The 223,611-nt window shown below is 65.5% G+C and carries 209 protein-coding genes, 2 tRNA genes and 4 pseudogenes (1 of these 215 only partly in view); 99 read left to right on the forward strand and 116 right to left on the reverse strand.

What is annotated here, in order from left to right; all coding sequences use genetic code 11:
* Positions 1–48: 48 nt before the first annotated feature.
* Positions 49–544, reverse strand: a pseudogene (locus AC1Q7Q_RS06230) (helix-turn-helix domain-containing protein); the annotation flags it as partial.
* 154 nt (positions 545–698) lie between these two features.
* Between AC1Q7Q_RS06230 and AC1Q7Q_RS06235 the strand changes: the two are divergent.
* Together AC1Q7Q_RS06235 and AC1Q7Q_RS06240 are read left to right on the forward strand one after the other, a co-directional pair.
* Positions 699–1,463: a DUF899 domain-containing protein gene (locus AC1Q7Q_RS06235; RefSeq protein ID WP_492373875.1), complete on the forward strand. Its 765-nt coding sequence runs from the start codon at positions 699–701 to the stop codon at positions 1,461–1,463.
* 8 nt (positions 1,464–1,471) lie between these two features.
* Complete coding sequence (locus tag AC1Q7Q_RS06240; RefSeq protein ID WP_492373848.1) at positions 1,472–2,284, forward strand: copper chaperone; 813 nt, start codon at positions 1,472–1,474, stop codon at positions 2,282–2,284.
* Positions 2,285–2,317: 33 nt separating this feature from the next.
* Here AC1Q7Q_RS06240 and AC1Q7Q_RS06245 read toward each other — a convergent pair whose 3' ends face one another.
* From AC1Q7Q_RS06245 to AC1Q7Q_RS06265, 5 genes and pseudogenes are all read right to left on the reverse strand, one after another.
* On the reverse strand, positions 2,318–3,562 hold the full coding sequence (locus AC1Q7Q_RS06245) for a multidrug effflux MFS transporter (RefSeq protein ID WP_492373849.1): 1,245 nt from the start codon (positions 3,560–3,562) through the stop codon (positions 2,318–2,320).
* Between the two features lie 8 nt (positions 3,563–3,570).
* Positions 3,571–3,776, reverse strand: a pseudogene (locus AC1Q7Q_RS06250) (aldo/keto reductase); the annotation flags it as partial.
* 55 nt (positions 3,777–3,831) lie between these two features.
* Positions 3,832–4,836 (reverse strand): aldo/keto reductase, encoded by a 1,005-nt coding sequence (locus AC1Q7Q_RS06255; RefSeq protein ID WP_492373876.1) that lies wholly within the window; start codon positions 4,834–4,836, stop codon positions 3,832–3,834.
* 262 nt (positions 4,837–5,098) lie between these two features.
* Positions 5,099–5,992 (reverse strand): LysR family transcriptional regulator, encoded by an 894-nt coding sequence (locus AC1Q7Q_RS06260; RefSeq protein WP_492373850.1) that lies wholly within the window; start codon positions 5,990–5,992, stop codon positions 5,099–5,101.
* Positions 5,993–6,199: 207 nt separating this feature from the next.
* Entirely contained in the window at positions 6,200–7,108 is a 909-nt protein-coding gene (locus AC1Q7Q_RS06265; protein WP_492373851.1) for a LysR family transcriptional regulator, read from the reverse strand.
* Positions 7,109–7,207: 99 nt separating this feature from the next.
* Between AC1Q7Q_RS06265 and AC1Q7Q_RS06270 the strand changes: the two genes are divergently transcribed.
* The 5 genes from AC1Q7Q_RS06270 to AC1Q7Q_RS06290 all read left to right on the forward strand — a co-directional run bounded on the left by AC1Q7Q_RS06270 (position 7,208) and on the right by AC1Q7Q_RS06290 (position 10,486).
* On the forward strand, positions 7,208–8,101 hold the full coding sequence (locus AC1Q7Q_RS06270) for a pirin family protein (RefSeq protein ID WP_492373852.1): 894 nt from the start codon (positions 7,208–7,210) through the stop codon (positions 8,099–8,101).
* Positions 8,102–8,221: 120 nt separating this feature from the next.
* Positions 8,222–8,650, forward strand: a complete 429-nt coding sequence (locus AC1Q7Q_RS06275; RefSeq protein WP_492373853.1) for a nuclear transport factor 2 family protein — start codon at positions 8,222–8,224, stop codon at positions 8,648–8,650.
* Positions 8,650–9,573 (forward strand): NADP-dependent oxidoreductase, encoded by a 924-nt coding sequence (locus AC1Q7Q_RS06280; RefSeq protein ID WP_492373854.1) that lies wholly within the window; start codon positions 8,650–8,652, stop codon positions 9,571–9,573. The genes AC1Q7Q_RS06275 and AC1Q7Q_RS06280 overlap by 1 nt, the downstream gene beginning before the upstream one ends.
* Positions 9,574–9,633: 60 nt before the next feature.
* Complete coding sequence (locus tag AC1Q7Q_RS06285) at positions 9,634–10,014, forward strand: c-type cytochrome (RefSeq protein ID WP_492373855.1); 381 nt, start codon at positions 9,634–9,636, stop codon at positions 10,012–10,014.
* Between the two features lie 97 nt (positions 10,015–10,111).
* Positions 10,112–10,486, forward strand: coding sequence for a hypothetical protein (locus tag AC1Q7Q_RS06290; RefSeq protein ID WP_492373856.1), 375 nt, complete (start codon positions 10,112–10,114; stop codon positions 10,484–10,486).
* Positions 10,487–10,556: 70 nt separating this feature from the next.
* On the opposite strand, the gene AC1Q7Q_RS06295 is transcribed toward AC1Q7Q_RS06290, so the two are convergent.
* Both AC1Q7Q_RS06295 and AC1Q7Q_RS06300 read right to left on the reverse strand, forming a co-directional pair.
* Positions 10,557–10,964, reverse strand: a complete 408-nt coding sequence (locus AC1Q7Q_RS06295; RefSeq protein WP_492373857.1) for a hypothetical protein — start codon at positions 10,962–10,964, stop codon at positions 10,557–10,559.
* A 142-nt stretch (positions 10,965–11,106) separates the two neighbouring features.
* Positions 11,107–11,193: transfer RNA gene (locus tag AC1Q7Q_RS06300), tRNA-Leu, on the reverse strand.
* 336 nt (positions 11,194–11,529) lie between these two features.
* On the opposite strand from AC1Q7Q_RS06300, the gene AC1Q7Q_RS06305 reads away from it, so the two are divergent.
* The 5 genes from AC1Q7Q_RS06305 (at position 11,530) to AC1Q7Q_RS06325 (ending at position 16,063) form a co-directional block, all read left to right on the forward strand.
* A complete protein-coding gene (locus AC1Q7Q_RS06305; protein WP_492373858.1) occupies positions 11,530–11,880 on the forward strand; it encodes a DUF1428 domain-containing protein in 351 nt (116 codons plus the stop codon).
* 234 nt (positions 11,881–12,114) lie between these two features.
* Positions 12,115–13,155: a DUF1254 domain-containing protein gene (locus AC1Q7Q_RS06310; RefSeq protein WP_492373859.1), complete on the forward strand. Its 1,041-nt coding sequence runs from the start codon at positions 12,115–12,117 to the stop codon at positions 13,153–13,155.
* A 134-nt stretch (positions 13,156–13,289) separates the two neighbouring features.
* Complete coding sequence (locus tag AC1Q7Q_RS06315; RefSeq protein WP_492373877.1) at positions 13,290–14,588, forward strand: TAXI family TRAP transporter solute-binding subunit; 1,299 nt, start codon at positions 13,290–13,292, stop codon at positions 14,586–14,588.
* Positions 14,589–14,691: 103 nt separating this feature from the next.
* The gene (locus tag AC1Q7Q_RS06320) at positions 14,692–15,267 is read left to right on the forward strand and encodes a TetR/AcrR family transcriptional regulator (protein ID WP_492373860.1); all 576 of its coding nucleotides are present in this window, start codon (positions 14,692–14,694) and stop codon (positions 15,265–15,267) included.
* Between the two features lie 100 nt (positions 15,268–15,367).
* Entirely contained in the window at positions 15,368–16,063 is a 696-nt protein-coding gene (locus AC1Q7Q_RS06325; RefSeq protein ID WP_492373861.1) for a pentapeptide repeat-containing protein, read from the forward strand.
* A 70-nt stretch (positions 16,064–16,133) separates the two neighbouring features.
* Here AC1Q7Q_RS06325 and AC1Q7Q_RS06330 read toward each other — a convergent pair whose 3' ends face one another.
* Positions 16,134–16,475, reverse strand: a complete 342-nt coding sequence (locus AC1Q7Q_RS06330; protein WP_492373862.1) for a hypothetical protein — start codon at positions 16,473–16,475, stop codon at positions 16,134–16,136.
* 133 nt (positions 16,476–16,608) lie between these two features.
* Positions 16,609–17,046 carry a YciI family protein gene (locus AC1Q7Q_RS06335; RefSeq protein WP_416049551.1) on the reverse strand — a complete coding sequence of 146 codons (438 nt, stop codon included), beginning with the start codon at positions 17,044–17,046 and terminating at the stop codon, positions 16,609–16,611.
* A 279-nt stretch (positions 17,047–17,325) separates the two neighbouring features.
* On the opposite strand from AC1Q7Q_RS06335, the gene AC1Q7Q_RS06340 reads away from it, so the two are divergent.
* From AC1Q7Q_RS06340 to AC1Q7Q_RS06350, 3 genes are all read left to right on the forward strand, one after another.
* Positions 17,326–18,024 carry a DUF2076 domain-containing protein gene (locus AC1Q7Q_RS06340; protein WP_492373863.1) on the forward strand — a complete coding sequence of 233 codons (699 nt, stop codon included), beginning with the start codon at positions 17,326–17,328 and terminating at the stop codon, positions 18,022–18,024.
* 142 nt (positions 18,025–18,166) lie between these two features.
* On the forward strand, positions 18,167–19,123 hold the full coding sequence (pip, locus tag AC1Q7Q_RS06345; protein ID WP_492373864.1) for a prolyl aminopeptidase: 957 nt from the start codon (positions 18,167–18,169) through the stop codon (positions 19,121–19,123).
* Positions 19,124–19,318: 195 nt separating this feature from the next.
* The gene (locus AC1Q7Q_RS06350; RefSeq protein ID WP_492373865.1) at positions 19,319–19,699 is read left to right on the forward strand and encodes a RidA family protein; all 381 of its coding nucleotides are present in this window, start codon (positions 19,319–19,321) and stop codon (positions 19,697–19,699) included.
* Between the two features lie 92 nt (positions 19,700–19,791).
* Here the strand turns inward: AC1Q7Q_RS06350 and AC1Q7Q_RS06355 are convergent, their stop codons facing one another.
* The 6 genes from AC1Q7Q_RS06355 to AC1Q7Q_RS06380 form a co-directional block, all read right to left on the reverse strand.
* Positions 19,792–20,151: a DUF1484 family protein gene (locus AC1Q7Q_RS06355; protein ID WP_492387140.1), complete on the reverse strand. Its 360-nt coding sequence runs from the start codon at positions 20,149–20,151 to the stop codon at positions 19,792–19,794.
* A 783-nt stretch (positions 20,152–20,934) separates the two neighbouring features.
* The gene (locus AC1Q7Q_RS06360; protein ID WP_492373070.1) at positions 20,935–21,756 is read right to left on the reverse strand and encodes an alpha/beta fold hydrolase; all 822 of its coding nucleotides are present in this window, start codon (positions 21,754–21,756) and stop codon (positions 20,935–20,937) included.
* Positions 21,757–21,795: 39 nt separating this feature from the next.
* On the reverse strand, positions 21,796–22,491 hold the full coding sequence (locus AC1Q7Q_RS06365; protein ID WP_492373069.1) for a dienelactone hydrolase family protein: 696 nt from the start codon (positions 22,489–22,491) through the stop codon (positions 21,796–21,798).
* Positions 22,492–22,623: 132 nt separating this feature from the next.
* The gene (locus AC1Q7Q_RS06370) at positions 22,624–23,628 is read right to left on the reverse strand and encodes a Bug family tripartite tricarboxylate transporter substrate binding protein (protein WP_477133111.1); all 1,005 of its coding nucleotides are present in this window, start codon (positions 23,626–23,628) and stop codon (positions 22,624–22,626) included.
* A gap of 29 nt (positions 23,629–23,657) precedes the next feature.
* On the reverse strand, positions 23,658–25,067 hold the full coding sequence (locus AC1Q7Q_RS06375; protein ID WP_492373068.1) for an amidase family protein: 1,410 nt from the start codon (positions 25,065–25,067) through the stop codon (positions 23,658–23,660).
* Positions 25,068–25,175: 108 nt separating this feature from the next.
* Positions 25,176–25,910 carry a FadR/GntR family transcriptional regulator gene (locus tag AC1Q7Q_RS06380; RefSeq protein WP_492373067.1) on the reverse strand — a complete coding sequence of 245 codons (735 nt, stop codon included), beginning with the start codon at positions 25,908–25,910 and terminating at the stop codon, positions 25,176–25,178.
* Between the two features lie 227 nt (positions 25,911–26,137).
* Here AC1Q7Q_RS06380 and AC1Q7Q_RS06385 point away from each other — a divergent pair, with 227 nt between their 5' ends.
* From AC1Q7Q_RS06385 to AC1Q7Q_RS06420, 8 genes are all read left to right on the forward strand, one after another.
* The gene (locus AC1Q7Q_RS06385) at positions 26,138–26,722 is read left to right on the forward strand and encodes a DUF6817 domain-containing protein (RefSeq protein ID WP_492373066.1); all 585 of its coding nucleotides are present in this window, start codon (positions 26,138–26,140) and stop codon (positions 26,720–26,722) included.
* Positions 26,723–26,783: 61 nt separating this feature from the next.
* A complete protein-coding gene (locus AC1Q7Q_RS06390) occupies positions 26,784–27,296 on the forward strand; it encodes a GNAT family N-acetyltransferase (RefSeq protein WP_492373065.1) in 513 nt (170 codons plus the stop codon).
* A 211-nt stretch (positions 27,297–27,507) separates the two neighbouring features.
* Complete coding sequence (locus AC1Q7Q_RS06395; protein ID WP_492373064.1) at positions 27,508–28,020, forward strand: DUF6622 family protein; 513 nt, start codon at positions 27,508–27,510, stop codon at positions 28,018–28,020.
* 74 nt (positions 28,021–28,094) lie between these two features.
* Entirely contained in the window at positions 28,095–29,003 is a 909-nt protein-coding gene (locus AC1Q7Q_RS06400) for a sterol desaturase family protein (protein WP_492373063.1), read from the forward strand.
* Positions 28,996–30,111 (forward strand): sensor histidine kinase, encoded by a 1,116-nt coding sequence (locus AC1Q7Q_RS06405; protein ID WP_492373062.1) that lies wholly within the window; start codon positions 28,996–28,998, stop codon positions 30,109–30,111. Before AC1Q7Q_RS06400 ends, AC1Q7Q_RS06405 begins: the two co-directional genes overlap by 8 nt.
* A 34-nt stretch (positions 30,112–30,145) precedes the next feature.
* Positions 30,146–30,964 carry a LytR/AlgR family response regulator transcription factor gene (locus tag AC1Q7Q_RS06410; RefSeq protein WP_492373061.1) on the forward strand — a complete coding sequence of 273 codons (819 nt, stop codon included), beginning with the start codon at positions 30,146–30,148 and terminating at the stop codon, positions 30,962–30,964.
* A 219-nt stretch (positions 30,965–31,183) separates the two neighbouring features.
* Positions 31,184–31,441: a hypothetical protein gene (locus tag AC1Q7Q_RS06415; RefSeq protein WP_492373060.1), complete on the forward strand. Its 258-nt coding sequence runs from the start codon at positions 31,184–31,186 to the stop codon at positions 31,439–31,441.
* A gap of 88 nt (positions 31,442–31,529) precedes the next feature.
* Complete coding sequence (locus AC1Q7Q_RS06420; RefSeq protein ID WP_492373059.1) at positions 31,530–31,793, forward strand: hypothetical protein; 264 nt, start codon at positions 31,530–31,532, stop codon at positions 31,791–31,793.
* 69 nt (positions 31,794–31,862) lie between these two features.
* Here the strand turns inward: AC1Q7Q_RS06420 and AC1Q7Q_RS06425 are convergent, their stop codons facing one another.
* The 5 genes from AC1Q7Q_RS06425 to AC1Q7Q_RS06445 are packed head-to-tail and all read right to left on the reverse strand — an operon-like array spanning position 31,863 to position 38,685.
* The gene (locus AC1Q7Q_RS06425; RefSeq protein ID WP_416049569.1) at positions 31,863–32,447 is read right to left on the reverse strand and encodes a glycerol-3-phosphate responsive antiterminator; all 585 of its coding nucleotides are present in this window, start codon (positions 32,445–32,447) and stop codon (positions 31,863–31,865) included.
* Between the two features lie 5 nt (positions 32,448–32,452).
* Positions 32,453–34,006, reverse strand: coding sequence for an FAD-binding oxidoreductase (locus AC1Q7Q_RS06430; RefSeq protein ID WP_492373058.1), 1,554 nt, complete (start codon positions 34,004–34,006; stop codon positions 32,453–32,455).
* The gene (locus AC1Q7Q_RS06435; protein ID WP_492373057.1) at positions 34,003–35,682 is read right to left on the reverse strand and encodes a glycerol-3-phosphate dehydrogenase/oxidase; all 1,680 of its coding nucleotides are present in this window, start codon (positions 35,680–35,682) and stop codon (positions 34,003–34,005) included. The genes AC1Q7Q_RS06430 and AC1Q7Q_RS06435 overlap by 4 nt, the downstream gene beginning before the upstream one ends.
* A 22-nt stretch (positions 35,683–35,704) precedes the next feature.
* Positions 35,705–37,228, reverse strand: coding sequence for an FGGY family carbohydrate kinase (locus AC1Q7Q_RS06440; protein WP_492373056.1), 1,524 nt, complete (start codon positions 37,226–37,228; stop codon positions 35,705–35,707).
* On the reverse strand, positions 37,225–38,685 hold the full coding sequence (locus tag AC1Q7Q_RS06445) for an MFS transporter (protein ID WP_492373055.1): 1,461 nt from the start codon (positions 38,683–38,685) through the stop codon (positions 37,225–37,227). Before AC1Q7Q_RS06445 ends, AC1Q7Q_RS06440 begins: the two co-directional genes overlap by 4 nt.
* A 324-nt stretch (positions 38,686–39,009) precedes the next feature.
* Between AC1Q7Q_RS06445 and AC1Q7Q_RS06450 the strand changes: the two genes are divergently transcribed.
* The 3 genes from AC1Q7Q_RS06450 to AC1Q7Q_RS06460 all read left to right on the forward strand — a co-directional run bounded on the left by AC1Q7Q_RS06450 (position 39,010) and on the right by AC1Q7Q_RS06460 (position 42,509).
* Positions 39,010–40,146, forward strand: a complete 1,137-nt coding sequence (locus tag AC1Q7Q_RS06450) for a zinc-binding dehydrogenase (protein ID WP_492373054.1) — start codon at positions 39,010–39,012, stop codon at positions 40,144–40,146.
* A gap of 306 nt (positions 40,147–40,452) precedes the next feature.
* A complete protein-coding gene (locus tag AC1Q7Q_RS06455) occupies positions 40,453–41,628 on the forward strand; it encodes an ABC transporter substrate-binding protein (protein WP_492373053.1) in 1,176 nt (391 codons plus the stop codon).
* Positions 41,629–41,639: 11 nt separating this feature from the next.
* Positions 41,640–42,509: an NAD(P)-dependent oxidoreductase gene (locus AC1Q7Q_RS06460; protein WP_492373052.1), complete on the forward strand. Its 870-nt coding sequence runs from the start codon at positions 41,640–41,642 to the stop codon at positions 42,507–42,509.
* 29 nt (positions 42,510–42,538) lie between these two features.
* Here AC1Q7Q_RS06460 and AC1Q7Q_RS06465 read toward each other — a convergent pair whose 3' ends face one another.
* Entirely contained in the window at positions 42,539–43,468 is a 930-nt protein-coding gene (locus tag AC1Q7Q_RS06465) for an alpha/beta hydrolase (protein WP_492373051.1), read from the reverse strand.
* A gap of 739 nt (positions 43,469–44,207) precedes the next feature.
* Here AC1Q7Q_RS06465 and AC1Q7Q_RS06470 point away from each other — a divergent pair.
* Both AC1Q7Q_RS06470 and AC1Q7Q_RS06475 read left to right on the forward strand, forming a co-directional pair.
* Positions 44,208–45,200, forward strand: a complete 993-nt coding sequence (locus AC1Q7Q_RS06470; RefSeq protein ID WP_492376745.1) for a fimbrial protein — start codon at positions 44,208–44,210, stop codon at positions 45,198–45,200.
* Positions 45,201–45,569: 369 nt separating this feature from the next.
* Positions 45,570–45,654, forward strand: a tRNA-Leu gene (locus AC1Q7Q_RS06475).
* Between the two features lie 53 nt (positions 45,655–45,707).
* Here AC1Q7Q_RS06475 and AC1Q7Q_RS06480 read toward each other — a convergent pair.
* Positions 45,708–46,613, reverse strand: a complete 906-nt coding sequence (locus AC1Q7Q_RS06480; RefSeq protein ID WP_492376746.1) for an adenylate/guanylate cyclase domain-containing protein — start codon at positions 46,611–46,613, stop codon at positions 45,708–45,710.
* A 99-nt stretch (positions 46,614–46,712) separates the two neighbouring features.
* The gene (locus AC1Q7Q_RS06485; RefSeq protein WP_492376747.1) at positions 46,713–47,747 is read right to left on the reverse strand and encodes a patatin-like phospholipase family protein; all 1,035 of its coding nucleotides are present in this window, start codon (positions 47,745–47,747) and stop codon (positions 46,713–46,715) included.
* A 225-nt stretch (positions 47,748–47,972) separates the two neighbouring features.
* On the opposite strand from AC1Q7Q_RS06485, the pseudogene AC1Q7Q_RS06490 reads away from it, so the two are divergent.
* The 3 genes and pseudogenes from AC1Q7Q_RS06490 to cls all read left to right on the forward strand — a co-directional run.
* Positions 47,973–48,344, forward strand: a pseudogene (locus AC1Q7Q_RS06490) (aspartate-alanine antiporter-like transporter); the annotation flags it as partial.
* A gap of 190 nt (positions 48,345–48,534) precedes the next feature.
* Positions 48,535–49,503, forward strand: a pseudogene (locus AC1Q7Q_RS06495) (bifunctional aspartate transaminase/aspartate 4-decarboxylase); the annotation flags it as partial.
* A 118-nt stretch (positions 49,504–49,621) separates the two neighbouring features.
* Positions 49,622–51,130 (forward strand): cardiolipin synthase, encoded by a 1,509-nt coding sequence (cls, locus tag AC1Q7Q_RS06500; RefSeq protein WP_492376748.1) that lies wholly within the window; start codon positions 49,622–49,624, stop codon positions 51,128–51,130.
* A gap of 828 nt (positions 51,131–51,958) precedes the next feature.
* Here cls and hutG read toward each other — a convergent pair.
* The 11 genes from hutG to AC1Q7Q_RS06555 all read right to left on the reverse strand — a co-directional run bounded on the left by hutG (position 51,959) and on the right by AC1Q7Q_RS06555 (position 64,676).
* Positions 51,959–52,774, reverse strand: a complete 816-nt coding sequence (hutG, locus tag AC1Q7Q_RS06505; protein ID WP_492373071.1) for an N-formylglutamate deformylase — start codon at positions 52,772–52,774, stop codon at positions 51,959–51,961.
* A gap of 100 nt (positions 52,775–52,874) precedes the next feature.
* A complete protein-coding gene (locus AC1Q7Q_RS06510) occupies positions 52,875–54,275 on the reverse strand; it encodes a formimidoylglutamate deiminase (protein WP_492373072.1) in 1,401 nt (466 codons plus the stop codon).
* The gene (hutI, locus tag AC1Q7Q_RS06515) at positions 54,272–55,546 is read right to left on the reverse strand and encodes an imidazolonepropionase (RefSeq protein ID WP_492373073.1); all 1,275 of its coding nucleotides are present in this window, start codon (positions 55,544–55,546) and stop codon (positions 54,272–54,274) included. The genes AC1Q7Q_RS06510 and hutI overlap by 4 nt, the downstream gene beginning before the upstream one ends.
* On the reverse strand, positions 55,543–56,154 hold the full coding sequence (locus AC1Q7Q_RS06520) for a HutD/Ves family protein (protein WP_492373074.1): 612 nt from the start codon (positions 56,152–56,154) through the stop codon (positions 55,543–55,545). The genes hutI and AC1Q7Q_RS06520 overlap by 4 nt, the downstream gene beginning before the upstream one ends.
* Positions 56,151–57,872: a urocanate hydratase gene (gene hutU, locus AC1Q7Q_RS06525; RefSeq protein ID WP_492373075.1), complete on the reverse strand. Its 1,722-nt coding sequence runs from the start codon at positions 57,870–57,872 to the stop codon at positions 56,151–56,153. Before hutU ends, AC1Q7Q_RS06520 begins: the two co-directional genes overlap by 4 nt.
* Positions 57,873–58,149: 277 nt before the next feature.
* Positions 58,150–59,730: a histidine ammonia-lyase gene (hutH, locus tag AC1Q7Q_RS06530; RefSeq protein WP_492373076.1), complete on the reverse strand. Its 1,581-nt coding sequence runs from the start codon at positions 59,728–59,730 to the stop codon at positions 58,150–58,152.
* A gap of 76 nt (positions 59,731–59,806) precedes the next feature.
* Positions 59,807–60,580: a histidine utilization transcriptional repressor HutC gene (gene hutC, locus AC1Q7Q_RS06535; RefSeq protein WP_492373077.1), complete on the reverse strand. Its 774-nt coding sequence runs from the start codon at positions 60,578–60,580 to the stop codon at positions 59,807–59,809.
* A 15-nt stretch (positions 60,581–60,595) separates the two neighbouring features.
* The gene (locus tag AC1Q7Q_RS06540; RefSeq protein WP_183036756.1) at positions 60,596–61,375 is read right to left on the reverse strand and encodes an ABC transporter ATP-binding protein; all 780 of its coding nucleotides are present in this window, start codon (positions 61,373–61,375) and stop codon (positions 60,596–60,598) included.
* Positions 61,372–62,244: an ABC transporter permease gene (locus AC1Q7Q_RS06545; RefSeq protein WP_492373078.1), complete on the reverse strand. Its 873-nt coding sequence runs from the start codon at positions 62,242–62,244 to the stop codon at positions 61,372–61,374. Before AC1Q7Q_RS06545 ends, AC1Q7Q_RS06540 begins: the two co-directional genes overlap by 4 nt.
* Before the next feature lie 13 nt (positions 62,245–62,257).
* On the reverse strand, positions 62,258–63,229 hold the full coding sequence (locus AC1Q7Q_RS06550; RefSeq protein WP_492373079.1) for an ABC transporter substrate-binding protein: 972 nt from the start codon (positions 63,227–63,229) through the stop codon (positions 62,258–62,260).
* A 466-nt stretch (positions 63,230–63,695) separates the two neighbouring features.
* Positions 63,696–64,676, reverse strand: a complete 981-nt coding sequence (locus tag AC1Q7Q_RS06555; RefSeq protein ID WP_492373080.1) for an NAD-dependent epimerase/dehydratase family protein — start codon at positions 64,674–64,676, stop codon at positions 63,696–63,698.
* A 9-nt stretch (positions 64,677–64,685) separates the two neighbouring features.
* Here AC1Q7Q_RS06555 and AC1Q7Q_RS06560 point away from each other — a divergent pair, with 9 nt between their 5' ends.
* Together AC1Q7Q_RS06560 and AC1Q7Q_RS06565 are read left to right on the forward strand one after the other, a co-directional pair.
* On the forward strand, positions 64,686–65,759 hold the full coding sequence (locus AC1Q7Q_RS06560) for a CDP-6-deoxy-delta-3,4-glucoseen reductase (protein WP_150986027.1): 1,074 nt from the start codon (positions 64,686–64,688) through the stop codon (positions 65,757–65,759).
* A gap of 266 nt (positions 65,760–66,025) precedes the next feature.
* A complete protein-coding gene (locus tag AC1Q7Q_RS06565) occupies positions 66,026–67,213 on the forward strand; it encodes an acetylornithine transaminase (protein WP_492373081.1) in 1,188 nt (395 codons plus the stop codon).
* Between the two features lie 108 nt (positions 67,214–67,321).
* On the opposite strand, the gene AC1Q7Q_RS06570 is transcribed toward AC1Q7Q_RS06565, so the two are convergent.
* From AC1Q7Q_RS06570 to AC1Q7Q_RS06600, 7 genes are all read right to left on the reverse strand, one after another.
* Positions 67,322–68,038 carry an ABC transporter ATP-binding protein gene (locus AC1Q7Q_RS06570; RefSeq protein ID WP_400092785.1) on the reverse strand — a complete coding sequence of 239 codons (717 nt, stop codon included), beginning with the start codon at positions 68,036–68,038 and terminating at the stop codon, positions 67,322–67,324.
* Between the two features lie 15 nt (positions 68,039–68,053).
* A complete protein-coding gene (locus tag AC1Q7Q_RS06575; protein ID WP_043349258.1) occupies positions 68,054–68,830 on the reverse strand; it encodes an ABC transporter ATP-binding protein in 777 nt (258 codons plus the stop codon).
* 13 nt (positions 68,831–68,843) lie between these two features.
* Positions 68,844–70,004, reverse strand: coding sequence for an ABC transporter permease subunit (locus AC1Q7Q_RS06580; RefSeq protein ID WP_441636626.1), 1,161 nt, complete (start codon positions 70,002–70,004; stop codon positions 68,844–68,846).
* Between the two features lie 13 nt (positions 70,005–70,017).
* A complete protein-coding gene (locus tag AC1Q7Q_RS06585; RefSeq protein WP_043349266.1) occupies positions 70,018–70,953 on the reverse strand; it encodes a branched-chain amino acid ABC transporter permease in 936 nt (311 codons plus the stop codon).
* 208 nt (positions 70,954–71,161) lie between these two features.
* Complete coding sequence (locus AC1Q7Q_RS06590; protein ID WP_441636623.1) at positions 71,162–72,367, reverse strand: branched-chain amino acid ABC transporter substrate-binding protein; 1,206 nt, start codon at positions 72,365–72,367, stop codon at positions 71,162–71,164.
* 641 nt (positions 72,368–73,008) lie between these two features.
* Positions 73,009–73,971 (reverse strand): 4-hydroxy-3-methylbut-2-enyl diphosphate reductase, encoded by a 963-nt coding sequence (gene ispH / locus AC1Q7Q_RS06595; RefSeq protein ID WP_492373082.1) that lies wholly within the window; start codon positions 73,969–73,971, stop codon positions 73,009–73,011.
* A gap of 51 nt (positions 73,972–74,022) precedes the next feature.
* Positions 74,023–74,520 (reverse strand): FKBP-type peptidyl-prolyl cis-trans isomerase, encoded by a 498-nt coding sequence (locus AC1Q7Q_RS06600; protein WP_492373083.1) that lies wholly within the window; start codon positions 74,518–74,520, stop codon positions 74,023–74,025.
* 90 nt (positions 74,521–74,610) lie between these two features.
* Between AC1Q7Q_RS06600 and radC the strand changes: the two genes are divergently transcribed.
* From radC to nadB, 4 genes are all read left to right on the forward strand, one after another.
* Entirely contained in the window at positions 74,611–75,285 is a 675-nt protein-coding gene (radC, locus tag AC1Q7Q_RS06605) for a RadC family protein (protein WP_492373084.1), read from the forward strand.
* A 200-nt stretch (positions 75,286–75,485) separates the two neighbouring features.
* On the forward strand, positions 75,486–75,719 hold the full coding sequence (rpmB, locus tag AC1Q7Q_RS06610) for a 50S ribosomal protein L28 (protein ID WP_006157507.1): 234 nt from the start codon (positions 75,486–75,488) through the stop codon (positions 75,717–75,719).
* A 13-nt stretch (positions 75,720–75,732) separates the two neighbouring features.
* The gene (rpmG, locus tag AC1Q7Q_RS06615; RefSeq protein ID WP_006157508.1) at positions 75,733–75,903 is read left to right on the forward strand and encodes a 50S ribosomal protein L33; all 171 of its coding nucleotides are present in this window, start codon (positions 75,733–75,735) and stop codon (positions 75,901–75,903) included.
* 218 nt (positions 75,904–76,121) lie between these two features.
* Positions 76,122–77,720, forward strand: a complete 1,599-nt coding sequence (gene nadB / locus AC1Q7Q_RS06620) for an L-aspartate oxidase (protein ID WP_183036764.1) — start codon at positions 76,122–76,124, stop codon at positions 77,718–77,720.
* 73 nt (positions 77,721–77,793) lie between these two features.
* Here nadB and nadC read toward each other — a convergent pair whose 3' ends face one another.
* From nadC to purN, 8 genes are all read right to left on the reverse strand, one after another.
* Positions 77,794–78,690: a carboxylating nicotinate-nucleotide diphosphorylase gene (gene nadC, locus AC1Q7Q_RS06625; protein WP_492373085.1), complete on the reverse strand. Its 897-nt coding sequence runs from the start codon at positions 78,688–78,690 to the stop codon at positions 77,794–77,796.
* A complete protein-coding gene (nadA, locus tag AC1Q7Q_RS06630) occupies positions 78,687–79,838 on the reverse strand; it encodes a quinolinate synthase NadA (RefSeq protein WP_492373086.1) in 1,152 nt (383 codons plus the stop codon). Before nadA ends, nadC begins: the two co-directional genes overlap by 4 nt.
* A gap of 169 nt (positions 79,839–80,007) precedes the next feature.
* A complete protein-coding gene (locus tag AC1Q7Q_RS06635; RefSeq protein WP_043349288.1) occupies positions 80,008–81,198 on the reverse strand; it encodes a DesA family fatty acid desaturase in 1,191 nt (396 codons plus the stop codon).
* 398 nt (positions 81,199–81,596) lie between these two features.
* Positions 81,597–83,000: a mechanosensitive ion channel family protein gene (locus tag AC1Q7Q_RS06640; RefSeq protein ID WP_492373087.1), complete on the reverse strand. Its 1,404-nt coding sequence runs from the start codon at positions 82,998–83,000 to the stop codon at positions 81,597–81,599.
* A 137-nt stretch (positions 83,001–83,137) separates the two neighbouring features.
* Entirely contained in the window at positions 83,138–84,844 is a 1,707-nt protein-coding gene (locus AC1Q7Q_RS06645; RefSeq protein ID WP_492373088.1) for an alpha/beta hydrolase, read from the reverse strand.
* Positions 84,841–86,496, reverse strand: a complete 1,656-nt coding sequence (locus AC1Q7Q_RS06650) for an amino acid adenylation domain-containing protein (protein ID WP_492373089.1) — start codon at positions 86,494–86,496, stop codon at positions 84,841–84,843. Before AC1Q7Q_RS06650 ends, AC1Q7Q_RS06645 begins: the two co-directional genes overlap by 4 nt.
* A gap of 607 nt (positions 86,497–87,103) precedes the next feature.
* A complete protein-coding gene (locus tag AC1Q7Q_RS06655) occupies positions 87,104–88,510 on the reverse strand; it encodes an RsmB/NOP family class I SAM-dependent RNA methyltransferase (RefSeq protein ID WP_043349297.1) in 1,407 nt (468 codons plus the stop codon).
* A complete protein-coding gene (gene purN, locus AC1Q7Q_RS06660; RefSeq protein ID WP_492373090.1) occupies positions 88,507–89,163 on the reverse strand; it encodes a phosphoribosylglycinamide formyltransferase in 657 nt (218 codons plus the stop codon). Before purN ends, AC1Q7Q_RS06655 begins: the two co-directional genes overlap by 4 nt.
* 241 nt (positions 89,164–89,404) lie before the next feature.
* Between purN and AC1Q7Q_RS06665 the strand changes: the two genes are divergently transcribed.
* On the forward strand, positions 89,405–90,064 hold the full coding sequence (locus AC1Q7Q_RS06665) for a response regulator (RefSeq protein ID WP_043349302.1): 660 nt from the start codon (positions 89,405–89,407) through the stop codon (positions 90,062–90,064).
* A 98-nt stretch (positions 90,065–90,162) separates the two neighbouring features.
* Here AC1Q7Q_RS06665 and AC1Q7Q_RS06670 read toward each other — a convergent pair whose 3' ends face one another.
* Positions 90,163–91,953 carry a hybrid sensor histidine kinase/response regulator gene (locus AC1Q7Q_RS06670; RefSeq protein WP_309405990.1) on the reverse strand — a complete coding sequence of 597 codons (1,791 nt, stop codon included), beginning with the start codon at positions 91,951–91,953 and terminating at the stop codon, positions 90,163–90,165.
* Positions 91,954–92,141: 188 nt separating this feature from the next.
* Here AC1Q7Q_RS06670 and AC1Q7Q_RS06675 point away from each other — a divergent pair, with 188 nt between their 5' ends.
* The 6 genes from AC1Q7Q_RS06675 to dut all read left to right on the forward strand — a co-directional run bounded on the left by AC1Q7Q_RS06675 (position 92,142) and on the right by dut (position 99,784).
* Positions 92,142–93,149, forward strand: coding sequence for a bifunctional riboflavin kinase/FAD synthetase (locus AC1Q7Q_RS06675; protein ID WP_492373091.1), 1,008 nt, complete (start codon positions 92,142–92,144; stop codon positions 93,147–93,149).
* Positions 93,150–93,297: 148 nt separating this feature from the next.
* Complete coding sequence (gene ileS / locus AC1Q7Q_RS06680; RefSeq protein WP_492373092.1) at positions 93,298–96,189, forward strand: isoleucine--tRNA ligase; 2,892 nt, start codon at positions 93,298–93,300, stop codon at positions 96,187–96,189.
* A complete protein-coding gene (lspA, locus tag AC1Q7Q_RS06685; protein WP_492373093.1) occupies positions 96,189–96,719 on the forward strand; it encodes a signal peptidase II in 531 nt (176 codons plus the stop codon). The genes ileS and lspA overlap by 1 nt, the downstream gene beginning before the upstream one ends.
* A gap of 193 nt (positions 96,720–96,912) precedes the next feature.
* Positions 96,913–98,109 carry a bifunctional phosphopantothenoylcysteine decarboxylase/phosphopantothenate--cysteine ligase CoaBC gene (gene coaBC / locus AC1Q7Q_RS06690; protein WP_492373094.1) on the forward strand — a complete coding sequence of 399 codons (1,197 nt, stop codon included), beginning with the start codon at positions 96,913–96,915 and terminating at the stop codon, positions 98,107–98,109.
* A gap of 45 nt (positions 98,110–98,154) precedes the next feature.
* Positions 98,155–99,177, forward strand: a complete 1,023-nt coding sequence (locus AC1Q7Q_RS06695) for an LLM class flavin-dependent oxidoreductase (RefSeq protein ID WP_492373095.1) — start codon at positions 98,155–98,157, stop codon at positions 99,175–99,177.
* Between the two features lie 106 nt (positions 99,178–99,283).
* Positions 99,284–99,784 carry a dUTP diphosphatase gene (gene dut / locus AC1Q7Q_RS06700; protein ID WP_492373096.1) on the forward strand — a complete coding sequence of 167 codons (501 nt, stop codon included), beginning with the start codon at positions 99,284–99,286 and terminating at the stop codon, positions 99,782–99,784.
* A gap of 32 nt (positions 99,785–99,816) precedes the next feature.
* Here the strand turns inward: dut and AC1Q7Q_RS06705 are convergent, their stop codons facing one another.
* The 4 genes from AC1Q7Q_RS06705 to clpS all read right to left on the reverse strand — a co-directional run bounded on the left by AC1Q7Q_RS06705 (position 99,817) and on the right by clpS (position 104,469).
* Positions 99,817–100,659 carry a VOC family protein gene (locus tag AC1Q7Q_RS06705; protein WP_492373097.1) on the reverse strand — a complete coding sequence of 281 codons (843 nt, stop codon included), beginning with the start codon at positions 100,657–100,659 and terminating at the stop codon, positions 99,817–99,819.
* Between the two features lie 26 nt (positions 100,660–100,685).
* Complete coding sequence (locus tag AC1Q7Q_RS06710) at positions 100,686–101,699, reverse strand: Bug family tripartite tricarboxylate transporter substrate binding protein (RefSeq protein WP_492373098.1); 1,014 nt, start codon at positions 101,697–101,699, stop codon at positions 100,686–100,688.
* Positions 101,700–101,851: 152 nt separating this feature from the next.
* Positions 101,852–104,146: an ATP-dependent Clp protease ATP-binding subunit ClpA gene (gene clpA, locus AC1Q7Q_RS06715; RefSeq protein ID WP_043349328.1), complete on the reverse strand. Its 2,295-nt coding sequence runs from the start codon at positions 104,144–104,146 to the stop codon at positions 101,852–101,854.
* A complete protein-coding gene (gene clpS, locus AC1Q7Q_RS06720) occupies positions 104,143–104,469 on the reverse strand; it encodes an ATP-dependent Clp protease adapter ClpS (protein ID WP_006157525.1) in 327 nt (108 codons plus the stop codon). The genes clpA and clpS overlap by 4 nt, the downstream gene beginning before the upstream one ends.
* A 513-nt stretch (positions 104,470–104,982) precedes the next feature.
* On the opposite strand from clpS, the gene AC1Q7Q_RS06725 reads away from it, so the two are divergent.
* On the forward strand, positions 104,983–105,189 hold the full coding sequence (locus tag AC1Q7Q_RS06725; protein ID WP_006157526.1) for a cold-shock protein: 207 nt from the start codon (positions 104,983–104,985) through the stop codon (positions 105,187–105,189).
* Here the strand turns inward: AC1Q7Q_RS06725 and AC1Q7Q_RS06730 are convergent.
* The 4 genes from AC1Q7Q_RS06730 to icd all read right to left on the reverse strand — a co-directional run bounded on the left by AC1Q7Q_RS06730 (position 105,180) and on the right by icd (position 108,842).
* Positions 105,180–105,806 carry a type II toxin-antitoxin system mRNA interferase toxin, RelE/StbE family gene (locus AC1Q7Q_RS06730; protein ID WP_492373099.1) on the reverse strand — a complete coding sequence of 209 codons (627 nt, stop codon included), beginning with the start codon at positions 105,804–105,806 and terminating at the stop codon, positions 105,180–105,182. The genes AC1Q7Q_RS06725 and AC1Q7Q_RS06730 overlap by 10 nt on opposite strands.
* 229 nt (positions 105,807–106,035) lie before the next feature.
* On the reverse strand, positions 106,036–106,731 hold the full coding sequence (locus AC1Q7Q_RS06735) for a hypothetical protein (protein ID WP_492373100.1): 696 nt from the start codon (positions 106,729–106,731) through the stop codon (positions 106,036–106,038).
* Positions 106,731–107,300, reverse strand: coding sequence for a PAAR domain-containing protein (locus tag AC1Q7Q_RS06740; RefSeq protein WP_492373101.1), 570 nt, complete (start codon positions 107,298–107,300; stop codon positions 106,731–106,733). Before AC1Q7Q_RS06740 ends, AC1Q7Q_RS06735 begins: the two co-directional genes overlap by 1 nt.
* A 291-nt stretch (positions 107,301–107,591) precedes the next feature.
* Positions 107,592–108,842 carry an NADP-dependent isocitrate dehydrogenase gene (gene icd, locus AC1Q7Q_RS06745; protein WP_043349336.1) on the reverse strand — a complete coding sequence of 417 codons (1,251 nt, stop codon included), beginning with the start codon at positions 108,840–108,842 and terminating at the stop codon, positions 107,592–107,594.
* 321 nt (positions 108,843–109,163) lie between these two features.
* Between icd and AC1Q7Q_RS06750 the strand changes: the two genes are divergently transcribed.
* From AC1Q7Q_RS06750 to AC1Q7Q_RS06760, 3 genes are all read left to right on the forward strand, one after another.
* A complete protein-coding gene (locus tag AC1Q7Q_RS06750) occupies positions 109,164–109,838 on the forward strand; it encodes a pseudouridine synthase (RefSeq protein WP_492373102.1) in 675 nt (224 codons plus the stop codon).
* 103 nt (positions 109,839–109,941) lie between these two features.
* Positions 109,942–110,163 carry a hypothetical protein gene (locus tag AC1Q7Q_RS06755; RefSeq protein ID WP_416049626.1) on the forward strand — a complete coding sequence of 74 codons (222 nt, stop codon included), beginning with the start codon at positions 109,942–109,944 and terminating at the stop codon, positions 110,161–110,163.
* A gap of 187 nt (positions 110,164–110,350) precedes the next feature.
* Positions 110,351–110,800: a DUF192 domain-containing protein gene (locus AC1Q7Q_RS06760; RefSeq protein ID WP_492373103.1), complete on the forward strand. Its 450-nt coding sequence runs from the start codon at positions 110,351–110,353 to the stop codon at positions 110,798–110,800.
* Between the two features lie 58 nt (positions 110,801–110,858).
* Here the strand turns inward: AC1Q7Q_RS06760 and AC1Q7Q_RS06765 are convergent, their stop codons facing one another.
* Positions 110,859–111,344: a YajQ family cyclic di-GMP-binding protein gene (locus tag AC1Q7Q_RS06765; RefSeq protein WP_006157531.1), complete on the reverse strand. Its 486-nt coding sequence runs from the start codon at positions 111,342–111,344 to the stop codon at positions 110,859–110,861.
* Positions 111,345–111,484: 140 nt separating this feature from the next.
* Between AC1Q7Q_RS06765 and murB the strand changes: the two genes are divergently transcribed.
* Positions 111,485–112,501, forward strand: a complete 1,017-nt coding sequence (gene murB, locus AC1Q7Q_RS06770; protein WP_492373104.1) for a UDP-N-acetylmuramate dehydrogenase — start codon at positions 111,485–111,487, stop codon at positions 112,499–112,501.
* Between the two features lie 19 nt (positions 112,502–112,520).
* On the opposite strand, the gene ppnP is transcribed toward murB, so the two are convergent.
* The 3 genes from ppnP to argF all read right to left on the reverse strand — a co-directional run bounded on the left by ppnP (position 112,521) and on the right by argF (position 115,292).
* Positions 112,521–112,832, reverse strand: coding sequence for a pyrimidine/purine nucleoside phosphorylase (gene ppnP, locus AC1Q7Q_RS06775; protein ID WP_043349354.1), 312 nt, complete (start codon positions 112,830–112,832; stop codon positions 112,521–112,523).
* A 117-nt stretch (positions 112,833–112,949) separates the two neighbouring features.
* Positions 112,950–114,179 carry an argininosuccinate synthase gene (locus tag AC1Q7Q_RS06780; protein WP_035867543.1) on the reverse strand — a complete coding sequence of 410 codons (1,230 nt, stop codon included), beginning with the start codon at positions 114,177–114,179 and terminating at the stop codon, positions 112,950–112,952.
* Positions 114,180–114,368: 189 nt separating this feature from the next.
* Entirely contained in the window at positions 114,369–115,292 is a 924-nt protein-coding gene (gene argF / locus AC1Q7Q_RS06785; RefSeq protein ID WP_043349360.1) for an ornithine carbamoyltransferase, read from the reverse strand.
* Positions 115,293–115,688: 396 nt separating this feature from the next.
* Here argF and AC1Q7Q_RS06790 point away from each other — a divergent pair, with 396 nt between their 5' ends.
* Complete coding sequence (locus AC1Q7Q_RS06790) at positions 115,689–115,988, forward strand: DUF3579 domain-containing protein (protein WP_043349364.1); 300 nt, start codon at positions 115,689–115,691, stop codon at positions 115,986–115,988.
* 257 nt (positions 115,989–116,245) lie between these two features.
* On the opposite strand, the gene rpsT is transcribed toward AC1Q7Q_RS06790, so the two are convergent.
* Positions 116,246–116,512, reverse strand: a complete 267-nt coding sequence (gene rpsT, locus AC1Q7Q_RS06795) for a 30S ribosomal protein S20 (protein WP_006157537.1) — start codon at positions 116,510–116,512, stop codon at positions 116,246–116,248.
* 380 nt (positions 116,513–116,892) lie between these two features.
* Between rpsT and murJ the strand changes: the two genes are divergently transcribed.
* Both murJ and AC1Q7Q_RS06805 read left to right on the forward strand, forming a co-directional pair.
* On the forward strand, positions 116,893–118,446 hold the full coding sequence (gene murJ / locus AC1Q7Q_RS06800) for a murein biosynthesis integral membrane protein MurJ (RefSeq protein ID WP_043349366.1): 1,554 nt from the start codon (positions 116,893–116,895) through the stop codon (positions 118,444–118,446).
* A gap of 236 nt (positions 118,447–118,682) precedes the next feature.
* Positions 118,683–119,531, forward strand: coding sequence for a SirB1 family protein (locus AC1Q7Q_RS06805; RefSeq protein ID WP_150985991.1), 849 nt, complete (start codon positions 118,683–118,685; stop codon positions 119,529–119,531).
* Positions 119,532–119,580: 49 nt separating this feature from the next.
* Here the strand turns inward: AC1Q7Q_RS06805 and AC1Q7Q_RS06810 are convergent, their stop codons facing one another.
* A complete protein-coding gene (locus AC1Q7Q_RS06810) occupies positions 119,581–120,207 on the reverse strand; it encodes a VTT domain-containing protein (protein WP_241754543.1) in 627 nt (208 codons plus the stop codon).
* 156 nt (positions 120,208–120,363) lie between these two features.
* On the opposite strand from AC1Q7Q_RS06810, the gene mutL reads away from it, so the two are divergent.
* The 3 genes from mutL (at position 120,364) to AC1Q7Q_RS06825 (ending at position 124,017) form a co-directional block, all read left to right on the forward strand.
* The gene (gene mutL / locus AC1Q7Q_RS06815) at positions 120,364–122,394 is read left to right on the forward strand and encodes a DNA mismatch repair endonuclease MutL (protein WP_492373105.1); all 2,031 of its coding nucleotides are present in this window, start codon (positions 120,364–120,366) and stop codon (positions 122,392–122,394) included.
* A gap of 28 nt (positions 122,395–122,422) precedes the next feature.
* Positions 122,423–123,409 carry a tRNA (adenosine(37)-N6)-dimethylallyltransferase MiaA gene (gene miaA / locus AC1Q7Q_RS06820; protein WP_492373106.1) on the forward strand — a complete coding sequence of 329 codons (987 nt, stop codon included), beginning with the start codon at positions 122,423–122,425 and terminating at the stop codon, positions 123,407–123,409.
* A 104-nt stretch (positions 123,410–123,513) separates the two neighbouring features.
* Positions 123,514–124,017 (forward strand): GNAT family N-acetyltransferase, encoded by a 504-nt coding sequence (locus AC1Q7Q_RS06825; RefSeq protein ID WP_416049631.1) that lies wholly within the window; start codon positions 123,514–123,516, stop codon positions 124,015–124,017.
* A gap of 125 nt (positions 124,018–124,142) precedes the next feature.
* Here AC1Q7Q_RS06825 and purM read toward each other — a convergent pair whose 3' ends face one another.
* Positions 124,143–125,195 (reverse strand): phosphoribosylformylglycinamidine cyclo-ligase, encoded by a 1,053-nt coding sequence (gene purM / locus AC1Q7Q_RS06830; protein ID WP_183035224.1) that lies wholly within the window; start codon positions 125,193–125,195, stop codon positions 124,143–124,145.
* Between the two features lie 278 nt (positions 125,196–125,473).
* Here purM and hda point away from each other — a divergent pair, with 278 nt between their 5' ends.
* The 8 genes from hda to AC1Q7Q_RS06870 all read left to right on the forward strand — a co-directional run bounded on the left by hda (position 125,474) and on the right by AC1Q7Q_RS06870 (position 132,300).
* The gene (gene hda / locus AC1Q7Q_RS06835; protein ID WP_043349383.1) at positions 125,474–126,181 is read left to right on the forward strand and encodes a DnaA regulatory inactivator Hda; all 708 of its coding nucleotides are present in this window, start codon (positions 125,474–125,476) and stop codon (positions 126,179–126,181) included.
* Between the two features lie 115 nt (positions 126,182–126,296).
* The gene (locus tag AC1Q7Q_RS06840; RefSeq protein WP_492372978.1) at positions 126,297–126,971 is read left to right on the forward strand and encodes a histidinol-phosphatase; all 675 of its coding nucleotides are present in this window, start codon (positions 126,297–126,299) and stop codon (positions 126,969–126,971) included.
* A 1-nt stretch (position 126,972) separates the two neighbouring features.
* The gene (pcnB, locus tag AC1Q7Q_RS06845; protein WP_492372977.1) at positions 126,973–128,586 is read left to right on the forward strand and encodes a polynucleotide adenylyltransferase PcnB; all 1,614 of its coding nucleotides are present in this window, start codon (positions 126,973–126,975) and stop codon (positions 128,584–128,586) included.
* Positions 128,586–129,104, forward strand: coding sequence for a 2-amino-4-hydroxy-6-hydroxymethyldihydropteridine diphosphokinase (gene folK, locus AC1Q7Q_RS06850; protein WP_492372976.1), 519 nt, complete (start codon positions 128,586–128,588; stop codon positions 129,102–129,104). Before pcnB ends, folK begins: the two co-directional genes overlap by 1 nt.
* A gap of 81 nt (positions 129,105–129,185) precedes the next feature.
* Positions 129,186–129,827, forward strand: a complete 642-nt coding sequence (locus AC1Q7Q_RS06855) for a deoxynucleoside kinase (RefSeq protein WP_492372975.1) — start codon at positions 129,186–129,188, stop codon at positions 129,825–129,827.
* A gap of 211 nt (positions 129,828–130,038) precedes the next feature.
* Positions 130,039–130,860: a 3-methyl-2-oxobutanoate hydroxymethyltransferase gene (gene panB, locus AC1Q7Q_RS06860; RefSeq protein WP_174422932.1), complete on the forward strand. Its 822-nt coding sequence runs from the start codon at positions 130,039–130,041 to the stop codon at positions 130,858–130,860.
* 13 nt (positions 130,861–130,873) lie between these two features.
* Positions 130,874–131,572 (forward strand): ABC transporter permease, encoded by a 699-nt coding sequence (locus AC1Q7Q_RS06865; RefSeq protein ID WP_492372974.1) that lies wholly within the window; start codon positions 130,874–130,876, stop codon positions 131,570–131,572.
* Positions 131,569–132,300 carry an ATP-binding cassette domain-containing protein gene (locus tag AC1Q7Q_RS06870; protein WP_492372973.1) on the forward strand — a complete coding sequence of 244 codons (732 nt, stop codon included), beginning with the start codon at positions 131,569–131,571 and terminating at the stop codon, positions 132,298–132,300. The genes AC1Q7Q_RS06865 and AC1Q7Q_RS06870 overlap by 4 nt, the downstream gene beginning before the upstream one ends.
* A gap of 9 nt (positions 132,301–132,309) precedes the next feature.
* On the opposite strand, the gene AC1Q7Q_RS06875 is transcribed toward AC1Q7Q_RS06870, so the two are convergent.
* From AC1Q7Q_RS06875 to AC1Q7Q_RS06890, 4 genes are all read right to left on the reverse strand, one after another.
* Complete coding sequence (locus AC1Q7Q_RS06875) at positions 132,310–134,232, reverse strand: chorismate-binding protein (protein WP_492372972.1); 1,923 nt, start codon at positions 134,230–134,232, stop codon at positions 132,310–132,312.
* Positions 134,233–134,552: 320 nt separating this feature from the next.
* A complete protein-coding gene (gene dnaJ / locus AC1Q7Q_RS06880; RefSeq protein ID WP_150985979.1) occupies positions 134,553–135,701 on the reverse strand; it encodes a molecular chaperone DnaJ in 1,149 nt (382 codons plus the stop codon).
* Between the two features lie 175 nt (positions 135,702–135,876).
* On the reverse strand, positions 135,877–137,883 hold the full coding sequence (gene dnaK / locus AC1Q7Q_RS06885; RefSeq protein WP_367651384.1) for a molecular chaperone DnaK: 2,007 nt from the start codon (positions 137,881–137,883) through the stop codon (positions 135,877–135,879).
* Between the two features lie 185 nt (positions 137,884–138,068).
* Positions 138,069–138,614, reverse strand: a complete 546-nt coding sequence (locus AC1Q7Q_RS06890) for a cob(I)yrinic acid a,c-diamide adenosyltransferase (RefSeq protein WP_492372971.1) — start codon at positions 138,612–138,614, stop codon at positions 138,069–138,071.
* Positions 138,615–138,855: 241 nt separating this feature from the next.
* On the opposite strand from AC1Q7Q_RS06890, the gene AC1Q7Q_RS06895 reads away from it, so the two are divergent.
* From AC1Q7Q_RS06895 to AC1Q7Q_RS06950, 12 genes are all read left to right on the forward strand, one after another.
* Complete coding sequence (locus AC1Q7Q_RS06895) at positions 138,856–140,274, forward strand: FAD-binding oxidoreductase (protein ID WP_492372970.1); 1,419 nt, start codon at positions 138,856–138,858, stop codon at positions 140,272–140,274.
* Between the two features lie 13 nt (positions 140,275–140,287).
* On the forward strand, positions 140,288–141,178 hold the full coding sequence (locus tag AC1Q7Q_RS06900) for a LysR substrate-binding domain-containing protein (protein ID WP_150985975.1): 891 nt from the start codon (positions 140,288–140,290) through the stop codon (positions 141,176–141,178).
* A 46-nt stretch (positions 141,179–141,224) separates the two neighbouring features.
* Positions 141,225–142,019: a hypothetical protein gene (locus AC1Q7Q_RS06905; protein WP_492372969.1), complete on the forward strand. Its 795-nt coding sequence runs from the start codon at positions 141,225–141,227 to the stop codon at positions 142,017–142,019.
* Positions 142,016–142,552 (forward strand): GNAT family N-acetyltransferase, encoded by a 537-nt coding sequence (locus AC1Q7Q_RS06910; protein ID WP_492372968.1) that lies wholly within the window; start codon positions 142,016–142,018, stop codon positions 142,550–142,552. Before AC1Q7Q_RS06905 ends, AC1Q7Q_RS06910 begins: the two co-directional genes overlap by 4 nt.
* A 252-nt stretch (positions 142,553–142,804) precedes the next feature.
* Complete coding sequence (locus AC1Q7Q_RS06915) at positions 142,805–144,298, forward strand: FAD-linked oxidase C-terminal domain-containing protein (RefSeq protein ID WP_492372967.1); 1,494 nt, start codon at positions 142,805–142,807, stop codon at positions 144,296–144,298.
* Between the two features lie 2 nt (positions 144,299–144,300).
* A complete protein-coding gene (locus tag AC1Q7Q_RS06920; protein ID WP_492372966.1) occupies positions 144,301–145,260 on the forward strand; it encodes an ion transporter in 960 nt (319 codons plus the stop codon).
* Positions 145,261–145,290: 30 nt separating this feature from the next.
* The gene (glcE, locus tag AC1Q7Q_RS06925; RefSeq protein WP_492372965.1) at positions 145,291–146,406 is read left to right on the forward strand and encodes a glycolate oxidase subunit GlcE; all 1,116 of its coding nucleotides are present in this window, start codon (positions 145,291–145,293) and stop codon (positions 146,404–146,406) included.
* Between the two features lie 65 nt (positions 146,407–146,471).
* On the forward strand, positions 146,472–147,737 hold the full coding sequence (gene glcF, locus AC1Q7Q_RS06930; RefSeq protein ID WP_492372964.1) for a glycolate oxidase subunit GlcF: 1,266 nt from the start codon (positions 146,472–146,474) through the stop codon (positions 147,735–147,737).
* Positions 147,738–147,814: 77 nt separating this feature from the next.
* Entirely contained in the window at positions 147,815–148,201 is a 387-nt protein-coding gene (locus AC1Q7Q_RS06935) for a CidA/LrgA family protein (RefSeq protein WP_492372963.1), read from the forward strand.
* Positions 148,198–148,920 carry an LrgB family protein gene (locus AC1Q7Q_RS06940; RefSeq protein ID WP_043349437.1) on the forward strand — a complete coding sequence of 241 codons (723 nt, stop codon included), beginning with the start codon at positions 148,198–148,200 and terminating at the stop codon, positions 148,918–148,920. The genes AC1Q7Q_RS06935 and AC1Q7Q_RS06940 overlap by 4 nt, the downstream gene beginning before the upstream one ends.
* Before the next feature lie 80 nt (positions 148,921–149,000).
* On the forward strand, positions 149,001–149,366 hold the full coding sequence (locus tag AC1Q7Q_RS06945; protein WP_492372962.1) for a VOC family protein: 366 nt from the start codon (positions 149,001–149,003) through the stop codon (positions 149,364–149,366).
* Positions 149,367–149,420: 54 nt separating this feature from the next.
* Positions 149,421–150,110, forward strand: coding sequence for a helix-turn-helix transcriptional regulator (locus tag AC1Q7Q_RS06950; protein WP_492372961.1), 690 nt, complete (start codon positions 149,421–149,423; stop codon positions 150,108–150,110).
* Positions 150,111–150,163: 53 nt separating this feature from the next.
* Here the strand turns inward: AC1Q7Q_RS06950 and AC1Q7Q_RS06955 are convergent, their stop codons facing one another.
* The 3 genes from AC1Q7Q_RS06955 to AC1Q7Q_RS06965 form a co-directional block, all read right to left on the reverse strand.
* On the reverse strand, positions 150,164–150,655 hold the full coding sequence (locus tag AC1Q7Q_RS06955; RefSeq protein WP_492372960.1) for a glutathione peroxidase: 492 nt from the start codon (positions 150,653–150,655) through the stop codon (positions 150,164–150,166).
* An 81-nt stretch (positions 150,656–150,736) separates the two neighbouring features.
* Positions 150,737–151,876, reverse strand: coding sequence for a PilT/PilU family type 4a pilus ATPase (locus tag AC1Q7Q_RS06960; protein WP_492372959.1), 1,140 nt, complete (start codon positions 151,874–151,876; stop codon positions 150,737–150,739).
* A gap of 34 nt (positions 151,877–151,910) precedes the next feature.
* Positions 151,911–152,954 (reverse strand): type IV pilus twitching motility protein PilT, encoded by a 1,044-nt coding sequence (locus AC1Q7Q_RS06965; protein ID WP_150985964.1) that lies wholly within the window; start codon positions 152,952–152,954, stop codon positions 151,911–151,913.
* A 63-nt stretch (positions 152,955–153,017) separates the two neighbouring features.
* Between AC1Q7Q_RS06965 and AC1Q7Q_RS06970 the strand changes: the two genes are divergently transcribed.
* Together AC1Q7Q_RS06970 and proC are read left to right on the forward strand one after the other, a co-directional pair.
* A complete protein-coding gene (locus AC1Q7Q_RS06970; RefSeq protein WP_492372958.1) occupies positions 153,018–153,746 on the forward strand; it encodes a YggS family pyridoxal phosphate-dependent enzyme in 729 nt (242 codons plus the stop codon).
* Positions 153,747–153,791: 45 nt separating this feature from the next.
* Complete coding sequence (gene proC, locus AC1Q7Q_RS06975) at positions 153,792–154,616, forward strand: pyrroline-5-carboxylate reductase (protein ID WP_492372957.1); 825 nt, start codon at positions 153,792–153,794, stop codon at positions 154,614–154,616.
* Between the two features lie 104 nt (positions 154,617–154,720).
* Here proC and ubiA read toward each other — a convergent pair whose 3' ends face one another.
* From ubiA to recG, 6 genes are all read right to left on the reverse strand, one after another.
* Complete coding sequence (ubiA, locus tag AC1Q7Q_RS06980) at positions 154,721–155,578, reverse strand: 4-hydroxybenzoate octaprenyltransferase (RefSeq protein WP_492372956.1); 858 nt, start codon at positions 155,576–155,578, stop codon at positions 154,721–154,723.
* A gap of 129 nt (positions 155,579–155,707) precedes the next feature.
* Positions 155,708–156,193 (reverse strand): Dps family protein, encoded by a 486-nt coding sequence (locus AC1Q7Q_RS06985; protein WP_035867478.1) that lies wholly within the window; start codon positions 156,191–156,193, stop codon positions 155,708–155,710.
* 77 nt (positions 156,194–156,270) lie between these two features.
* Positions 156,271–156,465, reverse strand: coding sequence for a hypothetical protein (locus AC1Q7Q_RS06990; RefSeq protein WP_492372955.1), 195 nt, complete (start codon positions 156,463–156,465; stop codon positions 156,271–156,273).
* A gap of 77 nt (positions 156,466–156,542) precedes the next feature.
* Positions 156,543–157,988: a catalase gene (locus AC1Q7Q_RS06995; protein WP_492372954.1), complete on the reverse strand. Its 1,446-nt coding sequence runs from the start codon at positions 157,986–157,988 to the stop codon at positions 156,543–156,545.
* A 412-nt stretch (positions 157,989–158,400) separates the two neighbouring features.
* The gene (locus tag AC1Q7Q_RS07000; protein WP_043349480.1) at positions 158,401–159,354 is read right to left on the reverse strand and encodes a LysR substrate-binding domain-containing protein; all 954 of its coding nucleotides are present in this window, start codon (positions 159,352–159,354) and stop codon (positions 158,401–158,403) included.
* Positions 159,355–159,476: 122 nt separating this feature from the next.
* A complete protein-coding gene (gene recG / locus AC1Q7Q_RS07005) occupies positions 159,477–161,678 on the reverse strand; it encodes an ATP-dependent DNA helicase RecG (protein WP_492372953.1) in 2,202 nt (733 codons plus the stop codon).
* A gap of 184 nt (positions 161,679–161,862) precedes the next feature.
* Here recG and queA point away from each other — a divergent pair, with 184 nt between their 5' ends.
* The 5 genes from queA to secF all read left to right on the forward strand — a co-directional run bounded on the left by queA (position 161,863) and on the right by secF (position 167,776).
* Positions 161,863–162,909 carry a tRNA preQ1(34) S-adenosylmethionine ribosyltransferase-isomerase QueA gene (gene queA, locus AC1Q7Q_RS07010; protein WP_492372981.1) on the forward strand — a complete coding sequence of 349 codons (1,047 nt, stop codon included), beginning with the start codon at positions 161,863–161,865 and terminating at the stop codon, positions 162,907–162,909.
* 40 nt (positions 162,910–162,949) lie between these two features.
* On the forward strand, positions 162,950–164,101 hold the full coding sequence (gene tgt / locus AC1Q7Q_RS07015) for a tRNA guanosine(34) transglycosylase Tgt (protein ID WP_416049657.1): 1,152 nt from the start codon (positions 162,950–162,952) through the stop codon (positions 164,099–164,101).
* A gap of 173 nt (positions 164,102–164,274) precedes the next feature.
* Positions 164,275–164,604, forward strand: a complete 330-nt coding sequence (yajC, locus tag AC1Q7Q_RS07020; RefSeq protein ID WP_441636490.1) for a preprotein translocase subunit YajC — start codon at positions 164,275–164,277, stop codon at positions 164,602–164,604.
* 237 nt (positions 164,605–164,841) lie between these two features.
* Positions 164,842–166,713 carry a protein translocase subunit SecD gene (gene secD / locus AC1Q7Q_RS07025; RefSeq protein ID WP_492372952.1) on the forward strand — a complete coding sequence of 624 codons (1,872 nt, stop codon included), beginning with the start codon at positions 164,842–164,844 and terminating at the stop codon, positions 166,711–166,713.
* A 91-nt stretch (positions 166,714–166,804) separates the two neighbouring features.
* Positions 166,805–167,776: a protein translocase subunit SecF gene (gene secF / locus AC1Q7Q_RS07030; RefSeq protein WP_459371956.1), complete on the forward strand. Its 972-nt coding sequence runs from the start codon at positions 166,805–166,807 to the stop codon at positions 167,774–167,776.
* A 99-nt stretch (positions 167,777–167,875) separates the two neighbouring features.
* Here the strand turns inward: secF and AC1Q7Q_RS07035 are convergent, their stop codons facing one another.
* From AC1Q7Q_RS07035 to purB, 8 genes are all read right to left on the reverse strand, one after another.
* Positions 167,876–168,883: a response regulator gene (locus AC1Q7Q_RS07035; protein ID WP_174422956.1), complete on the reverse strand. Its 1,008-nt coding sequence runs from the start codon at positions 168,881–168,883 to the stop codon at positions 167,876–167,878.
* The gene (locus tag AC1Q7Q_RS07040; protein WP_174422957.1) at positions 168,880–170,013 is read right to left on the reverse strand and encodes a hybrid sensor histidine kinase/response regulator; all 1,134 of its coding nucleotides are present in this window, start codon (positions 170,011–170,013) and stop codon (positions 168,880–168,882) included. The genes AC1Q7Q_RS07035 and AC1Q7Q_RS07040 overlap by 4 nt, the downstream gene beginning before the upstream one ends.
* A gap of 7 nt (positions 170,014–170,020) precedes the next feature.
* Positions 170,021–171,352, reverse strand: coding sequence for a sensor histidine kinase (locus tag AC1Q7Q_RS07045; RefSeq protein ID WP_150985951.1), 1,332 nt, complete (start codon positions 171,350–171,352; stop codon positions 170,021–170,023).
* Positions 171,353–171,374: 22 nt separating this feature from the next.
* The gene (locus tag AC1Q7Q_RS07050) at positions 171,375–172,766 is read right to left on the reverse strand and encodes a class I SAM-dependent methyltransferase (protein ID WP_492372951.1); all 1,392 of its coding nucleotides are present in this window, start codon (positions 172,764–172,766) and stop codon (positions 171,375–171,377) included.
* A gap of 416 nt (positions 172,767–173,182) precedes the next feature.
* Positions 173,183–173,764: a YceI family protein gene (locus AC1Q7Q_RS07055; RefSeq protein WP_416049660.1), complete on the reverse strand. Its 582-nt coding sequence runs from the start codon at positions 173,762–173,764 to the stop codon at positions 173,183–173,185.
* A 67-nt stretch (positions 173,765–173,831) separates the two neighbouring features.
* Entirely contained in the window at positions 173,832–174,404 is a 573-nt protein-coding gene (locus AC1Q7Q_RS07060) for a YceI family protein (RefSeq protein ID WP_043349502.1), read from the reverse strand.
* A 67-nt stretch (positions 174,405–174,471) separates the two neighbouring features.
* Positions 174,472–175,062, reverse strand: a complete 591-nt coding sequence (locus AC1Q7Q_RS07065) for a cytochrome b (protein ID WP_492372950.1) — start codon at positions 175,060–175,062, stop codon at positions 174,472–174,474.
* A gap of 255 nt (positions 175,063–175,317) precedes the next feature.
* Complete coding sequence (purB, locus tag AC1Q7Q_RS07070; protein ID WP_183035252.1) at positions 175,318–176,694, reverse strand: adenylosuccinate lyase; 1,377 nt, start codon at positions 176,692–176,694, stop codon at positions 175,318–175,320.
* Between the two features lie 450 nt (positions 176,695–177,144).
* On the opposite strand from purB, the gene AC1Q7Q_RS07075 reads away from it, so the two are divergent.
* The gene (locus AC1Q7Q_RS07075) at positions 177,145–177,759 is read left to right on the forward strand and encodes a glutathione S-transferase family protein (RefSeq protein ID WP_416049662.1); all 615 of its coding nucleotides are present in this window, start codon (positions 177,145–177,147) and stop codon (positions 177,757–177,759) included.
* Between the two features lie 83 nt (positions 177,760–177,842).
* On the opposite strand, the gene mnmA is transcribed toward AC1Q7Q_RS07075, so the two are convergent.
* The 5 genes from mnmA to AC1Q7Q_RS07100 form a co-directional block, all read right to left on the reverse strand.
* Positions 177,843–178,943 carry a tRNA 2-thiouridine(34) synthase MnmA gene (gene mnmA, locus AC1Q7Q_RS07080; RefSeq protein WP_492372949.1) on the reverse strand — a complete coding sequence of 367 codons (1,101 nt, stop codon included), beginning with the start codon at positions 178,941–178,943 and terminating at the stop codon, positions 177,843–177,845.
* Entirely contained in the window at positions 178,940–179,443 is a 504-nt protein-coding gene (locus tag AC1Q7Q_RS07085) for an NUDIX hydrolase (protein WP_492372948.1), read from the reverse strand. The genes mnmA and AC1Q7Q_RS07085 overlap by 4 nt, the downstream gene beginning before the upstream one ends.
* Positions 179,444–179,539: 96 nt before the next feature.
* Entirely contained in the window at positions 179,540–180,469 is a 930-nt protein-coding gene (gene dapA, locus AC1Q7Q_RS07090; protein ID WP_492372947.1) for a 4-hydroxy-tetrahydrodipicolinate synthase, read from the reverse strand.
* The gene (locus tag AC1Q7Q_RS07095) at positions 180,456–180,854 is read right to left on the reverse strand and encodes a hypothetical protein (protein ID WP_492372946.1); all 399 of its coding nucleotides are present in this window, start codon (positions 180,852–180,854) and stop codon (positions 180,456–180,458) included. The genes dapA and AC1Q7Q_RS07095 overlap by 14 nt, the downstream gene beginning before the upstream one ends.
* A 126-nt stretch (positions 180,855–180,980) precedes the next feature.
* A complete protein-coding gene (locus AC1Q7Q_RS07100) occupies positions 180,981–181,784 on the reverse strand; it encodes a TorF family putative porin (protein WP_492372945.1) in 804 nt (267 codons plus the stop codon).
* A gap of 530 nt (positions 181,785–182,314) precedes the next feature.
* Between AC1Q7Q_RS07100 and AC1Q7Q_RS07105 the strand changes: the two genes are divergently transcribed.
* The 5 genes from AC1Q7Q_RS07105 to AC1Q7Q_RS07125 all read left to right on the forward strand — a co-directional run bounded on the left by AC1Q7Q_RS07105 (position 182,315) and on the right by AC1Q7Q_RS07125 (position 187,373).
* Positions 182,315–183,436 (forward strand): Re/Si-specific NAD(P)(+) transhydrogenase subunit alpha, encoded by a 1,122-nt coding sequence (locus AC1Q7Q_RS07105; protein WP_492372944.1) that lies wholly within the window; start codon positions 182,315–182,317, stop codon positions 183,434–183,436.
* Between the two features lie 213 nt (positions 183,437–183,649).
* Positions 183,650–184,012 (forward strand): aspartate 1-decarboxylase, encoded by a 363-nt coding sequence (gene panD, locus AC1Q7Q_RS07110; protein ID WP_006157598.1) that lies wholly within the window; start codon positions 183,650–183,652, stop codon positions 184,010–184,012.
* Positions 184,013–184,242: 230 nt separating this feature from the next.
* Positions 184,243–184,575: an NAD(P) transhydrogenase subunit alpha part 2 gene (locus AC1Q7Q_RS07115; RefSeq protein WP_045240719.1), complete on the forward strand. Its 333-nt coding sequence runs from the start codon at positions 184,243–184,245 to the stop codon at positions 184,573–184,575.
* 2 nt (positions 184,576–184,577) lie between these two features.
* Positions 184,578–186,032 carry an NAD(P)(+) transhydrogenase (Re/Si-specific) subunit beta gene (locus tag AC1Q7Q_RS07120; protein WP_492372980.1) on the forward strand — a complete coding sequence of 485 codons (1,455 nt, stop codon included), beginning with the start codon at positions 184,578–184,580 and terminating at the stop codon, positions 186,030–186,032.
* A 294-nt stretch (positions 186,033–186,326) separates the two neighbouring features.
* Positions 186,327–187,373, forward strand: a complete 1,047-nt coding sequence (locus AC1Q7Q_RS07125) for a response regulator (RefSeq protein ID WP_492372943.1) — start codon at positions 186,327–186,329, stop codon at positions 187,371–187,373.
* Between the two features lie 43 nt (positions 187,374–187,416).
* Here AC1Q7Q_RS07125 and AC1Q7Q_RS07130 read toward each other — a convergent pair whose 3' ends face one another.
* From AC1Q7Q_RS07130 to AC1Q7Q_RS07170, 9 genes are all read right to left on the reverse strand, one after another.
* A complete protein-coding gene (locus AC1Q7Q_RS07130) occupies positions 187,417–188,691 on the reverse strand; it encodes a THUMP domain-containing class I SAM-dependent RNA methyltransferase (protein ID WP_150985939.1) in 1,275 nt (424 codons plus the stop codon).
* A gap of 81 nt (positions 188,692–188,772) precedes the next feature.
* Positions 188,773–189,378: a 2-hydroxychromene-2-carboxylate isomerase gene (locus tag AC1Q7Q_RS07135; protein ID WP_043349543.1), complete on the reverse strand. Its 606-nt coding sequence runs from the start codon at positions 189,376–189,378 to the stop codon at positions 188,773–188,775.
* A gap of 142 nt (positions 189,379–189,520) precedes the next feature.
* Positions 189,521–189,943: a CopD family protein gene (locus tag AC1Q7Q_RS07140; RefSeq protein ID WP_150985938.1), complete on the reverse strand. Its 423-nt coding sequence runs from the start codon at positions 189,941–189,943 to the stop codon at positions 189,521–189,523.
* A 102-nt stretch (positions 189,944–190,045) separates the two neighbouring features.
* Positions 190,046–191,326 (reverse strand): glutamate-5-semialdehyde dehydrogenase, encoded by a 1,281-nt coding sequence (locus AC1Q7Q_RS07145; protein ID WP_183035257.1) that lies wholly within the window; start codon positions 191,324–191,326, stop codon positions 190,046–190,048.
* 124 nt (positions 191,327–191,450) lie between these two features.
* Complete coding sequence (gene holA, locus AC1Q7Q_RS07150) at positions 191,451–192,491, reverse strand: DNA polymerase III subunit delta (RefSeq protein WP_492372942.1); 1,041 nt, start codon at positions 192,489–192,491, stop codon at positions 191,451–191,453.
* 64 nt (positions 192,492–192,555) lie between these two features.
* The gene (locus tag AC1Q7Q_RS07155; RefSeq protein WP_052494686.1) at positions 192,556–193,077 is read right to left on the reverse strand and encodes an LPS-assembly lipoprotein LptE; all 522 of its coding nucleotides are present in this window, start codon (positions 193,075–193,077) and stop codon (positions 192,556–192,558) included.
* Between the two features lie 48 nt (positions 193,078–193,125).
* Entirely contained in the window at positions 193,126–195,762 is a 2,637-nt protein-coding gene (leuS, locus tag AC1Q7Q_RS07160; protein WP_492372941.1) for a leucine--tRNA ligase, read from the reverse strand.
* A 147-nt stretch (positions 195,763–195,909) separates the two neighbouring features.
* On the reverse strand, positions 195,910–196,707 hold the full coding sequence (gene dapB / locus AC1Q7Q_RS07165) for a 4-hydroxy-tetrahydrodipicolinate reductase (RefSeq protein WP_492372940.1): 798 nt from the start codon (positions 196,705–196,707) through the stop codon (positions 195,910–195,912).
* Between the two features lie 63 nt (positions 196,708–196,770).
* Complete coding sequence (locus tag AC1Q7Q_RS07170) at positions 196,771–197,376, reverse strand: outer membrane protein assembly factor BamE (RefSeq protein ID WP_492372939.1); 606 nt, start codon at positions 197,374–197,376, stop codon at positions 196,771–196,773.
* A gap of 199 nt (positions 197,377–197,575) precedes the next feature.
* Here AC1Q7Q_RS07170 and fur point away from each other — a divergent pair, with 199 nt between their 5' ends.
* Positions 197,576–198,007 carry a ferric iron uptake transcriptional regulator gene (gene fur / locus AC1Q7Q_RS07175; protein WP_043349559.1) on the forward strand — a complete coding sequence of 144 codons (432 nt, stop codon included), beginning with the start codon at positions 197,576–197,578 and terminating at the stop codon, positions 198,005–198,007.
* 72 nt (positions 198,008–198,079) lie between these two features.
* Here fur and AC1Q7Q_RS07180 read toward each other — a convergent pair whose 3' ends face one another.
* The 3 genes from AC1Q7Q_RS07180 to tkt all read right to left on the reverse strand — a co-directional run bounded on the left by AC1Q7Q_RS07180 (position 198,080) and on the right by tkt (position 202,485).
* Complete coding sequence (locus AC1Q7Q_RS07180; protein WP_150985932.1) at positions 198,080–199,069, reverse strand: LysR family transcriptional regulator; 990 nt, start codon at positions 199,067–199,069, stop codon at positions 198,080–198,082.
* A gap of 283 nt (positions 199,070–199,352) precedes the next feature.
* A complete protein-coding gene (gene gap, locus AC1Q7Q_RS07185) occupies positions 199,353–200,351 on the reverse strand; it encodes a type I glyceraldehyde-3-phosphate dehydrogenase (RefSeq protein WP_043349563.1) in 999 nt (332 codons plus the stop codon).
* A gap of 97 nt (positions 200,352–200,448) precedes the next feature.
* Positions 200,449–202,485, reverse strand: a complete 2,037-nt coding sequence (gene tkt / locus AC1Q7Q_RS07190; RefSeq protein ID WP_492372938.1) for a transketolase — start codon at positions 202,483–202,485, stop codon at positions 200,449–200,451.
* A 130-nt stretch (positions 202,486–202,615) separates the two neighbouring features.
* Here tkt and AC1Q7Q_RS07195 point away from each other — a divergent pair, with 130 nt between their 5' ends.
* The 4 genes from AC1Q7Q_RS07195 to AC1Q7Q_RS07210 all read left to right on the forward strand — a co-directional run bounded on the left by AC1Q7Q_RS07195 (position 202,616) and on the right by AC1Q7Q_RS07210 (position 205,366).
* Positions 202,616–203,452, forward strand: coding sequence for a spermine/spermidine synthase domain-containing protein (locus AC1Q7Q_RS07195; protein ID WP_416049677.1), 837 nt, complete (start codon positions 202,616–202,618; stop codon positions 203,450–203,452).
* Positions 203,453–203,524: 72 nt separating this feature from the next.
* Positions 203,525–203,965, forward strand: a complete 441-nt coding sequence (locus AC1Q7Q_RS07200; RefSeq protein ID WP_174422983.1) for a VOC family protein — start codon at positions 203,525–203,527, stop codon at positions 203,963–203,965.
* Complete coding sequence (locus tag AC1Q7Q_RS07205; RefSeq protein WP_492372937.1) at positions 203,965–204,723, forward strand: 16S rRNA (uracil(1498)-N(3))-methyltransferase; 759 nt, start codon at positions 203,965–203,967, stop codon at positions 204,721–204,723. Before AC1Q7Q_RS07200 ends, AC1Q7Q_RS07205 begins: the two co-directional genes overlap by 1 nt.
* Positions 204,724–204,775: 52 nt before the next feature.
* Positions 204,776–205,366, forward strand: a complete 591-nt coding sequence (locus AC1Q7Q_RS07210) for a YidB family protein (protein ID WP_492372936.1) — start codon at positions 204,776–204,778, stop codon at positions 205,364–205,366.
* Between the two features lie 84 nt (positions 205,367–205,450).
* Here AC1Q7Q_RS07210 and AC1Q7Q_RS07215 read toward each other — a convergent pair whose 3' ends face one another.
* The 3 genes from AC1Q7Q_RS07215 to AC1Q7Q_RS07225 all read right to left on the reverse strand — a co-directional run bounded on the left by AC1Q7Q_RS07215 (position 205,451) and on the right by AC1Q7Q_RS07225 (position 209,135).
* Positions 205,451–206,050 (reverse strand): barstar family protein, encoded by a 600-nt coding sequence (locus AC1Q7Q_RS07215; RefSeq protein WP_492372935.1) that lies wholly within the window; start codon positions 206,048–206,050, stop codon positions 205,451–205,453.
* Positions 206,047–206,403, reverse strand: coding sequence for a guanyl-specific ribonuclease (locus AC1Q7Q_RS07220; protein WP_318230911.1), 357 nt, complete (start codon positions 206,401–206,403; stop codon positions 206,047–206,049). The genes AC1Q7Q_RS07215 and AC1Q7Q_RS07220 overlap by 4 nt, the downstream gene beginning before the upstream one ends.
* A 407-nt stretch (positions 206,404–206,810) precedes the next feature.
* Entirely contained in the window at positions 206,811–209,135 is a 2,325-nt protein-coding gene (locus tag AC1Q7Q_RS07225; protein WP_492372934.1) for an NADP-dependent malic enzyme, read from the reverse strand.
* Positions 209,136–209,409: 274 nt separating this feature from the next.
* Between AC1Q7Q_RS07225 and thiL the strand changes: the two genes are divergently transcribed.
* From thiL to AC1Q7Q_RS07240, 3 genes are all read left to right on the forward strand, one after another.
* Entirely contained in the window at positions 209,410–210,390 is a 981-nt protein-coding gene (gene thiL / locus AC1Q7Q_RS07230; RefSeq protein ID WP_441633812.1) for a thiamine-phosphate kinase, read from the forward strand.
* 105 nt (positions 210,391–210,495) lie between these two features.
* A complete protein-coding gene (locus AC1Q7Q_RS07235) occupies positions 210,496–211,062 on the forward strand; it encodes a phosphatidylglycerophosphatase A family protein (RefSeq protein ID WP_492372933.1) in 567 nt (188 codons plus the stop codon).
* 40 nt (positions 211,063–211,102) lie between these two features.
* Positions 211,103–211,600, forward strand: a complete 498-nt coding sequence (locus tag AC1Q7Q_RS07240) for a CinA family protein (protein ID WP_416049684.1) — start codon at positions 211,103–211,105, stop codon at positions 211,598–211,600.
* 48 nt (positions 211,601–211,648) lie between these two features.
* On the opposite strand, the gene pyrF is transcribed toward AC1Q7Q_RS07240, so the two are convergent.
* On the reverse strand, positions 211,649–212,467 hold the full coding sequence (gene pyrF / locus AC1Q7Q_RS07245) for an orotidine-5'-phosphate decarboxylase (protein WP_492372932.1): 819 nt from the start codon (positions 212,465–212,467) through the stop codon (positions 211,649–211,651).
* A gap of 184 nt (positions 212,468–212,651) precedes the next feature.
* On the opposite strand from pyrF, the gene AC1Q7Q_RS07250 reads away from it, so the two are divergent.
* On the forward strand, positions 212,652–212,780 hold the full coding sequence (locus AC1Q7Q_RS07250) for a hypothetical protein (RefSeq protein WP_492372931.1): 129 nt from the start codon (positions 212,652–212,654) through the stop codon (positions 212,778–212,780).
* A 500-nt stretch (positions 212,781–213,280) separates the two neighbouring features.
* Complete coding sequence (gene corA / locus AC1Q7Q_RS07255; RefSeq protein ID WP_043349592.1) at positions 213,281–214,243, forward strand: magnesium/cobalt transporter CorA; 963 nt, start codon at positions 213,281–213,283, stop codon at positions 214,241–214,243.
* 39 nt (positions 214,244–214,282) lie between these two features.
* Here the strand turns inward: corA and mtgA are convergent, their stop codons facing one another.
* The 8 genes from mtgA to mpl form a co-directional block, all read right to left on the reverse strand.
* Positions 214,283–214,984, reverse strand: coding sequence for a monofunctional biosynthetic peptidoglycan transglycosylase (gene mtgA / locus AC1Q7Q_RS07260; protein ID WP_492372979.1), 702 nt, complete (start codon positions 214,982–214,984; stop codon positions 214,283–214,285).
* Positions 214,985–215,076: 92 nt separating this feature from the next.
* The gene (gene aroE, locus AC1Q7Q_RS07265) at positions 215,077–215,952 is read right to left on the reverse strand and encodes a shikimate dehydrogenase (protein ID WP_492372930.1); all 876 of its coding nucleotides are present in this window, start codon (positions 215,950–215,952) and stop codon (positions 215,077–215,079) included.
* Between the two features lie 17 nt (positions 215,953–215,969).
* Positions 215,970–216,839, reverse strand: coding sequence for an energy transducer TonB (locus tag AC1Q7Q_RS07270; protein WP_150986893.1), 870 nt, complete (start codon positions 216,837–216,839; stop codon positions 215,970–215,972).
* A gap of 162 nt (positions 216,840–217,001) precedes the next feature.
* Positions 217,002–219,158 (reverse strand): ribonuclease catalytic domain-containing protein, encoded by a 2,157-nt coding sequence (locus AC1Q7Q_RS07275; RefSeq protein ID WP_492372929.1) that lies wholly within the window; start codon positions 219,156–219,158, stop codon positions 217,002–217,004.
* 183 nt (positions 219,159–219,341) lie between these two features.
* Positions 219,342–220,082, reverse strand: coding sequence for a 3-oxoacyl-ACP reductase FabG (gene fabG / locus AC1Q7Q_RS07280; RefSeq protein ID WP_492372928.1), 741 nt, complete (start codon positions 220,080–220,082; stop codon positions 219,342–219,344).
* 28 nt (positions 220,083–220,110) lie between these two features.
* Positions 220,111–220,752 carry a chorismate--pyruvate lyase family protein gene (locus AC1Q7Q_RS07285; protein WP_492372927.1) on the reverse strand — a complete coding sequence of 214 codons (642 nt, stop codon included), beginning with the start codon at positions 220,750–220,752 and terminating at the stop codon, positions 220,111–220,113.
* 7 nt (positions 220,753–220,759) lie between these two features.
* Positions 220,760–221,398, reverse strand: a complete 639-nt coding sequence (locus AC1Q7Q_RS07290; protein ID WP_492372926.1) for a YqiA/YcfP family alpha/beta fold hydrolase — start codon at positions 221,396–221,398, stop codon at positions 220,760–220,762.
* A 12-nt stretch (positions 221,399–221,410) separates the two neighbouring features.
* Positions 221,411–222,808 (reverse strand): UDP-N-acetylmuramate:L-alanyl-gamma-D-glutamyl-meso-diaminopimelate ligase, encoded by a 1,398-nt coding sequence (gene mpl, locus AC1Q7Q_RS07295; protein WP_492372925.1) that lies wholly within the window; start codon positions 222,806–222,808, stop codon positions 221,411–221,413.
* A 229-nt stretch (positions 222,809–223,037) separates the two neighbouring features.
* On the opposite strand from mpl, the gene AC1Q7Q_RS07300 reads away from it, so the two are divergent.
* Positions 223,038–223,611, forward strand: partial view of a UDP-N-acetylmuramate--alanine ligase gene (locus AC1Q7Q_RS07300; protein WP_492387141.1) — the 5' portion only. It continues 140 nt past the right edge of the window; only the first 574 of its 714 coding nucleotides appear in the window; it begins with the start codon at positions 223,038–223,040; the stop codon falls past the right edge of the window.

Below are 223,611 nucleotides of genomic sequence, written 5' to 3' on the forward strand. Positions count from 1 at the left end.
CCCCCCCCCCTCCCCCCTCCCCCCCCCCCCCCCCCCCCCCCCCCCCCCCCGCCGCCTTCGTGCGCAGGCGCCGCATCGCAATCCCCGCGACGACCAGCGCATGGGCGGCCCTGGACGCGGGCGGAAAGGGCGCGGGGTCAAGCTGGGCCAGCGTAAGCTCGGCCTCGTCGAGGCGTCCTATCAGGAGGAGACGCCGGGCTTCGAGAAACCGCGCGTGCGCGGCGTTCACCTGATCGCCGTGCGCCTCCAGGGTTGCGCGCGCCGCGTCGAGCGCCTTCGCCAGCCAGCTCAGGTCGCGCGAGGCCAGTGCGATCTCGGCCTCGGCGACGACGCACCGCGCGCGGGCCACGGCCTCTTTCGGGCCGAAGGCGCGCGCCGCGCTTCGCACCAGCGCCTTCGCGCGCACGAGATCGCCAAGCTGCGCCATCGCGATGCCGCGCAGCGCAAGCGCAGGCGCGTCGCTGCGCAGGGCGACCCGGTTCAGCGCGCCGAGCGGGTCACCCGCCGCGAGCGCGCGCGCCGCGGCCGTGATCAGCGAATCCATCTGAATCCCAATCGCGCCACACTTGTCACTCCCATCGTTCGGATGCCCGGCACTAATCTATCACGACCACCAACCCGCACATCGTACCTAGTACCTGGTACTTGGTACTTGGTACTGAGCGAACGACGATGGACACCCAACGGAGGAAAGCATGATGACGCAACACATGACCGCGACACGCGAAGAGTGGCTGGCAGCGCGGCTCGCGCTGCTCGAGGCGGAAAAGGACCTGACGCGGCGCAGCGACGAGCTGGCGCGGCGACGCCAGGCGCTGCCGTGGGTCCGGGTCGACAAGGCGTACCGGTTCGAGACCGACGAAGGCAGCGCCTCGCTGGCCGACCTCTTCCGGGGGCGCTCGCAGCTCCTTGTCTACCACTTCATGTTCGGGCCCGACTACACCGCGGGGTGCCCGTCCTGCTCGTCGATCGCGGACGGGTTCGACGGCGTCGTGGTTCACCTGGCGAACCACGACGTCACGCTTGCGGCGGTGTCGCGCGCACCGCTCGCGAAACTGCAGGCGTACAAGCAGCGAATGGGCTGGACGTTTCCCTGGGCGTCCTCGCTCGGCAGCGACTTCAACTTCGATGCCAACGTCTCCTTTACCGAGGCGCAGCAGCGCGACGGGTTCGTCGAATACAACTACAAGCGCGGCGGCCACGCGATGGACGCCACACCGGCCCCGGAGCCCGTCGCCCGGTTCGCAGCCACATGCGGCACCGACGCAGCCACGTACTCGCGCGATCGGCCGGGCCTGAGCGCATTCGCGCTCGAGGATGGCGTGGTCTATCACACCTACTCCACCTATGCGCGCGGGGTGGACGGCCTCTGGGGCATGTACCAATGGCTCGACCGCGCCCCCAAAGGACGCAACGAGACGGGCATCTGGTGGCGCCGTCACGACGAGTACGGCGAGCGCTGAGCCAGGCCATGGGCAACGCAGACGCAACCGAGGGACGGGAGGCACCTCGAAGCATGGTCTGCGCGCGAGCCTTCCTGGGCGTCTCGGCGCTGCTCTTCTTCGCCTGCACGGCGGTGACGATCGCCTGGTCCGCGTCCATGTCGGCAATGGGCGCGATGCCGATGCCCGGCGGCTGGACAATGTCGATGGCGTGGATGCGGATGTGCGGGCAGACATGGCCCGGCGTTGCGGCGTCGTTCCTCGGCATGTGGGTCGTGATGATGGCAGCGATGATGCTGCCGTCGCTGGTGCCCATGCTGTGGCGCTACCGCCAGGCCGTCGGCACGACAGGCGGGACGCGCCTGGGCCGGCTGAGCGCGCTGGTGGGCGTGGGGTACTTTTTCGTGTGGGCCGCGATCGGCATGGCCACCTTTGCGCTGGGCGCCGCGCTGGCGGCGCTCGAGATGCGGCTGCCGGCGCTGGCGCGCGCGGTTCCGGTCGCGGCGGGCGTGGTCGTCCTGAGCGCCGGCGCACTCCAGTTCACCGCCTGGAAGGCACACCACCTTACCTGCTGCCGGGAGGCGCCCGGGCACGGCCGCGGGCTGCGGGGGGATGCCGGCACGGCGTGGCGAGTCGGCCTGCAACTCGGCTTGCACTGCAGCTGCAGCTGTGCCAGCCTGACAGCGACCCTCCTCGTCGTTGGCATCATGGACCTGCGCGCGATGGCTGCCGTGACGGCTGCCATCACCGTCGAGCGTCTCGCACCGGCCGGCGGGCGCGCCGCGCGCGCCATCGGCGCTGTCATCATTGCAACTGGGTTGATCCTGATCGCGCTGGCGTGAGCGCCTTGTTCCAGCGCACGCCGATGCCGTGCCTCAGCGCGCAGCCGCTGCGTTGCCAGCGAAGACGCCGGTGGACGGCACCAGAAGCCGTGCGCAAAGCAGGCTGCCGATTCCCATCAGCGCGATGACCCATCCCATCGGCCACGGCGTGCCGTCGGCAAACAGGCCGACCAGCGCCGACCCCAGGATGCCGGTGCCATACTGGATCGCGCCGATCAGCGCGGACACCGCGCCAGCGCCTTGCGGGAAGCTGCCGAGCGCGCCGGCGATCGAATTGGCGACAATCAACCCGGTCGCTGAAACGAACAGGAAGAGGGGCACAACCAGGCCCATCAGCCCGCCCCACCCCGTCCATGCGTCGACCGCCAGCAGCATGCCCGCGAGCGCCGCGCCAAGGGTGCCGGCCCGCATCAGGCGATCGCTGCCGAGCCGCGCCACCAGCCTGGCGTTGACCTGGTTTGTGAGCATGATGCCGATGATGCCCGCGCCGAACAGCAGGCCATAGTGCCGCGGCGAGACCTGGTGATAGCTGATGTAGGCAAACGGCGTGCCGGCGATGTACGCATAAAGGCCGCCATAGAAAAAACCGCCCGCGCCTGCGTAGCCAAGCACCCGGCGATGACGCAGCAGTGCGGCGTAGTCGGCCAGCGCGCAGCGCAGCGGTGTGCGATTGCGGCGCTCCGGCGGCAGGGTTTCCGGGAGAGCGCCGAGCATGGCGAGCGTCGCCGGGCCGACCCCCACCAGCGTCCAGAAAATCGCCCGCCACGACGCGACGTGCAGGATCTGCCCGCCCACGCTTGGCCCCAGCAGCGGCGCGATGGCCATCACCGTCATCAGCGTGGACATCATCTGGGCCGCGCGGTGGCCGCTATAGAGATCGCGCACCATCGCGCGGGCGATCACGACACTGGCGCAGGCACCCACGGCCTGCAGCGCGCGCCAGCCGACCAGCATGCTCGCATTGGTCGACAGCGCGCAGCCCGCGGAACCGAGGATGAACAACACTAGCCCGATGCAGATCGGCAGGCGGCGACCGTACCGATCGCCGACAGGACCCCACAACAGCTGGCCCAGGCTGAAGCCGACCAGATAGCCCGAGATCGTCAGCTCGACCATACCCGCATCCGCATGCAGCGCCACGGCCATGGCAGGCAGCGCTGGCAGGTACAGGTCCGTCGAAATCGATGCAAAGGCCATCAACGTGCTCAGGATGGCAAGGATCCGCAAGCTGTGCGCGTTCGCGGCGTGACGTGGGGCAGTGCTGGTTCCGGGCGACATTGCGTGAATTAGCGGTCGACGCGCTGCTGCAGGTGAGCCGGGTAGCGATCCCCCACGACCGTGATCTGCCGCAGCGCGGCTTCGATGGCGGACAGGTCGTCAGCCGACAGTTCGACCGTGGCCGCACCGGTGTTCTCTTCCAGCCGATGCAGCTTGGTGGTGCCCGGAATCGGCACGATCCGATCCACGGCTTCTGCGCAAGCAGCCAGGCTACGTTTTTGCATCATCCATCTCCTGAAGCAACTGAAGCAGCCGAAGCAACGCCGGCCTCAAGCGGCTCGACGACCTTCGACCGGATATCCGGGATCCGTGTAGCCCGGCGTCGACGCGTGGCCGGGAGCCACCAGGCTATCGACGAATCGTTCGTCGTCCGGGCCGAGCTGCAGCTTCAGCGCTTCGACGTAGCTATCCCAATGCGCCTGCGTCCGAGGCCCGGCGATGGTGGCACTGACGAGCCGGTTCTTGAGTACCCAGGCCAAGGCGAAGGCGATCGAGGTCGTGCCGCGCGCGGCGGCGTGGGCAGCGAGCTGTTGCGCGATCGCCAGGGACTCCGGCCGCCATTCCGTCTGCTGGATACGCCTGTCGCCGCGGCCTGCGCGCGAGTCGGCCGGCGGCGCGGCATCCGCTGCATACTTCCCGGTCAGCACGCCCCGGGCCAGCGGGCTATACGACACAACGCCGACACCGTAGTGCGCTGCCGCGGGCAATTGCTCGACTTCCGCAGTGCGGTCAACCAGGTTGTAGAGCGGCTCACTGGCGACCGGCCGGTCGATGCCAAGCTGGTCGGCCAGGCGCACGATCTCGGCGATGCGCCACCCGCGGAAATTCGATATGCCGAAGTATCGGATCTTGCCCTGGCGGATCAGATCGCCAATGGCACGCACGCCTTCTTCCAGCGGCGCATCGACCAGGGCGCGGTGGAAGTACAGGATGTCGATGTAGTCGGTGCCAAGACGCTTGAGACTGGCTTCCACCGACTGGACAATCCACTTGCGCGATTGCCCCTGTTCGTTCGGGCCTTGCGATGTCGGATACCCGAACTTTGTCGCCACCACCCAGTTGTCGCGCTGCTCGGCGATGGCGCGCCCGACGATCTCTTCCGAACGGCCGCCGTGGTAGGCGTCGGCGGTATCGATGAAATTGATGCCCTGGTCGAACGCCTTGTCGATGATGCGCTTCGAGGTGGCCTCATCGGTCTCCCCGCCGAACATCATGGCGCCCAGGCACAAGTGCGAAACCTTCAAGGCACTGCGGCCCAGATATCGATAATCCATCATATTTCTCCACGCAGGCCGTGCCTGCGGTTTGTCAGGGCACGGACGCTTATCGGGCCGTGTAGCCGCCATCGACGGCGAGCGCGTGTCCGATGACGAAGCTGGCCGCGTGGCCTTGCGCGTTAAGCCAGCTGAGATGATAGGGACGTACCGTCTATCGAAAAAGCCCGGAGAACCGCAAGCCTTTATGAACTGGCCTCATGAATGCCCGCGCCGCTATCGAACGGGAGGTGCGTGAGGTACGTGAGCCAGGTTACGTCAGCTACGCACGGTAGCGAAGCGCATCGATGACAAGCGCCATCGCTCGTGAAGACTGGCGCCGGCTGGCGTAATAAGCGTGCAAGCCAGCAAACGTGGGACACCAGTCTTCAAGCACACAGACGAGGCGGCCCGCTGCCACGTGCGCCTGGGCCAGATCCGCGGGTACGTACGCAAGGCCGTACCCGGATAGCGCCGCATCCAGCATCTGATAGGTACCGTTGAAGGCAAGCTGGCCCTCTACCCGCACTTGCACTTCACGCTTGCCTTTCTTCAGCTCCCATGCGTAGAAGCCGCCAAGCGTCGGCAAACGCAGGTTGATGCAGTTGTGCGTGGTCAGGTCCTGAGGCGTTTTCGGCAGCGGCCTCTGTTCCAGATAGGCGGGCGAGCCAACGATGGCCATACGCATGTCGGGTGCGATGCGCACCGCGATCATGTCCTTTGCCACCTGATCGCCGTTGCGCACACCGATGTCATAGCGATCCGCGACGATATCGGAGAGTCCGTAATCCGTGATGATTTCCACCTTGATCTCCGGATACGCCCGAAGCACCTTGGACAACCTCGGCCACAGGACGGTCTTGGTGGCGTAGTCGGTGGCCGTGATGCGAATGGTGCCCGTGGGCTTATCGCCAAGCTCGGTCACCGCGGTCAGCTCGGCTTCGATCTCCTCGAAGCGGGGGGCCACCGTCTGGAGAAGGCGCTCTCCGGCCTCGGTTGGGGAAACGCTGCGCGTGGTGCGCGTCAACAGGCGCAGGCCAAGCCGCGTTTCAAGCGCGCGGACCGTGTGGCTCAATGCGGATTGCGACACCCCCAACTGCGCCGCCGCGCGGGTGAAGCTGCGCTCGCGCGCAACGGCAATGAAGGCAAGCAGGTCGTTAAAGTTCTCGCGCGGCATTGATGAACCCATCTCATAGGTGTTTGCGGATTCTAGCGTCTGGTCACACGCGAGCGCGATGATTGGATTTACGGGGTGCAGGTTGGCTTACGTTGCAGGCGAAGGAGCGGTACACACAGGGCCCACTCCACGGCGCTTTGTGGAGGCGCCCCGGATAGCGGTCACGGACAGCGGACACGGACAGCGGACACGGATCCGCGACAGCGCCTATTTCGGCGGACGCTGCGATGTGCGCATCAGCCGGTTGAGGAACCAGCGGCCGGCGGGGCCGGGCGGCGTGTCCTTGCGGTAGACCGCGAACATGGCGATCGGCGGCGTACGCGGCTGAAAGCTCTCCAGCCGCAGGGTGACCAGCTCGCCCGCATCGAGATCCCCCTGCACCATGGCCGCTGGCATGTGCCCCCAGCCGAAGCCGGCGCGCAGGAAGGCATGCTTGGCGCCCAGGTCGGCCAGGCGCCAGGTCAGCGGCGAGAACACGCCGAAGGTTTTCCCTTCGGTCAGCATGGTCCGGTCGGTCAGGACCAATTGCACGTGCTCCTCGAGCTCACGTACCCGGATCACGCCCCTGCGCGATGCCAGCGGATGCGAGGGTGCGGCCACGGTCACCATCGGCACGTCGAGCAGCTTTTCCGCGTCCAGCGTCTCGGGAACGGCCGGCATCGATCCGCTGATGCCGAGCCGGCAAACGCGCTCCATCACCGGGCGCATGACCGCGCCCAGTGCCTCGACATACAGGCGCAGCGGCGTATGTGGAAACGCGTCGCGGAACTCGCCGACCGCCCCCGTCAGCGGGGCCATCGGGTACATGACATCCACCACCACCGACAGCTCGGGTTCGAGCCCTTCGGCAATGGCGCGCGCCTTTGACTTGAAGCCGTCCATGCCGCCCACCACCACACGCGCCTGCGCCAGCAGCGCGGTTCCCTGCTCTGTCAGGCGCGGGAAGCGGCCGCTGCGATCGAACAACTGCACATCGATCTGCCCCTCCAGGTTGGCAAGCGTGTGGCTGACCACCGACTGCGCGCGCCGCAGCTTGCGCCCCGCCGCGGAGAAGCTGCCCTCGTCGGCGGCAGCGATAAAGGTGCGGAGCTGGTCCAGGGATACGCCGTCGAGCATGTATCAACTCCTTAGATGGATCTCATCGAGAAATATAGGCTACCAAGAGAGATGTCAAGCACCTAACCTTCGGTCATGCGATCACCGAAGGAGACTTTCATGGAAAACGCAGCGCAGGCCCGGCACGCCGGGGAGCCGGCCCGGATCCATCACCACACTGCACGGCCGGATGCGGCAAGCAACCGTGGCATCGTGCTTCGCACTGGCGGCCGCCGCCATGGCGCCGTCTCGCGGATCGTCAGTCCCGGCGACGTCGGCGAGCTGATCAAACCCTTTGTGTTCCTCGACTACTTCGACTTCGCCCCCTCCGGCGACGCGCTGTTCCCCATGCACCCGCACTCGGGCATCGCCACCCTCACCGTGCTGCTCGAGGGCGAACTGCAGTATGAGGACACCACCGGCGCGGCCGGCGTGTTGATGGCGGGCGGCCTGGAATGGATGCGGGCGGGCAACGGCATCTGGCACTCGGCCAGCCCCGCGAAGGGCGACCGCGTCCAGGGCTACCAGCTATGGCTTGCCCTGCCGCGCAGCCTGGAGAACGGCACCCCGCACAGCCAATACCTGCCCGCGTCCTCCGTGCCGCGCACCGGACCGGCGCGCGTGATACTCGGCTCGCTGGCTGGCAGGGACAGCCCGGTAGCCGCACCGTCCGGGGCGGCACTGCTGCACGTGCGCCTTGCCGCGGGCGAGCGCTGGCACTACCAGGCGCCCGCAGGCCACACCGTGGCTTGGGCACACGTCAACCGCGGCACGCTAGCGACTGGCGGCGGGCGGCTGAAGGACGAACTCGCGGTCTTCACGCAGTCCGAGGACGCTCTCGATTTCACTGCCGAAACCGATGCGGATTTCATCGTCGCATCGGCAGTTCCCCATCCGCACGACCTGGCACTTGGCTACTACTCCGTCCATACGTCGAACGACGCGCTGCGCAAGGGCGAAGCCGAAATCGCCAGGATCGGCATGCAGCTACGTGCCGATGGCCGCCTGCGGTAGCCCGCGGCACGCGCGCCGCATCAGCGCATTGAATGTCACGTACCCAAAATCCGGGAACCCGCAGCGGCAGGCTGGCGGCGCGTTGCGCCACTGCTGTGCCCCACACGCATGGAGAACATCATGAACATCGCAGCTGAGCTATTGCAGCAACACCTCCGGTGGCTGGTTGATGACAACCAGCAATGGCAGGAACTGATTGCCGAGGACATCGTGTGGGAGTTGCCCTACGCGCCCGGCATCGGGCATCCGGCGCGATTGAGCGGCCGGGACGCGGTGATCCGCCATGTCTCCTGGTTCATCGGCGCGGTTTCTGAATTCCGCTTCTTCGATGCGCAGATCCTGCCCGCGGCGGATCCCCAGCAAGCCGTTGCGCGGGTGCATGCCGAAGGGCTGATCAAGTCGACCGGGCGCGTCTACCGGCAGGAGTACGTCGTTTTCCTGACCGCCCGCGATGGCAGGATCGCGCACCTGCGCGAGTACTTCGACCCCGTGCAGGCCGCACTGGCGCTGGAAACCCCGATTGTGGGCATTGCCTCAAGGAGCCTTTGATGAAAGCCATCCGTGTAGCCGCTTACGGCGGCCCCGATTCATTAGCACTGCAGGAACTCGCTGATCCCCGCCCTGGCGACGACGAGGTGCTGATCGATGTTGCCGCCACCTCGGTCAACCCGATCGACTGGAAGATCGTCAGTGGCGCCATGCAGGCGTTCATTCCGCTACCGTTGCCCATCACGCCTGGGGTGGATGCTGCCGGGACTGTCATCGCGGTTGGGCGCAATGTCACCACGCTGGCGCCGGGAGACGAAGTGCTGGGATTCATCGGCATCGTCGGTGGCTATGCAACCCGCGCCGTGGTGGATGCCGGGCGCCTTGCCCGCAAGCCGAAGCATCTCGGGTTCCTGGAGGCTGCCAGTATTCCCGCGGCTGGCTTGACTGCCTGGCAGGCGCTGCACGAGCACGGCAAGCTGCAGGCAGGACAGAAAGTCCTGATCCATGCCGCTGCCGGCGGCGTCGGCAGCGTGGCCGTGCAACTGGCAAACCTGGCCGGCGCACAGGTGATCGGCACGGCTTCGGCCGCCAACCGGGGCTACCTGCGAGACCTGGGGGCGACGGAGGTGATCGACTACACCGCGGAAGACTTTGCCACCAAGGTTGCGGGTGTCGATCTTGTCCTCGACCTGGTCGGCGGCGACACGCAACGGCGTTCCTGGCCGGTACTCAAGCGCGGCGGCGTGCTGGTCTCCACCGTCAGCCCACCGGATGCCAGGCGCGCCCGGGAAGCCGGCGCAGCGGGAAAGCACTTTGCGACGCGCTCCGATGGCGCCCAGCTCCACACGCTGGCCTCGCTGTACGCGTCCGGAAAGCTGCGCGCTGAAATCGACGCCACGTATCCACTCGCTGCTGCCCGCGAGGCGATGGCAAGGAGCATGGCTGGGCATGTGCGCGGCAAGGTGGTCATCCAGACGGCTTAGGGAGCCGCATTGCCTCGGCGAATATAATGCCAGGTTTGCTCCGTTGCCTCGCATCCGTCCATGAAGAAAGCCGCATTGTTGACCCTGGCGCTAGCCTTGCACGCAACCGCGCAGGCCGCTGGCGACGCGCAGGCGGGCAAGGCGGTATTCACCTCGAAGTGTGCCTCCTGCCACAGCGTCGGGCCCTCGGCGCGCGCCGCGTTTGGCCCCCAGCTCAATGGGATCTTCGGCAGGGTCGCCGGCGCCACGACCGACTACAAGTACTCCCCCGAGATGAAGAAATCGGGCGTGGTGTGGTCCGAGAAAACCTTGAGCGCGTTTATCCAGTCGCCCAGCAAGGTCGTGCCCGGCACCAGGATGCGCTTCTGGGGGATCAGCAATGAGCGGCAGATCGCGGACCTGCTGGCCTACCTGTACACATACCAGCAGCAAGGCCGGTAGCAAGCGCTACAGAAAGTTTCAAACGCTCCGTAACCGATAGAATAGGTGCCAGCGCCACAAGGCATGGCGCCCCCAACAGATCTGATCCGGAGTTGGCATGGAACCCCTTTCATTCGAGTTTGTTACCGTCGAGGAAGCGAGGCTGATCCTGGATGGCGCCGTGCCCACGCATGGCAAGCCCGACTGGACTGGCCAGCGGCAACCTGAATCCGCAGAAGCGAAGGCCCTCACGGCCAACGCGCTCAAATGGCTGGCCGTGCTGCCACCGCAGGCGCGGCCCCTGGAGTTGTGCCGCAGCTTTCCGCGCATCGGCAACCAGCTGGCGGCGCTGTGGGCCGACCCAGCCGCGCTAACGGCCTACCTGGCCGACCTGCTGATCGACAAGCGCGGCGGCCGCCAGGGGTTCCCCGACGGCGTCGCGCTTGAATTATCGCGACTGCAGGAGCACCTTCTGCGCACGATGGAGCCGTAACGGCATAGCGCCATTACCGCTTCGCCGCTTTGCCGCTTTGCGGCGTGCCGGCAAGGATTCTGCGTTGCGCTTAGTGCGCTCTTCCCGGCGTGCAGTCTTCCACCATGCCAGAGACGCGGCTGGCGCTCAGCAGGGGGTGCCATTCCCCGGAGCTGCGGATCTCGACGTCGGTGCCTTCGACGCCCTCGGTAGCGCGGCGCAGGCTGACCAGGTGGATGAACTTGTATTCATCCGCGTCCGCACGCCCGACCCGGATATCAACCTTGCCGGGTTCCGGGTACGCGATCACGGTGGCGTCGTCACCCAGCCGCTGCTTCAGGCACAGCACCAGGTCGCCTACGCTGGCCTTGGAGTGCACGCGCTTCGGGTCCATCGCCTGGATGGAATTCGCGGTCACGCCGCCCGAACAGGCTGACAGCAATTGCGCTGCCATCGCGACAACCAGCAATACACGTACCCGTACCCGACCTTTTGACATTCCCGCTCCTTGGCTAGATGAGTCGGATGATGTTACATCAAGTGAATTCGGATGCTGATGCGCACGCCGCGCGCGAAACACGATGCAGTGGAGACCAAAAAGCAAAAAGCCTGCACGGATGCAGGCCTTTTGCTTTCAATCTTGGTGCCCAGGAGAGGACTCGAACCTCCACAGTGTTGCCACCGCTAGGACCTGAACCTAGTGCGTCTACCAATTTCGCCACCTGGGCTAGGTGAGGTTGCGAATTCTACCCAACGTAACGAAATTTGCAAGTACTGGCCCCACTGAATCAGAAGAAAAGTACAACTTTCCCCGGGCGCCGCCCGCTGCCGGCCCTGCTGGTGTCCGCTCAGTCCAGGGAAATGGAAAGGCAGCCGGAAAGATTTCCATTGATCACATGGCGCGCAGTGCACGGCCCACGCCGGTTGGCCGCCCTCCCTGCCCCGCGTATTTTTTTCTAGCATTCCTCCCATGCCCTGTCGATTTCGGCGGCTCCCGTTCGTCGTCCCAATGACGGCGCGCGCAAGGCTCGCCGCTTCGCAGGCAATCCCAAAGGAGATCGGACATGCATTACATCGATGGATTTGTTGTCGCCGTGCCCACGGCCAAGCGCGACATCTACCGCGCGCACGCCGAGGCCGCCGCCGTGGTGTTCAAGGATCATGGCGCGCTGGGGCTCGTCGAGTGCTGGGGCGACGATGTGCCCGAGGGCAAGCTCACCTCGTTCCCGATGGCCGTCAAGCTGGAGAAGGACGAGACCGTGGTCTTCTCCTGGATCACCTGGCCATCGCGCAAGGCCCGGGACGAAGGCATGAAGGCCTCGATGGAAGACCCCAGGCTGCGCAGCCAGGGGCCGATGCCGTTCGACGGCAAGCGGATGATCTTTGGCGGTTTCGAGATGATCGTCAACGCTTAGCAGCTTGACGACGGTGCGTGATGGACCTTGCCCGGGGTTCCCGGGCTGGGTTCGTTTTGGCCGCAGGGGCATTGTCGCGCGGTGGCGGGCGCCACCGGGGAGGTTGAATCGGCTTATATCACCGGAACAATTTTTCTAATTCCCTTTCCCCCGTGCACCAGCGAAAGTGCTGTCTGTAGGAATCCCGCTCGCCAATGCGCGATGCCAACAGACCAAGAGGGATCGAACGTGAAGATGAAACTGACCTCCGCCTGCGTTTGCGCCGCCGCCCTGTCCATGGCCAGCGCCGCCCATTCACAGCCAGCTGCCGCGCCCGCCAGTGGCGCCCCCGTTCCGGTGACCGCCGACAACTTTGTCCGAGCGGAGAGCGACATGTACTTCGCCGGGCTGGCCAAGCAAGGCGGCGTGGGCAAGCTGCTGCATCGGCGCGAGCCCGCATCGATCGATCACCAGAGCGTCATCCGCCTGAATCGCGACACGCTCTATACCTCCGGCATCTTCGATCTCGAAGCCGGCCCGGTGACGATCACCATGCCCGACCCGGGCAAGCGCTTCATGGCGCTGCAGGTCATCAACGAAGACCACTACGTGCCAGACGTGTTCTATGGCGCGGGCGCCCATACGCTCACCCGGGAGAACGTCGGCACCCGTTACGTAGCCGTCGCGGTGCGCACCCTGGTCAACCCGAACAGCCCGGACGACATCAAGCAGGTCCACGCCTTGCAGGACGCCATCAAGGTCAGCCGGAAGGCGCCAGGAAAGTTTGAAATCCCCAACTGGGACCCGGTCAGCCAGAAGAAGATCCGCGATGCCCTGCTGGTGCTGTCCTCGACGCTGCCCGACTTCAAGCAGGCATTCGGCACCAAGGAGGAGGTCGAGCCCGTGCGTCACCTGATCGGCTCCGCATCAGCCTGGGGCGGCAACCCGGACGAGGACGCCACCTACCTCAACATCACGCCGGCGAAGAACGACGGCAAGACCGTTTATCGGCTCAACGTCAAGGATGTGCCCGTGGATGCCTTTTGGTCCGTGAGCGTCTACAACGCCGAGGGCTATTTCCAGAAGAACCCGGCCAACGCGTACACACTCAACAATCTCACGGCAAAGAAGGCCGGCGACGGATCGATCACGATGCAGTTCGGTGGCTGTGAAGCGCAGGCAGCCAACTGCCTGCCAATCGTCCCGGGCTGGAACTACACCGTGCGGCTGTACCGCCCGCGCGCGGAGATACTGAGCGGCGCGTGGACATTCCCGCAGCCTCAGCCGGTCAATTGAGCGACCTTCCCACAAACGATCCGGCGGCTAGCATGATCCCGCGTCCTCCTTGGGCCCGCGTGGGAGGGACCTGACGACGGAGGCCGACTATGCCCAGGCACAACCCAGCGCTGCACCGTACCCAGAAGGCCCCCATGACGCCGGGGCAGCGGCGGCTTCTCATCGTTAGCGCGATACTGCTGCTGGCAGCGCTGGGCTGGGCGCTGACGATCGTGCTCAAACCCGCCATCCAGCGCACGATCGTCATCACCACCGGGGCCGACAAAGGCATCTATCGCGGCTTTGCCGAGCGCTACGCCCCCATCCTGAAGCGCGACGGCATCAAGCTGGATATCCGCGGCTCTTCCGGGTCGATCGAGAATTATGAGCGGCTGAAGAACCCGGACAGCGAATACGAAGCAGGCTTCATCCAATCGGGCACCGCCACGCCGCAGGAAACAGATGGCCTGCAAACCATCGCCGCGGTCTCCTATGAACCGATCTGGGTGTTTTACCGGGGCGAGGCCACCGTGGACCGGCTCGCACAGCTACGCGGCAAGCGGGTTGCCATCGGCGTTCCCGGCAGTGGCTTGCTCAACGTCGCCCGGGTATTGCTCGCGTACAGCGGCATCACGGCCAGCAATACCGAGCTGCTGGAAATGAATGCCATGAAGGCCTATCAAGGCCTCGAAGAGGGCCGGCTGGATGCGGCCTTCTTTATCGGCCGGCCCGATGCCGAGATGCAGCAAACGTTGCTGAACAGCAATCTGAAGCTGATGAGTTTTGCCCAGGCCGATGCCCTCGTGCAGAAATTCCCGTCTCTGTCCAAGATTGTCTTTCCGCGCGCCTCCACCAGCATCGTCAACGATCTTCCGCAGGCCGATGTCACGCTGCTTGCTGCCACGGCCCTGCTCGTATCCAAGGACACCCTGCACCCCGCCCTGGTCTACCTGCTGCTGGAGGCCGCCAGATCCGTCCACGGCGGCGATGATTACTTCACGCCGCTCGGCACGTTTCCCAACCTGAATACCAGTGAGTTTCCCGTTTCCGACGAAAGCACGCGCTACTTCAAATCGGGCCGTCCCTTCCTGCAGCGCTACCTTCCGTTCTGGCTTGCCAGCTTCATCGAACGACGCTTGCTGATCCTGCTCCCCTTCATGGCCTTGCTGCTCGGCTTGCTGCAGGCATTGCCACGCATGGCGCAAGCGCGGATAAAAAACCGGCTCGTGGTCTGGTACCGGGAAATCAAGGCGCTGGAGGATGAAATCTGGACGAACACGCAGCCGACCCCCAGCCAGATTGCGCAATGGCGCGATGAAATCGAGAACATCGATGCGCATGCTAGCCGGATACGGATTCCGGAGCGCTATTTTGAGGATGTCTACGCGCTCAAGCAGGCGATCGGCGTCGTACGGGACCGGATTGCCCAGGCGGCGGAGAAGGTGAAAGCGTAGCTGCGCAGACGCCCGCGCGTCTTTTGGCGCTGCCTCGGACAGCGTTGTCTTGCCGATGGCCTCGACAATGCTAGAATAATCAATCCATCTGGCTGGATTGATCATGTCCGAAGCAAGCAAGCGCGCCAAGAACCCCGAACTAATCCGAGCCCAGTGCCTGTCCGTGATGCGGGACCTGCTGGTCTCCCAAGGCCCTGAATCGGTGACGCTCGACCTGGTGGCACAACGCGCCGGCGTGACCAAAGGCGGGCTGCAATATCACTACCGCAGCAAGAATGCCCTGCTCGAAGCGCTGAGAGACCAGCTCTTCGAGGAATTCGACAAGACCTATCAACGCGCGCTGTCTGCCGAGCCAGATCGTCCAGGCAGGCATGCCCGCGCCTACATCAAGACGTGTTTCGACGATACGGCTTCCAACAACGCGATCGGAACGCAGCGCGCCATCGCCATGCTGGCCTTGACGCTCCCCTCGTGCCGCCAGACATGGAGCGAGCGCATGACGGACGCCGTCGCGCATGACCTCGCCGGCACCGCCGCCGAAGACCAGCTCCTCATCTGCAGGCTGGCGGCCGATGGCATGTGGTTTGCGGGGATGTTCGAAGTCTATGACGTCGATGCGCCACGCAAGGCGCGCCTGCTTGCCCTGTTGCTGGACATGTGCGACAGGGCCACCTCCTGATCAAGCTGACCAGGCTGATAGACAAGACTGACAAGACAGACCAAATTGACCTGGAGCGTTTTCCACGCTGCCACGCTGCCACGCTCCCACCGCGAATTCCATGCCCGCCCCCACTCCCCACACCATCAGCAACACCACACTCTCGCGCACTGACATCGTTGAAATTCTTGCGCAACGTCCGGCCCAGCTACGATTCGAGCAATGCGGATTTGACGATCAAGACCTGAACGGGCTGGATTTTTCGTCCGTGGAATTCCTGATGTGCACCTTTGCCGGCGCGCAACTGAAAAGGGCGAAGCTCGTCGAATCGAAGTGGATGCGCTGCAAGGCCGCCGGCGCCGACTTCACGCTGGTGGACGCAGTAGAAGCACGATTCTGCAGCAGCGACCTGAACAACACGCAATGGGACCGCGCGCGGCTGTCCAGCGCCATCTTCACGGAAACCAAGCTGACCGGCGCCCGGTTCCGCGAGGCCGCCACCCTGGGCCTGGTGTTCCACAACACCCTGCTCGTCGGCAGCGACCTGCGCGGCTTGTCATTCCGCAAGCAACACCTGGAGCAGCTCGACTTGTCCGATGCCGACCTCGCCGGCTGCGACTTCCGGGATGCCCTGTTCGATGGCGGCACCCTGCGCGGCGCCAACCTGAAGCAAGCCCGCTTCGATGGCGCGGACCTCCGCCTGGCCGAACTTGGCGGACTGAACCTGATGGCTGCCGCGGCTTCGTTCAAGGGCGCCATCATCTCGGTGGAACAAGCCGCGGAGATTGTCGGGCAAGCCGGTATCCGCGTCGGCTGAATGGCCGCGCAAGGCCATGCGAATCGCATCCGAGACGCAAAGCACGACGCGATCCAGGCCTTGGACGGCCTCAGCCTCGGCGTACCGCGGTCACCTTGCCACCCTTGACATCCAGCGTGCGGCGCTGCGGGTTGTAGTCCATGGTGCCGGGCATCTGCTGGCCTTCCCGGTCACCAAATCGCCATGCGCAGCCGTTGAGCAAGGCGACGGCATTGGCCTCGCTCTTGCCGATCAGGGCATCGTCGCCAAGCTTGTCCGCCTGGCAACCCTCCGGCGTGCCGCGGCCGCCCTGCGGGCCCGGGTCGGGTACCGCACTGACGGGGGGCTGGGCGGCGCATCCCGCCATGAGCGTTACGCACACGATGGCGCCCGCCGCGACATGCCGGGCCCATGTGCTTTGCTGTTTTGGCATTCAATTACCTGATGGTGAGGTGGAAAAAGCCAAGTTTAGAGCAGAAAGGCGCCGTCAGAGCGCCTTGGTGCGCATGCATTAACACGGCCTCAACACTGCCACAACACTGTCATGACCTGGCCTTGGCTTAGCCTTAGCGCGTCCTCTTCGCAGCGTCTTGCGCCTCGGCCCACAAGCGCTCCTCCTGCGCCCGCAGCTCAGGCGTGAGCTCGGCACCAAAATCGTCGAGCTCGAACAGCGGACGAATCTCGATCTCGGAATCGCTCTGCATGGGGTTGGGGCAGCGCTTGACCCATTCGACAGCCTCTTCCATGGACTTGACTTGCCACAGCCAGAACCCGGCGACCACCTCCTTGGTCTCTGCGAACGGTCCGTCGACCACGGACCGCTGGCTGCCAGAAAATTGCACCCGCTTGCCCTTGGCGCTCGGGTGCAAGCCCTCGCCCGCGAGCATCACGCCGGCCTTGACGAGTTCTTCATTGAAGTTGCCCATTGCGGTAAGCAGCTCCGTGCTGGGCATTTCGCCAGCCTCTGACTCTTTCGTTGCCTTCACCATCACCATGACACGCATCGTCGCTCTCCTTGAGTGGATTGAGGGTGCCGCACGTCCTGAGCCCGGATCAGGATTGACGGGCGGCCCTGATACTACGACGAATCGGGATACCGAAAATCGACACCGCCGCCAAAATATCTGGCGGGGAGCCTGCCCGGCCTGAATCGGCCCCACTTGGCCTGATGCGGCCGCGAGGCGCGACAATCACATCTGATCGGCTTTTTTTAAGCCTCGCTTAAGACTCGGCCCGTAGACTGCGATCACACAAGACAACCCGGATCCCGGATAGGAGCTGCCATGACCCCCCAAGAAATGCAAGCGCTGGAAGGCTTCCTGACCCAACTCACGCAGGCCAGGGCTGGCGCCAAGGACCCCCAGGCGGACGCCCTCATCGCCGACGCGGTTGCCAGGCAGCCGGATGCCGCCTACCTGCTGGTCCAGCGCGCCATGATGCTTGACCATGCCCTGGCGACGGCAAAGGCGCAGATCTCCACGCTGCAGAGCCAGTTGCAGATGGCGCAGGCCAACGGCGCCAATCGCTTCCTCGACCCGGAAAACGCCTGGGGCAACAGTGCCAACCGCGTGGCACCCAGCCCCGTCATGCCGCCGCCGATGGCCGCGCCCGTGGCAGTGCCGCAGGCCTTCCAGGCGGTCCAGCCTGCACCCGTGCAGCCATCCCGGCCCGGTTTCCTGAGTGGTGGCCTGGGCGGCGCGCTGGGCGGCATTGCCACGACGGCAGCCGGCGTGGCCGGCGGCGCGCTCCTGTTCCAGGGCATCGAGAACATGTTCCATCGTAACGGCAATGGCAACAGCGCAAGCGGCTTGCTGGGACAGCCAGGCGCAGGGGCGCAGCCAACGGAGACCGTCGTCAACAACTACTACGGTAATGACGACCGCTCGCCGCTGGGCTCACCGGATGCGGCACTGGACAGCGGCCTTCTGGATGACGCATCGGGCAACGACGACTTCCTGAGCGACGACACCTGGAACGCCTAGCGCGTTGGGGGGCTTGCCAGGCGTGCATGGCAGCGCCCTTCAAGCCCCACCGCACTGATTGCACTGCGGCACCCCGGGTGGAGATGGCACCGGCAACGGCGATACACTCTTGCACTACGCGCTCACCCTGGGAACCCGATCCATGCCGCAACCTCGCTCGCTCTATCCCGCCATCGAACCCTATGAAACCGGCACGCTCGATGTCGGCGACGGCCACGTTGTCTACTACGAACGCGTCGGCACACCCGGCGCCAAGCCGGCCGTCTTCCTCCATGGCGGCCCTGGTGGCGGCATATCGGCCGACCATCGCCGCCTGTTCGATCCGGCGCGCTACGACGTCATGCTGTTCGACCAGCGCGGCTGCGGCCGCTCCACGCCCCACGCGGGGCTGGAGGCCAATACCACGTGGCACCTGGTGGACGACATCGAGCGCCTGCGCAAGCTCGCCAACGTAGAGCGCTGGCTGGTCTTTGGCGGCTCCTGGGGCTCCACGCTGGCGCTGGCCTATGCGCAAAAGCACCCCGAGCGGACCAGCGAACTGGTGCTGCGCGGGATCTATACCGCCACCCGGGCGGAACTCGATTGGTACTACCAGTACGGCGTATCCGAAGTGTTCCCCGAGAAATGGGCCCGCTTCCAGGCGCCCATCCCGCAAGCCGAACGCGGCAACATGATGGCCGCCTACCGCAAGGTCCTGACCGGCAGCGATACGGCAAAGCAGCTGGAGGCCGCCCGCGCATGGAGCGTATGGGAAGGGGAAACCATCACCCTGCTGCCCGACCCCGCTAACACCGCCAAGCATGACGACGGCCATTTCGCGCTGGCGTTTGCGCGGCTGGAGAACCACTACTTCACGCATCTCGCCTGGCTGGAAGACGGCCAGTTGCTGCGCGACGCGCATCGCCTTGCCGGCATCCCCGGCGTGATCGTGCACGGGCGCTACGACATGCCCTGCCCGGCCCGCTACGCCTACGCGCTGCACCAGGCATGGCCGGGCTCGGATCTGCATCTGATTGAAGGGGCGGGGCATGCCTGGACCGAGCCCGGCATCATGGATCAGCTGATTGCCGCTACCGACCGGTTTGCGGCGGCGCAATGATCGTCCTGGTGCTGCCAGCCCTGCGGGGCACAGCACCGACAGCACCGACAGCGCCGAAGCGGACTTTTGATGGCCGGCGGTTGGGGTCTTGAACACCCATGTCCTAGACTTGAAGACCGCATTGCCACCACCCGGCTGCGCATTGGCCGGCGGATAGCAAAGCGGCATTCAAGGCTCTCACCGACAGGGTGCACTATGGAATTCCTGAACTCCGGCAAAGTCCTCCCCGCAGGGCTGCCATTCTCCGAGGCGGTGCGCGTTGGCGATATGCTCTACCTCTCCGGACAAATGGGCATCGTCCACGGCAGCACCCGCCTGGTGCCCGGCGGCATCCGCGAAGAAGCCAAGCAGGCGCTGATGAACATCCGCATCACACTGGAAGCACACGGCCTGTCGCTCAAGCACGTCGCCAAATGCACCATCTTTCTGGCCGACATCAGCGAATGGCAGGTGTTCAACGAGGTCTACAAGGAGTTCTTCCAGGCGCCCTATCCGGCGCGCAGTGCACTTGGGGCGAATGGGTTGGCGCTCGGGGCCAGGGTGGAGGTTGAGTGTATTGCGGTGTTTAATGGCTGAGTAGCTGAGTGGGCGAGTGGCTGATAGGGCGGCTACGGGCGGCCACTCCCCCGCTTGCGGGAGGGTGGCACAACTTGCCCTGCCGCGCTGGCTTAGAGCATGCCTTGCACGCGGTTCAATGCCTCGTCCAGCTGCTGCTTCAACGGGGTCAGCAGACAGTGCAGACCGTGGCTGTCCTCCACATCGTCGCTATCAAAATCCAGCAGCCTGAGAACGGCACCAAGCCCTGCACTGACGCGCAGCAGGTCGGCGCAGCTTTCTTGCGCGATGCTTTGCGCGCGGCTACGAAGTTCCTCGAGTTGGTAGGCTAGTTCCTGGACGCTGAGACGAGACTTGCTCGCTTGTAGCCCCGCTGACGCGGGGGGGGGGTCTCTTGCGGGCGGGGTTTTACTGCTTCTAGCTGCTGGCGCGGCTGTACGGTGTTGGCCGTTTTGGAACGTGTGAGATGTCACTTTTCTTTACTCGTAAAGAAAAGTAACCAAAAGAAAGCGATCCTTGCAGGAGGCTGGCTTGTCGGGGTTGCGTAGCCCGGTAGTTTCATCGTCAGGCCCTGGGTTTTAATGACCTCGTGCCGTTACCGGTTTGAATGGCCACGATCCTGTCAATGACACCGGTTTCGTGGTGAGGCTGCTCGGTAGCGGCATCCCTGCTCATTCACGCATCTGCCGGTACCGGTTCGAAGTGCCACGATATATCACGCTACGATGGTTTCGTGGTGGGGTGGGCGCGGTGGAAGAATTCCTCGGTCTTTCATTCCGGTGCCACCGCGCCCACGACGAAAACGGAACGCTTGCAACTTCGTGGCGAGTCACTCCGCGAGCGACAGACGGCTTGAAGCTCGTGGTGGCCGCTACCGGGGGGACCACCACGAATCCCTGGGCATTGGCTGGGTCGTGGTGCTCTGAACCGGTAACGGCACGAGTCCGTTAGCACCCGGGGCCGTACGACGAAACCATTGGGGCTCCCAATGACGCCACGCCAGCCTCCTGCAAGGATCGCTTTCTTTTGGTTACTTTTCTTTACGAGTAAAGAAAAGTGACATCTCACACGTTCTAAATCGGCCAACACCGTACAGCCGCGCCAGCAGCTAGAAGCAGTAAAACCCCGCCCCCAAGAGACACCCACCGCGTCAGCGGGGCTATAAACCTCGCACGTCAGCAGCTTACTCAACGCGCCCCCAAACCCGCAGGCCGCCCACCAAGGGCAACACCAAGAATTACCGCATTCTCCGTGCCCTACCTCCGAACAAACTCAAGCAAATCCTGATTGATTAATTCAGGATGGGTAGTACACATGCCATGCGGCAGCCCCTTGTAAACCTTCAGCGTGCCCTGCTTCACCAGCTCCGCTGACAGCAAAGCCGAATCCGCAATCGGCACGATCTGGTCATCGTCCCCATGCAGGATCAGCACCGGCACATCGATCTTCTTGAGGTCTTCCGTAAAGTCCGTTTCCGAGAACGCCTTGATGCAATCGTAGTGCGCCTTGATCCCGCCCATCATGCCCTGGCGCCACCAGTTCGCCATGATGCCTTCGGATGGCTTGACCCCCTCCCGGTTGAAGCCGTAGAACGGGAACGGCACGTCCTTGTAGAACTGTGCCCGGTTGGCGGCTAGCTGCCTGCGAAAGCCGTCGAACACCTCCATCGGCAGGCCGCCCGGGTTGGTGGCGCTCTTGACCATGATCGGCGGCACGGCGCCGATCAGCACCGCCTTGGCTACGCGGCCGGCGCCGTGCTGCGCGACGTAGCGTGCCACCTCGCCGCCGCCGGTGGAGTGGCCGATGTGCACGGCGTTTTTCAGGTTCAGATGGGCGGCCAGCGCGGCGACATCCGCGGCGTAGGTGTCCATCTCGTTGCCGGTGTCGGTCTGCGTGGAGCGCCCGTGGCCGCGGCGGTCGTGTGCGATCACCCGGAAGCCCTTGGAGAGGAAGAAGAGCATCTGCGCGTCCCAGTCGTCCGCGCTGAGCGGCCAGCCGTGATGGAACACGATGGGCTGGCCCGTGCCCCAGTCCTTGTAGAAGATGTGCGTGCCGTCCTTGGTAGTGATCTCACTCATGGAATGACCTCCTTGTGGGTTGCAGCGGGACCTGCCGGATTACTGCATCGCCTGGAAGAAAGACAGCGTCCGCGCGTTGGCGGCCTTGGCTGCGTCGGCGTTGTAGTGCACGCCAGCGTTGCGCGCGAAGGCGTGCATGCAGCCGGGGTACGTGTGGATTTCCACCTTGGGGCGCTCGCGCAGGGCTTCAATGATGGTTGCGCGCGCCTGCGGCGGCACGAACTCGTCTTCTTCGGCGATGTGCATCAACAGCGGCGCTAACAGCTTGCTGGCTTCGGCCAGATGCTTGTCGATGCCAACGCCGTAGTAGGACACCGCGGCATCTGCGTTGGTGCGCACCGCGGTCAGGAACGCCAGCAGGCCGCCAAGGCAATAGCCGACCGTGCCTACCCCGCCGCTCACGCCCGGCGCTTTGCGTGCGGTCTGAATGGTGGCATCGAGGTCTGCCACGCCTTTGTCCACGTCGAACGCGGTGTAGAGCGCCAGCGCCTTTTTCCATTCGGCCTCGGTCTTGTCGGTCAGCTCCACATTGGGCTCTTGCCGCCAGTACAGGTCGGGGCAGATGGCAACGAAGCCCTGGCTGGCAAAGTCGTCACACGTCTGCCGCATGTCCGCGTTGATGCCAAAGATCTCCTGGATCACGACGATGGCGGTGCCGCGCGCGTTGGCGGATGGCGTGGCCAGATAGGCGGCAAAGCTGCCGTCGGCTACGTCGATGGTGATGCGCTTGCCCATGGAAAGTCTCCCTTGCATTGGTGTGCCGGACGTACCACCGTACAGTTATAGGCGAAATCGTTGGAGACGACAGACCAAGTTGCGTGCGCCGGGCGACACCGGCTGCCGCGCGCGCGGGCAATCGGCGCCCCCTCAATCCCCCTTGAATCCCGAAGCCTTGATCACCGGCGTCCAGCGCGCGGCAAGGGCGTTCGCATACCTGGCCACCTCATCCGGCGCGCCACCCGGCAGCAGGTCATACCCGGTGCGCGCCAGCTTCTCCCGCACGTCCGGCATGGCTAGGACCTTGCGCACGGCGTCGCCCCACTGCGCGGCCACGTCGGGCGCGGTGCCCGCGCGCACATACAGCAGATAGCGCGACGAGGTCACCAGGTTTGGGAATCCGGACTCCGCAAACGTGGGCACATTGGGCAGCGCATCGGCACGCTTGTCGCCGGCCACCGCCAGCACGCGGAGTTTGCCGGCGCGGTGATATTCCATGAAGGTGGTGGTTGCGTCCATGCCGGCGGATATCTGGTTGCCCATCAGGTCGGTGACCAGGGGGCCGCCCCCGCGATAGGGCACCAGGGTGCTGCCCGTATGGGATTGGGCAACGAATTCCACCGCGAGAAAATGAAGCAACGTGCCAACGGTGCTGATGCCGATGGAATGTTCGGCGGGACGGGCCTTGGCCGCCTGGACAAAATCTGCCAGTGTCTTGATCGGCGAGCTGGCGCTCACCGCCAGCCCGAACTGAACGCCGGCCACATCGGTGATGGCCTTGAAGTCGGTAACGGGATTAAAGCGCATGTTGTTGTAGATCAGCGGACCGATGAACATCGGGTCCACTGGCGCCAGCAGCACGGCGTTGCCGTCCGCGGGCGCGTTCTTCAGGACTTCGGCCGCCACGCGGGTGCCGGCGCCGGGCCGGTTGTCGACGATCACGGTGCGGCCCATCGCATCCTTCAACTTCTCCGCCAGCAAGCGCCCCATGAAATCGGCTGGCCCGCCGGCCGGGAACGGCACGATGATGCGCGAGACAGTCTGGCCCCACGCTGCACGCGAGATCACGCTGCCCGCACACAGGACGGCGGCAGTGCCGGCCAGCATGGCGCGGCGCGAGAGCCGCACAGCGGCGTTATGGTTGCGGTCGTTCATTGGATGCTCCTGGTTGGTTTGCGGGGAGATTACCGGGCGGTGAATGGTGTGAAGCGTGCTGCGTCTTCGATGACCTGCCCTGCTCGCAGCAGCAGGTCTTCCCTGAAGCGCCAGGCCATCAGTTGCACGCCAACGGGGATGGCGCCGGCCATGCCCGTGGGTACCGAAAGGCCCGGCATGCCAAGCATGGCGGTGGCGAGCAGCGGGCTCTGGGCGTCGAGCAGTGCGTGCGTTTGTTCAAGCGTGCCGATGTCCGCGTCCTGCGCGCAGGGCCGCTGCCATGACACCGGCATCAACACCAGCGGATAGCTATCCAGGAAGACCGACCAGTTGCGCGCCAGTGTCTGGCGCCGCGCCAATGCATCGAGAAAGCCATCGCGGCTGGTCTGCGCCATGCCCTCGATCATGTTGCGCTGGCTGCGCCGCATGGCTTCGTCGCCGTGCTGGTCCACCCCGGCGATGATGTTGCGGCGGCTGTCGTCAGTGATCAGCGTGCGCCATAGCGCGGCGGCTTCAAGGAAATCCGGCAAAGCGGCTTCTTCCACCGTGTAGCCGGCTTGCTGCAGCCAATGGGCGGCGCTGTCCAGTGCGTGGCTCACCGCCGGGTCGATGGGAATGCCTGGGCAGTGCTTGAAGAGCGCCACGCGGATCGGGCCCACCGGCGGCGGCAACTCCAACGGCGCCGGCACCCACGCTGGATCGCGCGCGTCGTAGCGCGCCATGGCGTGATAGCCAAGCTGCAGGTCAGCCATGCTGCGGGGCATGGCACCCTGTACCGACATCAGTTGCGGCGTGATGCTGCGCTCAGCGCTGGCGCTGGGGTTGTACGCGGGCACGCGGCCTATGGTTGGCCGCAAGCCGGGCACGCCACAGGCATAGGCCGGATAGCGGATGGATCCGCCGATGTCGTTGCCATGGGCTAGCGCGCCCATGCCGCAAGCCACCGCAGCGGCGGCGCCACCACTGGAGCCGCCGGGCGTGATATCCGGATCCCAGGGGTTGAGCGTGCGGCCGTGCAGGCCATTGTCCGTGAACCAGCGCGACGAGTAGGTGGCGGTGTTGCTGCGCCCCACGATGATGGCGCCGGCATTGCGCCAGTGCGCCACCACGGGCGCGTCTTCACGCGCGATGTTGTTTTTGAGCGGGATCACGCCGTTGGTGGTGGCGTGCCCGGCCTGATCCACATTGATCTTGATCGTGACGGGCACACCATGAAGCGGGCCAAGTTGCGCGCCGCTGGCGACTTGCTGGTCAGCCGCATCGGCACTCGCCAGCGCGTCTTTGGCCAGCACCTCTGCCAATGCGTTGATGCGCGGGTTGAGCTGTTCGATGCGTGCGAGCGCGCTGGCGGTGGCCTCGCGGCAGGAAATGTCGCGGCGGCGCACGGCGGCGGCAATATCGACGGCGCTCCAGCGCCACAGCGTTTCGGGGGTATTCACGTTGAGACTCCAGGAATTTCGGGCAAAAGCGATCCCGCCCCCAATGCAAAGTGGGAGTTTGGCGAGGCGGATGGTGGATGCCGGCGGGCGGGCCCGCGCGGCGGTGGCTTAGTCGCTAGGGCTCATCAGCAGGCTTGCCCGGTCGACGCGTGATTCGGCCTCAAGGGCCAGGGCTTCGGCGTGCTCCATATGCTCGCGCATGAGCGCGCGTGCACGGTCGGCATCGCGCGCGCGGAAGGCGTCCATCAGGCCCGTGTGGCTGTGGATGATTTCATCGTCGAAACGCTCGAAGCTGTCCTGCGCATTGCGCACGACGATCACGCGGCAAATGATGTCGTTGAGCAAGCGGCAGAACAGCGCCAGCATGGGGCTGCTGCACGCATCGGTCAGCCGGTCGTGAAACAGCAGGTCCGCTTCGCGCCGCTCGTTCCAGTCCGCGCTGCCTCCGTGCGCCGGATGGCTCAGCCCGATCAGCGCGTCGAGCTCGGCCAGGTCAGCGTCGGTCAGGCGCAGTGCGACGTTGGCAGCCAGTTCGGGCTCTACCGCGCGGCGCAAGGCGTACAGCGTGGCAATATCGACCGGCTGGAAGTACAGGAAATTGGAGACAGCCTCCAGGCACCGATCGTACGAGGGCTGCGCCAGCGTGGCGCCGCCGTTGGGCCCGGTGCTGACGGTAACCAGGCCCTGCACCTGCAGGGCGGCCAGCGCCTCGCGCACGGTCCCGCGCGCCACGCCCATCTGCTCGATGAGGGCCGCCTCCTGCGGCAGCTTATCGCCGACCTTCTGGTGAGTCTGGACGATCCAGCGCTTGATGTCGGTGACCACCTGGTCTGAGCGCTTCACGCGCCTGGTGCCAGAGATTTGGGGCTTGGGATCCTTGGACATCGCTTACAGCCTATTTATGATCATCATTATCAGGATTATGATCGGCTGGATGATTCTTCCAATACGGGTATTCCCGGTGCGCGGAGGGAGCGCCTACAACGCCCCGGCCCCACAGGCCCGCCCGGCACCAGCAAACGCTTGCGCATTGCCAATCGTGGCGCAGCTATCATTTGCCTGGTGCCCAAATGACGGCAAGCAAGAAAATGAACCGTGAGATCACCGACGCAGCCACGCTGCGCGACGCGCTATCAGAGTTGGGAGCGGATGACATCAATCACCACGGCCGCCCCCTGTCCGCGCATCTGATCGGAACCTATGCGCTTCTTGGCGCCTGGGGCAATCCCGACTTCGTTGCACTGGCCGGAGCATTCCACAGCATCTACGGCACGGAAGAGTTCGCGGCCAAGGCACAGCCGCTTTCGCGCCGCGGGACGATTGCCGGCCTGATAGGGACCGAGGCGGAGAACCTTGCCTACGCCTTCTGCATCGCCGACCGCAGAGCGCTATACAACGTGCCGATCGAGGGCCCATTTCACAGGGTTGCGCCAAAGCATGGGCATCGGGTTGCCATCAGCAGAGGCACCTATGCAGCGCTGTTGGAAATCGAGGTGGCCAATATTGTCGAGCAAGCTGCAAACCAGAAGGGCGTTCCTCAAGCCGTGGTTCAATTCTGGCTGCGCGCATTTGAGTCACGGCGGCTGTTTCTTTCGCGTGGTGCCGTCGCGGCCTATCGGGTGGTACTAGCTGATTACAAGGCTCGTGGGGTGTAGAAAAGCCCGCATCAGCCAGGGACGTCCCCCGGCACCAATGCACTCCATAGACAAGGCTGCCATGCCAGAGACCCTGAAAATCCGGAAAGCGACCAAGGCAGATGCCCCGGCGCTTTGCTCGGCCGAGCGGACTATAGCCGCCACCCCCGGCCTGCTTGTATCGCGGCAACATGAGTTCCACGAATCCGCATTCGCGCAAAAGATCGAAGTCCTCTCCACAAAGGGCGCCTATCTCGTAGCCGAGGTCAACGGCAAGCTGGTGGGCCACGCACTGCTTGAGCCGTTGGGACTGGAGTCCATTGCGCACGTGTTCACGCTGACGATCGTCGTCCATCCCGGGCACCTTGGCCTTGGGATCGGCACCGCGCTGATGGCAGCACTGCTTGCGTGGGCGGATCGCACACCGGCCGTCGAAAAGATCGAACTGCGCGTGCGCGAGACCAATAGGCGGGCTCGCATTCTCTATGCACGTTTTGGCTTTGTTCAGGAGGGACGTTTCGAGAAGCGGATACGTCTGCCCGATGGGTCATACCTGGCCGATATCTCCATGGCCAGATTTCCTCAGCCTGGATAGAGGCCAATTGGCGCCCCCCGAAAGCGAAGCCAGATACACCCGGCTCCGGCTACCTCGCCCGGGACCGGCAGCTACGCGCTGGCGACTCGACCTGCACCGCCCGCACTTCGCGACACCATCCGGCGTTTCATCGCACTGATCCGCACACCGAGCCGGCATCAGCCGAACATGAGCACCATCGCGTTTCCCCCTGACAAGACTGGTTGCCCTCATGCTCACTGAAATGCTCCACCACACGCCCCGATGGGTCTGGATCCTGCTCGCGGGCCTGATCGCGCTCGGCCTCTCGCAAACCGTCTCCAGGCGGATGACGCCGGCACGCGCCACGGCTGTGCCCGTGGCCATGGCGGCGGTCTCGCTGGGCGGCGTCATCTCGGCTTTCTCTGCGCAGCCGCTCGCGCTGCTTGGATGGGGAGTGGGTGTCGCTGTCGCGCTGGCGCTGGCCCACACCATCGGCGCCTGGAGCGGCATTCGCTGGCTGGAGGCCGATCGCCGCCTGCTGGTGCCCGCAAGCTGGGTGCCGCTGGCGTTGATCCTCTGCCTGTTCATCACCCGCTACGGCGTGAGCGTGGCCATGGCGGTAAACCCCGGCTTGCTGTGGCACGGCGGCGTAGCGATGCCGATCGGCTTTATCTATGGTGCCGTTAGCGGTATCTTCCTCTCACGTAGCCTGGTGACCTGGAGGCTGACCCGGCAGGCAATGCCCAACAGCGTGCCGGGCTGATCACTCAGGCCGCTACTGAAACCAGCCACTGAAGCCAGCAACCGCTATCCCGAACCACGTCCAGGTCTACAGCCATGAACGCACTCGATCAGTTTCAGCTGTTTATCGCGGCCCCGTCGGTACTGGCATTCGCCTTGATCGAGGCCATCGTCTTGTCGCGCCGCCAGCGCTACGACTGGCGGGCGTTCGGGGTGTCGGCGCTGGATCTGGTGGCGCGCATCGCGGTGGGCATTGCCTTGCCGCTGTCGATCGCGGCGCCGCTGGTGCGGCTGGCGTTCGAGCACCGCTGGATGACGATCCATCCCACCGGCTGGATCGCGTTGCCGCTGCTGTTTATCGGGCAGGAGTTCTGCTACTACTGGTATCACCGCGCGGCCCACAGGGTGCGGTGGTTCTGGAGCAACCACGCGGTGCACCACTCGCCGAACCAGCTGAACCTGTCGGCGGCATTTCGCATCGGGGTGCTCGGCAAGCTGACCGGCACGGCACTGTTCTTCGTACCGCTGGCCTGGATTGGCTTTGAGCCGCGAATCGTGTTTTCCGTGTTATCGCTGAACCTGCTCTATCAGTTCTGGATTCATGCGACGTGGATTCCGCGCTTGGGCTGGCTGGAGGGGATCTTCAATACGCCTTCGGCGCACCGGGTGCATCACGCATCCAACCTTGAGTACCTGGATGCGAACTATGGCGGTGTGCTGGTGGTGTTCGATCGCTTGTTCGGCACCTACGTGAAGGAGCGCGAGGACCTGCCCTGCCGGTATGGCCTTGTGCATCCGATCGAGAGCGCGAATCCGTTGCGCATCGAGTTCACGCAGTGGGTGCATCTGTTGCGCGACCTGGCCGGGGCGCGCAGCTTGCGCGCGTTCCTTGGGTACTTGTTCATGCCGCCGGGCTGGACGCCGCATGGCGAGGGCAGTACCACGGCGGAACTGCGCGCGCGGCGCCCGCAGGCTGAGATGCCGCAAGGCGTTGCTGGTGGCTGACATCCGGCCACAGCGCATCATGCGCTATCCCGCCAAGGAACTGGCCTGGCTGTTTCGCGAACTGCGGATTGGCGTGCCCGTGGCGTTCGGCTCCGCCGGCTTCTTCTCCGTCGTGTTCCGCGAGCCGTTTGGCATGAACCTGGCCTATGCCCTGTGCATCACGATGATGATACAGGCGCTGGTGAAGCTGGGCCGCTATGGCCTCACGCGCCGGCTGCCCAATGCCTCGCCGGGCGCTTCCACCACGCCGCGGCGCTGGCCGGACTGGAAGTGGATGTTTCCGTGGATCGTCGTATCTGGCGTGGTGGGCTATTTTGGCGGGCATGCGATTGCCAACGTGCTCACCGGTAGCCACGGCACGCCGTTGGAGCTGATGCGCAATCCGCGCGCCCTGCTGCTGAGCATGACGGTGGCGCTGGTGCTGGCGCTCGGCATCTCTTACTTCCACTATGCACGCGGGCGCATGGCGGCTGCGGACGCGCGGGTGCAGGCGGCCATGCGCAGCGCCGCGGAGAACCAGCTGCGCTTGCTGGAGTCGCAGCTGGAGCCGCACATGCTGTTCAATACGCTGGGCAACCTGCGCGTGATGATCGGGCAGGATCCGCAGCGCGCGCAAGAAATGCTGAACCAGGTGATCTCGTTCTTGCGCGCCACGCTGCAGGCGTCGCGCTCCGGCCCGCATCCGCTGTCATGCGAGTTCGATCGCATTGCCGACTACCTGGCGTTGATGCAGGTGCGCATGGGCGCGCGGCTGCAGGTCGAGCTCGACCTGCCCGCTGGCCTGGCCAACCTGCCTGTGCCGCCGCTACTGCTGCAGCCACTGGTTGAGAACGCCATCAAGCACGGGCTGGAGCCCATCGTCGCGGGCGGCTGGATCAAGGTGACGGCCCGCCGCGAAGGCGGCACGCTGGTGCTCGCCGTGCGCGACACCGGCGTGGGCTTGAGCGAGCTACCGCCTGGCTCTGACTGCTTTGGCACATCGCAGGTGCGCGAACGGCTCGCCCAGCTCTATGGCAAAGCCGCGAGCTTCCAGCTGCTGCGCGCCGGCGATTGCGGCGATGGCAGCGACGGCGGCACGCTGGCCATCGTGCGCCTTCCGCTATCCTGATTGACTGCCGCCCACCCTGCCCGATATCGCCTCCATGCAAACCACTGCCCTGATCGCCGAGGATGAAGCGCTGCTGGCCGCGGACCTCCAGGCGGAGCTGGCCCGCTTGTGGCCGACGCTTAACATCGTCGCGACCGTAGGCGACGGCGAGGCTGCCGTGGCGCAGGCGCTCGCGCTGCAGCCCGATCTGCTGTTCCTGGATATCCGCATGCCGGGTATGAGCGGACTGGAGGCAGCGCAGACGCTGGCCGAGGATTGGCCCGACTCGGCCAAGCCGTTCCCGCTGATCGTCTTCGTGACGGCTTACGACACATACGCCTTGCACGCATTCGAGCATGCGGCCGTCGATTACGTGCTAAAGCCCGTGCAGGCCGGCCGCCTGGCAAAAACCTGCGCGCGCCTGCAGGCCACGTTGCAACAGCGTGCGGCCCCGCAAGGCGCCCCGCCATCGCTGGACGCCGCCATGGATCAGTTGCGCGCGCTGCTTGGCGTTGGCATGCCCGCGCCGCCAGCCGCACCGGCGGCCAACCCGTTGCAGGTAATCCAGGCCAGCGCCGGCAATACCATCACGATGGTGCCGATTGACGAGGTGCTGTATTTCGAGGCCGCGGACAAGTATGTGCGGGTGGTCACCGCGCAGCGCGAGCACCTGATTCGCATGTCGCTGCGGGAGTTGCAGATGCGGATCGATCCGGCGTGCTTCTGGCAGGTCCACCGCAGCACGATCGTACGCTGCACGGCCATTGCCAGCGCGCTGCGCGATGACAGCGGCAAGCTCACACTGAGCTTGCGCGACCGGCCGGAAAAGCTGGGGGTCAGCCGGCTTTATGCGGACGCGTTCAAGGGGATGTAGGCGCAACGGTGTCGCGCAAGTCACGGACAAAAATCCTGCGCAGGTGTCTGTGCGCCGCCGACGCTTGCCCGGCGTGTTGGCGCGGCGCCATCGTTTTCCACCGGATTTATGCCCGCCCGCGCACACTGCGCGGCGCCGGGCCATGGCATGCCGTGTGCGTGGTGAAGGGGGAGCGTCGAGCCCGGCGCTCTTCCACCGCAACCCACTCAGGAGAAGGCCATGTCCACCCTATCCATCGGAAACCTGCCTCGCCTCAGCGAGCTTGAGCAGGCCGCCCGGATCGCCGTGACCGGCGGCACTGGTGTCTACCCCATGCCCATGATCGTCCGCAGGGACCCCGGCTATGGGGAATTTCCGAAGCTGCCCGGAATGCCGGAAATGCCTGCGATCCCGAACTCGTTCCCGTGCGGCTCGCCGAGCTATCACGGGCCGCTGATGTGGCCCGACTCCGGCGAGCCGAAGATCGTTCCTCTCTGACCCCTCCCCATTTATGTCACGAACGTCAAGAACGTCACGAGACCCAACGGCACGCAAGAGGCCGAACCCCGCTTTCAAGGAGCACACCATGCACAACAAATTTGCTGTTGCCACCCTCACCGCCGCAGCGCTTGCAGCGGCCTTGCTCGCCGGCGCCGCCCAGGCCGCCGGCCCCCAGGACCGTGCCCTCTACAGTGACCGCTATGGTGACCGCTATGGTGACCGCTACGGCTACAACTTCCGGGCCGGCAAAGTGGACCCATACACCGACGGCGGCCGCACCGGCAAGTTCGACGCGTTCGGCGAAGGCGCTCGCCAGGTTGACCCGTACACCGACGGCGCCAGGGCCTGAGTAGCGCCCGGCGAGCGAAAGCACGCGCAGGCGTGCTTTCGCTCGATCAGGCTTGAGGGCTTCAGAACCTCAGGACTTCAGCTCAGAGGGCTCCAGGTTCCACAGCTTGCTGTCGCTGGTGGACACCGCCACGGCGCCTTCCCGGATCGCGCTGCGGATGTCGTCCTTGTTGCAGACGAACCCCGAGGTCACGATAGGCGGCAGCGCCTTGCGGTCCTGGGTGGAAAGATGCGCGAGCATGGGCGCGGGCATCAGCTGCACCAGGTTGGGATCGCTTTGCTCCAGCGCCTTGACGCTGCGCGGCCAGGTCGAACGGTCGGTCACGAACACCTTCTGCATGGTGATCAGGCCGGCCCGGTTGGCGCGCTGGATGGTGGCCACCCGGGTCGAGACGAGACTGGTCACCCCGATATCGGCGAGATACTCGACGCCACCCTTGTCCTGCGACAGCCCTTCGCAGCTGTCGATATTGACGATGACGTACTTGCCGGCCTTGGTCAGCGTGGCCACCACGGGCTGCAACTTGCGCAGCTCCACGTTGGCAACGATGCAGACCTCGGCGTGGCTCTCGATCAGGATATCGGCCTGCTCGACACCGAAGAGCGTCGCGATAACCGGGTGCCGCGTCAGGCGTGCCCCGAGGGACTTATCCATGGTGCTTACCGATCCGGGTCGTGGGGCAGCGCGTCCGTCAGGCCGAGCTTTCCGGGGTTGAGGATGTTCTTGGGATCCAGCGCTTGTTTGACCGCCATCAGCACCGCAAACGCACTGCCCAGCGATTCGCGCATATACGGCGCGCGCAGCAGCCCGATGCCGTGATGGTGGCTCAACGCGGCATTGTATTTGATCAACACCGCGTTGGCGGCATCCCAGGCCTGGCGATACCACTTCGCCCGGTTCTCCACCTCGACCTCGCCGCGCAGCGAGAAGTACAGGCAGGCGCCGTCCACATAGGCATGCGACTGGTGCGCGGAGCCGGCCAGCGTGCCGGGCACGGCGTTGATGGCGTTGACCACATCCGTGTAGATGGCGGGCAGGTCGCTCCAGGGGCCGGACATCTCCAGCGTGTCGGCGACAAAGCCGGGGCTGCGCTTGAAGCCTTCCGCGCTCTTGCCGGTCAGGTAGCGCGTATCCAGCCAGCGCTCGAAGATCGCTTCGCTGTCCAGCGCATCGCCGAGCCCCTTGCACACGCCTTCGCTGATGGCCATCACGGCATCGACCATCTCGCGCGCGCCTTCGTCGGCGATCAGCAGCACGTTGGTGTCGGGCAGGTTGAACTGCACGCGGCTCTCGAGCTCGTCATACAGGCGCAGGGCTGCGGGATTGGCGCCACGCTGCATGATCTCGCGGCAGGCTTCCAGGCCGATGGCGAAGGTCTTGAAGCCATAGGCGATGGCGCGGCCGTAGTCCGGCAGCCGATGCAGCTTGAGGCGCACGCGCACGATCACGCCGAGCGTGCCCTCCGAGCCGATGAACAGTTGCTGCAAGTCCGAGCCGAGTGCTGCGCGCGAGTAGCCGCCCACGCTGATCAGGCTGCCGTCGGCCAGCACCACATCCATGCCGAAGACCATGTCCTCGATCTTGCCGTAGCGCGTGGAAAGCTGCCCGGCGCCGCGGCACGCCACCCAGCCGCCCACGGTGCTGATGGCGAAGGACGACGGCCAGTGGCCCATCGTCATGCCGTAGTCCTTCTGGATGGTCTGCTCGAACACGTCGCCGAACAGGCCGGCTTCCACCTCGACGATCTGGCTTTCCCTGTCGAAGCCCAGCACCTTGTTCAGCTCGCACACGTCCAGCACGATGCCACCGCGCACCGGCAGCGCAGCGCCGGTGACATTGCTGCGGCCCGCCGACACCGTCAACGGGATCGCCGCCGCGTGCGCGATCCGCATGACGGCCTGGATCTGCGCGATCGTGGACACGCGCACGATGACGGCCTGCGGCGTGGCCGGCCGGCCCGCGGTCTCGGTCATCATGGAGCCGGCCCACCAATCGCGCGTCCAGGCCACCACGCTGGCGGTATCCGTCAGCACCGCATCGGCCACGCCGCGCAGCGCATCGATGTGCGCGGCGTCCACGGCGACGGCGTTGCGCTGCAGGCCGGGCATGCTGGCGGTTTCCTTGATGGTGGCCGCATAGGCCGGCGGCGTGTGCGCGCCGACGATGTAGTTGCCACGGTTGTAGCCGCGCTTGATGGCTTCCTTGCTGATCATTGTGCATCTCCCAGTAGAACGGATTTTTCATGTGCGACGGCAGCCAGGTAGTCATTGACCTGCTGCGCCACCACGGATTCGGACAGGCCAAGCTCGGCCTGCAGGATTGCGCCCACGCGGGACGCGGCGCGCGCCGAGGCATCGCGCGCCATCAGGCGGGCGCGGATGCGGCGCGAGAGCACATCGTCCACGCTCCCCGCCAGCTCGTGGCGCGCGGCGTAGACGATCTCCGCTTCGGTATAGGGAAGCCCTTCGACAATCGGCGCCTGAAGGCGCGCATCGCCCTGCAGGATGTCGCTGACAAAGCGGGCTTCCGTGCCATAACGCTCGCCCAGGTGGGCGGACAAGCCGCCGGAGGCCACGATGGCCTGCGCGTCGTATCCCGCGGCACCCAGCAGGTACGCGGATTTGGTCTGGCATCTGTTGCGCTGGCCAATCACTTTCTGGGCCGCGTCGATGGTTTGCTCGGCCATGTGCCGGGAGGTGGTCAGCTTGCCCCCGACAATGGTGACAAGGCCATCGGCGGCGGTATGGATCTCATGGTTGCGCTTGATCTCCAGCGTCTTGCCCCCCGGCGGCGCCACCAGCGGCCGGCAGCCCGCGATGCTGCCCAGCACGTCTTCGGCCTGCAGGTCCGTCTTCAACGCCCAGCGCGCGCCGTCCAGCAGGAAGTCGAGTTCCTCGCGGGTGCAGCAGACGTTGTCGAGATCGCCTTCGTAGTCTTCGTCCGTCGTGCCCAGGTAGGAGACGTTGCCCCAGCGTGTGATGGTGGCACGGCGGTTGCGCCCCGGCACGGGGATGGTCACGGTGCAGTCGTTGCGGACCTTGAGCCAGGGAATGGCCACGTGCACGCCCTTGGCCGGGCGGATATGCAGCGTTTTTTCCTCGCCCTTCTTGCGGCCGGTCCAGTCACGCAGCCACACGCCTGTGGCCATGACGACGACGCCGGCCCTGGCGCGGATCTCTCGATCCCCGGCATGAATGATGGCGCCGTCGACCTTGCCGTGACCATTGCGCGTGATCTCCACCACCTTCGCGTGGTTGACCACTGCCGCGCCGTGAAAGGCCGCGGTGCGGGCGATGTTCAGCGTGAGCCGGGCATCGTCCACGCGCGCATCGAAGTACATGAAGCCGCCGAGCAGGTTATCCTCGTTGAAGGTCGGGCAATGCGACAGCACCTCGGCCTTGGTGAGCTTTTGATGCAGGATGCCTTCGCGCCAGCCGCCCGCCAGGTCGTAGGTCCAGAGCAGGCTCTCGAATGCCTTGGACAGGCGCTTGTCGAACACGCCGTCCTTCTCCATCACGGGAAAGAGGAACGGCAAGCGCTGCACGAGGTGCCGCGCATTCCTGCGCAGGCGTTGGCGCTCCAGCAGGGAATGACGCACCAGCCCAAGGTTGCCCTGCTCGATGTAACGCAACCCGCCATGCACCATCTTGGAGGACTTGGACGACGTGCCGGAGGCAAAGTCGTTTTTCTCCACCAGGGCAACGCGATAGCCACGCAGGCTGGCATCCAACGCGGCATAGGCGCCGGTCACGCCGCCGCCGACGATGAGGATGTCGAAGGTCTCGCTGCCAAGTCGATCGAGCTGCGCCTGGCGCACCAGGCGCAGCGGTTCGGTGGATGTCATCCCGGCGCGGTCCCGGCTGGGACTTCTGGATGGAAAAACCATCATGTTTCGGCGATCTCCTGGCTGGTCAGTGGTGAGAGAAGGTTTGCGCGTGGCGCAGCTCGGACGCGACCCGTGCGTGCCAGAGCGCGCGGCGCTCGCCGCGCTGGTCGGCGCCAAGGCGCGGCTCGAACACGGCATCGGTTTCATTGGTCGCGCGGGCGTCCTGCAGCGAGTCCCACAGCAGCCCCGACGAGCCTGCGAAGAAGGCGATGCCGCGCAAGCTGGCGCGATCGGTCTCGCGCATGCGCCGGATCGGCATGCCGGTCAGGTCCGCCTGGATCTGGAGCAGTGCGTCGCTGCCGGAGAGGCCGCCACCCACGATGAGTTCGGCCACGGGCACGCCGGCGACTTCCTCGTTAGCCTCCATGCAGGACGACACCGCATGCGCGATGCCTTCCAGGACGGCGTAGGCCACCTCGGCCTGCGTGCTTGCGATCGAGATGCCCGTCAGCGACGCGCGGGCTTCGGGTTGCATCTGCGGGACGCGCAGCCCGGTGAGCGCGGGCAGGAAGGTCACGCCGCGCGCGGAGTCGACGGTGGCGGCCAGCGCGCTGATCTGCTTCGCGCTCTCGAACCAGCGCAGCTTCTCGCAAACCCAGTTCAGCGCGGAGCCCGTGGTGGCGACGAAGGTCTCCACGGAAAGATGCGAGACATCGTGCTGCCGGCGCGCGGTCATGGTCAGGGTGCCGTCGTACAGGCCGGCCTTGGCCGGTGGCTGCGGCCCGATCACCAGGTCCACGAAGCTGCCGGTGCCATGCACGCACATCGACTGCCCGCGCTCCAGGCATCCGAGCCCCGCAGCGCCGGCAAGCTGGTCGCCCGCGCAAGCGAGGATCGGCACGTCGATGCCCAGCAGCTCGGCGCGCGTGCGCCCGAAATCGTCGGCGTCCTGGCGCAACGCGGGCAGCAGCGTGTGCGGGAAACCCAGCGCATCGAGCCAGCCAAGGTGATAGCGGTGCCCCGCCAGCACGTAGGCGCTGGCGGAGGTGGCGTTGGTCGGCGTGGTCACGCAGGCGCGCTCGCTCGACAGATGCCAGAGCAGCCAGGTGTCGATGGTGCCAAACGCCAGGCTGCCCGCGCGGAACGCCTCGGCCACCTCGGGCGTGTCCCGCAGATGGCGCGCGGCCCAGAGGTAGGGAGAACGCACGCCGACCGGGCGCCCGACCTGCTCGAGCAGCGTCTTGTCCCAGGCCGGCGCCAGCGCGCTGAGCTCGCTGACATAGCGCGTGTCCTGCCAGACCATGGCGGGCACGATCGCCCTCCCGCTGCGGGTATCCCACAGCACCGCGGTGGCACGCTGCGTGGCAATGCCCAGCGCGACGATGCGCAACTGCGCTTGCTGCGCGCGTGCGATGGTGGCGCGGCAGACGGCGATCGTCTTTGCCAGTATCGCGTTGGCATCTTGCTCGACCACGCCTGGCCGTGGCGCGTCCACCTGCAGCGTCGTGTACTCGAGGCACGAGACATGGCCGTCGGCGGCAACCACGGCCGCCCGCGTGCCGGACGTGCCTTCGTCGATGGCGAGTATGACGTTCCTGTTGGTCTTCATCGTTGGGATTTCTCTATCGCCGGGTTGAGGAACGCCGGGGCCGGCGCCTCGTCGCCGCCAAATTGCGGGGCGTCGGCTTCGTTGTCAGGATGGATGGTGGTGCGCGTCGGGTCCCACTTGATGGCAAAGCAGATGATGCTGGCCGTCAGCGGCACGATCGAGAGGATGAGAAAGGTCGTCTCCAGGCCGTATTTCTCCCGGAAGAGCGGGAAGATCAACAGGCCCAGTGCGGCGCCGGTTGAGCCCAGTGCACCGATGATGCCGTTGGCCCCCGCGCGCAGTTCGCTGCGAAACGACAGCGACGAAAGGCTCTTGCCGTTGGCGCCGGGACCGCCTGAATGGAAAAGGATGAACAGCGACGGCACGATCACCGCCACCCAGATCGGCATCTTGCCGTTGAACAGGCCGAGGATCAGCAGCATGACGAAGACGGCCGCGAAACCAAAGGCGGAAGCACGGCGCAAACCCAGCTTGCGCCCGATCAGCGGCGACATGAAACCACCAAGGATGCCAAAGACATTGAAGACCAGCGCACCCACCGTGGCATAGACAAAGTCCTTGCCGAACAGCGCCGCGCTGATCAGCGGCAGATACCAGCCCACCGCGAAATACTGGATGGATTGCCCGATCTGCACCGTCGCCGCAAGAATGGTGCGCGGCAAATAGACACCGCGAAAGATCAGCAGCACATTGGCCAGCCCGCGCTTTGCCTGGTTCAGCACGGGCAGGCGCTCATCCACCGGCGCGGCGGCAAAGGGACGGCCATAGATCCGCGTCATTGCCCTGGCGGCGTCGACCAGCCGCTCCTTGCGCGCCAGCCAGATCGGGCTCTCCACCAGGAACGCAAGCTGCAGCACCAGGATGCCAAGCCCGAAGATGGCGGTGGCCGCCACGGAGTAACGCCAGATGGCGTCGCCCACATTCCACCAATGGAACAACAACGCCAGCAGCAAATTGCTGCAGACCGCGGTGTACCACATGCCCTGCCAGGTATTGAGCCGGCTCTTCAGCCTGACCGGCGTGAACTCGGCCAGCACCGCCATGGCGATGGCAAAGTCGATACCGTAGGCCGCGCCGACAAAGAAGCGCCCAACGAGGATCACTTCGAAGCCAGGCGCGAACACCACCAGCAGCGCGCCGATCACCGCCAGGAATTTCGCGAGTATCAGCGGGCGGATGCGGCCCCACCGGTCCGCCATCCATCCGCCGATGGGATTGAAGGCGATCGCGACCCACGAAGCAAACGACGTCAGCAGCGCGACTTGCGAAGCGGCAAGCTGCAGGTTCCGCGTCATGGGCCCGAGCCCGGCGCTCAATGCGGAATTGGAAAATGCGTCCAGGAACAATCCTCCCAGCGCGAGCCACCAGATGAGGCCGGCTCTACCTTTTATGCCTGGGCAGGAATCAATAAACGAGATGACATCATCGATGCCACGGATCTTGATCGTGGATTGCACAGCGGTCTCCTTGTTTTATTTCTGTAAGAGGCCGAGCAATCTGCACGCAGGAAGAGACCATCTTACAGATGGTCTCTTATCTAGATCTGTAGGCGAACTCTAGGTTGAAAGGTTCAGGGTGTCAAGGAGGGGAATCGCGGGGACGGGGGGATTTCTGCCCACCTCTATCAGTGCGATGCATGATCACCCGTCGGCTCGCGCATAACCTGGATTTCCGGTCCAGTACGGGTTCCACAAGAACTTGCTACATTGCTGACTGCTGGCGAAAACGGCCTCACGCGGCCGCCCCGCTCACCGCAAACCGACTTACCAAGGAGACATCAAATGCACACCGCACTTCAACTTCGTTCGCTAATCAAAAGCAGCGGTGAACTCGTGCTGTCGCTGGACAGCATCGACACGCCGCAACCCGGCCCGGATGAAGTGCTCATCCGCATTGAAGCCTCTCCCCTCAACCCGTCCGATCTTGGCCTGCTGTTCGGTGCGGCCGACATGAGCACGGCCAAGGCCAGCGGCACGGCAGAGCGCCCGGTAGTCACCGCGCGCGTCCCGGAAGCCGCGATGCGCGGCATGGCAGGCCGCCTCGATGCTTCCATGCCGGTTGGCAATGAGGGCGCGGGCGTGGTCGTCGAGGCCGGCTCGTCCCCCGCGGCGCAAGCGTTGCTGGGCAAGACCGTGGCTGCCATCGGCGGCGCGATGTACTCGCAGTACCGCTGCATTCCGGCGGACCAGTGCCTGGTCCTGCCCGAAGGCGCCACGCCCGCCGATGGCGCATCGTCATTCGTCAATCCGCTCACCGCGCTGGGCATGGTCGAGACCATGCGGCGCGAAGGGCATAGCGCCCTGGTGCACACCGCCGCGGCTTCCAACCTGGGCCAGATGCTCAACCAGATCTGCCTCAAGGATGGCATCAAGCTGGTGAACATCGTGCGCAAGGAAGAGCAGGCGGACCTGCTCAAGGCACAGGGTGCGGTCTACGTGTGCAGCACCGCGTCGCCCACATTCATGCAGGACCTCACCGAGGCACTCGTCGCCACTGGCGCAACCATCGCGTTCGACGCCACGGGCGGCGGCAAGCTCGGCGGCCAGATCCTCACCTGCATGGAAGCGGCCTTGAACAAGACGGCCCGCGAATACAGCCGCTATGGCTCGGCCACCCACAAGCAGGTCTACCTCTACGGCGGCCTGGACACCAGCCCGACCGAGTTCAACCGCGGCTTCGGCATGGCGTGGGGCATGGGCGGCTGGCTGTTGTTCCCGTTCCTGCAGAAGATCGGGCGCGAGCGGGCCAACGAACTCAAGCAGCGCGTGGTGGCGGAGCTGAAAACCACCTTTGCCAGCCATTACTCGAAGGAGATCTCGCTGGCCGAGGTGCTGGACCTGGACGTGATCGCGGTCTACAACAAGCGCGCGACGGGTGAGAAGTACCTGATCAACCCGAACAAGGGCCTGGCAGGGTAAGTCATCCCGGGGCGCCTTGCGCGCCCACCGTGTCAAGTATCAGCCGCTGCGCCGCGGCCAGCGGCGCTGGTCGGCTCCATGGATCCTGGCAACTCGGCCACGGCTCTGTCTGGCAGCGCCAGGTACGGCTATCGCCTGCTGGCCGTCATGGCCGCGTCCAGTCTCGCCGCCATGCTCCTCTACAATGGATCACCGAGCGCGTTCAAGGCGTGGACCGGTAGTGCGCCGGGCGCGCATCGGCGAGTCGGGAGCGGTAGCTGGCCGCTGCCGATTTACATAACGAGAAACACAGAGGAGAGACAACCCGTGCCCCACCCGCTCATCCGCACCGCCCTGTTGTCCACCGCCCTTCTGCTCGCTTGCCTCAAGGCCCTCCCCGCCCACGCCGACATCCGCGTGGGCATTGACGTCTCCACCACCGGCCCGGCCGCCTCCATCGGCATCCCGTCCAAGAACACGATCATGATGTGGCCGCAGACCCTGGGCGGCCAGCGCGCGCAGTACGTGATCCTGGACGATGGTTCCGACCCGGCCGCGGCCGTGCGCAATGTGCGCAAGCTGATCTCCGAGGAAAAGGTGGATGTGGTGGTGGGCCCCAACATCACGCCCACCGCCATTGCTGCGCTGGATGCCGTGGCGGAGGGCGAGACGCCGATGGTGGCGCTGGCTGCGTCGGCTGCCATCATCGAGCCGCAGTCGGACCCCAAGCGGCGCTGGGCGTTCAAGATGCCGCAAAACGATTCGCATATGGCTACGGTCCTGACCGAGTACATGAGCAACCACGGCATCAGGACTGTCGGCTTCATCGGCTTCAACGATGCCTACGGCGAGAGCTGGTGGCGCGAGTTCTCCAAGCTGGCGGAGGTGCGCAAGCTCAAGGTGGTGGCCAATGAGCGCTTCTCGCGCAACGATACCTCGGTGACCGGCCAGGTGCTCAAGCTGATGGCGGCCACCCCGGATGCAATCCTGATTGCCGGCGCGGGCACGCCGTCGGTATTGCCGCAGAAGACCCTGGCCGAGCGCGGCTACAAGGGCAAGGTGTATCAGACGCACGGCATCGCCACCTGGGATTTCCTGCGGGTAGGCGGCAAGGATGTGGAAGGCACGCTGTTCCCGACCGGGCCGGTGGTGGTGGCGCGGCAGTTGCCGGACGGCCATCCGGTAAAGAAGGTGGCGCTGGATTTCGTGACGCGCTATGAAGCGAAGTACGGCACGGACAGCATCACGCAATTCGCCGGCGATGCCTGGGGCGCGTGGATGCTGCTGGACGATGCCGCGCGCCGTGCCGGCAAGAGCGGCGCGCAGCCGGGCACGCGCGAGTTCCGCCACGCCATGCGCGATGCGCTGGAGACCACCACCAACCTGACCATTCCCAATGGCGTGATGAACCTGAGCGCGATGGACCATCAGGGCTTTGACCAGCGCTCGCGCGTAATGGGTGTGATCCGCGACGGCAAGTTTGCCTACGCGTCAGACAAGTAAGGATGTTTGAGATGAACGATACGACGATTGGCTTTATCGGCCTTGGTGCCATGGGCACGCCGATGGTGCGCCACCTGCTCGCCGGCGGCCACGCCGTGCGCGTCTATGTGCGCCGCCCCGAGGCCGCCGACGCGGCCCGCGCGCTTGGCGCCGTGCCCTGCACCACGCCGGCGCAAGCCGCGCGCGGCGCCTCGGTGGTGTTTACCAACGTCACGTCATCGGACGATGTGCAGGCCGTGCTGCTGGGCGAGCACGGCGTGATCGAAGGCGCGGCGCCGGGCACCATCTGCATCGACCACAGCACCATCTCGCCCATCGTCACCCGCGAGATTGCCGCCAGGCTGGCCGAGCGCGGCATCGAAGCACTGGACTGTCCGGTCTCCGGCGGCACGGTCGGCGCCGAGGCCGCCAGCCTCACCATCATGGTGGGCGGCAAGGCCGAGATGCTGGAGCGCGTGCGGCCGCTGCTCGCGCTGCTCGGCAAGACCATCACCCACATCGGCGATCATGGCGCGGGACAAGTCGCCAAGCTGTGCAACCAGATCGCGCAGGTGGTCAATATCGAAGGCATTGCCGAAGCCATGCGCTTCGCGCAGGCGCAGCAGGTGGACAGCGGCCGCGTGCTGCAAGCCATGGCCACCGGCATGGCCGGCAGCCGCATGCTCGACATGATGGGACCGAAGATGGTCGCCCACGACTTTGCCCCCGGTATCGAAGCGCGGCTGCACGACAAGGACTTCGGCCTGGCCGCGCAGATTGCACGCCAGCTCGGGCTGGAGCTGCCGGCCATGCAAGCCACCTCGCGCCAGCTCGGCACGCTGATGGAAAAGGGCTGGGGCAAGGACGATACGTCGTCGCTGCTGCGGGTGCTGGAGGGCTGAATGGCCGAAGAGTGGCCAAAGAGGAGACGCTAAGCCACCCCCATCATCCGCCGCACAGCCAGCAGCAGCGGGCTGTCCTTGTCGGCGAAATCATGCATCACGTTGAAATGGTGCCTGTCGGGCATCGGCACATGCGCCGCGCCCGCTGCCTGCGCGTTGGCGGGCCAGCCGGCGCGCAGCAGATCGGTCTGCCGGTGGTATTCGCCCGGCTCCAGCCCGCCCACCGCGGTGACCAGCGGCGCAGCCGTGGCCGGCGGCAGGAAGGCCGGCGAGAGCCGGTCGACATCCCCTTCCGACAGCTTCAGGTCGACCTGCAGGAAATCCGCCCGGCGCAGCGGCTCCAGGTCATGCAGGCCGCTGACCGAGACCACGCCCTTGACCAGGTCGGCCGGCAGATCGCTGCCTACGCGCGGCCATAGCGTGGTGAGCATCATCGCGGCCATGTGACCGCCAACGGAATGCCCGCCCACGAAGATGCGCGCTTTGTCGTGGCCAAGCCGGCCGGACTCCCGGTACAGCCACGCCACGCTGCGCACGGCCTGCAGCACGATGGTCTCCACCGTCACCGCCGGGCACAGCGAGTAATTGATCACCGCCACCGACACGCCGCAGTGCGGCAACGCATTGGCCACCAGGCTGTGGTCGCGCTTGTCCAGCGCGCGCCAGTAGCCGCCATGGAGGAACACCAGCAGCGGCGGCGGCCCATCGGTGGCGCCCGGCTCGGCCGGAAAGTAATCGAGCCGCTCGTCCGCCGCGTGCGGGCCAGGCTCGGCACCGGCATAGCTCAGGTCCTCCAGCCAGCCGGCGCGCTTGCGCACCTGCAGCGACAACGCCGCCCAGTGGGCCATGTGGGCGGCATTGTCGGGCACATTGGCCCGGTTGTTGTATTCGCGTGCGTAGAAGGCGGGATCCTGCGACGGCAGCTGTGCAAGGCTGGCGAGGGAGGGCTGGGCTGACATGTGGCTCCGGGGTGGATGGGAGAAGCCGGGCGGCGCCACGGCTCCAAGCATGCTAGCGCGTTCGCACAGCGTCAGATATCGACAACTTCCCGGATATCTGCCCTACCGTCCCCATCGCCCCATCGTCGTCTAACGTCATCCGCGCGCCGGCCAGGACCACCTGCCGGGTCCGCGCCCCTGGCGCTTCGCCCGTGTAAAGGCATCGCCTCGCGCTGAAAATTGGGGTGACCACAAGGGTTTCCCCACACCCATACCCCTCCCCGCACCCCTACCAATACCCCTACCAATACCCCTACCAATACCCCTACCAATACCCCTACCAATACCCCTACCAATATTGCCGCGAAATTCAAGACTTTTCCTATTCTATTTTTTTACCGCGGAAAATATACTGCAGTTGCGCGATCAAAAGCCGTTGCATCGCCTATGCACTGCCGGCACGCAAGAAGAGGGGAGTTCCGAACGTTGCCAGCAGATTGAGGCGACCTGCCCAGTAACGTCAACGCATTGATCTAAATCGCCACTTAAGCCGAATTCCACAGCAGAAATCGGGAGGCGAAATATTCGCGCAACTTGCGCGGGATGCGAGACGAGAAGCTGTGGCCACAGCAGCGCCTGAAATCAGATTTTTTCTCGGCTAAAAATAATTTACGCATACTTGCTGGCTCCTGGACTAGTTACAACGGGCGATTCGCCTTGTGACGATGCCTTGGCCAAACCTTGTCTATTTGGTGGAATGATGAAAAAACTGATCAGAATTTTTGCCTTTTTTAGCATCGCCATTTTGTTGAATGCAATACCTTCGATAGCGCAAGCCCAACTAGCGTGTCCCTACACGACGCTTATGGCACCGCCGTCGACAATCGCTTTCGATCCAACGGTCCCGGACGGGACGGTACTGTGGAGTAGAGGTATTCAGACGCAGTTTCGTAGTACCAGCTCAATTAATGGCGCCCGCTGGTGTCCGAAAGGGCTCACTAGATTTGGCATCACAGGATCAAAACCCTATCTGGGCAACAATCTTTACGAGACTGGCATACCCGGTATTTCGTATCGTTTCAAGATGCGTGATCCGGTAATCGGCCAGCAAATGTGTTGGACGCAATATTTTCCAGGCGTCTGCGTAATCGAGTCGGGAGGAATGGTAAACCATACGTTGTCCGTTGAACTTATAAAGACAGGCTCAATTACCGGCGGCGGGATATTGTCAGGAATGTTTGCGCACTGGTACTATGACGGTGATTATGCCACCTACTCTTGGGGGGGCAGCGTCGTAATACAGCCAACTATCCCGACATGCAAGGTATCGACGCCATCGATTGCGGTCCGTCTTCGAGACGTGAATGTCAACGTCTTTAGCGGAGTCGGAAAAACGTCACCAAGCCAGCCATTTGATATCGTACTGCAGTGCTCTGGCGGAGATACCGGAACAAAAACAAATATCTATACGACGCTGACCGACCAGACCGATCCAAGTAACGTTTCAGATACCCTGTCCCTTACCAAGGACTCCACTGCCACCGGCGTTGGCATTCAGGTTTTAAATGGGAGCACGGTGATCAAATATGGCCCGGATTCCAGCGCCGCGGGCAATAAGAATCAGTGGAAGGCAGGTTCAACTGGTAATGGCACATTCACCATACCGCTGACAGCCCGGTACATCCAGACCACGCCCTCGGTGAAAGCGGGAACTGCAAATGGTCGTGCGACTTTCACGATGAACTATCAGTAAAGAACAAATATGTGATTAAAAGTGTGAAGCCAGGGTGAACGGACCGCCCTGGCCATGGACCTGCTCTGCCGCCAGAAGACCCATTCCGTCTTCACCGAGGCCACCGGCCCGCGCCTGCCACGACTCGGCGCGCCTGCGCGGCTAGCCCACCTTCGGCGATCTCATCCGCCGTACCGCCCGGAAGCCGCCTGAATCCTGCGATCGCAGCCGGGCGACGCGGGACAAGCGGACGCGCCAGGGCCGCGGATGGGGCGCGTTGGGGGTCCGCTACCGGGGCCAGTTGTGGCCCGGCAGGATTTGCGGCATAATTCCCGGCTCAGCACCGTGCTGGTACGCCGGACTCCCGGCAAATCCGCCAGCACCCACTCAGCCCGGGTGGTGAAACAGGTAGACGCAGGGGACTCAAAATCCCCCGCCGCAAGGCGTGTCGGTTCGAGTCCGACCCCGGGCACCACTACATTTCCCAAAAGAAACAAGCCGATACGCCCAAAGGGTGCTGGCCCGACGCTATGCGGGAAAAAACTCAACCCGCTCCCCGGCGCCAGCCATCGACTGCCCAAACGTAATCCAGCCGTGCCCTCTGAGCGCGACCTCATCACGGCGCAGGATGATTTCGTCATCGCCATCGATGGCGACATGCGTGCCATTCGCGCTTCGGTCGATCAGCATGTATTTACCCGCGCGGAACTCGACCGTTGCATGGAACCGCGATGTCTGCGGATCCGCGACGACGATCGTCATCGCGGCGTCGCGCCCTATCGTGACCGGCGGCGAGGCGCCGTTCATGCGAACCTCCATCTCCCGATACCGCAGCGTTAGCAGCGCGGGGCGGATCGCGCGCCGGCTTACGTCGGCGAGAATCGTCATGTCTGCGTTCTCTTGCCATATCGCTTCGAACAATTCCACGGGCGCTTCCTTCCCGCGCACCTGTATCGGGTAGAGGTAGCGCATCACCTGGCGCAGCGTCGCCGGCAGATGTGCCACGGCATCCTTGCTGGTGATGATCTGCCCTTGCGATGCGAGTTTGGACAGGCGCGCGGCAAGGTTCACCGTGTCACCAAATACATCGCCCGATGCGTCGCGCAGGATCGGGCCGTGGTGAAAGCCGATATGGATCGACATGGGCAGGCCGGATACCGGCGGCAGTTCGGCAATCGCCACTTGCATGTCGAGTGCAGCCTGCATGGCATTTTCGGCGGACGGGAACAACACCATGACTTCGTCCCCGATCGTCTTCACGACCCGGCCTTGCTGCGCCGACGAACAGGATTTCATCAGGGCGATGCACTGCCCGATTGCGCCGAAGGCAGCCGCATTGCCGGCCTTCTCATATAGCTTTGTGCTGCTGCTGACATCCGCGAACAGCACGGACCCGTCTGCGTCGGCCTGCGCAGGTATCGATTCCCGGTCCATATGTGTCTCAACCTGTTTGTGTCTCAACCTGTTCGCGTCTCAACCCGTTCGCGCGCCTCGCGCGGCGCCCTGCACTGATGGTAGTACGCGGCCAAACGCTCAAAGGAATGTTTCAGCGATATCGATCGAAGAGTGCTGGCCAAGTGCCTCGAAGTTTGCCGCGAGCCAGGCGTCGGCCCGCTCGCGCCCGAGCGTGAACAGGCCGCGCAGGAAGGCCCAGTCCGCGTTGAACTTGCTGGGCGCGCCCAGCCGCGCCATCTCGGTTTCTGCATCGATGCTGTGGATCAGCATGCGGCGGTAGCGTGACGGGTCGAGCGCGCCTTCATCGATCAGCCGGGTGATGAACTCGATGGCGCGCATCTCGCGCATCAACGAGGAGTTGAAGCTGAGCGTGTTGATACGGTCCAGGATTTCGCGTGCCGTGACAGGCACCTGGGGAATGTGGATCGGGTTGAGGCGGATGATCAGCACATCGCGGCTGTCGGTCTCATAGATCAGCGGATAGATTGGCGGGTTGCCCATGTAACCGCCGTCCCAGTAATACTCGCCGTCGATCTCCACAGCCTGGAACAGCGTCGGCAGGCAGGCCGAAGCCATCACGGCCTTGGCGCAGACCTCGCCAGTGCTGAACACGCGGATGCGCCCGCGCAGCACATTGGTTGCGCACAGGAACAGCTTGACGCTCTTGCTGCGGCGCAGCACCTCGAAATCGATGGTCTCATCCAGGATGTTCTGCAGCGGGTTGAGATTGCAAGGATTGAGCTGGTAAGGCGAGTAAAAGCGCGTGAGATGGTCGAACATCATCCACGCGGGCGACATCTCCATATTGCCGCCGGCGCCCATCAACCGGTCCAGCCAGGTAGGTTGCAGGGGACTCAGCTTCGCGCAGTCGGACACCTTGCGCCAGCACGTCTCCAGGGCCTGCCGCGCGCCTTCCGGCCCACCGCTTGCCAGGCCGTAGGCGAGCACGGTGGCGTTGACGGCACCGGCGCTGGTGCCACTGATGCCGTCGATGCCGATGCGCTTGTCTTCCAGCAGCCGGTCCAGCACGCCCCAGCTGAATGCCCCGTGGGTGCCGCCCCCTTGCAACGCGATGTTGATGCGGCGGATCGCGGGGGGGTGATTGGCTTGCATGGTGGCCTCCGGTTTCTGTGCCTCAGCGCCTCAGCGCCTCAGCGCCTCGGTGCCGCAGTGCCGCAGTGCTTCCGTACCGGGGAGCGGCGCTGGCTTCGCGGCGAGCGAGGAACATCTCCGTATGGTAGATGCGGGCGAACAATCCGCAGTGGCGTCATCTCCAGAGGTTTGCGCCGGATGCCTGTCGAACAAGTGTCCCATCGAGCATGGCCATGCATCCAGACCATGCCGACGGTGGCCTGCCAGTTGCTCAAGGACTTCGGGCTGGCGGCCTTTGTTGCCATCGTCGGCATCAACTCCGGGCTGCAGGCGGTGACCACGCTCAAGCAAAGCGGGCTGACCATCTTCCTGCTGGGCGCGGTGGTGACGCTGCTGCCGCTGTTTCTCACCATGCTGTTCGGCCGCTACGTGCTCAAGTACGACAACGCCGCACTGCTGGCCGGCGCGCTGTCGGGCTCGCGCAGCGCCAACGCGGCCTTCGGCGGCATCCTGGACAAGGCGGAAAGCCCGGTGCCAACAGTGCCCTTCGCCATCACCTACGCACTGGCCAACGTACTGCTGACCCTGCTGGGGCCGCTGGTGGTCGGCCTGGTGTAGCGCGGTGCGCCTGCAAGCCAGCAGCAGCCCCCCGCACAAGCGCTCTTTGCCTTCCCGGGCCCGGCCGCGCCGGCCAGGTCCACCCCCAACAAGCCTTACCCCTGGAGCCTGTCATGACCAAACCTGACCTTTCCAAGCTGGCGAGCCATTCGCCCTTCGAACTCAAGGACGAGCTGATCAAGCTCGCCAGGAGCTGTCGATCGACGCGGACCCGAACCAGCGCTGGCAATACGCCAACAAGGAGCTCGACAAGCTGCGCGACCCCAAGGTCAAGGCGTTCTTCCTGGTGAACCCGAGCGACCCGCCGTCGGTGCGCATGAGCGACGAGAGCCTGGAGTACCTGGCCTCGATCGTGGAAGAGCGGCCGGACCTGATCATCCTGACCGACGATGTGTATGGCACCTTTGCCGACAACTTCGTCTCGCTGTTCGCGATGTGCCCCAAAAACACCATCCTGGTGTACTCGTTCTCCAAGTACTTTGGCGCAACAGGCTGGCGCCTCGGCGTCATCGCCACGCACCAGGACAACGTCTTCGACGCGCTGATCGCCAAGCTGCCCAAGCCCCAGCACGACGGCCTGCACAAGCGCTACAACTCCATCACCACCGAGCCGGACAAGCTCAAGTTCATCGACCGCCTGGTCGCCGACAGCCGCACCGTGGCGCTGAACCACACGGCCGGGCTGTCCACGCCGCAGCAGGTGCAGATGGTGCTGTTCTCGCTGTTCTCGCTGATGGACACGCATGACGAGTACAAGGCCGCGATGAAGCGCCTGATCCGTAGCCGCAAGGCCGCGTTGTACCGCGAGATCGGCATTGCGCCGGACAACGATGACCCCAATGCCGTGGACTACTACACGCTGCTCGACATCGAGCAGCTCGGCGGCAAGGCCATCGGCCCGGACTTCGTCAAATGGGTGCTCAACTCCGCCGAGCCGGTGGAGCTGCTGTTCCGCCTCGCCGAGGCAGCGGGCGTGGTGCTGCTGCCGGGCCGCGGCTTTGGCACGCGCCATCCCTCCGGCCGCGTGTCGCTGGCCAACCTCAATGAATCGGACTACGTGAAGATCGGCCGTTCGATCCGCAAGCTGTTCGAGGAGTACGTGGAGCGGTACAACAAGGCCACGGGCAGCAAGGCGCGCAAGGACGTGACGAAGAAGTAAGCCATAGGCTGTGTCAGGCGGATGCCGGCATGATCCGGCATCCGCCTGACACACGCTCCAACGCACGGCTCTGGTATGGTGGGCGGTCCGCCCTACCAGAGCCGAGCCGCCGAGCCGCATGTCCCCTTCCCTTCTAGATACCTTCCTGCCTGCGCCTTGGGTCGCCTCGCTGCAAGGCGCCATGCCGGTGGGCTTTTCCTGGTGGTGGCCCTCGCTGTTCACACTGGCGGAATGGGCGATCCGCCTGGCCATGCTGGTCTACGTGCCACAGCGCCGTGCCCCGGCGGCCGCGCGCACCTGGCTGCTGCTGATCTTCTTCCTGCCATGGCTGGGGCTGGTGCTCTATGCGCTGTTCGGCCGCATCTACTATCCCAAGTCGCGCCGGCTCAAGCTGGCCCGCATCAACCAAGGCATCGCAAGCGTGCGTGACCGGGTGGCACGCTTCGCGCCATTGCAGCCGCTGCCCGCCGCCGTTGCCGCCGATGCGGCCGGCCTGATCGAGCGGCTCGGCTCCTACTCGCCGATGCGCGGCAATGCCGTGACGCTGCTCGACGACTATGACGCGACGGTGGCCGCGATGATTGCCGATATCGACGGCGCCAGGCACCAGGTCCATCTGCTGGTCTATATCTACGCCGCCGACGCAACCGGCCGCGCCTTTACCGACGCCCTGCTGCGGGCCAGCGCGCGGGGCGTGCGCTGCCGCCTGCTGGTGGATGCGCTGGGCGCGCGCGCGGGCTGGCGCATGTTTGCCGATACGCTGCGCGACGGCGGCGTGGAGGTGGTGCAGGCCCTGCCCATGCGCTCGCTGATGGCGGTGCTCAAAGGCAAGAGCGCGCGCTTCGACCTGCGCAATCACCGCAAGATCCTGGTGGTGGATGGCAGCATTGGCTACATCGGCTCGCAAAACGTGATCGATGCCGAGTCGATGCCCGGACTGCCCAATGAAGAGCTGGTGGCGCGCGTGACCGGGCCAGTGGTGGCGGAGCTGCAAGCGGTCTTCCTGGCCGACCGCTACCTGGAAACCGGCGACGGCAACTTCGGCCTCGACAGCTTCCCGCCCATGGAGGCGCAAGGCCCGCACATCGCGCAGATGCTGCCCAGCGGCCCTGGCTACGGCACGCAGAACGCGCAGATGGCGCTGATCAGCATGATCCACCGCGCGCGCAGCGAAGTGGTCATCACCACGCCCTACTTCGTGCCGGATGAAGCGTTCCTGCAAGCGCTGCACCTGGCCTGCTACCGTGGCGTGGCGGTGCACCTGGTGCTGTCGCAACGGATCGACCAGCGCTTCACGCAGGCCGCGCAGGAGGCTTACTTCGGCGTGCTGCTGGACTCGGGGGTGCAGATCCACTTGTACCGCCCCGCCTTCCTGCATGCCAAGCACGTCACCATTGACGATGAAGTTGCCATGGTGGGATCGACCAATATGGATATCCGGTCGTTCGCGCTCAATGCAGAGGCCGCGCTAGTGATCTATGACCGTGATGTGGTAGCGCGCATGCGGCGGATCCAGCAGCGGTATCTGGCCAATAGTGAGACGGTGGTGCGGGCGGTTTGGCAGCGGCGGCCGCTGCATACGCGGACCTGGCAGAATCTTTGCCGGTTGGCGGATTCGTTGCTGTAGGTGTGGGAACGCGGCCGGTGGCCCCGCTGACGCGGGGGGCGTCTCTAGTGGGCGGGGTTTTACTGCTTCTAGCTGCTGGCGCGGCTGTACGGTGTTGGCCGTTTTGGAACGTGTGAGATGTCACTTTTCTTTACTCGTAAAGAAAAGTAACCAAAAGAAAGCGATCCTTGCAGGAGGCTGGCGTGGCGTCATTGGGAACCCCAATGGTTTCGTCGTACGGCCCCGGGTGCTAACGGACTCGTGCCGTTACCGGTTCAGAGCACCACGACCCAGCCAATGCCCAGGGATTCGTGGTGGTCCCCCCGGTAGCGGCCACCACGAGCTTCAAGCCGTCTGTCGCTCGCGGAGTGACTCGCCACGAAGTTGCAAGCGTTCCGTTTTCGTCGTGGGCGCGGTGGCACCGGAATGAAAGACCGAGGAATTCTTCCACCGCGCCCACCCCACCACGAAACCATCGTAGCGTGATATATCGTGGCGCTGCGAACCGGTACCGGCAGATGCGTGAATGAGCAGGGATGCCGCTACCGAGCAGCCTCACCACGAAACCAGCGCCATCCGCAGGATCGTGGCCATTCAAATCGGTACCGCCATGAGGCTATTAAAACCCGGGGCCTGACGACGAAACTACCGGGCTACGCAACCCCGACAAGCCAGCCTCCTGCAAGGATCGCTTTCTCTTGGTTACTTCTCTTTACGAGTAAAGAGAAGTGACATCTCACACGTTCTAAATCGGCCAACACCGCACAGCCGCGACAGCAGCTAGAAGCAGTAAAACCCCGCCCACAGAAGCACAAGAGACGCCCCCCCGCGTCAGCGGGGCCAGCAGACTTAACGCGCCTCCACGTACCCCAACACCGTCTCCAGCATCATCTTCAGCGTAGGCTGGATCCGCGTAGCCCGCGCTTCGTCATAGGCGAAAGGATAGCTCTCGCTCATATAGGCCGACTGCGTCAACTCCAGCTGCACGGCTTGCACACCTTGCGCCGGCACCCCGTACTGCCGCGTGATATAGCCTCCCTTGAAGCGCCCGTTAAGCACCGACGTATAGCCAGGCAACGCGCCAGCGATATCCAGCAGCTGGTTGGCCAGCGCGGCGTCGCAGCTGGCACCATTGGCGGTGCCCAGGTTGAAGTCGGTCAGCTTGCCCTCGAAAAAGCGCGGCAGCACCGAGCGGATCGAATGCGCGTCCCACAGCGCCACCGTGCCATGCTCGGCGCGCAAGCGGGCCAGTTCTTCAGCGAGCGCGCCGTGGTACGGGCGCCAGATGGCGTCGCGGCGCGCGGCGATTTCATCGTCGGCGGGCAGGCCGATGGCGTCGGCGTAGATCGGCGTCTTGTCGAAGGTATCGACCGGGCACAGGCCGGTGGTGTCCTGGCCGGGGTAGAGATTGGCGTTGTCGGGCGGGCGGTTCAGGTCCACCACGTAGCGCGAGTGGGTGGCCACCAGGATGGAGGCGCCGAGCTCGCGCGCGAAATCGTACAGGCGCTCCAGGTGCCAGTCGGTATCGGGCACGGTGCGTGCCTCGGCGGTCAGCCGGTCGGACACGGAGGCCGGCAGGTGGGTGCCGACGTGCGGCATCGACACCAGCATCGGGCGCGTGCCGCGATGCAGGGTGAAAGCGGGGGTATCGGTCGAGAAGGCCATGTTTTCTTGTTTGCTACTTTGCAACATAAAGGCGCAGTGCTCATCAATACGGGCCTGAAGCTTGTAGCATCAAGCTTCAGGCCGCGTGGTGCGCCGGGTTTTAGTCAGTCAGCAGGCTGGCGCGCGCAGCGGCAAAGCGCTTGCCAGCGTCAGCCTGCAAGGCGTGCATACCATGCTGCACGCGCGTGCGGCCCGCCGTGCGGACTTCCGCTAGTGTCTCATGCCCATGGTTGGTGAACACATGGACCGCCAGCGCCTGGCTGCCCGACAAACCTGAGAGCGCGGGATGCGCCCCGTCCAGCACGACGAAATCCGCCTGCTGCCCGACGGCAATCGCGCCGATATCCCGGCCCGACGCACGCGCGCCACCAAAGGCGGCATCAAGGTAAAGGCGGTCCGCCACCTGCTTGTGCGCGTCCGAAGCCAGCACGTTGCGCTTTTGCAGCGCCAGCCGCTGGCCGTACTCGAACAGCCGCAGCTCTTCCACCACGCTGACGCTGGCGTGGCTGTCCGAGCCGATGCCCCAGACACCGCCCTGCCCCAGGTAGGGCGCGGCATCGAATACCCCATCGCCCAGGTTGGCCTCGGTGGTCGGACAGATGCCGGCCACCGCGCCGCTGTGCGCCAGCCGCCGCCGTTCGTCCCAGTCCAGGTGCGTGGCGTGCACCAGGCACCAGCGCGCATCCACCTCGGCATGGTCGAGCAGCCATGCCACCGGGCGTGTGCCCGTGAGCGTGATGCACTCGTCGACCTCGCGCTGCTGCTCGGCGATATGGATGTGCACCGGCGCTGTTGCATCCAGCGCGTGCAGGCCCGCCACGGCGTCGGCAAGACTCTGCGGCGGCACCGCGCGCAGCGAGTGCGGGGCAAGTCCCAGGCGAGCCTGGCCATGGCATTGCGGGGCCAGCCGGCCGAGCAAGGCGAGCATGGCGTGCGTCTCATGCAGGAAGCGGCGCTGATCCGGCACCGCGGGCTTGTCGCCGAAGCCGGCCGTCTGGTACAGCACCGGCAGCAGCGTGATGCCGATGCCAGCGGTCCGCGCGGCGCGCAGCAGGCGCAGCGACATCTCGGCAGGGTCGGCGTAAGGCTTGCCGTGCGTGTCGTGATGCACGTAGTGGAATTCGCAAACGCTGGTGTAGCCTGCGCGCAGCATCTCGATATAGAGCTGCGTGGCGATGGCTTCCAGCGTATCGGGCGAAAGCCGCAGCGCGAAGCGGTACATCAGCTTGCGCCAGCTCCAGAAGGAGTCGCTCTCCTGGCCGTCGGCCAGCGTCTCGCTGCGGAACTCGGTCAGCCCGGCAAAGCCGCGCTGGAACGCGTGCGAATGCAGATTGGGCATGCCCGGCAACAGCGGCCCGGCGGCGCGCGGCACGTCCACGGCGGGTTTCGCGCCGGCCTGTACCGTCGTGAATGCGCCGGCGTCGTCCCAGGCCAGCAGTACATCGCTGGCCCAGCCCGTGGGCAGCAAGGCCTGCGCGGCAAACAGGCTTCCGGCGTTCATGGCCGTACTCCTTGCGCTGGCGTGGCGGCGGGATAGACCTTGCCCTGGCGCACCACGGCGGCGGCGGGATTGCGCCCGAACCAGTAGGCCAGCTCGGCCGGCGAATCGACATTCCACAGCACGAAATCGGCGGCGCGCCCGGCGGCCAGCAAGCCGTGCCGGTCGGATGCGCCCAGCGCGCGCGCGGCGTGCGTGGTGACGCCTGCCAGCACTTCGGGCACGGTCAGCCTGAACAGGGTGCACGCCATATTCATCATCAGCAGCAGCGAAGTGACGGGCGACGTACCGGGATTGTGATCGGTGGAGATCGCCATCGGCACGCCATGCCGGCGCAGCAGGTCGATCGGCGGCAGGTTGGTGTCACGCAGGAAATAATAGGCGCCCGGCAGCAGGACCGCCACCGTGCCCGACCCGGCCATGGCAACGACGCCGGCCTCATCGAGATGTTCCAGGTGATCGGCCGACAGCGCGCGGTAACGCGCCGCCAGCGCGGTGCCACCCAGGTTGCTGAGTTGCTCGGCGTGCAGCTTGACGCGCAAGCCGTGGCGCTCGGCGGCCTGGAACACGCGCTCGGTCTGCGCCAGGCTGAAGCCCACGGATTCGCAGAAGGCGTCCACCGCGTCGATGAGGCCCTCTTCGGCCAGCGCGGGCATCATGGTTTCGCACACCAGCGTGATGTAGTCGTCGGCGCGGCCCGCGTATTCCGGCGGCAGCGCGTGCGCGCCGAGGAAGGTAGTATGCACCGTCACGCCGAAGGCCTCGCCCAGGCGGCGCGCCACGCGCAGCTGCTTGCGCTCGCTGGCGAGGTCCAGGCCGTAGCCGGACTTGATCTCCAGCGTGGTCACGCCTTCGGCCAGCAACGGCGCGAGACGCGCGGCGGCCAGCGCGAACAGCGTGTCTTCATCGGCCGCGCGGGTGGCGCGCACGGTGGAGACGATGCCGCCGCCAGCGCGCGCGATTTCCTCATAGCCTGCGCCGGCCAGGCGCATGGCGAATTCGTCGGCGCGCTGCCCGCCGTACACCAGGTGGGTGTGGCAGTCGACCAGGCCCGGCGTGATCCAGGCGTTGCCCGCGTCATGGCGCGGCAGCGCTGCGTATGCCTGCGGCAGCGCTGCCTGCGCGCCGAGCCACACGATGCAGCCTTGCTGCACGACCAGCGCGGCGTCACGGATGGCCTTGGCGGGATCGCCGTCGGGCAGCAGGTGGCAGCGATGCCAGACGCCGTCGGCGGACAAAGAGGTAACGGCGGCCTGCGCCGGGTTCAGGTTCATTGCGGGTTCTCCAACTCCAGTTCCAGGGTGACGCACAGGCAAAGCGCGGGCTCCGACATCGCCTGCAGGCGATATGGCACCGCTACGCCTTCGGCAAACAGCATGCCGTCGTCGCTGGCCAGCACGGCTTGCCCGCCCTGGCCGGCAACGCCGTGGCGCCATGCCCCCTCAACCACAAACAACAACACCACATGCGCGCCGGGCGCGATCGTGAATTCGTCGCGCGCCGCGACCACGCTCGCGCGGCACTGGCCGCGCCGCGTCATCACATTGAAGTCGCGCGTGGCGCCATCCAGCAGCGTGGCTTGCACGCCGCGCTCGCCGGCAAAGGCAAAGGGCTCGCCAACGGTATCGAGGCGATGATCGAAGCTGCCATCGTCAGCCAGCAGGCGTACGCCCTCGCCGTCCAGCAGCACGATCTGGCGATCGATGCCGGGAAAGGCGGAGAACGGCCCATCGGCGGCGATGTCGGCCACGCTCACGCGCCACAGGAATGCGTCCATGCCGGCGCCCGGCGGCCACGCCGCGATCTCGCGGGTGACGCCGCCGCCGTTCTTCCAGGGCTGCGCGGCCAGCGCGCCGAGCGAGAAACGTTCGACGCCGTTCATGCGCCTGCCGCCTTCGGCACCATCGGCAGGTTCAGGCCCTTCTCATGGGCGCAGTCGATCGCGCTTTCGTAGCCGGCGTCGGCGTGGCGCATCACGCCGGTGGCAGGGTCGTTCCACAACACGCGTTCGATGCGCTTGGCCGCGGCGTCAGTGCCGTCGCAGACGATCACCACGCCCGAATGCTGCGAGAAGCCCATGCCCACACCGCCGCCGTGATGCAGGCTGACCCACGTGGCGCCGCCCGCGGTGTTGAGCAGCGCGTTGAGCAGCGGCCAGTCGGACACCGCGTCGGAGCCGTCGCGCATGGCTTCGGTCTCGCGGTTGGGGCTGGCAACCGAGCCGCAATCCAGGTGGTCGCGGCCGATCACGATCGGCGCCTTCAGCTCGCCGTTCTTCACCATCTCGTTGAAGGCCAGGCCCGCGCGGTGGCGCTCGTCCAGTCCCACCCAGCAGATGCGCGCGGGCAGGCCCTGGAAGGCGATGCGGTCGCGCGCCATGTCCAGCCAGCGGTGCAGGTGCGCGTCTTCGGGGAACAGCTCCTTCATCTTGGCATCGGTCTTGTAGATGTCCTCGGGGTCGCCCGATAGCGCAACCCAGCGGAACGGGCCCTTGCCTCGGCAAAACAGCGGGCGGATATACGCCGGCACAAACCCCGGGAAATCGAAGGCATTGGCCACGCCTTCGTCAAAGGCGACCTGACGGATGTTGTTGCCGTAGTCCAGCGTGGGCACGCCCATCTGCTGGAAGGCCAGCATGGCCTGCACGTGCTTGACGATGGAAGTCTTGGCAGCGGCCTCGACCGATTTGGGATCGGTCGTGCGCGCGGCTTCCCATTGCCCGACGGTCCAGCCCGCCGGCAGGTAGCCGTTGACCAGGTCGTGCGCCGAGGTCTGGTCGGTGACGATGTCCGGGCGCATGCCGCCGGCCTGCGCGCGTTTGACTAGCTCCGGCATGATCTCGGCAGCGTTGCCGAGCAGGCCGACGGAGATGGCCTGCTTGTTGCGCGTGGCTTCTTCGATCATGGCCAGCGCTTCGTCGATGCTGGTGGCCTTCTTGTCGACATAGCGCGTGCGCAGGCGGAAGTCGATGCGCGACTCCTGGCACTCGATCGCCAGCACGCATGCGCCGGCCAGCACGCCGGCCAGCGTCTGCGCGCCGCCCATGCCGCCGAGACCGGCGGTGAGGATCCACTTGCCGGTGAGATCGTTGTTGTAGTGCTGGCGGCCGGCTTCGACAAAGGTTTCGAAGGTGCCCTGCACGATGCCCTGCGTGCCGATATAGATCCACGAGCCGGCAGTCATCTGGCCATACATCATCAGGCCGGCGCGGTCCAGCTCGTTGAACTTGTCCCAGGTGGCCCAGTGCGGCACCAGGTTCGAGTTGGCAATCAGCACGCGCGGCGCGTCGGCATGGGTGCGGAACACGCCCACCGGCTTGCCGGATTGCACCAGCAGCGATTCTTCCTCGCCCAGGTTGCGCAGGCTGTCGAGGATGGCGTCGAAGCACTCCCAGTTGCGCGCCGCCTTGCCAATGCCGCCGTACACCACCAGGTCCTGCGGGCGCTCGGCCACATCGGGATCCAGGTTGTTCTGGAGCATGCGGTAAGCGGCTTCGATCAGCCAGTTCTTGCAGTGCAGCTCGGTGCCGCGCGGCGCGCGGATCTCGCGCTGGCCACGCAGGGGGGCCGCTTTGGTGAATTGGTGTTCGTTGGCGTTCATGTCTGGTTCTCCTGCGTGTTGGGTTCAACCCTGCGCTGCGGTGATTTGTGGGGCGTCGCATTCGGGGGCGCCCGCCCTCTCCCCCAGCCCCTCTCCCACAAGCGGGAGAGGGGAGCAACCCGGCGGCATTGGCCGAAGCCGGCACGATGCGCCAAAGCCATCTGGAATGACGACGGTTGTCGCTCCCTCTCCCCTCACGGGGAGAGGGTTGGGGAGAGGGGCGGTTTGGCTAGGAGCCACTTGAAGCGAAGCCAATTGTTTTCTTCGGCACGGCGGCTTACGCCACGCCCACCTGGGACGGCAGCACCTGCCGCACCGACTCGGGCCAGCCCGCACCCGCGTCACCCTGCTGCACCCACTGCTTCATTGCCTCGATATCCGGTGCGAAGTAGCGGTCGCCTTCCACAAAGGCCACGCGCTCGCGGATGCGTGCGATCTCGGTCTCGATCAGCGGCGAGGACTCCAGCGGACGGTGGAACTCGATGCCCTGCGCGGCGGCCATGGCTTCGATGCCGACCACCACGGCGGTGTTCTCCGCCATATCGCCCAGGCGGCGCGCGCCGTAGGTGGCCATCGACACATGGTCCTCCTGGTTGGCCGACGTCGGCAAGCTGTCCACGCTGGCAGGATGCGCCAGCGACTTGTTCTCGGACGCCAGCGCGGCGGCAGTGACCTGCGCGATCATGAAGCCCGAATGCAGGCCACCGTCGCGCACCAGGAACGGCGGCAGGCCGGACAGGCCGGAATCGAGCAGCAGCGCGAGGCGGCGCTCGGAGATCGCGCCGATCTCGGCGATGGCCAGCGCGATGATGTCGGCGGCAAACGCCACCGGCTCGGCGTGGAAGTTGCCGCCCGAGATCACGTCGCCCTGCTCCGGGAACACCAGCGGATTGTCGGACGCGGCGTTGGCTTCGATCTGCAGCACGCGCGCGGCGTGCTGCAGGTTGTCCAGGCAGGCGCCCATCACCTGCGGCTGGCAGCGGATGGAGTACGGGTCCTGCACGCGCCCGCAGCTCACGTGCGAGTCCACGATCTTGCTGCCATCGAGCAGCGCGCGCACGGCGCCGGCCACGGCGATCTGCCCGGCCTGGCCACGCGCGGCGTGGATGCGGGCGTCGAACGGCTTGACCGAGCCCTTGATGGCTTCGAGCGACAGCGCGCCCGCCACCAGCCCGGCAGCGAAGATGTCTTCGGCGGCAAACAGGCCCGCCAGCGCCAGCGCGGTGGAAACCTGCGTGCCGTTGAGCAGCGCCAATCCCTCCTTGGGGCCCAGCGTGAAGGGCGCCAGGCCCGCGTGGGCCAGCCCTTCGGCGGCCGGGCGGCGCACGCCGTCGATCATCACCTCGCCCACGCCGATCAGCGTGCACGACATATGCGCCAGCGGCGCGAGATCGCCCGACGCGCCCACCGAGCCCTTGGCCGGAATGCACGGCGTGACGCCCGAGTTGGCCAGCGCCAGCAGCGCCTCGATGATTTCGGGACGGATGCCGGAATGGCCGCGCGCCAGGCTCACGGCCTTGATCGCCAGGATCAGCCGCACGGTGTCGCTGTTCAGGTCCGCGCCGGTGCCCACGCTGTGCGACAACACCAGGTTGCGCTGCAGCTCCGCCAGCTTGTCATGCGGAATGCGCGTTTGCGCCAGCTTGCCGAAGCCGGTGTTGATGCCGTAGACTACGGCATCGGCGTCGATGATGTCCTGCACGGTGGCCTGGGACGCACGCACGCCAGCCCATGCGGATGCATCCATCACCAGGCTCACTTCGCCGCGATGGATGCGGCGCAGGTCGGCCAGCGTGACGGAGCCGGGCTGCAAGGTCAGCAGCGGGCGGGAAGTTTGGTTGGCTTGGGTGGCGCTCATTTGTATGTCCCTGTCTATACAGCCGGGTTCGTGCGTTGGCTGGTGGATCTGAAAAAATTAACGGCCCACGGCGGGTTCAGCCGAAGGCCGGGTTGCCATCGGCGCGGAATCGGCTGCCTAGGCGGTAACGGTTGCCTGGGTGCAGGCAACGTACAAAGGTCACGGGGGTGCCGCCCGTCCAGGTGCGGCGGGTCAGCAGCAGGCACGGCTGGGTAGCCGGCATTTCCAGTTGGGTGGCTTGCTCCGCCGTGGCGGAGATGGCATCGACCACGTGCTCGATCTGATCATAGGGCACGTGGCGCAGCAGGTATTCGCCGGGCTTCACCGCATCGGCGGCGGCGAAATCCTGGTTGATAAAGTCCGGCGCGACGCGCGGGTTCACATAGCGGTCTTCGAGCTGCACCGGCACGCCGTCCTCGCGGTGCACGCACACGGAGTGGAACACCGATTCACCGGTGCGCAGATCCAGTGCGGCCGCAACCTCGATGGAGGCAGCCACGCGTTCCACCACCATGACGTCGCAAGCGTAGTCATGTCCGCGCATGCGGATCTCGTCCTGCAGGTTGACCACGTTGAGCAGCGTCGACTGCGGCTTGTGCTCCGCCACGAAGGTGCCCACGCCAGCCACGCGCACCACCCGGCCCTGCTCGGCCAGCTCGCGCAGCGCGCGGTTCACCGTCATGCGCGACACGCCGAAGCGGGTCACCAGTTCCTGCTCGGACGGCACGCGATCGCCAGGCTGCCACGCGCGGCTCTGGATATGGCGCGCGATGTACTCCTTCACCTGCTGGTAAAGCGCGGCGGGAGGGGAATCGGGAACACCCCGGCGGTTGGCGGTGGCAGCTTTCATGGCTTGGTTGGCAACTCAGTGCTCGGCGCTGGCCATGGCCTCGGCGCGGATTTCCTCGGTCAGTACCGCCTTGAGTTCCGAGAACGCCGGCGAGGTCTTGATCGTATAGTGGCGCGGATGCGGGAAGTCCACATCGATGGTGCGCTTGATGCGGCCAGGCCGCGCCGAGAACACCGCCACGCGGTTGGCCATGAAGATGGCCTCGTCGATATCGTGCGTGACGAACAGCACCGTCTTGCGCGAGGCTTCCCAGATGCCCAGCAGCAGTTCCTGCATCAGCACGCGGGTCTGGTTGTCCAGCGCGCCGAAGGGCTCGTCCAGCAGCAGGATCTTGGGGTCGTTGGCCAGCGCCCGGGCAATGGCCGTGCGCTGCTGCATGCCGCCCGAGAGCTGCTTGGGGAAGTGATGCTCGAAGCCGCGCAGGCCCACGCGCTGGATAAAGAAGTCGCTGCGCTCGCGCTGGTCGGCCTCGCTCATGCCGCGCTCGCGCAGGCCAAAGCGCACGTTCTGCTCGATGGTCAGCCACGGGAACAGCGTGTACGACTGGAACACCATGCCGCGCTCCGCGCCCGGGCCGGTGACTTCCTGCCCGTCGAGCAGCACGCGCCCGGTGGTGGGCGTATCCAGCCCGGCGACGATGCGCAGCAGCGTGGACTTGCCGCAGCCCGAGGGGCCAAGGATGGTGACGAAGTCGTTGTCCGCCACTTCAAAATCGGTCGGCTGCAGAGCCAGGGTCTGGCCGCCGCGCGGATTGACGAAGGTACGCGAGACCTGCTGGATGGACAGCGCGCTCATTTGATCGAACTCCACGGAAACAGGCGCTGGTTGGCCAGCTTGAAAGCCAGGTCGGAGACCAGGCCGATGCAACCGATCACGATGATGCCGAAGATGATCTGCCCGGTGTTGAGCAGCGCCTGGCTGTCGGTGATCATATGGCCGATGCCGGAGGACGAGCCGATCAGCTCGGCCACGATGACATAGGTCCAGGCCCAGCCCAGCACCAGGCGCAGGATCTCGGCGATCTCCGGCGCGGCGCCCGGGATCAGCACGCGCCGCACGATGCCGCTGCTGTTGGCGCCCAGCGTGTAGGCCGCCTCCACCAGGTCGCGCCGCGCGCCGCCCACCGTCACCGCCACCATCAGCACGATCTGGAAGAAGGAACCGATAAAGATCACCAGCACCTTCTGCGCCTCGCCGATGCCGGCCCACAGGATCAGCAGCGGGATGAAGGCCGACGCGGGCAGGTAGCGGCAAAACGAGACGAAGGGCTCGAAGAATGCCTCCGCCGCCTTGTACGCGCCCATGAAGATGCCCAGCGGCACGGCCAGCGCGGCGGCCAGCACGAAGCCGCCCAGCACGCGCCATACCGTCATGCCGATGTCACCGATGAAGTTGTACTCGGTAAACAGCAGCACACCTTCATGGGCCATGGTCATCGGATCGGCCAGGAAGGTGCGCGGCACCATGCCGCCCAGGGTCACCGCCGCCCACACGGCAAAAAACGCCACGAAGAACGACAAGCCCAGGACCCAGCGCGCGCGCTGGGTGACCGGCGCCAGCGGCGCCAGCCAGGGATGCCGGCGCGTGGCCGCCGGAGTCACCGCGGCGGGAGCGGGCGTTGTAGCCGCACCGGCGGCGGGCGAACCAATGTGAACCTGCGTCATGGCACCGACCTCGTTACTTGATGAAGCGCGCGTCGTACAGCGCGGTGACGTCCGGCACCTGGCGAATCACGCCGATCTCCAGCAGCACCTGCGCCGCTTCCTTGCTGAAGCTGGCCAGCTCTGCGCCGAAGAATTTGCGGTTGGCGTCACGATCCTGCCAGCGCAGGTAGGCGGATGACTTGGCGAACTGCTCGCCGCTTTGCTTGACCGCCGCGCCCATGATGTCGTTCGCCTTGGCCGGGTCCTGCTTGATCATGTCGAGCGCTTCGAAGTAGCTGTCCACCAGCGCTTGCGCGGCCTTGGGATTGTCCTTGAGCCACTTGGGCGCGCAGCCCAGCGTGTCCATCACCATCGGGTAGTCCAGCGTGGTGGCTAGGATCTTGCCCTTGTCCGGGTTCTGGCGCACCGACGACAGGTACGGTTCATACGTCATGGCAGCATCGTTCTGGCCCGAGACGAAGGCCTGCGCGGCGGCTTGCGGCGACAGCGTGGTGGTCTTCACATCCTTCAGGCTCATGCCGTTCTTCTTGAGCATCCAGGCCAGGCCGAAGTAAGGCGCGGTGCCTGGCGCGTCCACGCCGATGGTCTTGCCCTTGAGGTCGGCAAAGCCTTTGACGTCGCCGCGCACGGCCAGGCCGTCGGCGCCGTAGGACTTATCGAGCTGCACGATTTGGGTGATGGGCACGCCGTTGGCGTTCCAGGCCACATGGGTCTCGACCGTGGTGGCGGCGCACTGGATGGCGCCCGAGGCGAGTGCCAGGTGGCGGTCCTTCTGCGGAATCATCTTGATGTCGACGTCGACACCGTGCTTCTTGAAGATGCCGGCCTTGTCAGCCAGCGTCAGCGGCGCGAAGCCGGTCCAGCCGCTCATGCCCAGCGTGACCTGCGTGGCTTGCGCTTGCGCGGTGCCCGCGGTACCCAGCGTGGCGACGACTGCTGCAACGGCGACGGCTAGCAACTTACCGCTACGGATACGAAATCCCATCTTCCTGGCTCCTTTGGTGTGATGCGAACGGGGCCGCGCCAGCGTTGGCGGCGGCCGGACCGCCCGGCTCGGGCGGCGCCGTACTTGCGGCGCCGGTCATTTGCCAGGCAATTTAGCAACCCTGTATATACAAGTCAATGCAGTAGTTAACCCGAGGCGAAACGCAGAACTGGCGTGGCCAGCACTTACATGCCGCCGGGCCTGGAACGGCACGAAATGGGTACAAGACGGGCACAAAACGGCAACGTTACGGGATCAGGCCGGGTGCACGCCAATGCCCGTTGACGGGGCATCCGGCCCTTGCCACTTTCGCCTCCGCGCACCAGCTCCGCGCACGCTTACGCTGAATGCATCACTGGCTGTCTATACAGGATCGAGCGGCAACACCAACGCAAACGGCGTGCCACCGGGCGCCGCAGGGATGCGAAAGGACAGCGCTCCCGGGCAATGCCGAGAGCACCTGAGTTCAGGCGTCGAAAAAAGAAGCCACGGTGGGATAGCGCAGCCGCAGGCGCAGCTCGCGTTTGAGACGCGCGTTTTCCAGCCGGCGCGATTCGCTCATGAAGCTGAGCAAGGTTGGCTCCACGGCTTCGCGCAGTTGCGCGCGAGCCAGGCGCGGCGGGCGCGGCAGGCCGCGGCGGTCGGCTACCAGGTCGAAGTAATCGGCCATGCGCATTTCCGAATCGTCGCTGGCATGCACCACCCGCTGCGCGCGGCCGCGGAACAGCGACGCCACCATGGTGCGGGCCAGGTCCAGGGCATGGATGTGGTTGGTATAGACGTCGTCCTGCGGCGCCAGCGCCGGCGTGCCTTTGGCCAGGCGGGCCAGCGGCAGCCGGTCCTCGGCATAGATGCCGGGGATGCGCACGATGGAAGCACGCCAGCCGGCATGGCGGCCGAAGTCCCGCACGGACTGCTCGGCCGCCACGCGGCGCCGGGCGCGCGCGGTTTGCGGGCGCACCGCCTGCGATTCCGCCAGCCTGGCGCCGCCCCGGTCGCCATACACGCCCGAGGTGCTGGCGTAGACGAACGCTGGCGGCGCGGCGCGTCGGCCAGACCTGCCGTAGCCTCGGTCGGGTAGAATAGCGGGCTTGGCAGACCATCCGCCAGGCCGTGCGGCGGACCGTCGCCAGGCACCGCGCCGCAAGGCGCGCAGCAGCGCCAGCGTGCGGGGATCGCCCTCGCCGCGGGACGGCGGCGGCGCCAGGTGCAGCACCCTGTCGGCCAGCCCGGCCAGGCGCGCCAGCGTGGCGGGCCGGTCCAGGTCAGCTACCAGCGGCACGGCGCCGTTGTCCCGCAGCTCGGTGCGGCGGGACGGCTGCGAAGTGATGGCAAAGACGCGCCAGCGCGTCGATAGAATACGCAGGCAACGCGTGCCCACATCCCCACAGCCAACGATGAGTAGGCGCGGGCGACCCAGGCGGCGTCGCGACAGATTTTTGCTCATTGAGTGATTATGGCTTATCAAGTTACCGTCATGCCCAGCGGCCGCACGTTCGAAGCGGCCGCGGATGAAACCATCCTTACCGCGGCCCTGCGCCACAGCATCGGCCTGCCCTACGGCTGCAAGAACGGCGCATGCGGATCCTGCAAGGGCCGTGTCACCGCTGGCGGCATCGAGCAGGGCGATCATGCCGCTTCCGCGCTGTCCGCGCAGGAAAAGACCGAGGGCCGCGCGCTGTTCTGCTGCGCCAAGCCCACCTCGGACATCACCATCGAATGCCGCGAGGTGCAAGGCGCCGGCGACATCCCCATCAAGAAGGTGCCGTGCCGCGTCGCCACGCTGGAACGCGTGGCCGACGACGTGATCGTGACCCGCCTGCAACTGCCCGCCACCGAGCGCATGCAGTTCCTGGCCGGCCAGTATGTCGAGTTCCTGCTGCGCGACGGCAAGCGCCGCAGCTACTCCATCGCCACGCCGCCGCACCAGGAAGGCCCGATCGAGCTGCACATCCGCCATATGCCTGGCGGCACCTTCACCGACTACGTGTTCGGCGCCAGGGAAGGCCAGCCGGCCATGAAGGAGCGCGACATCCTGCGCTTCGAAGGCCCGCTCGGCAGCTTCTTCCTGCGTGAGGACTCCGACAAGCCCATCATCCTGCTGGCCTCCGGCACCGGCTTCGCGCCGATCAAGGCCATCGTCGAGCACGCGGTGTACACCGGCATCACCCGCCCGATGACGCTGTACTGGGGCGGCCGCCGCCCGCGCGATCTCTATATGCACGCGCTATGCGAGCAATGGGCGCGCGAGCTGCCCAACTTCCGCTACGTGCCGGTGATCTCCAACGCCCAGGACAGCGACGACTGGGACGGCCGCACCGGCTTTGTCCACGAGGCCGTGATGGAAGACCATCCCGACCTGTCCGGCTTCGAGGTCTACGCCTGCGGCGCGCCGGTGATGATCAATGCCGCGCGCAAGGACTTTTCCCTGCGCTGCGACCTGCACGAGGATGCCTTCTTCGCCGACTCGTTCACGTCGGAAGCGGACATGCATCCGGCAGGTTCGGTACCGCCGGCACCGGCGGCCTGAGCGCCCCGCTGCCCGTTTCCAAGCGACAACAATGCCCGGCTCCGCCAAAATTCGTTTTGACAGCCGGGCCCATGGGCCTTATATTGGCCGCCATGAACTACGCTATCAACAACCGACGCAGCTACCGTACGTCGCTCCCCACCGGGGTGCCTCGCGGCTGACCGTCCATAGCTTCTGTTCAGGTCAACAAGCCACGGGCAATCCCCGTGGCTTTTTGTTTTTCTGCTCTCCTCTCCCCTGTTTCACGCCGACCCCTGGAGTCCGCCATGGCATTTGCTGAGTACCCCGTCCAATCCCTGATGTACATCACCAACCGGCCCGAGCTCGTCTTTACCGAAGGCAAGGGCTCGTGGCTCACGGACCATAACGGCAAGCGATACCTGGACTTCGTGCAGGGCTGGGCGGTCAACTGCCTGGGACACTCCAACCAGGCCATGATCGACGCGCTGGTCGACCAGTCGAAGAAGCTGTTCAACCCCAGCCCGGCGTTCTACAACGAACCCATGCTCAAGCTGGCCAGGCAGCTCACCGATGCCAGCTGCTTCGACAAGGTGTTCTTCGCCAACAGCGGCGCGGAAGCCAACGAGGGCGCGATCAAGCTGGCGCGCAAATGGGGCCGCAAGCACAAGAACGGCGCGTTCGAGATCATCACCATGGACCACAGCTTCCACGGCCGCACGCTCGCCACCATGAGCGCGTCGGGCAAGGCCGGCTGGGACACCATCTTCGCGCCGCAGGTGCCGGGCTTCCCCAAGGCCGACCTGAACGACCTGGCCTCGGTCGAAAAGCTGATCAACGACAAGACCGTGGCCATCATGCTGGAGCCGGTGCAGGGCGAAGGCGGCGTGATCCCCGCCTCGCGCGAATTCATGCAAGGCCTGCGCAAGCTGGCCGACCAGCACAAGCTGCTGTTCATCGTCGACGAAGTGCAGACTGGCTGCGGCCGTTGCGGCACCATGTTCGCCTATGAACTGTCGGGCGTGGAGCCGGACATCATGACGCTGGGCAAGGGCATTGGCGGCGGCGTGCCGCTGGCAGCCCTGCTGTGCAAGGCCGAGGTCGCGAGCTTCGAAGCCGGCGACCAGGGCGGCACCTACAACGGCAACCCGGTGATGACGGCCGTTGGCAGCGCCGTGATCTCGCAACTGACCGCGCCCGGCTTCCTGCAAGGCGTGCAAGACAAAGGCGCCTACCTGCGCGAGCAGCTGCTGGCGCTGACGTCCGAGTTCGGCCTGGGCGGCGAACGCGGCGAAGGCCTGCTGCGCGCACTGGTGCTGAACAAGGACATCGGCCCGCAACTGGTGGAAGAAGCGCGCGACATGCAGCCGCAAGGCCTGCTGCTGAATTCGCCGCGCCCCAACCTGCTGCGCTTCATGCCCGCGCTGAACGTGACCATCGAGGAAATCGACCAGATGATCGGCATGCTGCGCACGCTGCTGAAAAAGCTGGCCTGAGCCTCGTCTTGAAGCCGGCGCGCCGCCGGCCAGGCACAATGAAAAAGCCCCGCAAATCGCTTGCGGGGCTTTTTCTTTGCAGCAAACCGCAGCGTCACAGAGGCGACATCACTCGCCCAGATACGCCGCGCGGACCTTCGGATCGTCCAGCATCTGCTTGGCGTCACCGCTCATGGTGACCAGGCCCGACTCCATCACATAGCCGCGGTGGGCGGCCTGCAGCGCCAGCCGCGCATTCTGCTCCACCAGCAGCACGGTCACGCCCAGCGCGGAGACGTCGCGCACCACCTCGAAGATCTTCGCGACCATGATCGGCGACAAGCCCATCGAGGGCTCGTCCAGCAGCAGCAGCTTGGGCTGGCTCATCAGCGCGCGCGCCATGGCCAGCATCTGCTGCTCGCCGCCGGACATGGTGCCGGCCAGCTGGTTGGCGCGCTCCTTCAGGCGCGGGAAGATGCCGAACATGCGGTCGATGTCGGCCTTGATGCCGGCCTCGTCGATGCGCGTGTAGGCGCCCATCTGCAGGTTCTCGGTAATGGTCATGCGCGCAAACACCCCGCGCCCTTCCGGCACCATCGCCAGCCCTTGCTTGAGCAGCGTGTAGCTTGGCACCCCCTTGATGGACTTGCCCATGTACTCCACATCGCCGCCGGCCCATCCCTGCAGGCCGGTGATGGCCTTCATGGTGGTGGTCTTGCCGGCGCCGTTGGCGCCGATCAGCGTGACCAGTTCGCCTTCTTTGATCTCGAGGTCGATGCCCTTGACCGCCTGGATGCCGCCGTACGCGACCTTCAGGCCGGATATCTTGAGTAGTGTTTCTTTCATTGTGTATTTCCCCCGTCAGTGCGCCGGGGTACCGAGGTAAGCCTCGATCACCGCTGGATTGCTCTGGACTTCGTGCGGCAGGCCCTGCGCGATGACCTTGCCGTAGTCGAGCACGGTCAGGCGATTGCACAGGCCCATCACCAGCTTCACGTCGTGCTCGATCAGCAGGATGGTCTTGCCATCGCTGCGGATCTTGTCGAGCAGGCCGCGCAGTTCCACCTTCTCGGTGGCGTTCATGCCAGCGGCGGGCTCATCGAGCGCCAGCAGCTTGGGCTCGGTGGCCAGCGCCCGCGCGATCTCCAGGCGACGCTGGTGGCCGTAGGACAGATTGCGCGAGGTGAAGTGCGCGTACTTGCCGATGCCGACATACTCCAGCAGGTCATGCGCCCAGTCTTCCACCGAGTGCTCCTCGCGCCGGACCGAAGGCGGGCGGAACACCGCGCCAAAGAGGCCAGCCTTGGTACGCACGTGGCGGCCCACCATCACGTTTTCCAGCGCGGTCATCTCGCCGAACAGGCGGATGTTCTGGAAGGTGCGGGCAATCCCGGCCTTGGCGACTTCGTGCACGGCGGTCGGCTGGTAGGCCTTGCCGCCCAGCACGAACTCGCCGGAGTCCGGTGTGTACAGGCCGGTAATCACGTTGAAGAAGGTGGTCTTGCCGGCCCCGTTGGGACCGATCAGGCCGTAGATTTCGCCCGGCTTGATCTGCAGGCCCACATCGGACAATGCCTGCAGGCCGCCGAATCGCTTGTTGACCCCCTGTACGGACAGGAGGAGATTCTCGTTGCTCATGATGTCCTCCTGGTCAGAAACGGCCAACGCTGCCCGGGCGGCGGATCACCGGCCGGTCTTCCTTGCGCGGCGACGGCCACAGGCCCGCCGGGCGATACAGCATCACACCAACCAGGGCCAGCCCGAACAACAGCTGGCGCAGCACTTCGGCGTCGACAATGGTGTGGCCGAAGAGCATGTTCTGCGCCGGCTCCGCCACGGCACGCAACAGTTCCTGGAAACCCACCAGCAGGATACCGCCCAGGATCACGCCAGGAATGTGGCCCATGCCGCCCAGCACCACGATGGCCAGGATGTAGATGGACTCCCACAGCACAAACGACTCAGGCGACACGAAGCCCTGGAAGGCGCCGAACACCGCGCCCGACGCGCCGCCGAACGACGCGCCCATGGCAAAGGCCAGCAGCTTGATGTTGCGGGTGTTGATGCCCATTGCCTTGGCGGCGATCTCGTCTTCGCGGATGGCCACGAAGGCGCGGCCAATACGCGAGTTCTGCAAGCGCAGGCAGATGAACACGATGGCGATCACCAGCACGACCAGCAGGTAGTAGTACATGAACACTGGCGTGAACTTCAGCCCGAAGATCTCGTGCGACTTGGAGAAATCGAAGCCGAAGATGTGGACCGGGTCCACCGCGGTGATCCCCTTCGGGCCATTGGTGATGTTGAGCGGCCGGTCGAGGTTGTTCAGGAAGATGCGGATGATCTCGCCAAAGCCCAGGGTCACGATAGCGAGGTAGTCGCCGCGCAGCTTGAGCGTTGGCGCGCCGAGCAGCACGCCGAATGTTGCCGCCACCAGCACGGCCAGCGGCAGCACGAACCACATGGAGACGTGAAAGCCATGCGGGAAGAGCTGGTGGATCCACTCGAACTGGTTGGCCAGGTGGGGCGAGCCCAGCAAGGCCATCATGTATGCGCCGACGGCATAGAAGGCAATGTAGCCGAGGTCGAGCAGGCCGGCAAAGCCCACCACGATGTTCAGGCCGAGCGCCAGCATGATGTAGATCAGCGCGAAGTCGAGCACGCGCACCCAGTAGTTGCCGCCCAGCGTCTGCACCAGGAACGGGGCGCACAAGGCGATGACCAGGAAGCCAAGCAACGCGGCCATGGTCTTGGCCGGCGTCTTGGTCAGCGGCGCAGCCTGCGCCGCCGGGGATGGAATCGGGGTATTCATGGATTCTCTCTCCTTAGGCGCGTTCGGAAACCCGCTCGCCCATGATGCCGGACGGACGGAATACAAGGACGATGATCAGCACGATGAAGGCGAACACGTCCTGGTAGTTGGAGCCAAACACCCCATTGGTGAGATCGCCGATATAGCCGGCGCCCAGCGCTTCGATCAGGCCCAGCAACATGCCGCCAACCATGGCGCCCGCAAGGTTGCCGATGCCGCCCAGCACCGCGGCGGTGAACGCCTTCAGGCCCGGGATGAAACCCATGTAGAAGTGCGCATTGCCGTAGTTGGTCGCCATCATCACGCCCGCCAGCGCGGCCAGCGCCGCACCGATCATGAAAGTGGCCGAGATAACGAAGTTCGGGTTCACGCCCATCAGCCCCGCCACCTTCTGGTTCTCGGCGGTGGCGCGCATCGCGCGGCCCAGCTTGGTGCGGTTGACGAGCGTCAGCAGGCCCGCCATGACCATCAGCGCCATGCCGATGATGACGATTTCCTTGCCCGTGATGGTGGCGCCGGTCGAACCGATATCGATCGGCGACGAGGGCAGCAGCTGCGGGAAGGTCAGCGGGTTACGCGACCAGATCATCATCGCCAGGGTCTGCAGGATGATGGACACGCCGATGGCGGTAATCAGCGGGGCTAGCCGGGGCGCGTTGCGCAACGGCCGGTAGGCGACCCGCTCGATGGTGTAGGCCAGCGCGGCGCAAACCGGCATGGCGATCAGCGTGGCAATCACCAGCGTGAGCCACTCCGGCAAGCCGGGGAAGAATTTCTGCAAGCCAAGTATGGCTGACAGGGCGGTCAGCGCGCCGATCATCAGCACGTCGCCGTGGGCGAAGTTGATGATCCCGAGAATGCCGTAGACCATGGTGTAGCCGAGTGCGATCAGCGCATAGATGCTGCCGAGCACCAGACCGTTCACGATCTGCTGGATAAAGATATCCATGAAAACTCCTTGCTTCCGTCCAATTTCCCTCGACATGGTGTGGATGTCGGGGGGACGTTGATATGTGGGTGGTTTGGTAGTGTCGATATTTGCTGGTAAGCGGCCTGCCTACTCCACCCATGGTAAGGATGCTGCACGTATGGCAAGGCTAAAAAAACGGCACCGCAACATACTCGCGGTGCCGTTCGGATGGGCCGGTAAGCCCGGTTTACATCTTCACGACGTCAAGGACGGTCTTCTTCTTGTCCTTGTACTCATACAACGTGATGGTGCCTTCCTTCATGTCGCCCTTTTCATCGAAGGCGATGTTGCCGATCAGGCCCTTGTAGTTGGTCTTGGGCATCTCGGCCAGGATGGCCGCCGGCTCGGTCGAGTTGGCGCGCTTCATGGCGTCAACGATGACCATGACGGCGTCATAGGTGAACGGTGCGTAGATCTGCACCGGCGCATTGAAGCGAGCCTGGTAGCGCTTGTCGAAATCCGCGCCCTGTTCCATCTTGGACAGCGCCAGACCGGCTTCCGAGCAGATGATGTTGGACACGGCATCGCCGGCCAGCTCAGCCACCTTGTCGGTACAGACGCCATCGCCGCCAACGATCTTGGAGCTGATGCCGAGTTCCTTGGCCTGCTTGGCGAACGGGCCGCCGGTGGCGTCCATGCCGCCGTACATGATCACGTCGGGCTTCTTGCCCTTGATCTTGGTCAGAATGGCCTTGAAGTCGGTAGCCTTGTCGTTGGTGGCTTCACGTGCCACCACGTTCACGCCCGAAGCCTTGGCGGTCTTCTCGAACTCGTCGGCCAGGCCCTTGCCGTAGGCAGTGGCATCGTCGACGATGGCCACGGTCTTGGCGTGCAGGCTCTTGGTGGCGTAGTTGGCCAGTGCCGGGCCTTGCTGGGCGTCGGTGGCCACCACGCGGAACGTGGTCTTGAAGCCTTGCTTGGTGTAGTCGGGGTTGGTCGACGACGGCGAGATCTGCACGATGCCAGCATCGCTATAGATCTTGGAGGCCGGAATCGATACGCCCGAGTTCAGGTGGCCAACCACGGCCACGACCTTGGCGTCCACCAGCTTCTGCGCCACAGCCGTGCCCGTCTTCGGGTCGCCTGCGTCGTCTTCGCCGACCAGTTCGAGCTTGATCTTCTTGCCGTTGATCTCCAGGCCGGTCTTGTTGACTTCTTCCACGGCCAGGCGGGCGCCGTTTTCGTTGTCCTTGCCAAGGTGAGCGATGCCGCCGGTGAGCGGTGCCGCATGGCCGATCTTTACTACGACATCGCCACTGCCTGCTGCCGGCGCGGTAGCCGCCGCAGGAGCCGATGCTGCCGCATCAGCGGGCTTTTCTTCTTTCTTGCCACAAGCAGTAACCAGCGCCACTGCGGCTGCGATCGGCAGAATCTTGGCAAACGTGATTTGCATGAGTGATCTCCTAGGATTCACATGATCAGGGTAAACCAACGCCCCCCGGACGTTTCCCTGAACCGCCTTAGTTTAGTTTCAATTTGAAACGCGCGAATTGTATTCCCTTTTTATACGGATGCAATATGCGACGCAACAACCTGAAGGATTAACCCACCAAATGAGCTAGGGAATTTCCCCAATGCACACATTGGGGCAATTCCCACCTACATGGAGGCTAGCCGTTGATACTAACAAGATTCGTGCCTGCCGCTTGCCACAGGTTGGCTTTGCAGCCTTTAAGTCACTTCGTGGGGGCGCGTATTAAATAGGTGTTTCATTTAATATCAACAGTCTCATTCAAATACAAGGAACGAGTGCGCCGGCACCATAATAGGGAAATCCCCAATTACAGGGATTTCCCTTATTTGTCTTTTCAGACAGACAGGTATATGGCCGTTCGCGGCAGCCTTGTGCATTATCCAAGGGATAGCAGGCAATATAGAGTGCTATATATTGGTGCAACCCTGGCGAGAGAATGGTGCGCAAAGGCGTGCAACCGGCGCGCGCGAGGTGCGCCTGCCGGGCGGAAGCGGCTGCGCAAAAAGCAACGGCCCGCTAGAGCGGGCCGTTTTGCCAGACAGTCAGGTAAAGCAGGCTGGTCAGGCGGACGTGACCTGTTGCAGGCCGCGCGGCAAGGGGAACGACATCTTCTCCTCGATCCCGTCCAGCGCGCGCACGTTGCGCGCACCCAGAAGGTGCAGGCGCGCGACAATGGCCTGCGCCAGCGCCTCAGGGGCGGAGGCGCCGGCGGTCAGGCCGATGCGGCGCTTGCCCGCGATCCATTCCGGCTGGAGCTGATCGGGCGAATCGATCATGTAGGCCGGCACGCCCAGACGCTCCGCGAGCTCGCGCAAGCGGTTGGAGTTGGAGCTGTTGGGGCTGCCCACCACGATCACCACCTCCACCTGGGGCGCCATGAACTTCACGGCATCCTGGCGGTTCTGGGTGGCATAGCAGATGTCCTGCTTCTTGGGCTCGCGGATCAGCGGGAAGCGCGCCTTGAGCGCGGCGACGATCTCCAGCGTTTCGTCCACCGACAGCGTGGTCTGGGTCACGAATGCCAGGCGCTCGGGATCCGCTACTTGCAGCTTGGCGACATCCTCGGAAGACTCGACCAGCAGCATGCCGCCTTCGGCCTGCCCCATGGTGCCCTCGACTTCAGGATGGCCCTTGTGGCCGATCATGATGATCTCGCAGCCCTCGGTGCGCATCTTGCCGACTTCCACGTGCACCTTGGTCACCAGCGGGCAGGTAGCATCGAATACGTTCAGGCCGCGCACGGTGGCGTCGGCGCGCACTTCCTTGGATACGCCGTGGGCGCTGAAGATCACGGTCGAGCCGGGCGGCACTTCCTCGAGCTCCTGCACGAAGACCGCGCCCTTGCGGCGCAGGTCCTCCACCACATAGGCGTTGTGGACGATTTCGTGGCGCACGTAAATCGGCGCGCCGTAGCGTGCAAGGGCGCGCTCGACGATCTCGATGGCGCGATCCACGCCAGCGCAAAAGCCGCGCGGCTGCGCCATCAGGATCTCGGCATCGGGGGCTGTGGTGGGTTCAGACATGCAAGGATTCGACTCAAGGGTGCCGGCACGACGGCCCGGCCGGTGGTCTGCTTAGAGAATGCCGATCAGCTGGACATCGAACAGAATGGTCTGTCCGGCCAGCGGGTGGTTGAAATCGAACAGCGCCGACGTCGTGCCGATCTCCTTGAGCACACCGGCGTACTTACCGCCGCCGGGCGCATTGAACTCAACCAGGTCGCCCGGCGCGTAGTCCTCTTCAAACGAGGAGTTCTCGCGCAGCGTCGCCAGCGAAACCCGTTGCAGCAGATCGGGGTTGCGCGGGCCAAAGGCGTGCTCCGGCGCCAGCCGGTAAGTCATGCGCTCGCCCTCCGGCATGCCCAGCAGCGCCTGCTCCAGTGTAGGCGCGAATTGGCCTTGCCCAAGCAGCAGCGTGGCGGGCTTCTCCGCGAAGGTACTGACGATCTCAGTGCCGTTCTCCATGGAGATGCTGTAGTGAAGGGTCAGGAAGGAGTCCGCCTGCACGGTCTTGCGGCCATCCACGGTGCCGTCCCCATCCTTCGGGCCGGAAGCAAAAGTTTGCAAAGTCATAGGTGCTCAACCAGTCAACAACCCGTATTGTAAGCGACTCGACCGAGCGCCGCCTTGTCCGCGGTGCCATTGTTCCGAGGGGATCGTGCCATGCGCATTACCGATTGGCCCAGCAGCGAGCGGCCACGCGAAAAACTGCTGAGCAGCGGGGCGGCGACGCTCTCAGACGCCGAACTGCTCGCCGTGTTCCTGCGCGTGGGTGTGGCGGGAAAAAGTGCAGTTGACATCGCCCGGGAGCTGCTGAACGATTTCGGCACGCTCAGCAGCCTGTTTGCGGCAGACGCCGGGCAACTGGCACGCGTCAAGGGCGTTGGCAGCGCCAAGTACGCGCAGTTGCAGGCGGCCCGCGAGCTGACCCGGCGCGCGCTGGGCGAGCAGCTGCAACTGCCCGGGGCGCTGGATTCCCCCACGGCGGTACGCGACTACCTGCGCCTGTCGCTGGCGGGACTGGCCTACGAAGCATTCCTGTGCCTGTTCCTGGACGCGCGCAACCGCCTGCTCGCCAGCGAGGAGCTGTTTCGCGGCACGCTGACCCAAACCAGCGTCTATCCGCGTGAAGTTGCTCGCAAGGCACTTGCGTATAACGCCGCGGCGGTCATCGTGGCGCACAACCACCCGTCGGGGAATACCACGCCCAGCGCCGCCGACCTCACCATGACCCGCGCGCTGTCACGTTCGCTGGGCCTGATCGATGTGCAAGTTCTTGACCACTTCATCGTCGCAGGTAGTAACATCCACTCCTTCGCCGAACACGGCCAGCTGTGATGCAAGATGCGATGCGTGTTGTGATGCGCACCGCACGGATGCACACCCCTGAACGGTAAACGAGAGAAGGCATTGATTCACCAGTGCTTTCCGGTCTATAATGCTCGTTTGCTGAAGTCTCAACCGCTGCAGTCCGGGCCAGCGCGCCTTTTGTTGATCTGTTGCGAACATTGTCCACGTAGAAGAGTTAGGAGTGCTTCATGGCACGCGTCTGTCAAGTGACCGGGAAAGCGCCGATGGTCGGCAACAACGTTTCCCACGCAAACAACAAGACCAAGCGTCGTTTTCTGCCCAACCTGCAGAATCGTCGTTTCTTTGTTGAATCGGAAAACCGCTGGGTGAGCCTGCGCGTCTCGAACGCCGGCCTGCGCCTGATCGACAAGAAAGGCATCGACACCGTGCTCGTGGATCTGCGCGCACGTGGCGAAGTCTAATTAGGAGCACATCATGGCCAGCAAGGGCGGACGCGATAAAATCAAGTTGGAGTCGACTGCAGGTACGGGTCACTTCTACACGACCACCAAGAACAAGCGCACGATGCCGGAAAAGATGGAGATCATGAAGTTCGATCCCGTCGCCCGCAAGCACGTGTCGTACAAGGAAACCAAGATCAAGTAATTGATCCTGTCTTCCGCATGCCGATCGCGCGGCATGTCTGTAGAAACCCCGCTCACGCGGGGTTTTTGCTTTTCCGGGCAGCATACGCCGCATTGCGCAGCCAACGTCTCTCAACACCCGGCTCACGCACGGCTTGCCTGCCCACGCAAGCCCGCTGGCGGTGTACACTTTCCAGCTTTCCTGCCTCCCGACCGCGTGCCGCGCGCGTCTCTAGCACCATGAACTTCGATGTCGCCATTGTCGGCAGCGGACTGGCCGGTCTGACGGTCGCGCTGCAACTGGCCGACACCCATCGGGTTGTCATCATTTGCAAACGTGCCATGACGCAAGGCGCCAGTGACTGGGCCCAAGGCGGCATTGCCGCGGTCCTGGACTCAGGCGACAGCCACGATGAGCACACGCAGGACACCTTGGTGGCAGGCGCCGGCCTTTGCGATGATAGCGCTACGCGCTATATCGTCGAGCACGGGCGCGAAGCGATCCAGTGGCTGATCGACCGCGGCGTGCCGTTCACCCGCGATGACCAGGCGGAACTCGGCTACCACCTCACGCGGGAAGGCGGCCATAGCCGTCGGCGCATCATCCACGCGGCGGACGCCACCGGCCATGCCGTTGTGTCCACGTTGAGCGAGCAGGCGCGCCAGCACCCCAATATCACGATCATCGAGGACCACTTCGCGGTGGACCTGATCACTTCGCGCAAGCTTGGCCTGCCGGGCAACCGCTGTTACGGCCTCTACGTGCTGGACGACGCCAGTGGCGAAGTGCAGACCATTACCGCCACCCACACCGTGCTGGCGACAGGCGGCGCGGGCAAGGTCTATCTCTACACCACCAACCCCGACACCGCCACCGGCGACGGCATCGCCATGGCCTGGCGCGCGGGCTGCCGGGTGTCGAACATGGAGTTCATCCAGTTCCACCCGACCTGCCTGTATCACCCCTACGCCAAGTCTTTCCTGATTTCGGAAGCGGTACGTGGCGAAGGCGGCCTGCTGAAGCTGCCCGACGGCACCCGCTTCATGCCAGAGCACGACGAACGCGCCGAACTGGCTCCGCGCGACGTGGTGGCGCGCGCGATCGACTTTGAGATGAAGAAGCGCGGCCTGGACTACGTGCACCTGGACATCAGCCACCAACCCGAATCCTTCCTGCGCGAGCACTTCCCGACCATTCATGCAAGGTGCCTGGAACTTGGCATCGATATCGCCCGCGAGCCCATCCCAGTGGTACCGGCCGCGCACTATACCTGCGGCGGCGTGGTCACAGACACCGCGGGCCGCACCGATCTGGCCAATCTCTACGCCGTGGGCGAGACCGGCTGCACGGGCCTGCACGGCGCCAACCGCCTGGCCTCCAATTCGCTGCTCGAATGCATGGTGATCGGGCGCGCGGCAGCCCTCGACATTGCCGGACAGGACAAGGCCGGCCAACCGGACATCGCCCTGCCCCAGTGGGATGAAAGCCGGGTTGCGGATGCCGACGAGGAAGTCGTGGTCTCACACAACTGGGACGAACTGCGCCGCATGATGTGGAATTACGTGGGCATCGTGCGCACCAGCAAGCGGCTCGAGCGCGCCCAGCACCGCATCACCCTGCTGCGCGAGGAGATCGCGGAGTACTACGCCAACTTCCGCGTCACGCGCGACCTGCTGGAGCTGCGTAACCTGGTGGAAGTCGCCTCGTTGATCGTGGATAGCGCGTATTCGCGCCATGAAAGCCGTGGTTTGCACTTCAGCCGCGACTATCCCGAGACGTTGCCGAAGGCGCTGCCCACGGTGATGCAGCCGGTGTTCAAGCGGGAACGGGCGAAATAAGCCTGCACCTGGATCATCGCCATGAAAAAAGCGCGCCCAAGGCGCGCTTTTTTCATGCTCTGACCAACCCCGCTTATTCGATGATGCGCAACGAATAGTCCGTCGCGCGCACATCCTTGGTCAGCGCCCCCACCGAGATCCGGTCTACGCCCGTCTCGGCGAAAGCACGGATCGTATCGGCATTGACCCCGCCCGAGACTTCCAGCAACGCACGCCCGGCATTGATACGCACGGCATCGCGCATCATCGTCTCGGTAAAATTATCGATCAGGATCGATTTCGCGCCAGCCGCCAATGCCTCTTCCAACTCGGCCAGACTTTCCACCTCGACCTGGACCGACACACCAGCATCCAGCGCGGCCGCTGCCTGCATGGCGGCGGTGATGCTGCCGGCGGCGGCGATGTGGTTTTCCTTGATCAGGATGCCGTCGTACAACGCCAGGCGCTGGTTGTCGCCACCACCGACCCTGACCGCGTACTTCTGCGCCAGGCGCAGGCCCGGCAACGTCTTGCGGGTATCGAGCACGCGCGCCCGGGTACCGTCGACCAGGTCGGCATAGCGGCGCGTGGCGGTCGCCACGCCGGACAACAACTGCAGGAAATTCAGCGACGGCCGCTCCGCGGTCAGCAGCGAACGAGCCGGACCGGTGATCTCGCAGACCACCGAGTCCGGCGCCATGCGGGCACCCTCGGCCTGCTTCCAGACAACCTGCAGCGTGGGATCGACCGCGCGCATGCACGCCTCGAACCACGGCTGGCCGCACAGCACAGCTTGCTCGCGCACGATCACGCGTGCCCGCGCCGGCTTGCCGGCAGGCACCAGCATGCCGGTCAGGTCGCCGCCGCCGACATCTTCGGCAATGGCGGTGCTGACATTGGCCTGGAGCGCCTCGGCGAGCGCCGGGCCATAGCTGTCGAAAATAGCGTTGACGTTCGAATTCACGGAATTCACATTTGGATTGCTGCTCATGCCGGGCCGATTCCCTTGAACAAGGCCTGCTCGCTGGCCAGGTCGGCCTTGGGCCGCACATTGGCCTTCTGCTGCGCGGCGAAGTCGAGCATGCGGTCGATGCAGGTCACGGCCTGGCGGCCGATATCCGCGTCGACATGGATTTCGTTATGACCCTTCTCCAGCACTTCAGCCAGATTGGTCAGTGCGTTCATCGCCATCCAGGGGCAGTGCGCGCAACTCTTGCAGGTCGCGCTGTTGCCGGCAGTGGGGGCTTCGATGAAATGTTTGTCGGGCGCGGCCAGGCGCATCTTGTGCAGGATGCCGTTGTCGGTCGCGACGATGAACTCGCGCGCGTCCAACTCCTTTACCGCCGCGATCAGCTGCGAAGTCGAGCCCACCACATCGGCCTGCTCGACCACATTGGCCGGCGACTCCGGATGCACCAGAATCTTGGCATTGGGAAACTCCCGGCGCAGCAGGTCAAGCTCGATGCCCTTGAACTCGTCATGCACCAGGCAGGAACCCTGCCACAAGAGCATGTCGGCGCCGGTCTGCTTCTGGATATAGCCGCCCAGGTGCTTGTCCGGGGCCCACAGGATCTTTTCGCCCCGCGCGTGCAGGTGCTCGACAATCTTCAGGCCAATGCTCGAGGTCACCATCCAGTCGGCGCGCGCCTTCACGGCGGCGCTGGTGTTGGCATAGACCACCACCGTGCGATCGGGATGCGCGTCGCAGAACGCGGCGAACTCGTCGGACGGGCAGCCCAGGTCGAGCGAGCAGGTTGCGTCCAGGTCGGGCATCAGCACGGTCTTTTCCGGGCTGAGGATCTTTGCGGTCTCGCCCATGAAGCGGACCCCCGCCACCACCAGCGTCTTGGCCGGATGATCGCGGCCAAAGCGCGCCATCTCCAGCGAGTCCGACACGCAGCCGCCAGTTTCCTCGGCCAGGTCCTGCAGGTCGGAATCAACGTAATAGTGCGCGACAAGCACCGCATTGCGTTCTTTCAGCAGGGTCTTGATGCGCGCTTTGAGTGCCGTGCGCTCCTGTGCCGACAGCACAGGAGGCACTTTGGCCCAGGCGTGGGCGACACAGCTGCCGCCTTCGGGGGACTCCATCGAGAGGTTCGGCTTTTCGAACTCGACGGCTTTGATCGTTTGGGGGGTCATCTCCGATACTCCTCTTGGACAGCATGCCTCGGAATTCCGCTTGGTATCCGCTTGTCGCTGCTGGCCCTGACATTGGGGGAGTTTAGCGAAAACAAAAGCCCCGCCAGAGGCGGGGCTTTTGGGCGATCTAAATTGTATCAGGCCACGCCAGCTCGGGCATCAGCCCGCATCAGGCATAACGGCGCAGGCGCAGCGAGAAATCGTGCAGTGCCTGGATGCCGCTAGCCTCGGCGCGATGGCACCAGGCCTGCAGCTGCGCCAGCAGCTGTTCGCGCGTCAGGTTGGAGCGGCCCCAGATCGCGGCCAACTCGCGGCGCATTTCCACGAAGGTATGCAGCGACTTGTTCTGCTCCACGATGCTGGCCAGTTGCTGGCGCTGCGGATCGGCCAGCTTGGCTTCTTCGCGGTGGAACCACTTGCGCGCCGGCTTGAAGCTGCTGTACTCGGCCACGCGGGCTTCCTTCAGCTTTTCCAGTTCCTGCTTGTAGGCGCTCTTGACCGCCTTGGCATAGCGTGCCATCACATCATAGCGATTGGCAATGATGGCTTCCAGCGTGTTGTGGTCAACCGGGCGGGCATCCACCAGGCGCGCCTTCGGCGGGGTCTTCTTGACCTTGGCCAGGCCAACAGCCTGCATGGCGCGGATGTAGCCCCAGCCGATGTCGAACTCGTACCACTTGATCGAGAACTTGGCCGACGTCGGGTAGGTGTGGTGGTTGTTGTGCAGTTCTTCGCCACCGATGATGATGCCCCACGGCGAGACATTGGTCGAAGCGTCCTCGCAATCGTAATTGCGATAGCCCCACCAGTGGCCCAGGCCATTGATGATGCCGGCGGCGTGGATCGGGATCCACAGCATCTGCACGGCCCACACGCTCAGGCCGATCACGCCGAACAGGGCGACGTCGATGATCAGCATCAGGCCAACGCCTTGCCAGCCAAAGCGCGAGTAGACATTGCGCTCGACCCAGTCGTCAGGCGTGCCATGACCGAACTTGGTGATGGTTTCCTTGTTCTTGGACTCGGCGCGATACAGTTCCGCGCCTTCCAGCAGCACCTTGCGGATGCCGCGGGTCTGCGGGCTGTGGGGATCGTCTTCGGTCTCGCACTTGGCGTGGTGCTTGCGGTGAATGGCAGTCCACTCTTTGGTGACCATGCCGGTGGTCAGCCACAGCCAGCCACGGAAGAAATGCGAAACGATAGGGTGCAGGTCCAGCGACCGGTGCGCCATGCAGCGGTGCAGGTAGATGGTTACGCCCGCAATGGTGATGTGCGTCACCACGAGGGTGTAGATCACAATCTCCCACCAGGACCAGTTGGCGAGGCCATTAGCGGCCCAGTCAAGAATAGTGTCGAACAAACTGTTCTCCGTCGATTAAACAGGGGCATTCAGTGCGGCGCGCCGGGCGAGCCGCAAACAAGGTGCAGAAAAAGGACTGCAAATTCAATGATTGCGTCATACGGCGCCTGCCTGAAACCCCGGCATTCGCCGGAGCCCCCAAGGCACGCGCGCCTGGCGCCATGGGCAAAACTGCTGCCTGCCGGCGGACTGGACACGAGCCGCTGCAATCTGGCGGCTGTCTGGTGTGGGGCGGGAGGTCGAACAAACTCACCCGAACGAGACGTGCTTTTCGAATGAACCCGCAACTACCCTGGATTCTACCGGAACCGCATCGCACGGACATCCGCTTTTTCCCTCAGTTTGACGCTAAGCAACACGGATTGTTCCATAAGGTGGCCTAAACGCCCCGTGAACGTTCAGGATGCCGATGCGCCGGGGACGCCCGGCAAATTGATAAGTGCCTCTTGCACTTCTTTCACAGGCCCACCATGGCCGTCGACTTCCACTTTCCCCAGCACTCGCACCTCTCGCTGCGGATACGGGATCGAGATGCCATGCTCCTTGAACTTCCGCCATATCGCGCGGTTCATCGCTGATTGCACGCCCAGCTTACCATTCTGAGGATCGGCGATATAGCCGGCAAGCTCGTATTCGATGCCATTGTCGCCGAACAACACCAGAAATGCCGACGGACCCGGCTGCGCCATCAGACGCGGGATATCTTGGGCGGCCTCAACCAGCAAGGCGAGCACCGTTTCGGGATCTGCCGCGTAATCGGCCTGTACACGTGTCGCCACGCGCACATGGGTATTGGAGAACGAATGGTTCTGCACCGCCTGCGCCACCAGTTGTTCGTTCGGCACCAGGGTTTCGCCATCGCCGTTGCGCACCACGGTGTACCGCGTCCGGATCTGCGAAACGATCCCCGTGTACTTGTCGACGGTGATCTGGTCGCCCAGCTTGACCGAGCGGTCCAGCAGGATGATGAATCCGGAGATGTAGTTGCTGGCAATCTTTTGCAAGCCCAGCCCCAGGCCAACGCCCAGCGCGCCGCCGAACACCGACAGCACGGTAAGATCGATGCCGACCAGCGACAGGCTCAGCAACAGGGACACGAGCAGCAGCAGCGCCTTGGAAATCCGGCTCAGAACCACCTTCAGGTTGCTGTCCAGCCCGGTCGAGCGCATCAGGCGCTCTTCCAGCCATGAGCCGAACCACATCGCCACCAGCACGGTGACCAGGATCCAGACGATGGCCACCAGCGTGTCCGCCAGGCTGATCTTCTGCTTGCCGCCCAGCGAAAAGCGGACGTCGTCCATCCATTGCACCACATCCCACAGCAAACCCAGCACATAAAGCGCCATCGCCGCCCAAACCAGGGTCGTCAGCACTTTTTCGACCAGTAGCAGCATGCCCTGCAACTGGCCATTGCCCGACATAACCCGGCGCAGGATGTAGAAGGCGAAATACAGGAAGGTAATGCCCGAAAGGGGTACCAATGCGAGCCGTAGCACGCTGATGGACATCATCGGCTCCAGCCCGAAGCGCGCACCCATCACCAGCAGCCAGCCGAACAACGGGAACATGGCGCGTTCCAGGCTGGCGGCGGCGAAACGCAGGGAGAAGCTGGATCCGGCGTAGCGGGCTTCGAGGCGCTTGACGATCAACCTGGCCAATGGCCAGGCCACCGCCAGGCAAGCGGCAAGCACCGCCAACTGCCAGATGAAGCCAGGGCCACCCGCGTCGCGGATCAGATCATCGAGCATCTTGCCAAAGGCCGGATGCGCAACATGGAGTTCGTTCAGGGAAATGGGGTTCATGCTCTGCCGTGGCTGGCAGGGTCCATCCGGTCAGGATCGGCGGCCCCTGGCAAGGTAAGCGGGACACTGCATGACCATTCTAGCCGCCCTGCTCCGCACGGCGCAGGATTGGCGCCGGGCTTGCCGGGCAAGCGGGCCTATACGCCGAGGCCGAGCACGGTCAGCCGCAGGTCCGCCCCGGGATGCAAGGGGCCGCATAGCAGGTCGACGCAATAGTCGATCACCCGCGCCCGCCCGGGCGGGTTCAGCATGCCGTGGTCCAGGCCATCGATGGTCTCGATCTGTAACTGCGAGAAGCCGGCGAGGCCGGCCAGCGTCGGCCCGAAGAACCGCGCCAGTTCGAAAGGCCCGGGATCGTCCGGGCCGAACAGCAGGCGCAGGGCCGTGCCGCGTGCGTCGAGCGACTGGAGCAAGCCCTCGATCTCCCGCTGCTCGTGCACGGCAGGCTTGGGCAGGACCGATGCCGCGTTGATGCCAGGCACGCCCTCTTCTGCCGTGGGTGCGCTGCGGCCATGGATCAGCCACCGGGGCCGGGTGAAGGTCTCCCGGCGCAACAAGCGCTGCAGGTTGACCAGCACGGCGCCCACCAGGCCCGGGTGCGCGCCAGCGGCGTGCAGACTCACATTGGCGCCGTAGCTCACGCCGAAGGCCACCACCTCGCGATGACCGTGGGCAAGCAGCCAGTCGCAAGCGGCGACGGCATCGCGGTACCCCTCCGGATCGGCCGGCACCCCGGCGATGGCCTGCGCGCCAACGGAAGCATCCCCGATGCCCCGCACATCGATGCGAAACGAGGCAACACCGCGTGCCGCCAGCCGGCGCGCCAGCATGACCCCGCAACGGCCAGCACCGACGTGATGCGTGCCGCCGGAGTTGTTGATCAGCACAGCCGGCCGCTCGATGCGCGGCCCGAGCGGCTCGCACAACATGCCGAACAGGCCCTGGCCAAAGCGCACCGGCATTTCCACCCACTCGCCGGCGCGCAGGCACGAAGCAGTCCCTGCCGCCATCGCGCGGCCGCCCGGGGCTGGCTCGCCAACTGGCGCCGCTGACCCCAGATCGGCAATCCAGCCGGCCACCTCCGCGAAGGTCGCATCCGGTGGCGTGCCATGCAACGGATCCTGCAGCCAGTCGATCAGGTCAGGGAAAGGCACCACCCGCACCTGCGCGCCCAGCGTGCCGTAGTGGCGCGCCAGCGGGGCCATCTGAGGCTCACCGCCCGCGATCAGGATTTGCGGGGCGGGGGCGCAAGGCGCATTGAGCAGGTCGATGCCGCCAAGGCCATCGATCGCGGCATCGGTGAAATGGATGCCCAGGATGTCCATGCCCGATTGCTGGCCAGCACCAGGCGCCGGCCCCGGCTCCACAGCGCGGCAAGCAAGCGAGCGCCAGGTCTGCGCGATCATCTTCATCTCCCGCACCAGCATCCTGCCGCTCGCCACGGGCGCAAGCAGCACCAGCGCATCGACGCGCCGCCCGGCCACGCCGCGCCCGGCGGCCAGTGCCGCCAGCGAGGCGCCCCCGCGCACGCCCAGCAGCACGAGCTCCCGGGCACCGGACAAGCGCCTGAGCAACTTGCCAGCGGCATCGATCCCGGCAAGCCAGGCGTCGACACAGGACGCACCCGGCGCGTCGGCATGTTCGAGGTCGGCGGAGTCACCGGTGCCGGGATAGTCGAACCTGAGCACGGACACGCCCTGGGCCGCGAGCCGCTCCGCCAGCCGCGCCAGGCCGGCATGCGTCCACAGGGCTTCATGCCCGATCGCATTGCACAGCAGCACCGCGCGCTGACCCTGGGCCGGGTGGTACCAGCCAAAACATCCGTCGAAATGCAGCGGCGTCATGGCGCAAACGCCTTGCGGCTCGCCTGCCGTGCGCCCCCAGCACCAACGGCCAGGTACTCGCAGCGCGCCTGCAACTGGCCGCGATCGATCTTGCCGTTCACGTTCACGGGAAGGCCCTCGAGGCAGACAATGCGATCCGGCTGCGCGTAGACCGGCAGGCTCTGCCTGCACGCCTGCCGGATCCGCGCCATGCGCGCACCGAGTTCGCCCAGCGAGGCGTCGCCCGATGCCTGCACAAAGGCGACCAGCCCCATCGGCTTGCCGGCGCTATCCAGTGGCCACGCCAGCACGGCGCACTGCGCGCTGCCGCTGGCAGCCTGCACCACCTGCTCGATCTCCTGCAATTCCACGCGGTTGCCGCGAATCTTCACCTGCATGTCGATGCGGCCGTGATAGAGCAAGCCGTCGGGGGATTCGGCCACAGCATCGCCGGTGCGGTACCAACGGCTGCACGCCCGCTCGGGATAGGCGCGGGTAAAGAAGCGCTGCGCGTCGAGCGGGTTGGCACCGAGATAGCCCTTGGCAAGCTGCGCGCCGCCGATCAGCAGTTCACCCTGCGCGCCGGGCGGCACCGGCGCAAGCGCATCGTCGACGACCATCAGCTCGACGCCGGGATATGGCTTTCCGAGCGGCACCGCAGGGCGCGACGCATCGGCAAGAAACGCATCGCTCAGCTCGAAGGTGAGCATGATCACCGTCGCCTCGGTGGGTCCATACCCGTTGACGATGCGGGTGTTCGGCGCCGCCCGCGACCACGCCCGCGCCAGCGTCTTGGGCAAGGCCTCGCCCCCCATCAAGGTCATTCGTACGCTGGGAAACGCGCAGGGCGTGAGCTTGCGAAACTGCTGCATCAGCGCCAGCACGGAGGGCACGCTGGCCCAATGGGTAATCCTGTGCTCCTGGATAAAACCGGCCAGGTAAAGCGGGTCTTGGAGCGCGGGCACATAAAGGCAGCCCCCGTTTGCCCAGCAGACGTGCATGTCGTGCACCGAGAAATCGAAGGTGAGATCGGCGAACTGGCTGAAGCGCGCACCGGGCTCGCATGGAAAGCGCTGCATCTGCGCGCTGACATAAGCCACGGCGCTGGCATGCGGGATCATCACGCCCTTGGGCGGCCCGCTGGTGCCGGAGGTGAAGATCAGGTAGGCAAGGTCGTCTCCCGAGACGACGGCAAGCTGGCCAGGCGGGTCATGCACGAAAGGCGCGGGCGGCAGCGGGGCGAAGCGCGCGCTGCCGCCCGGACATCCGGTTGCCGGCGACGACTCCGGATCCAGCATGACGATGTGCAAATCCGGGGGCAACAACGGCATCAACGCCTCAAGCTGCGGTGCGCATGCACGATCGACCAGCATCACCCGCGCGCCCGAGCGCCCGACGATGGCGGCGTTGCGTGCCGACGGGAATCTGGGGTGCAACGGCACATAGGCCATGCCCGCCGCAAGCACGCCGAGCAGGCCGGCGTACGCTGAGACGCTGCGGTGCGCAAACAGGACGCAGTTGCGGCTCCCGCCCCCTGCATACGCCGCCAGCGCACCACTCACGCAGCACGCGCGTGCGCGCAGTTGCTCGTAAGTGTAAAAGCGTCCGTCGACCCACAAGGCGTGGTCGCCGGGCTGCCGTGCAGCCGTATCGAAGAAGAATGAATGCAACATCCCGCCTCCCAACCGAGCGCGCCGCCCCCCCGTTGCGGGACCGGCGCGTTCTGAAACCCCGCCCGAAAGTTGTGCCGGCGCCGACCCACCCTGCACGGTCGCGCGCCGTTGTACTTGCCTGGCGCACGTTGTCTTGCCAACTTAGGCTGCATTGCCCAACAAGACAAGTTGCACTGCCTTAAATGTATTGAACTTAAGATCTTTTTCCATTCGTGCGAATGGGGGATGCGAATGGAGGCGGACTGCGCTCTACGATGGCGGCCTTCACGTAGCCGGGAGCGGGTATGCGCCGGCCAGCCTCGCGCTTGCAGCATGCATGGCCGGTTTCCCCGCGCCGACGCGCGCCACAAAGGATGAGGAGCCGCCCAGAAGGCTTAGTCCATCAAGACCTGCGTATCGACACACACCGGACACACTGGCGGCGTGCGTGCAGGCAGAGCGGCGCAGGCGCATTGCGTGACGGCAGGGGCTCGTGGATGGAAAAAGAAAGGGAGAAAGAGATAACGGGAAAGGCGGCTGGGGCCGAACGGCCCCGGCGCGAAAAAGCCGCCAGTCGGCCGGCACCACGGGGATGCTTCCCCGGCGCAGCCGCCTGACGGATCCGGCGTTAGCTGACGCGCTCCAGCACGGCGGCGAAGAAGCCGTCGGTCTGGTGCAGGTGCGGGTAAAGCGCCAGCATCTCGGCATCTTCCGGCAAGCCGGGCACCGTGATCTTTTGCTCGGCCAGCACTTGTGCGGCGGGCACCAGGCGGAAGGCCGGGTGCGAGGCCAGGAAACCGCGCACGATGCCTTCGTTCTCGGCCTCCAGCACGCTGCAGGTTGCGTAGACCACGCGTCCGCCCACCTTCACCAAGCGTGCGGCGGATTCGAGAATGGCCGCCTGCTTGACGGTCAGCTCCAGCACCGATTGCGGCGACTGGCGCCACTTCAGGTCCGGATTGCGCCGCAGCGTGCCCAGGCCGCTGCAAGGCGCATCCACCAGCACGCGGTCGATCTTGCCAGCCAGGCGCTTGATCTTGGCGTCGTGCTCGGAGTCGATCAGCACGGGGTGCACGTTGGACAACCCGCTGCGCGCCAGGCGCGGCTTGAGGTTGGACAGGCGCTTCTCGGACACGTCGAATGCGTAGAGGCGGCCGGTGGAGCGCATCAGCGCACCCAGGGCGAGCGTCTTGCCGCCCGCGCCCGCGCAGAAATCGACCACCATCTCGCCGCGCTTGGGCGCGACCAGGTTGCACAGCAGCTGGCTGCCTTCATCCTGCACTTCGACCAGGCCGTTGACGAACAGCGGCAGCTGGTTGAGCGCCGGCTTGCCGGCCAGGCGGATGCCGGACGGCGCCATCGGCGTCAACTCGGCCTTCAGCCCCGCGGCGGTCAGTTCGGCCAGCGCGGCCTCCTGCGTGGTCTTGACCAGGTTGGCGCGCAGGTCCAGCGGCGCCGGGCGCAGCCAGGCATCGCCCAGCGCTTCGACAAAGGCTTCGTCGTGGCGCGCGGCCAGTTGGTCGAACAGCCATTCGGGCAGGTTGGCACGCACGCGCGGCGCCAGGCTGGAGCGCTCGATCGTGGTCAGGCGATCGAGCCATTCGCCCTCTTCCGGCAGCAAGAACGGCGTCAGTACGTCGCGGCCCAGCGTGGCGGCCAGGCCCAGCAGAGCCAGGCGGCGCTGCGAAGCACCCGTGCCGCTGGCGGCGAACTGCGCAAACTCCACGCGGCGGCGCAGCACGGCAAACACGGCTTCGGCGATGATGCCGCGCTCGCGATGGCCCAGCTTGGGGTTCTCGCGGAAGTAGTAGCTCACCACCACGTCGGACGGGCGCGTGAACATCAGCACCTTGCCCAGCAGGCGGTCGATATGCTGGATATGGACGGCATGCAGCCCGCCATGCGGCCCGCGGCCTTGCTGCGGGGCCTGGCCGTCGTTCGCATCGCGCGAGCGCGACAGGCGGATGGGCGTGCCCTTGTGGTCTTTGTTCTTGTTGCGGACGGGCTGGCGGGCCCCTGCGGTATTGCGGCTCATGACTGCACCTCCGTAGCGGCAGCAAAGGCCGTAAACAGCTGGGATTCGGGTGGTTCGACCCGGACTACGCCGGCATGCACTTGCAGCCGGTCTTCGACAAACCAGCGCACAGCGCGCGGGTAGATAACGTGTTCGCACGGCAACAGGCGCGTGGCCAGGCTCTCGGGCGTGTCGTCCGGCAGCACGTCAAGCGCAGCCTGGACGATAACCGGGCCGTGATCGAGCTCGGGCGTGACGAAATGCACGCTGGCGCCGTGGACCTTGACGCCGGCCTCAATGGCTTGCCGGTGCGTATGCAGCCCCGGAAAGCACGGCAGCAGCGACGGATGGATATTCAGCATGCGCCCGGCGTACTTGTCGACGAAGCCCGGCGTCAGGATGCGCATGAAACCGGCCAGGACCACCAGGTCCGGCGCGAAAGCGTCGATGGCAGCGGCGAGCGCGGCGTCAAAAGTGGCGCGATCATCATATAGCGTGTGGTCCACCACGCCGGTAGCCACGCCGTGGTCGGCGGCAAATTTCAGACCTTCGGCGTCTGGCCGGTTGGACAAGACCGCCGCTACGCGCGCCGGCCAGCCTTCGGCGGCGCAGGCGCTGACGATGGCTTCCATGTTGGAGCCTCGCCCGGAAATCAGGATAACGATATTTTTCATCGCGCAATTCTACCAAGCCGGGGCCAGTACACGACCAAAGCGAGCGCATTAGGCACTTAAAACACGCGAAACCCTCGCCGCAGCGCCATTTCGCATGGCCTATACGCAACGTGAACTCGCGTCCGATGGATTGTGACGCCTCGCCCGCTCTGCTAGAGTGGCTGCTATCGTCCACGCGCAGTCCGTTAACACGGCTTCAAGTGACAACAAGGACGAACTGGGAAATTAGACGGGAAATCGCATGTCGAACGCTGCACCGACCTTGTTGGTGGTCGATGATCATCCTATGGCCTTGTCTGGCACTACCGCGTTTTTGGCGGAAGTGATGCCCGACGTTGCCGTCCATGCTGCCGGAAGCGCCAAAGAAGCGTTGAATACCTTGCAGCAAGGACTCAGGCCTGACATCGTGCTGCTGGATATCTGGCTGACCGATGGTACCGGCTTCGACGCCATGCAGGCGCTCAAGACACTGGTACCTTCCGCTCGCTTTATTTTTATGTCGGCCGAGGCCACGCCTGAAATCGTGGGCCGCGCGCGCGCGCTCGCCGCCTGTGGCTTCGTCGGCAAGCACCTGGACGCCAACGCATTCACCGCCGCCGTGCGCAAGGTGCTGGCAGGCGACACCTCCTTCCCGTCGGACGAAGCGCTCAATGGCCGTGCTCAATCCTTCGGGCCGGCGCACGGCATTCCGGTCACGCCGGCGGAACTTGGCCTGACCCCGCGCCAGGGCTCGGTGCTGGCGCTGGTGCTGGAGGGCCTGCCCAACAAGGTCATCGCGCGGCGGCTCGGCCTGACGGAAAACACCGTCAAGGAACACGTCTCGGCCATCCTGCAGCGGCTCGGCGTGCGCACCCGCATGCAGGTCATGTCGCGCATGGAGCGATTCCGCCTGCGCCAGTAACGCGCGCTGGCGACGCCAGCTGCTCACTCTGATTGGGCAGGCGGCAAAAAAATGGGCCAGCGCGTCATGCGCCGGCCCATTTTTTATGCCTTCGCCGCTCAGGCGGGCCGCAGCCAGCGCCGCAGCAACAGTCTCAGTGCAGCCGGGTCGACCGGCTTGGGCAGCACGAAGTAGCCTGCCTCCTCGGCAGCTGCCAGCGCGGCGGATTTCAGGTCGCCCGACAAGAGCGCGCTGCGCGCCTGCGGCTGCGTGTTCTGCCAGCGCTCCAGCAGGTCCAGTCCGTTTTCGCTGCCAGGCAGGCGCAGGTCGCAGAAGATGATGTCCGGCTTGAGTCCCTGGAGGAACAGGCGGTCAGCATCCGCACCGTGCGCGGCGCAGGCAACCTGGATGCCCCACGCCTCCATTAGCGCAATCCATGCCTTGCGGATCTGGGTGTCGTCGTCGACCACCAGCACGGTGCCGCGCAGGTGGTCGGGCTTGGCATCCTCGGCCTGCGCGTTGGCCCGCACGGTACGGATGGTCGCCACGGTCTCGGCCGCCACCGGCGCCAGCGAGAACCAGAACACCGATCCCCGGCCGGGCACGGAGCGCACGCCGTAGGTACCGCGCATCAGCCGCACGCATTCCTTGAAGATCGCCAGCCCGAGCCCCAGGCCCTGGGACGGGTCGCGCTGCGGGTTGTGCACCTGGTAATACGGCGAGAAGATGTCCGGAAGATGCTCGGGCGTAATCCCGGCTCCGGTGTCCCACACCTCCACGCGGATATGCTTGCGGCGCTCGCGCGCGGTCACCAGCACGCCGCCGCGCCGGGTATAGCGCAGGGCGTTCTGCACAAGGTTGAACAGCGCGCGGCGCAGCAGCACCGGCTCAGCCATGGCGTACAGCTCTTCGGGCACGCGCGGGGTCAGGGTCAGGCCGCTTTCTCGCGCGTCGGCGGCGAATTGGCTCATGACCTCGCTGATCAGGTGGCTGAGCTCGCACGGCTCCAGCGTGGGCAGCACCTTGCGGCCCTCGAGCTTGGACAGGTCCAGCAGCGAGCGGAACAGCAGGTCGATGGTCTGGGTGCCGGCGGCCACCTGCTCCACCAGCGGATGGAGCGAGGATGATTTGTTGCGGGCGCGCAGCGCCTCCACCAGCATCACCAGCGCGTGCACCGGCTGGCGCAGGTCATGGCTTGCGGCGGCCAGGAAGCGCGACTTTTCCTCGCTGGCATGCAGCGCCCTCTCCTTCTCCTCCTGGAATTGCTTGGCCAGCCTGCGGCTGTCGCTTTCCAGCTGGATGGCCCGCACCAGCGTGCGCTGCAGGTTCAGCGCATGGCGCGTGAGCATGATGGCGTAGACCACCAGCAGCAATTGCACATAAGTGCCATGGCCCGGGAAAGCGTACTCGGCCAGCAGGATATTGGGTACCAGGATCGGGATACCGGCGTAGACCAGGTTGGAGGGCACCGGCGACTGCGCGGTAACGCCGCCCGCCAGCACGCCAAGCGCCAGCAGGTACAGCACGCTGGAAAAGACGGTGGAGCCGGTATAGAGATGCAGCAGCGCGGAGCTGCCCCAGGTCAGGCCGGTCAGGAAGGCCATCGCGCGCATATTGGCCCACCATTTGCGCGTGTGCGCCGAACGGCTCATGGTGGCGCAATCGCGCAGGTAGCCGAAGTAGAACCAGCTGGTGGCCGCGGTCAACACCAGCATGACGCCGCACCAGCCCACCAGGGCACTATGGTCGGCGGCCGACCAGAAGGCGATCGCGGTCAAAGCCGGAAGCACCACCGAGGCGACGATGGCGGTGGGGGAGACGCGATGGATGGTCGCCAGCAGCTTGGCCCGCGTTTCGGTATCGAGCGGAGGCCCTGGCGGCGGCAGGATTCGGTTTAGCAGCGCGTTCAAAGGAGGGCTGGGGGGCAGCGAGTGCGATCCGCCGTATCATGCCGCCTTTTGGGGCGCAACGCCACGGCGATGGGTCGATCCGTGCACAAAAACGCCAGTCCGGGCATGCCGGCCACCGCCGCCAGGCCAAACTTGTCCACCATTCGCCTTATAATGCTCGCTTTACCCAAACGCTTGTTGCCGTCCTCGTGAAAGTCTTCCGTGGCCTGCCCAACGCCGAAAGCCGGGCGCCTTGCGCCCTCACCATCGGCAATTTTGACGGTGTGCACCGCGGCCACCAGTCGCTGCTCGCCCGCGCGCGCGCTGCGGCGGATGCACGCGGGCTACCGCTATGCGTGATGACATTCGAGCCGCATCCGCGCGAATTCTTCACGCCGGAAAAGGCGCCAACGCGCATTGCGCTGCTGCGCGACAAGCTGGAAAGCCTGCGCCGCAATGGTGTCGACCGTGTCGTCGTCGAGCACTTCAATGCACACTTCGCCGCGCAGTCCCCGCAAGCATTCGTCGAAAACGTGCTCTGGCATGGCCTGCACACGCGCTGGCTGCTGGTCGGCGACGACTTCCGCTTTGGTGCCAGGCGCGCCGGCGATTTCGCCTATCTGCAACAGGCCGGCGCACAATTCGGCTTCGACGTGGAGCAGATGGGCTCGGTCTCCGAAGGCGGCGTACGCATCTCCAGTTCCGCCGTGCGGCAGGCGCTGGGCGATGGTGATCTCGAACACGCGCGCCGCCTGCTTGGCCATGGCTATGCCATCAGCGGGCATGTGGTGCACGGCCGCAAACTCGGGCGCGACCTGGGCTTCCCCACCATCAACCTGCGTATTTCCCACAAGCGGCCGGCAGTCAGCGGCATCTTCGTGGTGCAGGTACACGGGCTGGCGGAGCACGCCATACCGGGCGTGGCCAGCATCGGCGTGCGCCCGACCATCGAAGATGCCGGCCGGGTGCTGCTGGAAGTGCACCTGTTCGACTTCAGTCAGAACGTCTACGGCAAGCTGGTGCGGGTCGAGTTCATGAAGAAGCTGCGCGACGAAGCCCGTTTCGATGGCCTGGAGGCGCTGACCGCCGCCATTGCCAAGGACAGCGCGGACGCGCGCGCCTTCTTCGGCCTGACCGTGCCTGGCTCGCCCGAGGGCACGCCCCCGGCCGCGGGCAGCCGTGACTTCGCCACCTCCGCCACCGACCGAATTAGCTAGCGCCCCGTTCCCGCGCGGCGGGACCCGGGTCGCTACCCCAACCCGAAGCCAGCCCGCGGCACCCTCCGCAGCCGGTCCACGCCGTACCGCGCGCCCGCACCCAGCCGAGCTAGTGCCGCGCGCCAACCGAATTGCCCCGAGAATCGACATGTCCAACGACAAACGCGCCAAGCCCGAAAAAAGCAAGTACCCGGTCAACCTGCTCGAGACGCCCTTCCCGATGCGCGGCGACCTGCCCAAGCGCGAGCCGCTGTGGGTCAAGCAATGGCAGGACAAGCAGCTCTACAAGAAGATCCGGGCCGCTCGCAAGGGCGCCAAGAAGTTCATCCTGCACGACGGCCCCCCGTACGCCAACGGTGACATCCACATCGGCCATGCGGTCAACAAGGTCCTCAAGGACATGATCGTCAAGGCGCGCGGCCTGACCGGGCTGGACGCCGTCTATGTGCCGGGCTGGGACTGCCACGGCATGCCGATCGAGATCCAGATCGAAAAGCAGTTCGGCAAGGGCCTGCCGGTGCAGGAAGTGCAATCGCGCGCCCGAACCTATGCCACCGAGCAGATCGCCCGCCAGAAGCTGGACTTCGAGCGCCTGGGCGTGCTGGGTGACTGGGAACATCCCTACCTGACCATGAACTACAGCAACGAAGCCGACGAGCTGCGCGCGCTGAGCAAAATCATGGAAAAGGGCTACGTGTTCCGCGGCCTGAAGCCAGTGAACTGGTGCTTCGACTGCGGCTCGGCGCTGGCCGAGGCCGAGGTCGAGTACAAGGACAAGACCGATCTGTCCATCGACGTGGGCTTCCCCTTCGCCGAGACCGACAAGCTGGCCCATGCCTTCAAGCTGCCGGCCGAGCAGCTCGCCGCCAAGCCGGGCTGGGTCGTGATCTGGACCACCACGCCGTGGACCATCCCGTCCAACCAGGCGCTGAACATGCATCCGGAAGTCGAGTACGCGCTGGTCGATACCGCGCGCGGCTTCCTGATCCTGGCCACCGAGCGCGTCGAAGAGCAGCTCAAGGTCTACGAGCTGGAAGGCAAGGTGCTGGCCACCACCACCGGCGCAGCGCTGTCGGAGATCCGCTTCCACCACCCGCTGTCCAAGATGGACGCGGGCTACGACCGCCTGTCGCCGATCTACCTGGGCGACTACGTCACCACCGATACCGGCACCGGCATCGTGCACTCGGCGCCGGCCTACGGCGTGGAGGATTTCCAGTCGTGCAAGGCGCACGGCATGAACGACAAGGACATCATCAGCCCGGTCATGGGCGACGGCGTCTATGCCAGTACGCTGCCGCTGTTCGGCGGCCAGAAGATCTGGGACGCCAACCCCAAGATCGTCGAAGTGCTGAAGGCCTCGGGCAACCTGTTCAATTCGCACAAGTACACCCATAGCTACATGCACTGCTGGCGCCACAAGACGCCGATCATCTACCGCGCCACCTCGCAGTGGTTCGCGGGCATGGACGTGGATCCGGTCAATGAGGACGGCACCAACGGCCCGACCCTGCGCGAAACGGCGCTGGCCGGCATCGAGGCAACCGAGTTCTACCCGGCGTGGGGCAAGCAGCGCCTGCACAACATGATCGCCAACCGGCCCGACTGGACCCTGTCGCGCCAGCGCCAGTGGGGCGTGCCGATGGCCTTCTTCCTGCACAAGGAAACCGGCGCACTGCACCCGCGCACGCCGGAGCTGCTCGAGGCAATCGCCAAGCGCGTGGAAGTGCACGGCATCGAGGCCTGGCAGACGCTCGACCCCAAGGAACTACTGGGCGAAGAAGCCGCCATGTACGAGAAGAACCGCGACACGCTCGACGTCTGGTTCGACTCCGGCACCACGCACTGGACCGTGATCCGCGGCTCCCACCGCGAAGACCTGTACGACGCATCGGCCGACCTGCCCGACGGCCGCCTGGCTGACCTGTACCTGGAAGGCTCGGACCAGCATCGCGGCTGGTTCCATTCGTCGCTGCTGACCGCCTCGATGCTGTATGGCAAGCCGCCCTACAAGGCGCTGCTGACCCACGGCTTCACGGTGGACGGCGAAGGCCGCAAGATGTCGAAGTCGGTCGGCAACACGGTGTCGCCGCAGGACGTGTCGAACAAGATGGGCGCCGAGATCATCCGCCTGTGGGTGGCCTCGACCGACTACTCCGGCGAGCTGTCGATCTCCGACGAAATCCTGAAGCGCGTGGTGGAAGGCTATCGCCGCATCCGCAACACACTGCGCTTCCTGCTGGCCAACCTGGCCGACTACGACCACGCGCAGCACGCGCTGCCGGCGTCGGAATGGCTGGAAATCGACCGCTACGCCGTCGCCCTGACCGGGCGCCTGCAACAGGAAATCCTGTCGCACTACGACGGCTACGAGTTCCACCCGGTGGTCGCCAAGCTGCAGACCTTCTGCTCGGAAGACCTGGGCGGCTTCTACCTGGACGTGCTGAAGGACCGCCTCTACACCACCGCGGCCAACTCGAAGGAACGCCGCGCCGCGCAGAACGCCGTGTACCACATCACCCAGGCGATGCTGCACTGGATGGCACCGTTCCTGTCGTTCACGGCGGAGGAGGCCTGGCAGATCTTCGGCCATGGCACCGAGCACACCGACACCATCTTCACCAGCACCTACTACGACGTGCCGGCGATCGACCAGGCCGACGACCTGCTGCAGAAGTGGCATGTGATCCGCGAAGCCCGCGCCGAAGTCACCAAGCAGCTCGAAGCGGTGCGCGTGGACGGCGAGATCGGTTCCTCGCTGCAAGCCGAAGTCACCATCCAGGCCGGTGGCCCCGTGCTGGCCGCGCTGCAGAGCCTGTCCGACGACCTGCGCTTCGTGCTGCTGACCTCCGCCGCCAAGGTAGCCCCGGCGCCGGAAGCCGGCGACCTGCTGGTCACCGTGACGCCGTCGGTGCACGCCAAGTGCGAGCGCTGCTGGCACTACCGTGCCGACGTCGGCCGCGACCCGGCCCACCCCACCCTTTGCGGCCGCTGTGACAGCAACCTGTTCGGCGCCGGTGAACATAGGAGCCACGCCTGATGGCCGCCACCACCACGCGCACCGCGCGCGGCACCAAACGCGCCAGCAGCAAGGGCAGCAACACCACCCCGCTACTGTGGATGGCGTTCGCCCTGCTGGTGATCGTGCTGGACCAGTTCTTCAAGATCGTCATCGTGCGGACCTTCGCCTATGGCGAATCCCGTCCGGTGACGCGCTTCTTCAACCTGGTGCTGGTCTATAACAAGGGCGCCGCCTTCAGCTTCCTGGCGGATGCCGGCGGCTGGCAGCGCTGGTTCTTCACCGGCCTTGGCGTGGTGGTGGGGCTGTTCATCGTCTGGATGCTGTACCGCCATACCGGCCAACGCCTGTTCTGCTTCGCGATCTCGCTGATCCTTGGCGGCGCCATCGGCAATGTGGTGGACCGCGTGGTGTACGGCCATGTGGTCGACTTCCTCGACTTCTATGTGCGCAACTACCACTGGCCGGCCTTCAACGTGGCGGACTGCGCCATCACGGTGGGCGCTGTGCTGCTGATCGTGGACGAACTGCGCCGCGTTCGCCGGCACTGAGGCCACCCAGCGTTCCGACCGCGCCCGCGTCATGCGGGCGTTTTTCATGGTGCTGCCTGACTGGCCGGATAGCGGCGCCGCCAACGCGCGCGCGGGCAAGCCGGTATTATTGACGTTTCTCCGGCACGGGGGGCGGCAGGCGCTGCCGCCTGCCGCGACAACCGGACAACCACTTCAAGCGAAGAGCATATCCATGGATCTGCGAGGCAAGCATCTCGTCCTTGGCCTGACCGGCGGCATCGCCTGCTATAAATCGGCCGAACTGGTCCGGCTGCTGACCAAGGCCGGCGCCACCGTGCAGGTGGTCATGACCGAAGGCGCCACCCAGTTCATCACGCCGGTGACCATGCAGGCACTCTCCGGGCGCACGGTCTTCACCTCCCAATGGGACGCGCGCGTGGGCAACAACATGGCCCATATCGATCTCTCGCGCGAAGCCGACGCCATCTTGGTCGCGCCCGCCTCCACCGACTTCCTCGCCAAGCTGACGCACGGCCTGTGCGACGACCTGCTGACCACCCTGTGCATCGCCCGCAACTGTCCGTTGCTGGTGGCACCGGCGATGAACCTGCAGATGTGGCAGGCCCCCGCCACCCAGCGCAACGCCGCGCAGTTGCGCAAGGACGGCGTAACCCTGCTGGGCCCCGGCAGCGGCGACCAGGCGTGCGGCGAAGTCGGTGACGGCCGCATGCTGGAACCATCGGAATTGCTTGCCGACATCATCGCGTTCTTCCAGCCCAAGCCGCTGGCCGGGCGGCGCGTGGTCATCACGGCCGGGCCTACCTTTGAAGCCATCGACCCGGTGCGCGGCATTACCAACCGTTCCTCTGGCAAGATGGGCTTTGCCATCGCGCGCGCGGCCCGCGAGGCCGGCGCCGACGTAGTGCTGGTGGCCGGCCCGACGGGCCAGCCCACGCCGCGCGGCGTGGCCCGCACCGACGTGGAAAGCGCGCGGCAGATGCACGATGCGGTGATGGCGGGCTTGCCAGGCGCCGATGTGTTTATCGCGGTTGCGGCCGTGGCCGACTGGCGGCCCGCCGAAGTCGCCAGCCAGAAGCTGAAGAAGGCCAACGATAGCGACACGCCGACGCTGCACTTCGTGCAGAACCCCGACATCCTCGCTGCCGTGGCCGCAAAGCCGAACGCGCCCTATTGCGTGGGCTTTGCCGCCGAGAGCGAAAACCTCGAGCAATATGGCGAGCAAAAACGCCAGCGCAAGAACGTGCCGCTGCTGGTGGGCAATATCGGCCACCACACTTTCGGCATGGACGACAACGAGATCGTGCTGTTCGATGCCCAAGGCATGACCCGCCTGCCGCGCGCCGACAAGCTGACGCTGGCGCGCGACCTGGTCGCGGCCATCGCCCAGCGCCTGCCCGCGCGCCGTTGAATCCGCGCGCCCAGCCCCCGAACATCACCCGGCCCGACCCTCGACATGTCCGCAAGCAAACCCAAACTGCGCCTCTCGGTGCTCGACCAGAGCCCGGTCATCGCCGGCCATAACGCGCGCGATGCGCTGGCCGCCACCGTGGAGCTGGCGCAGGCCGCCGACGCGCTGGGCTACACCCGCTACTGGTGCGCCGAGCACCACGGGCTGCGCGGCGTGTGCAATCCGGCGCCGGAAGTCATGCTGGCGCGCCTGGGCAGCGTAACCAAGCGCATCCGGCTGGGCTCGGGCGGCGTCATGCTGCCTTACTACAGCCCCTTCAAGGTGGCGGAGCAGTTCCGCATGCTGGAGGCCCTGTTCCCGGGCCGCATCGATCTTGGCGTGGGGCGCGCGCCGGGCGGCGACATGCGGACCGCGCAGGCGGTGGCCATGGGCCAGTACAACCGGGGCGACCAGTTCGAGGAGCAGGTGCGGGACCTGTCCTGGCTGTTCCGTGGCGAGATGCCGCCCGGCCATATCGCCGAGGGCGTGGTGCTGCAGCCCGAGATCGATACGCGGCCGCAGCTGTGGGTGCTGGGATCCAGCGACTTCGGCGGCGCCCTGGCGGCGCGCCTGGGGCTGCGCTTTGCCTTTGCCCACTTTATCAATCCGCATGCGGGACACGCTGTCGCGCAGCAGTACCGCCGCGATTTCGAAGCGGGCTATGACGAGCAGCCTTATAGCGCGGCGGCGATCTTCGTGATCTGTGCCGACACCGAGGCCGAGGCGGCGGAGCTGGAGCGTGCCGTGGACCTGCGCCGGCTGCAGATGGCCTATGGCGTCAACGCGCCGATCCCCTCGCTCGCGCAGGCCGCGCAGCACGAGCTCAGCGAGCGCGACCGGCTGATCGTCGAGCGCGAGCGCCCCCGCACCATCTGCGGCACGCCTGAGCAGGTGGCGCAGCGCATGCTGGCCCTGCGCGAGCGCTTCCTTGCCGACGAACTGGTGGTGCTGAGCGTGGCCGCCAGCTACGCGGCGCGGCTGCGCACCTACGAACTGCTGGCGCAGGCGTTCGACCTTTCGGGCGACTAAGGGCGACTAAGGGCCACTAAGGGAGGCCAGGGGCGGCTAGGGGGCGACCAAGCTCGGCTATCATCTCGGGTTGCCAACGTTTTAGTTTTCCCGGGACCGACCAGCCATGACATTCGAAGCCAACCCCACCGTCGAAATCAAGGTGCTTGACGCACGCCTGCATGAATGGGGCCTGCCGGCTTACCAGAGCGATATGGCGGCGGCGATCGACCTGCACGCCTGCCTGGACGCCGCGCTCACCATCGAGCCGGGCACGCCGGCGCAACTGGTGCCTGCCGGCATCTCCGTGCATATGGGCAACCCCTACATGGCGGCCACCATCGCGCCGCGCTCGGGCCTGGGCCACAAGAAAGGCCTGGTGCTGGGCAACTCGATCGGCGTGATCGACGCCGACTACCAGGGCCCGATCATGGTGAGCGTGTGGAACCGCAATGCGCCCGGCACCGAGCCGATCGTGATCCAGCCGGGCGAGCGCATCGCGCAGATGATGTTCGTGCCGGTGCTGCGGCCCGTGTTCAAGACGGTTGAAACCTTCTCCGAAGACACCGTGCGGGGCGCGGGCGGCTTCGGCTCGACCGGCGTGCATCACGCCAAGAGCGGCAGCTAAGCGGGAAAGACGGCGCGCTTGACGATACTGCGTTAGCGCGCCTGCTCGAACAGCAGTGCCACGCCGCCTGCCAGAGAGGCAGGAATCAGGCTCTCGTCGGGCCCCAGGTCGAGCGCCCCGACGCGCGCCTCACGCCAGCCGCGGCGGGCCGCGGCCAGGTCGCTGGTACGCAGGCGGATGGCGGCGTACCCCGGCACGGCACGGCGCACATGCTCGGTGCCGGTCGCGGCGGCAAGCGCCTGCGGCGTGGTCACCACCAGCGTGGCGCCATCCAGCGCCAGGCTGCAGATGTGATCGCTCAGTTGCGTCATCTCGCCGCCGGTCAGTTCGGCGTAGGCACGCCCGGCAGCCTCCACCAGTGACGGCGCCACCACCAGGAACATCGTAGCGATGCCCACGGCACCGTTGGCATGCGTGGTCCATTCCGGACGCCACAGCAGCTGCGGCGTGCGGTGTTCGCAGATGAAAAAGCGCGCGCCCGGCGCATCGTCGATTGCGGCAACGCGGAAGGTCGCGGGATGCTCCGTGCCATCGTCCAGCCGCACCGGCCGCGAGAACTCGATCGGGTCCGAAGTGTGCCAGCCGCCACCGCGCAACTGTGCCGCGGCGGTGAAGGTATCGCTGCTCTTGCAGGACAGCCCGGCGCAGCCGCCCCCGGCCTCCTGCGCATCCCAGTAATACTGCCGCGTCGGGCTTGGCGCGGTGACATGCAGCAGCTCAAGATAGTCGCGCGTCAGCATGACGCAATGGTTCTGCGAGCCGAGCGTGTGGTAACCGCGCGGCGTCAGCGTGAAGCCAAACCCGCGCCAGGCTTGCGCCGCAGCGTCAAGGTCGGGACACACCATCACGGCGTGGTCTAGCGGTTCCATCGTCATCGCACCCTCTCGCTTCAATTCTCGCTTCAATCGAACTGGATATTGGCCTTGCGCGCCACCGCCTGCCATTTGTCGTGCTCGTGGCGCACCAGGCTGGCCAGCTCGGTGGGGCTGCCGCCCACGATCTCGAAGCCCTGCATGGCCAGCGCATCCACCACGCGTTGCTGCCGCAACGACTGAACCAGGGCATCGTGCAGGCGCGCCACGGTCGGCTCCGGCAACCCGGCCGGGCCAAACACGCCGATCCATGAATAGGCCTCGAAACCGCGATAGCCTTGCTCGGCCACGGTTGGCAACTGCGGGAACTGGCGCAGGCGGGTGGTACCGGTCACGCCAAGCAGCTTGATCGTCTTGGCAGCCACATGCGCCTGCACCGCCGCATAACTGGAAAAAAATACATCGACTTCATTGGACAGAACAGCCTGCACCGCCGGGCCGCCACCTTTGTACGGCACGTGGAGAAAGCGCACGCCGGCCTCGGTCGCCAGCGCCTCGGCGGCGAGCTGGTTAAGGCTGCCGATGCCGGAAGACGCGTAGTGGATGCTCTCCGGCTTCTGCCGCGCCATGGCGACCAACTCCTTCACGTTGGACGCGGGCAACGACGGGTTGGCCGCGATCACCAGCGGAAAACGCACCAGTTGCGAGATCGGCGTGAAGTCGCGGAAGGTATCGTAGGGCAGGTTCTTGTACGCAAACGGGTTGATGGCATGGGTGTCGAACGCCATCAACAGCGTGCTGCCGTCAGGCTTGGCCCGGGCCACGGTACTCGAAGCAATCAGGCCACCGGCGCCGGGCTTGTTGTCGATCACCACCGTCTGGCCGAGCCCGCTCTTCAGGCCGGGCTGCAGCTGGCGTGCGACGATATCGACGCTGCCTCCCGGAGGAAACGGCAACACCATGGCGATCGGACGACCGGACGCGCCTGTCGTGGCCTCGCCACCCAAGGCAGCCAGGCCAGGCACGGGAATCAGGGGCATCGCGCCAAATGGCAACGATTTGAGCAGCAGGCGGCGCAGCCGCGAGCGTTGGGATTGGGACATCGGGTACTCAGACGGATGGCGGGCACACAGCTGCGGTGCGCAGCCGCACCCGGCCAAAACAAAAAGGGCGGCATCGCTGCCGCCCTGTATTTTGCCCGAGGATAGCACGAATTGCAGGCAAGGTCCGCTCTGCCTGCCCTTCGCGCTTTGTCCTAGACTTCCGCTTTCTCGTTTTCCGGCGCTTCCGGCGGTTCTGCGGCAGCCTCGGCAAAGTCCAGCTTGATCTGGTCCTGCTCGTCGAGATCCACCACCACCCGGCCACCGGACACCAGCTTGCCGAACAGGAGTTCGTCGGCCAGCGCCTTGCGGATCAGGTCCTGGATCAGGCGCTGCATCGGCCGCGCGCCCATTAGCGGGTCGAAACCCTTCTTGGCGAGGAACTTGCGCAGGTGGTCGCTGAAGCTGGCTTCCACCTTCTTCTCGTGAAGCTGCTCCTCAAGCTGCATCAGGAACTTGTCGACCACGCGGAGGATGATTTCCTCGTCGAGCGAACGGAAGCTGATGATGGCATCCAGCCGGTTACGGAACTCCGGCGTGAACATGCGCTTGATGTCGACCATCTCGTCGCCCTGCTCGCGCGAGGACGTGAAGCCGATGGTGGCGCGGTTCATGGTTTCCGCTCCCGCGTTGGTGGTCATGATGATGATCACGTTGCGGAAGTCGGCGCGGCGGCCATTGTTATCGGTCAGCGCGCCATGATCCATCACCTGCAGCAGGATATTGAAGATATCCGGATGCGCCTTCTCGATTTCGTCCAGCAGCAGCACGCAGTGCGGCTTCTTGGTGACGGCCTCGGTCAGCAGGCCGCCCTGGTCAAAGCCCACATATCCCGGCGGCGCGCCAATCAGCCGGCTCACCGCGTGGCGTTCCATGTATTCGGACATGTCGAAGCGCAGCAGCTCGATGCCCATGATGAAGGCAAGCTGCTTGGCCACTTCGGTCTTGCCCACCCCGGTCGGGCCGGAGAACAGGAAGGAGCCGATCGGCTTGTCCGTCTTGCCAAGGCCCGCGCGCGACATCTTGATGGCCGAAGCCAGCGCCTCGATGGCCGGTTCCTGGCCGAACACCACCGATTTCAGGTCGCGATCCAGGGTCTGCAGCTTGCTGCGGTCATCCTGGTTGACGCTCTGCGGCGGGATGCGCGCGATGCGCGAAACGATGTCTTCGATCTCGCCCTTGCCGATGGTCTTTTTCTGCTTGGACTTGGGCAGGATGCGCTGGGCTGCACCGGCCTCATCGATCACATCGATGGCCTTGTCCGGCAGGTGGCGGTCGGTGATGAAGCGCGCCGACAACTCGGCCGCCGCAGTCAGCGCCGCTGCCGCGTACTTGACGCCATGGTGCTCTTCGAAGCGCGACTTCAGGCCGCGCAGGATCTGCACGGTCTGGTCGACCGACGGCTCCACCACGTCGATCTTCTGGAAACGGCGCGACAGGGCCGCGTCCTTCTCGAAGATGCCTCGGTACTCGGTGAAGGTGGTCGCGCCGATGCACTTGAGCTGGCCTGACGACAGTGCCGGCTTGAGCAGGTTGCTGGCGTCCAGCGTCCCGCCCGAAGCGGCGCCCGCGCCGATCAGCGTGTGGATCTCGTCGATGAACAGGATCGCGTTCGGATTGTCCTTGAGCGACTTGAGCACGCCCTTGAGGCGCTGCTCGAAGTCCCCGCGGTACTTGGTGCCGGCCAGCAGGGCGCCCATGTCGAGCGAGTACACGACTGCCTTTTCAAGGATGTCGGGCACTTCGTTCTTGGTGATGCGCCAAGCCAGGCCTTCGGCGATCGCGGTCTTGCCGACACCCGCCTCGCCCACTAGCAGCGGGTTGTTCTTGCGCCGGCGGCACAGCACCTGGACCACCCGCTCGACTTCGCTCTCGCGGCCGATCAGCGGATCGATCTTGCCGGCCTTGGCCAGCGTGTTCAGGTTCTGGGTGAACTGCTCGAGCGGGCTCTCCTTGCCATCACCGCCTTCGCCCTCGGCCGTGCCGTCGCCATGCTTGGCGGGCTCGGCCTGGTCCTTGCGGATGCCATGGCTGATGAAATTGACCACATCCAGCCGGGTCACGCCCTGCTGCTGGAGGTAGTACACCGCGTGCGAGTCCTTCTCGCCAAAGATCGCCACCAGGACATTGGCCCCGGTCACTTCCTTCTTGCCGTTGGAAGTGGACTGGACATGCATGATGGCGCGCTGGATGACGCGCTGGAAGCCCAGCGTAGGCTGGGTATCCACCTCGTCGGTACCAGGCACCACGGGCGTGTTGTCCGCGATGAAGTTCTTCAGACTGGTGCGCAAATCCTCAATATTGGCTGCGCAGGCGCGCAAGACTTCCGCTGCCGTGGGGTTGTCAAGCAACGCCAGTAGCAGGTGCTCCACGGTTATAAACTCGTGGCGTGCCTGCCGGGCTTCAACAAACGCCATGTGCAGGCTGACTTCCAATTCTTGCGCAATCATGCTTCCTCCATCACGCACTGCAACGGATGACCCGCCTGCCGTGCGTGGGTTGACACCAGCTCGACCTTCGTTGCCGCGATATCCCTGGTATAGATGCCGCAGACCCCCTTACCCTCCCGGTGGACGGTCAACATGATCTGCGTTGCCGTCTCCCGGTCCCTGCTGAAATACTGCTGCAGGATCATCACGACGAACTCCATCGGGGTGAAGTCGTCATTCAGCAGCAACACCTTGTACATGGCGGGTGGTTTGAGCGCCTGCTCTTTCCGCTCCAGTACGGTGCCTGCTTCGCGTTGTGGGACATTTGCCAGCCGTGTAGCCATGGCTTTATTCTAACCCTTACGCACAACTCTGCAATTTGGGGAAAAGACACCGGATTCAAGAGGCCGATGCAGCGGCCATCCAGATTCCGTGGACGCCGAAGGCATCCGGGTTCACTCGTGGGTCACTTGGACGGGAGGGCGCACGCCTTCGCGGTGCGCCCTTTCCCTCCAAAATACCATCTACAGCCGTTCCTTTCCCGCCACACCCTACCGGGAGTGGGGAATCTGCCAACTTGACAGTGCGCAGGTTTGACAGAAGAATCGTTCGCACATTCACGTCTGGTTACGCGAGCCAAGCAATCATCCGGACTGAGTGATCCGTGAGCAGGGAGGCCCACGAATCCAGCGGCGGCGAGTCAGCACATCAAACTGGCCGCCACGCGGTGCCCGCACAGTCGTGCCTTTGCGCCCGACCCGGTTCCATCCGGGCAGCGCGCAAGAACACTAGCCGGGCGCCCACTGGCCGCGGCGCTTTCCCCCGCTCGTATCCTGCTTTTTTTGTTGGGGGAGTTTATGGCAAGCGGTATCGTCAAATGGTTCAATGACGCCAAGGGCTTTGGGTTCATCAAGCCGGACGACGGCGAAGAAGAACTGTTTGCGCACTTTTCGGCCATCCAGATGAATGGCTTCAAGACCCTGAAAGAGGGTCAGCGCGTATCCTTCGAAATCATCCAGGGCCCCAAGGGCAAACAAGCCACCAATATCCAGGATCACGCCTGAAGATTCGGTGCGCGGCCGCACCAGCCGGTAGAGCTTGAGGCGGCCACGACAGGATGCGGGGGATCACCCCCGGAACGGGATCGGCCTGCCCCGCCCCAAAGCACGCAGGCTGGACAGCAGCACGTAACGCATCCGACAAAAAGCCCGGCCAGGTCAATGCCGGGCTTTTTGTTTGGCTCGCTGGTCGCGCCTTTTAGCCTGCCACTTCGATTCCTCATTGATTTCCGGTCGTTTTTGCAGCGCTTTGGTGGCTTTTTGCACAATTTTGGCTGTTTCCGCACATTCAAACACCCCGAAATGCACGTCATTAGGCGCAAAATATCTTGCCCTCCAGTGCCGGCACTATCCAGCCAGTAGATCAACAGGAAGTCGCCGCCAACGTGGCATTCGCGATGGTCGGCCCAGCCGCCCATGAGCGCATGGTCCGGCCACTCAGGCCCGAACGGCGCGCCGTCGGCCTGTGGAAAGATGGCTAAGCACTTACATCGAGATTGCTGATTATGGCGGCAGCGCTCGTCTGCCGTGGGGGCAGGTGATGCCCAACCCAGGAACCAGCTAGCACAAATGCCCCCACGAACAGCGCAAGCCCGATGCAATAGGCCGCAAGGCTTCGCCAACGGTCAGGAGACCGCCGCATGAGCGCTAGCAGTACCAGAATCAAGCCAATCAGCGTCAGCAGACACGCAGTTGCAAGCACAACAGCTGTAACAACAACCAATGAGCCGGTAGTGACCTGCGCGCGAGTGATAGGAGTGAGAAAGGTAAAGACTGCAAAGGCCAAACCCAAGAGCGCAAGGCCAATGGCGACGCGATCCACCGCACTCCCAACCCTGCTCCTAGTTCGTATCATCTGAGCCCCTCGGCGGCCACTCGCTGCGCCAAGGCGGCCCAACGGCGCAAACTGTCTGGCACCACATGCGCATAGTAAAAATGCCCTTCCCCTTTGTCTGCAATCATTTGCTTGCCGAGCAGCGGTGCCGCCAAGGCAAGCTCGGCCCATGGCATCCCGGCGTAGATCGGATCTCCATGTTCGGTCAGATTGATCACGGTGGTCTTGCGAACACCCTTGTGGCCACGCAGATCGGCGAGGAATCCTGCCTCAATAGGTGACCCCACCAATACGAGATGATCAATCACGTGCCCGGCACGAGCATATGACCATGCCGTCTGAGCCGCTAGCAGTGACCCATAGCTGTAACCTATCAGATTGAATTGGGGAGCCTCTGCCGCCATGCCGCTTGTGATTGTCCATTCCCCGTCATCGCGCGAGCGGATGGTCAGGCCGGATCGGATGGCATCGATCAGCGTGCCTACGAACTCATAGTCCTTGGGAAGATCGATAGTCGCTGAGTTTGTGATGCCTGCAAAGCAGTGGGCAATCCCTGCCCTCCGGAACGCCTCGATCTGCGGCCGCACGTAGTCGCCATCCAGTCCGGCCCCACCCCAATACAGAGTCCCGCGAGGCCGCAGCAGATAGACCTTCACGGGCGCGCGCTTCTCAATCGGCGTCAATGGAATTTGTATCGTCTTGATTGGTTGCATCAGGCATCCTCCCCAAAAATCTCCAGCGTCATGGTCGCTGCGGTATCGCTCGAAATACGCTCGGTCATACCGCTGTCGTCCGTTCGCGCCTCAATCGATCCGCCATCGCCTGTAAGGCGGTAGCGCCGGCGTGCCAGGGGTTGGCCGGATTTTTCGTCCAGGAGTTGCACCTGTTGGTCGTAACGGGGATTAGAGGCCAGGAAGGGTGCCGCTATGAAATCCGATGTGCCTGCGATCGCTTCCTGCACGCTCGCCATTCCAGCACTCTCGGCTTCGTCGTCGCACCAAGTCTCGCCGGCGAGAGTGGCGATAATGCTCGGATGTGTCGGGCACTTGCAGAGCACGATATCGCCATCAGCCGCCGTCTCGCCCATGAAGCTAATACGGCTCGGTCCGCCAGCCTTTGCAATGATGCCGGTGCTCTTGCAGGCTTCGCAGTAGGCTTGCCCACCGATAAGCGCTACCTGGTGGCCGGCACCGTCACCGATAGTGAAAACTGGACCGTCATACGGGAGGATGACGCCATCTGGTGAAAGCCTGTCGCCCACACACGCAACTCTGCGCATCATGGTTTGGCCTCCCAAGTTGCGGTCAACTGCCTCACGTTGTGCATGCGTTCTCCCATGGATTGATTGATAGGCGTTTCGCGCCCCTATTTATGCGCGATACAGCACTAAAATCAATCAGACATTTCTGCAAGTGCGGAGAGCATTTTCCTTATGTGTCCTATTCGGTCTTTATTATGTCGACCTGGCTGCACACTTGCCGGGTAGTACCTCTTGATACGACGGGATGAAAAAACCCCGGCGACCGTTGAGTCGCCGGGGTTTCGGTTCAGGCTGAGATGGCCCGAACTAGGATTACATATTGTCGATCATCACCTGCCCAAAGCCCGAGCACGACACTTGCGTCGCGCCTTCGAGCAAGCGGGCGAAGTCATAGGTGACCTTCTTCGATAGGATGGACTTCTCCATCGAGGAGATGATCAGGTCGGCGGCTTCGGTCCAGCCCATGTGGCGCAGCATCATTTCCGCGGAGAGGATTTCGGAACCCGGGTTCACATAGTCCTTGCCGGCGTACTTTGGTGCGGTGCCGTGGGTGGCTTCGAACATGGCCACGGAATCCGACAGGTTGGCGCCCGGGGCAATGCCAATGCCGCCAACCTGGGCCGCCAGCGCGTCGGAGATGTAGTCGCCGTTCAGGTTCAGCGTGGCGATCACCGAATATTCGGCCGGGCGCAGCAGGATCTGCTGCAGGAAGGCGTCGGCGATGGCGTCCTTGATGACGATTTCGCGGCCGGTCTTCGGGTTCTTGAACTTGCACCACGGGCCGCCGTCGATCAGCTCGGCGCCGAATTCCTGCTGTGCCAGCTCGTAGGCCCAGTCACGGAAGCCACCTTCGGTGAACTTCATGATGTTGCCCTTGTGCACGATGGTCACCGACGGCTTGTCGTTGTCGATCGCGTACTGGATGGCCTTGCGCACCAGGCGCTTGGTGCCTTGCTTGGAGACCGGCTTGACGCCAATGCCCGAGGTATCCGGGAAACGGATCTTCTTCACGCCCATTTCGTTCTGCAGGAAGGCGATCAGTTTCTTGGCCTGGTCGCTTTCCGCTTCCCATTCGATCCCGGCGTAGATGTCTTCCGAGTTCTCGCGGAAGATCACCATGTCGATCTTTTGCGGCTCGCGCACCGGCGAGGGCACGCCCTTGAAGTACGCCACCGGGCGCAGGCAGACGTACAGGTCCAGTTGCTGGCGCAGCGCCACGTTGAGCGAGCGGATGCCGCCGCCAACCGGCGTGGTCAGCGGGCCCTTGATGGACACCACGTAGTCCTTGAGGACTTCCAGGGTTTCTTCAGGCAGCCACACGTCAGGGCCATACACCTTGGTCGACTTCTCGCCGGCGTAGATCTCCATCCAGGAGATCTTGCGCTTGCCACCGTAGGCCTTGGCCACGGCTGCATCGACCACCTTGATCATCACCGGGGTGATATCCAGGCCCGTACCGTCGCCTTCGATGAACGGAATGATCGGATTGTCCGGAACATTCAGCGAAAAATCCTGGTTGACCGTGATCTTTTCGCCGGCCGGAACCTTGATGTGTTGATACATGACGTCTCCAGTACGGAACGGGGGGTTGCAACGAGCCGCCGGATTCGTGACCAGACGGCGAGATTTGGGTGGCGCGCGGGCATTTTAACGGCGATTGGCGCGCAGGCGATGCCGTTGCGCACCACACGCGGACTGCCCGGCTATGCGTCACACGCATACAAGTCTTATATAAGACATAAGACCGTTTCGTATTATGCAGCAAAATTTCATGATCCGCCATCCTGGCCGGCCCCGCGCCGCCCGGCGTGGGCTACGGCATACTGACGCCCCATACTGACGCCATTCATGCGCCTATCCGCGCGCCAGGCCCCAATACTCTCGATGACGCTGATCGCACTGAACAAACCCTTCGGCACCATGAGCCAGTTCTCCGCGCACCCGTCGCGCCCGACTCTCGGCGACTGCGTGCAGCGGCCCGGCGTGTATCCGGCGGGAAGGCTCGATGCCGACAGCGAAGGCTTGCTGCTGCTGACCGATGACGGCATCTTGCAGGCGCGCATTGCCGATCCGCATCACAAACTGCCCAAGACATATCTGGCCCAGGTCGAAAACGTGCCCGGCGAAGCCGCCCTGGCGCACCTGCGCAATGGCGTCGACCTCGGAGACTTCCGCACGCTGCCGGCGCGAGCGCGCTGCATCGACGAGCCAGGCTTTCTGTGGCCACGCAATCCGCCGGTGCGATTTCGCGCCGCCATCCCGACCCAATGGCTCGAACTCGAGATCCGCGAGGGCAAGAACCGCCAGGTGCGCCGAATGACCGCGGCGGTGGGATTTCCGACCTTGCGCCTGGTGCGCGTGCAAATTGGCAGGCTCGACCTGCGTACGCTCGGACTCGCGCCAGGGCAATGGTGCGAGATCGACCCGAGCGCGCTCGGCCTGGAAGCCGTAGCCGCGCCACGTCCCCGCGAGATCGTGCGCGGGCGTGGATCGGGGGCGGCGACCAGCCCGGCGGAGCGGCGCCACGCACGCCCTCGCGCAAAAAGTTACAAATATTAACAAGTCGCGAGTCAACGGCTCACCGCCTCGTTTCGTTTTTGACACTGACGCGTCGCATACGAGTCAACTCTTCCGAATCGATTTACCTTCGAGGTTGTTAAGCATGAACAAACTGATCGCTGCTCTGGTTGCCGGCCTGTTCGCCACCGGCGTTTTCGCCCAAGCCGCCGCACCCGCACCGGCAGCCCCGGCTGCTGCAGCGCCTGCCGCCGAAGCACCGGCTGCAAAGCCCGCGACGAAGAGCACCAAGAAGTCCAAGAAGCACGCTCACAGCAAGACCAAGGCTGCTCCGGTTGCCAAGGCTGACGCTGCTGCAACGAAGTAAGAGTTTGCAGGCAGGCCGGGCTTAGCGCCCGGCAAGCAAGGCAGGTTGCCCGCAAGGCGCCTGCCTTTTTTCTTGCCCGCGACAATCAGGCCTGCCGCAACGAAGTGGAATATTTGTCCGTGCCGCTCGCGCGGTAGCTGCGCTATGCTGGCGGCTGTCCCGAACCCGTCATTTGCCGCTCCAACTCATGCGCCCTTTGCTCAAGAACCTGCTCGTCAGCGGCTGCGCCCTCGCCGCCATGGCCGCCGCCTGTGCCCAGTCCCCGGCCAGCTTGCCGGTCAGGCAACTCACCGCTGGCATGTACGCGATCAAGGCGGAAATCGCCGCCACGCCGGAAGCCCGCGAGCTCGGCCTGATGTACCGCAAGACCATGCCCGCCAACGAGGGCATGCTGTTTGTGTTCGAAGAGAAAGCCGGACACTGCTTCTGGATGAAGAATACCGACCTGCCCCTGTCGATCGCCTTCCTGGCCGATGACGGGTCCATCGTCAATATCGAAGACATGGCGCCCCAGACCGAGGACAACCACTGCCCGCGCGCGGCCGTGCGCTACGCGCTGGAGATGAACAAGGGCTGGTTTGCGCAGAAGGGCCTGAAGGCCGGCGCGAAGATCGGCGGCCTGCCGCAGGCGCGCTAAAGAAAAAGGAAAAAGCGGGCGCGCGGCAGCATGGCTGCCACGCCTGCCGGCGACAGGATCAGTCGCGGAAGTTGTTGAAGTCCAGCGGCGCTTCGGGGACATCCTTGCGCAGCAGCGCGATCACGCTCTGCAGATCGTCGCGCTTGGTGCCCGTGACGCGCACCGCGTCACCCTGGATGCTGGCCTGCACCTTGATCTTGCTGTCCTTGATCATCTTGACGATCTTCTTCGACAGGTCGCCGGTGACGCCCTTCTTGATGGTGATGACCTGCTTGACCTTGTCGCCGCCGATGCGCTCGGTCTTGCCGTAGTCGAGGAAGCGCACGTCGACATTGCGCTTGGCCATCTTGCTGATCAGCACGTCCTTGACCTGGCCGAGCTTGAAATCGTCATCGGCGAACGCGGTGAGCTCGTTCTCCTTGTGCTCGACCCGCGAATCCGAACCCTTGAAGTCGAAGCGGTTCGTGATTTCCTTGTTGGCCTGCTCGACCGAGTTCTTCACCTCGATCATGTTCGCTTCGCACACTACGTCAAACGACGGCATTGCATTCTCCTTGTCTTGCTGCGTGTTGCTTATTGCTTGTACCGGGCGCGCGCCGGCTGGCGGCGGCGCTTACGTATAATCCAGCCTACCCTGCAGTCCGGTGCCGTCGACCCCGGCGGGCCGCTTCACCTTTCCCTTGCATGGCAGATTTCCTCGAATTTTATCCCCTGCGCCGCCACAATACATTCGGATTCGACGTGCGCGCGCGCTTTGCGGTGCACGTGCGCAGCGAAGCCGACCTGCTGGCCGCCCTGGCCGATCCCCGCGCGCAAGACCTGCCGCTGGTGGTGCTCGGCGGCGGCAGCAATGTGGTCCTTACGCAGGACCTTGACGCGCTCGTGCTGCTGATGGAGATTCCCGGCTACGCGGTGGCCTCGGCGGATGCCGCCCAGCTTGTGACGGCAGGTGCCGGCGAGAACTGGCATGCGCTGGTCTGCCGCACGATCGCCGACGGCCTTCCGGGCCTGGAAAACCTGGCCCTGATCCCCGGCACCGCGGGCGCGGCGCCGATCCAGAACATCGGCGCCTACGGCGTGGAGCTGCGCGAGCGCTTCGACAGCCTGCGCGCGCTCGACCGCCATAGCGGCGAATTCGTCCATCTGACGCTGGAGCAGTGCCAGTTCGCCTACCGGGACAGCCTGTTCAAGCGTGAGGGTCGGGACCGCTACATCATCACCGCCGTCACCCTGCGCCTGCCGCTGCCGTGGCAGCCAGTGCTGGGCTATGCGGAACTGGCGCGCGAGCTGGCGCAAGATCCTGCGGCGCATCCCACGGCAGACCGCATCCGCGACGCGGTGATCGCGATCCGCGCGCGCAAGCTACCCGATCCGGCCCAGGTCGGCAATGCCGGCAGCTTCTTCAAGAACCCGGTGGTGGGCGCCGAGCAGCGCGACGCGCTGCTGGTGCGGTATCCCAACCTGGTCAGCCACGCCCAGCCAGACGGCAGCTACAAGCTGGCAGCCGGCTGGCTGATCGACCAGTGTGGATTCAAGGGGGTCAGCGACGGCCCGGTGGGCGTCTATGGCAAGCAGGCGCTGGTGCTGGTGCACCACGGCGGCGGCACCGGGCAGGCGCTGCTGGCGCTGGCGCACCGCATCGCCGATGCGGTACAAGCCCGCTTCGGCGTGCGAATCGAACCCGAGCCGGTGGTGCTTTAACCCGTCCGGGCTGCCGTGCTCAACCGAAGTGGCAGACGTAGTCCAGCGTTTCGGTCACTTCGATATCGAAGCTGCTGTCGCCGGGCACATTGAACTGCTGGCCAGCGCCATAGGTTTGCCACTGGTCTTCGCCAGCCAGCTTGACGCGGCACACGCCACCATTGATTTCCATGATCTCCGGGGCGCCGGTGTTGAAGGTCAGCGCGGCGGGGAAGATCACGCCCAGCGTCTTGCGGGTGCCGTCCGGGAACAGCACGGTGTGGCTCACGCACTTGCCGTCGAAGTACAGGTTGGCTTTCTTGACGACGGATACGTTGTCGAACTGGCTCACGCTATTTCTCCTTGATGCTCTTGGTTCTGGATGACTGAATCGGGAATACCGGAGGGCAAGGCGGCGCAAAAAAGGGGCCATGACGGCCCCTCTTCTGTTGCATGCCTGCGGTCTGGCTTACTCGCCGCGCTGGCGGCGAGCGTTTTCGGCGATGCGCATGCGCAGCGCGTTCAGCTTGATGAAGCCGCCGGCGTCGGCCTGGTTGTAGGCGCCGCCGTCATCGTCGAAGGTCGCGATGGTCTTGTCGAACAGCGTGTCCTTGGAGTCGCGGGCGACCACGATCACATTGCCCTTGTACAGCTTGACGCGGACCCAGCCATTGACCTTGGCCTGGGTGTGGTCGATCAGCACTTGCAGCGCGCGGCGCTCCGGGCTCCACCAGTAGCCGTTGTAGATCAGGCTGGCGTAGCGCGGCATCAGGTCGTCCTTCAGGTGAGCCACTTCGCGGTCGAGCGTGATCGACTCGATAGCGCGGTGGGCCTTCAGGATGATGGTGCCGCCAGGGGTTTCGTAGCAGCCACGGCTCTTCATGCCGACGTAGCGGTTTTCCACCAGGTCAAGGCGGCCGATGCCGTGCTTGCCGCCCAGGCGGTTCAGCTCGGTCAGCACTTCAGCCGGGGTCATGCGCTTGCCGTTCAGGCCAACGATGTCGCCGCCCTCGAACTCGACGTCCAGGTACTCGGCCGCGTCCGGTGCGTTCTCCGGCGACACGGTCCAGCGCCACATGTCTTCCTCGGCCTCGGCCTTGGGGTCTTCCAGGTGGCGGCCTTCGAAGGAGATGTGCAGCAGGTTGGCGTCCATCGAGTACGGGGCGCCGCCCTTCTTGTGCTTCATGTCGATTTCGATGCCGGCCTTTTCAGCGTAGGCCAGCAGCTTCTCGCGCGACAACAGGTCCCATTCGCGCCATGGGGCGATGACCTTCACGCCCGGCTCGAGGCCGTAGTAGCCCAGCTCGAAGCGAACCTGGTCGTTGCCCTTGCCGGTAGCGCCGTGCGACACGGCGTCGGCGCCAGTGCTGCGCAGGATCTCGATCTGGCGCTTGGCGATCAGCGGACGCGCGATCGAGGTGCCGAGCAGGTACTCGCCTTCATAGACGGCGTTGGCGCGGAACATCGGGAAGACGAAATCGCGCACGAACTCTTCACGCAGGTCGTCGATGAAGATGTTTTCCGGCTTGATGCCGAACTTGAGCGCCTTCTGGCGTGCAGGTTCGAGTTCCTCGCCCTGGCCGATGTCGGCGGTAAAGGTGACCACCTCGCACTGATAGGTGTCTTGCAGCCACTTCAGGATCACCGAAGTGTCCAGCCCGCCGGAGTAGGCGAGCACGACTTTCTTGATATCGCTCATGTTCGACTCGATGCGAAAAGTAAGCGCGGCCGGCCACAAAGCCAGTCACGCGAGAAAAAGGGATGCGGATAAACCGCTATTTTGACACGTCCGCCCCGGCTTGGGCGGCACTTGCCGAGCCGCGCGAGCATGCGGGCGCCGGATTGGCGCGCCGCATGTGCGCCAATCGCGGCGCCGGGCCGCCAGCGGTCAGTAACGCCCGCAGAGCAGGTATTCCATCAGGGCCTTCTGCACGTGCAGGCGGTTCTCGGCCTCTTCCCAGACCACGCTCTTGGGGCCGTCGATCACGGCGGCCTCGACTTCCTCGCCGCGGTGGGCAGGCAGGCAGTGCATGAACAGGGCATCGTCACCGGCGCGATCCATCATGGCGGTAGTCACCATCCAGTTCTGGAAGGCGCGCTTGCGGGCGTCGTTCTCTGCCTCGTAGCCCATGCTGGTCCACACGTCGGTGGTGACCAGGTCGGCACCCTGGCAGGCGGTCAGCGGATCGTCGAACACCTTGACCAGATGAGCAGCCGTTGCCGGCACCATGGCCGGATCGAGCTGATAGCCGGGAGGCGCGGAGAAATGGAACGTGAAGCCGAGGCGCTCTGCCGCCTGGATCCAGGTGTAGGCCATATTGTTGGCGTCACCGATCCATGCGACGGTCTTGCCGCGGATGCTGCCACGCTGCTCGATGTACGTGAAGACATCGGCCAGCACCTGGCAGGGATGGTATTCGTTGGTCAGCCCGTTGATCACCGGCACGCGCGAATGCGCGGCGAAACGCTCGATGATTTCCTGGCCGAAGGTGCGGATCATGATGATGTCGACCATGCGCGAGATCACCTGCGCCGCATCCTCGATCGGCTCGCCGCGCCCCAGCTGGGAGTCGCGGGTGTTGAGGAAGACGGCATGGCCACCGAGCTGGTGGATGCCGGCCTCGAACGACAAGCGCGTACGAGTCGAGTTTTTCTCGAAGATCATGGACAGCGTGCGGTCGTGCAGCGGATGCCATGTCTCGTAGTTCTTGAACTTGGTCTTCAGAATCCGTGCGCGGTCCAGCAGGTACTCGTACTCGTCGGGAGTCAGGTCGCTGAACTGGAGGTAATGCTTGATCGAAGTTGGGCTCATAAAACAAAGAAGGCGGCTCGGTGGTGGCACGCCGCCATGAAGGGTTCATGACCTGGCCATGCCGCGGAGCCGCCTTTCGCGTCGCTTACGCAATTTAACTGTAAGAATCATAAGGGATTATTGTGGCTTTGGCGAGCATGCACGGCACCTCGCCCGGCACGGAGGCTTATGCGCGAGTCTTATATAAGATATAATACCGGCTGATTCACGCGGGGCCCGGCATACCCATGCCACCGCCCGCTGCCGGCATCAAAAGTGCCCCCGCCGACACCGACGCCCCCGCCGCCACGGCCGGAATGAAACGAACTAATTGTTTCCTGGCCGCGTCAAACGGGCTTCCGTTTGGTCAGTCTGGCGGGTTTACCGTCGAGTCACCCGTCTTATCCCCGCAGTCCCATGAATCCCACAGTTCGCGAATACTTCATCCAAGGCATCACCAAGGAAGGCAAGACCTTCCGCCCAAGCGACTGGGCTGAACGACTGTGCGGCGTGATGGCGCAATTCCGCCCCGAAGGCGACACCGGCGACCCCCGCATCACTTACTCACCCTACGTGCGGCCCGTGATAGCCGGCGGGTTGAAGAGCGTGGTGGTCGATGCGCGGCTGCGCGACATCGAGCCCAAAGCGCTCGACTTCGTGCTCAACTTCGCCCGCGACAACAACCTGCAACTGGTCGAAGCCTGCTCGCTGGAGTGAGCTCGCACTGAAGCAGCTGCGGCATGGCCGCAGCTAGCCGCACACACCCTCAGGACCGGCGCCAGCCCAAAGTACAAAGCAAAAAAAGCTCGTCAAATGACGAGCTTTTTTATCGGCTGGATACCCCGTAAGGAGACCCACCCTGCCGACTGACAACCTGACCAGGACCGTGACACGCCGCCGAAGCGGCGCGGCCAACGCAATGGCCGGCGAACAGCCGGAAGGTGCCTGGCTTGCGCCCGGCACCAGTGCCTATATCAGGCAGCCATCGACTTGATAGCCGACGACAGGCGCGACTTGTGGCGTGCAGCCTTGTTCTTGTGCACGATCTTCTTGTCGGCGATAGCGTCGATGATCGATTGCGAGTTCTTGAAGATCTCGGCAGCAGCAGCCTTGTCGCCGGCTTCGATCGCCTTGCGAACAGCCTTCACTGCGGTACGCAGACGCGAACGCAGGCTGGAGTTATGGGCGTTCTGGGCGACGGCCTGGCGCGCGCGCTTGCGAGCTTGTGCGGAATTTGCCATTTAAGTAGATTTCCTGAATTCAGATGCGTGCCCGACGGGAGGACGGAGCAAACCGCGGACACAATTAAGTGCACATCAAGCGACCCGGGATGCACTGGCACACGAATCCGGAACGCAACTAGCCTTGTGAATCGGCAATTATACACACAAGAAAAAGCGGCTGGCAAGCCGAGCCACGCCTCATCTCGAGCAGGGCGAAGCAAAGGCCGATATACGTGCATATCCGGGCGCCTGCGGGGCCAAACCGTATAATACGCGCCACACCGGCCCCGCCCTCGCGTGGCCTCGATGCAACTTTGGCGCGCGCCCGGCGTCTGAACCCGGTTCGCACCGGCGGTCCGACCCACGCTGCCGCCGCCACCCCTTGCCGCCGAACCATCTTGAACCTGCTCAAAGCGCTCGCCACCATCAGCAGCCTGACGATGCTGTCGCGCATCACAGGCCTCATCCGCGAGATCCTGATCGCGCGTGCCTTCGGCGCCTCGGACATGACCGACGCCTTCAACGTGGCGTTCCGCATCCCCAACCTGCTGCGCCGGATCTTCGGCGAGGGCGCGTTCTCGCAAGCCTTCGTGCCGATCCTGGGTGAATACCACAGCAAGCGTGGCGAAACCGATACCCGCGCGCTGATCGATGCCGTTGCCACGGTCATGACCTGGGTCCTGATGGGCGTCTCGCTGCTTGGCGTGATCGGCGCGCCGGTGGTCATGATGGTCGTCGCCACGGGCTTTCGCCAGCATGGCGGTGAAACCTATGACGCCGCAGTCTTCATGACACGCGTGATGTTTCCCTACATCGGCTTGATCTCACTGGTGGCGCTGGCCTCCGGCATCCTGAACACCTGGCGCCGCTTTGCCATGCCGGCCTTCACCCCGGTGCTGCTCAATATCTGCCTGATCATCGCCGCGCTATTTGTCGGCCCCCATATGGCGCAGCCGATCTACGCGCAGGCCTGGGGCGTGCTGGTGGGCGGCATCCTGCAGCTGGCGGTGCAGATTCCGGCGCTCCGGCGCCTGGGCGTGATGCCGCGCCTGCGCTTGAACCTGCGCGCGGCCTGGGCAGAGCCCGGCGTGCGCCGCGTCATGCGGCAAATGGCGCCGGCGCTGCTGGCGGTCTCGGTGGCCCAGATCAGCCTGATCATCAATACCAATATTGCCTCGCGCCTGGCCGCCGGCAGTGTGTCTTACCTGACCTATGCCGACCGCCTGATGGAATTCCCAACCGCGCTGCTGGGCGTGGCGCTGGGCACCATCTTGCTGCCGAGCCTGTCGAAAGCCAGCGCCGAGGAAAACCGGGCCGAATACTCCGGCCTGCTGGATTGGGGCCTGCGCCTGACCTTCCTGCTGGCCGTGCCATGCGCGGTGGGGCTGTTCGTGTTCGGCGCGCCGCTCACGGCGGTGCTGTTCAACTATGGCAAGTTCGACGCCCATGCGGTGGAAATGACCCGCCAGGCGCTGGTCTCCTACGGCATCGGCCTGCTGGGACTGATCCTGATCAAGATCCTGGCGCCGGGCTTCTATGCCCGCCAGGACATCCGCACACCGGTCAAGATCGCCCTGCTGGTGCTGGTGATCACGCAGTTGTCCAACTACGTGTTCGTGCCGCGCTTTGGCCATGCGGGCCTGGCGTTGTCGATCAGCTTCGGCGCCACCGTCAACGCGCTGCTGCTGTTCCTGGGCCTGCGCAAGCGCGGCTTCTACTCGCCGGCCAAGGGCTGGTGGTTGTTCCTGGCCCAGTTGCTGACCGCCGTAACGCTGCTGGCGGGCATGCTGTTGTGGTTCGCCCGCAACTTCGACTGGGTCGCCCTGGGTGCCACGCCATTGTTGCGTATCGCCCTGCTGGCCTCGTGCCTGGTACTTGCGGCAGTCGTCTACTTCGGTACACTGTGGCTCATGGGGCTGAGATACTCCGCTTTCAAGCGGAGAGCCGGCTAACAAGCCCCCGCCTGCCAAACCTGCCCTTGTCGCCAGTGCCAGACGGCACCGGGCCAGGGGTCGCGGCAGCGCGCGGTGCAGGGTCAAGGCTACTGAGGTTGTGTCAGAATGAGACGAAGCGGTTCTGCCAAGGCGCGCGACCGCGGACGGTACCAACACCCTACCGTTCGGGAACGCACGCCACGCCGCCAGCATTCATCTGGAACAGCCGCCAGGCCGCATTCAGGAACGCCGCAATGACAACCACGAAAGTCCTGGAATACTTTGCCAGTCTCGTGGCAGACGAGAACGGTATCCCGCTGACAGAGACCGTGCTCTCGATCGCCCAGGATGCCTATCCGGACCTGGACCTGCAGGCCGAGCTCGCAGCGCTCGACATGCTCGCGGTACGCCTGAAACGCCGCGTCGCCGAAGGTACGCCGGCCATCCAGCGCATGCGTCTGCTCAATCATTTCTTCTACCGCGACCTGGGCTTCGGCGCCAACGCGAACGACTACTACGACCCCGACAACTCGTACCTGAACGTCGTGCTCAAGCAGCGGCGCGGCATCCCGATTTCGCTGGCGGTACTCTATATGGAACTGGGCCAGCACATTGGGCTGCCGCTCAAGGGCGTGTCCTTCCCTAACCATTTCCTGGTGCGGATGTCGATCCCGGCCGGTGAGGTGGTGGTGGACCCGCTCACCGGCGAGACCTTGTCAAAGGAACAGTTGCAGGAGATGCTCGACCCGCACCTGGAGCGCGAGGGCATCGCGGATCCCAACGAGGTGCCGCTGGGCCTGTTCCTGCAGGTGGCCAGCCACCGCGAGATCGTGGCGCGCATGCTGCGCAATCTCAAGTCGATTTATCTGCAGGAGTCGCGCTGGCAGCGCTTGCTGGCGGTGCAGAACCGCCTGGTGATCCTGCTGCCCGGCTCGATCGAGGAGGTCCGCGACCGCGGGCTTGCGTATGCCAACCTGGAGTGCTTCCGCCCGGCGCTGGCCGACCTGGAAGCCTATGTGATGGCGCGCCCGGATGCGGCCGACACCACGCAGATCCGCGACCGCATGCCGGCGCTGCGCATGATGAGCCGCAGCGTAAGCTGAAAGTAACCTGAGACTCAGGCGGGGGCAGGCCGGGGCCTGCCCCGCTGGCTCAGGAAGGACGGCGCTTGCCGCCCCGCACGAGCTTCCACAGGCCACCCAGCACCAGCGGTACCACAGCCGCGCCGATGCCCGCCAGCACGATCAGGTTCAGGTACTGCTTGATGAACGGCAGGTTGCCGAAGAAGTAGCCGGCAAACACCAGGCCCAGCACCCAGGCCGCCGCGCCGATCACGTTGAACAGCTGGAACTTGGCGAACGTCATCTGCGACACGCCGGCCACGAACGGCGCGAAGGTACGCACGATCGGCAGGAAACGGGCCATCACCAGCATCTTGCCGCCGTGGCGCTCGTAGAAATCGTGCGTCTTGCGCAGCGCCTGCTGGTCCAGGAAGCGCCAATGGCCGTCGAACACTTTCGGCCCGACCCAGCTGCCGACAAAGTAGTTGACCGTATTGCCGCCGATCGCCGCCACCAGCAGCAGGCCGACCAGCGCCCATTCGTTCATGGCGTGCGTGGCGCAGAAGGCGCCGGCGATAAACAACAGGGAATCGCCCGGGAGAAAAGGCAGCACCACAAGCCCGGTCTCCGCGAACACGATGGCAAAGAGGATGGCGTAGACCCACGCACCGTAGTTCTGGATGACGGTGCCTAGGTATTTGTCGACGTGCAGCAGCATGTCGATGAACTGCAATGCGATATCCAATTCGATCCCCGTTCGATAATTTGCCGACATCATACAAGACCGGACAGGCGCCAAAGTCACCTTGCCCAGCCACTTTTCATCCATCGCGCGCCCATGGGCCAGGCGGCGCACCCACGTATAATTCCGCCCATGCCTGCCCAAGCCCCGCACCCAGCCCAGCCGCTCCGTCCCATCCGCCCCCTGCCCGACCAGCTGATCAGCCAGATCGCGGCCGGCGAGGTGGTGGAGCGCCCCGCCTCCGTGGTCAAGGAACTGCTGGAGAACGCGCTGGACGCCGGCGCCACCCAGCTCAACCTCCGCCTGGAGGAAGGTGGCGTGCGCCGCATCGTGATTGCCGACAACGGCTGCGGTATTCCCGCCGATGAGCTGCCGGTCGCGCTCAAGCGCCACGCCACCAGCAAGATCGCCTCGCTGGACGAGCTTGAAGCGGTACTGACGCTCGGTTTTCGCGGCGAAGCACTGGCCTCGATCGCCTCGGTGTCCGAGCTGACCCTGACCAGCCGCACCGCCAGCGATACCCACGCGATGCAGGTGATCGCCGACACCGGTGTGGTACAGCCCGCATCCGGCGGCGTGGGCACCACCGTCGACGTGCAGCACCTTTACTTCAACACGCCAGCGCGCAGAAAGTTCCTGAAATCCGAACAAACCGAGTTTGGCCACTGCCTGGAGATGGTGCGGCGCGCGGCGCTAGCGCGCCCGGACGTGGCCATCTCGGTCCATCACAATGGCAAGCCGATGGAGCACTGGAACGCCGGCGACGTCGCCACGCGCACCGCCCAGGTGCTGGGCGCCGACTTCGCCAATGCCCGGTTGCCACTGGACGAAGAGGCCGGCAGCTTGCACCTGTATGGCTTTGCCGGACTGCCCACCGCCTCGCGCGGGCGCCCGGACCAGCAGTTCTTCTTCGTCAACGGCCGCTACGTGCGTGACAAGCTGCTTACCCACGCGGTGCGCAGTGCTTACCAGGACGTGCTGCACGGCGACCGCTTCCCCTCCTACGTGCTGTGCATGGACCTGCCGCCCGAGATGGTGGACGTGAACGTGCACCCGTCCAAGATCGAAGTGCGTTTCCGCGAATCGCGCTCGGTGCACCAGTTTGTCTACCACGCCGTGCAGCGTTGCCTGGCGCGGCAGGCCGGCGAGCAGGGTGACAGCCTGCATACGTCGGTCGACGCAGCCGATCCGGCGGCGGCCGAGCCGATTGGTGGCGCCGGCGGATTCCCGGGCGCGCGAAGCTTTGGCAGCGGCTCCAGCGGCTCCGGTGGCTTCGCCGGATCGGGCAGAAGCGGCGGCATGGGCGGCGGCGCCAGCCCGCGCCCATGGGTCGACTACACGGCCGCCGCACGGCAGACCGAGCTCGGCGTGGCCCAGCCCCGGCAGGCCTACCTCGGCATGGTGCGCGACGCGATCCAGCCGGGCGGCGGGTTTTCCCGCGGCCAGGCCACCTATGTCCCGCCGGCCGGCCCGGGCGCCACACCCCCGGCCTGGCTGGCCGATGCGCAAGCCGCGCGCGAGAACGACCCGCCCGGCCTGCTGGACCAGTTGGCCCGCCAGGAACTTCCCGAAGACGAGGCCAGCCCGCTGGGCTATGCCATCGCGCAGCTGCACGGCATCTATGTGCTGGCGCAGAACGCGCGCGGCCTGGTGCTGGTGGATATGCACGCCGCCCACGAGCGCATCCTCTACGAGCAGATCAAGGCCGCGCTCGAAGCGCGCGAGCTCGCGGTGCAGTCGCTGCTGATCCCGGTCACGCTCACAGCCAGCCCCGTGGAAATCGGCACGGCCGAGGAGCATCAGGAAACCCTCACCTTGCTCGGCTTCGACATCGCGCAGGTCTCGCCCACCACGCTGGCAATCCGCGCGATTCCCGCTCTGCTCAAGCAGGCCGACACCGAAGCCCTGGCGCGCGACGTGCTGCGCGACCTGCAAGCCTTCGGCGGCTCGCGCGTGCTGGTCGAGCGCCAGAACGAACTGCTGGCCACGCTGGCTTGCCACAGCGCGGTGCGCGCCAACCGCAAGCTCACGCTGGAAGAAATGAACGCGCTGCTGCGCCAGATGGAGCAGACCGAGCGCGCCGACCAGTGCAACCACGGCCGGCCCACCTGGGTGCAGCTGACCGTGGCGGAACTCGATCGCCTGTTCCTGCGCGGGCAGTAAGCCGCGTGCCCGACGACTCGATGACTCGATGACAACCGCCTCACCCAGCGGCACCGCCGCGCCCGCATCAGGCCACGCGCCGGTGGTCTGCCTGCTCGGCCCCACCGCCTCCGGCAAGACCGCCGCGGCACTGGCGCTGGCCGCGCAGACGCCGATCGAGATCATCAGCCTGGACTCGGCCCTGGTCTACCGCGAGATGGACATCGGCACCGCCAAGCCCTCGCCCGCCGAACTGGCCACGGTGCCGCACCACCTGATCGACATCATCGATCCGGCCGATAGCTACTCGGCCGCCCAGTTCGTCACCGACGCCGAGCGGCTGATCGTGGCGATCCGCGCGCGCGGCCGCGAACCGCTGATCGTCGGCGGCACCATGCTGTACTACAAGGCGCTAACGCAGGGCCTGAACGACCTCCCACAAGCCGATCCGGCCCTGCGTGCCGAGCTGGACGCGCTGGCCGCCGAGCGCGGCTGGCCGGCGCTGCACGCCATGCTGGCCGAGGTGGACCCGGTCACCGCGGCGCGCCTCGCGCCCAACGATGCCCAGCGCATCCAGCGCGCACTGGAGATCCACCGCCTGTCCGGCCAGCCCATGTCGGCGCTGCTGGCGCGGCAGGCCGACGAGCGCGCCTTTGCCGGCGCGGCCGACCGACGCTACCGCGTGATCGCGCTGGAGCCGTCGGACCGCGCCGTGCTGCACGCGCGCATCGCCACCCGCTATGACGCCATGCTGGCCGGCGGCTTTATCGAGGAAGTGCAACGGTTGCGCGCGCGCGGCGACCTGCAGCCTGCGCTGCCCGCGATCCGCTGCGTCGGCTACCGGCAGGTGTGGGAATACCTCGACGGCGAGACCGATTTCGACACCATGCGCGAGCGCGGCCTGGCCGCCACCCGGCAGCTCTGCAAGCGCCAGCTGACCTGGCTGCGCAGCACGCCCGAGCGGGAGGTTGTGGACTGCCTGGCGCAGGACTACGTCGCGCAGGTGGCGCGGCTGGCGCGGATCGGGCAAGCGTAGCGTCAATGGGGAATGGGGGGGGGAATGGGGGGGGAATGGGGAACGAGTGTGACGGATAAGCGATAATCTTCGTTTATATCTTGCCGATGACGTCAAATCCCGCCATGCCTGCCACCGATTTCGTACTGCGCCCCGCCACTTCCGACGATTGCGAAACCTTGCTCGCGCTGATCACGGGACTGGCCGAATACGAGAAACTCACCCACCTGGTCGAAGCCACGCCGGAAAAACTGCGCGAGGCACTGTTTGGCCCGCGCCCGCATGCCGAGGCTGTGCTGGTGGAGGTCCCCGGCGCTCAGGGTCCGCAGGCCGTCGGGTTCGCCTTGTTCTTCCACAATTTCTCGACCTTCCTGGCCAAGCCCGGGCTGTATCTGGAAGATCTCTATGTCGACCCCGCCTGGCGCGGCCATGGGCTGGGCAAGGTCCTGCTCAAGCATCTTGCGGCGCTGGCGGTGGAGCGCGGCTGCGGCCGCTTCGAATGGAGCGTGCTGGACTGGAACACGCCTTCCATTGATTTCTACCGGGCAATGGGTGCGGACGTGATGCCGGACTGGCGAATTTGCCGGGTGACCGGGGACGCGCTGGCGAAGCTGGGCGCGACGGAGTAACTCCGCAGACCGTCGCCATTGCAAACGGTCTTGGCCTGTCCCACAGGCTTCGTTCAGCGCCCGGCGGGCATAAAAAAACGGCGCATGCCTGAGCATGCGCCGTTTTTTTATTGGAGCGGGACCGCTCAGACCACGATGGTCTGCGCCTGGCCTTCTTCACGCTCGCGGATCTCGCCGATCTGCCAGACGGCTTCGCCAGCGGCTTGCAGATGGCGAATGGCGCGGTCGGCGTCTTCCTTGGCGACGATCACCACCATGCCGATGCCGCAGTTGAACACGCGGTGCATTTCGTCGTCGGCAACGTTGCCCTGGGCTTGCAGCCACTGGAACAGCGGCGGCAGGGTCCAGGCGTCGCGCTGCAGCACGGCGGTCACGTTCTGCGCCAGTACGCGCGGCACGTTCTCGGTCAGGCCGCCGCCGGTGATGTGGGCCATGCCCTTGACCGGCAGGGTCTCGATCAGCGACAGCAGCGGCTTCACGTAGATGCGGGTGGGCGCCATGATGGCGTCCTGCAGGCGCTGGCCGTGGAAGTCTGCGTTCAGGTCCGGCTTGGCCACTTCGATGATCTTGCGCACCAGCGAGTAGCCGTTGGAGTGCGCGCCCGACGAAGCCAGGCCCAGCACCACGTCGCCCGGCACGATGGTGGTACCGTCGATGATGCGGCTCTTCTCCACGGCGCCGACCGCGAATCCGGCCAGGTCGTACTCGCCATCGGGGTACATGCTGGGCATTTCGGCGGTTTCGCCACCGATCAGCGCGCAGCCGGACAGCTCGCAGCCATGGGCGATGCCCTTGATCACGGTCGCCGCGGTTTCCACGTCGAGCTTGCCGCAGGCGAAGTAGTCGAGGAAGAACAGCGGCTCAGCACCCTGCACCAGGATGTCGTTGACGCTCATGGCGACCAGGTCCTGACCCACGGTGTCGTGGCGGTTCAGCTGGAAGGCCAGCTTGAGCTTGGTGCCCACGCCGTCGGTGCCGGAAACGAGCACCGGTTCCTTGTATTTCTTGGACAACTCGAACAGTGCGCCGAAGCCCCCGATGCCGGCCATCACGCCTTCGCGCATGGTGCGCTTGGCGAACGGCTTGATGCGATCGACGAGCGCGTCGCCCGCGTCGATATCGACGCCGGCATCGCGGTAGGAGAGGCCTGCCTGGCCGGAAGTGGGGGATGCGCTCATGGGAACCTGCTTTTCCTGGAGTATGAAGTGAGGAATGCGGCGCTCACGACGGCGATTTGCGGCCGCGAGTCCAGTAGAATTGCAATTTTAACGGATACGGGCTTCCGGCTTCCAGTTTCCGGTGTTCCGTGTCATGAAGTATTGTCCGCAGCCATTCCCGATGAAGATGATTCCGGCAGCCACCGGCCGTTCTGCCCGCGCCCTACAGGCGGTCAGCGCCTGCCAGCCGCGACGCGTTTACCTGACAGATGATTCGCACAACAAGTAACCGATAAGTCATGTTTCAGCGTCCCAAGCAGCTATCGCTTGAACTTGGCAGTCCGCCGCCCTCGACCTTCGAGAATTTTTTCGTTGCGGTCAACCGCGAGCCGGTGCAGCGCCTGCGCGACCTGGCCACGGCAGTAGCGCAGGAGCGGGCCGCCGACCGCCTGATCTACCTGTGGGGCGAAGTGGGCTCGGGCCGCACCCACCTGCTGCATGCGGTCTGCGACAGTGGCTACCAGGCCGGCATCCGTTGCCGCTACCTGAGCCCGCATCACGCCTTGTCGGACTTCATCTTCGACCCGAGTTGCCAGCTCTACACCGTGGACGATGTGGAACTGCTCGACGAAGCGCGCCAGATCGCCGTGTTCTCGCTGTACAACGAGGTCCGGGCTCACGTGCGCACCGCCATCGTGGTGGCCGGCAGCCAGGCGCCGCTGGCCATGCCGGTGCGCGAGGACCTGCGCACGCGGCTGGGCTGGGGCCTGGTCTATCAGCTGGCACCGCTGTCGGACGAGGACAAGATGGCGGCGCTGGTGCAGGCCGCGCGCGAGCGCGGGCTGCAGCTTTCGCCGGAAATCCCGCACTGGCTGGTCACGCGCAAATACCGCGACATGCCCAGCCTGATGGCGCTGCTGGACGCACTGGACACCTATTCGCTGGAACGCAAGCGCGCCGTCACGCTGCCCCTGCTGCGGGAAATGTTTGCCGAGTTGCGCGAGTGAGCCAGAGCCTGCGCGCCAGCGCGCGTGACCCATGGCATGCACCGTGCTTGCCTTTGTTGGCATCCAGAGACGTTAAGAAAGCTCTCACAGTCACGTTAATGTAAAATCGCCGCCCATGAATCTGGCATTGTTCGACCTCGACCACACCTTGCTCCCGACCGACAGCGACCACGAATGGGGCCGCTTCCTGGTGCGCCTGGGCGTTGTCGACGAGGAATTCTACCGCCGCAGGAACGACGAGTTCTTCGGCCATTACAAGGCTGGCACCCTGGATATCCAGGCTTTCCTGCGTTTCGCGCTGGCGCCGCTGGCGGCCAATCCGCGCGACCGCCTGGAAGCGTTGCGCAGCCAGTTCATGCGTGAAGTGATCGATCCGGTCATCACGCCGCAGGCGCGCGCACTGGTCTACAAGCACCTCGACGCCGGCGACCTGTGCGCCGTGGTCACCGCTACCAATAGTTTCGTCACCGCCCCGATCACGGCGGCTTTCGGTATCAAGCACCTGATCGCCACCGAGCCGGCCACCGCCAACGGCAAGCCCGACGGCGCCTTCACCGGCGAAGTGGATGGCATCCCCAGCTTCCGCGAGGGCAAGATAACCCGGGTGGAAGCCTGGCTAAAGAGCATGGGCACCCATTGGGATGCCTTCGAAAACACCACCTTCTACAGCGACTCGGCCAACGACCTGCCGCTGCTGGAGAAGGTCAGCGAGCCGATCGCCGCCAACCCGGACGATCGCCTGCGTCACCACGCCGCCGCGTCAGGCTGGCGCATCATGGACCTGTTCTGACGTGATCAAAAAGCTAATCAACCGGCTGCTAGGCAAGCCGGGCACCCAGCAGCGCCCCGTCAAACGCCGCGGCCAGCGCGCCCATGCGCCGAATATCGTTGCGCATGCCGAGCACCAGATCGACCAGTCGCTGATCTCGCGCAACGCCATCAAGGTCACCTCCACGCTGCAGCAGGCGGGCTACGAGGCGTTTATCGTCGGCGGCGCGGTGCGCGACCTGCTGCTGGGCATCAAGCCCAAGGACTTCGACGTCGCCACCAACGCCACGCCTGACCAGGTGCAGGCGCTGTTCCGCCGCTCGCGCATCATCGGCCGGCGCTTCCAGATCGTGCACGTGACGTTCTATGGCGGGCGCGAGCAGGAAATCATTGAAGTCTCCACCTTCCGCGCGCTGGTCGACGCGGTCGCCAGCGAGACCTTGCCCGAAGGGCGCCGCCTCAAGCGCTCCGAGCTCGACAGCAAGACCCACGCGATCGATGCCTCTGGCCGCGTGCTGCGCGACAACGTGTGGGGCTCGCAGGCCGAAGACGCGGAACGCCGCGACTTCACCATCAACGCGATGTACTACGACCCCGCCCAGCAACTGGTGTACGACTACCACCAGGGCATGGAGGACATCCGCGCACGCACGCTGCGCATGATCGGCGATCCGGTCACACGCTACCGCGAAGACCCCATCCGCATGCTGCGCGTGGTGCGCTTCGCCGCCAAGACCGGGTTCACGATCGACGAGGACACCCGCCAGCCGATCGCCGACCTGGCCTCGCTGATCCACAATGTGCCCAGCGCGCGCCTGTTCGACGAGATGCTCAAGCTGCTGATGTCAGGCCATGCCTGGGCGTCGCTGCAGGAGCTGCGCAAGGCTGGCCTGCACCGCGGCCTGCTGCCGCTGCTGGATGTCGCGCTGGAGCAGCCGATGGGCCAGCGCTTCGTGCAACTGGCGCTGGACAACACGGACCAGCGTGTGCAGGTAGGCAAGCCGGTCTCGCCGGGCTTCCTGTTTGCCGCGCTGCTTTGGCACCACGTGCTGCAGCGTTGGACCACGCTGCGCGAGCAAGGCGAACACGCCATCGCCGCGCTCAATATCGCCATGGACGACGTGCTGGAACGCCAGACCGGCCAGCTCGCCATCCAGCGCCGCTTTGTCACCGACATGCGGGACATCTGGGGCATGCAGCCGCGCTTCGAGAAGCGCGTGGGCCGCATGCCGTTCCGCCTGATCGAATCGCCGCGCTTCCGTGCCGGCTTCGATTTCCTCTACCTGCGCTGCGAATCCGGCGAGCAGCCGGCCGAGCTGGCGAAATGGTGGCAAGACTTCCAGGATGCCGATAGCCACGGCCGCGAGGACCTGATCGAGGCAGTGCGCCCGGTGCGCGGCGCCGGCAAGCAAGGCGGCGGCGGCAGCGGCGGCGCGGGCGATGCCGAAGGCTTTGAACCCGCCGGAGATGGCGATAGCAGCGACAGCGGCGGCCCGGCACGCAAGAAGCGCCGCCGGCGCAGTCCGCGGAAATCGGATAAAGTTTCTCCGCGGAGTGATATGGACGCGAGCCAGGAATCCGGCTCCACTGCAGACCGGAAAACCGGCAAGGTACGCGTCCAGCCGGAGGAATCGTAATGACACTTGCCTTTATCGGCATCGGAGCCAACCTGGGTGACGCCCGGCAGGCTCTGAAAGATGCCATCGTGTGCCTGGCCCAGCAGGTCGGCATCACGGTGCTGGCGAGATCGTCGCTCTATCGCACGGCCCCGGTCGATGCGACGGGCAACGACTATTACAACGCGGTGGTCAAGGTGGAGACCTCGTTCACCGCCGCCCAGCTATTGCGCATCTGTCACCACATCGAGGATCAGTTTGGCCGCGAGCGGCCTTTCCGCAACGCACCACGCACCCTCGACCTGGACCTGCTGGTCTTTGGCGACGAAATCCACCAGGACGAAAAGCTGGTGGTGCCGCATCCACGCCTGGCCGAACGCGCCTTCACGCTGGTGCCGCTGCTTGAGCTGGATGCCGAACTGGTTGTCCCCGGCCTTGGCCGCGCGGCGGATTACCTGGCCGCGGTCAGCACGCAGCGCGTCGAGAAGGTCTCCTTTTGCAAGTGCACGCGGCAACTGGACGCGCGCAGCGATTCCTGAAGCCATGGCCGGCAGCGGCAAGCCGGCCCCGCTTTATCCGCCCTGTACTGTGTAGTTCCCCCTAGCCGACCGGACCCGCCCATGCTCGAACACCTGCGCCGCATTGTGGTGGAAGGCCCCATCGGAGCCGGCAAGACCGCGCTCGCGCAACGCCTGGCGCAAACCCTGCGCACCGGCGAATTGCTCGATGCTGCGCGCGAAAACCCCTTCCTGGAACGCTACTACCGCGAGCCCGCGCGATACGCGCTGCCGCTGCAGCTGTCGCTGATGAACCAGCGCGCGCAGCAGCTCAAGGCTTGGCAGGCGGCACTGCTGGCGGGCCAGCGCGTGGTAGGCGATTTCCTGCACACCCGGGACCGCCTCTACGCCGGGCTGACCCTGCCCGAGGACGAACTCGCGCTGTACGACGCCCTCGCCGCGCGCCTGCCGGCCCAAGGCCAGCGTGTAGACCTCGTCATCGTGCTGCAGGCCTCACCTGCCCTGCTGCGCGAGCGCATCGCCCGGCGCAACGCGCCTGGCGAGTCCAGCATCGACGATGCCTATCTGGAGCGATTGTCGGATGCCTACGGCGAGCTGTTCCATCGCTACGACGAAGCACCGGTCATGATCGTCGACACCGCCCACTTCAGCCCGGTAGACAACGACGCCGATTTCCGTACACTACTGTCGCGCATCGAAAACATGCGTGGCCGCAAGGCCTTTCTCAATCTCGCTGCGCCCTGACAGGCTCTCCCGCCTGCCAGCCTTCACCATAACGACAGCAGTCGCTGCCGCGAATCCCGTGGCCCCATCCTGGGGCCGAGCGCCTCGCGCAGTACGAACTGAAAGGGGCAAAGGCCTTGCCGCACGGATGCAGATGCGTTGATGCACCGATCATGAATGCACTGCCGCATTGCGGCCGGCCCGTCTCCCGTCTCTCTACCGGCCCAACGTCATGAGTTACCTCCTCGACCCCTCCCGCAAGACCGTCACCATCCCCAAGCTGCAAGCGATGCGCGCCGCCGGCGAAAAAATCGCCATGCTGACCGCCTACGACTCCAGCTTCGCCGCGCTGCTCGACTACTGCGGGGTCGAGGTGCTGCTGGTCGGCGACTCCCTTGGCAATGTCATGCAAGGCCAGCAGACCACGCTGCCCGTGACGCTCGAACAGGTTGTCTATCACACCGAATGCGTGGCACGCGGCAACCAGAGCGCGCTGCTGGTGGCGGACCTGCCATTCGGCACCTATCCCACCCCGGAAGCCACCTTCACCAGCGCCGTGGCGTTGATGCGGGCCGGCGCGCAAATGGTCAAGCTGGAGGGCGGCGACTGGCTCGCGCCCACCGTCAAGTTCCTGGTCGAGCGCAGCATTCCGGTGTGCGGCCACATTGGCCTGACGCCGCAGTCGGTGCACGCGCTGGGCGGCTTCAAGGTGCAGGGCAAGACCGACGAAAGCGCGGCGCAGCTCAAGCGCGACGCGCTCGCGCTGCAAGCCGCGGGCGCCCAGCTGATCGTGATGGAAGCGGTGCCGGCGGCTGTGGCCGGCGTGGTCACCGGCCTGCTGACGATCCCGACCATCGGCATCGGCGCCGGCGCGGATTGCTCCGGCCAGGTACTGGTGCTGCAGGACATGATCAACGTCTACCCGGGCCGCAAGGCCAAGTTCGTGCGCAACTTCATGGAAGGCGCCGGCTCGATCGAGGCCGCCGTGCGCGCCTACGTGGCGGCCGTGAAGGACGGCAGCTTCCCGGCCGTCGAGCACACCTTCTCGGCCTGAGCGCGCGCCGGCAATGGAGATCGGTGCCGCCACCGCCGCGGCCTTTGCGCTTCTGGCCAGCGGTGACGGCGCCATCTGGTTCATCGTCTGGACCTCGCTGGTGGTGGCCGTGCTCGGGCTGGCGATGGCCGCCGTGCCGGCCATCGGCGCGGCCTACCTGATCGCCACCCACGATTTTCCCGGGCGGCGTGTGGTGGTGGTGATGGCGCAGGCCTTCCTCTCCTTCCCGACCGTGCTGGTCGGGCTGGTCCTCTACCTGCTGTTCACCCGCCACGGGCCGCTGGGCAACTTCTCCTTGCTGTTTACCCGCAGCGGCATGGTGCTCGGGCAGGCGGTGATCGGCTTCCCGGTGGTGCTGGCGTTTGCCCTGTCCACCTTGCAGGGGGCGGATGCGCGGCTGCGTGAAACCGCCTGGGTACTGGGTGCCGGGCGCTGGCGAACCTTTTTCACCGTCCTGCGCGAGATGCGCTTCGGCCTGATGGCCGCACTGGTGGCGGGCTTTGGGCGGGTCATCGCCGAAGTCGGCTCGGCACTGATGATCGGCGGCAATATCGAAGGCGCCACCCGGACCATCACCACCGCCATCGCGCTGGAAACCAGCAAGGGAGAATTCGCCCAGGGTATTGCGCTGGGCGTTGTGCTGATCGCACTGGCAGTGCTCGTCAATGTGATGCTGGCGTGGCTGCAAGGCGCGGGAGGATTTCGCCGATGAGCACCCTGCCCGCGCGCCGCACGCCTGACGGGCAGGCGTTGCCGCCTTCCCAGCTGCCGCCGCTGCTGACGGTGCGCGGCTTGCAGCGCCAGGTAGGCGCGCGGGGGCTGTTCGATATTGCCGAGCTTGCCTTCCCGCGCGCCGCTGTGGTGGTGCTGACCGGTGTCAATGGCGCGGGCAAGAGCACGCTGCTGCGCATGGTGGCGGGGCTGGAGCGCGCACCCGGCGCGACCGTGGCCTGGACCAGCGCGGACGGCACGCCGCACAACGCCGCACTCGATCCGCTGCCCGCCGCGCTGCGCCAGCGCATTGCCTACCTGCACCAGCATCCCTACCTGTTTCGCACCTCGGTGCGCGAGAACATCGCCTATGGCCTGAAGGCGCGTGGCATGCCCGACGACGAAGTCAGGCGGCGCGTGGGAGCCGCGCTGGGCTGGGCCGGCATCACGCACGTGCAGGACACCGCCCCCGAATGCCTGTCCGGCGGCGAGGTGCAGCGCGTGGCACTGGCCCGCGCCAAGGTGCTGGAGCCCGATTTGCTGCTGCTGGACGAGCCCACCTCCAGCCTGGACGGCCACGCTCGCGAACAGGTGATCGGCTTGGTGCAGGACCTGGCCGCCGAAGGCCGCAGCGTGGTGATGGTCTGCCACGATCGCGAGCTGATCAACCTGCCGGGCGTGGTGCGCTGGAAGCTTGGCGACGGGCGGCTGGATACGCGCCACCCCTGAACGCCTGGATCAGGCAGTTGCCGGTAACTCCGCCAATAGCACGCCCCGCAGCGAGTTCGCCAGCGCTAGTGCCTCCGCGCTCAGCAGCATGGCCCGCGTGACAACCGCCTCGCGCACCGTCCCGCCGAGGTGGTGTGCACCATCGCCCAGCACCGCAGCGCGCATCACGCCGGGCAGGATATCGGCGGCCAGCGGCGGCGTCAGCCACTCGCCTTGCACCTTGACGAACACCGAGCTGCGGCCGCCTTCGAGCAGCTCGCCGCGGGCGTTGAAGAACAGGCTGTCGAAGGCGCCGGCGCGCTCGGCCGCTTGCCAGCCGGCGTCATAGACAGCACGCGCGCTGGTCTTGTGGCGGCGCAACGCGTCCGCAACCGGCAGCGCCTGCGCGGCCAGCACCACGCGCACCGGGGCCGCGGCGAGCGGCGCCACCGGGCCGTGGGCAACGGTGAAGCTACCCGCCTTGTCCAGCGCCAGCCGCAGGCGCCAGGTGCCGGCACCGAGATCCGCCACGGCCGCCTGCACCAACGCCAACGCGCGAGCGCGCTCAAACCCGAAGCCGAAGCACGCAGCGGAAGCCGCCAGCCGCGCCAGATGCTGATCCAGGCGCTGGCACGCCCCGTCTTCCACCCGCATGGTTTCGAACAAGGTAAAGCCCGGATCGTGCGCGGTCAGGAAGCGCGCCTTCCAGCCGCACTCGGCAAATTCGCCCGCGGCGTCGCTGTCATGCACGATGCCACCGCCCACGCCCATCTCGCCCGCGCGCAGTCCGTCGGCGCCCTGCGCGCCTAATACCAGCGTGCGGATGGCGACCGACAGCGCAAAGGCACCCGGCCATGCCTGCGCTTGCCCTTCGCCGGGCGCATCGATCCAGCCGAGCGAGCCGGTGTAAAGGCCGCGCGGCGCGCGCTCCAGCTCGCTGATGATCTCCATGGTGCGCCGCTTGGGCGCGCCGGTGATGGAGCCGCAGGGAAACAGCGCGCGCATCAGATCCGCCAGGCTGGTGCCGGCGCGCGCCTTGGCAGTCACGGTGGAGGTCATCTGCAGCACCTGGCCGAAGGGCTGCACCACGAAGCGATCGGGCACGGCCACCGTACCCGGCACCGCGACGCGGCCCAGGTCGTTGCGCAGCAGGTCGACGATCATCACGTTCTCGGCGCGGTTCTTCGGGTCGGCCGCCAGCGCTGCGGCGGCCTCGGCATCGCGCCCGCTGTCGCCGGTAAGCGGGGCGGTGCCCTTCATCGGGCGTGCCAGCAACCGGCCTTGCCCGTCATGCCGGACAAACAGCTCGGGCGACAGCGACAGCACCCAGCCATCGCCCGGCAGCCGCGCCAGCGCGGCGTAGGGCACCGGCTGAGCGGCGCGCAGCGCGGCATACAGCGCCAGCGGATCGCCGAAAGCGGCAAAGCGCAGCCGCTGCGTGAAGTTGACCTGGTAGGTATCGCCAGCCTCGATCCACTGGTGGATCCGGGCAATGGCCGCGTGGAAGGCGGCTTCCGGCGTGTCGGCCGTGACGTCCATCACGCCGGCCGGTTCGCCCGAGGACGGCGCCAGCCACTGCGCGACCTCCCGCGTGTCCAGCCGGCGCATCTGCCGGAACCACAGCAGGCGCAGCGCGCCGTCATGGAAAGGCAGCGCGTGGTCGACATGGACCGGCACGCCGACCAGCGGGCCGCCGAATTCGTAGGGGGCGAACAGCGTGGCATGCCAGCCCTGGCGCCAGCCTTCGGCCAGCATGGCGTCGAGCGCGCCGAGCTCGGAGGCGTCGGGCAGCGCATCTTCACGGGCGAAGCCGGTGTACAGGCGCGAAGATGCCTCGCCGGGGGCGGCGGTGGCGTCGTCAAGCAGGACGAAGGGCTCGGCGGCGCCGGCAGAGCCGGATTCGGGCGCTTGTGAGATTGAGGAAGAAGACGAGCGGGTCAGGGAGACTGCCACGGGAAATCACCAGCATAAATTGAGGTCGCCATAAAGCGGGCGACATTGCATTATCGCGCGCCCGCCCTCTCCCCCGGCCCCTCTCCCACAAGTGGGAGAGGGGAGCAAACCTGAGGCACCGGCCGAAGTCGCGGAGCGGGCCAAAACCGCCCGCCCTGACGACGGCTTTCGCTCCCTCTCCCCTCAGGGGGAGAGGGCTGGGGAGAGGGGTGGCTTAGCTAGGAGCCAGTTCAAGCGAAGCCCACGGTTTTTTCGGCGCCCTCAAAACAAAAAAGCCGGCCACGCATCAACGCGTGGCCGGCCGCATGCCCCAAGCCGGATCAACTGAAGAAGCTCTTCACCTTATCCAGCCAGGATTGCTCCTGCGGGCTGTGGCGCGAGCCGCCTTCATGCACCGAGCGGTCGAACTGGCGCAGGATGTCCTTCTGCGCCTCGGTCAGCTTGACCGGCGTTTCCACGTTCACGTGCACGTAGAGGTCGCCGGGGTAGCCCGAGCGCACGCCCTTGATGCCCTTGCCGCGCAGGCGGAAGGTCTTGCCGGGCTGGGTGCCTTCCGGCACCGGGAAGCTGGCCTTGCCGCCCAGCGTGGGCACTTCCAGGTCGCCGCCCAGCGCCGCGGTGGCGAAGGAAATCGGCATCTGGCAGTGCAGGTCGTCGCCGTCGCGCTCGAACACCGCGTGCTGCTTGATGTGGACTTCCACATACAGGTCGCCCGGGGGGCCACCGTTGATGCCCGGCTCGCCATTGCCCGAGGAGCGGATGCGCATGCCCTCGTCGATGCCGGCGGGAATCTTCACTTCCAGCGTCTTCTGCGACTTCAGCTTGCCCTGACCGTGGCACTTGGTGCACGGCTTGGGGATGTGCTTGCCGGTGCCGTGGCACTTGGGGCAAGTCTGCTGCATCGAGAAGAAGCCTTGCGACACGCGCACCTGGCCCGCGCCATGGCAGGTCGGGCAGGTTTCGACGTTGGTGCCGGGCTCGGCGCCATTGCCGTGGCAATGCTCGCACTCGTCCCAGTGGGGCACCCGGATCTGCGCGTCGTGGCCGTGGGCGGCCTGCTCCAGCGTGATTTCCATGCTGTAGCGCAGGTCAGCACCGCGGTACACCTGCGGGCCGCCGCCACGGCGTCCGCCGCCAGCCTGGCCGCCTTGCTGGCCAAAAATATCGCCGAAGATGTCGCCGAAGGCTTCGGCGAAACCGCCGTAGGCCTGGCCGCCGCCGCCGAAGCCGCCCGCCATGTTGGGGTCGACGCCGGCGTGGCCGTACTGGTCGTAGGCTGCCTTCTTCTCAGGGTCCGAAAGCATCTCGTAGGCCTCTTTGACCTCCTTGAACTTCTCTTCGGAATCCTTGCTGTCCGGATTGCGGTCCGGGTGGTGCTTCATCGCCAGCTTGCGATAGGCCTTCTTGATCTCGTCGTCGCCGGCGTTCTTGCCCACCCCGAGCACTTCGTAAAAGTCACGTTTTGCCATGGTGGCTGCTTACCTGATGGGCCCGGAAGCGTCCAAAGCCCGCCCGGGCGAAATAGCAAAAAAGCCGAGCGAGGCATTCGACGGCGGTAACCCGCTTGGTCCAATGTCCGTCGCCCGGCGTCGGGATGGGGGCTGGCGCTGGTGTTGCGCACCGCGCCCCCGCCCCGCTCTTCCATTACTTCTTGTCGTTGACTTCCTTGAACTCGGCGTCCACGACGTTATCGTCCTGCGGATGGGCTTGCTGATGGCCCGCGCCGGCAGCACCGGCACCGGCCGCGCCCGCGGCGCCCGCCGCACCCGCTTCGCCGGCCTGGGCCTGCATGTCCGCATAGACACGCTCGCCCAGCTTCTGGCTGGCTTCGGACAGCGCGCTGACCTTGGCATCGATCTCGGCCTTGTCGCCGCCGCGTGCGGCGTCTTCCAGTTCCTTGATCGCGGCTTCGATCTTTTCCTTCTCGCCCGCTTCCAGCTTGTCGCCGTATTCGGTGACAGCCTTCTTGGTCGAGTGAATCAGCGCGTCGGCCTGGTTGCGGGCATCCGCCAGCTCACGGGCCTTCTTGTCTTCCTCGGCGTTGGCCTCGGCGTCCTTCACCATGCGCTGGATCTCGTCTTCCGACAGGCCCGAGTTCGCCTTGATGGTGATGCGGTTTTCCTTGCCGGTCGCCTTGTCCTTGGCGCCCACGTGCAAGATGCCATTGGCGTCGATGTCGAACGAGACTTCGATCTGCGGCGTGCCGCGTGCGGCCGGCGCGATGCCTTCGAGGTTGAACTCACCCAGCAGCTTGTTGCCGGTGGCCATTTCACGCTCGCCCTGGAACACCTTGATGGTCACGGCCGGCTGGTTGTCGTCAGCGGTCGAGAACACCTGCGCATGCTTGGTCGGGATGGTGGTGTTCTTGGTGATCATCTTGGTCATCACGCCACCCAGCGTTTCGATGCCCAGCGACAGCGGCGTCACGTCCAGCAGCAGCAGGTCCTTGCGGTCGCCCGACAGCACGGAGCCCTGGATCGCGGCGCCAACGGCGACGGCTTCGTCCGGGTTCACGTCCTTGCGCGCTTCCTTGCCGAAGAATTCCTTGACCTGTTCCTGCACCTTGGGCATGCGGGTCATGCCGCCGACCAGGATCACGTCATCGATTTCGCTGACCTTGACGCCGGCGTCCTTGATGGCGATGCGGCACGGCTCGATGGTGCGCAGGATCAGTTCCTCGACCAGCGATTCCAGCTTGGCGCGGGTCATCTTCAGGTTCAAGTGCTTCGGACCGGAGGCATCCGCCGTGATGTACGGCAGGTTGATTTCGGTCTGCTGCGAGCTCGACAGTTCGATCTTGGCCTTTTCAGCGGCTTCCTTCAGGCGTTGCAGCGCGAGTACGTCCTTGGACAGGTCGACGCCCTGGTCCTTCTTGAACTCACCGATGATGTAGTCGATGATGCGCTGGTCGAAGTCTTCGCCGCCCAGGAAGGTGTCGCCATTGGTCGACAGCACTTCGAACTGCTTCTCGCCGTCAACGTCGGCGATCTCGATGATCGAGATGTCGAACGTGCCGCCACCCAGGTCATACACGGCGATCTTGCGGTCGCCCTTTTCGTTCTTGTCCAGGCCGAAGGCCAGCGCGGCCGCGGTCGGCTCGTTGATGATGCGCTTGACGTCCAGGCCTGCGATGCGGCCAGCGTCCTTGGTGGCCTGGCGCTGCGAGTCGTTGAAGTAAGCCGGCACGGTGATCACGGCTTCGGTCACCGGCTCGCCGAGGTAGTCTTCGGCGGTCTTCTTCATCTTGCGCAGCACTTCGGCGGACACCTGCGGCGGTGCCAGCTTCTGGTCGCGCACGGACACCCATGCGTCGCCGTTGTCGGCCTTGACGATGGTGTACGGCATCAGGCCGATGTCCTTCTGCACTTCCTTTTCTTCGAACTTGCGGCCGATCAGGCGCTTCACCGCATACAGGGTGTTGCGCGGATTGGTCACCGCCTGGCGCTTGGCAGGCGCGCCCACCAGGATCTCGCCGTCTTCCATGTAGGCGATGATCGAAGGGGTGGTACGCGTACCTTCGGCATTTTCGATCACCTTGGGCGTATTGCCTTCCATGATCGCGACGCAGCTATTGGTGGTACCGAGGTCGATACCGATGATCTTACCCATTATTCTCTCCTCTTGAGCCCCGCTATCCGCGGGGACTGCAATTCATCCTGAGGCCGAAATGTGGCCGTCCGGGGCCATTTCAAGGGCCGGAAGTGCAATTCCGACTAAATTTCTCGGCTTCTCCTTCTGGTCAACGGCAGGCTGGCTGGCCAAGTTGCAGGGTGTTAGGAGACGTTGCGCGCCAAGCGTGGTTTTTGTGCTGCTTACATCATTTAAAACTGGATCGGCTAACGGCCTCGCTGCCACAGGACATCACTGCCCCCGCCGGCCCGGTTGAGCACGCGCGACAACACGAACAGCAGGTCGGACAAGCGGTTCAGGTACTGGCGGGGCGCCTCGTTCAGGGCTTCCTGCGCGCCCAGCGCCACCAGCGCGCGCTCGGCGCGCCGGCACACCGTGCGGCACACATGCGCCACCGCCGCGGCCCGGCTGCCGCCCGGCAGGATGAACTCGGCCAGGCGCGGCAGGTTGGCATTGTAGTGATCCAGCCATGCGTCCAGCTGCAGCACCTGCTCGGGCTTGACCAGCACGTAGCCGGGGATGGAGAGCTCACCGCCAAGGTCGAACAGGTCGTGCTGGATATGCAGCAAGGCCGTGCGGACGTCGTCGGGCAGCGTCTCGGTGAGCAGTACGCCGAGGTTCGAGTTGAGCTCGTCCACATCGCCGATGGCGGCAATGCGCAGGCTGTCCTTGCTGATGCGGCTGCCGTCGCCAAGCCCGGTGGTGCCGGCATCTCCGGTGCGGGTGGCGATCTTGGAGAGGCGATGGCCCATGCGGGTCTCCTGCGTTGGCGAATCCAGCATTATGGCGCGCATCCGCCCCTTCGCGTTAGCGCGCTGCCCGGCGCCGGGTGGCGGTTGCGGCGCCCGCCCAACGAGCCGCCCCTGGCGCGGCGTAGAATAACGGGATTCGCTTGATACGCTACCGGGTGCGATTGCCGGCGCCGTTCAGCGCGGCCTTTTGCCATGGCCGACGCTGCGCGTCCCCGGTCCCCACAGACCCGCCGGAGACGCCATGAACCAACCCCTTGCCCACGCCGCGCTGGTGCGCCAACCCCTGCCCGCCGCCGTGCGTGACGCCTTGCAGGCCCGCTTCGGCGAGCGCTTCTCCACCTCCCCCGGCGTCTGCGACCACCACGGCCGCGACGAGTCCCCCTTCCCGCCGGCAGCGCCGGACGGCGTGGTCTTCGCCCACACCACCGAGGAAGTGGCCGAAGTGGCCCGGCTGTGCAACGAGCACCGTGTGCCGCTGATTGCCTACGGCGCCGGTTCCTCGCTCGAAGGCCACCTGCTGGCGGTGGCTGGCGGCATCAGCCTGGACTTGTCGCAGATGAACAAGGTGCTGTCGGTGCAACCCGAAGACCTGAACGTGACGGTGCAACCGGGCGTGACCCGCAAGCAGTTGAACCAGGAAATCAAGGACTCCGGCCTGTTCTTCCCGATCGACCCCGGCGCCGATGCCTCGCTGGGCGGCATGTGCGCCACGCGTGCCTCCGGGACCAACGCGGTGCGCTACGGCACCATGCGCGAGAACGTGCTGGCGCTGACGGTGGTCACCGCCGACGGCCGCATCATCAAGACCGGCACCCACGCTCGCAAGTCCTCCGCCGGCTACGACCTGACCCGCCTGATGATCGGCAGCGAAGGCACGCTGGGCATCATCACCGAGGTGACGGTGCGGCTGTACCCGCAGCCCGAAGCCATCTCGGCGGCCATCTGCAGCTTCCCCAGCATGGGCAGCGCGGTGCGGGCAACCATCGAGACCATCCAGCTGGGCGTGCCCGTCGCGCGCGTGGAGTTCGTCGACGCGCTGGCCATCCGCGCCATCAACCGGCACGACAACCTGTCCATGCCGGAGGCGCCGCACCTGTTCTTCGAATTCCATGGCACCGAGGCCGGCGTCAAGGAGCAGGCCGAGACCGTGCAGCAGATCGCCGCCGACAATGGTGGCCAGGGCTTCGAGTGGGCCACGCGGCCGGAAGACCGCAGCCGCCTGTGGAACGCGCGCCATACCGCTTACTTCGCCATGCTGCAGCTCAAGCCGGGCTGCAAGGCGGTCACCACCGACGTGTGCGTGCCGATTTCCCGCCTGGCCGATTGCGTGACCGAGACCGAGCGTGACCTCAACGCGTCCAGCCTGCCCTGCCCCATCGTGGGCCATGTGGGCGACGGCAATTTCCACGTCGCGATCCTCACCGACCCTGAAAAGCCTGAAGAGCTCGCCGAGGCCGAGACCATCAACCGGCGCATCGTGGAGCGCGCGCTGGCCATGGGCGGCACCTGCACCGGCGAGCACGGCGTGGGGCTGCACAAGATGGATTTCCTGGTCAGCGAGCACGGCGAAGACGCGCTCGACCTGATGCGCGCCATCAAGAACGCGCTCGATCCCAACCATATCCTCAACCCGGGCAAGATCTTCCGCCCGGTACGCTAAGGGATCGCGCGGCATGGCATCCGTGTTCAACCGCGTCCCGCCGCTGCACCTGCTGATCGCGTTCGAAGCCGCCGCCCGGCTGGGCAGCTTCGCACGCGCGGCCGAGGAGCTGTCGGTCACGCCCAGCGCGGTGTCGCACCGCATCAAGAACCTGGAGGAGCTGTGGGGCGAGGACCTCTTCGTGCGCGCCAACGCCGCGCTGCGGCTGACGGCCGCTGGCACGCGCTACCTGCGCAATGTGCAGGATGCCCTCAAGGCGCTCAACGAACTGGCCCGGCCCGAGTACAACAAGCTGCGCACCCGCCTGCGCGTGGCGATCCCACCCACCTTCGGCCGCCAGCACCTGGTGCCGCGCCTGCCCGAGTTCACGGCGCTGTACCCGCACATCGACACCGAGCTGCACCTGGCCATCCCCTTCCTGGACGTGAAGGCGGAAGACACCGATGTGGAGATCCGCTACGGCACCGGGCGCTACCCCGACCTGAAGACCACCAAGCTGCTGGTCGAGCCCGTGTTCCCGGCCTGCGGGCGCGAGTACTACGAGCGCATCGACGGCCGCGCCATCACCAAACCCGAGCACCTGCACAACCTGGTGCTGCTGCGCAGCCCGCTGGAACCCTGGAAGCCCTGGTTCGAGACCGCCGGCCTGGACTGGCCCGAGCCCCAGACCGGCCCGCAGTTCAACGACATCGGCCTGATGCTTGAAGCCATCGCCTCCAACCAGGGCGTCGCGCTGGTGCGCCAGCGCATGGCCCGGCACTGGCTGTCGCTGGGCCAGATGGTGCGGCTGCTGGACATCGAATCGGTGTCGCCGCACGGCTACTACATCGTCGAGCGCGAACAGGCGCCGCTCAAGCCGGAGGCCCGGTATTTTGTCGACTGGCTGCTCAGCCTGGACTGGTAGCACCTCCAAACCCAAACCTGAACATCAGCGAAGAGGAATCCTGCCAATGCTCGCCCTGAAGCTGTTACTGGTACCCGGCTTCATCGCATGCATCTCCATAGCGGGCAAACGCTGGGGCCCCAGCGTGGCCGGCTTGCTGGCCGGCATGCCCGTGGTGGTTGGTCCGATCCTGTTCTTGATTGCACTGGAGCGTGGCGCGCCATTTGCCGCAGCAGCGGCTACCAGCGCCCTCTGCGCCGTGTTCGCGTCGGTCGCGTTCAGTTTGGCCTATGCCTGGAGTTGCCGCCGGCACGGATGGCCGCTGGCGCTGACGGCTGCCTTGGGTGCCTGGCTGGCCGCGGCGGCGTTGCTTGGCAGGCTGCCCTTCTCGCCCTTCACCGCTCTGGCCTTGGCGCTGCTCACGCTAGGCATCTGCCCGTCGCTCTTTCCGCCGCCCGGTCCCGCCGGGCTGGCGGCTCCCGTGTCTCGCGCGGGGCTGCTGATGCGCATGCTGGCCGGTGCGGCCCTGACGGTCGCGGTAACGACCCTGTCGGCATCGATCGGCTCCACCTGGAGCGGGCTGCTGGCCGTGTTCCCCGTGCTTGGCATTGTGCTGTCGGTGTTCTCGCACCGGGCAGCCGGCCCGGACTTTGTCGTCGCCTTGCTGGCTTCGATGGCGGCAGGCTTGTTTTCCTTTGTCGCGTTCTGCTTCACCTTGGCCGTACTCTTGCCGCAAAGCACCATCGCGATCGCCTTTCCCATGGCAATCCTTGCTACAGCTGTTACACAATGGGCAGTCAAGGCATATCGGGAACGACGCGCCAGACAGCAGCTCGTGACTGCCAACCAGGAGCACGCATGATGCCCATGCAGATCCGCCTGCTCACCCCCACCGATGCTAGCGCCTTCCAGGCACTGCGCCTCGAAGGCCTGCTGGAGGCGCCCGCTGCCTTCGGTTCCAGCTTCGAGGAAGAGCGTGACCTGCCGCTGGCCACCGTCGCCGGCCGCCTTGAGGCAACGCCCGAAAAGGCCGTGATCGGCGCCTTTGAAGCCACCGAGGGCGGCACCGCGCTGGCCGGCGTGGTCGGGCTGATGCGCGAGGACAAGGCCAAGCAGCGGCATAAGGCGTTTATCTGGGGCATGTATGTGGCGCCGGGCTATCGCGACCGGCGCCTCGGGCGACAGCTGATGGAACAGGCGTTGGCGGTGGCCACCGACATGCCCGGGCTGCGCCAGGTCACGCTCTGCGTCAACGTCATCAATGCGCCAGCGATCGCGCTCTATGAGGCCATGGGCTTCGTGCGCTACGGCGTGGAGCCGCAGGCGCTCTATGTGGCACCGGACTATCACGACAAGCTGGAAATGGTACACATGCTGGCGCCGCGCGGACAATAAAGCGGCCTATTGCCGCCTTGCGCCGCGCCGGTGCTAAGCTGGATTGGTACCGGCCAGCCTGCGAGGATCCCCTCGCCACCGCCCGCGTGGCACGTTCCGCGCCCACGCCGTCATGAGCGATTTTGATCGGCCCGCCATGCGGAATTCACGTTGCCACGAGGCTGCGCAGCCACCTGGCTGCGCTATAGTCCTTGCTCCCCACCCGCGTCCGCCCTGCCATGGCGGGCGCCGGCGGCCATAACAGGAGTTGCCATGAACGCCCCGCACGAAGTCTCACTGGTCGCCGACGACGCACGCCGCAGCGCGTTGCTCGCCGGCCTGGCGAAAATCCTGCCCGATGCGGCGTTGTTGTGGAAACCCGAAGACACCGTGCCCTACGAGTGCGACGGCTTGGCAGCCTATCGCCAGGTGCCGATGGCCGTGGCGCTGCCCGACAACGAAGACCAGGTCTGCGCCATCCTGCGCCTGTGCCACTCGCTGCAGGTGCCCGTGGTGCCGCGCGGCGCCGGCACCAGCCTGTCCGGCGGGGCCATGCCGATCGCCACTGGCCTGGTGCTGTCGCTGGCCAAGTTCAAGCGCATTGTCAGCGTGGACGTGCGCTCGCGCACCGCGGTGGTCCAGCCCGGCGTGCGCAATCTCGCCATCTCCGAGGCCGCCGCGCAATACAACCTCTATTACGCCCCCGATCCTTCCTCGCAGATCGCCTGCACCATCGGCGGCAACGTCAGCGAGAACTCGGGCGGCGTGCATTGCCTGAAGTACGGCCTGACGGTGCACAACGTGCTGCGCGTGCGCGCCGTCACCATGGAGGGCGAAGTGGTGGAGTTCGGCTCGGAAGCGCCCGACGCGCCGGGGCTGGACCTGCTGGCCGCCGTGATCGGCTCCGAAGGCATGCTGGCGGTGGTCACCGAGGTGACCGTCAAGCTGATCCCCAAGCCGCAGCTGGCGCAGGTGATCATGGCCAGCTTCGATGACGTGGCCAAGGGCGGCAACGCGGTGGCCGATGTGATCGGCGCCGGCATCATCCCTGCCGGGCTGGAGATGATGGACAAGCCCGCCACTGCAGCGGTCGAGGAATTCGTGCGCGCCGGCTACGACCTGGACGCCGCCGCCATCCTGCTGTGCGAGTCCGACGGTACGCCGGAAGAAGTGGCCGAGGAAGTGGAGCGCATGAGCGAGGTGCTGCGCGCTTCCGGCGCCAGCCGCATCCAGGTGTCGCAAAGCGAGCCCGAACGGCTGCGCTTCTGGAGCGGGCGCAAGAACGCCTTCCCCGCCGCCGGGCGCATCTCGCCAGACTACTACTGCATGGACGGCACCATCCCGCGCAAGCATATCGGCACGCTGCTCAAGCGCATCGAGGAGATGGAGCGCAAGTACGGCCTGCGCTGCATGAACGTGTTCCATGCTGGCGACGGCAATATGCACCCGCTGATCCTGTTCGATGGTGCGGACCAGGACGAATGGCACCGCGCCGAGCTGTTCGGGTCCGACATCCTGGAGAGCTGCGTGGAGCTGGGCGGCACGGTGACCGGCGAGCACGGCGTGGGCGTGGAGAAGCTCAATTCCATGTGCGTGCAGTTCTCCGCGCAAGAGCGCGAGCTGTTTTTTGGCGTCAAGGCGGCCTTCGACCCGGCGCGCCTGCTCAACCCCGACAAGGCCATCCCCACGCTGGCGCGCTGCGCCGAGTACGGCCGCATGCATGTGAAGCGCGGCCTGCTGCCGCACCCTGACCTGCCGCGATTCTGAACATGGCCGCTCAAAACGCCACGCAACGCAACCGCAGCAGCGCGCAAACCCGCCAGCGCCTCGGCAAGCCCGAATCCGGCTGGCGCGAGCGCTGGTACACCATCATCTTCGAGGCCGACACGCGCAACGGACAGCTGTTCGACATCACTCTGCTGCTGGCCATCGTGGCCAGCGTGCTGATTGTGATGTTTGACAGCCTGCCGGCGGTAAACCTGCGGCTGGGCCGCGTGTTCACGGTGCTGGAGTGGCTGTTCACGCTGCTGTTTACCGCCGAATACCTGATGCGCATCGTGGTGGTGCGCCGCCCCTTGCGCTATGTGTTCAGCTTCTTCGGCGTGGTTGATTTCCTGTCGATCATCCCGACCTGGCTCGCCTTCTTCGTGCCGGAGCTGGCCTTCCTGATCGACGTGCGGCTGCTGCGGCTGCTGCGCGTGTTCCGGATCCTCAAGCTGACGGTGTATTTCGAGGAAGCGCAGATCCTGTACCACGCGCTGGCCAACAGCCGGCGCAAGATCTTCGTCTTCCTTGGCACGGTGTTCATCATCACCGTGATCCTCGGCACCGTGATGTATGTGGTGGAAGGCCCGCAGCACGGCTTTACCAGCATCCCCGTGAGCATGTACTGGGCGGTGGTGACGCTCACCACCACCGGCTTCGGCGACATGGTGCCCAAGACGCCGCTGGGCCAGTTCATCACCTCGCTGACCATCCTGCTGGGCTACGGCATCATCGCCTTCCCCACCGGCATCGTGGGCGCGGAGCTGGCCGCCAGCATCATGAAGCGGCCGCTGACCACGCGCACCTGCAACCATTGCCTGACGGAAGGCCACGATCCCGACGCCGGCTACTGCAAGCACTGCGGCAGCGAGCTGCCGCCTTACCAGGGCGAGAGCGAACGCGAGCCGGCAGGCTCCCGCGCAAGCGCCGAGACGCCACCTCACCGTCCCACTTCTTCCGCCTGACCTAGCTCACGCCGACACCCGCCCGCCACCATGCCAGCAGATCCGCAAGCCACCCTCTCCGCCTTTCGCGATGCCATCCGGCATGCCACCGACACGCGCGCGCCGCTGCGCCTGCGCGGCGGCGGCAGCAAGGATTTCTACGGCCAGCATGCGCAAGGGGCGCTGCTCGACACGCGCGCCTACAGCGGCATCGTCGACTATGACCCGCCCGAGCTGGTGATCACCGCGCGCTGCGGCACGCCGCTGGCGGAGATCGAGGCGGCGCTGGCCGAGCGGCGCCAGATGCTGGCGTTCGAGCCGCCGCACTTCAGCACCGGCGCCAATGCCAGCGACGTGGCCACGATCGGCGGCGCCGTGGCCGCTGGCCTGTCCGGCCCGCGCCGGCAGGCGGTGGGCGCGTTGCGTGACTTTGTGCTGGGCACACGCGTGATGGATGGCCGTGGCGACGTCCTGAGCTTTGGCGGCCAGGTCATGAAGAACGTAGCCGGCTATGACGTCTCGCGGCTGATGTCCGGGTCGCTCGGCACGCTGGGGCTGATCCTGGAAGTCTCGCTCAAGGTGCTGCCGGTGCCCTTCGACGACGCCACGCTGCGTTTTGCGCTGGACGAGGCCGCGGCGCTCGATCGCCTCAACGACTGGGGCGGCCAGCCCCTGCCGATTGCCGCTTCGGCCTGGCACGACGGCGTGCTGCACCTGCGCCTGTCGGGCGCGGCGGCCGCGCTGCGCGCCGCGCGCGAGCGGCTTGGCGGCGAAGCCGTGGACGCCGCGCAAGCCGATGCATTGTGGCGCGCGTTGCGCGAGCAGAGCCACGCCTTCTTTGCCCCGGTGCAAGCTGGCCGGGCACTGTGGCGCATTGCCGTGCCAACCACCGCCGCGCCGCTGGCGCTGCCCGGCGGGCAGCTGATCGAATGGGGCGGCGGCCAGCGCTGGTGGCTGGGCGGCAGCGACAGCGCGGCCGACAGCGCCATCGTGCGCGCCGCGGCCAAGGCGGCCGGCGGCCACGCCACGCTGTTCCGCAACGGCGACAAAGCCGTGGGCGTGTTCACGCCGCTGTCCGCACCGGTGGCTGCCATCCATCAGCGGCTCAAGGCGACGTTCGACCCCGCCGGCATCTTCAACCCGCAGCGCATGTACGCCGGCCTCTGAGCCACGGGCGGCACCGCACCACACCGCATCGATCCCCAGCCAAGGCACCGGAGAGTCCCCGAACCATGCAAACCACACTGGCCGAATTCCTGCGCGACACGCCCGACGGCGAAGAAGCCAAGTCCATCGTCGGCAAATGCGTGCATTGCGGCTTCTGTACCGCGACCTGCCCCACCTACCAGTTGCTCGGCGACGAGCTGGACGGCCCGCGTGGCCGCATCTACCTGATGAAGCAGGTGCTGGAGGGCCAGCCCGTCACGGAAAGCACACGCCTGCACCTGGACCGCTGCCTGACCTGCCGCAACTGCGAATCCACCTGCCCCTCGGGCGTGAAGTACGGCCGTCTGGTCGACATCGGCCGCAAGGTGGTGGACGACCGCCTTGCGGCCGAAGGCATCCAGCGCCCGGCGCGCGAGCGTTTCGCGCGGTGGGCGCTGCGCGAAAGCATGACGCGCCCGGCACTGTTCGGCACGGCCATGCGCCTGGGGCAGCGCGTGCGAGCGCTGTTGCCGCAGGCGCTGCGCAACAAGGTGCCGCAGGCGGTCAACGCCGGCGCATGGCCGCGCACCACGCACGCGCGCAAGATGTTGTTGCTCGACGGCTGCGTGCAGCCCTCGATGTCGCCCAACATCAATGCCGCCACGGCACGCGTATTCGACCGTCTTGGCGTGCAGCTGGTGGTGGCGCGCGAGGCCGGTTGTTGCGGCGCCGTGCGCTATCACACCGGCGACCACGATGGTGGCCTCGACAATATGCGGCGCAATATCGACGCCTGGTGGCCGGCGGTGCAAGCCGGCGCGGAGGCCATCGTGATGACGGCGTCGGGCTGCGGCGTGATGGTCAAGGAATACGGCCACCTGCTGCGCAACGATGCCCGCTATGCGGATCGCGCGCGCCAGATCTCGGCGCTGACCAAGGATCTGTCGGAGCTGCTGCCGAACTTCGCCGACGCCCTGCAAGACGCGGCCGCCGAGGCAAGAAGCAGCAAAGGCTCCAACGGCACCAATGGCCAGCGCGTGGCCTATCATCCGCCCTGCACGCTGCAGCACGGCCAGCAGATCCGCGGCAAGGTGGAAGCCCTGCTGGCAGGCCTGGGCGTGGACGTCAAGCTCTGTGCCGACAGCCACCTGTGCTGTGGCTCCGCAGGCACGTACTCGGTGCTGCAGCCCGAATTGTCCTATCGGTTGCGCGACGAGAAGCTCGCCAATCTGCAGGCCTCGAAGCCCGAGGCCATCGTCTCGGCGAATATCGGCTGCATCACGCACCTGCAAAGCGGCACCGGCACGCCGGTGATGCACTGGATCGAGCTGGTGGATCGCATGCTGGGGTAGGCTGGACGCGTGGTGCCGGGTTACCATGCGATGGCATTCACCCTTGCCGCCTTTCGCTCCTTTCGCCCCGCCCGCGCATGCTCCAGACCTTTGCCATCCTGCTGGTTTTCCAATCCGTCGGGGAAGCGCTCAGTTATTCCCTGAGCCTGCCCGTGCCCGGGCCGGTGATCGGCATGATCCTGCTGTTCGGCTGGCTCACCTTCGACGACCGGCTGCTGCCGGTGATCCAGGGGACCACGTCCGAGCTGCTCAAGCACTTGTCGCTGCTGTTCGTGCCGGCGGGCGTCGGCATCATGGTGCACGCGCACCGCATCGGCGGGGAATGGCTGCCGATCGTGGTGGCGCTGGTGGTGTCCACCTGGCTGGCGATCGCCACCACCGCGCTGGTGGCGCGCGCGCTGATGGGCAAGCCCCGGCCGCCTGAGGATGCCGGCGCGCAAGCCGGTTCGGGAGATCAAGCATGACGCCGCGCCTGAACGAGATCTGGGTCTATCTGGCGGCCAGCCCGCTGCTCGGCCTGACCGCTACCTTGCTGGCCTATGTCTTCGCGTTCCGCGTCTATGAGCGCGCGCGCTTCTCGCCGCTAGCCAATCCCGTGATGATTGCGGTCGCGATCCTGGTCACGCTGCTGACGGTGACCGGCACGCCGTACAAGACCTATTTCGATGGCGCGCAGTTCGTCCACTTCCTGCTCGGGCCCGCTACCGTCGCGCTGGCGGTGCCGCTCTACATGCAGCTGCCCAAGTTGCGCAAGCATGTGTTCCCGCTGCTGGGCGGGCTGCTGGCGGGATCGCTGGTGGCGGTGGTATCGGCCGTTGGCATCGCCTGGCTGCTGGGCGCTTCGCCCGAGACCATGCGCTCGCTCGCGCCCAAGTCGGTCACCATCCCGATCGCCATGGGCGTGGCCGAGAAGATCGGCGGCCTGCCCTCGCTGACCGCCGTGCTGGTGATGGCCACCGGCATCATCGGCGCGGTCAGCGCCACCAAGCTGCTGAACCTGCTGCGCATTTCCGACTACACCGTGCGCGGCTTCGCCACCGGCGTGGCAGCGCACGGCATCGGCACGGCGCGCGCCTTCCAGGTCAACCAGGAGGCCGGCGCCTTCGCCGCGCTCGGCATGGGCCTGAACGGCGTGCTGACCGCCGTGATGGTGCCGATGCTGGCGGCATGGATGCCACGCTGATCCCTGATCCCTGCTGACAGGACGTTGTCAGGAGCCCCCGCGCATGATCCGTCTCTCCATCACCCCTGAGAGAGACCATCATGAGCGGACTGATCAACTGGCTTGAAATTCCTGTCGTGGACATGACCCGTGCCATCCGGTTCTACGAGCAGGCCTTCGAGACCACCCTCAAGCGCGAAACCATGGCGCAGATCGACATGGCTGTCTTTGCCAACCGTGAGCCTGGCGGCGCACTGGTAGCCGGCGAGGGCTTCCGCCCCTCGGCCGACGGCTGCCTGCCTTACCTGCACACGCCGCAGCTCACGGCGCTGCTGGCGCGTGTCACCGCGGCCGGCGGCAAGACCGTGTTCGGCCCGCTGCAGTTGCCTGGCGATATCGGCCATATCGCGCATATCATCGACAGCGAAGGCAATCGCGTCGGCCTGCACCAGCCACTGGTAGGATAGTCAGCCACCGCGACCGTTTTACCAATACCCGCATAGCACCAAGATGAAGCCTCGATGAGCCGCCGCGCCGACCGCCTTTTCCAGATCGTCCAGGTACTGCGCGGGCGCCGCCTCACCACGGCGGCGCTGCTGGCGCAGCGGCTCGGGGTGTCCGAACGCACGGTGTACCGGGATATCCAGGCGCTGTCGCTGTCGGGCGTGCCGGTGGAGGGCGAAGCGGGCATCGGCTACCGGTTGCGGGCCGACTATGACGTCCCTCCGCTGATGTTCACCGCGATCGAAGTCGAAGCGCTGGTGGCCGGGCTGCGGCTGCTCAAGGCCTGGGGCGGCGGGGCGCTGGCCGCCGCGGCCGATCCCGCGTTGGAGAAGCTGGTGGCGGCGCTACCGCCCGCGCGGCGTCATGCGGCGCAGCAAAGCCGCGTGTTCGCCCCCGAATTCGTCAACCTGCCGCAGGTGCGCGACGCCTTTGACGTGGTGCATGGCGCCATGAACGCGCAACGCCTGCTGCGCCTGGACTACACCGACGCGCAGCAGCGCGCCACCGACCGCATCGTGCAGCCGCTGGGCCTGTTCTTCTGGGGCAATAGCTGGCTGCTGGCCGCCTGGTGCACCACGCGCACCGACTATCGCAGCTTCCGCCTGGACCGCTGCCGCGGCATCGTCATGCTGGAAGACCGCTTCCACGAAACGCCCGACCGCTCGCTCAACGGCTTCCTGCGTGCGGTGCAGCACACCAGCGGCTAGCCGGCCGATCGGGTGATCGGCTGATCGGCTGATCGGCTGATTCGGGACGCATCCTACGCCGGCTCGGCCAGCAGCGTCTCGATGTCGCGCTTGATATCCTCGGGCTTGGTGGTGGGCGCGTAGCGCTTGAACACCGTCCCGTTGCGGCGCAGCAGGAACTTGGTGAAGTTCCACTTGATCGCTTCCAGGCCAAGCACGCCCGGCTTCTCCGAGGTCAGCCAGCGATACAGCGGATGCGCGTTATCGCCCTTGACGTCGATCTTGCCGAACATCGGGAAAGTGACGTGGAAGCGCGACTCGCAGAACTGGCCGATCTGCGCGGCGTCGCCCGGCTCCTGCTTGCCGAACTGGTTGCAGGGAAAACCCAGCACGGCAAGGCCACTGGCGGTGTACTGGTCCTGCAGCGCCTGCAGGCCGGCGTATTGGGGCGTGAAGCCGCACTCGCTGGCGGTGTTCACGATCAGCAGCACCTTGCCGCTGAATTGCGACAGCGGCACCGGCTGGCCAGCCAGGGAGCTGGCTTCGAACTGGTAGACATTGCTCATGACGGAATCCTCGGGTGGCACGGCGGCGCACGGCGATGCGCGTCCTGTACCGGTCAGTGTACTAGGCGATGCGGTGCGTGCTCAGATCACGTTCAGGTGTTCGGTGCCGGCGCCCAGGTCGGGCTCGCGGTCCAGGGTGCCGTGCAGCTTGATCATCAGCCGCAGGTCGTTGAGCGAGTCGGCATTGCGCAGCGCGTCTTCGTAGGTGATCTTGCCGGCCTCGTAGAGATCGAAGAGCGCCTGGTCGAACGACACCATGCCCTGCTCGCGCGATTTCTTGATGACTTCCTTGAGCGCATGGATCTCGCCCTTGAAGATCAGGTCGGCCACCAGCGGCGTGCCGAGCATGATCTCCACTGCCGGCACCCGGCCCTTCTGCCCTTTGCGCGGCAACAGGCGCTGCGACACCATCGCCTTCAGGTTGAGCGACAGGTCGATCAGCAACTGCTGGCGCTTTTCCTCGGGGAAGAAGTTGACCACGCGGTCGATGGCCTGGTTGGCATTGTTGGCGTGCAGCGTGGCCAGGCACAGGTGGCCCGTCTCCGCGTACTGCATCGCGTATTCCATGGTTTCCCGATCGCGGATTTCGCCGATCAGGATCACGTCGGGCGCCTGGCGCAACGTGTTCTTCAACGCCACGTGCCAGGAGTCGGTATCGATGCCGACCTCGCGCTGCGTGACGATGCAGTTCTGGTGCGCGTGCACGTATTCGATCGGGTCCTCGATGGTGATGATGTGCCCATACGAATGCGCATTGCGATGATCGAGCATGGCCGCAAGCGAGGTCGACTTGCCCGAGCCGGTGGCGCCGGTAACGATCACCAGTCCGCGCTTTGACATCACGATGTCATGCAGTGCTGGCGGCAGGTCGAGGTCTTCCACCGAAGGAATGCGCGTATTGATGGTACGCACCACCATGCCCGCCTTGCCCTGCTGGATGAACGCGGAGACGCGAAAGCGCCCGGCGTTGGGCACGGAGATGGCGAAGTTGCACTCGCGGCTGCCGTCGAACTCTCCCGCCTGCCGCTCATTCATGATGGAGCGCACCAGGCCGAGCGCCTGGGTGGGGTTGAGCGGCTGCTGCGAGACTGGCGTGATCTTGCCGTCGACCTTGATGGCCGGCGGAAAATCCGCGGTGATGAACAGGTCCGAGCCGCGGTTGCCCACCATCAGCTCGAGCAGGTCGTTGATGTACTTGGCGGCGGATTCGCGATCGAGCATGGCGGTGTCCTGGTTCGGATGCGGCGGACTCGCCTCAGCCCGTGAATGAGTCGGGGTTCTTGGCAATGGCGCGGGCATCGTTGTAGTTGATGATGCCGCGCTTGATCAGGTCCGACAGGCACTGATCCAGCGTCTGCATGCCAAGGCCGCTGCTGGTCTGCATCATCGAGTACATCTGCGCGATCTTGTTCTCGCGGATCAGGTGGCGGATCGCCGGCGTGGCGATCATGATCTCGTGCGCCGCCGTACGGCCGTTGCCGTCGCGCGTCTTGAGCAGCGTTTGCGAAATCACCGCTTCCAGCGACTCCGACAACATGGTGCGCACCATGTCTTTTTCTTCGGGCGGGAACACGTCGACAACCCGGTCGATGGTCTTGGCCGCCGAGCTCGTGTGCAGCGTGGCGAACACCAGGTGGCCGGTTTCGGCCGCGGTCAGCGCCAGGCGGATGGTTTCCAGGTCGCGCAGCTCACCCACCAACACCACGTCGGGATCCTCGCGCAGCGCGGAGCGCAGCGCGTTGGCGAAAGAATGCGTGTGCGGCCCCAGCTCGCGCTGGTTGATCAGGCTCTTCTTGGACGTGTGCACGAACTCGATCGGGTCCTCCACCGTGAGGATGTGGCCCATGTCGTGATCGTTGCGGTGGTCCACCATCGCCGCCAGCGTGGTGGACTTGCCCGAGCCGGTCGGGCCGGTCACCAGCACCAGGCCGCGCGGCTTCATGCACAGGTCGGCGAATACCGCCGGCGCGCGCAGGTCTTCCAGCGTCAGTACCTTGGAAGGAATGGTCCGGAACACGGCGGCGGCGCCGCGCTGCGTGTTGTAAGCGTTGACCCGGAAACGCGAGAGGCTGGCGATCTCGAAAGAAAAGTCGATTTCCAGCCGTTCCTCATATTGCTTGCGCTGGGTGTCGCTCATGATGTCGTACACCATGGCGTGGACATCCTTGTGGCCCATCGCGGCCACATTGATGCGGCGCATATCGCCGTGGATACGCACCATCGGCGGCATGTCTGCCGAGAGATGGAGATCGGACGCCTTGTTCTTGACGGCGAAAGCTAATAGCTGCGCGATGTCCATCTATAATGACCCCACCCTTTTTGTCGTACTTATTGTTGTACTTCTTGATATGTTCGCCGGATTATGTCTGTAATCGCCGCCAACTTGCAAGCCGTCAACCGGCGTGTCGCGGCAGCCGCACAACAGGCCGGGCGACCGGCCGGTGAAGTCACGCTTCTGGCGGTTTCGAAGACCTTCCCCGCCACCGCGGTGCAGGCTGCGTTCGACGCCGGCCAGCGCGCCTTTGGCGAGAACTACGTGCAGGAAGGCGTGGACAAGATTGCGCAGCTTGGCGATTTGCGCGACCAGATAAGCTGGCACTTTATCGGCCCCCTGCAAAGCAACAAGACGCGTGCCGTGGCCGAGCAGTTCGACTGGGTCCATGCCATCGACCGCCTGCGCATCGCCGAGCGGCTGTCGGCGCAGCGGCCCGCCGGCATGGCGCCGTTGCAGGTCTGCCTGCAGGTCAATATCAGCGGCGAAGCCAGCAAGAGCGGCGTCGCGCCAGACGAAGTGCCCGCGCTGGCACGCGCCGTGGCGGCGCTGCCCGGGCTGCGGCTGCGCGGCCTGATGGCCATTCCGGAGCCGCAGAGCGATATGGCGGCCCAGCGCCGGCCGTTTGCCGCGCTGCGCACCCTGCTCGACACCTTGCGCGCCGCCGGGCTGGATGTGGACACGCTCTCGATGGGCATGTCCGCCGACATGGAGGCTGCCATTGCCGAGGGCGCTACCGTGGTGCGCATCGGCACCGCCATTTTCGGCGCGCGCGACCATGCCACGGCACCCGAGGCGACACAGGCCAAGCTGGCCTGAACGCCGGCCCCCTTCTTCCCAGACGATTCCCAGCAAGAGACCGATATGCTCAAGACTCTCACCTTTGGTTTCCTCGGCGGCGGCAATATGGCCACCGCCCTGATCGGCGGCCTGATCGCCCGGGGCGTGCCAGCCACCTCGATCCGCGTGGTCGATCCGTTCGATGAAGCGCAGGCGCGCCTGCGGCGCGACCTCGGGGTGCATGCGGCAGGCGCGCCCGACGCCGCCTTTGGCAAGAGCGATGTGCTTGTGCTGGCGGTCAAGCCGCAGCAGTTCCGCGAAGCGGCGGCAGCGCTGCTGCCGCACCTGGGCGACAGCCTGATCGTGAGCGTGGCCGCCGGCATCCGCCTGGCCGACATGCGGCGCTGGTTTGGCGGGCGCACCCGCCTGGTGCGCGCCATGCCCAACACCCCGGCGCTGGCCGGCATGGGCATGACCGGCCTGGCAGCGGTAGCCGGACTGGCGCAGCAAGACCGTGACATCGCCAGCGCGCTGGCCGAAGCCGTGGGCAAGTGCGAGTGGGTGGAAGGCGACGCGCAGATCGACGCAGTCACGGCCATCTCCGGCAGCGGCCCGGCCTACGTCTTCTACTTCATCGAAGCCATGGAGAAAGCGGCCGTGGAGCTCGGCCTGAACGCCCAGCAAGGGCGCGCGCTGGCAGTGGAAACCTTCCGCGGCGCCGCGGCCCTGGCTGCCCAGTCGGAAGAGCCGGTCAGCCTGCTGCGCGAGCGCGTGACCTCAAAGGGCGGCACCACCTACGCCGCGCTCACCGCCATGCAAGCCGCCGGTATCGGCGAAGCCTTCGTCAAGGCCATGCACGCCGCCGCTGAACGCGCGACGGAAATGGGCGCGGAGTTTGGCAAGGACTGAGTCAGGCTCAAGCGGTCGCGAGAGCGGCTTCGTGCAGCGCTGAACGAAGCCGGCCGAAAAGGCCAAGACCGCCTGGGATGACGCTATCTGACGCACAACATCCTTCAGCGCAACGCATAAGCCGCAGCCACCCCGGCAAACACACAAGCACCCAGCCAGTTGTTGTGCCGGAACGCGGCAAAGCACTTCATGCGATCCCGCTCGCGGATCAACGTGTAGTGATACACCGCGCATCCCGCCGCCGCCGCCAGCCCGGTCCAGTACGGCCAGCCCAGCCCGAACTGCGTACCGGCCCAGGCCATCAACCCCAGGAACACCGCATAGCAGATCATGATGGCGGCGACATCGAACCGCCCGAACGTGATGGCCGAAGTCTTCATGCCGAGCAGCAAGTCATCGTCGCGGTCCACCATGGCGTAGGCGGTATCGTAGGCCACCGCCCAGAACACATTGGCCAGCAGCATCACCCACGCCACCACCGGCACATGGTCCTGCACCGCGGCGAACGTCATCGGGATGCCAAAGCCGAAGGCAATGCCAAGGTAGGCCTGCGGGATGGCAAAGAACCGCTTGAAGAACGGATAGGTGGCGGCAAGCACGGCCGCGACCACCGCCAGCCACTTGGTAAACCCATTGAGCGGCGTGATCAGCGCGAAGGCTGCCAGCGCCAGCACCACCGCCACCGCCACGGCCTCCCATGCGGCAATCTTGCCCGCGGTCAGCGGCCGCTCCTTGGTGCGCTTGACGTGTTTGTCGAAGTCGCGGTCGGCCCAGTCGTTCATGGCGCAGCCGGCAGAGCGCATCAGGAAGGTGCCGATGACGAAGATCCAGAACAGGCTCCACACCGGCTGGCCGCCCGAGGCCATCCACAGTGCCCACAGCGTGGGCCACAACAGCAGCAGCGTGCCGATGGGCTTGTCGATGCGCACCAGGCGCGCGTACAGGGCTAAGCGTTCAAGCATGGCGAGGGGCCGCGGCACGGGGTCGGGCAAGGCAATGGCATTCAACGAAAAACGCGCCGCGACCCGGTCAGGGCGCGGCGCGCATGGCCGGCAGCACACCAAGGCCGCCGGTGGTGTCGACTCAGGGCATCAGGCCAGCATCGAGCGCAGCATCCACGCGGTTTTTTCGTGCGTCTGCATGCGCTGGGTCAGCAGGTCGGCGGAGGGTTCGTCGCCCGCGGCGTCGATGACCGGGAACAGCGAGCGCGCGGTGCGCACCACGGCTTCCTGGCCTTCGACCAGCTTGCGGATCATCTCGGTGGCTTCGGGCACGCCCTCTTCCTCCGGGATCGACGACAAGCGGGCGTATTCCTTGTAGGTGCCCGGCGCCGGGTAGCCCAGCGCGCGGATACGCTCGGCGATCGAATCCACGGCGAGCGCCAGCTCGGTGTATTGCGTCTCGAACATCAGGTGCAAGGTGTTGAACATCGGACCCGTGACGTTCCAGTGGAAGTTATGGGTCTTGAGATAGAGCGTGTAGGTATCCGCCAGCAACTTGGACAGGCCTTCCGCGATCTTCTTGCGTTCTTTGTCGGAAATGCCGATGTTCACGCTCATCTCATTCTTCTTTGCCATGATAGGTACGCTCCAGTCTGGGGTGGCTCTGACAACTGCCGCGCCACGGGACGCGGCACAACCCGCACATTATGGCATCACCCGGTAAAGGCAGACAAACCCTTGGCCGCGTCCAGGAACATCGCGACCGCGCCCAGCGCGACCGCCGCCAGCCCGATCTCCGTGCGCCACAGCTTGCGCTGCAGGCGCGCCGCGTCTGCGCGGCGGGGGCGGTCGTGGGCAACTTGCTGCAACTGCTGAAATTCGCTGGCGAACAGTCTGAACATGGCCATGATGGTTCTCCGTGCCGGGCTTTCAAGGTGGCCCCGGCTCGGGGCCACCCGCACTGCCCTGCTTCATTGCTTGCGCATTACTTCAGGTTGAGTGCGCGCTTGACGCCCTCGCCATAAGCCGGATCGGCCTTGGTGAAGTGCTCCAGCTGCACCCGCACGATGTTTTCCGGCACGCCCTGCATGGCTGCCGCAATGTTCGCGTAAAGACGCTGGCGCTGGGCCTCGTCGAACAGGCGGAACAGCGCGCCGGGCTGGCTGTAGTAATCGCTGTCGACACGGTGGTCGAAGCGGTCGGCCGCGCCATCCAGGGCCAGGGGCGGCTCGATGGCGCGCTCGCTGGCGGCGTAGGCGCCCTCGCGGTTCGGCTCGTAGTTGAGCTTGCCGCCCTGGTTGCCGTCCACGCGCATCGCGCCATCGCGGTGGAAGGTATTGTGGAAGGGGCACTTGGGCGCGTTCACCGGGATCTGGTTGTGGTTCACGCCCAGGCGGTAGCGCTGCGTGTCGCCGTACGAGAACAGCCGGCCCTGCAGCATCTTGTCGGGCGAGAAGCCAATACCCGGCACGATGTTGGAAGGGTTCATCGCCACCTGCTCCACCTCGGCAAAGTAGTTGTCCGGGTTGCGGTTGAGCTCCATCACGCCGACGTCGATCAGCGGATAGTCCTTGTGCGGCCACACCTTGGTGAGGTCGAACGGGTTGATGTGGTACTTGGCCGCATCGGCTTCGGGCATGACCTGCACGCGCACGTTCCAGCGCGGGAAGTTGCCGCGCTCGATGTTCTCGAACAGGTCGCGCTGCGCGCTCTCGCGGTCGCCCGCCACCACCTTGGCCGCTTCCTCGTTGGTCCAGTTGGCGATGCCCTGCTGCGACTTGAAGTGGAACTTCACCCAGAAACGCTCGTTGGCCGCATTGATGAACGAGAAGGTATGCGAGCCGAAACCATGGATCTGGCGATAGTTCTGCGGCAGGCCACGGTCGCTCATCAGGATGGTGACCTGGTGCAGCGATTCCGGATGGCGCGACCAGAAATCCCAGACGGCAATCGGGTCGCGCAGGTTGGTGCGCGGATTGCGTTTTTGCGTGTGGATGAAATCCGGGAATTTCAGCGGGTCGCGCACGAAGAACACCGGCGTGTTGTTGCCCACCACGTCCCAGTTGCCTTCATCGGTATAGAACTTGACCGAGAACCCGCGCACATCGCGCTCGGCATCCGCCGCGCCGCGCTCGCCCGCCACCGTGGAGAAGCGCATGAACATCGGCGTCTCCTTGCCAACGCTGGCAAAGATCGAGGCCTTGGAAAAGCGCGTGATGTCGTGGGTCACCGTGAACTTGCCGTGCGCGCCCGAGCCCTTGGCGTGCACGCGCCGCTCGGGGATGACTTCACGGTCGAAGTGAGCGAGCTTCTCCAGGAACCACACGTCTTGCAGCAGCATCGGGCCGCGCGGGCCGGCGGTCTGCGAATTCTGGTTGTCGGCTACCGGCGCGCCAGCGGCGGTGGTGAGAGTGTCCTTGTTCTTGCTCATCTTGGCCTCATTTTTCGTGGGGGTGGAACGGGGAGTCTGGCTAGGGCGGGTTGCGGCAAAGCCGCGGCAAAATGTCAGTACACCGTGGCGTAACAGGCCAGGCAGTCGGCCATGCGGCCGGCCAGTGCGCTCAGAAGCTCGCCGGCGGCGGTCAAGCTGGGTCTTTCGCCTTTCATGTGCGACTCCTTGTGGATGACAGCGCGCAATGCGTCGATGGAGGAAGTCTACGGAAAGGCTATTGAATTTCAAATTCAATTATTTCTAACTATGAAATAGAACATGCCTATTCCTGCCCGCGCGCCAGCATGGCATAGGGCAAAGACACAGTGAATTTAGAAAAATCGAGGGAGGAGAAAAAACAAGGCAGGGCAAAGCGTGCTGCCGGCGCAAAGCGCCGGCAGGCAGGGCGCGCTCAGGCGGCTTCAGCCAGTTCCTTGGCGGCCAGCATGCTGACGCCGGGCAAGTCGCAGGCAGCCACCGCGCGGCGCAACGCTTCCATGGCCGGCAGGCGGGTAAAGCTCTTGCGCCAGGCCAGCACCACGCGCCGATCGGGCACGGGATCGGTAAAGGGCACGTAGGCCAGCAGGTCGTTCTTGTTGGGCTTCAGGTCCGGCACTGAAGTCCGCGGCAGCACCGTGATGCCAACGCCACTTGCGACCATATGGCGGATGGTTTCGAGCGAGGAGCCTTCGAAGGTCTTCTGGATGCCGTCGGCCGCCTGCGAGAAGCGCGACAGCTCCGGGCATACGCCCAGCACCTGGTCGCGGAAGCAATGCCCACTGCCCAGCAGCAGCATGGTTTGCTGCTTGAGTTCGTCGGGATCCACCTTCCCGGCATGTTCCAGATGGTGGCCACGCGGCACCGCCACGACGAAAGGCTCGTCATACAGCGGCTGCACGGTCAGCCCGGAATCGGCAAAGGGCTCGGCCATGATGGCGCAATCGATCTCGCCCTGCTTGAGCAGCTCGATCAGCTTGACCGTGTAGTTCTCCTGCAGCATCAGCGGCATCTGCGGCACGGTCTGGATCATTTCCTTGACCAGCGTGGGCAGCAGGTAGGGCCCGATGGTGTAGATCACGCCAAGCCGCAGCGGCCCGGCCAGCGGGTCCTTGCCCTGCTTGGCGATCTCGCGGATGGCCATGGTCTGCTCCAGCACGCGCTGGGCCTGCGCCACGATCTGCTCGCCGATCGGCGTCACCGAGACTTCGGACGTGCCGCGCTCGAAGATCTGCACATTGAGTTCGTCTTCCAGCTTCTTGATCGCCACCGACAGCGTCGGCTGCGACACGAAGCAAGCTTCGGCCGCCCGGCCGAAATGGCGCTCGCGCGCTACGGCGACGATGTACTTGAGTTCGGTGAGCGTCATGACTTATCAATTTCCGTTAAGCGATAGATTTTACCTTCGATTCGACGTTCTGTCAGAGATGGCAGGCAAAGCGACGCAGGCGATACCTGACCGCCCGCACCGGGTGAGCCCCCACCGTCACATCAGGCCTTCAGGTAATGCTCCCTGCCACCCAGCCAGCGCAGCAGGTGCGCCTCTACCGCCTCCGGGAAGCGCGCCAGCATCAGCTCGGCGGCCTCCTGGGCATAATCGACCAGCCAGGCGTCGGTGTTCAGATCGGCGAAACGCAGCATTGCCTCGCCGGACTGGCGCGCGCCGAGGAACTCGCCGGGACCGCGTATCTGCAGATCGCGCCGGGCAATCTCGAAGCCGTCGGTGGTCTCGCGCATGGTCGCCAGGCGCTCGCGCCCGGTGGGCGACAGCGGTGCCTGGTACATCAGCAGGCAGACCGATTCCGCGCTGCCCCGCCCTACCCGGCCGCGCAACTGGTGCAACTGCGCCAGGCCAAAGCGCTCGGCATGCTCGATCACCATCAACGAGGCGTTGGGCACGTCCACTCCCACCTCGATCACGGTGGTGGCTACCAGCACCTGCAGCCGGTTGGCAGTGAAGTCTTCCATCACCGCAGCCTTCTCCGCCGGCGGCAGGCGCCCGTGCACCAGTCCCACCTTGAGCTCGGGCAAGGCGGCGACCAGGGTTTCATAGGTTTCCACCGCGGTCTGCAGTTGCAGCGCCTCGCTCTCTTCGATCAGCGGGCAGACCCAGTAGACCTGGCGGCCATCGGCGGCGGCGTGGTGCACGCGCTCGATCACCTCGTCGCGGCGCGCGTCGTTGACCAGCCGGGTCACCACCGGAGTGCGTCCAGGCGGCAATTCGTCGATCACCGAGACGTCGAGGTCGGCGTAGTAGGTCATGGCCAGCGTGCGCGGGATCGGCGTGGCCGACATCATCAGCTGGTGCGGTACGGTTTCCGCGGCCTTGCCAGCCTTGCCCGGCGCGGCGGCGGCATCGGGGTCCGCCTTGCCGCGCAGCGCCAGCCGCTGGGCCACGCCGAAGCGATGCTGCTCATCGACCACGGACAAGCCCAGGCGGGCAAACTTGACGCTGTCCTGGATCAGCGCGTGGGTGCCGATGGCCAGCTTGGCCTCGCCGGACTCGACCTTGGCCGCGGCCTCGCGCTTGGCGCGCGTCTTCAGGCTGCCGGCCAACCACACCACCGGCACGCCCAGCGGCTCCAGCCAGGCGGAGAGCTTGCGGTAATGCTGCTCGGCCAGGATTTCGGTGGGTGCCATCAGCGCGGCCTGGTAGCCGGCATCAATGGCCTGGCAGGCGGCCAGCGCCGCCACGATGGTCTTGCCGCTGCCGACGTCGCCCTGCAGCAGGCGGTGCATCGGGTGGGGCGCGCCCATGTCCTTGGCGATCTCTTCCACCACGCGCTGCTGCGCGCCGGTCAGCTTGAACGGCAGCGCGGCCAGGAAGGCGGTCAGCAGGCCGCCCGCGCGGCGTGGCATGGGTGGCGCGCTCTTGTCGCGCCGCGCCGCCTGGGAGCGCTTGAGGGAGAGCTGCTGCGCCAGCAGCTCATCGAGCTTGATACGTTGCCAGGCCGGGTGCGAGCGCTCAACCAGCGCATGCTCGTCCACATCCTGGGGCGGTGTGTGCAGCAGGCGCAGGCACTCCGGCAAGGCTTGCAGCTTGAGCTGGGCCAGTGGGCCTTGCAGCACGGGCGCTGGCAGGGTCTCGGGCAGCGGCGTGCGTGACAGCGCGCCGCCGATGGCCTTGCGCAAGTAGCTCTGCGGGATGCCGGCGGTGCTCGGGTAGACCGGGGTCAGCCGCTCGGGCAGCGCCTCGCCGGGCGTCACCGCGCGCACCGTGGGATGGACCATCTCCGCGCCGAAGAAGCCGCCGCGCAGCTCGCCGCGCACCCGCAGGCAGGCGCCTTCGGCCATCAACTGGGTCTGGCTGCCGTAGAAATTAATGAACCGCAGCGTCAGCTCGCCGGTATCGTCGGCGATCTTGACCACCATCTGGCGGCGCGGGCGCAGGCTGACCTCGTTGGAGGTGACCACGCCCTCGACCTGCACCGTCAGCCCCATGCCCGCGCGCCCGATGGCATCGGCGATCGGCAGCAGCGTGGTCTCGTCCTCGTAGCGCATGGGCAGGTGCAGCACCAGGTCGACGTCGCGCTTGAGCCCGAGCTTGTGCAGCCGGGCCATGGCCGAGGACGGCTTGCCGGCGGCAGCGCCCTTGGCCGCCGCCTTGCCCGCACGGCCCGGCTTGTCCCCGGCGCGCGCCGCGGGCGGGCTGTCGTTGGTTTCCGGGGTTCGGTCGGGAGCGGTTCCTGGCATCTGGGGCGTGGCTGGCGATTCAGGTCGTGGCGCGCGCCAGCTGGCACGCGCTGGTTGGCGCAAATAGGCGATATCACGCACGCCCGGGCGGCGCAGCCGCCCCAAGCCTTACAATATCGGATTCACCGATTGTACCTATGCCGGCCGCGCCACCGCGCGGTCTGCGGCCGTTTTTGCCCCCATGATGCTGACGCTGTCCGATTTTGACTTTGCCCTCCCGCCCGAACTGATCGCCCAGACCGCCTTGCCGGAGCGCGGCGCGAGCCGTCTGCTGGTGGTGGATACGGACGCCCGGGTGGGCACCACCCGCCTCACAGACCGCGCGTTTACCGACATCGTCGACTACCTGCGACCCAACGATTTGCTGGTGTTCAATGACACCCGCGTCATCAAGGCGCGCTTCTTCGGGCAAAAGGGCAGCGGCGGCAAGGTCGAGGTGCTGGTCGAGCGGGTACTGGACAGCCACACCGTGCTGGCCCAGGTGCGTGCCTCAAAGACGCCGCCCGTGGGCAGCCTGCTGCGCCTGGCGGATGCCTTCGACGTCACTGTGGGCCCGCGCGTGGACCAGTTCTTCACGCTCACCTTCCCCGAGCCGGCGCTGGACCTGATCGAGCGCCACGGCCGCCTGCCGTTGCCGCCATACATCACCCACGATCCCGACGCCTTCGACGAAACCCGGTACCAGACGGTCTACGCCCGCGCCCCCGGCGCGGTGGCCGCACCCACCGCCGGACTGCATTTCGACGAGGCCCTGTTCGCCCGGCTCGACGCACTGGGCGTGCGCCGCGGCTTCCTGACCCTGCACGTGGGCGCCGGCACCTTCCAGCCGGTGCGCACCGAGAACCTGGCCGAGCACAAGATGCACGCCGAGTGGTACGAGGTGTCGGATGCGCTGGCCCAGGCCGTGCTCGACACGCGCGCCGCCGGGGGCCGGGTGATCGCGGTCGGCACCACGTCCCTGCGTGCGCTGGAGTCCGCCGGCGCCACCGATGGCACGCTGGCCGCCGGCCGTGGCGACACCGAGATCTTCATCACGCCTGGCTACCGTTTCCGCGTGGTCGATGCGCTGATCACCAATTTCCACCTGCCCAAGTCGACCTTGCTGATGCTGGTGTCGGCGCTGGCCGGGGTGGAGCCCATCCGCGCCGCCTACCGCCATGCGGTGGCCGAGCGCTACCGCTTCTTCAGCTACGGCGACGCCATGCTGCTGACGCGCCAGCCCCAGCCCTGAGCGCGCCGCGCCAGCCCGACCCTGAATCCCGAATCCCGCCATGCTCAACTTCGAACTGCTCACCACCGACGGCAACGCCCGCCGCGGCCGCGTCACCCTCAACCACGGCGTGGTCGAGACCCCGATCTTCATGCCGGTCGGCACCTATGGCTCGGTCAAGGCGATGTCGCCACTCGAGCTCGGTGAGATCAACGCCCAGATCATCCTGGGCAATACCTTCCACCTGTGGCTGCGCCCCGGGCTGGAAGTGGTGGAAAAGCACGGTGGCCTGCACCGCTTCATGGGCTGGGACAAGCCGATCCTGACCGATTCGGGCGGTTTCCAGGTGTTTTCGCTGGGCGCGCTGCGCAAGATCACCGAGGATGGCGTGACCTTTGCCTCGCCGGTCAACGGCGACAAGCTGTTCCTGTCGCCCGAGATCTCGATGCAGATCCAGCGCACGCTGAACTCCGACATCGTGATGCAGTTCGACGAATGCACGCCGTACGAAATCGACGGCCGCCCCGCCACCCACGCGGAAGCGGCCGCCTCCATGCGCATGAGCCTGCGCTGGGCCAAGCGCTCGATCGACGAGTTCAACAGCCTGGGCAACCCCAACGCGCTGTTCGGCATTGTCCAGGGCGGCATGTTCGAGGACCTGCGCGACGAGTCGCTGGCCGGCCTGTCGGAGCTGGACTTCCACGGCTACGCCATCGGCGGCCTGTCGGTCGGCGAGCCCAAGGAAGACATGATGCGCGTGCTGGAGCACGTGGGCCCGCGCCTGCCCGCGCACAAGCCGCACTACCTGATGGGCGTGGGCACGCCCGAAGACCTGGTGGCCGGCGTGGCGTCGGGCGTGGACATGTTCGACTGCGTGATGCCGACCCGCAATGCCCGCAACGGCTGGCTGTTCACGCGCTTTGGCGACGTCAAGATCAAGAATGCCGTCCACCGCAACGACACCCGCCCGCTGGACGAGTCCTGCGGCTGCTATACCTGCCGCAACTTCTCGCGCTCCTACCTGCACCACCTGCACCGGGTTGGCGAGATTCTGGGTGCGCGCCTTAACACCATCCATAACCTGCATTACTACCTGGAACTGATGAGCGAGATGCGCGAAGCCATCGAGGAACACCGCTTCGAGGCCTTCCGCCTTCAGTTCGCCGCCGATCGCGCGCGCGGGGCGCAGTCGGCCACGCCCGCCCCGGCGTGAACTTTCTGCACGGCTCCGGTCGAATAGCGGTGCCTGCAGCTGCCAAGCGGCTCGCAAGGCGCCCCGAACAAACCCGTACTGCACCGTAAATGCCCGGATCGGGCATGGAATGCGGTTGCAAGCGGGTGGTAGAATGATCGACTAACTGATTGACTTTGTGACGGAGAAGCAACGTGCTGATTTCTAACGCATTTGCCCAGACTGCCGGTGCCACCGGCGGCGCGGCGGGTGGCCTGATGAGTTTCCTGCCTATTATCCTGATGTTCGCGGTGCTGTGGTTCATCATGATCCGCCCGCAGATGAAGCGCCAGAAAGAATCGAAGGCAATGCTGGAAGCCCTGGCCAAGAACGACGAAGTCGTGACCGCCGGCGGCATTCTCGGCCGTGTCACCAAGGTCAACGAACAATACGTGACCATCGAAATCGCCGCGGGCACCGAAATCACGGTGCAAAAGAGCGCGGTTACCACGGTGCTGCCCAAGGGCTCGCTGAAGTCGCTCTGAGCACCGCGGCCGCGGGCGTGGCGTTGCTTGACTCAGGCGCCGCCCAGCTTCTCCCGCACCGCCTGCCTGCTTTTTCGCCCTTCCCGGCACGCCTTTAGCGCGCGTGCCCCTGCAGCCGCCTGATCCAGCACGGGTTATCCGTGGATGCCAGGCGGCTGTTTGCCAACCGGTGCGGTGGTGCCAACTGCCCGCTGACGGTCTCGTCGGCGCCACCAACCGAAGAACGACTGGCCAAAGATGAATCGTTATCCGCTTTGGAAATACCTCGTGATCCTGGTGGCTCTGGCCATCGGCATCACCTATACGCTGCCGAACTTCTTCGGCGAGGCGCCTGCCGTGCAGGTCTCCTCCGCCAAGGCCACGGTCAAGGTCGACCTGGCCATGCAAAAGCAGATCGAGCAGGTGCTGGCGCAGAACAACCTGCAGCCCGACGGCATGTTCTTTGACCTGAACGGCCAGTCCGGCTCGGTCAAGGCGCGCTTCAAGACGCCCGACGAGCAGCTCAAGGCCAAGGACGTGCTGACCCGCGCGCTCAACCCCGACCCCAATGACGCCACCTACGTGGTCGCGCTGAACCTGCTGTCGGGCTCGCCGCGCTGGCTCACCGCCATGCACGCGCTGCCGATGTACCTGGGGCTGGACTTGCGCGGCGGCGTGCACTTCCTGCTGCAAGTGGACATGAAGGGCGCGGTCGACAAGAAGCTCGACAGCCTGGCCGGCGACGCGCGCACCCTGCTGCGCGACAAGGGCATCCGCCATGGCGGCATCGACCGTGACGGCGACCGCCTGACGGTGCGCTTCAACAATGCCGACGACGCCGCCAAGGCGCGCGGCATCCTGGCCGACAACCTGCGCGAGCTGGCGTTCACCCCGGATGGCAACAACATCTCCGGCGTGTTCACCGATGCGGCCCGCAAGGCGGTGCAGGATGCTGCGGTCAAGCAGAACATCACCACCCTGCACAACCGGGTCAACGAGCTCGGCGTGGCCGAGCCGGTGATCCAGCAACAAGGCGCCGACCGCATCGTGGTGCAGTTGCCTGGCGTGCAAGACACCGCAAAGGCCAAGGACATCATCGGCCGCACCGCCACGCTGGAAGCCCGCCTGGCCGACCCCGACGCGCCGCGCAACCCGCGCCCGGGCGACCCGATCCCCTTCGGCAGCGAGCTGTTCACGCAAGGCAACGGCGCCCCGGTGGTGCTCAAGAAGCAGGTGATCTTCACCGGCGACCGCATTGAAAGCGCTTCGGCCGGCTTCGACCAGAACCAGCGCGCCTCGGTCAACATCAAGCTCGACGCTCAGGGTGGCCGCGTGCTGCGCGACGTCTCGCGCGAGAACATCGGCAAGCCGATGGGCATCGTGCTGTTCGAGAAGGGCAAGGGCGAAGTGCTGACGGTGGCAACGATCCAGTCCGAACTGGGCTCCAGCTTCCAGATCACCGGTTCGTACTCCACCGAAGCCGCCAACGACCTGGCCCTGCTGCTGCGCGCCGGCTCGCTGGCCGCGCCGATGGAAATCATCGAAGAACGCACCATCGGCCCGTCGCTGGGCGCGGACAACATCAAGAAGGGCTTTGACTCGGTGGCCTACGGCTTTGGCGCCATCGCCGTCTTCATGATGCTGTACTACATGCTGTTCGGCGTGTTCTCGGTGGCCGCGCTGGCCATCAACCTGCTGCTGCTGGTGGCGGTGCTGTCGATGCTGCAGGCTACGCTGACGCTGCCCGGCATCGCCGCTATCGCGCTGGTGCTCGGCATGGCCATTGACGCCAACGTGCTGATCAACGAGCGGATCCGCGAGGAACTGCGCGCCGGCGCTTCGCCGCAGATGGCGATCGCCGTCGGCTTCGACCGCGCCTGGGCCACCATCCTGGACTCCAACGTGACCACCCTGATCGCGGGCCTGGCGCTGCTGGCCTTCGGCTCCGGCCCGGTGCGCGGCTTTGCCGTGGTGCACTGCCTGGGCATCATGACCTCGATGTTCTCGGCGGTGTTCTTCAACCGCGGCCTGGTGAACCTCTGGTACGGCCGCAAGAAGAAGCTGCAAAGCGTAGCGATCGGCCAGATCTGGAAGCCGGGCTCGGACAGCCAGGGCACCGTCGCCAAGTAAGCATCATGGATGTCCGCGCGCACAGAACGCGCATGGACATCCAACCAGCATAGAACGGCAGCAGGCGCTGCCGTACAAAACAGGATTCAACATGGAATTCTTCCGCATCCGGCGCGATATTCCGTTCATGAAGCACGCGTTGATCTTCAACGTGATTTCCTTCCTGACGTTTGCCGCCGCCGTATTCTTCCTGGCACACAAGGGCCTGCACCTGTCGATCGAGTTCACCGGCGGCACGGTGATGGAGGTCAACTACCAGCAGACGGCCGACCTGGAGCGCATCCGCGGCCAGGTCAGCAAGCTTGGCTACACCGACGTGCAGGTGCAGAATTTCGGCACCTCGCGCGACGTGATGATCCGCCTGCCGCTGCAAAAGGGTCCGGACGGCAAGCCCGCCACCTCGGCCCAGCAGAGCGAGCAGGTCATGACGGCGCTGCAGACTGCCGCGCCTGACGTCAAGCTCCAGCGTGTCGAGTTCGTCGGCCCGCAGGTGGGCAAGGAACTAGCCACCGACGGTCTGCTGGCGCTGCTGTGCGTGGTGGCCGGCATCGTGATCTACCTGTCGTTCCGCTTCGAGTGGAAGTTCGCAGTGGCCGGCATCATCGCCAACCTGCACGACGTGGTGATCATCCTGGGCTTCTTCGCCTTCTTCCAGTGGGAATTCTCGCTGTCGGTGCTGGCGGCAATCCTGGCGGTGCTGGGTTACTCGGTGAACGAATCGGTGGTGATTTTCGACCGGATTCGCGAAAACTTCCGCAAGTACCGCAAGATGACCACGCACGAGATCATCGATAACGCGATCACCAGCACCATCTCGCGGACCATCATCACCCACGGCTCGACCGAAATGATGGTGCTGTCGATGTTCTTCTTCGGCGGCCCCACCCTGCACTACTTCGCGCTGGCGCTGACCGTCGGTATCTTGTTCGGCATCTACTCCTCGGTGTTCGTCGCCGCGGCGCTGGCCATGTGGCTGGGCGTCAAGCGCGAGGACCTGGTCAAGGGCGAGAAGAAGCCGGGCGACGTCGACCGCGACGACCCGAACTTCGGCGCCCAGGCCTGACGGGCCTGCCGCGGATAGTTTCAAAGGCAGCAAAAAAGGGCACCTTCGGGTGCCCTTTCTTGTTATGCCGTTGCTACTCGGAACGCGCTTGGAACTTGCTCAGAACTGCTCGATCCACACCGCCAGGCGATCCGCGGCGAACTCCGCAGTGCGATCGGTGGGGCGGTAAACGATGGAGTCGCCCTCCCGCACTGCCTTGAGTGCGCCGCCGGTTTCATCCAGCCACAGCAGCCCGGCCAGCCAGGTGGCATGCTGCGCGGACACCTCCTTATCCACCGGCTCGCCCAGGTACTCGGCAAGCGCGGCACCCTGGATCCACACCAGGGCATCCCCATCGCGGCGCACGTTGGCTGCGCCTTGCGTCGCGGCCAGCGTCTCGGCCAGTGCCGCCACCGCATCGCCCGCTCCACGGCCGGCGAGCTGCGTGCGCAGCGCGGCGAGCTTGGCCGCCACGGCGTGGCCGAAGGTGCCGCTGCGGCGGCTTTCCGCCGCCACCAGGTCGGCGTAGTCCATCAGCAGCCAGTCCGGCTCGGGATTCTGCACGCCGACCAGCGCGGCCGAGGCCAGGTAGGTGTCCACCGGCTGGAAGCGCTCCGGGCCGATCAGGCTGGCCGACAGCGTGCGGATCAGGCCGATGCGCGCGGCAATGGTCTGCCGCTGCAGCACGCTCAGCTTCTCGCGCAGCAACTGGTCGCGCTCCTTGCGCAGGCCGGCCATCTCAAGCGCCTGCTTGAGCTCCATGCGCAGCGAGGTGATGTCCCACGGCTTCTTGATATAGCGATGGATCTGCCCCTCGTTGACGGCCGCGACCGTATGCTCGATCTCCGAGTAAGCGGTGGTCAGGATCCGCACGATATGCGGATAGCGCTCGCGCGCGTAGCGCAGCAGCTCGTTGCCGTACTCGCCCGGCATGCGCTGGTCGGAGACCAGGACCGCAAGGCTGTCCGCGTGCGCATCCAGCAGCGCCTTGCCCTCTTCGACCGAGCCACCGGTCACGACCGGCGCCAGGGCTCCGATGGCACGCTGGAAATACTTGACGGCCGTCGCCTCGTCATCGACGAACAGAATCGCCGGTGATGGTGCCTGCGTGGCATTCGGTTCGTTCATCGATCACTCCTATGCATTCGACTCTTGGTATTGGGGAAATCCAGCGTCACCGTGGTACCCGCACCGGACGTAGACTCGATCCGGATGCCGCCACCGAAAGACTGCATGACACGGTTGCAAAAAATCATGCCCAGTCCGTTGCCGCCGGTACTCGCATGGGTGGTGACCGGATCCACCAGAAGGCGCCCCATCACCTCAGGTGGTATGCCCGGGCCGTTATCGCAGATGCGGATCGCGGCATCGGGCTCGGCCGCCACCACGAAGCGCAGCGAAGGCGAGTCGACGCCGTCGAGCGCCCGCAGCGCATTGGACAACAGCGACGACAGCACCAGCGCCACGCAATTGGGCAGCGTGCGCACGGCAAAGTCGTCATGCATTTCGATCTTTACCCACTCGCGCTGCGGCCCGGCAAAGGGGTAGGTGTCGAGCAGCGCTGCGATCAGGCCGCCGGCGGTCACTTCCCGGCTGGCGCCTGCTTGCGTGCTCGGCCGGCTGCCGCTGCTGCGCACCGACTGCAGGAACGACGAAATCACGGCCAGGCAATACTGCGCGTTGTCGTGCATCGACGTGGCCGCCTGGCCAATCTCGCTCTGGCGCAGCGGATTGTATTCCGCCGCGATACGGCTTTCGATACCCCGCGCAAAATTTGCAATCGCCGCCAGCGGCGTGTTCAGTTCATGCGCCAGGAAGGCCAGCGTCTCGTCGATCGCCATCAGGCGCTGATGGCGGATCGAGCGTTCGCGATAGCGCTCGGCGGCCAGCCGCAGCGCTTCGCGCACCTGGCCCAGCTCGATGGGCTTCTCCAGGATGCGGAACACTTCGCCAGTGTTGACCGTCTGCAACAGCATGTCCTTGTCCGCGTAGGCGGTCACCAGGATGCGCACGATCTGCGGGTACTCGAGCGCAACCTGGCGCAGCAGGTCGCCGCCATCGCGCCCCGGCATGCGGAAATCCGTCACCAGCACGGCGATGCGCGCACTCTCCCGGCGCAGGATGCGTACCGCTTCGTCGGCGCCGCTGGCGACCAGCACCTCGTACTCCGTGCCGACCGCGCGAGCGAAGTACTTGCATGCCATTTCCTCGTCATCGACGTAGAGCACGGTAAGCCGTGGTTGACGGGCGTCGCTCATGGCATTCTCAGTCGGCTCGGGGCAGGTCGAAGCTGAACGAGGCCCACTTGCCCAGCTCGCTCTCGGCAAACAGCACGCCGCCGTGACGCTCGATCACCGCGTAGCTGATCGACAGGCCAAGGCCCAGGCCCTGGCCGACTTCGCGCGTGGTGAAGAACGGCTCGAACACGCGCGCCAGGTGCTCTTGCGCAATGCCCGGTCCGTTGTCCTTCACGGTCACATGCAGCCGGCGCTCCACCCACTTCACGGTGGTATGGATGGCCGGGGCCTGCGTGCCGGCCTTGCGCATGGCCAGCGCGGCGTTGGAGAACAGGTTGATCAGCACGCCGATCACCGCGGCTTCGTCGCCCAGGACCAGCGTATCGGTCGGCAACTCGCGCGTGACGGCCACCCCGCGCAGCTCATGGGCGGTCAGCCGAATCGAGGAGTCGAGCGCCTTCTCGAACAGGAACGGCGTGCCCTCCGCTTCAGCACCGGGCTTGCGATAAGCGAAGGTCTTCAGGTCCGACACGATATGCTGGATGCGTTGCATTCCCTGCTTGGCGTCGACCAGGCACTCCTGCAGCATCGGTTCGTTCTTGGCCACCGGCTCTTCCAGCGCGACCTCGATCGCCATCAGGCAGAAGTTGACCGGGTTGTTGACCTCGTGCAGCAGGCCCGCGGCCAGCGTACCGATGGCGGCCATCTTTTCCTGCTGCAGCATCTGGCCCTTGATGTCGACCAGCTTGCGGTTGATCACTTCGAGCTCGCCGTTCTTCTCCGCCACTTCGGCTTTCAGCCGGAACAGCATGAAGCGCGCCCGCTCATTGAAGAAGGTATAGACCGCGCTGGCCGCTGCGGCAAACAGCAGGAACAGCGAATTGACGATAAAGGTGCCGGCCGGCTCGATGCCGCCGGGATGCAGCACGCAGGCAAGCAGGTAGAACAGGTAGGACAGGATCCCGAAGACCAGGTTCTGCCACAAGCCGAACGGCAGCGCGATGCCCGACGCGAAGATGGCGAGATTCAGCCCGACGTAATACGGCGACTCCACGCCATCGGTATGCCAGATCATCCACGAGATCATGATCTGCGGCAGCAGCAGCCAGGACAACGTCAGCCACGGCGCAAAACGGCGCCCTGCCGTGCTGTACAACAGCATCACGATGCCGGCGATCAGCAGCGACACCAGCACGCGCGCCACGGCGAAGGGCGCCTGCAACTGCGGATACTGGCCGTAGTCCAACCCCACGCCGAGCAGCACCAGCACGATGGCGGTATAGGCGCCGCCGCGGCTGAAGGCCAGGCGGAAATCCGCCAGCTCGGTCTGGTAACCCGCGTAAAGTTGATTGGTGCTCATGGCTGGGCCGGCTACTGGCGTTTCAGAGGATGATCGCTTCCGCGAACACATTAACCCCGGTCTGGTCGACATAGAGCTTGTGATCACGGGATTGTTCGGGCAGCAGCATACTCATCCTGGCCTCGTCGCGATAGATCAGGTACCACTCCAGCAGGTGTTCCATGCCGAATTTCTCCGGATTGTCCGAATGGACGTTGGTTACCAGCAACTGGCCGCCAGGCCGCGTACGCGCGGCAAAATAGCTCAGCAGGCGGGAACACACCTTATCGGACAGGTAGTCGAACAACCCGGCGCAGTACACCGCATCGAACTCGCGCAGCCCGGCGTCGTCCGGCGCGATCTTGCGCTTGAGCAGTTCATGTACCGATTGATGCACCATCTCCACCGACACCTTGTGCCCCGCCGAGGCGGCCGAGCTCTCGATGGAGGACTTGGTGTAGGCCAGGGTCTCCTCGCTGAAGTCGACCAGCTGGAACGACAATAGCTCCGGCTGCGGATACTCGCGCACGAAGCGCTGGATCTCGAAGGCCGGGCCGCAGCCGACATTGAGGATGCGAAACGGCCTGCCGGCCGCGCGGGCGGCATCGGCCTGGCGCGACAGGAAATCGACCAGCAGGTCGATCCGGTTGCGGTGGGCGGTCGCCACGGCCGCCTTGAGGAAGGCCGTATTGACGATCTGGAAGTAGGTGGTCGGGCCCTGCTGCGGATCGTTCAGGATCTGGTTGACCATCTCATAGTCGCCCGCATAGCCCAGCGGCTTGGTGAAGGTGCGGTAGACAAAGGGGGCGCGCAGCAGCAGTGGATGCAGGGCCGATTGCGCGTATGTGCGGTGCACCGGCGCGATCTCCGCGTCCACCTGCTCGGCCTCGCCTTCGAGCCGGTCGAGGTAGGTCTTGACCTTGAGCATGATTGGCGTGGCGAGCTCGTAGAACACGTCCTCGCGCAGCCGTCCGTCGTTCTTGGGCAGGTTCTCGGTCAGGTCGACCTGCTCGACCCAGCGCGAGACTTCCGAGAGAAACGCGCGCATTTCATTGACCACGATCTGGTAATCGCGCCGGATATTGAAGCGCGCATCCCAGTCGTTGATGAACAGTTCGGCCTCGCGCCCAACCGATTTAGGCTCATTGGGCAGGTCGCTCAGCTCGCGCCATTCATCGATCAGCGTCAGCGATACCACCGCGGTGAGGCCGGTGTTCACCAGGCTCATCACCACCGCCTTACCCAGGTAGGCGTTCTTGCTGCCCATGCGCACACTCAGCTCGCTCAGCACCTCGCTGACCTGGACGATCGAGTATGGATTGTAGATTTCCATCACCAGAGCTTTTCTCTGGAGATTGATAATTGTGCCCCGCACCTGCTCGCCCTGCGAGTTGCGGAAACTAACCACCGGATCGATTTGCGTTTGGGAGTACACGGTATTGCGCCAGAGAAATCCGAAAAACGCTGCCGGCCGCCCAGTTCAACAATGCATCATTGACTGGCCGGGTACAGCTCGTAGGGCGATGGATCGCTACGCTAGGCCAGTATCAGGGGGTACTGCTGGGATACATGTCGGTAATCGGTTGCGGGCATGGGCGTCCTGATGATGGCACGCGCGCGACTACACCCTGGTAACTGTGACTGAGACTGAAACTGAGTGAGACTGTACTGAGTAGGACTGTAACTGATTCTTAGCGGATCATTGTACTGTGGGCGTCAAGTGCAGACAACACAACCTGCGCAAGCCCACCCGCCGGGCCGGGAACAACCGGAAACCACCGAAAATAATGCAAAAGGCCGGGAATGCTCCCGGCCTTTTTAGTCGACGCTTGGTCGGCGCTTGGTCGGCCTTTAGTCCGCCTTTACGCCTTCGACCTGGATCGCCAGCTTGACCTCGGGCTTGAAGCCCATCTTCACGCCGTAGTCGATACCGAAATCGGCACGGTTGAAAGTGCCCACCGCGTCAGCACCACAGGCTTCGCGCTTGAGCATCGGATGCTGGATGCACTTGAACTCGCGGATCTCCAGCTTGACCGGCTTGGACACGCCGTGCAGGGTCAGCACGCCATCGACTTCGGTCGGCACATCGCCGTTGAACTTGGAGAACTTGCCCTTGTAGGTGGCTTCGGGGAAGGCTTCGACGTTGAACATGTCGGGGCCCTTCACGTGCTGGTTCAGCTTGCTGTTGCCGAAGTCAACCGAGGCGGGATCGATCTTGATATCCACCGAGCCGGTCTTCGCGGCACGGTCCAGCGTCACCACGCCGCTCGACTTTTCGAACTTGCCGCGCCAGGTCGACAGGCCACCCAGGTGGTCGGTTTCGAAGCTCGGGTACGTGTGGGTGGGGTCGAGGTTGTAGGTCACCGTGTTGGCGGATGCGACGCCGACGGCGGACAGGGCCGCGACAGCGGCGAGGATGGTGCGCAATTTCATGAGAGCTCCCGGCAAAAAGTTGGGGATGAACAGCAAAGGAATGGCAGGGAAGATGAGCGCCGCGCGCTTACTTCTTAGCCAAGGTCACGATACGGAATTTGATCTGGACATCGTCGGCCACGACGGAAGTGTCCTTCCATTCGCCGTCGCCGATGTTGTACACGGTGCGCTTGATCGGCAGCACGCCTTCAAACACCTGGCCACCGGCATCCTGGCGATAGCTTGCCGGAATCACGACGTCCTGGGTCTTGCCCTTGATGGTGAGCTTGCCCGCCACCTCATACTTGCCGGCGGCGCCGGCCTTGATGCTGGTCGACTGGAACACCGCCTTGGGGTACTTGGCCGCGTCGAACCAGTCGCGTCCCTTGACCTCCTTGGTGGTCTCGGCGTCGCCGATCTCGAAGCTGGACACGTCGATCTCGACCTTGGCCGAGGATGTTGCCAGCTTGGCGGGATCGAACGCGACCGTGGCGTCGAACTTCTTGAACTTGCCCTCCATCGGCACGCCGATCTGGCGGGCCGTCGCGGTGACCGAGCTCTTGGCTGCGTCGACCTGGGCCCAGGCGTAGTTGGCTGCGATGCCGGCAGTGGCCAGCGTGGCTGCCATCAGGAGCGCGCTCGGGCGGGGAATGCGTTTCATTAAAAACTCCTGTCGCTAAGAGGGCCTTGCGGCCCTCGGTCATTTGTCGGTTTGCCGATATGTCGGCTTACTTGAGGAACGGCAGCATGCGCGCCAGCGTGCCATCGCGCTCGATGAACTGATGCTTGATGGCAGCGGCCGCATGCACTACGACGATCACGGCCATCAGGTAGTTCAGCCAGATGTGGACCAGCTTGAGGATTTCCTTGATCTCATCATTCTTCTCGATCAGCGCGGGCAGCTGCCAGATGCCGAGGTAGACCACGGGAACCCCTGAAGCCGAGCTGTACAGGTAGCCCGTGATGGGCACCACCACGATCAGCGCGTAGAGCAGCAGGTGCGCCGCGTGCGCGGCCTTGGCCTGCCAGGCCGGAGTGCCCGCGGCCGGTGCCGGCGCGTGGTGGGTGGCGCGCCACAGCACGCGCAGCACGGCGATGGCAAAAACGGTCACGCCGATCCACTTGTGCCAGGAAAACAGCTTGAGCTTGAGCATCGACAAGCCCGGGATGCTGGTCATGTACAGGCCCAGCCCGAAGGCGGCGAAGATCAGCAGCGCGATGATCCAGTGCAGGCCGATCGCCGTGGCCCCATAGGCGGACGTCGGCTGCGGCGCTGCGGCAGCGCCGGCGTGGGCGCCGGCTTTGGCTTGGGAATGCATGGATAAGGACCCCTGCCCTTGCGGGCGTTTCACTATCTTTTACTGAACGGCAATTACTGCTGCTCCTTGAATTCTCGCATTATTGTGCGGCGGGCAGGTTGCGGAACGGTCTGAAATTCATGGAATCATTCAAACCATTTGAAGTGACATTTCGCCGCAGCCGGCAAGCCGTGCCTGCGCCGGCCGCCCATCAACAAAAAAAGCCATCCCCGGGGATGGCTTTTTTGCACCGCGCCGGCCAGCAGGCCGGGAACATCACACGCGTTCGGCGAGGCTGACGGCACGGCCAATATAGGTGGCCGGGGTCATTTCCAGCAGCAGCTTCTTGGCATCGTCGGGGATCGCCAGGCCGCTGATGAAGGTTTGCAGCGCCTCGCGCGAGATGCCCTTGCCGCGCGTCAGTTCCTTGAGCTGCTCATAGGGATTGGGCACGCCAAAGCGGCGCATGACGGTCTGCACCGGCTCGGCCAGCACTTCCCAGCAGTTGTCGAGGTCTTCGTCCAGGCGCTCGGGGTTGGTTTCCAGCTTGCCCAGGCCGCGCAGGCAGGCCTCATAGGCCAGCAGGCTGTAGCCGAAGGCCACGCCCATGTTGCGCAGCACGGTGGAATCGGTCAGGTCGCGCTGCCAGCGCGACAGCGGCAGCTTTTCCGACAGGTGGCGCAGCACCGCATTGGCCAGGCCCAGGTTGCCTTCCGAGTTCTCGAAGTCGATCGGGTTGACCTTGTGCGGCATGGTCGAAGAGCCGATTTCGCCGGCCTTGGTGCGCTGCTTGAAGTAGCCCAGCGAGATATAGCCCCAGATGTCGCGGTTCAGGTCGAGCAGGATGGTGTTGGCGCGGGCGATGGCGTCGAACAGCTCGGCCATGTAGTCGTGCGGCTCGATCTGGATGGTGTAGGGATTGAAGGTCAGGCCCAGACGCGTTTCGATCACCTGCTTGGAGAAGGCTTCCCAGTCGAAGCTGGGGTACGCCGACAGGTGGGCGTTGTAGTTGCCGACCGCGCCGTTCATCTTGCCCAGCAGCTCCACGCGCTGGATGCGCTCGATGGCGCGCGCCAGGCGTGCCGCCACGTTGGCCATTTCCTTGCCCAGCGTGGTCGGGCTGGCCGGCTGGCCGTGGGTGCGCGACAGCATCGGCTGGCGGGCATTGGCATGCGCCAGCTCCACCAGGCGCGCATGCACGCGTTGCAGCGTGGGCAGGATCACGCCTTCGCGGGCGCCCTTGAGCATCATGCCGTGCGAGGTGTTGTTGATGTCTTCCGAGGTGCAGGCGAAATGGATGAACTCGCTCGCGGCTTCCAGTTCGGCGTTGCCCTTGACCTGTTCCTTGAGCCAGTACTCCACGGCCTTCACGTCATGGTTGGTGACCGCCTCGATCTCCTTGATGCGCGATGCGTGGGCCTCGGTGAAGTTGTCCACCAGGGCTAGCAGGGCCGCTTCCGAGGCCGGCGAGAACTTCGGCATGTCGGGCAGGCCGGCTTGCGACAGCGCGATCAGCCAGTGCACTTCCACCTTGACGCGGTTGCGCATGAAGGCCGCTTCCGAGAGCCACTCGCGCAGCGCATCGGCCTTGGAGGCGTAGCGGCCATCGATGGGAGACAGGGCGGTGAGCGGAGAGAGCGAGGAAGAAGACATGCTGGGAGACCGGAGGGAAGAGGGAAGTGGTTACGCAAGCGTGGCCGGGCGGGCAGATTGCGCAGGCAAAATGGCCGGGCGAGGCCCTCGCGGGCCGAAGTGGCCGGTGACAAGGCCGAACCGGCCTAAAGAGGGGAAAAGACACAAAAACAGGTCCAATCCACCTCAAAAAGAGAACAATTCGGCGCAAATACCGACTGACGGCACGACGGAAAGCGGGCATTTTACCATCGCGGCCCGCGTTCTGTGGACGCGTTCGCGGGGCCGGGCAGCTCGCGCGTCTCGGCATGACGACACGGCAGGCAGGCGCCGCGCACGCCCGGCACATCCCGGACGGGGCACGGGTATACTCGCGCTCGCCGATCCGCTAGCCTGTTATGAAGTGCATCGGGCATGCCGGGGCGCGCGAGACGCGGCCGATGCACTTCATAACAAGCTCGAGGGGAGTCCATGAAGCTGTATGCATCGCAAACCAGCCCTTACGCGCGCAAAGTGCGCGTCGTGATGGCGGAAAAGAAGATCGATTACCAGATGGTCGAGGTTGACGTGTGGTCGCCGGACACCACCATCTCCCAGTTCAACCCGCTGGGCAAGGTACCGTGCCTGGTCATGGAAGACGGCGGCGCGATTTTCGACTCGCGCGTGATCGTCGAATACGTCGACACCCTGACGCCCGTCAGCCGCATGATCCCGCAAGGCGCCCGCGAACGCGTCGAGGTACGTTGCTGGGAAGCGCTGGCCGACGGCCTGCTCGATGCTGCCCTGCTGGCGCGCCTGGAACACACGCAGCGCGAGCCCGAGCAGCGCAGCGAGCGCTGGGTCCAGCGCCAGCTCGGCAAGATCGATGCGGCGGTGGCCGCCATCGCCGACGGCCTGGCCGACCGGCCCTGGTGCTCGGGCAACCATTACTCGCTGGCCGACGTGGCCGTGGGCTGCGCGTTGTCGTACCTGGACTTCCGCTTCCCGGACATCGCCTGGCGTGAGCGCCACCCGCGCCTCGCCGTATACCAGGACAAGCTTGCCAAGCGCCAGTCGTTCATCGACACGGAACCGCCGCGCGCCTGAGCCTTGCCTGCGCCTCCTGCCGCGCAACGATGAAAAAACCGGCCATCGAGCCGGTTTTTTCATCGCATCGCACTCTGCACGCCTCACCGGATGATGCCACCGCCCAGGCAGACATCGCCGTCGTACAGCACCGCGGACTGGCCAGGCGTAACCGCCCATTGCGCCTGCGCGAACGTCAGTTGCAGGGCATCGTCGCCCGCCCCCGTCACCGTGCAGGGCGCATCGCTCTGCCGATACCGCGTCTTGGCCGACAGCGTGGTGCCCACCGCCGGGCCGGTGCCCGCCACCCACGACAGGTCGGCAGCGTCGAGCGTAGGCGTCAGCAGCCACGGATGCTCATGGCCCTGCACCACATACAGCGTGTTGCTGGCCATGTCCTTGCGCGCCACGTACCAGGCGTCGCCGTTGCCCGCGCGGCTGCCGCCCAGGCCGATGCCCTTGCGTTGCCCCAGCGTGTAGAACGCCAGACCGATGTGCTGGCCGACTTCCTTGCCGTCCGGCGTCTTCATCGGTCCCGGCTTGGTCGGCAGGTAGCGGTTGAGAAAATCGCGGAACGGCCGCTCGCCGATAAAGCAGATGCCGGTGGAATCCTTTTTCTTGGCATTGGGCAGGCCGATCTCGGCAGCGATCTCGCGCACGCGCGTCTTGGGCATCTCGCCCAGCGGAAACAGCGTGCGCGACAGCTGCGCCTGGTTCAGCCGGTGCAGAAAGTAGCTCTGGTCCTTGGTGTGGTCAAAGGCCTTGAGCAGCTCGAAGCGGCCCTTGCCGGCACCCACATCCACCCCCGCTTCGCGCACGCGCGCGTAGTGGCCGGTGGCGATGGTGTCCGCGCCCAGCGACATGGCGTGGTCCAGGAAGGCCTTGAACTTGATCTCGGCATTGCACAGCACGTCCGGGTTGGGCGTGCGCCCGGCCGAATATTCGCGCAGGAAGTCTGCAAAGACGCGGTCCTTGTACTCGGCGGCAAAATTGACCGCTTCCACGTCGACGCCGATGAGGTCGGCCACCGAGACCACGTCCAGCCAGTCCTGCCGGGTCGAGCAGTACTCGCTGTCGTCGTCGTCTTCCCAGTTCTTCATGAACAGGCCGATCACCTCGTAGCCTTGCTGCTTGAGCAGCCAGGCTGTCACCGACGAATCCACGCCACCCGACATGCCCACCACGACGCGCTTGCCCTGGCTCATGACAGCACTCCGCTGCCCACCACGGAAGGATGGGTGTAGAGCGCGTCGAGCGCGAAGCGCTTGCCCGCCAGGTAGTCCTCGATGCAGGCCAGCAGCAGCGGCGTGCGATGGCGCTCGGGGCAGGCGCGGATTTCGTCGGCGCTCATCCACACGGTGCGCACGATGCCCACATCGAGCTGGCGCCCGGCATCGAGCGCGCCCAGCTCGCCGGTAAAGGCGAAGCGCACATAGGTGATGTCGCCGCCCGGCCGCGCCGCCGTGCCGGCCGAGTGCGGGCGGGCCATATAGCAGCCCAGCAGCGCGCGCGGCTCGAACGTGTGCGCGGTTTCTTCCAGCGTTTCGCGGATGACGGCGTGAATCAGGCTCTCGCCCGGGTCGAGATGGCCGGCAGGCTGGTTCAGCCGCAGGCCGTCGGGGGTTTCTTCTTCCACCAGCAGGAAGCGGCCGCCGCGCTCAATTACCGCGGCAACCGTGACGCTGGCCTTCCAGTCGTGTGACATGATGCACAAATTTTAGGCAATCCGGCATTCTACCGGTTGCCGCCCTTTCACGCATCCTGCGCATCCGACGCATCCGGCGCCGCGCACGCGCCAACGCTAGGCCAGCAGCAAAGTGCGCTCCACGTCCTCCACCGCCGGCAGCGAAGCGATCACCTGGTCCAGCCGTTCGCGCAGCGCGCGGCTGGCAGGCGCCAGTGGCCGCCTGACCTCGGAACCTGCCAGCCCGCACAATGCCAGCGCGGTCTTGACCGGGGCCGGATTGGGCTCGGAGAACAGCAGCGAGATCAACGGCGCCAGGCTCGCGAACAGCGCACGCGCTTCGGCAACGCGGCCCTGCGCCACCAGTTGCAACAACCGCACGAACAGATCCGGGCGGATGTGCGCGCAAGCCGGAACCACGCCGTCGCCACCCGCTAGCAGGTGGTCCAGCATGGCCGCGTCCTCGCCGCAGAAGACCGCGAGCCGATCGTTGCCGGCCAGGGCGCGCAGCCCGGCCGCGTCACACTCCTTGACCGCGACGACGCGCGGATGCGCGGCCAGCCGCTGCACCAATGCCGGTGACATGTTGCAGCCGGTGCGCTTGGGCACGTTGTAGAGCATCAGCGGGCGCCAGGTGGCATCCGCCACGCGCTCGACATGCCAGGCAATGCCCTCATCGCCGGGCCGCAGGTAGTACGGCGGCGGCACCAGGTAGCCCGCCAGGTCGAAGCGGTCGAGCTGGCGCACCTGCTCGCAAACCACGCGGGTATCCACGCCGCCAACGCCAGCCAGCACCGGCAGCGCACCGTCCACCGCCTCCAGCACCGCGGCGGTAAACATCAGCCGCTCATCCCGCGTGAGCAAGCCACCCTCCCCGGTCGTGCCCAGGATGACCAGCCCATCCACGCCGCTGGCCACATAGTGCGCGGCCAGCCGCTGCGCGCAGGCCAGGTCCAGCTCGCCGCCCTGCATCGGTGTCACCAGCGGCAGCCACAACGTCGCGCGGCTGTCTTCGCGCAAGCCCGCCATCATCTCAGTGCGCGGCATGGTCTTGTCCTAGCACCGTGGTGACGCCGAACTCGGCGGCCGGCAGGGCCATCATGATGGCGTGCATGGCAGCGTCGCGGCCGCCGCGCTCGACCTCCACATGCAGCGTGGTCTCGCCATGGCGGTGGTCCACTTCCACCACATAGATGCGCGCCAGTTGCCCGATCGCGCGGTGCAGCGACTGGCGCAGCGCGAAGACCTGGCTCGACGCCACCGCCAGGCGCAGGCGGATCCAGCTGTGCGCGGTGTCCAAGCCAAGCGCGGGCGCGGCGGCCTTCGCGGCTTCGATGCCAGATGCGTCAAGGCGCGCGGTGCGGGATCCGGTGCGGGTAAGACGGCGGCGTGGCACGCAAGCAAAGGCCACGGCAAGGCTCGACTGTCGCATTTGAGCGGGACCCGCGCTGGGCGGGTCGTCTGTTGAAGATGCAACCATGCTATGCATGGCCGCCTCAAGTTGATGCAGTAATCGCCGCCGCCGCCATCAAAATGTCATCAAGATGGCGCGGCATGCTCAGAACGTCTTGGTGAGCGACGCGAAGGCGGCTGCCTTGCCGATATAGCGGCCAGGCACATTGGTGTAGACCGACTTGCTGGCGTTGGTGTCGATATAAGCGATCGCCAGCGCAAAGCCCTTGCCCAGGTCCTTGGTCAGCCCCAGCTTCCAGTCCGTGTACGAGGCGTCCGTGACATGCCTCACCTTCTGGTAGCCGACGTGCGCATTGAGCGTCAGGTCCCAGACGTTCAGCGGCACATTGGCCGACAGGTCCACGTAGTAGCTGTTCTTGCTGTCGTTGAAGCCGAACAGGTTGGTCACTGCGTGCGAGTATTTCAGGAACACCGGGCCGTAGCCGATGCCGCCGTACAGCTCCGTCGTGTACGGGCGTGTGTAGCCGGCCGGATAGTCGCCGGGATAGTAGTACTCCAGCACGCCCACGTCGTAGTTCCACTCGAGCCCGCCCAGCATGATGGTGTTCTTGAAGCCGCCGTAGAAATCCATCTCGATCGGCGCCGACACCTTGGCGTTGCTGTCGCCGAGCCAGCTGATGCTGGAGTTCCAGTTGCCCACGTAGAGGCCGCTCGAATGCGTGTAGTCGAACCCGCCCTGGATCGCCGGGCGACGGTTGGACTGCATCAGGCCCCGGTAGCGATATTCGCTGGCCAGCGTGACGTTGGCCGTGAAGGTGTGCGGCGACGCGTCGGCTACTGCGGCTGCATCGGGTGCGCCCTGCGCGAAGGCGGCCGGCGCGGCGAGAAGCGTGGCGCAAGACAGGGTAGCGAGGCAGGCATGCGAAACGTTGAAGCGAAGAGCAGTCATGGATAACTTGGCAATTGGAAGAACTTCGATCGGTGGACAGCCACGCATGAGGCGATGGCTGAAGCCACGGCGAACGTCAGGATGACAGTGGCCGCGGCGCGACCGGAACAGTACGGGCACGCGCCTAAAATCGGTGTCAAGAAAATACCGGCCCGCCAAGGGATGGCGTAAAAATCGTAAAGGGAACGTCCCGGCATGCCCTGGGATGAACCAACAGGTCCCGCGAGGGGGTGATACGGTTGCGCAAAAGCCGACCGGCCGGTCACCACATATCGTCAGATTCCTGTAAGCTGCGAAAAAATTGTGCGCTGCGTTCGGCCTGGCCGGGCGCATGGCAGACACAAAGGGCAGACACAAAAGAGCCAAAGACGTCCGCCCGCCTAGCAGATCAGTGGCATTGTCAGAATGAGCCGAAGCGGTTCTGGTCAGGCGCGTTGCCATGTCGTAGCGGTCGTACGACAAGCTCGCGCGCCAACACCAGAATCATTTTGACAGCGCCTCAAAGACGCCAGCAAAAGGAGAAATTGACGATGCACATCGGCATCCCGCAGGAGACGCGGGCAGGTGAGACTCGTGTCGCCGCCACCCCGGAGACGGTCAAGAAGTACGTGACCCAGGGCCATCAGGTCATCGTCCAGTCGGGAGCCGGCGTACGCGCCAGCGTGCCGGACTCGGCGTATGAGGCCGTCGGTGCCACCATTGGCAACGCGGCGCAAGCCTTCGGCGCGCAGTTGGTGCTCAAGGTCCGCGCCCCCGTCGATGCCGAGCTCGCGCTGATGAAGCCGGGCGCCGTGCTGGTCGGCATGCTCAATCCCTTCGACGCAGAGAACAACGCGCGCATGGCGGGCGCCACGCTGACCGCCTTCGCGCTGGAAGCCGCGCCGCGCACCACGCGCGCGCAGAGCATGGACGTGCTCTCTTCCCAGGCCAATATCGCCGGCTACAAGGCCGTGCTGGTCGCCGCGCATCATTACCAGCGTTTCATGCCCATGCTGATGACCGCCGCCGGCACCGTCAAGGCGGCCCGCGTGCTGATCCTCGGCGCCGGCGTGGCGGGCCTGCAGGCCATCGCCACCGCCAAGCGGCTGGGCGCGGTCATCGAAGCCTCCGACGTGCGTCCCGCCGTCAAGGAACAGATCGAATCGCTGGGCGCCAAATTCCTCGATGTGCCTTTCGTCACCGACGAAGAGCGCGAGATCGCGCAGGGCGTGGGCGGCTATGCCCGCCCCATGCCACCCGACTGGATGCGGCGCCAGGCTGAACTGGTGCACGAGCGCGCCAAGGCCGCCGACATCGTCATCACTACCGCGCTGATCCCGGGCCGCCAGGCGCCGGTGCTGCTCAAGGAAGAAACGGTGCAGGCGATGAAGCCGGGCTCGGTGGTGGTCGACCTCGCCGCGGCGCAGGGCGGGAACTGCCCGCTGACGGTGGCTGACGAAGTGGTGGAACGCCACGGTGTCACGCTGATCGGCCACACCAACCTGGCCAGCATGGTGGCGGCCGACGCGTCGGCGCTATATGCGCGCAACGTGCTCGACTTCCTCAAGCTCGTCATCGACAAGGAAGGCCAGTTCACGCTGAACCTGGAGGACGATATCGTCGCCGCCTGCCTGATGTGCAAGGACGGCCAGGTGGTCCGCGGCGCTTCCTGAAGCGGCAGCGGGCCCGCCGCGGCCCGGTCGCTTTAGAATGGGGCCAGGCGGTTCCGGCCAGGTGCACGGTAGCGCGCCTGCCACTATCGGGCTGTACTGCCGGTGCGGCTGGCCGATACCCAGACCCCGGAACCATTCCAAGTGGCCCGTCAGGACTCAACCCCAGGGGCTACCCTACAAGCTCATCCAGCATCAACCAAGGACGTATCACCCATGCAACGCATCATGCTCCGCGCCAAGCTCCATCGTGTCACCGTGACACAGGCGGACCTCAACTATGAGGGATCATGCGGCATCGACGAGAATCTGCTCGAAGCGGCCGACATGAAGGAGTTCGAGAAAATCGAGCTATACAACGTCAACAATGGCGAGCGCTTCTCCACCTACATCATCAAGGGCGTGCGCGGCAGCGGCGAGATCTCGCTTAACGGCGCGGCCGCACGGCGCGCGCACCTGGGCGATCATCTCATCATCTGCACCTACGCGCCGATGAGCGATGAAGAGATCGCCACCTACAAGCCGAAGATCATCCTGGTGGACGACAACAACGCCATCAAGGAAATCAAGAAGGTGTAAGCGGATGAGGACATCGCGCCGGGAGCCAACGCCGGTGCGATGCCCGCATCCGGCATGCGATTTTCGGATTCAGCCGTACCGTCGCCCCTGGGGTGAGGGTACCTACGCGACAGACGACAACGCGGCACCAGGCGGGGCATCGATGCAGTGGGCGCTCACAGGCGCCTGGCCAGGCAAAAGAACACGGGACAACCGCGCAGCAAGGCATTCAAGCAACGGAGGAGAAGTCGATGGAAATGGTGAACCACACGGTGATCAACCTGATCATCTTCGTGCTGGCGATCTACGTGGGCTACCACGTGGTCTGGACGGTGACGCCCGCCCTGCACACCCCGCTGATGGCCGTGACCAATGCGATCTCGGCCATCATCATCGTCGGCGCCATGCTGGCCGCCGGCCTGACCGAGGGCCCCGTGGGCCGCACCATGGGCACACTGGCGGTCGCGCTCGCCGCAGTCAACGTGTTCGGTGGCTTCCTGGTGACGCAGCGCATGCTGGAGATGTTCAAGAAGAAAGAACCCAAGGCCAAGGCCGGCAAGGGTCATGAGGAGGGCGCCAAGTGAGCATGAACCTCGTCACCCTGCTCTACCTGCTCGCCTCGGTGTGTTTCATCCAGGCGCTCAAGGGCCTCTCGCATCCCAGCTCCGCGCGGCGCGGCAACGCCTTCGGCATGATCGGCATGGCCATCGCCGCGGTGACCACGCTGGTGCTGATCGCCAAGCTCAAGAACGAGTTCCTGGCCATCGGCGCGGGCCAGTCGTCGGTCGCCGAAGGCATGGCGCTGATCTTCGGTGCGCTGGTGGTTGGCGGCGGCATCGGTGCCTACGTGGCAAGAAAGGTCGAGATGACCAAGATGCCCGAACTGGTGGCCGCCATGCACTCGCTGATCGGTATGGCCGCGGTCTGCATCGCGGTGGCCGTGGTGGCCGAGCCGTCGGCGTTCAGCATCACGCCGCCGGGCTCGCACGATATCCCGTTTGGCAACCGCATCGAGCTGTTCATCGGCTGCTTCGTCGGCGCCATCACCTTCTCCGGTTCGGTGATCGCCTTCGGCAAGCTGTCGGGCAAGTACAAGTTCCGCCTGTTCCAGGGCGCGCCGGTGTCCTTTGCCGGGCAGCACCTGCTGAACCTGCTGCTGGCGGTGGCCATGATCGGCTTCGGCATCATCTTCTGCCTGTCGCAGGACTGGCTGCCCTTCCTGCTGATGCTGGCGATCGCCTTCGTGCTGGGCGTGCTGATCATCATCCCGATCGGCGGCGCCGACATGCCGGTGGTGGTGTCGATGCTGAACTCGTACTCGGGCTGGGCCGCGGCGGGCATCGGCTTCTCGCTGAACAACCCGATGCTGATCATCGCCGGCTCGCTGGTGGGGTCCTCCGGCGCCATCCTCTCGTACATCATGTGCAAGGCCATGAACCGTTCGTTCTTCAACGTGCTGCTCGGCGGCTTTGGCGGCGCGCCCGCGGCGGCCGCTGCCGGCGGCCAGGCGCAGCGCAACGTGAAGTCCGGCTCGGCCGACGACGCGGCCTTCCTGATGGGCAATGCCGAGACCGTGATCATCGTCCCGGGCTACGGCCTGGCGGTGGCACGCGCGCAGCATGCGCTCAAGGAACTGACCGAGAAGCTGGTCGAGAAAGGCGTGACGGTGAAGTACGCCATCCACCCGGTGGCGGGCCGCATGCCGGGCCACATGAACGTGCTGCTGGCCGAGGCCGAGGTGCCTTACGACCAGGTCTTCGAAATGGAGGACATCAACAGCGAGTTCGGCCAGGCGGATGTGGTGCTGGTGCTGGGCGCCAACGACGTGGTCAACCCGGCCGCCAAGACCGATCCCAACTCGCCGATTGCCGGCATGCCGATCCTGGAAGCCTACAAGGCCAAGACCATCATCGTGAACAAGCGCTCGATGGCCGCTGGCTACGCGGGCCTGGACAACGAGCTGTTCTACATGGACAAGACCATGATGGTGTTCGGCGACGCCAAGAAGGTGGTGGAAGACATGGGCAAGGCGGTCGAGTAAGCACGCCGGAAGCACCAGATACGGGCATCCGCCCGTATCTGCCGCCACGAAGAGCGCGACACTGTCGCGCTTTTTTCCATCTCGCCGAGGTCCGGTTGCGCGCGAGCGCGAGCGCGCTATACTGGTTTCCGGTCACCGGCCATGGCACGCGCCGGTCACCCAAAAAGGGCCAGGTGTAGTCCAGCGCGGTGGGCCGCTCCGAACCGATCCGTCCGCTGGCCTTGCCGCGCCGGATCTCCAGCCGCGCCAAACCACCCGCCCGAAGTATCTGCCGACAGCGGAGCCGAACGCAACATGACATTCAACCCCCAGGACAGGAATCTGTCGGTCTTCCATCACCCGATCCTCACGGTGCTCGTCGACGACAGTAAATCGTTCATCGACAGCCTGGCGTTCCAGATGGATCCGTCGCGGCCGGTGGTGACCTTCACCGACCCCCGCGAAGCCCTGCAATGGATCCGCGAGACCTACACCACACGCTCGACCGGCTTCCTGCCCGTGCGGGTCACGCATGACGACCTGACCTTCCTGACCGAGCGGCGCACCGTGCAGCTCGATATCGACCGCATCTACCGGCAAATCCACGACTACAACCGCTTTGTGCAGCCGGGCGTGATCGTGGTTGATTATTCGATGCCGCAGATGAACGGGCTGGAGTTCTGCCAGGCCCTGCAGGACCTGCCGTGCAAGACCATCCTGCTGACCGGCACCGCCGACGAAGGCATTGCCGTGCAGGGCTTCAACCATGGGCTGATCGACCGCTACGTGAAGAAGCACGACAGCAACATGGTCGAGCGGCTGGACCAGGAGATCGACGCGCTCCAGCAGCAGTATTTCGCCACCCTGTCGCGCACGCTGCGCGACCTGCTGACGCGCCACTCGTTTTCCTTCCTGTCGGACCCCGCGATCTGCGAGCGGGTGCGCCAGGTCACCGCGCGCTACGGCTTTGTCGAGTACTACCTCTACCCCAACCCGGCCGGCATCCTGATGCTGACGGCGCAGGGCCAGGCCACGCTGATGGTGATCGAGACACGCGCCGGCCTGATCAACCAGGTGGAATCCGCGGAAGCTTACGATGCGCCGGCGGCCCTGATCGAGGGACTGCGCGAGGGCCGCATCGTGCCTTTCTTCTGGCCAGGCAATGGCATGTACACGCCGGCCTGCATCGACTGGGAGCAATATTGCCTGCCGGCCGAGCGCTGCGAAGGGCGTGAGGATTATTTCTACGCGCTGTTCGACCTGCCGCGCCATCTGCTGCAGGAGCCGGTGGTCAGCTTCCAGGGCTTCCTGGACGATTTTGCCCGTCACCCCGAGCGGGTCACCGGGCGCGCAACGCGCTAAGCCAGGCAGCGCAGGACAGGCTCGCTCTCCTGCGCTTGCCGCATCAGGCCGAAGGCTGCGCCGGGGCGTTGCGGTTGCCGCCTCGCACCATGTCGAAACGGAACAGCCGGCATTCGATATTGCCGTTGTACAGCGGCGTGCGGCGCGACTCCTTGAGCCGCAAGCGGCGCGGCAGCGTCAGGTCGCCAGTGAACACCCATGCCTGCCAGCCCGCGAAATGCTGCTTGAGCGTGGTGGCAAAGGCGCTGGCGAACTGATTGGCGGCCTCGTCATCGATCTCGTCGACCGGTGCTTCGTCCATCGGCCGCCGGCGTTCTCCCCGCACGGCAATCCGCTCGCCATACGGCGGGTTCATCAACATCAGGCCGGGTGCCGCGAACGGCGGCTGCGCAAAGCGCGCATCCACCTGCTTCAACCGCACTTCGCCGGGCAAGCCCGCGCGTTCCCAGTTGGCTTGCGACATCGACAGCAGGTCCGTGGAAATATCGCTGCCGGCGAGTTCCAGAGGCTCGGACGCGACGCGCTTGCGCGCGGCCTCCTCGTCATCCCGCGCAGCCGCCTTCAGCGCATTCCATGTCTTGTTGTCGGCGCCCTTCAGGCGCTCGAAGCCAAAGCTGCGGTTCGCGCCAGGGGCCAGGCCAAGGGCCACCTGGGCCGCTTCCACCAGGAAGGTGCCGCTGCCGCACATCGGATCGTAGAACGGGCGTTCGGTCTGGCCTGGCACCCATCCGGCCAGGCGCAGGATGCCGGCAGCCAGGTTTTCCTTCAGCGGCGCCTCGCCCTTCTCCAGGCGCCAGCCCCGCTTGAACAGCGGATCACCCGAGGTGTCGAGGTAGAGCGTGCAATCGTGCTCGGTCAGATGGGCATAAATCCGCACATCCGGATTCACGGTATCGACGCTGGGCCGCTCGCCCGAGCGCTCGCGCATGGCGTCGCAAACGCCGTCCTTGATACGCAGGGCGATGAAGTTCAGGCTCTGCAGCGGCGAGCGATGGGACGTGACGTCCACCCGGAGCGTCTCATCCGGCGTGAACCAATGATCCCAGCGCTGGGCGCGCACCAGGTCATAGATGTCGTCTTCGCGCCGGTAGCCGCGGTTGGCGACCCGCATCAGCACCCGGCTAGCGATGCGCGAATGCAGGTTGACTGCGTAGGCCGCGGCCATCTCGCCCGAGAAAGTGACGCCACCGGGCATTTCGCGATGGACCTGGATGGGGGCGAGCCTGGCCAGGCCGGGCCGGGCTGCGATCTCGTGCAACTCTTCGGCAAGTGCGCTCTCGAGGCCGCGCGGGCAGGAGGCAAAAAAGGCTTGGGACATGGCTTGGGAATTCCTGCAAACAAAAACGTCCGCCGTAGCGGACGGGGTCGGATAGCGCGCAGTGTACCGCGCTCCGGGGCTTCAGCCCGCCGCGAGGGCGCGATCGAGGAAGTCCAGGCGGTCCTGGCCCCAGAAAGGCTGGCCGTCATAGACGTACCACGGCGCGCCGAACGCGCCGACGGAAACCGCGTCCTGGGTGTGCTGCGTATAAGCGGCCTGGACAGCCTGCGCGTCGCTCGCCTTGAGCAGCGCCGCGCCTTCCAGGCCGATGCTGTCGGCCAGCTGCGCCAGCGTGGCGGCGTCAGCGATATTGCGTTGCTCGGCCCACAGGGCGCGGCCAATGGCGCCGATCAGCTCCATCGCGCGGGCGGTGCCATGGGCCAGCTGCACGGCGATGACCAGCTTGCTGGCGGCGTCGCCGGAGACCGGGAAAAAGGTCGGCTGCGGGTTCAGCGGCAGGCCGAGAAACTCGCTCCAGCGGGCCAGCTCGACCAGGCGGTAGGCCTGGCGCTGCGGCGGACGCTGCGCCAGCGGCAAGCCACCCGAAACAGAGAACACGCGGCCCAGGTCGCAGGGCTTGAGATTGACTTGCACGCCATGCTTGGCTGCAATCGCGGTGAAGCGTTCGTGGCCAAGGTAGACGAAAGGCGATTGCGGGGTGAGATAGTAGTCGACCTGCTTGCTCATCATGTCCTCTGGACGGAGTGGGGCGAGACAACCGCGCGGTGAACGCGGCAATGCTGCGTGAAACGAATGAAATACGATACGAGAAAAAACCCAAACCCGGCGGCCCGCACAGGCGATGCGCGCGGCCGCCGGCCAATGCGCGTCAGAACGGCTTGACCACCACCAGGATCACCACCGCCAGCAGCACCAGCACCGGCAACTCGTTGAACCAGCGATAGAAGGTGTGCGAGCGCGTATTGCGCCCGCCCTCGAACTTCTTGAGCAGCACGCCGCAGCCATGGTGATAGCCGATCAGCACCAGCACCAGCGCCAGCTTGGCATGCATCCAGCCCTGCCCCGGACCGCGCCCGATCCCGTAGCCGATATACAGCCACAGCCCGAACACCAGCGCCGGCACCGCCAGCATGGTCATGAAGCGGTAGAGCTTGCGCGCCATCAGCAGCAGGCGCTGCACGCTGGCCGGCTCGCGCTCCATGGCGAGGTTGACGAAGATGCGAGGCAGGTAGAACAGGCCAGCGAACCAGGAGACAACGAAAACGATGTGCAGCGCTTTAACCCAGAGCATCTGGCCTTTTTTCTGGTTAGGTTCCCATGGGAACGCATGGGAACGGTGAAACGGTGGGGCTGCGCGACGGGAGGCGGCACGGGACGCGTGCCGCCAGCCCGCTCAGGTACGGATCTCGCCGTGGCCGAACACCACGTACTTCAACGAGGTCAGGCCTTCCAGACCGACCGGGCCGCGCGCGTGCAGCTTGTCGTTGGAGATGCCGATCTCGGCGCCCAGGCCGTACTCGAAGCCATCGGCAAAGCGCGTCGACGCATTGATCATCACGCTGGCCGAGTCCACCTCGCGCAGGAAGCGCATGCCAGTGGTGTAGTTCTCGGTGATGATGGAATCGGTATGCGCCGAGCCATAGGTATTGATGTGCTCGATGGCCTCGTCCAGTCCGGCCACGGTGCGGATCGCCAGCACCGGCGCCAGGTACTCGAGCCGCCAGTCTTCTTCGGTGGCGTCGACCAGGCCGGTGAAACCGGCGGCTTCCAGCGTGGCGCGGGTGGCGGCGCACACGCGCAGCTCCACGCCCTTTTCCTGGTAGATGCGGCACAGCGGCGGCAGCGCCGCGGCGGCGACATCGCGCGCGACCAGCAGCGTTTCCATGGTGTTGCAGGGCGCGTAGCGCTGGGTCTTGGCGTTGTCGGCAACGCGCACCGCCTTGTCCAGGTCCGCGTCGACATCGATATAGACGTGGCAGATGCCGTCCAGGTGCTTGATCATGGGCACCCGCGCTTCTGCCATCAGGCGCGCGATCAGGCTCTTGCCGCCGCGCGGCACGATCACGTCGACGTATTCGGTCATGGTGATGAGGCGGCCAACCGCGGCGCGGTCGGTGGTCGAGATCACCTGCACCGCTTCGGGCGGCAGGCCGGCGGCGGCCAGGCCCTCGGCCACCAGGGCGGCGAGCGCGGTATTGGAATCGATCGCCTCGGAGCCGCCGCGCAGGATGGTGGCGTTGCCCGACTTCAGGCACAGCGCGGCTGCGTCGATGGTCACGTTGGGACGCGACTCGTAGATGATGCCGATGACGCCCAGCGGCACCCGCATCTGGCCCACCTGGATGCCGGTGGGACGGAATTTCATGTTGCTGATCTCGCCGATCGGGTCCGCCAGCGCGGCGATCTGCTCCAGGCCGGCGGCCATGGTGTCGATCGCCTTGTCCGAGAGCGTCAGGCGGTCGATGAAAGCGGCGTCCTGGCCGTTGGCGCGGGCACGCTCCACGTCGCCGGCGTTCACGGCTTTGAGGTGCGCGGCGTCGCGGCGGATGGCGGCGGCGATGGTCAACAGCGCGCGGTTCTTGTCCGCGGTGGAGGCGCGCGCCATGGCGCGGGAGGCGGCGCGGGCCTGCTGGCCGACGCGGTCCATGTACTGCTTGAGATCGAGCTCGTTCATATTCCTGGCCAGGGGACCCGGCCCTCAATGCTTGGTTTAGCTTTTTTTTGTCGGCTACGGCTGGCTATGCGGGTCGCTGGCAGTGATCTCCAATGACCGCGCTACCGGCTACCGGCCTGCGGGCTTACCGGGCGATGGTCAGCGCCAGCTGCAGCAGGCCATCCCAGGGCTCGGCCGGCATGCCTTTGGCGCGCAGGCCCTTGACCTGCCGGTCCAGCTTGGCGGCCATGCCCAGCGCGGCTTCCAGCTGCGCCAGCGAGAGGCGCTGCGCGGCCTGCGGCACCAGCTTTTCGCGCGGGCCCCAGATACGCAGTTCACGCGTCAGGACACCAATCTGCTTGCCTGCCGCCAGCCCTTGCCGGACCTTGGATAATACGCGAATTTCCTCGGTCAGCGCCCACAGCACCAGCACCGTGGCCTCGCCCTCCCCGCGCAGCCCTTCGAGCATGCGCACCAGGCGCGGCACGTCGCCGCTGAGCATGGCTTCGGAGAGCTTGAAGACGTCGTAGCGGGCCACGTTGAGCACCGCATCGTGCACCTGCTCGAAGGTCAGCGGACCAGCGGGATACAGCAGTCCGAGCTTCTGGATTTCCTGGTGAGCGGCCAGCAGGTTGCCTTCGACCTTGTCGGCGATGAACTGCAGCGCGCGCCGCCCCGGTTCACCGGGCTCGACCCGCTGCTGCTGCAGCGCCAGCCGCTCGCCGGCCCAGGCCGGCAGCCGCGTGCGGTCGACGGAATCGACCTTGATCGACACGCCGGCGGCGTCCAGCGCCTGGAACCAGGCCGACTTGGCCGTGGCGAAGTCCAGCCGCGGCAGCGTGATGAACATGACCACGTCCGGCGAAGGCTGGGCAGCCACCGCGCGCAGCGCCTCGCCGCCGTCCTTGCCGGGCTTGCCGGAGGGAATCCGCAGCTCGACGATCTTGCGATCGCCGAACAGCGACATCGATTGCTGCGCCTGGACCACGTGGCCCCAGTTGAAGCCGCGCTCGGAGGACAGCACCTCGCGCTCCGTGAAGCCGGCCTCGCGCGCAGCCTGGCGCAGGCGGTCGACCGCCTCTAGCACCAGCAGGTGCTCGTCGCCATGCACCACGTAGAGCGGTGCCAGGCCGCGTCCCTTGGCCTGGCGCAGGTGCGCTTCGAGTCCGTCGAGCTTGAGCTGCATGCCGTGCGCTTCTTTCCTCTGTCCTTGCCTATTGAGCTTGTCTGGCCGGCGCTTCTCGCGCCGCTCAGATGGCCTTGACCGCGCTCAGCCGGCGAATCAGCTGCTGCACGATGTCACGCTGCATGTCGCGATAGAGCTGCTGCTCTTCGTAATCCTTGGCCAGCGTGTTGGCTTCGTTGTAGGTCAGGTCGCGCGTGAGCACCAGCTGCGACGGCGCGATCAGCTCCTGGCCGCCGGCGTCACGCAGGCGGAAGGTGAAGCGCTGCGTCAGGCGGTACTCGCGCACCACGCCAGTGGTGGTGATCGACAGCACCGTCTTGGTACGCGTATCCTGCAGCACATCGAGCAGGGCGTCCGCTTCTTTCGGGTCGGTCACGATCTGCGTGTCCGATCCGTTGCGGATGGCGCGGCGCAAATCGGAGCCCATCAGCGTATTGGGCGGAATGCTCACATACAGCCGCTTGAATGCAAAGTCCGCGTTGCCGCGCATGTGAAACCCGCAGCCGCCCAGCAGGCCGGCCAGCAGCAGCGTGGCCAGGACCTTGCGGCGGCCCTGCAGCGGTCGATCCAGCTTCTGTCCATCCATGTGGGCAGCTCCCTTGTTGGCTTCTCTGACGCTAGTTACAGCGTCACGTTAAAGAACCACATTAACGAGGCGGCCCGGGACCACCACGATCTTCTTCGGCGCGGCGCCGTCAGCGAACTTGGCAACGATCTCGCTGGCGGCAGCCATGGCCTCGATGGCGGCGCGGTCGGCGTCGGCCGGCACCTTCAGGCTGCCGCGCACCTTGCCGTTGATCTGCAGCACGAGGTCCAGCTCGCTTTGCACCAGCGCGGATTCGTCCACCTGCGGCCAGGCTGCGTCGAGCAGATCGCCGTACTGCGTGGCGTAGCCAAGCTCTTGCCACAGCCCGTGGGTGACGTGCGGCACCACCGGATACAGCACGCGCAGCAGGATGCCCAGGCCCTCGCGGCGCGCGGCGGGCGTGGCCTGCTTGGCGTCTTCCAGCGCGTTGAGCATCTTCATGGTCGCCGACACCACGGTGTTGTACTGGATGCGCTGATAGTCGTAGTTGGCCTGCTTGAGCACGCTGTGGATCTCGCGGCGCAGCGCTGCGTCGGCGTCGCCGGATGGCACGGCATTGCCCGCCGCCGCAATCGCCTCGGCGTTGGCATAGCCGTAGTTCCACACCCGGCGCAGGAAGCGCGAAGCGCCCTCCACGCCCGAGCCGCTCCACTCGAGCTGCTGCTCGGGCGGCGCGGCGAACATGACGAACAGGCGCGCGGTGTCGGCGCCGTATTGGTCGATCAGGGCCTGCGGGTCAATGCCGTTGTTCTTGGACTTCGACATCTTCTCCACGCCGCCGATCACCACCGGCTGGCCATCCGCCTTGAGCACGGCGCCCAGCGGGCGGCCGCGCTCATCGGTGCTGACGTCGACTTCGGCCGGGTTGAACCAGGTCTTCTTGCCCGCCGCGTCTTCGCGGTAGTAGGTATCGTTGAGCACCATGCCCTGCGTGAGCAGGTTGGAGAACGGCTCGTTGAACGTGACCAGGCCCATGTCGCGCATGACCTTGGTCCAGAAGCGGGCGTACAGCAGGTGCAGGATCGCGTGCTCGATGCCGCCGATGTACTGGTCCATCGGCATCCAGTAGTCGTTGCGCGCATCGACCATGGTGGCCGCGTCCGGGCAGGTATAGCGCATGTAATACCAGCACGAATCGATGAAGGTATCCATGGTGTCGGTCTCGCGGCGCGCCGGCTTGCCGCACGACGGGCAGGTGCACGCGAGGAAACGCGGATCCTTGGCCAGCGGGTTGCCGGTGCCGTCCGGCACCAGGTCTTCCGGCAGCACCACCGGCAGGTCTTGCTCCGGCACCGGCACCACGCCGCAGTCGTCGCAATGGATCAGCGGGATCGGCGTGCCCCAGTAGCGCTGGCGCGAGATGCCCCAGTCGCGCAGGCGCCAGGTGACCTTCTTCTCGCCCAGGCCCTTGGCACCGAGATCGGCTGCGATGGCTTGCACCGCAGCCTTGTAGTCCAGGCCGTCGTATTTGCCGCTATGGATGCAGGTGCCGTGCTCCTTGTCGCCATACCACTCCTGCCAGGCTTCGGTGGAGAACGGCTGGCCCTTTTTGGCGTCAACCATATCGACCACTTGCTTGATCGGCAGGCCGTATTTGTTGGCAAAGGCAAAGTCGCGTTCGTCGTGCGCGGGCACGCCCATCACAGCGCCGTCGCCGTAGCTCATCAGCACGTAGTTGCCAACCCACACCTCGACCTGCTCGCCGGTCAGGGGGTGCGTCACCTTCAGGCCGGTGGGCATGCCCTTCTTTTCCATGGTCGCCATATCGGCTTCCATCACCGAGCCGTGCTTGCACTCGTTGATGAAGGCGGCCAGTTCAGGATTGGTCGCGGCGGCATGGGTGGCCAGCGGGTGCTCGGCGGCGACCGCGCAGAAGGTCACGCCCATGATGGTGTCGGCGCGCGTGGTGAACACATAGAGCTTGCCGTCGCCGATCAGCTTGCCGTCGTCACCGGCGATGGCATGCGGGAACGCGAAGCGCACGCCCACGCTCTTGCCGATCCAGTTCTGCTGCATGATCTTGACGCGCTCGGGCCAGCCCAGGTCGTCCAGGTCGCCGAGCAGTTCCTCGGCGTAGTCGGTGATGCGCAGGTAGTACATCGGGATCTCGCGCTTTTCAACCAGCGCGCCCGAGCGCCAGCCGCGCCCATCGATGACCTGCTCGTTGGCCAGCACGGTCTGGTCGACCGGATCCCAGTTCACCGTGCCAGTCTTGCGGTAGGCGATGCCCTTTTCCAGCATCTTGAGGAACAGCCACTGGTTCCAGCGGTAGTAGTCCGGGCTGCAGGTGGCGACTTCGCGCGACCAGTCGATGGCCAGGCCCATCGACTGCATCTGCCGCTTCATTTCAGCGATGTTGTTGTAGGTCCAGGCCGCCGGCGCCACGCCATTGTTGAGCGCGGCGTTTTCCGCCGGCATGCCGAACGCGTCCCAGCCCATCGGCATCAGCACGTTGTGCCCGTTCATGCGCAGATGGCGCGCCATCATGTCGTTGATGGTGTAATTGCGCACGTGGCCCATATGCAGCTTGCCCGACGGGTAAGGCAGCATCGAGCAGGCATAGAACTTCGGCTTCTCGCTGCCGTCGGCCAGCTTCGCCTCTTCCGATACGCGGTAGGCATCGATGGCTTGCCAGTGTTGCTGGGCGGCTTGTTCAACGGCTGAGGGAAGGTATTTGTCTTGCATGTTCAGGACAACGGCGCGGTGCGTCGGCGTGCGAAAAGCGTGGAAAAGATAAGCGGCGGGCAAGCCTTGCGGCGCCCGCCTGCGCTGGAACGGCGAAAGTGCCGATTATAACCGTCGGCACTTGCGGCGCAGGGCGTGCCGGGGGCCTTACTTCAGGCCAAGCACGTCCTGCATGTCGAACAGCCCGGTGGGCTTGTCGGCGAGAAAGCGCGCCGCGCGTAGCGCGCCCTCGGCATACGACTGACGGCTGGACGACTTGTGCGTGATCTCGATGCGCTCGCCGGTGCCGGCGAACATCACGGTGTGGTCGCCCACGATATCGCCGCCGCGCACGGTGGCAAAGCCGATGGAATTGGGGTCGCGCGGGCCGGTGTGGCCTTCGCGGGCAAACACGCCGCAGGTCTTCAGATCGCGGCCCAATGCCTTGGCCACCACCTCGCCCATCGCCAGCGCGGTGCCCGACGGGGCATCTACCTTATGGCGGTGGTGCGCCTCGATGACTTCGATGTCGTAGCCGGAAGACAGCAGCTTGGCGGCAACTTCCAGCAGCTTGAACGTGGCATTGACGCCCACGCTCATATTGGCGGAGAACACTACGCCGATGTGCTTGGCAGCCTCGGCGATGGCGGCACGGCCGGCGTCGTCAAACCCGGTGGTGCCGGTGACCACCTTGACGCCCAGGCGCTTGGCCGCTGCCAGGTGCACGAGCGTGCCCTCGGGCCGGGTGAAGTCGATCAGGCAGTCGGCGCCAGCGAGGGCAGTCTCGATATCCGAGGTGATCACCACGCCCGTGGTGCGGCCCAGCAGCAGCCCGGCATCCTGGCCCAGCGCCGGGGCGCCCGGCACATCCAGCGCGCCCGACAGGGTGACGCCTTCGGTGGCGAGTACGTGTTCGATCAGCATACGGCCCATGCGGCCGGAGGCACCTGCGATGGCGATATTCATGGCGTGTCAGCAGTCAAAATACAAGCCGGCCGCGTGACGCGGCCGGCATTCGGGCCTGAAGGCTCAGTTGGTCGGGCTGGCGGGGCCACCGGCCTCGGCGGATGAGGCTGCGGCAGCCGGCGCTGCCGGCGCAGGCGCTGCGGCGGGAGCGGCATCCGTGGCTGCGGCCGGGGCGGCAGCCGCTTCCGAAGCCGCGGCAACGGTCTCGGCCGGTGCCTTGGGCGTCGGTACCTTGCCCGCCTGCATGGCCTTCATGCCGTCGATTTCGGCAATCAGCTCGTATTCGGACGGCAGCTCGTCGCCACCGAACTTGACCAGCTTGTCGCCATCGAAGAACACGGTATAGCGGCGCTGCTGCACCACCGGCGTATTGCCGCGGCGGAACGAGAACACGTAGTCCCAGCGATTGCCGTGGAACACATCGGCCAGCAGCGGCGTGCCGAGCAGGAACTTGACCTGCTCGCGCGTCATGCCTTCACGCAACTGCGCGGCAGCTTCACGCGAGACAAAGTTGCCTTGCACGATATTGATACGGTACGGCGTGATCGCGTTGGCGACCTTGCGCGACGTATTGTCATAGGTGGAGCACGCAGCCGTTAGCAGGGTAGCTGCAGCCAGCACAGTAGTAACCAGCGTCGGACGCATGGCGGACGAACGAAATGAACGCATGTATCTCGCTTCTAGAAGGGAGAGAAAAGTGCCGATTCAGGCCCTCACGGCGCTTACCATGAGGCGGCAGCGGCGATGGATCATCGCGAGCGCAGCCTAGGGCAGGTGACCGAGCCCCGGGCAACCGCCGGGGCGACTTTTGCCGCCAAAACCCTTATGATTCAACTATCCAGACATTGTACTCTAGGGAGTCACGCCCATGCCGAGTCCGGCGGACCTCAAAAATATCGGTCTTAAAGCGACCGTACCGCGTCTGAAGATCCTCGAGATCTTCCAGACCAGCGAGCAGCGCCACCTCAGCGCTGAAGACGTTTACCGCATCCTGCTCAACGAACAAATGGATATCGGCCTTGCGACCGTCTATCGCGTGCTGACCCAGTTCGAGCAGGCTGGACTGCTGTCGCGCAACAACTTCGAATCCGGCAAAGCCATTTTCGAGCTGAATGAAGGCAAGCATCACGACCACCTGGTCTGCATCGATTGCGGCCGCGTGGAGGAATTCTACGACTCCGAGATCGAGCGTCGCCAGCAAAGCATCGCAACCGAGCGCGGCTTCGCGCTGCAAGAACACGCATTGTCGCTCTATGGCAGCTGCACCAAGCACGAGTGCCCCCACCGGCCCAAGCGCTAAGCCAGCCGCGGCCTGCCCCGCGAACATAAAAAAACCGGCGCCAGCGCCGGTTTTTTTTATTTCAAGCCTGCTTCACGATTCCGTATGATCCTGCTCGGCAACGATGTGCAGGCCGCGCGCAACCGCCGGCACGCCGACGAATTCGCCCACGACCTGGCGGAACAGCCCGCGTGCCCACACCAGCATCGGGTGGGTGTTGCGGCTGCGGTGCCAGAACATGTTCAGGCCCAGCGTGGTGTTAAGTTCCGCCGGCAAGGGGAAGGCCTTGAGGCCGTAGGTCTCGCAAGCCATGTCCTTGGTCAGCGCATTGACCGTGAAGATCATGTCGGTCTGCGCGGCCAGCTCCGACTGTGCGCGCCAGGAATGCACCGTCAGCGTGGCATTGCGCTTTAGCCCGCGCTGCTGCAACGCGTAGTCCAGCGGGATCAGCGACGGTGCCGGACGGCCATTGCCGCCCGAATGCGCCATGAAGATGTGGCCGCAGTCGAGATACTGCTCGAGCGTGCAGGTGCCCTTGAGCACCGGATGGTTTTTACGCGCGCAAACCCAGAGGTTGAGCGACGTCACCATCTCTTCCACGATTTCGGGGTGCCGGGTCGGGAATGGCGAGAACGCCAGGTCCAGCTCGTTGCCGCGCATGGCGGCCACATCCGACTCCCAGGAATGGGATTCGACCAGCTTGATATGCAACTCCGGCGCCAGTTGCTTGATGCGCAGGATAAAGCGGTTGAAGACCGTATCGCCCAGCTCGGCGGCAAAGCCGATGTTAAGGGTGCCGGTGGCGGTGGCGGGGTCGAAATTATCGGCGTCGCCCTCGTTGATCGAGGACCACAGGTCCAGCATGTCGCGAATCTTCGGCCCCAGTTCCAGGGCTCGCGGTGTCGGCGTCAGGCCGTGAGGCACGCGGATGAAGAGGGGATCGTCGAAAATCTCGCGAAGGCGGCCCAGCGAATGCGAAACCGCAGGTGCGGTCATATGCATTTTTTCCGCGACATAGGTCGCGTTTCGCTTGCTGAGCAGCTCGGTAAAAATCACGAGCAGCTTGGTATCCACATTCACCATGATCTCACCCAGGTTGGATTGGGAATTGGGAATGACCGTATCGTCACTTGCATTGGCTGCACATTGGTGTTTCCAGCACTTTCACAGTGTAAGAGCAAAGCGGGGAACGGAACAGGAATTCCGCGCCAGCCCCTTGCACCGTGCCGGCCTTCGTCCTTTTGCCAGGATCCTGGCAAAAGGACCCGCCTAGGCTTCCGATAGCTGGAGTTGCAAGCAGACGACAAGGCGGTATCCCAGGGAATGCCGCCTTGTTCCGTGCGCAAACCAACCTATCCCGGCAAACTTACTTGGCGACCACGCGAGCCATTTCCAGCACCTTGTTGGAATAGCCCCACTCGTTGTCGTACCAGCTCACGATCTTGACGAAGGTCGAGTCCAGCGCGATGCCGGCTTCCGCGTCGAAGATCGAGGTGCGTGCATCGCCGCGGAAATCCGTGGCAACCACCTTGTCTTCGGTGTAGCCCAGCACGCCCTTGAGCGCGCCCTGGCTCTGTGCCTTCATTTCGGCGCAGATCTCGGCGTAGGTGGCACCCTTTTCCAGTTCGACGGTCAGGTCGACCACCGACACGTCGGAGGTCGGCACGCGGAACGACATGCCGGTCAGCTTCTTGTTCAGCTCGGGAATCACCACGCCCACGGCCTTGGCAGCGCCAGTGCTCGACGGGATGATGTTTTCCAGGATGCCGCGGCCACCGCGCCAGTCCTTGTTGGAGGGGCCGTCGACGGTCTTTTGCGTGGCGGTGGTGGCGTGCACGGTGGTCATCAGGCCGCGCTTGATGCCCCACTTGTCGTTCAGCACCTTGGCGACCGGCGCCAGGCAGTTGGTGGTGCAGCTGGCGTTGGAGATGATCGCTTCGCCCTTGTACGTGCCGTGGTTCACGCCGTACACGAACATCGGGGTGTCATCCTTGGACGGTGCCGACATGATCACCTTCTTGGCGCCCGCGTCGATGTGCTTCTGCGCGCCTTCCTTGGTCAGGAAGATGCCGGTGGATTCGATCACCACGTCGGCGCCGATCTCGCCCCACTTCAGTTCGGACGGGTCCTTGACTGCGGTCAGGCGGATTTTCTTGCCATTGACGATCAGGGTGTTGCCGTCGACCGACACTTCGCCGTCAAAGCGGCCGTGCACCGAGTCGTACTTCAGCATGTAAGCCAGGTAGTCGGGCTCGAGCAGGTCGTTGATGCCGACGACTTCGATTTCCTTGAAGTTGGCGGCGGCGGCGCGGAACACCATGCGCCCGATGCGGCCGAAGCCGTTGATGCCGATCTTGATGGTCATGTTTATCTCCTGAGTAGGCTAACGATCGATGGATGCGGGAAAGCGTCTGCCGGCCCGCGCGGCCGAGTCGACCGCTGCGCGGGCCCGGGAATACCTGTTACTGACCGAGGGTGTCGCGCACGGTGCGCACGACGTTCTCGACCGTGAAGCCGAAGTGCTTGAACAATACGCCAGCGGGAGCCGATTCGCCGAAGGTGTCGATGCCCACCACGGCCTGGACCTGGTACTTCCACCAGAAGTCCGTCACGCCTGCCTCGACCGCCACGCGCGGCACGCCGGCCGGCAGCACCGATGCCTTGTAGGCGGCGTCCTGCTTGTCGAATACCGTGGTTGCCGGCACCGAGACCACGCGCACGTGCACGCCGTCAGCAGCCAGTTGCTCTGCGGCACCCACGGCCAGGCCGACTTCCGAGCCGGTGGCGATGATCACGGCATCCGGACGGCCGGTCTTGGGATTGTTGCCAGCGCGCAGCACGTAGCCGCCCCGCGCGATATTGGCGCGGGTGGTGTCGTCACGCGTCTGGAACGGCAGGTTCTGGCGGCTGAAAATCAGGCAGCTCGGGCCGTTCTCGCGGCGCACGGCCTGGGCCCAGGCCACCGCGGTTTCGGTCGTGTCGGCGGTACGCCACACATCCATATTGGGGATCAGGCGCAGGCTGGCGACGTGTTCGATCGACTGGTGGGTCGGGCCGTCTTCGCCCAGGCCGATGGAGTCGTGGGTGAACACGAACAGCGTGCGGATCTTCATCAGCGCCGCCATGCGCAGGGCATTGCGGCTGTAGTCGGAGAAGGTCAGGAAGGTGCCGCCGTAGGGGATGTAGCCACCATGCAGCGTGATGCCGTTCATGATGGCGCTCATGCCGAACTCGCGCACGCCGTAGTTGATGTGGTTGCCCCAGGCATCGCCGCGCACGGCCTTGCTGCCGGACCAGTTGGTCAGGTTGGAGCCGGTCAGGTCGGCCGAGCCCCCCAGGAATTCCGGCAGCACCGGCGCGAGCGCCTCGATGGTGTTCTGGCTGGCCTTGCGGGTAGCGATGGTTTCCGCCTTTTCCTCGCACTTGGCCAGGAAAGCGTCCACGGCAGCGTCAAACGCGCCGGGCAGCTCGCCGCGCATGCGGCGCTGGAATTCGCCGGCTTCGTACGGGAAGCGCTCCGCATAAGCCTCGAACAGCGCGTTCCAGGCCTTTTCCAGCGAACCGCCGCGGGCCTTCGCATCCCATGCCGTATAGACTTCGGCCGGGAGTTCGAACGGGGCGTGGGCCCAGCCCAGCGCCTCGCGCGTGGCCAGGATTTCGGCGCCACCAAGCGGCGCGCCATGCACATCGTGGCCGCCTTCCTTGTTGGGCGCGCCCTTGCCGATCAGGGTACGGCAGCAGATCAGGGTCGGACGGTCGCTGTGCTTGGCTTCGGCGATGGCGGCATCCACGGCGGCGGCGTCATGGCCGTCCACCGCGCGAATCACATTCCAGCCGTAGGCTTCGAAACGCTTCGGGGTGTCGTCGGCGAACCAGTGCACCACGTCGCCGTCGATCGAGATGCCGTTGTCGTCCCAGAGCGCGACCAGCTTGTTCAGCTTGAGCGTGCCGGCCAGCGAGCAGGCCTCGTGGCTGATGCCTTCCATCAGGCAGCCGTCTCCCAGGAACACATAGGTGTGGTGGTTGACGATGTCGAAGCCCGGGCGGTTGAATTCCTCGCCCAGCAGGCGTTCAGCCAGCGCCATGCCGACCGCATTGGTCAGGCCTTGGCCCAGCGGGCCGGTGGTGGTTTCCACGCCCGGGGTGATGCCGTATTCCGGGTGGCCTGCCGTCTTGCTGTGCATCTGGCGGAAGTTCTTCAGTTCGGCCAAGGGCAGGTCGTAGCCGGTCAGGTGCAGCAGCGCATAAAGCAGCATCGAGCCGTGGCCGTTGGACAGCACGAAGCGGTCGCGGTCAGCCCACTTGGGGTTGCTCGGGTTATGCTTCAGATGACGGCCCCACAGCGCAACCGCGATATCCGCCATGCCCATCGGCATGCCGGGGTGGCCTGAATTGGCCTGCTGGACGGCGTCCATGGCCAGGACGCGGATGGCGTTGGCCATGAGTTGGACGGGCTGCGAAGCGTGCGGACTGGCGGCGGGATGAGCGAGGTGAGACATGCGGCGGGAACCTGGCGGCGGGAAAAGCGCAATTTTACCAGATCAAAGGGGGGAGTTAGGCCACCCGGCGGCCCCGCCTGGCGGCCATCTGCAATGGACCGAATGGCTTTCCCCAGGCGTTGGCACCACCTTGGGCCAGATTCGGCTGCTCGCGGCAATGCGCTCGCCGTACCAGCAAATCGAGATTGGCGAGCATCCCCGCTTTGGCCGGATCTTCCGCCTCGATGGCCGCATCATGAGCGCGGAAGCGGACGCCTTCATCCAGCATGAGCTGATGGTGCACCCCATGGCCGTGGCCCATGGCGCGGCACGCTCCGCGCTGGTGGTGGGTGGCGGCGACGGCGGCTCGGCGCATGAATTGCTGCGCCTGCCCTTCATGCGCGAGGTGGTGGTGGCCGAACTCGACCCCGATGTCGTGACGCTGGCCCGGGCCTGGCTGGACGGCATCCACCAGGGCGCCTTCGAGGATCCACGCGTGCACCTCGCCATTGGCGACGCGCTGGGCTTGATGGAAGCCTTTGGCCGTGCGGGGCGGCAGTTCGACCTGATCGTATTCGATCTGACCGAGGCCGACGACGGCAGCCCGGCGGCTGCGCTCTTTTCCAACCACGGCCTGCAAACCGCCCGGCGCTGCCTGGCGCCCGGCGGCGCGCTGTCCCTGCACCTTGGCCCGCCGGAACACCGCCCCGATTCGGTCCGCGTGCTCGCCGCGCGCTTGCGGCAGTGCTTTGCGCAAGTCCACCCCATCACCACCTTCATCCCCGTCTACGGCGCGCAATGGGCCATCGCGCTGGCCAGCGACACCCTCGACGTGCGCGGCGCCGATGCCGCGCAGCTCGATGAGCGGCTGCGCGCCTGGAAGCTCGACCGCAAGCTGCGCTGCTACCACGCCGCGCTCCATCCGGCCTTGTTCGCCCTGCCCCTGCACCTGCAGGCGCTTTTCGACAGCGCCTGCGCACCCGCGTAAGATGCTCGCTCGCACCGCGAGTCTTGCCGCCCAGGCAAGCCCCGCGCGGCTTCCCGTAACCAGGAGACGATCATGACAAGACCGGCCAACACCCCCTGGCTCACCCCCTACCTGACGGTGGGCAACGGGCGCAGCGCGCTCGACTTCTATCACCGCGCCTTCGGTTTCAGCGCGGGGAACGTGGTCGACGAAAACGGTGTGCCGACCCACGCCGAGATGCACTACCAGGGCGAGCTCGTCGTGATGTTCGCGCCCGAAGGCGCCTGGGGCAGCACCGCGCGCGCGCCCCGCTCGCTCGGCGTCGAATGCCCGCAGACGTTCTACGTCTACTGCGACGACGTCGATGCCATGCACGCGCGCGCCGTCGCCGCCGGAGCGGTCAGCCTGATGGCGCCCGCCGACCAGTTCTGGGGCGACCGCTACTGCATGGTCGAGGATCCTGATGGCTACCGCTGGGGCTTCGGCAAGCCGGTGGACAAAGCCGCCGGCAAGAACGAGGACGGATCCGCCTGATGCCGCCTCGCTTTTTCATTGATGCCACGTTGGCCGCCGAGACCGACATGCCGTTGCCTGAAGCCGTGGTGCGCCATGTCCAGGTGCTGCGGCTCAACCCAGGCGACGACATCACCCTGTTCGACGGGCGCGGCGGCAGCCATGCGGCTACCCTGGTCGAAATCGGCAAGCGCCATGCGCTGGCGCGGATCGGCAGCCACGATCCGTTCGAGGCCGAGCCGCCGTTCCGCGTCACGCTGGCGCAGGGGCTGGCGGGCGGCGACAAGATGGACTGGCTGATCGAGAAATCCGTCGAGCTTGGCGTTGCCGCCATCCAGCCGCTGCAGGCGGCCCGCTCCGTGGTCCGGCTCTCGGGAGAGCGGGCGCAGAAACGCCAGGCGCACTGGCAGGCGCTGGTCGAGGCCGCATGCGAGCAATGTGGGCGCAATCGCTTGCCGGAGGTCGCACCGGTCGCTAACGTGGAATCCTGGTTGGGCCTGCAGGCAAAGCCTGCCGCGGCCCAGGATGGGGCACGGCTGCTGGTATCGCCGCGGGCCTCGCAGTCGCTGGTATCGTTTGCCACCGAGCAGCGCAATGCGTTGCTGGACCGCGGCGTGACACTGCTGATCGGGCCCGAAGGCGGGCTGGCGCCGGACGAGGAGGCGGCGGCGCTGCGCGCCGGTTTCACGGGCGTGTCACTCGGGCCGCGCATCTTGCGTACGGAAACAGCCGGGCTTGCCTGCCTGGCCACGCTCAACGCGGTACTGGGCGGATTTTGACGGCACCCGGGCCATCCCGGCCCGGCGCCACACTCACCGGAAGGAGTCGATCATGGGACTACTCGATAGCGTGCTGGGCGGAGTGCTCGGGCAGCGCGGCAGCGGCGACGCGGGCGCTGGCGGCCTGAACCCCAAGATGATGATGGCGCTGGGGCTGCTGGCCATGCTGGCCATGCGCCATAAGGGCGGGGAGAGCAGCGGCGGCGGCGCGCAGGATCCGGCCTCGGCAGGCGCGGGAGGCCTCGGCGGCCTTGGCGGACTGCTCGGCGGCCTGATGGGCGGCGGCGCGGCCGGTGGCGCACCAGGCGGCCTCGATCTGGGCGGATTGCTCGGCGGGCTGCTGGGCGGCCAGGCCGGCGGCGCGCCCGCGCTGGGCGCGGCGGCCGGCGGCATCGGCGCCTTGCAGCAGGTCCTGGCCCAGGCGGGCCTGGGCGAACAGGTCAACTCGTGGATCGGCACCGGCGCCAACCAGGCGGTCTCGCCGTCCGCGCTGGCCAGCGCACTGGGTGGTACCGGCGCGCTGGAGAGCCTGGCCGAAAAGACGGGCCTGTCCCAGGACGATGTCGCAGCCCATCTCAGCGAAGGGCTGCCGGAGCTGATCGACAAGCTGACGCCGCAAGGCCAGGTACCGCCGGCGGCGTAACCCCGCGCCCTGCCGGCAAAGCAAAAGGCCCGCTGCTAGCGGGCCTTTTTTTATCATGCTGTCTTCGCTACAGGCGGCTGGCGCTCAGGCGAAGGAGTAGAACACGCGGAACTGCACCTTGCGCTCGGCCCAGAACTCGGCCGCATCACGGAACACATCGAGCAAAACCTCGCGCCCTTCCTTGTCGAACTTCTGCGCAATCGGCAGGCCTTCGAGCACGATCACGAAGCCGGGCTGCGGGCCCGCCTTGTAGATCAGGTCGGTCAGGCAATCGGCCAACGCATCGAAATTCTTGCCGAAATGCTTGGGAAAGAGGAAGTTGGTGGCGATGGTTTCCAGCACTTCCGCCTTGCTCTGGCAGTGTGCGCAGTTCGCATACAGGAAATGCTGGCCCAGCTCCACCGCGGCCTGCGCGAGTTCGGGCACGCGAAACGCGCGGATCGACTGGACGATGTTTGGACGCACCGTCTTGAACAGGGTCATGGCTCCCTCTTGGCTGCCGTCAGTGCCGGCTGCGGGAACGGGTGCGAGCGGCGTTTGTTGCGAGAGCTCGTTGCGGGGCATCGTCAACACGTTGTCGTAAAGATTCTGGGCCTGGGTCTGGGCCCGCTGCCAGCCATCTCCGGCGCCGCGCTCTTCGCGGGCGGCAAGGGCGTCGCCCAGTCCGAAAATGTCAGTCATCATTTGGCTATCCGTTTGAAACTGTTGTAGTGGTCGTCCGTGTAGTAACAGTCGTTGGTGGCGCGTTGATCACCGCCACATACGATCCGTCGTGCTCCTCGATTTCGGCTATTTGTCTTCACCGTGTATTCGCGGTAGTAATTGCGCGACCTTTGCGGCAGGGCGCGCTCGTAGTTGCCGAACCTCGAGCCATCCTTGGCGTAGGGAAACGGGCCACCCGCTTCGATCCGCTCCAACGTGGACTGTGCCTCGTTGGGCAACTGTTGTACTGCGATGGTTCCCGTGCCGTCATCGGCCGCCTGGCGTGCCAGCACCGGCTGCGCCAGCGCGCACGACAACGCCACGCCTGCCAGCACCCGGCTTGCCACTCGCGCCAGACCGGCGACTGAAATCCATTGTGATGCGCGCTGCGTCAAAGGAATCTGGGAACCCACGTTGCTTGTCTTGATTTGAGGACACCAACCAAACGATCCCGGCGCCGCTGCGCGGTTGCCGCGCCACCTAAACTGCCCATTTTGCCTGCGCCCCGGACGGCCTGCGCGTAAATCGACAGCGTCGTCGCGCGTGTAACGAGCGCGTACTTCAAAGGCATAAGGTTACGCCCATGCTAATAAATAATCAATCCCCGCCCCCGGACGGAGTGGAAAACCTCAATTGTTTCAACATGTTAAGAAAATGTGTGCACACACTGACGGGGTGCCGGCGGCAGTAAAAAGACAATAAAAAAGCCGGGCAAGCCCGGCTTTTCAAGACTGACAGGGATTTAGCGCTTGGCTGCCGCGTCCACCACCACCAGCGACGTCATATTGACGATACGCCGCACCGTGGCCGAAGGCGTCAGGATGTGGACAGGCGCCTTGACGCCAAGCAGGATCGGCCCGATCGCCACATTGTTGCCCGCCGCGACCTTGAGCAGGTTGTAGGCGATGTTGGCAGCGTCGATATTCGGGCACACCAGCAGGTTGGCCTCGCCCTTGAGGGTGCCGTCCGGCACCAGCGTGTCACGCAGCTTCGGGTCCAGCGCGCAATCGCCATGCATCTCGCCATCCACCTCGAGATCCGGGGCGCGCTCGCGCAGGATCGCCAGGGTTTCGCGCATTTTCTGCGCCGAAGGCGCTTCGGATGTGCCGAAGTTGGAGTGCGACACCAGCGCCACCTTGGGGACGATGCCGAAGCGCTTGAGCTCTTCGGCGGCCATCAGGGTGATCTCGGCCAGCTGGCCAGCGGTCGGGTCGATGTTGACGTGGGTGTCGACCAGGAAGATCTGCCGGCCCGGCAGGACCAGCCCGTTCATCGCCGCATACACCTCGTTGGTGCCACCCAGGATCTGGTCGATGTAGCGCAGGTGCGCGGCAGTCGTGCTGACCGTGCCGCAGATCATGCCATCGGCCTCGCCCTGCTTGACCAGCATCGCGCCGATCAGCGTGGTGCGGCGGCGCATTTCCAGCTTGGCGTACTGCTGGGTGATGCCCTGGCGGGCCATCATCTTGAAGTACGCCTCGGAGTAGTCGCGGAAACGTGCATCGTGTTCCGGGTTGACCACGGTGAAGTCGATGCCGCCGCGCAGGCGTAGGCCAAAGCGCTCGATGCGGTGGGCGATGACGGCCGGGCGGCCGACCAGGATCGGGTTGGCCAGCTTTTCGTCGACGATCACCTGCACCGCGCGCAGCACACGCTCTTCCTCGCCCTCGGCGAAGACGATGCGCTTCTTCTCCATGTCGACCTGGCGGGCAGCCGCGTAGATCGGCTTCATCAGGGTGCCGGAGTGGTACACGAACTGCTGCAGCTGCAGGCGGTACGCGTCCATGTCCTTGATGGGGCGCGCGGCCACGCCGGACTTCATGGCGGCCTCGGCCACCGCCGGCGCGATCTTGACGATCAGGCGCGGATCGAACGGCTTGGGAATCAGGTACTCGGGGCCGAAGGACAGGTCCTGTATGCCATAGGCGGTGGCGACGATGTCGCTCTGCTCCTGGCGGGCCAGTTCCGCAATCGCATGCGCCGCGGCGACTTCCATCTCACGCGTGATGGTGGTGGCGCCGCAGTCCAGCGCGCCGCGGAAGATGAAGGGGAAGCACAGGACGTTGTTGACCTGGTTCGGGTAATCGGTACGGCCGGTGGCGATCACCGCGTCCGGACGGACTTCCTTGACCAGCTCCGGCAGGATTTCCGGGTTGGGGTTGGCCAGGGCCAGCACCAGCGGCTTGTCGGCCATGCGCTGGACCATGTCCTGCTTGAGCACGCCGGCAGCGGACAGGCCCAGGAAAATATCGGCGCCATCGATCACTTCTGCCAGCTTGCGCTTGTCGGTCTTTTGCGCAAAGCGGGCCTTTTCCGGGTCCATCAGCTCAGCGCGGCCTTCATAGACCACGCCCGCCAGGTCGGTCACCCAGATGTTCTCGATCTTCATGCCGAGGTCGAGCAGCAGGTCCAGGCAAGCCAGCGCCGCAGCGCCCGCGCCGGAAGCCACCAGCTTGACCTTGCTGATATCTTTGCCGACCACGGTCAAGCCATTGACCACAGCCGCGCCGACCACGATGGCGGTGCCATGCTGGTCATCGTGGAAGACGGGAATCTTCATGCGCTCGCGCAGCTTGCGCTCAACGTAGAAGCACTCGGGTGCCTTGATGTCTTCCAGGTTGATGCCGCCGAAGGTGGGCTCGAGCGCGGCGATGATCTGCACCAGCTTCTCGGGGTCCTTCTCGTCGAGTTCGATGTCGAACACGTCGATGCCGGCGAACTTCTTGAACAGGCCTGCCTTGCCTTCCATCACCGGCTTGGAAGCCGCCGGGCCGATATCACCCAGGCCCAGCACCGCGGTGCCGTTGGTGATCACGCCGACCAGGTTGCCGCGCGCGGTGTAGCGGAATGCATTGAGCGGATCGGCGACGATTTCCTCGCACGCGTAGGCCACGCCCGGCGAGTACGCCAGGGCCAGGTCACGCTGGTTGGACAGCGGCTTGGTCGGCGTAACAGAGATCTTGCCCGGGGTCGGAAACTCGTGATATTCCAGGGCAGCTTTGCGCAGCGCCTCACGCTGCTGCTGCTTCAGGTCGTCTTGGGGCGTGGGCTGCTGGGGACTGGTCATCGGCGCATCTTCCGGTCGGTGGAGCCGTTAATCACGTATGGGACACGAAATGGCGGGTCGGCTCCACGTACCCGCAGTCTCTTCCTTTGGAACCTGGCATTTTATATTGTGAAATATTATTTCACAATAAGCGTTTTGCGCGAGGCACCTTTGCGTTTCGGTACAATATGCCGCATGCCGCCAGCGCTGAACAGCAGGGCGAAACCCGCAGCGGCCGCGACCCGGCGAGGTTTCCCTGGCCCTTCGCAGAATCTCCGCCGCCCCGACTCCCTTCATGCCCGATTCCTCCAGCGCCCAGCTCTCCGAGTTCGACCTGATCCGCCGCTTCTTTACCCGGCCCGCGCAAAAGGCGGTACTGGGCGTGGGCGACGATTGCGCGCTGATTGAAGGGCGCCCCGGACACCACCTTGCCATCAGCACCGACATGCTGGTCAGCGGGCGGCACTTCTTTCCGGACGTGGCGCCGCGCTCACTTGGGCACAAGGCGCTGGCGGTCAACCTGTCCGACCTGGCGGCCATGGGTGCCGAGCCCCGCGCCTTCACACTAGCGCTGGCGCTGCCCGATGCGCAAGCCGCATGGCTGTCCGAACTGGCCGCCGGCATGCTGGAACTGGCAGACGCCCACGGCTGCGAGCTGATCGGCGGCGACACCACGCGCGGCCCGCTGACGCTGAGCCTGACGGTGTTCGGCGACGTACCTGTGCATAAGGCACTGCGACGCGATGCCGCACGCCCTGGCGACGATATCTGGGTCTCCGGCACGCTTGGCGATGCCCGCCTGGCGCTGGGCGACTTCCGTGGCGAATGGCTGCTGCCCGAACCGGACTTCAGCCAGGTGCGCCCGCGCATGGACACGCCAACGCCGCGCATCGCGCTGGGCATGGCACTTCGCGGTGTGGCGCATGCGGCACTCGATATTTCCGACGGCCTGGTCGGCGACCTCGGCCATATCCTGGAGCGCTCCCAGGTCGGCGCCCTGCTCGACGTGGACGCCCTGCCCCGCTCGACGGTGCTGGCCAGCCAGCCGGAGGCGCGCCAGCTGGAATGCACCCTGGCCGGCGGAGACGATTACGAACTCTGCTTTACCGCGCCCGTGGGTGAGCGCGACCACATTGCCGCCATCGGCGCGCGGCTCGGCCTGGCCCTGACGCGCGTCGGCGCGATCACGCCCGAGGCTGGCCTGCGCCTGGTTGACCGCGACGGTAATCCGAGCGCTTACAACGGCACCAGCTTCGACCACTTCGCTTCCCCCTGACAAGCTTGCGTGCGCCGTGTCATCATGCAGCCATGCGGGGCGCCAGACCCTGCCCGGACACGCCGTCCGGCACAATCCCATCCGAACCAGACGAGCCAATCCCTGATGTCCGCCTACCCGCCCGGGCCTACCGCGCACGATCCCGCCCTGACCCTGGAAGCTGGCCAGGCCGCCAAGGTCACGCGCCCTACGGCGCGTTTCATGCTCTCGCACCCTGCTCACCTGATCGCGCTGGGCTTCGGCTCGGGACTATCGCCAGTCGGGCCTGGCACGGTCGGCACGCTGTACGCATGGCTGTCCTACCTGGTGATCTCGATGTGGGTGCAGCCGGAAACCTGGCTGTGGCTGATCGTCGGCGGCTTCGTGCTGGGGCTCTGGGCCTGCGCGCGCACCGCGCGCGACATGGGCGTGTTTGACCACGGCAGCATGGTCTGGGACGAGATCGTGGCGTTCTGGCTGGTCATGGCCTTCGTCATGCCGACCGGTTTCTGGGGCCAGCTTGCGGCGTTCCTGTGGTTCCGCCTGTTCGATATCGTCAAGCCAGCGCCCATCGGGCATCTCGACCGTACGCTCAAGGGACCCGGCCTGCGCGGCGGCTTCGGCGTGATGTTCGACGACATCATGGCCGCCTTCTACACGCTGCTGGTGTTCGCCCTGTGGCGTTCGCTGTGATCGGCGACTCCCCCCCAACCTATCTACTGAATCCGCCATCATGCCCGTCAGCCGCTTGCTCGACCAACTCGCCGTCCAGGTCGGAATCTCCCTGAACGAGAAGTCGCTGTTGCTCGCCACCGCGGAATCCTGCACGGGCGGCCTGGTGGCCGCCGCCATTACCGATGTATCGGGTTCGTCAGGGTGGTTCGAGCGGGGCTTCGTCACGTACTCGAACGAGGCCAAGTCGACCATGCTGGGCGTGCCAGCCAAGCTGATTCGCGATCATGGCGCGGTCAGCGAGGAAGTGGCGCGCGCCATGGCCGAAGGGGCCCTGCTCAACAGCCGCGCCCAGGTGGCGCTGTCGATCACCGGCGTGGCCGGGCCAACCGGCGGTACGCCGGAAAAGCCCGTGGGCATGGTGTGCTTCGGCTGGAGCAACCGCATCACCACCAAGGTGGAAACGCAGCGCTATCGCGGCGACCGGCAGCAAATCCGCCGCCAGGCTGCGGAATACGCGATTCGCGGCCTGCTCGAGCTGGTCCGCAACGAGGCCTGAGGGCTCAGGCACGCGCGGCGGCCAGCAATCCGCCGGCAATGCGGCGGTTCAGCCCTGGCGGAAGCGATTGATGGTTTCGCGCGTCTGCAACGCGACGTTGCGCGCGGCCGCCGCGAAATCCTTCTCGCGGCTGGCGTAGAGGATGGCGCGCGACGAATTGATCATCATGCCGGCGCCAGCGCCGGTGCGCCCCGCGCGGACGGTGGCCTCGATATCTCCGCCCTGGGCGCCGATGCCGGGGATCAGCAGCGGCATGTCGCCCACGATCTCGCGCACCTTGGCAATCTCCGCGGGGAAGGTCGCCCCCACCACCAGCGCCATCTGTCCATTGGTATTCCAGCGCGTGGCGGCCGCCTCGGCCACCACCTGGTACACCGGCTTGCCATCCACCGGCAGGAATTGCACGTCGGAGCCGCCCGGGTTGGAGGTGCGGCACAGCACGATCACGCCGCGATCCGCATAGGCCAGGTACGGCTCCAGCGAATCCAGGCCCATATAGGGATTGACCGTGACAGCGTCCGCCCGGTAACGCTCGAAGGCTTCGATGGCGTACTGCTGCGCGGTCGAGCCGATGTCGCCGCGCTTGGCGTCCAGGATCACGGGAATCCCGGGGTGAGCGTCATGGATATAGGCGATCAACTGCTCGAGCTGGTCTTCGGCGCGCTGCGCCGCGAAATAGGCGATCTGCGGCTTGAAGGCGCAGACCAGGTCGGCGGTGGCGTCGACGATCTCGCGGCAAAAAGAGAAGATCGCACCGCCCGTGCCCGTCATGGACAGGGGCAGCTTGCCCGGGTCGGGGTCTAGCCCGACGCAGAGGAGGGAATCGTTGCGCTGCCAGGCTGCAGCCAGCTGCTCGGTGAAGGTCATGGGATGCTCGCTAATCTGGGTCGGCCGCGTCGGCTGCGCGCCGGGCTTGTCAAGCCGGGTCGGCGCTCCCCCGCGGCAACAGTCGTTCCTGCGATTTTACCCGCTGCGTGCTCTCTTCTGCCGTTCTTCCTCGATACAAAGAGCGGCGTCGCACACAGCGGCCGGCCGGGGCCTGCGCACGCAAATGATGAAATGCAGCCAGATCGAGATGCCGATCGGCGTGCCGAGCTTCCGGATGCTGGTGGCCACGCTGCCCTTCCTGCTGCTCGTGCCCCTATTGCGGCGCTGGCGCCAAAGCGCGCGGGCGGCATAACAACGCACTGCGCGCCGGCGCCTCCCATTCACCCACATTTCACTTAACAATCCCCCCCTCGTTGGGCTACACTCGCGGCCATCATAATCCCGGAGAAACTACGTGGGCAGTAGCATCGGGTGTTCGTGTTGCCGCAGCCAGATTGCGATCGCACCGAATGCCATGTCACTGCGGGCTGCGTAACGACGACCGCCGGAGCCGGCTTTATCCCGCTCCACCGCCTCGTCGGACTCGCCCGCAGCACATACTGCGGGTGAGTGTTCTTCCGTGTCCCTGACGGCCGCCGCCGCGCGCCGCTTCGTCCCGGACTAATCCCTCCCCCGGCTTGCCAGCCATGAACGGCAAACGCCATCGCCTTGCGCGCCCTTCGAGCGCACAGCGCGATCACGCTTGCCAGCGGCCCTGTGCTTCGCCGTTTTCGCGCGAAGCATGGGCTCGCCCCATGGCCGGCGAGCCAAGCCTGCGCGTTTCTTCGCCAAACGCAACAAGGAAGCCCTGGGATGATCAACCTGTTCGTCCTGCAGAAAGGCCGGCTCGCACAGGAGCAGGTCGACGATCGCAATGAACTTCTGCAGCACAAGCCAATCTGGATCGATGTCATCAGCCCCGATGACGAGGAACTCGCCTGGATCAAGGAAGCCTACGGCGTAGCCTTGCCCGAGCTGGAAGACCTGGGTGACCTGGAAGCCTCGGCCCGCTACTTCGAGGGCGAGGACGAGAACATCCATATCCGCACCGACTTCCTGCTCGACGAGGAAGACATCTCGCGCAACGTGCGCGTGGCGTTCGTGCTCACGCGCGACGTGCTGTTCTCCATTCACGACGAGGACCTGCCGGTGTTCCGGCTGGTGCGGTTGCGCGCCCGCATGCGCCCGGGCTCGGTGCGCAACGCCAAGGACGTGCTGATGGACCTGTACGCCACCGATGCGGAATATTCGGCGGACTCCATCGAGGAAGTCTACGAGCGGCTGGAGGAAGCCAGCAAGCGCGTGCTGGCGGAGAACGTGACCGATGCCGCGGCGGCCGACGTGCTGGAAACCATCGCCCGCGAAGAAGACTTGAACGGCCGCATCCGCCGCAACGTGATGGACACGCGCCGCGCGGTCTCCTTCCTGATGCGCAGCCAGTTGCTGTCGGCCGAGCAGCAGGACGAAGCCCGCCAGATCCTGCGCGATATCGACTCCATCGAGAACCACACCGCGTTCCTGTTCGACAAGATCAACTTCCTGATGGACGCCACGGTCGGTTTCATCAACATCAACCAGAACAAGATCATCAAGCTGTTCTCGGTGGTCTCGGTGGCGCTGATGCCGCCCACGCTGATCGCCAGCATCTACGGCATGAACTTCAAGTTCATGCCGGAGCTGGACTGGGCCGCGGGTTATCCTTGGGCCATCGGGCTGATGGCCGTGTCGGCGGCGATCCCGCTGGTGTACTTCAAGCGCAAGGGCTGGCTAAGCTGAACGGTACCTGATCGGCGCCTGAACTGCTCTGCCCCGGACTCAGTCGGGCAGCGTGGCCGCGCCCATGCGGCGCGCGATGATGTTGGCCTTGACCTTGAAGTTCACGCGCACATTGGCGCAGTACTCCTTCTTGTCGAAGCACTTTGGCGCCGGCAGCGCCGCGGCCAGGCGTGCAGCCTGGCCCACACTCAGCCTGGCGGCGCTGGTCTTGAAATAATGCTGGGCCGCGGCCTCCACGCCGAACACGTCCTCGCCCCACTCCACCGAATTCAAATAGATCTCGTAGATGCGCTGCTTGTCGAGCCAGAACTCGAGCATCCAGGTAATGGCCAGCTCCTGGCCTTTGCGCAGGTAGTGCTGCTCGGACGAAAGGAAGAGGTTCTTGGCCAGTTGCTGCGTGATGGTGGAGCCGCCACGCACGATATGCCCGCGCTTCTTGTTGCGCTCCCAGGCATCGAGCATGGAATCGAGCTCGTAGCCGGGATGGTTGACGAAATCGGCGTCCTCGCTGGCGATCACCGCGCGCTTGAGGTTGCGGGAGATATCGTCATAGCCGACCCAGCGGCGGTCCACCTGGCAGCTCCAGAATTTGAAGCCGCACAGACGCCACTGCTCGGCCCGCATGAACGCCGTGGATGACGGGTTCACGGTTTGCCAGGCGGCGATCTGCAGGAAGAAATACACCTGCATGGCCAGCACGCCGGCGATCAGCGTGCCAAGCAGGTAGGCGAGCCAGCGCAGCGGGTTGAGGCCGCCGCCCCTGCCGCCTTGAGCCGCCCCGGGACGGGCGGTGTGCTTGCGCTCAGCCATGTTCGAGCCAGCCGGCCGGCGCTTTAGCGCGCGGCTTCGGCCTGCAGCGCCGCGCGCAGCGTTGCCAGCACGGGCGCGGTGGCGGGCCGCACACCCCGCCAGTTGTAGAAGGCCTCGGCGGCCTGCTCGACCAGCATGCCCAGCCCGTCGCTGGTGCGCGCGCCGCATTGGGCGGCGAACTTCAGGAATACGGTGGGCTCCGCGCCGTACATCATGTCGTAGGCGAGCACGTCCTTGCCCAGCAGTTCCGCCGGCACCGGCGGCAACTCGCCCTGCAGGCTGCTGCTGGTGGCGTTGATGACCACGTCGCAGGCGTCCTCATCGGTCAAACCCGCCAGTGCGTCAAAACCACCGCCCCACAGCTCCACGCCGTACTCGTCCGCTTGCTGGGCCACGTTTTCCAGGATATCGCTGGCGCGCTGGGGCGTGCGGTTAGCCACCACGATGCGGTCCGGCCGGCAGGCGATCAGCGGCAGCATGGCGCCCATGGCGGCGCCGCCCGCGCCCAGCAGCAGGATGCGCTTGCCTTCGAGCAAGGTATCGAGGTTGACCTCGATGTCGCGCGTGAGGCCGACACCGTCGGTGTTGTCGCCGTGGATCACGCCGTCCTCGATCCACATGGTGTTGACCGCGCCCGCGCTCTCGGCGCGCGGCGTCAGGCGCTCGGCGAGGTCGTAGGCTTCGAGCTTGAACGGCACGGTCACGTTCAGGCCGTGGCCGCCGCCGTCGAAGAAGGCGCGCACGGTGGCGACGAACCCATCGAGCGGCGCCAGCAGGCGCTCGTACTCGACGGCCTCGCCGGTCTGCTGCGCAAATGCGGCATGGATGGCGGGAGAGCGGCTGTGCGCGACGGGGTTGCCGATCACGACGTAACGGTCGGCGAGAGTCTGGGATTGCATAGTGTCAGGTGATGGCGTCATCGGGACTGCAGGCGAGTTTCCAGCCCGCTGCGCGAAAACTTGAATGTGGAGATCACTTCGAGAATATCCTGGCGCGCCTGCATCTGCGCCGTGAACCCGCCGAACGGCGCCGCCGCCCGCACGATGGCAACCGCCTGGCGGTCCAGCACGGGATCGCCCGAGCTCTTGACCACGTCAATGGCGTCGATGTTGTAGCCATCGCGGTTATAGCCAAGCCGGCCCTGCCGGTTGACGTTGATCACCAGGATCAGTTGCCCGTAGATCGGCTTGCCATTGCGCTGGGGGAAATCGGTGGTGCCGCGCGCTTCGATCTTCTGGCGCAGGCGGTCGTAGTACTGCGCGTATTCCACTTCCTGCGCGCTGGTGGCGGTGAGCTGGTAGCGCTTGGGCCGCTTGGCGTATTGCTCGAGGTTGCGGCCGATCTCGGCTTCGAGCTTGGCCATCTCGTCGAGCGAGGTGCGTTCGTCCTGGCCGCGCAGCGGGTTTTCCACGCGCTGCTGGCCTGGCTTGAGCGGCTGGCTGTGCACGGACGGCGCGGCTTCGCGCGACTGCGTCATCAGGCGCTGCTGCTCCTGCTCCATCTGCTCCACGCGGCGCTGCATCTGGCGCACCAGGTCGCCGTCCTTGGTGACGGTCTGTGCCGGCAGCGGCGTGGTGGCGCGCTGCTGGTCGTGCTCGCCACCGCCGTCGAGGTTGGCCTGGGCCAGCACGGTGGGGTTCTGCGGGCGCTGCGCCGATTTGGAATTGACCAGCACCACATCGAGCGCGGCGTCGGTGCGCTTGATCTCGAACGCCTCCGGCGCCACGACGCGCACGGTCAGCAGCAAGGCATGGGCCAGCAACGAGACGACCAGCGCCTTGGCCATCGTGCTGCTGGCGTTCCACCACTGGCGGGGAGAAAAAGCGGCTTTCACGATGGGCGGGACGTTGGCTGGGAAGCGTCGATCGGGCGAGACTGGGGCCGGGGTCCGTGGGACCCCGGGGTCAGACTGCGATTGTAAGGGAGCGCCTCGTTTTTTCCGAGGAACTCAGCCTGCGCCGCCGGTGCCGGTGTCGCGTGTGTCCGACGCAGCGCCTTCGCTTGTGGCAGCTGCAGCACTCGCGGCTTCGTCATCGCCGGCTTCCCCGGCCGCAGCGTCAACCTCACCTTCGGTTGCCCCTTCGGCCGCACCCTCGGCAGCGGCTTCGGCAGCCTCCTCGGCCGCGGCTTCAGCGGCGGCTTGCGCCGACACTTCACCGGCTTCGTCGTCCCGCTCCATCTCCTCCTGCGGCAGCTCGCCTTCGCCGGCAAACACCTCCAGGACCCGGCATGACACTTCCAGCGAGATCTCGTCGATCGCGCCGATCTCCAGCAGCACCTGGGTGCCGCGCGACGCCTGCATCAACTCCGGCACGCGCGTGACCAGCGGGATCTCGGCAAAGCGCACCGCGCCTTCCTTGAGCACCGAGCCCATCAGGCGCTCGCGCTTTTCCTGCTGCAGCCAGCGCAGGCACCAGTAGCGCTCCATGGTCGACTGGTGGTCGGCATAGGCAGCGTAGGTGCCTTCGAAATCCGCCACCGCGGCCAGCAGGTCCGAATCCTTGGGCTTGAACGGCGCCACCAGCTTGGCCGTGATGCCATGCTGGGCGACTGCCAGGATCTGCCACTGGTTGACCAGGTCGACATAGCGGCGCAGCGGCGAGGTGCTCCACGCATATTGCGCCACGCCCAGCCCCTCATGGGGCGCCGGGTAGGTCTGCATGCGGGTGCGGTTCATGCCCCAGGCCTTCTGCGTGCGGTAGATGCCCGGCACACCGTTGTCGGCAAGCAGCTTGCCCCAGGTGCTGTTGGCCAGGATCATCAGCTCGGCGACGATCTTGTCGAGCGGGGAGCCGCGGCGGCGCTGCTCGATGCGCACGCGTTCGCCTCCATCCTCCAGCAGGTCGATGTAGAAGCTGTAGTCGGCGCGGTTGTGCGACTCGGGACGCAGCCCGCTGGCCAGACGCGCCTTCTGGCGTTCGTCGTGCAGCCAGCCGGAGAAATGGAACAGCTGGGTCAGCGCGTCGCGGAACGGGTAGTCGCCGGTGCCGGCAGCCAGCGCGGCCTCGGTCACCACATCCTCAAGCAGGTTGTGGCGCAGGTTGGCCGCGATCTTGACCAGCTCGGCGCGGGTCTCGCTGCTGACGATCATCTGCAGGGCCGGGTCGTAGACCACGTACAGCGACAGGGCCGGGCACTCGCGCCCTTCCTGCAGCGTGTAGCGCTCCACCACCGAATCCGGCAGCATGGTGATCTTGTCGCCGGGGAAATAGACTGTCGACAAGCGATGGCGCGCCACGGCGTCGAGCGGCTCGCCACGGCGGATGCCCAGGCCGGGCGCCGCGATATGGATGCCCACGCGGATCTTGCCACCGTCCAGCGGCGTGACCGACAGCGCATCGTCGATCTCCGTGGTGGTGACGTCATCGATGGAGAACGCCTCCACATCCGCGCGCGGCAGTTCGCCGGCGGGTTCCGGCACGGCCACGTCGGGAAAGCCGGTGCCCTTGGGGAAGCACTCGGAGAGGAACTTGGCCTCATGCAGCGCGCGCGGGCTGGCAATGCCGCCCACCGCCACCATCAGCCGCATCGGCGACATGCCTAGCGCGGTGCAAGCGGCGTCCATCGCCTTGTATTCGAGGCTGTTCTTGTCGGGCTTGAACAGCAGTTGCAGTGCCTTGCCGCGGAACGCATCGGGCAGAGTCAGGGCCTTGAGCTGGTTTTCGTACTCGGCCTGCACCAGGGCTTGCTGCTTCTTGCGCTCGAGCGCGGCGAGCGCAGCCTTCAACTGGTCTTCCGGCGCACGCTGGTAGCGCCCGCGGCCCTTGCGGCGGAAATAGACCGGATTGCCGTGCAGCGTCTGCGCCAGCGCGGCTTGCTGCACCACGCTCGCACCCGCGCCGTAGTACTCGGCCGCCAGGTCGACAAAGCCGAACTCGTCCTCCGATGCGCATTCCCACAGGAATTCCAGGTCGACCTCGCCGACCAGGTCGGCGGCCTGGCGCAACAGCTCGATCGCCGACGGCTGCGCGAACTGCAGCAATACGTCGCGCGACTTGACCTTGGTGCGTTTGCCCGCGGGCAGCTCCACCTGGTACGACTCGCCCTGCTGGGTCAGCACGGTGCCGGCGCGAATCTCGCCGCCTTCTTCGAACAGCAACTGCATGGATCGGTACTTTCAGAAATGCCGGGAACCGCACTTGGCAAACCAAGCACCCTGGCGCTTTGTCACGCCTGCGGGAACGGCCCGGTGAGAGAAATGGTGCAAGGCCGCCTTCAGGCAAGGCGGCAACCGGACCTGAGATGATACCGCACCGCGCCGGCTGCAAGCCCGGCGCAGGGCGGGCTGTTACAGCGACATGCCGCCGCTGGCCTCGATCGCCACGCCATTGACGTAGCTGGCATCGTCGCTGGCAAGGAAGGTGTAGATGCTGGCGATTTCGGCCGGCTCTGCCAGACGGCGCAGCCAGCAAGACGATTTCATGCCGTCCAGCACCTTCTCCGGCACGGTCCGCAGGATCTCGGTGGCGACGAAACCCGGGCACACCGCGTTGACGCGCACGCCCTTGGGGCCCAGCTCGCGCGCCCACGTCTTGGTGAAGCCGATCACACCGAACTTGCTCGCCGCATAGTTGGTCTGGCCGAAGTTACCGTACAGGCCAACCACGCTGGAGGCATTGAGAATCACACCTTTGCCCTGCTCGGCCATGATGTCGGCCACGGCCTGGGCGCAGTTGAAGACGCCCTTGAGATTGACGTCGATCACCGCGTCGAACTGGACTTCGGTCATCTTGGTCAGGCGTGCATCCTTGGTGATGCCTGCGTTATTGACGAGGATGTCGATGCGGCCGTGCTTGGCCAGCGTGGCCGCCACCATGGCGTCGACCTCGTCGCGGCGCGTCACGTCGACCTTGTGGGCGCTCACGGTGGCGCCAGAAGCGGCGAGCGTCTCGGCGGCAGCGCGCACGCGCTCCTCCTGCACGTCGCAAAGCACCACCAGCGCACCTTCCGCGGCAAAGCGCTGCGCGGTGGCAAAACCGATCCCGGCGGCAGCGCCGGTGATGATGGCAACACGTCCCTGCAATTTCATGGTGGTCGTCTCTTGTTCTTGGTCGCGATTATCGATTTGGGGAAAATTCTTGCTCTGGATGGCTACCTGGCGGCTTCTGCCTGGAGCCGCTCAGTTCCGGCGCGGGCCGCGCCAGCAGGTCGGGCAGGAATACCTCGGTCACCAGCATGACGCCGTCGCCACGCCGGAAGGCCGAACGCCGCGCAGGCAACACCGATGACGCAGCGAGCTCCCGCATGGCCGGCACGGCTAGTTCCAGCCGGCGCCGCAGCGGGTGATGCGCAAGCAGGCGCGCAAAGGCAAACGGCTCGCGCCGCACGCGGGGATCGACGAACAGCGCGCCGCCCAGCGGGCGCTCGCCCAGGCCGCGCAGGAATGGCCAGTCGCGCCGGGCACGGTCGGGCTTCACCACGGTATGGGCAAAGATGGCCGGCACCCCGTCACAGATCAGCAGCACCTCGCGCGCCAGCGCGCGGCGGCGGGCAGGCAGCCCCAGCGCCTGCCATTCATCGGCAAGGGCGAGTTCAATGCGCTGCGCCAGGCGGCGCACCCGGAAAGCGTCCGACGCTGCCACCAGCCGGGCGGTGAGCGAGCCATCACCGGTCACCCAGCGGCGCAGGTTGGCGCTGATGGCGGGATCTTCGGGTAAATGGGCGTGCCAACCACTGCGGCGCAGATGCGCCCCGTTCATGCCGCGCTCATGCCCGTGGCTCCGGATCGATGGGGTCGATGGCGTCGCCCTGGCTGAGCTGGCCATCGGGTCCATAGCCGCAGAAAGCGAGGACTTCGTCGACGTAGTCGGCAAATTCACTGATGCCGTGGTCGCTGCCCTCGATGACGCGCGTGTGCGCGCCGGGGAAGGCCGCCAGCATCTCGCGATAGTCCAGCACCTCGTCGCCGGTCGCAGCCATCAGGAAATAGCGCTGCGGCCGGGTGATGGGCTCGACCCGCAGCGCCAGCAGTTCATCCAGATGGTGGCGCTCCACCCGCACCGAGCCGCCACCGTGCCAGAGCGGCTGGTCGCCCAGGTGGCGCTCCAGGTCGGTCCAGGGATGCACCGCCGGGTTGAGGAGCACAGCGCGGCAGCCGTGGCGCTCGGCCAGCCAGCGCGCATAGAAGCCACCCAGCGAGGAGCCGATGATGGTGAGCGGCTGCGCGCCACCGGCTTGCGAGGCCGCGATGGCCGCTTCGGCCTGGGCGATGGCCTGGGCCGGCGACACATTCAGCACCGGGCAAGCGTAATAGCGTCCCACGCCCCATTCACGCATGCGCTCCTGGACCAGGCGCGCCTTGAAGGACTGTGGAGATGAGCGGAAACCGTGCAGGTATAGCAGCATGCCAGGCCCCGCTCAGGCGCAAGCACCTGCGGCAAAGGCGTCCAGCAGCTTCTGGTGGACGCCGCCGAAGCCGCCGTTGCTCATGACCAGCACATGGTCGCCCGGGCGCGCGGTGGCTCGCACCGCGCGGACCAGCTCGGGAAGGTCGCTGAAGGCGGCCGCGCGCTCGCCCAGCGGCGCCAGCGATTCGGCCAGGTCCCAGCCCAGGGCATCCTTGCCGCTGGCCGCGCCATACCCGAACACCAGGTCTGCCGCCTCGAGGCTGGCCGGGAGTTGCGCCTTCATCACGCCCAGCTTCATGGTGTTGGAGCGCGGCTCCAGCACCGCCAGGATGCGCGCCGCGCCAACCCGCTTGCGCAGGCCGTCGAGCGTGGTCTGGATCGCAGTGGGATGGTGGGCAAAGTCGTCATAGACCGTGATGCCATCGACCACGCCACGCACTTCCATGCGGCGCTTCACATTCGCGAAGCGCGACAAGGAATCGATAGCTTGCGGCGCTGGCACGCCCACATGGCGGGCAGCCGCAATCGCAGCCAGCGCATTCATCCGGTTGTGCGTGCCTTGCAAGGCCCAGCGGAGCCGGCCTTGCAGCACGTCGCCGAACCAGACATCGAAACTGTCCTGGGTCGTGCCGTCGCCGGTGGCATCGCCTTCGGCGGGCTCGCCCGCACGCCAGTCGCCGATGCCAAATTGCTCGGTCTCGCTCCAGCAGCCCCGCTCCAGCACGCGCGCCAGGCTTTCCTCATAGCCGTTGACGATCAGCCGGCCCTGCTCCGGCACGGTGCGCACCAGATGATGGAACTGGGTCTCGATGGCGGCAAGATCAGGGAAGATGTCGGCGTGATCGTATTCCAGGTTGTTCAGGATGGCGGTGCGTGGACGGTAGTGGACAAACTTGCTGCGCTTGTCGAAGAACGCCGTATCGTACTCATCGGCCTCGATCACGAAGAAGTCGGACTCGGTCACCCGCGCCGACACGCCAAAATTCTGCGGCACGCCGCCCACCAGGAAGCCCGGCTGGTAGCCGGCATCTTCCAGGATCCAGGCCAGCATGGAGGTGGTGGTGGTCTTGCCGTGGGTGCCCGCCACCGCCAGCGTCCATTTGCCGCGCAGCACATGCTCGCCTAGCCACTGCGGGCCGGAGACATAAGGCAGGTTGCGGTTGAGGATGGCCTCCATCAGCGGATTGCCGCGCGACACCACATTGCCGATGACGAACAGGTCCGGCTCCAGCGCTAGCTGGCCGGGATCAAAGCCCTCGATCAGTTCAATGCCCTGCGCCTCGAGCTGCGTGCTCATCGGCGGGTAGACATTGGCATCGCATCCGGTGACGCGGTGGCCAGCCTGCTTGGCAAGCACGGCGAGGCCGCCCATGAATGTGCCGCAGATACCAAGGATGTGAATATGCATGGGATTTAGGATTGGGCGGGCCAGGGCGGCCGGGCCGGGTTGCTTCTGGATGGAAAGAATTGTACCTGAGGGGGTGACGGCGACGCCGTGCGGGAAAGGCCCGCGGCCGGGCACGGCAGATTTCCGGGCCGGCGCCTTCTCTCCGAGGAATCTCCCCGTCACCAGCCACTCTAAAAAGCAAAACCCGACCCTAGCGCGCAGGCTGCGATCCCTCCGGTATCATCCCCCCATGCCCCGCCGCCCCACCCTCGACCCCATCCGCCTGCGTGAGGAAATCGCCCAGGCCGCCGCCCGCATGATCGCGGAAGATGGCACCGACTACGCCACGGCCAAGCGCAAGGCCGCGCGGCAACTGCTGGGTGACGTGCGCGTGGCGGGCGAGTGGCTCCCCGACAACGAGGCCGTGGAGGCGGAGGTCCGTCTCTATCAGGCACTGTTCCACTCGGAGAGCCAGCCCCGCGTCCTGGCGCTGCTGCGCCGGCTGGCCGTGCTTGCCATGCGCGACCTTGCCGCATTCCGCCCGTACCTGGCCGGGGCCGTGCTCAACGGCACCGCCACCGAGCATTCCGACGTCTATCTGCAGTGCTTCTGCGATAGCACCAAGGATCTCACCCTGCACCTGCTCAACGCTGGCGTGGACTTCGACACCAGCGAGACCCGGCACTTCGCCGGCCGCGGCGAGGTCGAGACCCTGAGTTTCCTCTGGAAGGGACAATGGCCAGCCATGCGCGACGCGCGCCTGCTGGCTGGAGAGATCCGTGCGGAACTTGGCCAGCCCGTCGGCATTCATATAGCGCTGTATG

Source organism: Cupriavidus sp. GW823-FHT07A04, assembly GCF_058794615.1.

What these genes read in the sequence shown, in the direction of transcription:
- AC1Q7Q_RS06255 (WP_492373876.1), bottom strand. Translation starts at nt 4,836, where the DNA reads ATGGATTATCGATATCTGGGCCGCAGTGCCTTGAAGGTTTCGCACTTG.
- AC1Q7Q_RS06965 (WP_150985964.1), bottom strand. Translation starts at nt 152,954, where the DNA reads ATGGACATCGCGCAGCTATTAGCTTTCGCCGTCAAGAACAAGGCGTCC.
- AC1Q7Q_RS07000 (WP_043349480.1), bottom strand. Translation starts at nt 159,354, where the DNA reads ATGACGCTCACCGAACTCAAGTACATCGTCGCCGTAGCGCGCGAGCGC.
- AC1Q7Q_RS07270 (WP_150986893.1), bottom strand. Translation starts at nt 216,839, where the DNA reads ATGGCCAAGGCGCTGGTCGTCTCGTTGCTGGCCCATGCCTTGCTGCTG.
- ubiA (WP_492372956.1), bottom strand. Translation starts at nt 155,578, where the DNA reads ATGCTTGAACGCTTAGCCCTGTACGCGCGCCTGGTGCGCATCGACAAG.
- AC1Q7Q_RS06415 (WP_492373060.1), top strand. Translation starts at nt 31,184, where the DNA reads ATGTCCACCCTATCCATCGGAAACCTGCCTCGCCTCAGCGAGCTTGAG.
- AC1Q7Q_RS06420 (WP_492373059.1), top strand. Translation starts at nt 31,530, where the DNA reads ATGCACAACAAATTTGCTGTTGCCACCCTCACCGCCGCAGCGCTTGCA.
- AC1Q7Q_RS06760 (WP_492373103.1), top strand. Translation starts at nt 110,351, where the DNA reads ATGCGCCCTTTGCTCAAGAACCTGCTCGTCAGCGGCTGCGCCCTCGCC.
- AC1Q7Q_RS06585 (WP_043349266.1), bottom strand. Translation starts at nt 70,953, where the DNA reads ATGGATATCTTTATCCAGCAGATCGTGAACGGTCTGGTGCTCGGCAGC.
- AC1Q7Q_RS06370 (WP_477133111.1), bottom strand. Translation starts at nt 23,628, where the DNA reads ATGAACGACCGCAACCATAACGCCGCTGTGCGGCTCTCGCGCCGCGCC.
- nadA (WP_492373086.1), bottom strand. Translation starts at nt 79,838, where the DNA reads ATGACCCCCCAAACGATCAAAGCCGTCGAGTTCGAAAAGCCGAACCTC.
- hutI (WP_492373073.1), bottom strand. Translation starts at nt 55,546, where the DNA reads ATGAACCTGAACCCGGCGCAGGCCGCCGTTACCTCTTTGTCCGCCGAC.
- AC1Q7Q_RS07145 (WP_183035257.1), bottom strand. Translation starts at nt 191,326, where the DNA reads ATGAACGAGCTCGATCTCAAGCAGTACATGGACCGCGTCGGCCAGCAG.
- AC1Q7Q_RS07290 (WP_492372926.1), bottom strand. Translation starts at nt 221,398, where the DNA reads ATGCTGCTATACCTGCACGGTTTCCGCTCATCTCCACAGTCCTTCAAG.
- AC1Q7Q_RS06695 (WP_492373095.1), top strand. Translation starts at nt 98,155, where the DNA reads ATGTCCGCAAGCAAACCCAAACTGCGCCTCTCGGTGCTCGACCAGAGC.
- AC1Q7Q_RS06950 (WP_492372961.1), top strand. Translation starts at nt 149,421, where the DNA reads ATGAGCCGCCGCGCCGACCGCCTTTTCCAGATCGTCCAGGTACTGCGC.
- AC1Q7Q_RS06645 (WP_492373088.1), bottom strand. Translation starts at nt 84,844, where the DNA reads ATGACGCCGCTGCATTTCGACGGATGTTTTGGCTGGTACCACCCGGCC.
- AC1Q7Q_RS06780 (WP_035867543.1), bottom strand. Translation starts at nt 114,179, where the DNA reads ATGAGCGATATCAAGAAAGTCGTGCTCGCCTACTCCGGCGGGCTGGAC.
- gap (WP_043349563.1), bottom strand. Translation starts at nt 200,351, where the DNA reads ATGACCATCAAGATCGGCATCAACGGCTTCGGCCGCATCGGGCGCATG.
- AC1Q7Q_RS06750 (WP_492373102.1), top strand. Translation starts at nt 109,164, where the DNA reads ATGACGCTGATCGCACTGAACAAACCCTTCGGCACCATGAGCCAGTTC.
- AC1Q7Q_RS07065 (WP_492372950.1), bottom strand. Translation starts at nt 175,062, where the DNA reads ATGCATTCCCAAGCCAAAGCCGGCGCCCACGCCGGCGCTGCCGCAGCG.
- AC1Q7Q_RS06240 (WP_492373848.1), top strand. Translation starts at nt 1,472, where the DNA reads ATGGGCAACGCAGACGCAACCGAGGGACGGGAGGCACCTCGAAGCATG.
- rpsT (WP_006157537.1), bottom strand. Translation starts at nt 116,512, where the DNA reads ATGGCAAATTCCGCACAAGCTCGCAAGCGCGCGCGCCAGGCCGTCGCC.
- AC1Q7Q_RS06940 (WP_043349437.1), top strand. Translation starts at nt 148,198, where the DNA reads ATGACGCCGCGCCTGAACGAGATCTGGGTCTATCTGGCGGCCAGCCCG.
- AC1Q7Q_RS06895 (WP_492372970.1), top strand. Translation starts at nt 138,856, where the DNA reads ATGAACCAACCCCTTGCCCACGCCGCGCTGGTGCGCCAACCCCTGCCC.
- pyrF (WP_492372932.1), bottom strand. Translation starts at nt 212,467, where the DNA reads ATGACCTTCACCGAGCAGCTGGCTGCAGCCTGGCAGCGCAACGATTCC.
- holA (WP_492372942.1), bottom strand. Translation starts at nt 192,491, where the DNA reads ATGCAGCTCAAGCTCGACGGACTCGAAGCGCACCTGCGCCAGGCCAAG.
- tkt (WP_492372938.1), bottom strand. Translation starts at nt 202,485, where the DNA reads ATGTCTCACCTCGCTCATCCCGCCGCCAGTCCGCACGCTTCGCAGCCC.
- AC1Q7Q_RS07285 (WP_492372927.1), bottom strand. Translation starts at nt 220,752, where the DNA reads ATGAACGGGGCGCATCTGCGCCGCAGTGGTTGGCACGCCCATTTACCC.
- AC1Q7Q_RS06740 (WP_492373101.1), bottom strand. Translation starts at nt 107,300, where the DNA reads ATGATGCGCAGAGTTGCGTGTGTGGGCGACAGGCTTTCACCAGATGGC.
- secD (WP_492372952.1), top strand. Translation starts at nt 164,842, where the DNA reads ATGAATCGTTATCCGCTTTGGAAATACCTCGTGATCCTGGTGGCTCTG.
- argF (WP_043349360.1), bottom strand. Translation starts at nt 115,292, where the DNA reads ATGAGCCCAACTTCGATCAAGCATTACCTCCAGTTCAGCGACCTGACT.
- AC1Q7Q_RS07140 (WP_150985938.1), bottom strand. Translation starts at nt 189,943, where the DNA reads ATGCTCTGGGTTAAAGCGCTGCACATCGTTTTCGTTGTCTCCTGGTTC.
- AC1Q7Q_RS06825 (WP_416049631.1), top strand. Translation starts at nt 123,514, where the DNA reads ATGCCTGCCACCGATTTCGTACTGCGCCCCGCCACTTCCGACGATTGC.
- corA (WP_043349592.1), top strand. Translation starts at nt 213,281, where the DNA reads ATGATCAACCTGTTCGTCCTGCAGAAAGGCCGGCTCGCACAGGAGCAG.
- AC1Q7Q_RS07205 (WP_492372937.1), top strand. Translation starts at nt 203,965, where the DNA reads ATGCCGCCTCGCTTTTTCATTGATGCCACGTTGGCCGCCGAGACCGAC.
- AC1Q7Q_RS07075 (WP_416049662.1), top strand. Translation starts at nt 177,145, where the DNA reads ATGAAGCTGTATGCATCGCAAACCAGCCCTTACGCGCGCAAAGTGCGC.
- AC1Q7Q_RS06655 (WP_043349297.1), bottom strand. Translation starts at nt 88,510, where the DNA reads ATGAGCCGCAATACCGCAGGGGCCCGCCAGCCCGTCCGCAACAAGAAC.
- rpmB (WP_006157507.1), top strand. Translation starts at nt 75,486, where the DNA reads ATGGCACGCGTCTGTCAAGTGACCGGGAAAGCGCCGATGGTCGGCAAC.
- AC1Q7Q_RS06260 (WP_492373850.1), bottom strand. Translation starts at nt 5,992, where the DNA reads ATGCCGCGCGAGAACTTTAACGACCTGCTTGCCTTCATTGCCGTTGCG.
- AC1Q7Q_RS06920 (WP_492372966.1), top strand. Translation starts at nt 144,301, where the DNA reads ATGGCCGCTCAAAACGCCACGCAACGCAACCGCAGCAGCGCGCAAACC.
- AC1Q7Q_RS07060 (WP_043349502.1), bottom strand. Translation starts at nt 174,404, where the DNA reads ATGAAACGCATTCCCCGCCCGAGCGCGCTCCTGATGGCAGCCACGCTG.
- secF (WP_459371956.1), top strand. Translation starts at nt 166,805, where the DNA reads ATGGAATTCTTCCGCATCCGGCGCGATATTCCGTTCATGAAGCACGCG.
- AC1Q7Q_RS07180 (WP_150985932.1), bottom strand. Translation starts at nt 199,069, where the DNA reads ATGGTGAATGTGGATACCAAGCTGCTCGTGATTTTTACCGAGCTGCTC.
- murB (WP_492373104.1), top strand. Translation starts at nt 111,485, where the DNA reads ATGGCAGATTTCCTCGAATTTTATCCCCTGCGCCGCCACAATACATTC.
- AC1Q7Q_RS06985 (WP_035867478.1), bottom strand. Translation starts at nt 156,193, where the DNA reads ATGGCAAAGAAGAATGAGATGAGCGTGAACATCGGCATTTCCGACAAA.
- ispH (WP_492373082.1), bottom strand. Translation starts at nt 73,971, where the DNA reads ATGTCTGAACCCACCACAGCCCCCGATGCCGAGATCCTGATGGCGCAG.
- AC1Q7Q_RS07210 (WP_492372936.1), top strand. Translation starts at nt 204,776, where the DNA reads ATGGGACTACTCGATAGCGTGCTGGGCGGAGTGCTCGGGCAGCGCGGC.
- AC1Q7Q_RS06865 (WP_492372974.1), top strand. Translation starts at nt 130,874, where the DNA reads ATGGAGATCGGTGCCGCCACCGCCGCGGCCTTTGCGCTTCTGGCCAGC.
- dut (WP_492373096.1), top strand. Translation starts at nt 99,284, where the DNA reads ATGACATTCGAAGCCAACCCCACCGTCGAAATCAAGGTGCTTGACGCA.
- purB (WP_183035252.1), bottom strand. Translation starts at nt 176,694, where the DNA reads ATGTCTTCTTCCTCGCTCTCTCCGCTCACCGCCCTGTCTCCCATCGAT.
- AC1Q7Q_RS06395 (WP_492373064.1), top strand. Translation starts at nt 27,508, where the DNA reads ATGCTCACTGAAATGCTCCACCACACGCCCCGATGGGTCTGGATCCTG.
- AC1Q7Q_RS06295 (WP_492373857.1), bottom strand. Translation starts at nt 10,964, where the DNA reads ATGTCAAAAGGTCGGGTACGGGTACGTGTATTGCTGGTTGTCGCGATG.
- AC1Q7Q_RS06340 (WP_492373863.1), top strand. Translation starts at nt 17,326, where the DNA reads ATGACCCCCCAAGAAATGCAAGCGCTGGAAGGCTTCCTGACCCAACTC.
- radC (WP_492373084.1), top strand. Translation starts at nt 74,611, where the DNA reads ATGCGCATTACCGATTGGCCCAGCAGCGAGCGGCCACGCGAAAAACTG.
- clpS (WP_006157525.1), bottom strand. Translation starts at nt 104,469, where the DNA reads ATGGCTACACGGCTGGCAAATGTCCCACAACGCGAAGCAGGCACCGTA.
- AC1Q7Q_RS06705 (WP_492373097.1), bottom strand. Translation starts at nt 100,659, where the DNA reads ATGACGATGGAACCGCTAGACCACGCCGTGATGGTGTGTCCCGACCTT.
- AC1Q7Q_RS06725 (WP_006157526.1), top strand. Translation starts at nt 104,983, where the DNA reads ATGGCAAGCGGTATCGTCAAATGGTTCAATGACGCCAAGGGCTTTGGG.
- AC1Q7Q_RS06285 (WP_492373855.1), top strand. Translation starts at nt 9,634, where the DNA reads ATGAAGAAAGCCGCATTGTTGACCCTGGCGCTAGCCTTGCACGCAACC.
- AC1Q7Q_RS06325 (WP_492373861.1), top strand. Translation starts at nt 15,368, where the DNA reads ATGCCCGCCCCCACTCCCCACACCATCAGCAACACCACACTCTCGCGC.
- lspA (WP_492373093.1), top strand. Translation starts at nt 96,189, where the DNA reads ATGGCCGCCACCACCACGCGCACCGCGCGCGGCACCAAACGCGCCAGC.
- AC1Q7Q_RS07225 (WP_492372934.1), bottom strand. Translation starts at nt 209,135, where the DNA reads ATGACCAGTCCCCAGCAGCCCACGCCCCAAGACGACCTGAAGCAGCAG.
- AC1Q7Q_RS07035 (WP_174422956.1), bottom strand. Translation starts at nt 168,883, where the DNA reads ATGAACGAACCGAATGCCACGCAGGCACCATCACCGGCGATTCTGTTC.
- mnmA (WP_492372949.1), bottom strand. Translation starts at nt 178,943, where the DNA reads ATGAGCCAGGGCAAGCGCGTCGTGGTGGGCATGTCGGGTGGCGTGGAT.
- miaA (WP_492373106.1), top strand. Translation starts at nt 122,423, where the DNA reads ATGACAACCGCCTCACCCAGCGGCACCGCCGCGCCCGCATCAGGCCAC.
- nadC (WP_492373085.1), bottom strand. Translation starts at nt 78,690, where the DNA reads ATGAGCAGCAATCCAAATGTGAATTCCGTGAATTCGAACGTCAACGCT.
- cls (WP_492376748.1), top strand. Translation starts at nt 49,622, where the DNA reads ATGTCCCCTTCCCTTCTAGATACCTTCCTGCCTGCGCCTTGGGTCGCC.
- AC1Q7Q_RS06790 (WP_043349364.1), top strand. Translation starts at nt 115,689, where the DNA reads ATGAATCCCACAGTTCGCGAATACTTCATCCAAGGCATCACCAAGGAA.
- AC1Q7Q_RS06590 (WP_441636623.1), bottom strand. Translation starts at nt 72,367, where the DNA reads ATGCAAATCACGTTTGCCAAGATTCTGCCGATCGCAGCCGCAGTGGCG.
- ileS (WP_492373092.1), top strand. Translation starts at nt 93,298, where the DNA reads ATGTCCAACGACAAACGCGCCAAGCCCGAAAAAAGCAAGTACCCGGTC.
- AC1Q7Q_RS06870 (WP_492372973.1), top strand. Translation starts at nt 131,569, where the DNA reads ATGAGCACCCTGCCCGCGCGCCGCACGCCTGACGGGCAGGCGTTGCCG.
- AC1Q7Q_RS07055 (WP_416049660.1), bottom strand. Translation starts at nt 173,764, where the DNA reads ATGAAATTGCGCACCATCCTCGCCGCTGTCGCGGCCCTGTCCGCCGTC.
- AC1Q7Q_RS06565 (WP_492373081.1), top strand. Translation starts at nt 66,026, where the DNA reads ATGGCATTTGCTGAGTACCCCGTCCAATCCCTGATGTACATCACCAAC.
- icd (WP_043349336.1), bottom strand. Translation starts at nt 108,842, where the DNA reads ATGTATCAACACATCAAGGTTCCGGCCGGCGAAAAGATCACGGTCAAC.
- purM (WP_183035224.1), bottom strand. Translation starts at nt 125,195, where the DNA reads ATGAGCGCATCCCCCACTTCCGGCCAGGCAGGCCTCTCCTACCGCGAT.
- pip (WP_492373864.1), top strand. Translation starts at nt 18,167, where the DNA reads ATGCCGCAACCTCGCTCGCTCTATCCCGCCATCGAACCCTATGAAACC.
- fur (WP_043349559.1), top strand. Translation starts at nt 197,576, where the DNA reads ATGCCGAGTCCGGCGGACCTCAAAAATATCGGTCTTAAAGCGACCGTA.
- purN (WP_492373090.1), bottom strand. Translation starts at nt 89,163, where the DNA reads ATGAAAAATATCGTTATCCTGATTTCCGGGCGAGGCTCCAACATGGAA.
- AC1Q7Q_RS07215 (WP_492372935.1), bottom strand. Translation starts at nt 206,050, where the DNA reads ATGATGACTGACATTTTCGGACTGGGCGACGCCCTTGCCGCCCGCGAA.
- AC1Q7Q_RS06365 (WP_492373069.1), bottom strand. Translation starts at nt 22,491, where the DNA reads ATGGGCAAGCGCATCACCATCGACGTAGCCGACGGCAGCTTTGCCGCC.
- AC1Q7Q_RS07040 (WP_174422957.1), bottom strand. Translation starts at nt 170,013, where the DNA reads ATGAGCGACGCCCGTCAACCACGGCTTACCGTGCTCTACGTCGATGAC.
- AC1Q7Q_RS06805 (WP_150985991.1), top strand. Translation starts at nt 118,683, where the DNA reads ATGACAACCACGAAAGTCCTGGAATACTTTGCCAGTCTCGTGGCAGAC.
- aroE (WP_492372930.1), bottom strand. Translation starts at nt 215,952, where the DNA reads ATGCAATCCCAGACTCTCGCCGACCGTTACGTCGTGATCGGCAACCCC.
- coaBC (WP_492373094.1), top strand. Translation starts at nt 96,913, where the DNA reads ATGGATCTGCGAGGCAAGCATCTCGTCCTTGGCCTGACCGGCGGCATC.
- nadB (WP_183036764.1), top strand. Translation starts at nt 76,122, where the DNA reads ATGAACTTCGATGTCGCCATTGTCGGCAGCGGACTGGCCGGTCTGACG.
- AC1Q7Q_RS06410 (WP_492373061.1), top strand. Translation starts at nt 30,146, where the DNA reads ATGCAAACCACTGCCCTGATCGCCGAGGATGAAGCGCTGCTGGCCGCG.
- AC1Q7Q_RS06570 (WP_400092785.1), bottom strand. Translation starts at nt 68,038, where the DNA reads ATGAAAGAAACACTACTCAAGATATCCGGCCTGAAGGTCGCGTACGGC.
- AC1Q7Q_RS07120 (WP_492372980.1), top strand. Translation starts at nt 184,578, where the DNA reads ATGAACCTCGTCACCCTGCTCTACCTGCTCGCCTCGGTGTGTTTCATC.
- mpl (WP_492372925.1), bottom strand. Translation starts at nt 222,808, where the DNA reads ATGCATATTCACATCCTTGGTATCTGCGGCACATTCATGGGCGGCCTC.
- AC1Q7Q_RS06245 (WP_492373849.1), bottom strand. Translation starts at nt 3,562, where the DNA reads ATGTCGCCCGGAACCAGCACTGCCCCACGTCACGCCGCGAACGCGCAC.
- dnaJ (WP_150985979.1), bottom strand. Translation starts at nt 135,701, where the DNA reads ATGGCAAAACGTGACTTTTACGAAGTGCTCGGGGTGGGCAAGAACGCC.
- rpmG (WP_006157508.1), top strand. Translation starts at nt 75,733, where the DNA reads ATGGCCAGCAAGGGCGGACGCGATAAAATCAAGTTGGAGTCGACTGCA.
- AC1Q7Q_RS07105 (WP_492372944.1), top strand. Translation starts at nt 182,315, where the DNA reads ATGCACATCGGCATCCCGCAGGAGACGCGGGCAGGTGAGACTCGTGTC.
- AC1Q7Q_RS06890 (WP_492372971.1), bottom strand. Translation starts at nt 138,614, where the DNA reads ATGGGCCATCGCCTCTCCAAGATCGCCACCCGCACCGGAGATGCCGGC.
- AC1Q7Q_RS06540 (WP_183036756.1), bottom strand. Translation starts at nt 61,375, where the DNA reads ATGAGCGCGCTGTCCATCCAGCAGGTCTCGCGTACCTTCGTCAATCCG.
- glcE (WP_492372965.1), top strand. Translation starts at nt 145,291, where the DNA reads ATGCCAGCAGATCCGCAAGCCACCCTCTCCGCCTTTCGCGATGCCATC.
- hutU (WP_492373075.1), bottom strand. Translation starts at nt 57,872, where the DNA reads ATGAACGCCAACGAACACCAATTCACCAAAGCGGCCCCCCTGCGTGGC.
- AC1Q7Q_RS06990 (WP_492372955.1), bottom strand. Translation starts at nt 156,465, where the DNA reads ATGGCCATGTTCAGACTGTTCGCCAGCGAATTTCAGCAGTTGCAGCAA.
- AC1Q7Q_RS06460 (WP_492373052.1), top strand. Translation starts at nt 41,640, where the DNA reads ATGAACGATACGACGATTGGCTTTATCGGCCTTGGTGCCATGGGCACG.
- AC1Q7Q_RS06435 (WP_492373057.1), bottom strand. Translation starts at nt 35,682, where the DNA reads ATGATGGTTTTTCCATCCAGAAGTCCCAGCCGGGACCGCGCCGGGATG.
- hutC (WP_492373077.1), bottom strand. Translation starts at nt 60,580, where the DNA reads ATGAAAGCTGCCACCGCCAACCGCCGGGGTGTTCCCGATTCCCCTCCC.
- AC1Q7Q_RS06440 (WP_492373056.1), bottom strand. Translation starts at nt 37,228, where the DNA reads ATGAAGACCAACAGGAACGTCATACTCGCCATCGACGAAGGCACGTCC.
- glcF (WP_492372964.1), top strand. Translation starts at nt 146,472, where the DNA reads ATGCAAACCACACTGGCCGAATTCCTGCGCGACACGCCCGACGGCGAA.
- AC1Q7Q_RS06900 (WP_150985975.1), top strand. Translation starts at nt 140,288, where the DNA reads ATGGCATCCGTGTTCAACCGCGTCCCGCCGCTGCACCTGCTGATCGCG.
- AC1Q7Q_RS06425 (WP_416049569.1), bottom strand. Translation starts at nt 32,447, where the DNA reads ATGGATAAGTCCCTCGGGGCACGCCTGACGCGGCACCCGGTTATCGCG.
- AC1Q7Q_RS07235 (WP_492372933.1), top strand. Translation starts at nt 210,496, where the DNA reads ATGTCCGCCTACCCGCCCGGGCCTACCGCGCACGATCCCGCCCTGACC.
- thiL (WP_441633812.1), top strand. Translation starts at nt 209,410, where the DNA reads ATGCCCGATTCCTCCAGCGCCCAGCTCTCCGAGTTCGACCTGATCCGC.
- panD (WP_006157598.1), top strand. Translation starts at nt 183,650, where the DNA reads ATGCAACGCATCATGCTCCGCGCCAAGCTCCATCGTGTCACCGTGACA.
- AC1Q7Q_RS07155 (WP_052494686.1), bottom strand. Translation starts at nt 193,077, where the DNA reads ATGGATGGACAGAAGCTGGATCGACCGCTGCAGGGCCGCCGCAAGGTC.
- AC1Q7Q_RS06755 (WP_416049626.1), top strand. Translation starts at nt 109,942, where the DNA reads ATGAACAAACTGATCGCTGCTCTGGTTGCCGGCCTGTTCGCCACCGGC.
- AC1Q7Q_RS06910 (WP_492372968.1), top strand. Translation starts at nt 142,016, where the DNA reads ATGATGCCCATGCAGATCCGCCTGCTCACCCCCACCGATGCTAGCGCC.
- AC1Q7Q_RS06480 (WP_492376746.1), bottom strand. Translation starts at nt 46,613, where the DNA reads ATGGACCGGGAATCGATACCTGCGCAGGCCGACGCAGACGGGTCCGTG.
- AC1Q7Q_RS06350 (WP_492373865.1), top strand. Translation starts at nt 19,319, where the DNA reads ATGGAATTCCTGAACTCCGGCAAAGTCCTCCCCGCAGGGCTGCCATTC.
- AC1Q7Q_RS06970 (WP_492372958.1), top strand. Translation starts at nt 153,018, where the DNA reads ATGTCTGTAATCGCCGCCAACTTGCAAGCCGTCAACCGGCGTGTCGCG.
- AC1Q7Q_RS06310 (WP_492373859.1), top strand. Translation starts at nt 12,115, where the DNA reads ATGAAACTGACCTCCGCCTGCGTTTGCGCCGCCGCCCTGTCCATGGCC.
- AC1Q7Q_RS06335 (WP_416049551.1), bottom strand. Translation starts at nt 17,046, where the DNA reads ATGCGTGTCATGGTGATGGTGAAGGCAACGAAAGAGTCAGAGGCTGGC.
- AC1Q7Q_RS06735 (WP_492373100.1), bottom strand. Translation starts at nt 106,731, where the DNA reads ATGCAACCAATCAAGACGATACAAATTCCATTGACGCCGATTGAGAAG.
- AC1Q7Q_RS06510 (WP_492373072.1), bottom strand. Translation starts at nt 54,275, where the DNA reads ATGAACGCCGGAAGCCTGTTTGCCGCGCAGGCCTTGCTGCCCACGGGC.
- mutL (WP_492373105.1), top strand. Translation starts at nt 120,364, where the DNA reads ATGCCTGCCCAAGCCCCGCACCCAGCCCAGCCGCTCCGTCCCATCCGC.
- AC1Q7Q_RS07125 (WP_492372943.1), top strand. Translation starts at nt 186,327, where the DNA reads ATGACATTCAACCCCCAGGACAGGAATCTGTCGGTCTTCCATCACCCG.
- AC1Q7Q_RS06280 (WP_492373854.1), top strand. Translation starts at nt 8,650, where the DNA reads ATGAAAGCCATCCGTGTAGCCGCTTACGGCGGCCCCGATTCATTAGCA.
- AC1Q7Q_RS07200 (WP_174422983.1), top strand. Translation starts at nt 203,525, where the DNA reads ATGACAAGACCGGCCAACACCCCCTGGCTCACCCCCTACCTGACGGTG.
- AC1Q7Q_RS06290 (WP_492373856.1), top strand. Translation starts at nt 10,112, where the DNA reads ATGGAACCCCTTTCATTCGAGTTTGTTACCGTCGAGGAAGCGAGGCTG.
- AC1Q7Q_RS06430 (WP_492373058.1), bottom strand. Translation starts at nt 34,006, where the DNA reads ATGATCAGCAAGGAAGCCATCAAGCGCGGCTACAACCGTGGCAACTAC.
- AC1Q7Q_RS06945 (WP_492372962.1), top strand. Translation starts at nt 149,001, where the DNA reads ATGAGCGGACTGATCAACTGGCTTGAAATTCCTGTCGTGGACATGACC.
- AC1Q7Q_RS06710 (WP_492373098.1), bottom strand. Translation starts at nt 101,699, where the DNA reads ATGTCCCAATCCCAACGCTCGCGGCTGCGCCGCCTGCTGCTCAAATCG.
- AC1Q7Q_RS07085 (WP_492372948.1), bottom strand. Translation starts at nt 179,443, where the DNA reads ATGTCACACGACTGGAAGGCCAGCGTCACGGTTGCCGCGGTAATTGAG.
- AC1Q7Q_RS06915 (WP_492372967.1), top strand. Translation starts at nt 142,805, where the DNA reads ATGAACGCCCCGCACGAAGTCTCACTGGTCGCCGACGACGCACGCCGC.
- AC1Q7Q_RS06520 (WP_492373074.1), bottom strand. Translation starts at nt 56,154, where the DNA reads ATGAACGGCGTCGAACGTTTCTCGCTCGGCGCGCTGGCCGCGCAGCCC.
- panB (WP_174422932.1), top strand. Translation starts at nt 130,039, where the DNA reads ATGAGTTACCTCCTCGACCCCTCCCGCAAGACCGTCACCATCCCCAAG.
- clpA (WP_043349328.1), bottom strand. Translation starts at nt 104,146, where the DNA reads ATGATTGCGCAAGAATTGGAAGTCAGCCTGCACATGGCGTTTGTTGAA.
- AC1Q7Q_RS07170 (WP_492372939.1), bottom strand. Translation starts at nt 197,376, where the DNA reads ATGCGTTCATTTCGTTCGTCCGCCATGCGTCCGACGCTGGTTACTACT.
- AC1Q7Q_RS06810 (WP_241754543.1), bottom strand. Translation starts at nt 120,207, where the DNA reads ATGCTGCTGCACGTCGACAAATACCTAGGCACCGTCATCCAGAACTAC.
- AC1Q7Q_RS06545 (WP_492373078.1), bottom strand. Translation starts at nt 62,244, where the DNA reads ATGACGCAGGTTCACATTGGTTCGCCCGCCGCCGGTGCGGCTACAACG.
- AC1Q7Q_RS06390 (WP_492373065.1), top strand. Translation starts at nt 26,784, where the DNA reads ATGCCAGAGACCCTGAAAATCCGGAAAGCGACCAAGGCAGATGCCCCG.
- AC1Q7Q_RS07250 (WP_492372931.1), top strand. Translation starts at nt 212,652, where the DNA reads ATGATGAAATGCAGCCAGATCGAGATGCCGATCGGCGTGCCGAGCTTC.
- AC1Q7Q_RS06955 (WP_492372960.1), bottom strand. Translation starts at nt 150,655, where the DNA reads ATGAGCAATGTCTACCAGTTCGAAGCCAGCTCCCTGGCTGGCCAGCCG.
- recG (WP_492372953.1), bottom strand. Translation starts at nt 161,678, where the DNA reads ATGCCAGGAACCGCTCCCGACCGAACCCCGGAAACCAACGACAGCCCG.
- AC1Q7Q_RS06640 (WP_492373087.1), bottom strand. Translation starts at nt 83,000, where the DNA reads ATGAACCCCATTTCCCTGAACGAACTCCATGTTGCGCATCCGGCCTTT.
- AC1Q7Q_RS07135 (WP_043349543.1), bottom strand. Translation starts at nt 189,378, where the DNA reads ATGAGCAAGCAGGTCGACTACTATCTCACCCCGCAATCGCCTTTCGTC.
- AC1Q7Q_RS07275 (WP_492372929.1), bottom strand. Translation starts at nt 219,158, where the DNA reads ATGCAGTTGCTGTTCGAAGAAGGCGGCGAGATTCGCGCCGGCACCGTG.
- AC1Q7Q_RS06840 (WP_492372978.1), top strand. Translation starts at nt 126,297, where the DNA reads ATGAATCTGGCATTGTTCGACCTCGACCACACCTTGCTCCCGACCGAC.
- AC1Q7Q_RS06650 (WP_492373089.1), bottom strand. Translation starts at nt 86,496, where the DNA reads ATGTTGCATTCATTCTTCTTCGATACGGCTGCACGGCAGCCCGGCGAC.
- hutG (WP_492373071.1), bottom strand. Translation starts at nt 52,774, where the DNA reads ATGGCCTTCTCGACCGATACCCCCGCTTTCACCCTGCATCGCGGCACG.
- AC1Q7Q_RS06600 (WP_492373083.1), bottom strand. Translation starts at nt 74,520, where the DNA reads ATGACTTTGCAAACTTTTGCTTCCGGCCCGAAGGATGGGGACGGCACC.
- AC1Q7Q_RS06935 (WP_492372963.1), top strand. Translation starts at nt 147,815, where the DNA reads ATGCTCCAGACCTTTGCCATCCTGCTGGTTTTCCAATCCGTCGGGGAA.
- folK (WP_492372976.1), top strand. Translation starts at nt 128,586, where the DNA reads ATGACACTTGCCTTTATCGGCATCGGAGCCAACCTGGGTGACGCCCGG.
- AC1Q7Q_RS06270 (WP_492373852.1), top strand. Translation starts at nt 7,208, where the DNA reads ATGGAAAACGCAGCGCAGGCCCGGCACGCCGGGGAGCCGGCCCGGATC.
- AC1Q7Q_RS06265 (WP_492373851.1), bottom strand. Translation starts at nt 7,108, where the DNA reads ATGCTCGACGGCGTATCCCTGGACCAGCTCCGCACCTTTATCGCTGCC.
- leuS (WP_492372941.1), bottom strand. Translation starts at nt 195,762, where the DNA reads ATGCAAGACAAATACCTTCCCTCAGCCGTTGAACAAGCCGCCCAGCAA.
- fabG (WP_492372928.1), bottom strand. Translation starts at nt 220,082, where the DNA reads ATGAAATTGCAGGGACGTGTTGCCATCATCACCGGCGCTGCCGCCGGG.
- AC1Q7Q_RS07240 (WP_416049684.1), top strand. Translation starts at nt 211,103, where the DNA reads ATGCCCGTCAGCCGCTTGCTCGACCAACTCGCCGTCCAGGTCGGAATC.
- AC1Q7Q_RS06960 (WP_492372959.1), bottom strand. Translation starts at nt 151,876, where the DNA reads ATGCTCGATCGCGAATCCGCCGCCAAGTACATCAACGACCTGCTCGAG.
- AC1Q7Q_RS06855 (WP_492372975.1), top strand. Translation starts at nt 129,186, where the DNA reads ATGCTCGAACACCTGCGCCGCATTGTGGTGGAAGGCCCCATCGGAGCC.
- AC1Q7Q_RS06320 (WP_492373860.1), top strand. Translation starts at nt 14,692, where the DNA reads ATGTCCGAAGCAAGCAAGCGCGCCAAGAACCCCGAACTAATCCGAGCC.
- AC1Q7Q_RS06905 (WP_492372969.1), top strand. Translation starts at nt 141,225, where the DNA reads ATGCTCGCCCTGAAGCTGTTACTGGTACCCGGCTTCATCGCATGCATC.
- AC1Q7Q_RS06485 (WP_492376747.1), bottom strand. Translation starts at nt 47,747, where the DNA reads ATGCAAGCCAATCACCCCCCCGCGATCCGCCGCATCAACATCGCGTTG.
- AC1Q7Q_RS06665 (WP_043349302.1), top strand. Translation starts at nt 89,405, where the DNA reads ATGTCGAACGCTGCACCGACCTTGTTGGTGGTCGATGATCATCCTATG.
- AC1Q7Q_RS06470 (WP_492376745.1), top strand. Translation starts at nt 44,208, where the DNA reads ATGAAAAAACTGATCAGAATTTTTGCCTTTTTTAGCATCGCCATTTTG.
- AC1Q7Q_RS07130 (WP_150985939.1), bottom strand. Translation starts at nt 188,691, where the DNA reads ATGTCCCAAGCCTTTTTTGCCTCCTGCCCGCGCGGCCTCGAGAGCGCA.
- AC1Q7Q_RS06550 (WP_492373079.1), bottom strand. Translation starts at nt 63,229, where the DNA reads ATGGGATTTCGTATCCGTAGCGGTAAGTTGCTAGCCGTCGCCGTTGCA.
- AC1Q7Q_RS06555 (WP_492373080.1), bottom strand. Translation starts at nt 64,676, where the DNA reads ATGAGCAAAAATCTGTCGCGACGCCGCCTGGGTCGCCCGCGCCTACTC.
- dapB (WP_492372940.1), bottom strand. Translation starts at nt 196,707, where the DNA reads ATGAATATCGCCATCGCAGGTGCCTCCGGCCGCATGGGCCGTATGCTG.
- hda (WP_043349383.1), top strand. Translation starts at nt 125,474, where the DNA reads ATGTTTCAGCGTCCCAAGCAGCTATCGCTTGAACTTGGCAGTCCGCCG.
- AC1Q7Q_RS06465 (WP_492373051.1), bottom strand. Translation starts at nt 43,468, where the DNA reads ATGTCAGCCCAGCCCTCCCTCGCCAGCCTTGCACAGCTGCCGTCGCAG.
- tgt (WP_416049657.1), top strand. Translation starts at nt 162,950, where the DNA reads ATGCTCAACTTCGAACTGCTCACCACCGACGGCAACGCCCGCCGCGGC.
- AC1Q7Q_RS06765 (WP_006157531.1), bottom strand. Translation starts at nt 111,344, where the DNA reads ATGCCGTCGTTTGACGTAGTGTGCGAAGCGAACATGATCGAGGTGAAG.
- hutH (WP_492373076.1), bottom strand. Translation starts at nt 59,730, where the DNA reads ATGAGCGCCACCCAAGCCAACCAAACTTCCCGCCCGCTGCTGACCTTG.
- AC1Q7Q_RS06305 (WP_492373858.1), top strand. Translation starts at nt 11,530, where the DNA reads ATGCATTACATCGATGGATTTGTTGTCGCCGTGCCCACGGCCAAGCGC.
- AC1Q7Q_RS06400 (WP_492373063.1), top strand. Translation starts at nt 28,095, where the DNA reads ATGAACGCACTCGATCAGTTTCAGCTGTTTATCGCGGCCCCGTCGGTA.
- AC1Q7Q_RS06580 (WP_441636626.1), bottom strand. Translation starts at nt 70,004, where the DNA reads ATGAATACCCCGATTCCATCCCCGGCGGCGCAGGCTGCGCCGCTGACC.
- AC1Q7Q_RS07095 (WP_492372946.1), bottom strand. Translation starts at nt 180,854, where the DNA reads ATGCGACAGTCGAGCCTTGCCGTGGCCTTTGCTTGCGTGCCACGCCGC.
- AC1Q7Q_RS06995 (WP_492372954.1), bottom strand. Translation starts at nt 157,988, where the DNA reads ATGAGCAAGAACAAGGACACTCTCACCACCGCCGCTGGCGCGCCGGTA.
- AC1Q7Q_RS07115 (WP_045240719.1), top strand. Translation starts at nt 184,243, where the DNA reads ATGGAAATGGTGAACCACACGGTGATCAACCTGATCATCTTCGTGCTG.
- AC1Q7Q_RS06235 (WP_492373875.1), top strand. Translation starts at nt 699, where the DNA reads ATGACGCAACACATGACCGCGACACGCGAAGAGTGGCTGGCAGCGCGG.
- AC1Q7Q_RS06315 (WP_492373877.1), top strand. Translation starts at nt 13,290, where the DNA reads ATGACGCCGGGGCAGCGGCGGCTTCTCATCGTTAGCGCGATACTGCTG.
- queA (WP_492372981.1), top strand. Translation starts at nt 161,863, where the DNA reads ATGCTGACGCTGTCCGATTTTGACTTTGCCCTCCCGCCCGAACTGATC.
- AC1Q7Q_RS06575 (WP_043349258.1), bottom strand. Translation starts at nt 68,830, where the DNA reads ATGAGCAACGAGAATCTCCTCCTGTCCGTACAGGGGGTCAACAAGCGA.
- dapA (WP_492372947.1), bottom strand. Translation starts at nt 180,469, where the DNA reads ATGCCGCGCACTGAGATGATGGCGGGCTTGCGCGAAGACAGCCGCGCG.
- AC1Q7Q_RS06360 (WP_492373070.1), bottom strand. Translation starts at nt 21,756, where the DNA reads ATGAGTGAGATCACTACCAAGGACGGCACGCACATCTTCTACAAGGAC.
- AC1Q7Q_RS06450 (WP_492373054.1), top strand. Translation starts at nt 39,010, where the DNA reads ATGCACACCGCACTTCAACTTCGTTCGCTAATCAAAAGCAGCGGTGAA.
- AC1Q7Q_RS06385 (WP_492373066.1), top strand. Translation starts at nt 26,138, where the DNA reads ATGACGGCAAGCAAGAAAATGAACCGTGAGATCACCGACGCAGCCACG.
- AC1Q7Q_RS07045 (WP_150985951.1), bottom strand. Translation starts at nt 171,352, where the DNA reads ATGAGCACCAATCAACTTTACGCGGGTTACCAGACCGAGCTGGCGGAT.
- AC1Q7Q_RS06275 (WP_492373853.1), top strand. Translation starts at nt 8,222, where the DNA reads ATGAACATCGCAGCTGAGCTATTGCAGCAACACCTCCGGTGGCTGGTT.
- proC (WP_492372957.1), top strand. Translation starts at nt 153,792, where the DNA reads ATGCTCAAGACTCTCACCTTTGGTTTCCTCGGCGGCGGCAATATGGCC.
- AC1Q7Q_RS06330 (WP_492373862.1), bottom strand. Translation starts at nt 16,475, where the DNA reads ATGCCAAAACAGCAAAGCACATGGGCCCGGCATGTCGCGGCGGGCGCC.
- AC1Q7Q_RS07100 (WP_492372945.1), bottom strand. Translation starts at nt 181,784, where the DNA reads ATGACTGCTCTTCGCTTCAACGTTTCGCATGCCTGCCTCGCTACCCTG.
- AC1Q7Q_RS06560 (WP_150986027.1), top strand. Translation starts at nt 64,686, where the DNA reads ATGGCTTATCAAGTTACCGTCATGCCCAGCGGCCGCACGTTCGAAGCG.